Origin of the sequence: Pseudomonas sp. LD120 (assembly GCF_009861525.1) — a bacterium.
Taxonomy (GTDB): Bacteria; Pseudomonadota; Gammaproteobacteria; order Pseudomonadales; family Pseudomonadaceae; genus Aquipseudomonas.
The window spans coordinates 398,363-625,452 of sequence record NZ_WVHL01000005.1 but is presented as its reverse complement, the minus strand read 5'-3'; the positions used below and the strand labels follow the sequence as shown (position 1 = coordinate 625,452).

The 227,090-nt window shown below is 61.5% G+C and carries 213 protein-coding genes, 2 tRNA genes and 2 pseudogenes (2 of these 217 running past the window's edge); 118 read left to right on the top strand and 99 right to left on the bottom strand.

From position 1 onward, the window contains the following. From PLD_RS17200 to PLD_RS17170, 7 genes are all read right to left on the bottom strand, one after another. On the bottom strand, window positions 1-48 hold the start of the coding sequence (locus PLD_RS17200) for a lipocalin family protein (protein ID WP_159894770.1). It extends 522 nt beyond the left edge of the window; only the first 48 of its 570 coding nucleotides appear in the window; the start codon lies at window positions 46-48; the stop codon falls past the left edge of the window. Between the two features lie 36 nt (window positions 49-84). Then, window positions 85-339, bottom strand: a complete 255-nt coding sequence (locus tag PLD_RS17195) for a hypothetical protein (RefSeq protein ID WP_011058771.1) — start codon at window positions 337-339, stop codon at window positions 85-87. Between the two features lie 234 nt (window positions 340-573). Next, complete coding sequence (locus PLD_RS17190) at window positions 574-1,176, bottom strand: DUF924 family protein (protein ID WP_159894768.1); 603 nt, start codon at window positions 1,174-1,176, stop codon at window positions 574-576. Between the two features lie 3 nt (window positions 1,177-1,179). Then, entirely contained in the window at window positions 1,180-2,190 is a 1,011-nt protein-coding gene (locus tag PLD_RS17185; RefSeq protein WP_159894766.1) for a class 1 fructose-bisphosphatase, read from the bottom strand. A 192-nt stretch (window positions 2,191-2,382) separates the two neighbouring features. Next, complete coding sequence (locus PLD_RS17180) at window positions 2,383-3,756, bottom strand: DUF3999 domain-containing protein (protein ID WP_159894764.1); 1,374 nt, start codon at window positions 3,754-3,756, stop codon at window positions 2,383-2,385. Beyond that, window positions 3,753-7,385 (bottom strand): DUF2339 domain-containing protein, encoded by a 3,633-nt coding sequence (locus PLD_RS17175; protein ID WP_159894762.1) that lies wholly within the window; start codon window positions 7,383-7,385, stop codon window positions 3,753-3,755. The genes PLD_RS17180 and PLD_RS17175 overlap by 4 nt, the downstream gene beginning before the upstream one ends. 230 nt (window positions 7,386-7,615) lie before the next feature. Further along, window positions 7,616-10,066 carry a glycogen/starch/alpha-glucan phosphorylase gene (locus tag PLD_RS17170; RefSeq protein WP_159894760.1) on the bottom strand — a complete coding sequence of 817 codons (2,451 nt, stop codon included), beginning with the start codon at window positions 10,064-10,066 and terminating at the stop codon, window positions 7,616-7,618. A gap of 264 nt (window positions 10,067-10,330) precedes the next feature. On the opposite strand from PLD_RS17170, the gene PLD_RS17165 reads away from it, so the two are divergent. After that, a complete protein-coding gene (locus PLD_RS17165; RefSeq protein ID WP_178116229.1) occupies window positions 10,331-10,774 on the top strand; it encodes a YkgJ family cysteine cluster protein in 444 nt (147 codons plus the stop codon). Window positions 10,775-11,041: 267 nt separating this feature from the next. Here the strand turns inward: PLD_RS17165 and typA are convergent, their stop codons facing one another. After that, window positions 11,042-12,862 (bottom strand): translational GTPase TypA, encoded by a 1,821-nt coding sequence (gene typA / locus PLD_RS17160; RefSeq protein WP_159894756.1) that lies wholly within the window; start codon window positions 12,860-12,862, stop codon window positions 11,042-11,044. A gap of 139 nt (window positions 12,863-13,001) precedes the next feature. After that, window positions 13,002-14,456, bottom strand: coding sequence for a tRNA uracil 4-sulfurtransferase ThiI (thiI, locus tag PLD_RS17155; RefSeq protein ID WP_159894754.1), 1,455 nt, complete (start codon window positions 14,454-14,456; stop codon window positions 13,002-13,004). Window positions 14,457-14,787: 331 nt separating this feature from the next. Here thiI and glnA point away from each other — a divergent pair, with 331 nt between their 5' ends. From glnA to PLD_RS30950, 3 genes are all read left to right on the top strand, one after another. Beyond that, window positions 14,788-16,194 (top strand): glutamate--ammonia ligase, encoded by a 1,407-nt coding sequence (gene glnA / locus PLD_RS17150; RefSeq protein WP_159894752.1) that lies wholly within the window; start codon window positions 14,788-14,790, stop codon window positions 16,192-16,194. A 137-nt stretch (window positions 16,195-16,331) separates the two neighbouring features. Beyond that, window positions 16,332-16,886 carry a chorismate mutase gene (locus PLD_RS17145; protein WP_159894750.1) on the top strand — a complete coding sequence of 185 codons (555 nt, stop codon included), beginning with the start codon at window positions 16,332-16,334 and terminating at the stop codon, window positions 16,884-16,886. Between the two features lie 77 nt (window positions 16,887-16,963). Next, on the top strand, window positions 16,964-17,311 hold the full coding sequence (locus PLD_RS30950) for a hypothetical protein (protein WP_371929058.1): 348 nt from the start codon (window positions 16,964-16,966) through the stop codon (window positions 17,309-17,311). Window positions 17,312-17,320: 9 nt separating this feature from the next. Here PLD_RS30950 and PLD_RS17135 read toward each other — a convergent pair whose 3' ends face one another. Next, window positions 17,321-18,508, bottom strand: coding sequence for a CaiB/BaiF CoA-transferase family protein (locus tag PLD_RS17135; RefSeq protein ID WP_159894746.1), 1,188 nt, complete (start codon window positions 18,506-18,508; stop codon window positions 17,321-17,323). A 34-nt stretch (window positions 18,509-18,542) separates the two neighbouring features. Beyond that, window positions 18,543-20,264, bottom strand: a complete 1,722-nt coding sequence (locus PLD_RS17130) for an acyl-CoA dehydrogenase family protein (RefSeq protein ID WP_159894744.1) — start codon at window positions 20,262-20,264, stop codon at window positions 18,543-18,545. A gap of 109 nt (window positions 20,265-20,373) precedes the next feature. Between PLD_RS17130 and PLD_RS17125 the strand changes: the two genes are divergently transcribed. Further along, complete coding sequence (locus tag PLD_RS17125; RefSeq protein WP_159894742.1) at window positions 20,374-21,312, top strand: LysR family transcriptional regulator; 939 nt, start codon at window positions 20,374-20,376, stop codon at window positions 21,310-21,312. Window positions 21,313-21,428: 116 nt separating this feature from the next. After that, entirely contained in the window at window positions 21,429-22,856 is a 1,428-nt protein-coding gene (locus PLD_RS17120) for an MFS transporter (protein ID WP_159894740.1), read from the top strand. Here the strand turns inward: PLD_RS17120 and PLD_RS17115 are convergent. Next, window positions 22,839-23,933, bottom strand: coding sequence for a bifunctional transcriptional activator/DNA repair enzyme AdaA (locus tag PLD_RS17115; protein WP_159894738.1), 1,095 nt, complete (start codon window positions 23,931-23,933; stop codon window positions 22,839-22,841). The two genes, PLD_RS17120 and PLD_RS17115, sit on opposite strands and share 18 nt — an antisense overlap. Before the next feature lie 362 nt (window positions 23,934-24,295). Here PLD_RS17115 and glnL point away from each other — a divergent pair, with 362 nt between their 5' ends. Further along, window positions 24,296-25,381 (top strand): nitrogen regulation protein NR(II), encoded by a 1,086-nt coding sequence (gene glnL, locus PLD_RS17110; RefSeq protein WP_159894736.1) that lies wholly within the window; start codon window positions 24,296-24,298, stop codon window positions 25,379-25,381. Then, window positions 25,378-26,814, top strand: coding sequence for a nitrogen regulation protein NR(I) (ntrC, locus tag PLD_RS17105; protein WP_159894734.1), 1,437 nt, complete (start codon window positions 25,378-25,380; stop codon window positions 26,812-26,814). The genes glnL and ntrC overlap by 4 nt, the downstream gene beginning before the upstream one ends. A gap of 525 nt (window positions 26,815-27,339) precedes the next feature. Here the strand turns inward: ntrC and PLD_RS17100 are convergent. Continuing rightward, window positions 27,340-27,780 carry a hypothetical protein gene (locus PLD_RS17100; RefSeq protein ID WP_159894732.1) on the bottom strand — a complete coding sequence of 147 codons (441 nt, stop codon included), beginning with the start codon at window positions 27,778-27,780 and terminating at the stop codon, window positions 27,340-27,342. Here PLD_RS17100 and trmL point away from each other — a divergent pair. After that, complete coding sequence (gene trmL / locus PLD_RS17095) at window positions 27,779-28,234, top strand: tRNA (uridine(34)/cytosine(34)/5-carboxymethylaminomethyluridine(34)-2'-O)-methyltransferase TrmL (RefSeq protein ID WP_016963309.1); 456 nt, start codon at window positions 27,779-27,781, stop codon at window positions 28,232-28,234. The two genes, PLD_RS17100 and trmL, sit on opposite strands and share 2 nt — an antisense overlap. Window positions 28,235-28,311: 77 nt before the next feature. On the opposite strand, the gene secB is transcribed toward trmL, so the two are convergent. The 3 genes from secB to PLD_RS17080 are packed head-to-tail and all read right to left on the bottom strand — an operon-like array spanning window position 28,312 to window position 29,504. Next, window positions 28,312-28,794 carry a protein-export chaperone SecB gene (secB, locus tag PLD_RS17090; RefSeq protein ID WP_159894730.1) on the bottom strand — a complete coding sequence of 161 codons (483 nt, stop codon included), beginning with the start codon at window positions 28,792-28,794 and terminating at the stop codon, window positions 28,312-28,314. Window positions 28,795-28,836: 42 nt separating this feature from the next. Further along, window positions 28,837-29,091 carry a glutaredoxin 3 gene (gene grxC / locus PLD_RS17085; RefSeq protein ID WP_102882126.1) on the bottom strand — a complete coding sequence of 85 codons (255 nt, stop codon included), beginning with the start codon at window positions 29,089-29,091 and terminating at the stop codon, window positions 28,837-28,839. Beyond that, a complete protein-coding gene (locus PLD_RS17080; protein ID WP_159894728.1) occupies window positions 29,091-29,504 on the bottom strand; it encodes a rhodanese-like domain-containing protein in 414 nt (137 codons plus the stop codon). The genes grxC and PLD_RS17080 overlap by 1 nt, the downstream gene beginning before the upstream one ends. Window positions 29,505-29,668: 164 nt before the next feature. Between PLD_RS17080 and gpmI the strand changes: the two genes are divergently transcribed. From gpmI to PLD_RS17060, 4 genes are all read left to right on the top strand, one after another. Continuing rightward, window positions 29,669-31,198, top strand: a complete 1,530-nt coding sequence (gene gpmI / locus PLD_RS17075) for a 2,3-bisphosphoglycerate-independent phosphoglycerate mutase (RefSeq protein ID WP_159894726.1) — start codon at window positions 29,669-29,671, stop codon at window positions 31,196-31,198. Window positions 31,199-31,334: 136 nt separating this feature from the next. Continuing rightward, window positions 31,335-32,621, top strand: a complete 1,287-nt coding sequence (locus PLD_RS17070; RefSeq protein ID WP_159894724.1) for a murein hydrolase activator EnvC — start codon at window positions 31,335-31,337, stop codon at window positions 32,619-32,621. A gap of 31 nt (window positions 32,622-32,652) precedes the next feature. Beyond that, the gene (locus tag PLD_RS17065; protein ID WP_159894722.1) at window positions 32,653-33,963 is read left to right on the top strand and encodes a S41 family peptidase; all 1,311 of its coding nucleotides are present in this window, start codon (window positions 32,653-32,655) and stop codon (window positions 33,961-33,963) included. A gap of 94 nt (window positions 33,964-34,057) precedes the next feature. Next, window positions 34,058-34,870: a divergent polysaccharide deacetylase family protein gene (locus PLD_RS17060; RefSeq protein ID WP_256674658.1), complete on the top strand. Its 813-nt coding sequence runs from the start codon at window positions 34,058-34,060 to the stop codon at window positions 34,868-34,870. A 45-nt stretch (window positions 34,871-34,915) separates the two neighbouring features. Here PLD_RS17060 and PLD_RS17055 read toward each other — a convergent pair whose 3' ends face one another. The 7 genes from PLD_RS17055 to PLD_RS17025 all read right to left on the bottom strand — a co-directional run bounded on the left by PLD_RS17055 (window position 34,916) and on the right by PLD_RS17025 (window position 40,832). Then, the gene (locus PLD_RS17055; protein WP_159894720.1) at window positions 34,916-35,671 is read right to left on the bottom strand and encodes an ABC transporter substrate-binding protein; all 756 of its coding nucleotides are present in this window, start codon (window positions 35,669-35,671) and stop codon (window positions 34,916-34,918) included. 63 nt (window positions 35,672-35,734) lie between these two features. Further along, a complete protein-coding gene (hisF, locus tag PLD_RS17050; RefSeq protein WP_015633827.1) occupies window positions 35,735-36,505 on the bottom strand; it encodes an imidazole glycerol phosphate synthase subunit HisF in 771 nt (256 codons plus the stop codon). Between the two features lie 86 nt (window positions 36,506-36,591). Then, the gene (gene hisA / locus PLD_RS17045; protein WP_159894718.1) at window positions 36,592-37,341 is read right to left on the bottom strand and encodes a 1-(5-phosphoribosyl)-5-[(5-phosphoribosylamino)methylideneamino]imidazole-4-carboxamide isomerase; all 750 of its coding nucleotides are present in this window, start codon (window positions 37,339-37,341) and stop codon (window positions 36,592-36,594) included. 100 nt (window positions 37,342-37,441) lie between these two features. After that, on the bottom strand, window positions 37,442-37,702 hold the full coding sequence (locus tag PLD_RS17040) for a DUF2164 domain-containing protein (protein WP_159894716.1): 261 nt from the start codon (window positions 37,700-37,702) through the stop codon (window positions 37,442-37,444). Continuing rightward, a complete protein-coding gene (hisH, locus tag PLD_RS17035; RefSeq protein ID WP_159894714.1) occupies window positions 37,703-38,341 on the bottom strand; it encodes an imidazole glycerol phosphate synthase subunit HisH in 639 nt (212 codons plus the stop codon). Beyond that, window positions 38,341-38,934: an imidazoleglycerol-phosphate dehydratase HisB gene (hisB, locus tag PLD_RS17030; RefSeq protein ID WP_011058736.1), complete on the bottom strand. Its 594-nt coding sequence runs from the start codon at window positions 38,932-38,934 to the stop codon at window positions 38,341-38,343. Before hisB ends, hisH begins: the two co-directional genes overlap by 1 nt. 236 nt (window positions 38,935-39,170) lie before the next feature. Continuing rightward, window positions 39,171-40,832, bottom strand: coding sequence for an OFA family MFS transporter (locus PLD_RS17025; protein WP_159894712.1), 1,662 nt, complete (start codon window positions 40,830-40,832; stop codon window positions 39,171-39,173). Between the two features lie 467 nt (window positions 40,833-41,299). Here PLD_RS17025 and PLD_RS17020 point away from each other — a divergent pair, with 467 nt between their 5' ends. From PLD_RS17020 to PLD_RS16970, 11 genes are all read left to right on the top strand, one after another. Next, the gene (locus PLD_RS17020) at window positions 41,300-43,525 is read left to right on the top strand and encodes an AsmA family protein (protein WP_159894710.1); all 2,226 of its coding nucleotides are present in this window, start codon (window positions 41,300-41,302) and stop codon (window positions 43,523-43,525) included. Continuing rightward, a complete protein-coding gene (gene mutY, locus PLD_RS17015) occupies window positions 43,522-44,589 on the top strand; it encodes an A/G-specific adenine glycosylase (RefSeq protein WP_159894708.1) in 1,068 nt (355 codons plus the stop codon). The genes PLD_RS17020 and mutY overlap by 4 nt, the downstream gene beginning before the upstream one ends. Beyond that, entirely contained in the window at window positions 44,586-44,858 is a 273-nt protein-coding gene (locus tag PLD_RS17010) for an oxidative damage protection protein (protein WP_016963290.1), read from the top strand. Before mutY ends, PLD_RS17010 begins: the two co-directional genes overlap by 4 nt. Before the next feature lie 104 nt (window positions 44,859-44,962). Next, window positions 44,963-45,038, top strand: a tRNA-Phe gene (locus PLD_RS17005). 408 nt (window positions 45,039-45,446) lie between these two features. Further along, window positions 45,447-46,880 (top strand): UbiA family prenyltransferase, encoded by a 1,434-nt coding sequence (locus tag PLD_RS17000; protein WP_159894706.1) that lies wholly within the window; start codon window positions 45,447-45,449, stop codon window positions 46,878-46,880. Then, window positions 46,877-48,190, top strand: coding sequence for an FAD-binding oxidoreductase (locus PLD_RS16995; protein WP_159894704.1), 1,314 nt, complete (start codon window positions 46,877-46,879; stop codon window positions 48,188-48,190). The genes PLD_RS17000 and PLD_RS16995 overlap by 4 nt, the downstream gene beginning before the upstream one ends. Further along, window positions 48,187-48,927 carry an SDR family oxidoreductase gene (locus PLD_RS16990; RefSeq protein ID WP_159894702.1) on the top strand — a complete coding sequence of 247 codons (741 nt, stop codon included), beginning with the start codon at window positions 48,187-48,189 and terminating at the stop codon, window positions 48,925-48,927. The genes PLD_RS16995 and PLD_RS16990 overlap by 4 nt, the downstream gene beginning before the upstream one ends. A gap of 79 nt (window positions 48,928-49,006) precedes the next feature. Beyond that, on the top strand, window positions 49,007-50,203 hold the full coding sequence (locus PLD_RS31185; protein WP_159894700.1) for a glycosyltransferase 87 family protein: 1,197 nt from the start codon (window positions 49,007-49,009) through the stop codon (window positions 50,201-50,203). Beyond that, on the top strand, window positions 50,200-51,141 hold the full coding sequence (locus tag PLD_RS16980) for an NAD(P)-dependent oxidoreductase (RefSeq protein WP_159894698.1): 942 nt from the start codon (window positions 50,200-50,202) through the stop codon (window positions 51,139-51,141). The genes PLD_RS31185 and PLD_RS16980 overlap by 4 nt, the downstream gene beginning before the upstream one ends. Window positions 51,142-51,143: 2 nt before the next feature. Further along, window positions 51,144-52,433 (top strand): NAD(P)/FAD-dependent oxidoreductase, encoded by a 1,290-nt coding sequence (locus PLD_RS16975; protein ID WP_159894696.1) that lies wholly within the window; start codon window positions 51,144-51,146, stop codon window positions 52,431-52,433. Beyond that, window positions 52,427-52,828 (top strand): GtrA family protein, encoded by a 402-nt coding sequence (locus PLD_RS16970; RefSeq protein ID WP_159894694.1) that lies wholly within the window; start codon window positions 52,427-52,429, stop codon window positions 52,826-52,828. Before PLD_RS16975 ends, PLD_RS16970 begins: the two co-directional genes overlap by 7 nt. Here the strand turns inward: PLD_RS16970 and PLD_RS16965 are convergent. The 3 genes from PLD_RS16965 to tnpB (PLD_RS16955) all read right to left on the bottom strand — a co-directional run bounded on the left by PLD_RS16965 (window position 52,754) and on the right by tnpB (PLD_RS16955) (window position 55,153). Beyond that, on the bottom strand, window positions 52,754-53,140 hold the full coding sequence (locus tag PLD_RS16965) for an isochorismate lyase (RefSeq protein ID WP_159894691.1): 387 nt from the start codon (window positions 53,138-53,140) through the stop codon (window positions 52,754-52,756). The two genes, PLD_RS16970 and PLD_RS16965, sit on opposite strands and share 75 nt — an antisense overlap. 102 nt (window positions 53,141-53,242) lie before the next feature. Next, entirely contained in the window at window positions 53,243-54,775 is a 1,533-nt protein-coding gene (locus tag PLD_RS16960) for an IS66 family transposase (protein WP_159894688.1), read from the bottom strand. Window positions 54,776-54,793: 18 nt separating this feature from the next. Continuing rightward, window positions 54,794-55,153, bottom strand: coding sequence for an IS66 family insertion sequence element accessory protein TnpB (gene tnpB / locus PLD_RS16955; protein WP_256674657.1), 360 nt, complete (start codon window positions 55,151-55,153; stop codon window positions 54,794-54,796). A 62-nt stretch (window positions 55,154-55,215) separates the two neighbouring features. Here tnpB (PLD_RS16955) and PLD_RS16950 point away from each other — a divergent pair, with 62 nt between their 5' ends. Next, on the top strand, window positions 55,216-56,184 hold the full coding sequence (locus tag PLD_RS16950; RefSeq protein WP_159894686.1) for an alpha/beta fold hydrolase: 969 nt from the start codon (window positions 55,216-55,218) through the stop codon (window positions 56,182-56,184). Between the two features lie 5 nt (window positions 56,185-56,189). Here PLD_RS16950 and gltS read toward each other — a convergent pair whose 3' ends face one another. Genes gltS through PLD_RS16935 form a run of 3 tightly spaced genes read right to left on the bottom strand, consistent with a single transcriptional unit; the run spans window position 56,190 to window position 59,133 of the window. After that, window positions 56,190-57,398 carry a sodium/glutamate symporter gene (gene gltS / locus PLD_RS16945; RefSeq protein ID WP_159894684.1) on the bottom strand — a complete coding sequence of 403 codons (1,209 nt, stop codon included), beginning with the start codon at window positions 57,396-57,398 and terminating at the stop codon, window positions 56,190-56,192. 52 nt (window positions 57,399-57,450) lie between these two features. After that, entirely contained in the window at window positions 57,451-58,389 is a 939-nt protein-coding gene (gene hutG / locus PLD_RS16940) for a formimidoylglutamase (RefSeq protein ID WP_159894681.1), read from the bottom strand. 18 nt (window positions 58,390-58,407) lie between these two features. Beyond that, a complete protein-coding gene (locus PLD_RS16935; RefSeq protein ID WP_159894679.1) occupies window positions 58,408-59,133 on the bottom strand; it encodes an IclR family transcriptional regulator in 726 nt (241 codons plus the stop codon). Window positions 59,134-59,401: 268 nt separating this feature from the next. On the opposite strand from PLD_RS16935, the gene PLD_RS16930 reads away from it, so the two are divergent. Beyond that, window positions 59,402-59,812, top strand: coding sequence for a hypothetical protein (locus tag PLD_RS16930; RefSeq protein WP_159894677.1), 411 nt, complete (start codon window positions 59,402-59,404; stop codon window positions 59,810-59,812). Between the two features lie 81 nt (window positions 59,813-59,893). Here PLD_RS16930 and PLD_RS16925 read toward each other — a convergent pair whose 3' ends face one another. The 3 genes from PLD_RS16925 to gabP all read right to left on the bottom strand — a co-directional run bounded on the left by PLD_RS16925 (window position 59,894) and on the right by gabP (window position 64,182). Next, window positions 59,894-60,214 (bottom strand): hypothetical protein, encoded by a 321-nt coding sequence (locus PLD_RS16925; RefSeq protein WP_102862719.1) that lies wholly within the window; start codon window positions 60,212-60,214, stop codon window positions 59,894-59,896. 368 nt (window positions 60,215-60,582) lie between these two features. Further along, window positions 60,583-62,604 (bottom strand): DKNYY domain-containing protein, encoded by a 2,022-nt coding sequence (locus PLD_RS16920; protein ID WP_159894675.1) that lies wholly within the window; start codon window positions 62,602-62,604, stop codon window positions 60,583-60,585. Between the two features lie 186 nt (window positions 62,605-62,790). Next, window positions 62,791-64,182 carry a GABA permease gene (gabP, locus tag PLD_RS16915; protein ID WP_159894673.1) on the bottom strand — a complete coding sequence of 464 codons (1,392 nt, stop codon included), beginning with the start codon at window positions 64,180-64,182 and terminating at the stop codon, window positions 62,791-62,793. Window positions 64,183-64,747: 565 nt separating this feature from the next. On the opposite strand from gabP, the gene PLD_RS16910 reads away from it, so the two are divergent. From PLD_RS16910 to PLD_RS16870, 9 genes are all read left to right on the top strand, one after another. Further along, window positions 64,748-65,521 carry an ABC transporter ATP-binding protein gene (locus tag PLD_RS16910; RefSeq protein ID WP_159894671.1) on the top strand — a complete coding sequence of 258 codons (774 nt, stop codon included), beginning with the start codon at window positions 64,748-64,750 and terminating at the stop codon, window positions 65,519-65,521. Between the two features lie 13 nt (window positions 65,522-65,534). Then, on the top strand, window positions 65,535-66,287 hold the full coding sequence (locus tag PLD_RS16905; protein WP_159894669.1) for an ABC transporter substrate-binding protein: 753 nt from the start codon (window positions 65,535-65,537) through the stop codon (window positions 66,285-66,287). A gap of 65 nt (window positions 66,288-66,352) precedes the next feature. Beyond that, window positions 66,353-67,048 (top strand): ABC transporter permease, encoded by a 696-nt coding sequence (locus tag PLD_RS16900; RefSeq protein ID WP_159894666.1) that lies wholly within the window; start codon window positions 66,353-66,355, stop codon window positions 67,046-67,048. Next, entirely contained in the window at window positions 67,045-67,734 is a 690-nt protein-coding gene (locus tag PLD_RS16895; protein WP_159894664.1) for an ABC transporter permease, read from the top strand. The genes PLD_RS16900 and PLD_RS16895 overlap by 4 nt, the downstream gene beginning before the upstream one ends. Window positions 67,735-67,782: 48 nt before the next feature. After that, window positions 67,783-68,991, top strand: coding sequence for a methyltransferase (locus PLD_RS16890; protein ID WP_159894662.1), 1,209 nt, complete (start codon window positions 67,783-67,785; stop codon window positions 68,989-68,991). Window positions 68,992-69,639: 648 nt separating this feature from the next. Continuing rightward, window positions 69,640-70,116: a formate dehydrogenase subunit gamma gene (locus tag PLD_RS16885; RefSeq protein ID WP_159894660.1), complete on the top strand. Its 477-nt coding sequence runs from the start codon at window positions 69,640-69,642 to the stop codon at window positions 70,114-70,116. After that, on the top strand, window positions 70,116-71,675 hold the full coding sequence (locus tag PLD_RS16880; RefSeq protein ID WP_159894658.1) for an NADH-ubiquinone oxidoreductase-F iron-sulfur binding region domain-containing protein: 1,560 nt from the start codon (window positions 70,116-70,118) through the stop codon (window positions 71,673-71,675). The genes PLD_RS16885 and PLD_RS16880 overlap by 1 nt, the downstream gene beginning before the upstream one ends. Further along, on the top strand, window positions 71,672-74,569 hold the full coding sequence (gene fdhF / locus PLD_RS16875) for a formate dehydrogenase subunit alpha (RefSeq protein ID WP_159894655.1): 2,898 nt from the start codon (window positions 71,672-71,674) through the stop codon (window positions 74,567-74,569). The genes PLD_RS16880 and fdhF overlap by 4 nt, the downstream gene beginning before the upstream one ends. Next, complete coding sequence (locus tag PLD_RS16870) at window positions 74,566-74,787, top strand: formate dehydrogenase subunit delta (protein WP_159894652.1); 222 nt, start codon at window positions 74,566-74,568, stop codon at window positions 74,785-74,787. The genes fdhF and PLD_RS16870 overlap by 4 nt, the downstream gene beginning before the upstream one ends. A gap of 49 nt (window positions 74,788-74,836) precedes the next feature. On the opposite strand, the gene PLD_RS16865 is transcribed toward PLD_RS16870, so the two are convergent. Further along, entirely contained in the window at window positions 74,837-75,481 is a 645-nt protein-coding gene (locus PLD_RS16865) for an amidase (RefSeq protein WP_159894649.1), read from the bottom strand. Window positions 75,482-75,715: 234 nt separating this feature from the next. On the opposite strand from PLD_RS16865, the gene PLD_RS16860 reads away from it, so the two are divergent. After that, a tRNA-Thr gene (locus PLD_RS16860) sits at window positions 75,716-75,791 on the top strand. A gap of 164 nt (window positions 75,792-75,955) precedes the next feature. Continuing rightward, window positions 75,956-77,230: an integrase arm-type DNA-binding domain-containing protein gene (locus PLD_RS16855; RefSeq protein WP_159894646.1), complete on the top strand. Its 1,275-nt coding sequence runs from the start codon at window positions 75,956-75,958 to the stop codon at window positions 77,228-77,230. A 13-nt stretch (window positions 77,231-77,243) separates the two neighbouring features. Here the strand turns inward: PLD_RS16855 and PLD_RS16850 are convergent, their stop codons facing one another. Further along, a complete protein-coding gene (locus tag PLD_RS16850; RefSeq protein ID WP_159890008.1) occupies window positions 77,244-78,494 on the bottom strand; it encodes an IS256 family transposase in 1,251 nt (416 codons plus the stop codon). Between the two features lie 1,069 nt (window positions 78,495-79,563). On the opposite strand from PLD_RS16850, the gene PLD_RS16840 reads away from it, so the two are divergent. From PLD_RS16840 to istB, 3 genes are all read left to right on the top strand, one after another. Further along, the gene (locus PLD_RS16840) at window positions 79,564-80,544 is read left to right on the top strand and encodes an integrase domain-containing protein (protein WP_159894644.1); all 981 of its coding nucleotides are present in this window, start codon (window positions 79,564-79,566) and stop codon (window positions 80,542-80,544) included. Window positions 80,545-81,056: 512 nt separating this feature from the next. After that, window positions 81,057-82,556 (top strand): IS21 family transposase, encoded by a 1,500-nt coding sequence (gene istA / locus PLD_RS16835; RefSeq protein ID WP_159898161.1) that lies wholly within the window; start codon window positions 81,057-81,059, stop codon window positions 82,554-82,556. Further along, on the top strand, window positions 82,549-83,352 hold the full coding sequence (gene istB, locus PLD_RS16830) for an IS21-like element ISPsy20 family helper ATPase IstB (RefSeq protein WP_044311019.1): 804 nt from the start codon (window positions 82,549-82,551) through the stop codon (window positions 83,350-83,352). Before istA ends, istB begins: the two co-directional genes overlap by 8 nt. 270 nt (window positions 83,353-83,622) lie before the next feature. Here the strand turns inward: istB and tnpB (PLD_RS30740) are convergent, their stop codons facing one another. Both tnpB (PLD_RS30740) and PLD_RS16820 read right to left on the bottom strand, forming a co-directional pair. Next, window positions 83,623-83,958 (bottom strand): IS66 family insertion sequence element accessory protein TnpB, encoded by a 336-nt coding sequence (gene tnpB / locus PLD_RS30740; protein WP_159889784.1) that lies wholly within the window; start codon window positions 83,956-83,958, stop codon window positions 83,623-83,625. Beyond that, entirely contained in the window at window positions 83,955-84,272 is a 318-nt protein-coding gene (locus tag PLD_RS16820) for a transposase (protein WP_159889782.1), read from the bottom strand. Before PLD_RS16820 ends, tnpB (PLD_RS30740) begins: the two co-directional genes overlap by 4 nt. 465 nt (window positions 84,273-84,737) lie before the next feature. Here PLD_RS16820 and PLD_RS16815 point away from each other — a divergent pair, with 465 nt between their 5' ends. Further along, a complete protein-coding gene (locus PLD_RS16815; RefSeq protein ID WP_115581395.1) occupies window positions 84,738-85,124 on the top strand; it encodes a cytochrome c family protein in 387 nt (128 codons plus the stop codon). 31 nt (window positions 85,125-85,155) lie between these two features. After that, on the top strand, window positions 85,156-86,286 hold the full coding sequence (locus PLD_RS16810; protein ID WP_159894641.1) for a lysozyme inhibitor LprI family protein: 1,131 nt from the start codon (window positions 85,156-85,158) through the stop codon (window positions 86,284-86,286). Between the two features lie 70 nt (window positions 86,287-86,356). Here the strand turns inward: PLD_RS16810 and PLD_RS16805 are convergent, their stop codons facing one another. Beyond that, entirely contained in the window at window positions 86,357-87,052 is a 696-nt protein-coding gene (locus PLD_RS16805) for a tetratricopeptide repeat protein (RefSeq protein WP_159894638.1), read from the bottom strand. 5 nt (window positions 87,053-87,057) lie between these two features. Beyond that, the gene (locus PLD_RS16800; RefSeq protein ID WP_256674656.1) at window positions 87,058-87,723 is read right to left on the bottom strand and encodes a hypothetical protein; all 666 of its coding nucleotides are present in this window, start codon (window positions 87,721-87,723) and stop codon (window positions 87,058-87,060) included. Between the two features lie 134 nt (window positions 87,724-87,857). Here PLD_RS16800 and PLD_RS16795 point away from each other — a divergent pair, with 134 nt between their 5' ends. Further along, a complete protein-coding gene (locus tag PLD_RS16795) occupies window positions 87,858-88,706 on the top strand; it encodes a hypothetical protein (protein WP_159894636.1) in 849 nt (282 codons plus the stop codon). A 79-nt stretch (window positions 88,707-88,785) separates the two neighbouring features. Here the strand turns inward: PLD_RS16795 and PLD_RS16790 are convergent, their stop codons facing one another. The 3 genes from PLD_RS16790 to PLD_RS16780 all read right to left on the bottom strand — a co-directional run bounded on the left by PLD_RS16790 (window position 88,786) and on the right by PLD_RS16780 (window position 91,428). Further along, entirely contained in the window at window positions 88,786-90,075 is a 1,290-nt protein-coding gene (locus PLD_RS16790; RefSeq protein ID WP_159894634.1) for an OprD family porin, read from the bottom strand. A 240-nt stretch (window positions 90,076-90,315) separates the two neighbouring features. Next, window positions 90,316-90,705 carry a nuclear transport factor 2 family protein gene (locus PLD_RS16785; RefSeq protein WP_159894632.1) on the bottom strand — a complete coding sequence of 130 codons (390 nt, stop codon included), beginning with the start codon at window positions 90,703-90,705 and terminating at the stop codon, window positions 90,316-90,318. 27 nt (window positions 90,706-90,732) lie between these two features. Beyond that, the gene (locus tag PLD_RS16780; protein WP_159894630.1) at window positions 90,733-91,428 is read right to left on the bottom strand and encodes a DsbA family protein; all 696 of its coding nucleotides are present in this window, start codon (window positions 91,426-91,428) and stop codon (window positions 90,733-90,735) included. 263 nt (window positions 91,429-91,691) lie between these two features. Between PLD_RS16780 and PLD_RS16775 the strand changes: the two genes are divergently transcribed. After that, a complete protein-coding gene (locus tag PLD_RS16775) occupies window positions 91,692-93,791 on the top strand; it encodes a TonB-dependent siderophore receptor (protein ID WP_159894628.1) in 2,100 nt (699 codons plus the stop codon). Between the two features lie 60 nt (window positions 93,792-93,851). On the opposite strand, the gene PLD_RS16770 is transcribed toward PLD_RS16775, so the two are convergent. The 4 genes from PLD_RS16770 to PLD_RS16755 all read right to left on the bottom strand — a co-directional run bounded on the left by PLD_RS16770 (window position 93,852) and on the right by PLD_RS16755 (window position 99,472). Next, on the bottom strand, window positions 93,852-94,052 hold the full coding sequence (locus PLD_RS16770) for a hypothetical protein (RefSeq protein WP_159894625.1): 201 nt from the start codon (window positions 94,050-94,052) through the stop codon (window positions 93,852-93,854). A 244-nt stretch (window positions 94,053-94,296) separates the two neighbouring features. Then, entirely contained in the window at window positions 94,297-95,403 is a 1,107-nt protein-coding gene (gene aguA, locus PLD_RS16765) for an agmatine deiminase (protein ID WP_159894622.1), read from the bottom strand. Between the two features lie 5 nt (window positions 95,404-95,408). Next, window positions 95,409-96,287 carry an N-carbamoylputrescine amidase gene (aguB, locus tag PLD_RS16760; protein WP_159894619.1) on the bottom strand — a complete coding sequence of 293 codons (879 nt, stop codon included), beginning with the start codon at window positions 96,285-96,287 and terminating at the stop codon, window positions 95,409-95,411. Window positions 96,288-96,553: 266 nt separating this feature from the next. Beyond that, the gene (locus PLD_RS16755) at window positions 96,554-99,472 is read right to left on the bottom strand and encodes an aminotransferase (protein WP_159894616.1); all 2,919 of its coding nucleotides are present in this window, start codon (window positions 99,470-99,472) and stop codon (window positions 96,554-96,556) included. A 236-nt stretch (window positions 99,473-99,708) separates the two neighbouring features. Between PLD_RS16755 and rfbB the strand changes: the two genes are divergently transcribed. From rfbB to PLD_RS16720, 7 genes are all read left to right on the top strand, one after another. Continuing rightward, window positions 99,709-100,791: a dTDP-glucose 4,6-dehydratase gene (rfbB, locus tag PLD_RS16750; RefSeq protein WP_159894613.1), complete on the top strand. Its 1,083-nt coding sequence runs from the start codon at window positions 99,709-99,711 to the stop codon at window positions 100,789-100,791. Next, the gene (rfbA, locus tag PLD_RS16745) at window positions 100,788-101,663 is read left to right on the top strand and encodes a glucose-1-phosphate thymidylyltransferase RfbA (protein ID WP_159894611.1); all 876 of its coding nucleotides are present in this window, start codon (window positions 100,788-100,790) and stop codon (window positions 101,661-101,663) included. Before rfbB ends, rfbA begins: the two co-directional genes overlap by 4 nt. Beyond that, complete coding sequence (rfbC, locus tag PLD_RS16740; RefSeq protein ID WP_159894608.1) at window positions 101,660-102,205, top strand: dTDP-4-dehydrorhamnose 3,5-epimerase; 546 nt, start codon at window positions 101,660-101,662, stop codon at window positions 102,203-102,205. The genes rfbA and rfbC overlap by 4 nt, the downstream gene beginning before the upstream one ends. Next, on the top strand, window positions 102,202-103,083 hold the full coding sequence (gene rfbD, locus PLD_RS16735) for a dTDP-4-dehydrorhamnose reductase (protein WP_159894606.1): 882 nt from the start codon (window positions 102,202-102,204) through the stop codon (window positions 103,081-103,083). The genes rfbC and rfbD overlap by 4 nt, the downstream gene beginning before the upstream one ends. 34 nt (window positions 103,084-103,117) lie before the next feature. Then, entirely contained in the window at window positions 103,118-104,926 is a 1,809-nt protein-coding gene (locus PLD_RS16730) for an ATP-binding protein (protein WP_159894603.1), read from the top strand. A 62-nt stretch (window positions 104,927-104,988) separates the two neighbouring features. Next, complete coding sequence (locus PLD_RS16725) at window positions 104,989-106,395, top strand: sigma-54 dependent transcriptional regulator (protein ID WP_159894601.1); 1,407 nt, start codon at window positions 104,989-104,991, stop codon at window positions 106,393-106,395. Between the two features lie 37 nt (window positions 106,396-106,432). Next, window positions 106,433-106,888, top strand: a complete 456-nt coding sequence (locus tag PLD_RS16720; protein ID WP_159894599.1) for a thioesterase domain-containing protein — start codon at window positions 106,433-106,435, stop codon at window positions 106,886-106,888. Between the two features lie 124 nt (window positions 106,889-107,012). Here PLD_RS16720 and cysQ read toward each other — a convergent pair whose 3' ends face one another. Both cysQ and nudE read right to left on the bottom strand, forming a co-directional pair. After that, window positions 107,013-107,840 (bottom strand): 3'(2'),5'-bisphosphate nucleotidase CysQ, encoded by an 828-nt coding sequence (gene cysQ, locus PLD_RS16715; protein ID WP_159898159.1) that lies wholly within the window; start codon window positions 107,838-107,840, stop codon window positions 107,013-107,015. A gap of 11 nt (window positions 107,841-107,851) precedes the next feature. Beyond that, window positions 107,852-108,418, bottom strand: coding sequence for an ADP compounds hydrolase NudE (gene nudE, locus PLD_RS16710; RefSeq protein ID WP_159894597.1), 567 nt, complete (start codon window positions 108,416-108,418; stop codon window positions 107,852-107,854). Between the two features lie 192 nt (window positions 108,419-108,610). Here nudE and yrfG point away from each other — a divergent pair, with 192 nt between their 5' ends. Further along, on the top strand, window positions 108,611-109,273 hold the full coding sequence (gene yrfG, locus PLD_RS16705; RefSeq protein WP_159894595.1) for a GMP/IMP nucleotidase: 663 nt from the start codon (window positions 108,611-108,613) through the stop codon (window positions 109,271-109,273). A gap of 58 nt (window positions 109,274-109,331) precedes the next feature. Here yrfG and lysM read toward each other — a convergent pair whose 3' ends face one another. After that, entirely contained in the window at window positions 109,332-109,772 is a 441-nt protein-coding gene (lysM, locus tag PLD_RS16700; protein WP_159894593.1) for a peptidoglycan-binding protein LysM, read from the bottom strand. 137 nt (window positions 109,773-109,909) lie between these two features. Here lysM and PLD_RS16695 point away from each other — a divergent pair, with 137 nt between their 5' ends. From PLD_RS16695 to PLD_RS16685, 3 genes are all read left to right on the top strand, one after another. Then, the gene (locus PLD_RS16695) at window positions 109,910-110,797 is read left to right on the top strand and encodes a LysR family transcriptional regulator (RefSeq protein WP_159894591.1); all 888 of its coding nucleotides are present in this window, start codon (window positions 109,910-109,912) and stop codon (window positions 110,795-110,797) included. A 297-nt stretch (window positions 110,798-111,094) separates the two neighbouring features. Further along, window positions 111,095-113,443: an FdhF/YdeP family oxidoreductase gene (locus PLD_RS16690; RefSeq protein ID WP_159894589.1), complete on the top strand. Its 2,349-nt coding sequence runs from the start codon at window positions 111,095-111,097 to the stop codon at window positions 113,441-113,443. A 285-nt stretch (window positions 113,444-113,728) separates the two neighbouring features. Beyond that, the gene (locus PLD_RS16685) at window positions 113,729-114,202 is read left to right on the top strand and encodes a YMGG-like glycine zipper-containing protein (RefSeq protein WP_159894587.1); all 474 of its coding nucleotides are present in this window, start codon (window positions 113,729-113,731) and stop codon (window positions 114,200-114,202) included. Between the two features lie 255 nt (window positions 114,203-114,457). On the opposite strand, the gene PLD_RS16680 is transcribed toward PLD_RS16685, so the two are convergent. The 4 genes from PLD_RS16680 to PLD_RS16665 form a co-directional block, all read right to left on the bottom strand. After that, entirely contained in the window at window positions 114,458-114,892 is a 435-nt protein-coding gene (locus PLD_RS16680) for a thioesterase family protein (RefSeq protein WP_159894585.1), read from the bottom strand. A 120-nt stretch (window positions 114,893-115,012) separates the two neighbouring features. Next, window positions 115,013-116,947 carry an ATP-dependent DNA helicase RecQ gene (locus PLD_RS16675; protein WP_159894583.1) on the bottom strand — a complete coding sequence of 645 codons (1,935 nt, stop codon included), beginning with the start codon at window positions 116,945-116,947 and terminating at the stop codon, window positions 115,013-115,015. Window positions 116,948-117,088: 141 nt separating this feature from the next. Beyond that, window positions 117,089-118,219 (bottom strand): polysaccharide deacetylase family protein, encoded by a 1,131-nt coding sequence (locus PLD_RS16670; RefSeq protein WP_159894581.1) that lies wholly within the window; start codon window positions 118,217-118,219, stop codon window positions 117,089-117,091. Between the two features lie 67 nt (window positions 118,220-118,286). Beyond that, window positions 118,287-119,459 carry a YfaP family protein gene (locus PLD_RS16665; protein ID WP_159894579.1) on the bottom strand — a complete coding sequence of 391 codons (1,173 nt, stop codon included), beginning with the start codon at window positions 119,457-119,459 and terminating at the stop codon, window positions 118,287-118,289. 233 nt (window positions 119,460-119,692) lie between these two features. On the opposite strand from PLD_RS16665, the gene PLD_RS16660 reads away from it, so the two are divergent. The 5 genes from PLD_RS16660 to PLD_RS16640 all read left to right on the top strand — a co-directional run bounded on the left by PLD_RS16660 (window position 119,693) and on the right by PLD_RS16640 (window position 123,350). Then, window positions 119,693-120,046, top strand: a complete 354-nt coding sequence (locus PLD_RS16660; RefSeq protein ID WP_159894577.1) for a DUF1493 family protein — start codon at window positions 119,693-119,695, stop codon at window positions 120,044-120,046. A 135-nt stretch (window positions 120,047-120,181) separates the two neighbouring features. Beyond that, window positions 120,182-120,676 (top strand): helix-turn-helix domain-containing protein, encoded by a 495-nt coding sequence (locus tag PLD_RS16655; RefSeq protein ID WP_159894575.1) that lies wholly within the window; start codon window positions 120,182-120,184, stop codon window positions 120,674-120,676. After that, window positions 120,673-121,944 (top strand): type II toxin-antitoxin system HipA family toxin, encoded by a 1,272-nt coding sequence (locus PLD_RS16650; protein ID WP_159894573.1) that lies wholly within the window; start codon window positions 120,673-120,675, stop codon window positions 121,942-121,944. The genes PLD_RS16655 and PLD_RS16650 overlap by 4 nt, the downstream gene beginning before the upstream one ends. Window positions 121,945-122,006: 62 nt before the next feature. Beyond that, window positions 122,007-122,861 carry a DMT family transporter gene (locus tag PLD_RS16645; protein ID WP_178116228.1) on the top strand — a complete coding sequence of 285 codons (855 nt, stop codon included), beginning with the start codon at window positions 122,007-122,009 and terminating at the stop codon, window positions 122,859-122,861. Window positions 122,862-123,071: 210 nt separating this feature from the next. After that, window positions 123,072-123,350 carry a hypothetical protein gene (locus tag PLD_RS16640; RefSeq protein ID WP_159894569.1) on the top strand — a complete coding sequence of 93 codons (279 nt, stop codon included), beginning with the start codon at window positions 123,072-123,074 and terminating at the stop codon, window positions 123,348-123,350. Window positions 123,351-123,609: 259 nt separating this feature from the next. Here the strand turns inward: PLD_RS16640 and PLD_RS16635 are convergent, their stop codons facing one another. Together PLD_RS16635 and hslO are read right to left on the bottom strand one after the other, a co-directional pair. Continuing rightward, window positions 123,610-125,154, bottom strand: a complete 1,545-nt coding sequence (locus tag PLD_RS16635) for a phosphoenolpyruvate carboxykinase (protein WP_159894567.1) — start codon at window positions 125,152-125,154, stop codon at window positions 123,610-123,612. Window positions 125,155-125,333: 179 nt separating this feature from the next. After that, complete coding sequence (gene hslO, locus PLD_RS16630; RefSeq protein WP_159894565.1) at window positions 125,334-126,236, bottom strand: Hsp33 family molecular chaperone HslO; 903 nt, start codon at window positions 126,234-126,236, stop codon at window positions 125,334-125,336. 99 nt (window positions 126,237-126,335) lie between these two features. Between hslO and PLD_RS16625 the strand changes: the two genes are divergently transcribed. Further along, the gene (locus PLD_RS16625; protein WP_159894563.1) at window positions 126,336-127,148 is read left to right on the top strand and encodes a phosphatase PAP2 family protein; all 813 of its coding nucleotides are present in this window, start codon (window positions 126,336-126,338) and stop codon (window positions 127,146-127,148) included. A gap of 150 nt (window positions 127,149-127,298) precedes the next feature. On the opposite strand, the gene PLD_RS16620 is transcribed toward PLD_RS16625, so the two are convergent. Then, window positions 127,299-127,703, bottom strand: a complete 405-nt coding sequence (locus PLD_RS16620) for an RNA-binding S4 domain-containing protein (RefSeq protein ID WP_159894561.1) — start codon at window positions 127,701-127,703, stop codon at window positions 127,299-127,301. A 112-nt stretch (window positions 127,704-127,815) separates the two neighbouring features. Between PLD_RS16620 and PLD_RS16615 the strand changes: the two genes are divergently transcribed. The 3 genes from PLD_RS16615 to rimK are packed head-to-tail and all read left to right on the top strand — an operon-like array spanning window position 127,816 to window position 129,996. Continuing rightward, window positions 127,816-128,595, top strand: coding sequence for an EAL domain-containing protein (locus PLD_RS16615; protein WP_159894559.1), 780 nt, complete (start codon window positions 127,816-127,818; stop codon window positions 128,593-128,595). 16 nt (window positions 128,596-128,611) lie between these two features. Next, entirely contained in the window at window positions 128,612-129,094 is a 483-nt protein-coding gene (locus PLD_RS16610; RefSeq protein WP_159894557.1) for an ATP-dependent zinc protease, read from the top strand. Beyond that, window positions 129,091-129,996, top strand: coding sequence for a 30S ribosomal protein S6--L-glutamate ligase (rimK, locus tag PLD_RS16605; RefSeq protein WP_159894555.1), 906 nt, complete (start codon window positions 129,091-129,093; stop codon window positions 129,994-129,996). The genes PLD_RS16610 and rimK overlap by 4 nt, the downstream gene beginning before the upstream one ends. A 129-nt stretch (window positions 129,997-130,125) precedes the next feature. Here rimK and PLD_RS16600 read toward each other — a convergent pair whose 3' ends face one another. Further along, on the bottom strand, window positions 130,126-131,439 hold the full coding sequence (locus PLD_RS16600; protein WP_159894553.1) for an ATP-binding protein: 1,314 nt from the start codon (window positions 131,437-131,439) through the stop codon (window positions 130,126-130,128). 102 nt (window positions 131,440-131,541) lie between these two features. Then, window positions 131,542-132,282, bottom strand: coding sequence for a two-component system response regulator OmpR (gene ompR, locus PLD_RS16595; RefSeq protein WP_016966992.1), 741 nt, complete (start codon window positions 132,280-132,282; stop codon window positions 131,542-131,544). 360 nt (window positions 132,283-132,642) lie between these two features. On the opposite strand from ompR, the gene PLD_RS16590 reads away from it, so the two are divergent. The 7 genes from PLD_RS16590 (at window position 132,643) to tauD (ending at window position 141,107) form a co-directional block, all read left to right on the top strand. Continuing rightward, window positions 132,643-134,967 carry a Tex family protein gene (locus tag PLD_RS16590; RefSeq protein ID WP_159894551.1) on the top strand — a complete coding sequence of 775 codons (2,325 nt, stop codon included), beginning with the start codon at window positions 132,643-132,645 and terminating at the stop codon, window positions 134,965-134,967. Further along, window positions 134,967-135,350 (top strand): PaaI family thioesterase, encoded by a 384-nt coding sequence (locus PLD_RS16585; protein ID WP_159894549.1) that lies wholly within the window; start codon window positions 134,967-134,969, stop codon window positions 135,348-135,350. The genes PLD_RS16590 and PLD_RS16585 overlap by 1 nt, the downstream gene beginning before the upstream one ends. A 215-nt stretch (window positions 135,351-135,565) precedes the next feature. Next, window positions 135,566-137,149, top strand: coding sequence for a glutamate--cysteine ligase (gshA, locus tag PLD_RS16580; RefSeq protein WP_159894547.1), 1,584 nt, complete (start codon window positions 135,566-135,568; stop codon window positions 137,147-137,149). Window positions 137,150-137,409: 260 nt separating this feature from the next. Then, window positions 137,410-138,387 (top strand): taurine ABC transporter substrate-binding protein, encoded by a 978-nt coding sequence (gene tauA, locus PLD_RS16575; RefSeq protein ID WP_159894545.1) that lies wholly within the window; start codon window positions 137,410-137,412, stop codon window positions 138,385-138,387. A 27-nt stretch (window positions 138,388-138,414) separates the two neighbouring features. Continuing rightward, window positions 138,415-139,209: a taurine ABC transporter ATP-binding subunit gene (tauB, locus tag PLD_RS16570; RefSeq protein ID WP_159894543.1), complete on the top strand. Its 795-nt coding sequence runs from the start codon at window positions 138,415-138,417 to the stop codon at window positions 139,207-139,209. Further along, window positions 139,206-140,045 carry a taurine ABC transporter permease TauC gene (tauC, locus tag PLD_RS16565; protein ID WP_159894541.1) on the top strand — a complete coding sequence of 280 codons (840 nt, stop codon included), beginning with the start codon at window positions 139,206-139,208 and terminating at the stop codon, window positions 140,043-140,045. The genes tauB and tauC overlap by 4 nt, the downstream gene beginning before the upstream one ends. A gap of 222 nt (window positions 140,046-140,267) precedes the next feature. Continuing rightward, window positions 140,268-141,107, top strand: a complete 840-nt coding sequence (tauD, locus tag PLD_RS16560; protein ID WP_159894539.1) for a taurine dioxygenase — start codon at window positions 140,268-140,270, stop codon at window positions 141,105-141,107. A gap of 93 nt (window positions 141,108-141,200) precedes the next feature. Here tauD and PLD_RS16555 read toward each other — a convergent pair whose 3' ends face one another. Continuing rightward, window positions 141,201-141,443, bottom strand: coding sequence for a hypothetical protein (locus tag PLD_RS16555; RefSeq protein ID WP_159894538.1), 243 nt, complete (start codon window positions 141,441-141,443; stop codon window positions 141,201-141,203). Between the two features lie 264 nt (window positions 141,444-141,707). On the opposite strand from PLD_RS16555, the gene PLD_RS30735 reads away from it, so the two are divergent. After that, entirely contained in the window at window positions 141,708-141,833 is a 126-nt protein-coding gene (locus PLD_RS30735) for a hypothetical protein (RefSeq protein ID WP_256674652.1), read from the top strand. 44 nt (window positions 141,834-141,877) lie between these two features. Here PLD_RS30735 and PLD_RS16550 read toward each other — a convergent pair whose 3' ends face one another. Beyond that, window positions 141,878-142,147 carry a hypothetical protein gene (locus PLD_RS16550; protein WP_159894536.1) on the bottom strand — a complete coding sequence of 90 codons (270 nt, stop codon included), beginning with the start codon at window positions 142,145-142,147 and terminating at the stop codon, window positions 141,878-141,880. On the opposite strand from PLD_RS16550, the gene PLD_RS16545 reads away from it, so the two are divergent. Beyond that, window positions 142,146-142,385, top strand: coding sequence for a hypothetical protein (locus PLD_RS16545; RefSeq protein ID WP_159894534.1), 240 nt, complete (start codon window positions 142,146-142,148; stop codon window positions 142,383-142,385). The two genes, PLD_RS16550 and PLD_RS16545, sit on opposite strands and share 2 nt — an antisense overlap. Window positions 142,386-142,388: 3 nt before the next feature. After that, a complete protein-coding gene (locus tag PLD_RS16540) occupies window positions 142,389-143,591 on the top strand; it encodes an ImmA/IrrE family metallo-endopeptidase (RefSeq protein ID WP_159894532.1) in 1,203 nt (400 codons plus the stop codon). A 45-nt stretch (window positions 143,592-143,636) separates the two neighbouring features. Here the strand turns inward: PLD_RS16540 and lpdA are convergent, their stop codons facing one another. After that, window positions 143,637-145,097, bottom strand: coding sequence for a dihydrolipoyl dehydrogenase (gene lpdA, locus PLD_RS16535; protein ID WP_159894530.1), 1,461 nt, complete (start codon window positions 145,095-145,097; stop codon window positions 143,637-143,639). A gap of 372 nt (window positions 145,098-145,469) precedes the next feature. Further along, window positions 145,470-146,507: an L-glyceraldehyde 3-phosphate reductase gene (gene mgrA / locus PLD_RS16530; protein WP_159894528.1), complete on the bottom strand. Its 1,038-nt coding sequence runs from the start codon at window positions 146,505-146,507 to the stop codon at window positions 145,470-145,472. 789 nt (window positions 146,508-147,296) lie between these two features. Here mgrA and PLD_RS16525 point away from each other — a divergent pair. Continuing rightward, a complete protein-coding gene (locus PLD_RS16525; protein ID WP_159894526.1) occupies window positions 147,297-147,554 on the top strand; it encodes a hypothetical protein in 258 nt (85 codons plus the stop codon). A gap of 8 nt (window positions 147,555-147,562) precedes the next feature. On the opposite strand, the gene betT is transcribed toward PLD_RS16525, so the two are convergent. After that, window positions 147,563-149,527, bottom strand: coding sequence for a choline transporter BetT (gene betT / locus PLD_RS16520; RefSeq protein ID WP_178116227.1), 1,965 nt, complete (start codon window positions 149,525-149,527; stop codon window positions 147,563-147,565). A gap of 581 nt (window positions 149,528-150,108) precedes the next feature. Continuing rightward, window positions 150,109-151,035: a serine O-acetyltransferase EpsC gene (epsC, locus tag PLD_RS16515; RefSeq protein WP_159894522.1), complete on the bottom strand. Its 927-nt coding sequence runs from the start codon at window positions 151,033-151,035 to the stop codon at window positions 150,109-150,111. A gap of 189 nt (window positions 151,036-151,224) precedes the next feature. On the opposite strand from epsC, the gene PLD_RS16510 reads away from it, so the two are divergent. From PLD_RS16510 to PLD_RS16450, 13 genes are all read left to right on the top strand, one after another. Then, window positions 151,225-152,220, top strand: a complete 996-nt coding sequence (locus PLD_RS16510) for a D-cysteine desulfhydrase (RefSeq protein WP_159894520.1) — start codon at window positions 151,225-151,227, stop codon at window positions 152,218-152,220. A gap of 326 nt (window positions 152,221-152,546) precedes the next feature. After that, on the top strand, window positions 152,547-153,344 hold the full coding sequence (tcyJ, locus tag PLD_RS16505) for a cystine ABC transporter substrate-binding protein (protein WP_159894518.1): 798 nt from the start codon (window positions 152,547-152,549) through the stop codon (window positions 153,342-153,344). After that, window positions 153,344-154,009, top strand: a complete 666-nt coding sequence (gene tcyL, locus PLD_RS16500) for a cystine ABC transporter permease (protein WP_159894516.1) — start codon at window positions 153,344-153,346, stop codon at window positions 154,007-154,009. The genes tcyJ and tcyL overlap by 1 nt, the downstream gene beginning before the upstream one ends. 4 nt (window positions 154,010-154,013) lie before the next feature. Next, window positions 154,014-154,766, top strand: a complete 753-nt coding sequence (gene tcyN / locus PLD_RS16495; protein ID WP_159894514.1) for an L-cystine ABC transporter ATP-binding protein TcyN — start codon at window positions 154,014-154,016, stop codon at window positions 154,764-154,766. 55 nt (window positions 154,767-154,821) lie between these two features. After that, window positions 154,822-155,202, top strand: a complete 381-nt coding sequence (locus PLD_RS16490) for a DUF2750 domain-containing protein (protein WP_159894512.1) — start codon at window positions 154,822-154,824, stop codon at window positions 155,200-155,202. A 373-nt stretch (window positions 155,203-155,575) separates the two neighbouring features. After that, on the top strand, window positions 155,576-156,817 hold the full coding sequence (locus PLD_RS16485; RefSeq protein WP_159894510.1) for an SfnB family sulfur acquisition oxidoreductase: 1,242 nt from the start codon (window positions 155,576-155,578) through the stop codon (window positions 156,815-156,817). Window positions 156,818-156,855: 38 nt separating this feature from the next. Further along, window positions 156,856-158,055, top strand: a complete 1,200-nt coding sequence (locus PLD_RS16480; RefSeq protein WP_159894508.1) for an SfnB family sulfur acquisition oxidoreductase — start codon at window positions 156,856-156,858, stop codon at window positions 158,053-158,055. Further along, the gene (locus PLD_RS16475; protein ID WP_159894506.1) at window positions 158,055-159,422 is read left to right on the top strand and encodes an LLM class flavin-dependent oxidoreductase; all 1,368 of its coding nucleotides are present in this window, start codon (window positions 158,055-158,057) and stop codon (window positions 159,420-159,422) included. The genes PLD_RS16480 and PLD_RS16475 overlap by 1 nt, the downstream gene beginning before the upstream one ends. 239 nt (window positions 159,423-159,661) lie before the next feature. Continuing rightward, window positions 159,662-160,471 carry a MetQ/NlpA family ABC transporter substrate-binding protein gene (locus PLD_RS16470; protein WP_159894504.1) on the top strand — a complete coding sequence of 270 codons (810 nt, stop codon included), beginning with the start codon at window positions 159,662-159,664 and terminating at the stop codon, window positions 160,469-160,471. Between the two features lies 1 nt (window position 160,472). Next, window positions 160,473-161,588: a methionine ABC transporter ATP-binding protein gene (locus tag PLD_RS16465; RefSeq protein WP_159894502.1), complete on the top strand. Its 1,116-nt coding sequence runs from the start codon at window positions 160,473-160,475 to the stop codon at window positions 161,586-161,588. Continuing rightward, entirely contained in the window at window positions 161,578-162,222 is a 645-nt protein-coding gene (locus tag PLD_RS16460) for a methionine ABC transporter permease (protein WP_159894500.1), read from the top strand. Before PLD_RS16465 ends, PLD_RS16460 begins: the two co-directional genes overlap by 11 nt. A gap of 96 nt (window positions 162,223-162,318) precedes the next feature. Further along, a complete protein-coding gene (locus PLD_RS16455) occupies window positions 162,319-162,945 on the top strand; it encodes a bifunctional 2-polyprenyl-6-hydroxyphenol methylase/3-demethylubiquinol 3-O-methyltransferase UbiG (RefSeq protein WP_159894498.1) in 627 nt (208 codons plus the stop codon). A 97-nt stretch (window positions 162,946-163,042) separates the two neighbouring features. Beyond that, the gene (locus tag PLD_RS16450) at window positions 163,043-164,203 is read left to right on the top strand and encodes an AAA family ATPase (protein ID WP_159894496.1); all 1,161 of its coding nucleotides are present in this window, start codon (window positions 163,043-163,045) and stop codon (window positions 164,201-164,203) included. Between the two features lie 513 nt (window positions 164,204-164,716). Here PLD_RS16450 and PLD_RS16445 read toward each other — a convergent pair. The 3 genes from PLD_RS16445 to PLD_RS16435 all read right to left on the bottom strand — a co-directional run bounded on the left by PLD_RS16445 (window position 164,717) and on the right by PLD_RS16435 (window position 167,360). Beyond that, on the bottom strand, window positions 164,717-165,499 hold the full coding sequence (locus PLD_RS16445; protein WP_159894494.1) for a MetQ/NlpA family ABC transporter substrate-binding protein: 783 nt from the start codon (window positions 165,497-165,499) through the stop codon (window positions 164,717-164,719). 288 nt (window positions 165,500-165,787) lie between these two features. Beyond that, complete coding sequence (locus PLD_RS16440) at window positions 165,788-166,720, bottom strand: sigma 54-interacting transcriptional regulator (protein WP_159894492.1); 933 nt, start codon at window positions 166,718-166,720, stop codon at window positions 165,788-165,790. A gap of 58 nt (window positions 166,721-166,778) precedes the next feature. After that, a complete protein-coding gene (locus tag PLD_RS16435) occupies window positions 166,779-167,360 on the bottom strand; it encodes an alpha/beta hydrolase (protein ID WP_159894490.1) in 582 nt (193 codons plus the stop codon). A 524-nt stretch (window positions 167,361-167,884) separates the two neighbouring features. On the opposite strand from PLD_RS16435, the pseudogene tssI reads away from it, so the two are divergent. The 10 genes and pseudogenes from tssI to PLD_RS16385 form a co-directional block, all read left to right on the top strand. Continuing rightward, window positions 167,885-168,562: pseudogene (gene tssI / locus PLD_RS16430) on the top strand (type VI secretion system tip protein TssI/VgrG); the annotation flags it as partial. 19 nt (window positions 168,563-168,581) lie between these two features. Next, window positions 168,582-169,808, top strand: coding sequence for a hypothetical protein (locus PLD_RS16425; protein WP_159894486.1), 1,227 nt, complete (start codon window positions 168,582-168,584; stop codon window positions 169,806-169,808). Beyond that, window positions 169,805-170,728: a hypothetical protein gene (locus PLD_RS16420; protein WP_159894484.1), complete on the top strand. Its 924-nt coding sequence runs from the start codon at window positions 169,805-169,807 to the stop codon at window positions 170,726-170,728. Before PLD_RS16425 ends, PLD_RS16420 begins: the two co-directional genes overlap by 4 nt. Further along, window positions 170,725-171,687, top strand: coding sequence for a hypothetical protein (locus PLD_RS16415; RefSeq protein ID WP_159894482.1), 963 nt, complete (start codon window positions 170,725-170,727; stop codon window positions 171,685-171,687). The genes PLD_RS16420 and PLD_RS16415 overlap by 4 nt, the downstream gene beginning before the upstream one ends. 81 nt (window positions 171,688-171,768) lie before the next feature. Then, on the top strand, window positions 171,769-172,245 hold the full coding sequence (locus tag PLD_RS16410; protein WP_159894480.1) for a DUF6392 family protein: 477 nt from the start codon (window positions 171,769-171,771) through the stop codon (window positions 172,243-172,245). A gap of 164 nt (window positions 172,246-172,409) precedes the next feature. Continuing rightward, the gene (locus tag PLD_RS16405) at window positions 172,410-172,988 is read left to right on the top strand and encodes a hypothetical protein (RefSeq protein ID WP_159894478.1); all 579 of its coding nucleotides are present in this window, start codon (window positions 172,410-172,412) and stop codon (window positions 172,986-172,988) included. A 9-nt stretch (window positions 172,989-172,997) separates the two neighbouring features. Continuing rightward, window positions 172,998-173,213 carry a helix-turn-helix transcriptional regulator gene (locus tag PLD_RS16400; protein ID WP_011058598.1) on the top strand — a complete coding sequence of 72 codons (216 nt, stop codon included), beginning with the start codon at window positions 172,998-173,000 and terminating at the stop codon, window positions 173,211-173,213. Window positions 173,214-173,288: 75 nt separating this feature from the next. Continuing rightward, the gene (locus tag PLD_RS16395; protein ID WP_159894476.1) at window positions 173,289-173,960 is read left to right on the top strand and encodes a hypothetical protein; all 672 of its coding nucleotides are present in this window, start codon (window positions 173,289-173,291) and stop codon (window positions 173,958-173,960) included. 98 nt (window positions 173,961-174,058) lie between these two features. Next, entirely contained in the window at window positions 174,059-174,487 is a 429-nt protein-coding gene (locus tag PLD_RS16390) for an SMI1/KNR4 family protein (protein ID WP_178116183.1), read from the top strand. After that, the gene (locus tag PLD_RS16385; RefSeq protein WP_178116182.1) at window positions 174,484-174,825 is read left to right on the top strand and encodes a hypothetical protein; all 342 of its coding nucleotides are present in this window, start codon (window positions 174,484-174,486) and stop codon (window positions 174,823-174,825) included. Before PLD_RS16390 ends, PLD_RS16385 begins: the two co-directional genes overlap by 4 nt. 345 nt (window positions 174,826-175,170) lie before the next feature. Here PLD_RS16385 and PLD_RS16380 read toward each other — a convergent pair whose 3' ends face one another. Together PLD_RS16380 and PLD_RS16375 are read right to left on the bottom strand one after the other, a co-directional pair. After that, window positions 175,171-175,617 carry a pesticin immunity protein gene (locus PLD_RS16380; RefSeq protein WP_159894474.1) on the bottom strand — a complete coding sequence of 149 codons (447 nt, stop codon included), beginning with the start codon at window positions 175,615-175,617 and terminating at the stop codon, window positions 175,171-175,173. 112 nt (window positions 175,618-175,729) lie between these two features. After that, entirely contained in the window at window positions 175,730-176,794 is a 1,065-nt protein-coding gene (locus tag PLD_RS16375) for a fatty acid desaturase (RefSeq protein ID WP_159894472.1), read from the bottom strand. 99 nt (window positions 176,795-176,893) lie between these two features. Here PLD_RS16375 and PLD_RS16370 point away from each other — a divergent pair, with 99 nt between their 5' ends. Continuing rightward, window positions 176,894-177,898, top strand: coding sequence for an AraC family transcriptional regulator (locus PLD_RS16370; RefSeq protein ID WP_159894470.1), 1,005 nt, complete (start codon window positions 176,894-176,896; stop codon window positions 177,896-177,898). A gap of 205 nt (window positions 177,899-178,103) precedes the next feature. Here PLD_RS16370 and PLD_RS16365 read toward each other — a convergent pair whose 3' ends face one another. Together PLD_RS16365 and PLD_RS16360 are read right to left on the bottom strand one after the other, a co-directional pair. Then, on the bottom strand, window positions 178,104-179,498 hold the full coding sequence (locus PLD_RS16365) for a heavy metal sensor histidine kinase (protein ID WP_159894468.1): 1,395 nt from the start codon (window positions 179,496-179,498) through the stop codon (window positions 178,104-178,106). Then, window positions 179,485-180,165, bottom strand: a complete 681-nt coding sequence (locus tag PLD_RS16360) for a heavy metal response regulator transcription factor (RefSeq protein ID WP_159894466.1) — start codon at window positions 180,163-180,165, stop codon at window positions 179,485-179,487. The genes PLD_RS16365 and PLD_RS16360 overlap by 14 nt, the downstream gene beginning before the upstream one ends. 135 nt (window positions 180,166-180,300) lie before the next feature. On the opposite strand from PLD_RS16360, the gene PLD_RS16355 reads away from it, so the two are divergent. Then, entirely contained in the window at window positions 180,301-180,789 is a 489-nt protein-coding gene (locus tag PLD_RS16355; RefSeq protein WP_159894464.1) for a heme-binding protein, read from the top strand. Window positions 180,790-180,879: 90 nt separating this feature from the next. Next, window positions 180,880-181,290, top strand: coding sequence for a hydroxyisourate hydrolase (gene uraH, locus PLD_RS16350; RefSeq protein WP_159894462.1), 411 nt, complete (start codon window positions 180,880-180,882; stop codon window positions 181,288-181,290). 311 nt (window positions 181,291-181,601) lie between these two features. On the opposite strand, the gene PLD_RS16345 is transcribed toward uraH, so the two are convergent. Beyond that, on the bottom strand, window positions 181,602-182,291 hold the full coding sequence (locus PLD_RS16345) for a Crp/Fnr family transcriptional regulator (protein ID WP_159894460.1): 690 nt from the start codon (window positions 182,289-182,291) through the stop codon (window positions 181,602-181,604). A 100-nt stretch (window positions 182,292-182,391) separates the two neighbouring features. Here PLD_RS16345 and PLD_RS16340 point away from each other — a divergent pair, with 100 nt between their 5' ends. Then, window positions 182,392-182,916, top strand: coding sequence for a DUF962 domain-containing protein (locus tag PLD_RS16340; protein WP_159894458.1), 525 nt, complete (start codon window positions 182,392-182,394; stop codon window positions 182,914-182,916). Between the two features lie 41 nt (window positions 182,917-182,957). Here the strand turns inward: PLD_RS16340 and PLD_RS16335 are convergent, their stop codons facing one another. The 8 genes from PLD_RS16335 to oscA form a co-directional block, all read right to left on the bottom strand. Next, complete coding sequence (locus PLD_RS16335; RefSeq protein WP_159894456.1) at window positions 182,958-185,207, bottom strand: GMC family oxidoreductase; 2,250 nt, start codon at window positions 185,205-185,207, stop codon at window positions 182,958-182,960. Further along, the gene (locus PLD_RS16330; RefSeq protein WP_159894454.1) at window positions 185,204-185,719 is read right to left on the bottom strand and encodes a sorbitol dehydrogenase; all 516 of its coding nucleotides are present in this window, start codon (window positions 185,717-185,719) and stop codon (window positions 185,204-185,206) included. The genes PLD_RS16335 and PLD_RS16330 overlap by 4 nt, the downstream gene beginning before the upstream one ends. After that, a complete protein-coding gene (locus PLD_RS16325) occupies window positions 185,716-187,038 on the bottom strand; it encodes a cytochrome C (protein WP_256674807.1) in 1,323 nt (440 codons plus the stop codon). The genes PLD_RS16330 and PLD_RS16325 overlap by 4 nt, the downstream gene beginning before the upstream one ends. A gap of 319 nt (window positions 187,039-187,357) precedes the next feature. Next, entirely contained in the window at window positions 187,358-188,347 is a 990-nt protein-coding gene (locus PLD_RS16320) for a sulfate/molybdate ABC transporter ATP-binding protein (protein WP_159894450.1), read from the bottom strand. A 3-nt stretch (window positions 188,348-188,350) separates the two neighbouring features. Further along, a complete protein-coding gene (cysW, locus tag PLD_RS16315) occupies window positions 188,351-189,223 on the bottom strand; it encodes a sulfate ABC transporter permease subunit CysW (RefSeq protein WP_159894448.1) in 873 nt (290 codons plus the stop codon). A 12-nt stretch (window positions 189,224-189,235) separates the two neighbouring features. Then, the gene (gene cysT / locus PLD_RS16310) at window positions 189,236-190,054 is read right to left on the bottom strand and encodes a sulfate ABC transporter permease subunit CysT (protein ID WP_159894446.1); all 819 of its coding nucleotides are present in this window, start codon (window positions 190,052-190,054) and stop codon (window positions 189,236-189,238) included. Between the two features lie 136 nt (window positions 190,055-190,190). Then, window positions 190,191-191,201, bottom strand: a complete 1,011-nt coding sequence (locus tag PLD_RS16305; protein WP_159894444.1) for a sulfate ABC transporter substrate-binding protein — start codon at window positions 191,199-191,201, stop codon at window positions 190,191-190,193. A 154-nt stretch (window positions 191,202-191,355) separates the two neighbouring features. Continuing rightward, window positions 191,356-191,538 (bottom strand): sulfur starvation response protein OscA, encoded by a 183-nt coding sequence (gene oscA / locus PLD_RS16300; RefSeq protein WP_159894442.1) that lies wholly within the window; start codon window positions 191,536-191,538, stop codon window positions 191,356-191,358. A gap of 362 nt (window positions 191,539-191,900) precedes the next feature. On the opposite strand from oscA, the gene ppx reads away from it, so the two are divergent. Continuing rightward, the gene (gene ppx / locus PLD_RS16295; protein ID WP_159894440.1) at window positions 191,901-193,403 is read left to right on the top strand and encodes an exopolyphosphatase; all 1,503 of its coding nucleotides are present in this window, start codon (window positions 191,901-191,903) and stop codon (window positions 193,401-193,403) included. 248 nt (window positions 193,404-193,651) lie between these two features. Here ppx and ppk1 read toward each other — a convergent pair whose 3' ends face one another. Beyond that, window positions 193,652-195,877 carry a polyphosphate kinase 1 gene (gene ppk1, locus PLD_RS16285; protein ID WP_159894436.1) on the bottom strand — a complete coding sequence of 742 codons (2,226 nt, stop codon included), beginning with the start codon at window positions 195,875-195,877 and terminating at the stop codon, window positions 193,652-193,654. Window positions 195,878-195,895: 18 nt separating this feature from the next. Next, complete coding sequence (gene hemB / locus PLD_RS16280) at window positions 195,896-196,909, bottom strand: porphobilinogen synthase (RefSeq protein WP_159894434.1); 1,014 nt, start codon at window positions 196,907-196,909, stop codon at window positions 195,896-195,898. A gap of 207 nt (window positions 196,910-197,116) precedes the next feature. Here hemB and PLD_RS16275 point away from each other — a divergent pair, with 207 nt between their 5' ends. Both PLD_RS16275 and elbB read left to right on the top strand, forming a co-directional pair. Further along, entirely contained in the window at window positions 197,117-197,743 is a 627-nt protein-coding gene (locus tag PLD_RS16275; protein WP_159894432.1) for a DedA family protein, read from the top strand. 52 nt (window positions 197,744-197,795) lie between these two features. Further along, a complete protein-coding gene (gene elbB, locus PLD_RS16270) occupies window positions 197,796-198,464 on the top strand; it encodes an isoprenoid biosynthesis glyoxalase ElbB (protein WP_159894430.1) in 669 nt (222 codons plus the stop codon). 116 nt (window positions 198,465-198,580) lie between these two features. Here elbB and PLD_RS16265 read toward each other — a convergent pair whose 3' ends face one another. Together PLD_RS16265 and PLD_RS16260 are read right to left on the bottom strand one after the other, a co-directional pair. Beyond that, on the bottom strand, window positions 198,581-199,036 hold the full coding sequence (locus PLD_RS16265) for a YaiI/YqxD family protein (RefSeq protein WP_159894428.1): 456 nt from the start codon (window positions 199,034-199,036) through the stop codon (window positions 198,581-198,583). An 82-nt stretch (window positions 199,037-199,118) separates the two neighbouring features. Continuing rightward, complete coding sequence (locus PLD_RS16260; protein WP_159894426.1) at window positions 199,119-201,017, bottom strand: FTR1 family protein; 1,899 nt, start codon at window positions 201,015-201,017, stop codon at window positions 199,119-199,121. Between the two features lie 242 nt (window positions 201,018-201,259). Here PLD_RS16260 and PLD_RS16255 point away from each other — a divergent pair, with 242 nt between their 5' ends. From PLD_RS16255 to PLD_RS16235, 5 genes are all read left to right on the top strand, one after another. Next, the gene (locus PLD_RS16255) at window positions 201,260-202,633 is read left to right on the top strand and encodes a COG3014 family protein (protein ID WP_159894424.1); all 1,374 of its coding nucleotides are present in this window, start codon (window positions 201,260-201,262) and stop codon (window positions 202,631-202,633) included. Window positions 202,634-202,852: 219 nt separating this feature from the next. Further along, the gene (locus tag PLD_RS16250; protein ID WP_159894422.1) at window positions 202,853-204,331 is read left to right on the top strand and encodes a COG3014 family protein; all 1,479 of its coding nucleotides are present in this window, start codon (window positions 202,853-202,855) and stop codon (window positions 204,329-204,331) included. Between the two features lie 12 nt (window positions 204,332-204,343). Then, window positions 204,344-204,715: a YcfL family protein gene (locus PLD_RS16245; RefSeq protein ID WP_159894420.1), complete on the top strand. Its 372-nt coding sequence runs from the start codon at window positions 204,344-204,346 to the stop codon at window positions 204,713-204,715. 33 nt (window positions 204,716-204,748) lie between these two features. Beyond that, window positions 204,749-205,336 (top strand): penicillin-binding protein activator LpoB, encoded by a 588-nt coding sequence (lpoB, locus tag PLD_RS16240; protein ID WP_159894418.1) that lies wholly within the window; start codon window positions 204,749-204,751, stop codon window positions 205,334-205,336. Window positions 205,337-205,339: 3 nt separating this feature from the next. After that, window positions 205,340-206,083, top strand: a complete 744-nt coding sequence (locus tag PLD_RS16235) for a penicillin-binding protein activator LpoB (protein ID WP_159894416.1) — start codon at window positions 205,340-205,342, stop codon at window positions 206,081-206,083. A gap of 57 nt (window positions 206,084-206,140) precedes the next feature. Here the strand turns inward: PLD_RS16235 and PLD_RS16230 are convergent, their stop codons facing one another. The 3 genes from PLD_RS16230 to PLD_RS16220 all read right to left on the bottom strand — a co-directional run bounded on the left by PLD_RS16230 (window position 206,141) and on the right by PLD_RS16220 (window position 209,491). Beyond that, window positions 206,141-206,773, bottom strand: a complete 633-nt coding sequence (locus PLD_RS16230; protein ID WP_159894414.1) for a LysE family transporter — start codon at window positions 206,771-206,773, stop codon at window positions 206,141-206,143. A gap of 226 nt (window positions 206,774-206,999) precedes the next feature. Further along, on the bottom strand, window positions 207,000-207,581 hold the full coding sequence (locus tag PLD_RS16225; RefSeq protein WP_159894412.1) for a mechanosensitive ion channel family protein: 582 nt from the start codon (window positions 207,579-207,581) through the stop codon (window positions 207,000-207,002). Next, window positions 207,581-209,491, bottom strand: coding sequence for an ATP-binding cassette domain-containing protein (locus PLD_RS16220; RefSeq protein ID WP_159894410.1), 1,911 nt, complete (start codon window positions 209,489-209,491; stop codon window positions 207,581-207,583). Before PLD_RS16220 ends, PLD_RS16225 begins: the two co-directional genes overlap by 1 nt. 50 nt (window positions 209,492-209,541) lie before the next feature. On the opposite strand from PLD_RS16220, the gene PLD_RS16215 reads away from it, so the two are divergent. After that, on the top strand, window positions 209,542-210,006 hold the full coding sequence (locus tag PLD_RS16215; RefSeq protein ID WP_159894408.1) for a TIGR02444 family protein: 465 nt from the start codon (window positions 209,542-209,544) through the stop codon (window positions 210,004-210,006). Here PLD_RS16215 and PLD_RS16210 read toward each other — a convergent pair. Further along, window positions 210,003-211,028, bottom strand: coding sequence for an AlgP family protein (locus PLD_RS16210; protein ID WP_159894406.1), 1,026 nt, complete (start codon window positions 211,026-211,028; stop codon window positions 210,003-210,005). The genes PLD_RS16215 and PLD_RS16210 overlap by 4 nt on opposite strands. A 193-nt stretch (window positions 211,029-211,221) precedes the next feature. Here PLD_RS16210 and PLD_RS16205 point away from each other — a divergent pair, with 193 nt between their 5' ends. After that, window positions 211,222-211,887: an FKBP-type peptidyl-prolyl cis-trans isomerase gene (locus tag PLD_RS16205; protein ID WP_159894404.1), complete on the top strand. Its 666-nt coding sequence runs from the start codon at window positions 211,222-211,224 to the stop codon at window positions 211,885-211,887. Between the two features lie 61 nt (window positions 211,888-211,948). Here the strand turns inward: PLD_RS16205 and rsd are convergent, their stop codons facing one another. The 8 genes and pseudogenes from rsd to PLD_RS16165 all read right to left on the bottom strand — a co-directional run. Continuing rightward, on the bottom strand, window positions 211,949-212,407 hold the full coding sequence (rsd, locus tag PLD_RS16200) for a sigma D regulator (RefSeq protein ID WP_159894402.1): 459 nt from the start codon (window positions 212,405-212,407) through the stop codon (window positions 211,949-211,951). A 207-nt stretch (window positions 212,408-212,614) separates the two neighbouring features. After that, entirely contained in the window at window positions 212,615-213,136 is a 522-nt protein-coding gene (locus PLD_RS16195) for a disulfide bond formation protein B (RefSeq protein WP_159894400.1), read from the bottom strand. Between the two features lie 164 nt (window positions 213,137-213,300). After that, window positions 213,301-214,539 carry a heme biosynthesis protein HemY gene (locus PLD_RS16190; RefSeq protein WP_159894398.1) on the bottom strand — a complete coding sequence of 413 codons (1,239 nt, stop codon included), beginning with the start codon at window positions 214,537-214,539 and terminating at the stop codon, window positions 213,301-213,303. Continuing rightward, complete coding sequence (locus tag PLD_RS16185) at window positions 214,536-215,675, bottom strand: uroporphyrinogen-III C-methyltransferase (RefSeq protein WP_159894396.1); 1,140 nt, start codon at window positions 215,673-215,675, stop codon at window positions 214,536-214,538. The genes PLD_RS16190 and PLD_RS16185 overlap by 4 nt, the downstream gene beginning before the upstream one ends. Window positions 215,676-215,691: 16 nt before the next feature. Next, the gene (locus PLD_RS16180) at window positions 215,692-216,459 is read right to left on the bottom strand and encodes a uroporphyrinogen-III synthase (protein ID WP_159894394.1); all 768 of its coding nucleotides are present in this window, start codon (window positions 216,457-216,459) and stop codon (window positions 215,692-215,694) included. Beyond that, window positions 216,456-217,397 carry a hydroxymethylbilane synthase gene (gene hemC, locus PLD_RS16175; protein WP_159894392.1) on the bottom strand — a complete coding sequence of 314 codons (942 nt, stop codon included), beginning with the start codon at window positions 217,395-217,397 and terminating at the stop codon, window positions 216,456-216,458. The genes PLD_RS16180 and hemC overlap by 4 nt, the downstream gene beginning before the upstream one ends. A 126-nt stretch (window positions 217,398-217,523) precedes the next feature. Further along, window positions 217,524-218,270 (bottom strand): LytTR family DNA-binding domain-containing protein, encoded by a 747-nt coding sequence (locus PLD_RS16170; protein ID WP_159894390.1) that lies wholly within the window; start codon window positions 218,268-218,270, stop codon window positions 217,524-217,526. After that, a pseudogene (locus PLD_RS16165) lies at window positions 218,267-218,404 on the bottom strand (sensor histidine kinase); the annotation flags it as partial. The gene PLD_RS16170 and the pseudogene PLD_RS16165, both read right to left, overlap by 4 nt. 474 nt (window positions 218,405-218,878) lie before the next feature. On the opposite strand from PLD_RS16165, the gene argH reads away from it, so the two are divergent. Continuing rightward, window positions 218,879-220,273: an argininosuccinate lyase gene (gene argH / locus PLD_RS16160; protein ID WP_159894388.1), complete on the top strand. Its 1,395-nt coding sequence runs from the start codon at window positions 218,879-218,881 to the stop codon at window positions 220,271-220,273. 65 nt (window positions 220,274-220,338) lie between these two features. Here the strand turns inward: argH and PLD_RS16155 are convergent, their stop codons facing one another. Then, window positions 220,339-220,998, bottom strand: coding sequence for a glutathione S-transferase family protein (locus PLD_RS16155; RefSeq protein ID WP_159894386.1), 660 nt, complete (start codon window positions 220,996-220,998; stop codon window positions 220,339-220,341). A gap of 128 nt (window positions 220,999-221,126) precedes the next feature. Here PLD_RS16155 and PLD_RS16150 point away from each other — a divergent pair, with 128 nt between their 5' ends. The 3 genes from PLD_RS16150 (at window position 221,127) to PLD_RS16140 (ending at window position 224,876) form a co-directional block, all read left to right on the top strand. Then, window positions 221,127-221,411 (top strand): hypothetical protein, encoded by a 285-nt coding sequence (locus PLD_RS16150; protein WP_159894384.1) that lies wholly within the window; start codon window positions 221,127-221,129, stop codon window positions 221,409-221,411. A gap of 205 nt (window positions 221,412-221,616) precedes the next feature. Next, window positions 221,617-221,862 (top strand): TIGR02647 family protein, encoded by a 246-nt coding sequence (locus tag PLD_RS16145; RefSeq protein ID WP_159894382.1) that lies wholly within the window; start codon window positions 221,617-221,619, stop codon window positions 221,860-221,862. A gap of 167 nt (window positions 221,863-222,029) precedes the next feature. Then, window positions 222,030-224,876, top strand: a complete 2,847-nt coding sequence (locus PLD_RS16140) for a class I adenylate cyclase (RefSeq protein WP_159894380.1) — start codon at window positions 222,030-222,032, stop codon at window positions 224,874-224,876. Between the two features lie 7 nt (window positions 224,877-224,883). Here the strand turns inward: PLD_RS16140 and rnk are convergent, their stop codons facing one another. The 3 genes from rnk to cyaY form a co-directional block, all read right to left on the bottom strand. Next, complete coding sequence (gene rnk, locus PLD_RS16135) at window positions 224,884-225,297, bottom strand: nucleoside diphosphate kinase regulator (protein ID WP_159894378.1); 414 nt, start codon at window positions 225,295-225,297, stop codon at window positions 224,884-224,886. Window positions 225,298-225,439: 142 nt separating this feature from the next. Further along, window positions 225,440-225,673, bottom strand: coding sequence for a DUF1289 domain-containing protein (locus tag PLD_RS16130; RefSeq protein ID WP_159894376.1), 234 nt, complete (start codon window positions 225,671-225,673; stop codon window positions 225,440-225,442). 4 nt (window positions 225,674-225,677) lie between these two features. Further along, window positions 225,678-226,010, bottom strand: coding sequence for an iron donor protein CyaY (gene cyaY / locus PLD_RS16125; RefSeq protein WP_159894374.1), 333 nt, complete (start codon window positions 226,008-226,010; stop codon window positions 225,678-225,680). 239 nt (window positions 226,011-226,249) lie between these two features. Between cyaY and PLD_RS16120 the strand changes: the two genes are divergently transcribed. Beyond that, window positions 226,250-226,408 (top strand): lipoprotein, encoded by a 159-nt coding sequence (locus PLD_RS16120; RefSeq protein WP_159894372.1) that lies wholly within the window; start codon window positions 226,250-226,252, stop codon window positions 226,406-226,408. A gap of 9 nt (window positions 226,409-226,417) precedes the next feature. Next, window positions 226,418-227,090: the 5' portion of a diaminopimelate decarboxylase gene (gene lysA, locus PLD_RS16115; RefSeq protein ID WP_159894370.1), read on the top strand. Its footprint extends 575 nt past the window's final position; only the first 673 of its 1,248 coding nucleotides appear in the window; it begins with the start codon at window positions 226,418-226,420; its stop codon lies beyond the right edge, outside the window.

The window sequence follows — 227,090 nt, the reverse complement described above, 5'->3', positions numbered from 1 at the left end:
GCCGGCCAAGAGCAGGCCGACCAGAAGAGTGAAAACAAAACGCATCATTATTTTTCTCCCGTGGGCCCAAAGCCCCGGTTTTTTTTACTTCAGGCCTTGCCCGGAAAACATCAGAACCTTGTCACCGGCATATTGCACGCTGATAAAGCTGTTCTTGTCGCCCCAGGTGCAGCTGGACATACCCAGCGCGCCCGAACAGTCGGTCGGTTTGCCCAGGAGTTGTTCAACCTCGGCCTTGGGCATGCCCGCCGAAAGTTTGGAATAGTTTTCCTGATTGACCTTGCTGCAGGCAGCCAACAGCACACAGAACGACAACAGAGCGAGAGAACGCAGGGACATGGTGAACTCCTGGACGAGGGGAGGAAGGCCTAGCGGCCAACCAGAAGCTTAGAAGAGAAAAGCCCCTTCTGGTTCCCCGCGAAACCGGGTATTTGTTATCCGGCTTTCCGGTATTCTCCCGACAAATCAAGCACCTTTTGGGACGGCTCTGCAGTTCGTCGGTTTTTCACGCAAGAGGCTCACTTTCCCCTCCGCCAACCCTCGACACACACCCGGCACAAGGCTGATCGGAGCTTAGAAACGTGAACCCGGCTCGCGCAGAAACGCCCGTTCTTCGGCAGTGGACGCACGGCCGAGGATGTCATTGCGATGAGGGAAGCGCCCAAAGCGGGCAATGATCTTCTGATGCCGTTCGGCGTAATCCAGTTGATTGGCAAACACCGGACGGTCTTGTGCCGGCTGTTCGTCGTGCAGGGCGGCAAAGCGTGAAACCCCTTCGTTCTGCACCGCCAAATGCTCGCAATGCTCGAACACCAGGTAGATGAAGCAGCGGCGCATGGCCGGCAGGCGCCGGTCGAAGTCCGCGGCAATGCCCTGGGCCACCAGGGCCTGGGCGCGGCTATCGCCGGAAAATGCCTTGGGGGTGTCGCGATAGATCATCCGGGGCAGCTGGTCGAGCAGCAGCACCAGGGCCAGCCAACCTTGGGGACTTTGCGCCCACTCGGTCAATCCGCCGGCCAGGGCCTGCTCCACCAGGCCCCCAAATCGCTGGCGCGCTTCAAGGTCCTGGCTGTCCTGCTTGCCGAACCATAACCCGCTCTTGGCAGCAACAATCTCTGCCGGCTTTTCGGCTGTACCGAACCACCAATCAAGCAAAGGCTGCCAAGGCGCGGTCATGTCTTACTCCTGGTGGTAGCCGGTCACGCGCGTCACCTCTTCCTTCGAGCCGAGGAACACCGCCACACGCTGGTGCAGGCCTTCTGGCTGAATGTCGAGAATACGCTGGTGGCCGTCGGTGGACGCCCCACCCGCTTGCTCGATGAGGAAGGACATCGGGTTGGCTTCGTACATCAGGCGCAGTTTGCCTGGTTTCTCCGGCTCGCGGCTGTCACGGGGGTACATGAACAGGCCGCCACGGGTCAGGATGCGGTGCACGTCGGCCACCATCGCGGCGACCCAACGCATGTTGTAGTTCTTGTTCAGCGGACCGGTGTCGCCAGCCAGCAGCTCGCCAACATAACGCTGGACCGGTGCTTCCCAATGACGCTGGTTGGACATGTTGATCGCAAATTCCTGAGTGGCCTCGGGGATCTTGATGTCCTCGTGAGTCAGCACGAAGCTGCCCATCTCGCGGTCCAGGGTAAAACCTTTCACGCCGTCGCCCAGGGTCAGCACCAGCATGGTCTGTGGGCCATAAATCGCATAACCGGCAGCGACCTGCTGGGTACCGGGTTGCAGAAAGGCCTTTTCGTTCAAGGCTTCGTTCTGGCTCAGGTACTCGCTCGGGCAGCGCAGCACCGAGAAAATGGTGCCGACCGGGGCATTGATGTCGATGTTCGACGAACCGTCCAGCGGGTCGAATACCAGCAGGTAGGCGCCTTTCGGGTATTTGCCCGGGATCTGGTAGGCATTGTCCATTTCCTCGGACGCCATGCCGGCCAGGTGACCGCCCCATTCGTTGGCTTCGAGCAGGATCTCGTTGGAGATCACGTCGAGCTTTTTCTGCACTTCGCCTTGCACGTTTTCGGTGCCCATGCTGCCCAGGACACCGCCCAGAGCGCCTTTGGACACGGCGTGGCTGATCTCCTTGCAAGCACGCGCCACCACTTCGATCAGGAAGCGCAGATCGGCAGGAGTGTTGTTGCTGCGGGTCTGCTCAATCAAATAGCGACTCAGGGTAACGCGGGACATGGAAGGCTCCGGAGGAATGGGGGGGGGTTAAAAACCCGCGCAGTTTACCGCGAGTCAGGGCGCATTTCCTCCTCTCAGACAGGGAACCGGCAGATAGCGTTCAGGCGGCGGTTTCAAGGGCGCCACAAAACCGCAGGCCAAAGCGGCCTCGGCGGCCAGCACCGGTAGGCAGGCGCTCGACCGTACAACGGCTCAGGGCTTGGCGGCAGGTTTGCGCAGCAGGCTCAATGCCATGCCAGCCAAGGCCAATACACCCAGAAGCAGCACCGCCCACAGGCCGACTTTCTTCCAGTCCGGTCCGTGAGCCTCGACGGCGCGCGGCGTCGCGTCAGTGCCTGCCAGTGGCGCATCTTCAACCCTGGCCTGACCGAGCGACTTGAGGCGTTGCGGGGTGTAATCGGGGATCAGCGTGGTCAGCGGCAGGCTGGCCGCCGACACGCTCGGATTACCCAAGGCCAGGCTGTAAGGCCCGGCACCACGGGCCAGGAACACCACTTGCGTAGCGCGCACGGCATATTCCAGCGCTGGGGCTTCGGCCCCCAGACCGCCACCACGCTCATCCACGATCAACTTCAGTTGCTGCACGCTGCGCCCTCGCAGTTGCAGCTCGCGCTGTTGCACGTCCTGGCCGTTCTGGGTCAATCGGTACAGTAGGCCGCTGCTCACCGGTCGCCACGCCTGGCCGCTTTCGCGCCGCCCATACAGGGTCGCCGGCGCCAGACTGTTGGCCTGCTTGAGTTCGATTCGTACCCGCTCAAGATTCAGTCCCATGGGCAATTGCCAGGTGTATTCGCCGGCCTTGATGCCAGTACCCGGCAGCGGCGACGACCACTCCAAAGCTGCCGACTGACTGCGGGTCGTGCTGCTTTGCAGTTGCGCGCGGGTCAGCACCGGAGCGGACTTCGGAGCGTTCCACAACAGCCGCAGGTAGCGCGCCGACTGCCCGGGCAACGCCACTTCACGCTGCTCGATCCGCTCGTCGGCAAATGACAGGCGCGCCACCTGCCCCTCACCCCAGGATCGCCAGTGCTGCAAATCGTCACTGGCCTCGATGCTGAAGCGCTGGAAACCATCGCGCTCGCCGGCCCAGTCCAGCAGCAGTTGCTGTAACGGTCTCTTGATCGCGCTGGCGTCCAGTAACCAGCCGCGTAAAACCTCCTCGCCCGCCTCCAACTGAGCGGCCGGCTGCACCTCCACCAGGGTGCCATTGGCGTTGGATTGCACCCGCACGCCGGGGCTGCTGTCATCGGCATCCTCCGAGCTGTACAGCGGGAACCACTTCACCTCGGTGAGGCTGCGTTGCTCGCGATCCTGTGCCTGCTGGCGGACCAGCGCATAAGCCTGAGGCTCGCCGGCGGCGTTGAACACGCGAATATCGCGCAAGTCGCTCTGGCTGGCGTGAAGCTGCACCGCCAGCGGCAATTGCAGGCGATACCAGGGCCCCTCGCCGCTCAGGGTCAATGGCATCCGAGAGGAGAAATCTCTTGGCTGCTCCTGGGCCACGGCGGACAACGCCACCCACAGACCGACAATTCCCCACCCGCCCAGGCTCAGCTTCTGACTCAAGACGACACTCCTTCATTCAACGGTTTACCGGGCTCAGGCGCGGCTTCGGCACGCTTGGGTGGCATTGGCGCGAAGTAGCCCACCACCAGCAACAGCACGCCCACCCCGATGAACGAGACAATCCGCGCCAGCCCGCCACGGTTGCTCAACTCCACCAGGAACAATTTGCCCACCACCACGGCGATCAGCGCCGCACCAATCAGCCAGACTTCGCGACGATGGCGCAGATGCCCGCCGATCATCAGGCTCAAGGCAATCAGGGTCCAGACAATGGACAGCCCGGCCTGGACCCTCATCGACTCAAGCAAGGCATCTAGCTGGAATGGCACGCTGCTCCAATGATGGGCCGCGCGCATCACCAGCACGGTGAAGAAAGCGAACAGGGAAATCCCCGCCAGCAACTGCGTGCCACGCTCAGCGTAATCGGCGCGGATCGCCAGTTCCCGCACCGCGCTGCGCAACCAGACATAGACGCCGAACAGGGCAAGCAGCAGCCCCAGCTCCAGGGGGTTGAGCAGCGGCAGGTACGGTAGCGGTTCGGCGCGGCCATCGCTGAAGGTATTGGCCAGCCAGAACCAGCCCAGCATCAGCAACGCCAGGGGCAAGGCGGCATACAGACGATACTCACGAGAATGCGCACTGACCGGCCACGGCCAGGGGCGCGGCGCGGCCATCGCCACCAGATACAGGCTCGGCAGGATCGCCCAGCCCAGCCAGCGCCAGGCGTTGTACTGCTCGGACAACAGCAGCAAGCCATAGCGCAGCTCCAGGGCCAGCACGCCGATCAGCAACCAGCAACCCAGCACATGGGCGATGCTCAAGACCCGCGCCGGCAACAACGCCGCCAGACGCCGCAAACTGAAGAAGTGCACGGCGAACAGCAGGGTCCAGGCCAGCCAGCCCAGATCCGCCGCCGGGTGATAGTGCGACGTCCAGGACGCCAGCAGTACCAGGGCCCCGACCGGTATCAACAGGCTGCACACCAGCCCCAGGGACTTCCACTGCAGGCGCAGGGCCAACAGCGCACAGAGCAACACACTGAGAGCTGTGATCAGCAGCAACAGACTCGCCTGCCAATGCACCGGGGCGAAACGCAGCACTTCCTTGAACCAGGTGAATGCCCACCAGCAAGCGCCCCAGGCCAGCAGCAGATCGGACAGATGCCCCAGGCTCAAGCCGTCGAAGGCCGAGCCGTGATTGCCTCGCTGCAAACGCCAGGCTCCCAACAGCGCCGCCAGGGCCAGGACCATCGGCGTCCAGAAATCGCCATTGGCCAACGGTCGCACGCCCTCGGCAATGCCACTGAAGACCCCGTCCGCGCCGGCCAGCAGAAAGGTACTGCCACCGACCACCTGCAACAGCAGGCCAAAGATAAAACTGGCCCGTTGCTGCAAATACAAGCTGAGCCAAATGATCAACAGGCCACTGGCGGCCCAGACCCCGCTGGCGGTACGCCAGGGCAGCACGAACAGCACTGCCAGGTTGATCATCATCAGCCCGGCCAGCAGCACCACCGACAAGCCCTGCAGCAGGCGCGGGTCATGGCGCACCAGATCATTGCGGGCGGCCAGGAGCATGCCGCCGATCAGTGCCAGACCGATCAGCGAGGCGCTCATCAGACCGTTCCAGCCGGCGCTGAAGACCGCACCAGCATCGCCGTCCGTACCTTGCAGGCGCATCAGGAACAACGCACCGCCCAACAATTGCACGGCGAAGGCGGTGAACAGGAAAGTCCGCGATTGCAGGCGCAAGCCGACCAGCAAGGTCGCCAGCCCAGCCAGGGCCCAACTGATGGCCGTGCCCTGGGTTAACAGGAACAGCGGCGCCAGCAGGTATAGGAATGCGAGCCCGGCCACCGCCAGGATCGGCGCAACGCCCTGCTCCCAGCTCGCCACCTGGGTCTTCTGCGCCCGCCGCAACTGGTCGAAGCTGAACAGCAGCGCGCCCCCGAGCAGCAATGCCCCCAACGGCGCACCGTCCAGCAGACTGGAATCACCAGGGCGCAATTCACTGAGGAAGGCCAGGGCCGACCCCACTTGCAGCAGCAGGGCAAAGGCCCGGGCCAGCGGCCGCTGCTGGCGCAGGCCGAGCCAGAAGATTCCCGCACCTTCCACAGCCCAAGCTGCCGAGGTCCAGCGCGCATCCAGTCCCAGGGGAATCGCCAGGCTGGCGAAGATCACCCCCAGCGCCAGGCAGGTTTCACCGAGCAACAGGGCTCGGCCGCCCATCAGCAGCCGGGCCAGGACCATGTAGATCAGCCCCAGGGCCAGGGCGCTAAAGGACGCGCCGAACTCCAGGCGCTGAACCAGCGCCAGTTGCAAGCCAAAGCCCACCAGCGGCGGGCCGAACAGCAGGCTGCCGTCGACGTAATCACCTTTGCGCGCCGACCAGTGCAGCAGCGCCTGGCGGCCGTCGTCCGTGGGCGCATCGTTCAATTCCAGCAGCTTGCGCCGGGTGAACAGCAGACCGATGGCCAGGTACATGACAAAGAACAGGATCAGGAAGGGTTCGGTGCTCCACAGCAGTTCTGGCGTGTAGGAGCGCAGGCCCCAGGCCAAGCCGATGCCGAAGGTGCCGACAAAACCGATCAGGTTGAGCAGGCGCCAAGCCTTGAACCAGGCGATGGCCAGAATGCCGGCATTGAGCAACGCGAAGTAGCTGAACAGCGCTACATGGCTGCCGGCCCCAGTGGAGGTGAGGATCGGCGCGGCGAAGCCGCCCAGGGCCGCAGCGGCCGCCAGCCCCAGAGCATCCTGGGTAATGGCCAGAATCGCCGAGAACACGGTGACCGCCACCAGCAGGCCAAAGGCCGCGGCAGGGTCGAGCAACGGGTGCAGGCGCATGGCGGCGAACACCGTCAGGTACAGCACGGCGATCCCGGTGCCCTGGAGCATCAGGGCGTAGTTGCTGTTGCGCAGCCGCAGCCACCAGCCCAGGCCCAACAGGCCCAGAGCGCTGGCGGCGACGCCGGCGTAGCGCAGTTCGAGGGGCACCACCATGCCTTCGGTGGCATAGCGCAAGAGAAAGGCCAGGCCCAGGAACAACAGCACCACGCCGACCCGCAGCACGGTGTTGCCGCCCAACAGCCAATTGCGCGCGCCGCTGATGGCGCGCTCGATCAGGTTCGGTTCCCGCGCCGGCGTTGCCGCGGGTTCATGGGGCGGCGCCTGGGGCTGCCAAACCGAATCCAGCCCCGGCGGGCTAGCTTCGACGGCTGCGCCAGGGCGCACCTCAGCGGGCAACTCCCAGACCAGATCCGCGGCAGCCGGTAGCGGCTCCACAGGCTGGACGGGGTCAAGAATGAGCTCAGGAAGGTCTTGCAGTTCCGGCGCGGCGTTCAAGGCACTGTCTGCCTCGGCAAGCGGAGTACTGACCTGGGGTTCTGCAGTCGCTTCGGCAGCACTGCCACCGGAGCCTTCCAGCAGAGCCAAACGCTGGCCCTGAGCGGCCAGGGCCTTTTTCACCTGCTCCAGCTCGCGGTGTTGGTCGGCCACTTGTCGATGCAGGGCGCCGAAACGCATGGCCAGACCAACGGCCAAGCCCAGCAGCGCGCCAATCAGGGCATCGTTGAAGGACTCGTCGATGATCCAGCCCAGCACGGCCCCCAGCAGCATGAACATCCATTGCATGTGTCGATATCCCTAAGCGGTCCACTGACGGACAGGTACAGCTGTGTTGACGCTTGCGCCGCAAGCCGACTCCTACAGCGGATTGCAGGGGCCGGCGAAGGCCTCTCCCCCGCCTGGAAGCCGAGCACGGCCCCAAAGTCCCCGGAGGGAGACAAAATCGGCGCCCAGTATATCGACAAGGCCCAACAAACGCTGGGCCTTGTGCACACCTCTAGCATGTCTCGGATGCCTCAGTCCAAGGCCTTCCAGATCTGCGTGGCGTACTCGCGAATGGTCCGGTCCGAAGAAAACCAGCCCATCCGCGCACTATTGAGTACTGCCGAACGCCACCATTCCTTGGAGTCGTGCCAGCGCTCCTCGACCCGCACCTGGGCATTCCAGTAGGCGTCGAAATCGGCGCACACCAGAAACCGGTCGTAATCGATCAGCGAGTCGATCAGCCCGGTATAGCGCGCCGGGTCATCCGGGGAAAACACTCCGCCGCGAATCGCCTGCAACACATCATTGAGCCGATGAGACGCGGCAATGTCCGGGACGGCGCTGAACTCGCCGTTGCGCTTGCGCGCTTCCACCTGCTGCGCGCTGAGGCCGAAGATAAACATGTGTTCGGCGCCGATCTGCTCGCACATCTCGACGTTAGCGCCGTCCATGGTGCCGATGGTCAAGGCGCCGTTGAGGCCGAACTTCATGTTGCTGGTGCCCGAGGCCTCGAAGCCGGCGGTGGAAATCTGCTCCGACAGGTCAGCGGCGGGAATGATGCTTTCCGCCAGGCTGACGTTGTAATTGGGCAAGAACACCACCTTGAGCAGACCGCGCACCGTCGGATCGCTGTTCACCGTGCGGGCAATGTCGTTGGTCAGCTTGATGATCAGCTTGGCCTGGTGATAGCTGGCCGCCGCCTTGCCGGCGAAGATCTTCACCCGCGGCACCCAGTCGGTTTCCGGCTCGGCACGGATCGCCTGGTATAGCGCCACGGTGTGCAGCAGGTTGAGCAGTTGGCGTTTGTATTCGTGGATGCGCTTGACCTGCACGTCGAACATCGCCGCCGGGTTGACCGCGATGCCCAAGCGCTCATGAATGATCGCCGCCAGGGCGCGCTTGCTGTGTAGGCGCTGTTCGGCGAACTGCTTGCGAAACGCCGGCTTCTCGGCAAAGGGTTCAAGGCCCCGCAGCAACGTCTCGGGGTTGTCCAGCAGCTCGGCGCCCAAAGCATCCACCACCATCGCGGTCAGTTGCGGGTTGGCCTGGTACAGCCAGCGGCGGAAGGTGATGCCGTTGGTCTTGTTGTTGATCCGCTCGGGGTAGAGCTTGTGCAGCTCGGAGAACACCGTGCTGCGCATCAGTTGGGTGTGCAGACCAGATACGCCATTGACACTATGAGAGCCGAGGAACGCCAGGTTGCCCATGCGCACCTGGCGGCCGTTGTCTTCTTCGATCAGCGACACCGCCCGCAGCACGTCGAAATCATGCAGGCCCCGGGCCCGCAGCGAATCGATGTGCTGGGCGTTGATCAGGTAGATGATCTGCATGTGCCGTGGCAGCATGCGCTCCATCAGGCACACCGGCCAGGTTTCCAGGGCCTCGGGTAACAGCGTGTGGTTGGTGTAGGACAGGGTTTCCACGGTGACCTGCCACGCCGCGTCCCAAGCAATGCCATGCAGGTCGACCAACTGACGCATCAGCTCGGCCACGGCGATCGACGGGTGAGTGTCATTGAGCTGGATGGCTGCATGCTCGCCCAGACTGAGCACCGAATCGTGCATGTTCTTGTGGCGCCGCAACAGGTCCTGCAACGACGCCGAAACGAAGAAGTACTCCTGGCGCAAGCGCAGCTCCTGACCCGCCTCGGTGCTGTCGGCCGGATACAGCACCCGGGAGATACTTTCGGCCCGGGCCACCTCCGCCACCGCGCCCAGGTGGTCGCCAGCGTTGAAACGCTCCAGGTGCAACTCCTCCATGGCCCGCGCCCGCCACAAGCGCAAGGTGTTGACGCTGGCCCCGCGCCAGCCCACCACCGGCGTGTCATAAGCCACCGCCCGCACCGTTTCCACCGGCCACCAGACTTGCCGGGGGTTGCCCGCCTCGTCGGTGACGGTATCGACGCTGCCGCCAAAACCGATGGAATAGATCACCTCGGGGCGCTCGAACTCCCAGGGGTTGCCGAAGTCCAGCCAGTGCTCGGTCTGCTCCTGTTGCCAGCCGTCGACGATGGCTTGGCGGAACAACCCGTGCTCGTAACGAATGCCGTAGCCGTGACCGGCAATGCCCAGGGTCGACATGCTTTCCATGAAGCACGCCGCCAAGCGCCCAAGACCGCCATTGCCCAGGGCCGCATCAGGCTCCAGCAGGCGAATGCGTTCCAGGTCCACGCCCAGGTCGGTGAGGGCTTCACGCGCCACCTCCAGCAGCCCGAGGTTGCTCAGGCTGTCGAACAACAAGCGGCCGATGAGGAACTCCAGGGACAGGTAGTACACCCGTTTCTGCCCATTGCGGTAGATCTGCCGCGTGTGGTCCATCCAGTGGTCGACCATATGGTCCCGGGCAGCCAGGGCGATGGCCTCGAACCAATCGTGGTCGAAGGCGTGATCCGGGTCTTTGCCTACGGCGTAGGTGAGTTTGGTCAAGACGGCTTCGCGAAACGCGGCCACCTCAGCGTCGCGAACAAGGGATTCCTGAGTCATCGATACGACCTCTGACGAGATACACAGTGAGCATGGAATGGTCTGAGCCTAGTCGGTCTGACACGATGCAAAGGCTCTGGTTCGGCGTCATTTCAAATGGATCGGTTCAAGACGGAGTCTGTTGCGCCAGCGAAGGAAAAAGATGCAGATGCCGTGCCGCCAGGTATAAATTGGATAATTTTTAGGATAAATCCGATCTAAAGTCGTTCAAAAATCCACCCGTCCCGGTATGATCGCGCGCCCTGAGACATGCCGGAAACCACCCTGATGAAGTCCAACCTGATCGCCGCTGCGGAAGTCGACCGTCTCGATACCTGGGCCAAATATTCCGCGCCCATGTGTGGCTCCTGCCTGTCCACCTGTTGCACCCTGCCGGTGGAAGTGAAGATCAAGGACCTGATCCGCATCGGCATCGTCGACGAATTCGAGCGCGGTGAACCGGCGAAAAACATCGCCAAGCGCCTGCAGAAAGAGGGCATCGTCGAGCGCTACAACCAGAAATCAGAAATCTTCACGCTGCAACGCATGAGCAATAACGACTGCCTGTATCTGGATCGTAAAAGCCGCCTGTGCACCATTTATGACAAGCGCCCGGACACCTGCCGCAACCATCCGAAGATCGGCCCGCGCCCGGGCTACTGCGCCTACAAGCCCAAGCCACTGGAGCGCCCGAGCAACACCAGCAGCCGCACCCTGGAACGCTTCTGAGCCCCTGCCCCTCACCGGTGCTAGCGCTGCTGATCACTGCCCATCAGCGCTGCAAACACCGCTGATCACCACATAGCAACGCTGCAAACACTGCCGATCGCCGCCCATCACCGCTGCTAACACCGCCGATCACTGCCCATCAGCGCTGCAAACGCTGCTGTAGCCGCTGCCTCGCAGGCTCGGCAGCGGCTACAGGTTTTTTCCAGGCAAAAAAAACGCCCCCGGCCGCAAGACCGGGGGCGTTTTCATTCAGCCGGAACTAAAGACTCAGTTCTTGGCTTTCTTGGCAGCGCGAGTACGCTCGCCTTCGTCCAGGATCTTCTTGCGAAGACGGATGGACTTAGGCGTCACTTCACACAGCTCGTCGTCCTGGATGAATTCCAGAGCCTGTTCCAGGGTGAAGCGAACAGGTGGAACCAGGGCGATGGTTTCGTCTTTACCCGAAGCACGCATGTTGTCGAGCTTCTTGCCTTTGGTTGGGTTCACACCCAGGTCGTTGTCACGGCTGTTCAGACCGACGATCTGACCGTTGTAGATTTCCTGGCCGTGCTCGACGAACAGCTTGCCGCGCGCCTGCAGGGTTTCCAGGGAGTAGGTCAGGGCCTTGCCGGTTTCTACCGATACCAGTACGCCGTTCTGACGGCCGGACATGTGGCCGGACTTCATCGGAGCGTAGCGATCGAAGATCGAGGTCAGGATGCCTGCACCGTTGGTCAGGGTCAGGAACTGGTTACGGAAACCGATCAGACCACGGGCTGGAATGTTGTATTCCAGGCGTACACGGCCCTTGCCATCCGGAACCATGTTGCTCAGGTCGCCCTTACGCAGGCCCATCTCTTCCATGACCTTGCCCTGGGATTCTTCAGGGATGTCGATGGTGACGTTTTCGAACGGTTCCTGCTTCACGCCATCCACTTCACGGATGATCACTTCAGGACGGCCAACGCCCATTTCGAAACCTTCGCGACGCATGGTTTCGATCAGTACCGACAGGTGCAGCTCACCGCGGCCAGAGACCTTGAACTTGTCAGCCGAGTCGCCTTCTTCAACGCGCAGAGCAACGTTGTACAGCAGCTCTTTGTCCAGACGTTCCTTGATGTTACGGCTGGTCACGAACTTGCCTTCTTTACCGCAGAATGGCGAGTCGTTGACCTGGAAGGTCATGGAAACGGTTGGCTCGTCGACGCTCAGGGGCTTCATCGCTTCGACAACGGTCGGGTCGCACAGGGTGTCGGAGATGAACAGCTCGTCGAAACCGCTGATGCAGACGATGTCGCCGGCAGCGGCTTCTTCAACGTCTACACGGTGCAGACCGTGGTGACCCATCAGCTTGAGGATACGACCGTTACGGCGCTTGCCGTTGACGTCGATAGCCACCACCGGGGTGTTGGGCTTGACGCGACCGCGAGCGATACGACCAACGCCGATCACACCCAGGAAGCTGTTGTAGTCCAGAGCGGAAACCTGCATCTGGAACGGACCGTCACGGTCAACACTTGGCGCTGGCACGTTGTCGACGATCGACTGGTACAGCGGGGTCATGTCTTCAGCCATGTCGGTGTGGTCCAGACCGGCAATGCCGTTCAGGGCCGAGGCGTAGACCACTTTGAAGTCCAGCTGTTCTTCGGTGGCACCCAGGTTGTCGAACAGGTCGAAGATCTGGTCCAGAACCCAGTCAGGACGCGCGCCCGGACGGTCAACCTTGTTGATCACCACGATTGGACGCAGGCCGGCTTCGAACGCCTTCTTGGTCACGAAACGGGTCTGTGGCATCGGGCCGTCTTGGGCATCGACCAGCAGCAGCACGGAGTCGACCATGGACATGACGCGCTCGACTTCGCCGCCGAAGTCGGCGTGGCCCGGGGTGTCCACGATGTTGATGTGGTAGCCGTTCCAGTTGATGGCGGTGTTTTTCGCCAGGATGGTAATGCCGCGCTCTTTTTCCTGGTCGTTGGAGTCCATCACGCGCTCGTCATTGAGCTCGTTGCGCTCCAGGGTGCCGGACTGACGCAGGAGTTTGTCTACCAGGGTGGTTTTACCGTGGTCAACGTGGGCGATGATGGCGATGTTGCGTAGATTTTCGATCACTTGTGTATCTCGATCAGAGGATTCGGTGTGCTGACACGTTATGGCAGCGATTAACAATAGATTCAGGCCTTGCCGTCACAGCTGGACGGCAGCGTCGGGGGGCCGGTGACGCAAGCCACAGGCGAACATCCCCGGGCACTTAGCTCGGTCTATAAACGCGCACATTGGCATGTCCCTCGCTGAGCAGATGGTGAGCATGCAGGCGACTCATGACGCCCTTGTCGCAATACAGCAGGTACTGGCGCGTAGGATCCAGTTCCTTGAAACGCGCGTTCAATGCATAGAACGGCAGCGCTTTTACTTCGATGCCAGGCAACTGCAGCGGGTCATCTTCCTCGGCATCCGGGTGACGAATGTCGATGACGATCTGACCGGCCAGCGCTTCACTGACTTCTTCAATCTGCACATCCTGGCCCAACTCGTCGATCACCCGATCGATCGGCACCAGCTTGGCACGCTCGATCGCACGCTCGAGCACCGCCATGTCGAATTCTTTCTCTTCATGCTCAACGCGATAGCGCTTGGCATGGGTCTTGGGGTTCACCGAGATGACCCCGCAGTACTCCGGCATGTGCTTGGCGAAGTCGGCGGTACCGATCTCGACAGCCTGGTCGATGATGTCCTGCTTGTGGCTGGCAATCAGTGGCCGCAGTACCAGCTTCTCGGTCACGCAGTCGATCACCGACAGGTTGGGCAAGGTCTGGCTGGACACCTGGGAGATCGCCTCGCCGGTCACCAGGGCATCGATGTGCAAGCGGTCAGCGATGCTCGAGGCGGCCCGCAACATCATACGCTTCAAAATGACGCCCATATGACTGTTGTCGACTTTGCCGAGAATCTCCCCGAGCACTTCCTCGAACGGCACGCTGACGAACAGCACGCGCTGGGAGCTGCCGTACTTCTTCCATATATAGTGCGCGACTTCCATCACGCCCAATTCATGGGCACGACCGCCCAGGTTGAAGAAGCAGAAATGGCTCATCAGACCACGGCGCATGATCTGATAAGCCGCCACCGTGGAATCGAAACCACCGGACATCAGCACCAAGGTCTGTTCCAGGGCGCCCAGCGGGTAACCGCCGATGCTGTTGTGCTGGCTGTGGATCACGAACAACCGTTGGTCGCGAATTTCCATCCGCACTTCAATTTGCGGGTCTTTCAGTGAAATGCCAGCGGCGCCGCACTGCCGACGTAGTTGGCTACCGACGTATTTCTCCACGTCCATGGAGCTGAATTCATGCTTGCCGGCGCGTTTGCAGCGCACGGAAAAGATCTTCCCGGGCAGGGCTTCACCGAAGTGCTGCTTGCACTTGGCGACGATGTCATCGAAGTCGCCCAGCGGGTATTCATCCACCTGCAGAAAATGCGCGATGCCGGGCATGCAACTCAGGCGCTCGGTCAGTTCCTTCAGGGCCTTGGGCTCGCTGAGGGTCGTTTCCAGCTCGAGGTTGTCCCACACACCATTAACCACCAGCGCCGGGTCCAGATCGCGGAGCACGGCACGGATGTTCTTGGCCAACTGACGGATAAAACGCATCCGTACAGGGCGGCTCTTGATGGTGATTTCCGGGAAAACTTTAACGATTAGTTTCATGAAAACAGCGCGCGCTGGGCCAGCCGAAAAAGGGGGGCGCGGATTATAGCGGAAATTGCTCAAGGTTTAACCAGTTAATGTGCAGAAGGTTTTCAGCGCACCAAAATGGGTCATTTATCGAAAGAAGCGCTACATTGCAGTGCGTCAAATGCCGATATTTAACCCCGCTCACACGATAAAGCGTGATTTTGGGGCAGGAAACCCATCTCGGGGCACTGGCATGCAATTTGCTCCCTTGTGAGGCAGGTTGCCATGGCAGAGTATTCGCGCCGGCATCACCCACATTCTAAGGGCACTCCAACACCAAGCCCGAAGCCACCCGGAGGACACTATGTCGAAGTCGGTTCAACTCATCAAAGATCATGACGTCAAATGGATTGATCTGCGCTTCACTGACACCAAGGGCACTCAACATCACGTGACCATGCCGGCCCGTGATGCGCTGGATGAAGCCTTCTTCGAAGAAGGCAAAATGTTCGACGGTTCCTCCATCGCTGGCTGGAAAGGCATCGAAGCCTCCGACATGATCCTGATGCCGGTTGACGAAACCGCTGTGCTGGACCCATTCACCGAAGAGCCGACCCTGATCCTGGTGTGCGACATCATCGAACCTTCGACCATGCAAGGCTATGACCGCGACCCACGCGCCATCGCCAAGCGCGCCGAGGAATACCTGAAGTCCACCGGCATCGGCGACACCGTATTCGTCGGTCCAGAGCCTGAGTTCTTCATCTTCGACGAAGTGAAGTTCAAGTCCGACATCTCCGGCTCGATGTTCAAGATTTTCTCCGAGCAAGGCTCGTGGATGTCCGACCAAGACGTGGAAGGCGGCAACAAAGGCCACCGTCCAGGCGTCAAAGGCGGCTACTTCCCGGTTCCGCCGTTCGACCATGACCACGAAATCCGCACCTCCATGTGCAATGCCATGGAAGAAATGGGCCTGGTCATCGAAGTTCACCACCACGAAGTGGCAACTGCCGGCCAGAACGAAATCGGCGTGAAGTTCAACACCCTGGTCAACAAGGGCGACGAAGTTCAAACCCTGAAGTACTGCGTACACAACGTGGCTGACGCCTACGGCCGCACCGCAACCTTCATGCCCAAGCCTCTGTACGGCGACAACGGCTCGGGTATGCACGTGCACATGTCGATCTCCAAAGAAGGCAAGAACACCTTCGCTGGCGAAGGTTATGCCGGTCTGTCCGACACCGCCCTGTACTTCATCGGCGGCATCATCAAGCACGGCAAGGCCCTGAACGGCTTCACCAACCCGTCGACCAACTCCTACAAGCGTCTGGTTCCAGGTTTCGAAGCCCCAGTGATGCTGGCCTACTCGGCTCGCAACCGTTCCGCTTCGATCCGCATTCCTTACGTGTCGAGCCCTAAAGCTCGCCGTATCGAAGCCCGCTTCCCGGACCCGGCCGCCAACCCATACCTGGCCTTCGCTGCCCTGTTGATGGCCGGCCTGGACGGTATCCAGAACAAAATCCACCCTGGCGACGCCGCTGACAAAAACCTGTATGACCTGCCGCCTGAAGAGGCCAAAGAGATCCCACAAGTTTGCGGCAGCCTGAAGGAAGCCTTGGAAGAGCTGGACAAAGGTCGCGCGTTCCTGACCAAAGGCGGCGTTTTCAGCGACGACTTCATCGACGCCTACATCGCCCTGAAAAGCGAAGAAGAAATCAAGGTGCGTACCTTCGTGCACCCACTGGAATACGAGCTGTACTACAGCTGCTGATCCGCGAACACCGGCGCAAGCCGCGTGATCAAGAGGCCTCCTTCGGGAGGCCTTTTTTATGCTCGCAGGATGGCCTGCTCCAGGATGAATGCGGGCATCATGAGCGCCGCCCTTCTTGACATGAACCGAGCCCGCCCATGACATCTCGCCTCAATCTGTGCCTCGCCCTGACCTGCAACCTGTTCGCCACCATCGCCTGTGCCAGCGACGCTCCCGCTACGCTCGCCCCGCTGCTGGACAGCGTCGGCCAGCGCCTGGCGATTGCCGACCAGGTGGCCTTAAGCAAATGGGACAGCCACAAGGCTGTGGAGGACCGTCCTCGGGAGCGGCAGGTGATTGCTGGCGCCACGGCCCAGGCCGCCACCTATCACCTGAGCGAGGAAGCGGTCGGGCAGTTTTTCGCCGCCCAGATCGAAGCCAACAAACTGGTGCAATACGCCAGGCTGTCCAGTTGGCACCTGCAAGGCCGGGCGCCAGACACCCCGCGCCAGGACCTGGTCGGGCAGATCCGTCCACAACTCGATCAGTTACAAAAACGTCTGCTGCAGCAACTGGCCGACTTCAGCCCCCATCGCACTGACGCCCAATGCCCGCAATGGCTGGCCCAGGCCAATCAGGCCGCCAGCGGCGACCCGCTGCGCCAACTGGCGATGGTCCGCGCCACCGCTGAGTTATGTGTGTTCAAAGGTTAACCGCACCCCTGCCGAGTCTCGCGCCGACCTATGCTGGAGCCTTTCAAGCGCAAGCTTGGCCAGCAAGGATCACCGTGATGCGCGTCGCTGCTTTTTACCTGCTGTGGATCACCACGCTGCCCGTCAGCGCGGAGCCCTACACGCAACTGCTGTTGCAGGACATGCCCAAGCATGGCGCGCTACGGGCCAACAACGGCAGCTTTAGCGTACAAGTGACGCTGCGCCCGGCTCTACAACCGGGCCACCACCTGCGCCTGCTGCTGGACGACCAGCCCTATGGCCAGCCCAGCCGAGAGGCCAGCCTACCGTTGGTGAATATCGACCGTGGCCAGCATCGCCTGGCCGTGCAGGTGCTCAACGGCGCGAAGGTGCTGCAACAGAGCCCGAGCATCACCTTCACCCTGCTGCGAGCCCATCGTCGCTGAGTACAAACCTCAACCGCGTACCACGCCGCTGGCCAGCAGCTTGGCGATGGTCGACGCATCCAGCCCCAGCCCTTGCAGCACCGCGCGAGTGTCCTGGCCCAATCTGGGCGGCGCGCTGCGGTAGCTGGCGGGCGTTCGCGACAACTTCACCGGCGAGCCAATGCCTCGGTAATCACCGATCTGCACCAGCAACCCGCGATGCCGGGTATGGGGATGAGCCACCACCTGATCGAGCGTGGCGATCGAACCGCACGGCACCCCCAGCTCGATCAGCCGTGGCGCCAGCGCGGCACCGTCGTGTGCGGCCAGGTAATGCTCCAACTGCTGCTTCAAGGCCTCGCGATTGACCGAGCGCTGGCCGTTGTCGGTAAAGCGTGGATCTTCCAGCAACTCGCTGGCGCCCAACTCCTGGCACAGCCTGGCGAACTGTCGATCATTGCCAACCGCGAGGAAGATCGGTTCGCCGGCGGTGCGATAGCTGTCGTAAGGAGCGATGTTGGGATGGGCATTTCCCGTGCGCTTCGGGGTCTTGCCGGAAGCGAAGTAGTTCGGCAGATGGGGATGCAGCAGGGACACACCGCAGTCATACAGGGAAATATCCAGGGACTGCCCAAGGCCGCTGCGCTGACGCTCGTTGAGGGCCAGGAGAATCCCCGTCAACGCATTCAAGCCGGTGACCATATCGACGATCGGCAGGCCGATGCGCAATGGCCCGCCCTCGCCTTCGCCGTTGACACTCATCAAGCCGGCCATGGCCTGGATCACCGCGTCATAGCCGGGTAAACCGCCCAAGGGGCCATCGGCGCCAAAGCCGGAGATCGCGCAATGAATCAACCTCGGGAAGCGCGGGCTCAGCACCTCCTGAAAACCGATGCCCCAGCGTTGCAGGGTGCCGGGCTTGAAGTTCTCCACCAACACGTCGGCGCCTTCCAGCAATTGCATCAGCAGGTCCAGGCCCTCGGGGCGCGACAGGTCGACGGCGATCCCCTGCTTGTTACGGTTGATACCGCGAAAATACGAGGCGTCGTCGCCTTCGAACGGCGGCCCCCAGCCCCGGGTCTCGTCGCCGCTCAGCGGCTCCAGTTTGATGACTTCGGCGCCATGGTCGGCCAGGGCCTGGGAACAGTAGGGACCGCCCAGCACGCGACTCAGATCGATGACTTTCAGGCCCGCCAGGGCCCCTTGGGCAAGCTTCATCCAGGTACTCCGCAAATCGGAAAGGGACGGCCAATCAGGCCGGCAGCAGTTGCATGGCCTCGGCTTGCGACAGCGGGCTCTCATTGGCCAGGCGCGCCAGCAGCTCGGCATTGATAGCCAGCTCCAAGTTCAAGGGGTCCCGCGGTAGCACCTTGTGCGCCAACACCAGATGAGCCAGGGCCAGGCGTCGATAATCCGGGGCCTGACGCGCGGCCTCCCAGGCCATGAAGATCGCGCTGGTCAGGTGATACAGCACGCTGCCGAACTGACGCACCTGCTCATCCCGGCGTTGCTGCGCCACCGTATGGAAGCCTGTCACCGTGCGCAGCAGAGCCGAATCGAACAGCCTGCGGCTGGCGTCCGGCAGATCGGCCTCGGCCAGCAGTGCCGCCAGATAACCTTGCAAGGGTTCCAGCGCCTGCTCACGGGTTACCGCCCGGGCAATGTCCAGGGCGACAATATTGCTGGTGCCCTCCCAGATCGAACCCAGATGGGCATCGCGCACCAGCCGGGCATCGCTCCATTCCTCGATGTAGCCGACTCCCCCCCGTACTTCCATGGCATCGCCGGTGACGCGCCGAGCATCGCGACAAGCGCGGAACTTGATCAGCGGGGTGAGAATCCGCACGCATTTGCGCGCCGCCTCATCGCCGCCATCAGCCCGGGGCAGCAAGCTGGCGATCTGCATGAACATCGAACGTGCCTGCTCGGTGGGCAGCATCAGCTTCAGCAACTGGCGCTGCATCAGTGGCATCTCGATCAGGTACTTGCCAAAAGCACGGCGCTGGCGGGCGATGTACAGCGCTTCGTTGAGCCCTCGGCGCATCAGCCCCGCCGCTCGCACACCGTTGGACAGCCGCGACATGTTGACCATATCGGCCATCTGCTGAAAACCGCGCCCAACCTCACCGATCAAGTAGGCCTGGGCACCTTCCAGGGTGATTTCGCCACTGGCCATGGAACGACTGCCGAGCTTGTCCTTCAGGCGCTGGATTCGGTAGCGGTTGCGCGAACCGTCCGCCAGGTGTTTCGGCAACAGGAACAGGGTGACCCCGGCCATGCCCGCCGGTGCACCCTCCGGGCGCGCCAGGACCATGGCCAGGTCCGCGTCCGGGTTGGAGCAGAACCACTTCTCGCCGTACAGCTGCCATTGGCCGTGCTCCAGCCGTGCGCGGGTTTCGGTGCGCGACACATCGGAGCCGGCGGCCTGTTCGGTCATGAACATCGCCCCCTGGAACAACTCGTCGAAATCCTGGGACTGCAACTGCGGCAGGTAGCGCTGCACCAGCTCGGGCGTGCCGAACTTGCGCAGAGTGCGGGTCAGGGAATCGGTCATGCTCACCGGGCAGCACAGGCCGAACTCAGCCTGGACGAACAGATAGGTCAGGGCGTACTTGACCAGCGGCAGTGGCCCGTCCGGGCGATGGCTCATGGCGGCCAGGCCCAATTCGGCGTAGGCCACCCGCTCCAGGGCCACGTAGTCCGGGTGCTTGGCAATGCTTTGCAGGTTCTCGCCACGGCGGGTGCGGGGCTGCAACAGCGGCGGGTTCTTGTCGGCGCTCAAGGCCAGCACATCCAGCTCACCGCCGGCCCGGGCACCCAGGCGCTGCAGGGTTGGCAGCCATTGCTGGTAGACCTCGGGCGGCAGGTAGACCCGGAGCAACCCGGCCAGGCCGGCGTCGCATTCAAACAGGTTGATGCCACGGCTGTCGGGGATATTCAGGCGGTCTTCAAGGGGGCGAGGCTCGGCGGTCATGGCGCGTCTCCTGATTTTTGTAGGCCGAGACTAGAGCCGCCATCGATAAGTATCTAATACAAAATTTATCAACTACGATAAAAAATCCAGATCGTAGAGGCAGGATCACATGGACCTCAAACAGCTGCGCTACTTCGTCGCCGTGGCCGAGGAACTGCACTTCGGGCGAGCGGCGGCACGCCTGTGCATTTCACAACCGGCGTTGAGCTTCGACATTAAAAAGCTCGAGAGCCTGCTGGACATCCAGCTACTCAACCGCAATAACAAATCGGTCAGCCTGACCAACGCCGGTCAAGTGCTGCTGGGCGAAGCGCGCTACCTGCTACTGCGGGCCGAACAGGCACGGCGCCTGACCCAACGCTCGGCCGAAGGCTTTGCCGGGCGCCTGAGCGTGGGCTTCGTCAACTCGATCCTGCACCGTGGCCTGCCCCAGGCAGTCAAAGCCTTCGAGTGCGATCACCCGGACACCGAGATCGTGCTGATGGAAATGAACAGCGCCGCTCAAGCCCAGGCCCTGCAACGCGGGCAAATCGACATCGGCTTCGTACATGGCGCCACCTTCGCCGCGGGCATCCACAGCGAGCCACTGCTGGCCGAACCCTTCCTCTGCTGCCTGCCCCTGAACCACCGCCTGGCCCAGCAGACGCACATCGATCTGGCACAACTGGCGGGCGACGACTTCATCCTGTTCCCGCGTGAAGTCTCGCCGCACTACCACGACCTGATCATCGCCCGCTGCGTGGCCGCCGGTTTCAGTCCGCGCATCCGTCACGAGACCCGACTCTGGCAAACCGTGGTGGCAATGGTGGCCCATGAGATGGGCGTGGCGCTGGTGCCGCAGACCCTGGCCCTGCTTGGCCAACCGGGGGTGAGTTACTGCGAAATCGAAGGCCAGGCCGCGCCTTCGGAAATTCTGGCGATCCATCTGGCGGACCAACCCTCAGCCGCCGCCGACAGTTTTCTGGCCCTGTTCAAATCCTTGCTGCACGTCACCGCCGCGCAGGACAGGACCGGGCACGGCGATACGAAATCACGTATCAAACCATAAAATTTAATCATTATATTTTTCGATTCCTGCCTGTATAGGCTCCCAGCGGTCGGGCCTTGCATGAAGCCCGCGCGCCCTGCACGGGTGCCCATAACAATAACAAGCAGGAGTTGCACATGACCGCCGCCCTGGAAGCTGCCGCCCACAAGAAAGCCCGCAAGGCGGGCATCGCCTCGTTCATCGGCACCACCATCGAGTGGTATGACTTCTACGCCTATGGAATCGCCGCCGCTCTGGTGTTCGGCAAAGTTTTCTTCCCCGCCGACCTGCCTCCGGGCACCGCCACCCTGTTGTCCTTCCTGACCCTGTGGGCCGGCTTTGTCGCCCGCCCCATCGGCGGCATCATCTTCGGCCACATGGGCGACAAGATCGGCCGCAAGACCACTCTGGTGATTACCCTGATCATGATGGGCGTGGCCACCACCTGCATCGGCCTGCTGCCCAGCTACCTGCAAATCGGCATCTGGGCGCCGATTGCCCTGGTGACCTTGCGCATCATCCAGGGCATCGCGGTGGGCGGAGAATGGGGCGGGGCGATCCTGATCGCCAGCGAAAGTGCGCCCAAGGGCAAGGGCATTCTCTATGCCGCCTTTGCCCAGCAGGGCTCACCGGCCGGCAACCTGCTGGCAACCCTGGTGTTCTTCGGCCTCAGCGCCCTGCCCGCGCCTGACTTCCTGCTCTGGGGCTGGCGCATCCCGTTCCTGCTTTCGGCGCTGCTGGTGATCGTCGGCATGGTCATTCGCCTCAAGCTCGAAGAATCCGATGACATGCAGCGCCTGATCGCGCAGAAGAAGACCGTCAAGCTGCCGATTCTCGAAGTGCTGCGCAGCCACTGGCGCCTGGTACTGCTGGGTGCCGGAGTGCTGCCGATCATCCACGTCACCTACTTCAAGAGCACCTTCGCCCTGTCCTGGGCCACCAAGGAGCTGGGCTACACCCAGAGCAGCTTCCTCAGCGTGATCGTCATTGCCCTGGTGGTGCAATTCGTCACCCAGCCCCTGGGGGCGGTGCTGGTTTCACGCATCGACATGCGCAAGGCCATGGTGTTGATGGTGGTACCGGAACTGGTGCTGATGCCGGCGATGTTCTTCGCCGTGGAAACCGGCCGCTACTGGATCGCCGTGGTCGGCATGTGCCTGGCCACCGTGCCCCATTCGATGTTCTATGGCGCGGTGGGGGGTATCCTGGCCCGGGCCTTTCCGACCCGAGTGCGCTACAGCGGGTTGTCGATTTCCTATCAGCTGTGCTCACTGCTGGTGGGCGGCGCCACCCCGGTGCTGGCCCAGAGCATCCTCAACGGCACCGGCAGCATCGTCGGCGTGGCCATCGCCTCGGCCTGCTACACACTGGTTTCATTGCTGTGCATGCTCGCGCTGCTTAAGCGCATCGGCCACAACGCTGCGGAATTGTCCACAGCGGAGCAGGCGGATGCCGATGAACTGGCGCGACAGGCGAACAGCCCTGAACAAGCTCTGCCCCCTCAAGGTAACCTCGGCGCAAGCGCCCCGGAGGATGCCGACAAACGCCTACAACCCGCTCGCTGAGCAGACCTGCGAAGCGCCCATGCGACGCTCATGCTCCAGCAGCCAGCGCTTGCGCCACAGACCGCCACCGTAACCGGTAAGAGCGCCATCGCTGCCGATGACCCGGTGGCAGGCGATCACGATGGCGATCTGGTTGGCGCCGTTGGCCCGGGCCACCGCCCGCACCGCAGATGGCGAGCCGATCCGCTTCGCCACTTCGGCGTAACTGCAGGTGCTACCCAAGGGAATGGCGCGCAAGTCTTGCCAAACGGTGCGGGTAAAAGGCGAGGCATTGAGCGCCAACGGCGTGTCGAAGCGGCCGCACTCGCCGGCAAAGTAACGGCGTAATTCGGCCTCGATCTGATCGATAGGAGCAACGCGTCCAAAACCTATGCTGGAACCGCTGCGCTTTTGCAGGGTTTGCAGTTCATTGGCCAGGGCCGGGCGATCGAAAAATTCCAGCAGATGCAGGGCCTGGGCGTCGGCCACCGCCAGCATCACACCGATAGGGGTCTGCAACCAGTCCACTTTGAGCAGTTCGCGCCCCCGCAGGTTCGACGGTGGCTGACCGGCCTGGCGAGCAAAGGCGCGGCGAAAACCACTGTCGGAATCAAACCCGGCGCTGATCTGCGCCTCGATCACCGATTGTGCGCAAGACAACTGCTGCATGCCCTGACCGATGCGCCGCAGGCGAGCCATTTCCAGGAAGGTCACCCCAAAGTAACGCTTGAACGCCCGACGCACGGTGGATGGGTCCAACCCTAAACGGCTTAGGTCGTCCTCGTACCAGCGGCGCTCGGGCGCGCTGTGCAGTTGCTCCAGCAGGGCCTTGACCCAAGGCTCCTGAACCCCGGCCTGCTCCAGGGGCCGACAACGTAGACAGGCACGAAACCCCGCCTCGACACAGCCTTTGATCGAACTGAAAAACACCGTGTTCTCGCGCTTGGGTTTGCGCGCAGCGCAGCTCAGGCGACAGAACACCCCGGTACTTTTCACCCCGACATAGGCAAACCCCTCATAGGCTGGATCGCGCGCCAGCAGCGCCTGGTACAGGGTGTCGTCATCGGGAAGCTGAAACAGCAGAGGGGCGTTTTCCATGGCCGCATCCTAAACCTTGAAATATCGGGTTCACCCACTCTAATCGCGCCTCCGACCCGACGCCGCTGAAAAACGGGCGTTGATTCTCATCCGTTGCGCGCACAGCGAGCAGCATCCGGGGTCATGCACTATATTGGTGCAGAATCTTGCACTCAGGCGATCACGCCAGCCCATTTTGGTTCGAAAATACCCGCCAGAGCCGACCAAGCGCCGCACATCCGAACTTCAAACGCCTGTTTTAGGGCGTCAACGCTTCTTTTCGGAGCCTTGGTTTGGTTTTTGCATTTTTCTCACACCAGCGCTTTAACCCTGCGCGCGATCCAGGCCCCGTCCTGGGCCGCCTTGCTCCAAAAGAGGTCCGAATGACCATCAGCGACCCACTGCACCGTCTGTTACTGGACAACCTGACCACCGCCACCCTCCTGCTCAACGCCGACCTGCGCCTTGAGTACATGAACCCGGCGGCGGAAATGCTCCTGGCCATCAGCGGCCAGCGCAGCCATGGGCAATTCATCAGCGAGCTGTTCACCGAATCAGCCGAAGCCTTGAGCTCCCTGCGCCAGGCGGTGGAGCAGGCGCATCCGTTCACCAAGCGCGAGGCCATGCTCACCGCCCTGACCGGCCAGACCCTGACCGTCGACTACGCGGTGACGCCGATCCTCAGCAACGGCGCCACCTTGCTGCTGCTGGAGGTCCACCCCCGGGACCGGCTGCTGCGCATCACCAAGGAAGAGGCCCAGCTGTCCAAGCAGGAAACCAGCAAGATGCTGGTGCGCGGCCTGGCCCACGAAATCAAGAACCCCCTGGGCGGGATTCGTGGCGCGGCCCAATTGCTGGCTCGCGAGCTGCCCGAGGAAAGCCTCAAGGACTACACCAACGTCATCATCGAAGAGGCCGACCGCCTGCGAAACCTGGTGGATCGCATGCTCGGCTCGAACAAGCTGCCGTCCCTGGACCTGACCAACATCCACGAAGTGCTGGAGCGGGTCAGCAGCCTGGTGGAAGCCGAAAGCCAGGGCTGCATTACCCTGGTGCGCGATTACGACCCGAGCATTCCCGACGTCTTGATCGACCGCGAGCAGATGATCCAGGCGGTGCTCAACATCGTGCGCAACGCCATGCAGGCCATCAGCAGCCAGAACGAAATGCGCCTGGGGCGCATCACCCTGCGCAGCCGCACCATGCGCCAGTTCACCATCGGCCATGTGCGCCATCGCCTGGTGACCAAGATCGAGATCATCGACAACGGCCCGGGCATCCCCGCGGAACTGCAAGACACGCTCTTCTTCCCCATGGTCAGCGGCCGTCCGGACGGTACCGGACTGGGCCTGGCCATTACCCAGAACATCATCAGCCAGCACCAGGGCCTGATCGAGTGTGACAGCCATCCTGGCCACACCACCTTCTCGATCTTTCTGCCTCTGGAACAAGGAGCCCCATCGACATGAGCCGTAGTGAAACCGTGTGGATCGTCGATGACGACCGTTCTATCCGTTGGGTCCTGGAAAAAGCCCTGCAACAGGAAGGGATGACCACCCAGAGCTTCGACAGCGCCGACGGGGTGATGAGCCGCCTGGCCCGCCAGACGCCGGACGTGATCATTTCCGACATTCGCATGCCCGGTGCCAGCGGCCTCGACCTGCTGGCGCGCATTCGCGAGCAGCACCCGCGCCTGCCGGTGATCATCATGACCGCGCACTCGGACCTGGACAGCGCTGTCGCTTCCTACCAGGGCGGGGCCTTCGAGTACCTGCCCAAGCCGTTCGACGTGGACGAGGCGGTGTCGCTGGTCAAGCGCGCCAACCAACATGCCCAGGAGCAGCAAGGCCTGGAAGTGGCACCCATCCTGACCCGTACCCCGGAAATCATCGGCGAAGCGCCAGCGATGCAGGAGGTGTTCCGCGCCATCGGCCGCCTGAGTCATTCCAACATCACGGTATTGATCAACGGCGAATCCGGCACCGGCAAAGAGCTGGTGGCCCACGCCCTGCATCGCCACAGCCCACGGGCGGCGTCGCCGTTCATCGCCCTGAACATGGCGGCGATCCCCAAGGACTTGATGGAATCCGAGCTGTTCGGCCATGAAAAAGGCGCCTTCACCGGCGCCGCCAACCTGCGCCGCGGGCGCTTCGAACAAGCCGATGGCGGCACCCTGTTCCTTGATGAAATCGGTGACATGCCCGCCGAAACCCAGACCCGCCTGCTGCGGGTGCTGGCCGATGGCGAGTTCTACCGGGTCGGTGGACATACTCCAGTCAAGGTCGATGTGCGGATCATCGCCGCCACCCACCAGAACCTGGAAACCCTGGTGCACGCCGGCAAGTTTCGTGAGGACCTGTTCCACCGTCTCAACGTGATCCGCATCCATATTCCGCGCCTGTCGGACCGTCGCGAAGACATCCCGACCCTGGCCAAGCACTTCCTCAGCCGCGCCGCCCAGGAACTGGCGGTGGAACCCAAGCTGCTGAAAAGCGAAACCGAGGAATACCTGAAGAACCTGCCGTGGCCAGGCAACGTGCGCCAGTTGGAAAACACCTGCCGCTGGATCACCGTCATGGCTTCAGGGCGCGAGGTGCACATCAGCGACCTGCCGCCGGAGCTCTTGAGCCTGCCCCAGGATTCGGCGCCGGTGACCAACTGGGAGCAAGCCCTGCGCCAATGGGCCGACCAAGCCCTGGCTCGCGGGCAGTCAAGCCTGTTGGACAGCGCGGTGCCGAGTTTCGAGCGGATCATGATCGAAACCGCCCTCAAGCACACCGCCGGCCGCCGCCGCGACGCTGCAGTTCTGCTGGGCTGGGGCCGCAACACCCTGACCCGCAAGATCAAAGAACTGGGGATGAAAGTCGACGGTGGCGAAGAGGACGAAAGCGAAGAAAGCTGAGCCTTCCACTCGACAACGAGAATGTGCGTGCACCAGGATGGGGTGCATGCACCGCCCGAAGGCGCGACGAACCGCAATCGAGCACGGCTCCATCATCCAAGGCCTGGTCTTCACATCTGAAATGTGGCCCTTCGAAAACGCAAAAGCCCCGGAATCCGGGGCTTTCAGCTTTTTATCCAGGCAATCAATGCCATATCGATCCAAGTTGGCATGCCCTCTGCAATAACCCAGTCACGACCCAGTTTCGGGGACCTTGGTACAGGCAGGCCGGGGATTCCCCTCTTTAACACCCGGCCCATCACGCTCTAAGCGACGGGCCACGATTTCGGGAACCTTGGTACAGGCAGGCCGGGGATTCCCTCTTTAACACCCGACCCATCACGCTCCAAGCGACGGGCCACGATTTCGGGAACCTTGGTACAGGCAGGCCGGGGATTCCCTCTTTAAACACCCGACCCATCACGCTCCAAGCGACGGGCCACGATTTCGGGAACCTTGGTACAGGCAGGCCGGGGATTCCCTCTTTTATTGCTCACGCAGGTGGATCTCCAGGCGCCAGCGCCCCTCCACCTCGCTCCCGTGCCACTCGCCCCGCAAAGCGCGGGCGGCCACCAGGTTCAGCAGCAAGCCCCGGTCCGCAAGGCGGATGCGCCAGTTCACACGCCTCTGATTGACCTGCAACTGACCACTCTGCGCATGCCCCTGAGCATCGAACAGCAACGCCAGCGCGCCGTCGATATGTTCGCCATGAAGCTGGGGCTCCTGGTTGAACCAGACCACCAGGCCGTCCGGCACCACCTCGACCTGCTGCAATTGCACCGGATCAGGCTGGGTCAGGCGGCCGATCATCAGGCCAACCATGACTCCGACAATCGCCAGGGAGCCAAACACCCGCAGCATAAGCTTCGGTCGCGGGTCCTCTTCAGGCGTAGAATGCAGCCCATCTTTTTCTTCGGAGCCGTGCATGTTTCACGTCATCCTCTTTCAACCAGAAATTCCGCCGAATACCGGCAACGTTATCAGGCTGTGCGCCAACAGCGGCTGCCACCTGCATTTGATCGAACCACTGGGTTTCGAAATGGACGACAAGCGCCTGCGCCGTGCCGGCCTCGACTATCACGAATACGCCACCCTGCAACGCCATGCCGACCTCGCCAGTTGCCTGGAAAGCCTCGGCCATCCGCGCCTGTTCGCCTTCACCACCAAAGGCTCGCGGCCCTTCCATGACGCCAGCTTCAAGGAAGGCGACGCGTTCCTGTTCGGCCCGGAAAGCCGTGGCCTGCCGGCGGACGTACTGGACGCCCTGCCCGGCGAACAGCGCCTGCGCCTGCCCATGCGCGAAGGCTGCCGCAGCCTGAACCTGTCCAACACCGTGGCCGTGGCCGTCTATGAAGGCTGGCGGCAACTGGGCTTCAAGTAACCATTCTCTGTAGCCGCTGACGCCCGAACATGAAAAAAGCGCCGTTACAGGCGCTTTTTTCGTACCGCGACCAGTGCTTACTGAACGGTGTTTTCGCCGGCGGACTGCAGGCGTTGCAGTTCCTGGGCGTACAGCGCATCAAAGTTCACCGGAGCCAGCATCAGGGCTGGGAACGAACCACGGGTCACTAGGCTGTCCAGCGCTTCGCGCGCGTAAGGGAACAGGATGTTCGGGCAGAAGGCACCCAGGGTGTGGCTCATCGAAGCCTCGTCCAGGTTCTTGATCAGGAAGATACCGGCCTGTTGCACTTCAGCGATGAAGGCCACTTCGTCGCCGTTCTTCACGGTCACGGACAGGGTCAGCACCACTTCGTGGAAGTCGGTTTCCAGCGCCTTCTGACGGGTGTTCAGGTCCAGGGCAACACTGGGTTCCCACTGCTGACGGAAGATCGCCGGGCTTTTCGGCGCCTCGAAGGACAGGTCACGCACGTAGATGCGCTGCAAGGAGAATTGCGGTGCGTTTTCGTCTTCAGCAGCAGCGGTGTTCTGTTGGTCAGTCATCTCAAATCCTTGTTGATCTTGGGTCTAATAAGGTTAGGAATTTCAGGCCGCCAGCAACGCGTCGAGCTTGCCGGCGCGCTCCAGAGCAAACAAATCATCACAACCACCTACGTGAGTGGCACCGATCCAGATCTGCGGCACGGACGTGCGTCCGGCCTTCTGGGCCATATCGGCACGCACTTGCGGCTTGCCATCGACCTTGATCTCTTCGAAGGCCACGCCTTTGCTCCCGAGCAGATGCTTGGCCCGCGAGCAGTAAGGGCAGTAGTCGCTGGAGTAGACGATGACCTTGGGCATTACTTCACCAGCGGCAGGTTGTCGGCTTTCCAGCTGGAAATGCCACCGGACAGCTTGGCCGCGGTAAAACCGGACTTCAACAGCTCGCGGGCATGAGTGCCAGAGTGCTGGCCCTGGGCATCCACCAGGATGAGGGTCTTGGCTTTGTGCTTCTCCAGCTCGCCGACACGGGTGGTCAGCTTGTCCTGGGGAATGTTCAGCGCACCGACGATATGGCCGGCTGCGTAGTCCTTGGACGGACGGATATCGATCACCACGCCCTGCTCGCTGTTGACCAGCGCAGTCAGTTCACGGGTGCTGAGGCTGCGGCCACCGCGGCTCAATTCATGAGCGATCAACAGAGCCAGCAGGATGGCGAAGGCGCCGACGAGCAAGTAGTGTTCAGTGGCGAATTGAATCAGGTGAGCAACCATCTAAGGAGGTTCCAGGGCGTTAAAATGTCGGCCAGTATACACAGCCCTCAAGGTCGGCCAAACCCCGCCCGGCGGTGACGCCGATTGAACTTGCCTTTAAACTGCCACTCCCTTTTTCAACACCTTCCTTTCAACTCTTCTCTATCCAGCCACGAGTGGACGCCATGACTACCACGCCTAAACCTTTGGTCCTGATGATTCTGGATGGCTTCGGTCACAGCGAGAGCCACGAATCCAATGCCGTCTATGCGGCCAAGAAGCCAGTCCTGGATCGCTTGTGCGCCAGCATGCCCAACGGCCTGATCTCCGGCTCCGGCATGGACGTTGGCCTGCCAGACGGGCAGATGGGCAACTCCGAAGTCGGCCACATGAACCTCGGGGCCGGCCGTGTGGTGTATCAGGACTTCACCCGGGTCACCAAGGCCATCCGCGACGGCGAGTTCTTTGAAAACCCGACCATTTGCGCGGCCGTGGACAAAGCCGTGGCCGCCGGCAAGGCGGTGCACATCCTCGGCCTGCTGTCGGACGGTGGCGTGCACAGCCACCAGGACCACCTGATCGCCATGGCCGAACTGGCCTTCAAGCGCGGTGCCGAGAAGATCTACCTGCACGCCTTCCTCGACGGCCGCGACACGCCGCCGAAAAGCGCCCAGTCGTCCATCGAGTTGTTGGACGAAACCTTCAAGACCCTGGGCAAGGGACGCATCGCCAGCCTGATCGGCCGCTACTTCGCCATGGACCGCGACAATCGCTGGGACCGTGTGGCCCAGGCCTACAACCTGATCGTCGACGGCCAGGGCCAGTTCAACGCCGCCACCGCCCAGCAGGGCCTGGAAGCCGCCTATGAACGCGATGAGAGCGACGAGTTCGTCAAGGCCACGACCATCGGCGAACCGGTCAAGGTCGAAGACGGTGACGCCGTGGTGTTCATGAACTTCCGCGCCGACCGCGCCCGGGAGCTGACCCGGGTCTTCGTCGAAGACGACTTCAACGACTTCGAGCGCTCACGCCAGCCAAAACTGGCCGGCTTCGTCATGCTCACCCAGTACGCCGCGAGCATCCCCGCACCGGCGGCCTTCGCCCCGAGCAGTCTGGAAAACGTGCTGGGCGACTACCTGGCAAAAAACGGCAAGACCCAACTGCGCATCGCCGAAACCGAAAAATACGCCCATGTGACCTTCTTCTTCTCCGGTGGCCGTGAAGAGCCCTTCCCGGGCGAAGAACGCATCCTGATCCCATCGCCGAAAGTCGCCACCTACGACCTGCAACCGGAAATGAGCGCACCTGAAGTCACCGACAAGATCGTCGATGCCATCGAGCACCAGCGTTACGACGTGATCATCGTCAACTACGCCAACGGCGACATGGTCGGCCACAGCGGTGTGTTCGACGCCGCGGTGAAAGCCGTGGAGTGCCTGGACCTGTGCGTCGGGCGCATCGTCGATGCCCTGGAAAAGGTCGGCGGCGAAGCCCTGATCACCGCCGACCACGGCAATGTCGAGCAAATGTCCGACGCCTCCACCGGCCAGGCCCACACTGCTCACACCACCGAGCCGGTGCCCTTCATCTATTACGGCAAGCGCGCCCTGAAAGTCCGTGAAGGCGGGGTTCTGGCGGATGTGGCGCCGACCATGCTCAAGCTGCTGAACCTGGCGCAGCCAGCGGAAATGACCGGCAAGTCGATCCTGGTCTGATAGCAAAAGGCCCAATAACAGGCCGGAAACGGTTTTTTATGACGAACGCCTCAAAGCAGTTGGCTTTGAGGCGTTTTTTTTTGCCGCGATGGGCGGGCATACTAGACCGTCCCTTTCCTTGGTGTCGCCCGCCTCTATGCTTCGCGCCCTGATTGCCCTTGCCCTGATCTGCCTGCTCCAACCGGCGTTTGCCGATGAGCGCGCGCAAACCCAACAACAGTTGGACGCCACGCGTCAGGACATTGCCGAGCTGAAGAAGCTGTTGGGCAAGCTGCAGGAAGAGAAGTCCGGCGTGCAAAAAGAACTGCGCGGCACCGAAACCGAGATGGGCAAGCTGGAAAAGCAGGTTGATACCCTGCAAAAAGAACTGAAAAAAAGCGAATCCGAGCTGCAGCGACTCGATGAGGAGAAAAAAAAACTCCAGAGCGCGCGCACTGAACAGCAACGACTGATCGCCATCCAGGCCCGGGCGGCCTATCAGAACGGGCGCCAGGAATACCTCAAGCTACTGCTCAACCAGCAAAATCCGGAAAAGTTCGCCCGCACCCTGACCTATTACGACTACCTGAGCCAGGCACGCCTGGAGCAGTTGAAGAACTTCAACGAAACCCTGCGCCAACTGGCCAACGTGGAACAGGACATTTCCCTGCAGCAAGCTCAGTTGCTGGTGCAGAAAAGCAGCCTCGACGCACAGCGCGAGGCACTCGCCAAAGTGCGCAAGGAACGGCAACTGGTGCTGGCCAAGCTCAACAACGACCTGAAGGCCCGGGACGACAAACTCAAGGCCCGCGAGCAAGATCAGGCCGACCTGGCCAAGGTGCTCAAAACCATTGAAGAAACCCTGGCTCGCCAGGCTCGCGAGGCGGAGGAAGCGCGCCAAAAAGCGCTGATCGCCCAGCAGGAAAGCGAAAAAAAGCGCTTACGTGAGGCCCAGGATGACGCCAGTGATGCACCGCGCAATCCGGCTAAATCCAGCGCTGGCACCTTGGTCTCCAGTGCCGGGCCGTCCTATGGCGGCTCATTTGCTTCAGCCCGGGGAAAACTTCCATGGCCCGTTGATGGTCGACTACTGGCTCGCTTTGGTGAAACTCGCGGCACCGACTCCCGCTCCAAGTGGGACGGCGTGATGATCAGCGCCACCGCCGGCAGCCAAGTGCACGCCGTGCACGGTGGCCGAGTGGTGTTCGCCGATTGGCTACGGGGCGCTGGCTTGCTGGTGATCCTCGATCATGGCAACGGTTACCTGAGCCTTTACGGACACAACCAAACGCTGCTCAAAGCAGCCGGCGATGTAGTCAAGGCCGGAGAGTCCATCTCCACCGTGGGGAATAGTGGCGGACAGGACACTCCTGCGCTGTACTTTGCAATTCGTCAGCAGGGCCGCCCCAGCGACCCGGCACAGTGGTGCCACGCGCAAGGATAAGCGCTGCATCTAAATTAGGAGTTCGTTCGACATGCTGCATCTGTCCCGCCTTACCTCGCTGGCCCTGACGATCGCCCTCGTGATCGGAGCGCCTCAGGCGTTTGCCGCACAAACCGCTGAGCCGGCGAGCGCCGCGACCACCAAGGCCCCCTTGCCGCTGGAAGAACTGCGCACCTTTGCCGAGGTCATGGACCGCATCAAGGCGGCGTATGTCGAACCTGTCGATGACAAGACCCTGCTGGAAAACGCCATCAAGGGCATGCTCAGCAACCTCGACCCACACTCGGCCTATCTGGGCCCGGAAGACTTCGCCGAGCTGCAGGAAAGCACCAGCGGCGAATTCGGCGGCCTGGGGATCGAAGTCGGCGCCGAAGACGGCTTTATCAAAGTGGTCTCGCCGATCGACGACACGCCAGCGTCCAAGGCCGGCATCCAGGCCGGCGACCTGATCGTCAAGATCAACGGCCAGCCGACCCGTGGCCAGACCATGACCGAAGCCGTGGACAAGATGCGCGGCAAGATCGGCCAGAAAATCACCCTGACCCTGGTCCGCGACGGCGGTACGCCATTCGATGTGACCCTGGCCCGCGCCACCATCCAGGTGAAAAGCGTGAAGAGCCAGTTGCTGGAGTCGGGCTACGGCTACATCCGCATCACCCAGTTCCAAGTCAAGACCGGCGAAGAAGTCTCCAAGGCCCTGGCCAAGCTGCGCAAGGACAATGGCAAGAAACTCAACGGCATCGTCCTCGACCTGCGCAACAACCCGGGCGGCGTGTTGCAAGCGGCAGTGGAAGTGGTCGATCACTTCATCACCAAGGGGCTGATCGTCTACACCAAGGGCCGCATCGCCAACTCCGAACTGCGCTTCTCCGCCACCGGCAAGGACCAAAGCGAAGCCGTACCGATGGTGGTACTGATCAACGGTGGCAGCGCTTCGGCCTCGGAAATCGTCGCCGGCGCCCTGCAGGACCAGAAACGCGCAGTGTTGATGGGCACCACCAGCTTCGGCAAAGGCTCGGTACAAACCGTACTGCCGCTGAACAATGATCGTGCCCTGAAGATCACCACGGCCCTGTACTTCACCCCCAATGGGCGTTCGATCCAGGCCCAGGGCATTGTCCCGGACATCGAGGTACGGCGCGCCAAGATCACCAGCGAGGCCCAGGACAGCGAATACTTCAAGGAAGCCGATCTCCAGGGTCACCTGGGCAATGGCAATGGCGGCGCCGACAAGCCAAGCGGCTCGGTGAGCAAAGCCAAACCAATGCCGCAGGATGACGACTACCAACTGGCCCAGGCCCTGAGCCTGCTCAAAGGCTTGAGCATCACCCGCGGTCGCTGATGCCCCCTGCACCGACCAGCCCCCTCACCCGGCGCGGCTGGTCAGCGAAACGTTCACCAGGGTGCGCCACTGCGAAGCGCTGATTCGGAATCCCATGCTGCGTTTACCCCTGATGCTCCACCACCTCCCCTTCTTCAAATGGCTGAGCGGCCTGCTGTTGCTGCTATGCTGCTGCCAGGCAAACGCCGTCGAGCCTGCATCGGCGGCGCCAAAAGCCTTCCTGACCCTGATCATCGACGACCTCGGGCAAAACCTGCCCCGAGACCGCCGCGTGCTGGCCCTGCCGGGACCGGTGACCACGGCAATCATGCCGGACACGCCCCACGCCGCTGAATTCGCCCGCGAAGCCCATCGTGCAGGCAAGATCGTCATCCTGCACATGCCCATGGACCCAGCTACCGGACCGTTTGCCTGGCACCCGAAGCTGCCCATCGCCGAGCTGCAAAAGCGCCTGGATGCCGCCTTCCAGGCCGTGCCCTACGCCAGTGGTATCAACAACCACATGGGCAGCCGCATGACCGCGCAGCCACAGGCCATGGCCTGGTTGATGGAGCAACTGCAGCAGCGCCATAAATTCTTTGTCGACAGCCGCACCAGCGCCCGAACCGTGGCCGCCGCCGAGGCACAGAAGATCGGCCTGGCCAGCGTTTCCCGGGATGTATTCCTCGATGATGAGCGCACCGAGCCGGCGATCACCCGACAGCTAAACACAGCAATCAAGCTGGCCCACAAGCAAGGTTCGGCGGTGATGATCGGCCACCCTTACCCACAGACCCTGGCGGTACTCGAACGCGAACTGCCCAAGCTCAAGGCCCAGGGCATCGAATGGATCGACATTCAGTCAATGATCGGTTTACGCAGCAACCGAGCCATGGCGGGGCACGGCAAGAATGGTAAATATCGGTAGGTAGCAGCGATCCACTTGCGGCTCAAAGCTTGCCGCGCATATCTGCTATAGGTAGCGACCCATGATTTCTTCCACCAGCCCCTCTTGGCGCATCTCGTCCAAGGCGGCCTGGAGCTTGCTGACCACCTCGTCCGACACGTCCCGGTTCAAGGCCAGGTACAACTCGGCGCTGTTGAAGCGCAGTACGGTCTTTAGGCCGGTGATGCCTTCCTGCTTGGCCAGGTAACGCCCCGCCGGGTCGCCCGTGGCCCACAGATCGATCTGTCCCGCCACCAGCTTCTTGGCGTTGTCCTGATCGCGCAGCACCACATGCGGCGCCAGCCCCTGCTTGATCAGGGTTTCGGCAATGGCATCGCCCTTATAGGCACCGATCTTGTATTTACGCGCCTGAACCAGCGAGTCGAGGCTGATCTTGCTGTCACCCTTGGCCAGCATGATCCAGTCGTCCGGACCGATGGGGCCAACCCATTTAAAGAGTGTTTCCCGGGCCGGCAGGCGCGCCGTGACAAACACGCCATAGCCCGGCTGCTCCAGGGCCATCTTGTAGATACGTTCCCAGGGAAAGCGCAGAGTCAGGCTGTAGTTGATCCCGGCACGCTTGAACATTTCGTGGACGATATCCACGGCAATACCGTTGATATTGTCGCCCTGTGCGAAGTTCTTGCCGTTCTTGGCCATGTTGTAGGGGGGGAAGTTTTCCGTCAGCAACACCAGGGAGGTGTCGGCGGTTTCAGCGGCGCGGACTAGGCCGCTGAAGAGCAGCGAGGCACTGGCAACAACCACAAGAAGACGTTTGAACATGACGGGCTACCGGAATCCATGGCGTGCCCAAGAGTGCCGTGAGCCCGCCATGCTGTCCAGTGGCTATCGAACAACAATCCCACGCTGGGCCATGTAGGCCTTGGCCTCGGGAACCGTATATTCACCGAAGTGGAAAATACTCGCCGCCAGCACCGCGCTGGCGTGGCCTTCGATGATGCCGTCGGCCAGGTGCTGCAGGTTACCGACGCCACCGGAGGCGATCACCGGAATCCCCAAGGCATCGCTGATGGCGCGGGTCACGCCCAGGTCGAAGCCGTTTTTCATGCCGTCCTGATCCATGCTGGTGAGCAGAATCTCACCGGCGCCCAGGCCTTCCATCTTCTTCGCCCACTCCACCGCGTCCAGCCCAGTGGGCTTACGCCCGCCGTGGGTGAAGATTTCCCAGCGCGGGGTTTCGCCCGGGCCTGAGACCTTCTTCGCGTCAATGGCAACCACGATGCATTGCGAACCGAAATGCTGCGCCGCTTCGCCCACAAACTCGGGGTTGAACACCGCCGCGGTGTTGATCGAGACCTTGTCCGCACCGGCATTGAGCAGGTTGCGGATGTCCTGCACGGTGCGCACGCCACCGCCCACGGTCAGCGGGATGAACACCTGGCTGGCCATGCGCTCGACGGTGTGCAACGTGGTGTCGCGCCCATCAACGCTGGCGGTGATGTCGAGGAAAGTGATCTCGTCAGCACCCTGCTCATCGTAGCGCCGAGCGATTTCCACCGGATCGCCGGCGTCGCGGATGTTCTCGAACTTGACGCCCTTGACCACCCGACCGTTGTCGACGTCCAGGCAAGGGATGATGCGTTTGGCTAAGGCCATGGGCTTAATCTCCGATTAAGAGTTGCAAGCGACAAGCTTCAAGCGGCTAGGAGGAGCGGATCGCAATCACGCTGCCTACTGGCCGCTTACGGCTTGGAGCTGGCCGCGTAGCCGTCACAAAAGGCCTGGGCCTCTGCCACATCCAGCGTGCCCTCGTAAATCGCGCGCCCCGTGATGGCGCCGATGATTCCCGGAGCCTTGGCATCCAGCAGGGCCTTGATGTCGCCCAGGTTGTGGATGCCGCCGGAGGCAATCACCGGGATCTTGGTGGCCGCCGCCAAGGCCGCGGTGAACGGCACGTTGCAGCCCTGCATCATGCCGTCTTTGGCAATGTCGGTATAAACGATGGCGGACACACCGTCGGCTTCAAAGCGCCTGGCCAGGTCGATCACCTGCACGCTGCTGACTTCAGCCCAGCCGTCGGTGGCGACGAAACCGTCCTTGGCGTCCAGGCCGACGATGACCTTGCCCGGGAAAGCGCGACAGGCTTCGGCGACGAACGCCGGCTCCTTGACCGCCTTGGTGCCGATGATCACGTAGCTCACGCCGGCCTTGACATAGTGTTCGATAGTTTCCAGCGAGCGGATGCCGCCACCGATCTGAATCGGCAGATTCGGGTAACGCTTGGCGATTGCGGTAACCACCTCACCGTTCACCGGCTGACCTTCAAAGGCACCATTGAGGTCTACCAGATGCAGACGGCGGCAGCCGCCTTCAACCCACTTGGCGGCCATGCTCACCGGGTCATCGGAAAACACCGTGGAATCTTCCATGCGGCCCTGACGCAGACGTACACAGGCACCGTCTTTAAGATCGATAGCGGGAATAATTAGCATGCTTTTCCTTCGTCAAAGAGCTGCAAGCTGCAAGCCATAAGCTGCAAGCGCGCACGCGTGTCTACTTCTTGCAGCTTGCAGCTTGAAGCTTGCCGCTGCCCTAGTTTTTCTCGAGCGCCCAGAGATCGCTTTCGATGCTCTCGAACCTCTCCTTGAGGTGAGTCTGCACATCGAAAATCGCCCTGTTGTAATAGTGCGGAGCAATTTCCCGGGTAAACAGCTCAAGAATCTCCGCCGCCTCGAACGAGCCCAGCTCAAGCTCGAAGCGCTCCTGCATGAAGCGCTTGATCTTGTGCGTCGCCTCACTCTCCTGTTCGCCAGTGAGGGTCAGGATCGGCGGCTTGGATTTCTTGACCGCCATTTACCAGCGACCGTCCCAGGCGGCGAAATTCTGCAGCAGCTGCAGGCCGTGGGTATGGCTCTTCTCCGGATGGAACTGCACCGCGAAACGCGAGCCATCGGCCAGCGCTGCGGCGAAATCCACCCCATAGTGACCGCTGCCCACCACCTGGCGCGCGTTGCCGGCATGGATGTAATAGCTGTGCACAAAGTAGAAACGCGCCCGATCCGCAATGTTGTGCCACAGCGGGTGATCCACCGCCTGCTGCACTTCGTTCCAGCCCATGTGCGGCACCTTAAGGTGCTCGCCGTCCTCGATCAGGCCCTTGCCGAAGAACTTCACCTGGCCGGGAAACAGGCCAATGCAGTCGACGCCCTCGTTTTCTTCGCTGTGGTCGAGCAAGGCTTGCATGCCCACGCAGATCCCGAGAAATGGACGATCCTGGCTGACTTCACGCACCAGGGAATCGAAGCCCAGGCGACGGATCTCGGCCATGCAGTCGCGAATCGCGCCCACACCGGGAAACACCACCCGATCGGCTTCACGAATCACGCTGGCATCGCTGGTGATCAGTACCTTGCCGGCGCCCACATGCTCCAGGGCCTTGGCCACCGAGTGCAGGTTGCCCATGCCGTAGTCGATAACGGCGACGGTCTGCATTACAGCACGCCCTTGGTCGAAGGCATCTGGCCGGCCATGCGTTCGTCCAGCTCCACCGCCATGCGCAGTGCACGGCCGAAGGCCTTGAACACGGTTTCGATCTGGTGGTGCGTGTTGGTGCCGCGCAGGGTGTCGATGTGCAGGGTCACGTTGGCGTGGTTGACGAAGCCCTGGAAGAACTCCTGGAACAGGTCAACGTCGAAACCGCCGACGGTGGCACGGGTGAAGGGTACGTGCATCTGCAGGCCGGGACGGCCGGAGAAGTCGATCACCACGCGGGACAAGGCTTCATCCAGCGGCACATAGGCGTGGCCGTAGCGACGGATGCCTTTCTTGTCGCCGATGGCCTTGGAAAACGCCTGGCCGAGGGTGATACCGACATCCTCCACGGTGTGGTGGTCGTCGATATGCAGGTCGCCCTTGCTTTCGATGTCCAGGTCGATCAGCCCGTGCCGGGCGATCTGGTCCAGCATGTGCTCAAGGAAGGGCACGCCGATATCGAATCGGGCCTTTCCGGTGCCATCCAGGTTGATCGAGGCTTTGATCTGGGTTTCCAGAGTGTCGCGCTCGACAGATGCCTTACGTTCGGCCATCACCAGCTCCGCAAAATCATTGGGCGAAAAAGGCGAATAGTATAGGCCCGACGGCGGCCAAACAGAAACACGCTGGACAATATCCTGACGGGCGCCAGCCAATGAATACGGGCTGTACCTGTCATGACAACCTCAGAGAATGGCTTGCCGCTGAAGGCGCCGGGTCTTACAGACCCAGACGCCTGATTCGCCGGCAGCCCGGCCCCTACGCAGGAGCTGGCTTGCCGGCAACACCCTTAATTGAACAGCACCGCCGTCTTCTGCAAGGTGACCCACACGCCCCACGCCAGCGGAATGCCCACTGCCAGCCAGGCAGCGATTACCACCGGCAGGCTAGCGGACGAGGCCTTCCACTCCAGGACGACGCGACTGTCAGCGCCTTTGTCGTGGCTCAGGGCCTGTTCAGCGGCCAGTTGTTCGTCGGTCATGAAGTACTTGTCGGCCACCGGGCGCACCAGCAGGTTGCACAGGAAACCCAGCACCAGCAGACCGGCCAGAATGTACAGCGTGATGTCATAAGCCGCCGCACGCTCGACGCCGATGCTCAATTGGTACTCGCGCAGGTAGTTCACCAGCACCGGACCCAACACCCCCGCCGCCGCCCAGGCAGTCAGCAAGCGACCATGAATCGCCCCCACCATCTGCGTACCAAACAGGTCAGCCAGATAAGCCGGCACCGTGGCGAAGCCGCCGCCATACATCGACAAGATGATGCAGAACGCCGCCACGAACAGGGCGATGTTGCCCAGGTGCCCCAGGTTCGGAATCAGCGCGTACAAGGCAAAGCCCAGGGCAAAAAACACGAAGTAGGTGTTCTTGCGGCCCAAGTAGTCGGAGAACGAAGCCCAGAAGAACCGTCCGCCAATGTTGAACAAACTCAACAAGCCGGTGAAGCCGGCAGCGATGGCGGCGATCTGCGCCAGTTGCCCTGCATCCAACTGGCTGAAGGTCAGGCCGTTGCCCAGCAGCTTGCCGGCGAACACTTCCTGCAACAGCGGCGAAGCCATGCCAAGGATGCCGATACCCGCCGAAACGTTAAGACACAACACCAGCCACACCAGGCGGAACTGCGGGGTCTTCCACGCCACGTTCACGTGCACATGACGGTGAGTGATCATCGCGTTGGCGGCTTTCTTCGCCGGCGCGGTCCAGCCTTCAGGCTTCCAGCCGGTGGGCGGAACCCGATAGGCCAGGGCGCCACCGATCATGAACACGAAGTAGATCGCGGCCATCACCAAGAAGCTCTGCCACACACCCACGCTGGTTGGCGTCGCGAAGTGGCTCATCAAGGCCGCCGCCAAAGGCGCACCGACCATGGCGCCACCGCCAAAGCCCATGATCGCCATGCCGGTGGCCATGCCGCGCTTGTCCGGGAACCACTTGATCAGCGTCGACACCGGAGAGATGTACCCCAGGCCCAGACCGATACCACCAATCACCCCGGAGCCGATCCACATCAGCCAGATCTGATGGGTATAAATACCCAGCGCCGAGATCAACAGGCCACCGCACCAGCACAACGCCGATACCACACCGGCCTTGCGCGGCCCGGCATGTTCCAGCCACCCGCCCCAGATCGCTGCCGAGCAACCGAGGAAAATAAAGAACAGGGTGTAGATCCAGCCGAGCATCGAGATCGGCCAGTCACACTGGGATGAAAAAACCTGCGCGATAAAGCTCATGTCCGGCGCGCAAGCCACCGGAGCACCGACGCCCAGCGCCTTGGACAGCGGCAGCCAGAACACCGAAAAACCGTAGGCCATGCCGATGCACAAGTGAATGGCCAGAGCGGCCGGTGGAACCAGCCAACGGTTGAAACCAGGCTTGGCGATGATGCGTTCTTTAGATAGGAACGCTGGCTGAGCGGCCGAGCTGACGGACGCAATGCTAGTGCTCATGGTTGTTTCCCCCAATTATTAGAATTGTTCATCGGCCACTCCTCTGCGGCGACCTTGGTACGCGGGCGCGGTCGTCTTGTGAGTAAAGCTCCATCTGGGCAGGCGCGACAATAAGTCGCGGAAGGACGGACGAACCGCGGGAGATTAACATTTGCAACGGGCTAAAAAACCAAACTGACATCGCCTTTTTTGCCGTAACCGCTCCACTCCCTCGATACCGGGTGATGAAAATGCCTGTCCAGATGTTCTGCTCGGCAACTAACCGACCCTCACCCAAGCAACGCCCGCTCACAGCAGTAACTGATTTGTCTGCAGAGCACCGCATCGAACATCCGCAGACTCGCCCGCCCAGGCGGCAAGATGCCAGTCAACACAGAAAAACCTGAGCGCAATGGCTGACCAGTCGCCAGGTCCAGAGCGCTATACTCCCGGGCTAAATTTTGAATTCGACATACAAGGACTCGCCCATGAAAGCGTTCGGCAAAATCCTGGGTCTGGTAATTCTCGGGCTGTTGCTGATCATCGTGGCTCTCGGCTTTGCCCTGACCCACCTGTTTGATCCCAACGACTACAAAGAAGAGATTCGCCAGATAGCCCGCGACAAGGCCCACATCGAGCTGACGCTCAATGGCGACATCGGCTGGAGCCTGTTCCCCTGGCTTGGACTGGAATTGCATGACGCCGGCGTGGCCACCCTGGCTAACCCAACCCAACCCTTCGCCGACTTGCAGATGCTCGGCCTGTCGGTCCGCGTGCTACCGCTGCTGCGCCGCGAAGTGCAGATGAGCGATGTGCGAGTCGAAGGCCTGAACCTGCGCCTGAACCGCAACAAGGATGGCCATGGCAATTGGCAGGACATCGGCAAGGCGGCCCCGACCGACAAGCAGGCCGAAACGCCCGCCACCAGCACCGGCGAAACCGACAAGCACAGCACCAGCCCGGAGAAGCCCGCGCAGCCGATTCGCCTGGACATCGACAGCCTGACCGTGAACAACGCTCGGATTGAGTACAACGATGAACAGAGTGGCAAACAGTTCAGCGCCGAAAGCATTCAACTGAGCACCGGACCGATTCACGAAGCCACCAACACCCCGATCAAGCTGACCGCGTTCCTGGCCAGCAGCCAGCCCGCGGTACGTGTGCGCACCGAACTCAATGGCGAACTGCGCTTCGACCGTGCCCTGCAGCGCTATCAATTCGAAGACATGCGCCTGTCCGGCGAGTTAGCCGGTGAGCCACTGCAGGGCAAGACCCTGACCTTCGCCGCCCAGGGCCAACTGCTGCTGGACAAGGCCGCCAACGTCGGCCAGTGGACCGGACTGAAAGTCTCCCTCAACCAATTGCGCGCCCTGGGCGAGCTCAAGGTCAACGACCTGGACAAGACCCCGCAGATCAGCGGCGGCCTCTCCATCGCTCAGTTCGACCTGGCGAAATTCGTCGACAGCCTCGGCCAGACCCTGCCGGCCATGGCCGAAGGCAGCCTGAGTAAGGTCGAGCTGGTCAGTCGCCTGCAAGGCACGCCCACCAGCCTGGCCTTGGAAGACCTCAGCCTTAAAGTCGACGACAGCACCTTCAGCGGCCGCCTGGCGATCGAGGACTTCGCCAGGCAATCGCTGCGCGCCCAGCTCAAGGCCGACACCTTCAATGTCGACCGCTATCTGCCACCCAAGTCTGCCGAAGCCAACAGCGCCGCCACCGCGCGCAAAGCCGAAGTGCAAAGCAGCGAAGCCAGTGCCATGGCCGGCGCCGGCACCACGCCGCTGCCCAACGCACCGACCAAGGGCGCCTGGAGCACCGACAAACTGCTGCCCGTGGAACGCCTGAGAAAACTCGACGTCGCCGCCGACCTGAGCTTCGGCCAACTGACCCTGGATCAACTGCCGATCCACAACGCCCTGCTCAAGGCCACCGCCCAGGGCGGCCAACTGAAACTCACCAGCCTTAGGGGCGAACTGTACAAAGGCAGCTTCGAGGCCAACGGCAACCTCGATGTGCGCCAGAGCACTCCGCAGTTGAGCCTGCAGACCAAACTCAACCAGGTGCCGGTGGAGCGCATCCTTGAAAGCCAGGGCCAGACGCCTCCGGTCAAAGGCCTGGTGACCCTGAACAGCAACCTCAGCGGCAGCGGCAATAGCCAAAAAGCACTGATCGATACCCTCAACGGCAATGCCAGCTTCGTCATCAACGATGGCGTGCTGCTCAACGCCAATATCGAACAGCAACTGTGCCAGGGCATCGCTGTGCTCAACCGCAAGACCCTCAGCAGCACGCCGCGAGGCAAGGACACGCCGTTCCAGGAACTCAAGGGCAGCCTGACACTGCGCAATGGCGTGGCCAGCAACCCGGACCTGAAAGTGCGCATCCCCGGCCTGAGCGTCAACGGCAATGGCGATATCGACTTGCGGGTACTGGGCATGGACTACCGGGTCGGCATCGTCGTCGAGGGCGACCTCAGCAACAACCCGGACCCGGCCTGCCAGGTCGGTGAACGCTTCACCGGTGTTGAACTGCCCCTGCGCTGCCGTGGCCCACTGGAGCTGGGGGCCAAGGCCTGCCGCCTGGACAAGGACGGCCTGGGCCAGGTTGCCGCCAAGCTGGCCGGCGATCGGCTGCAGCAGAAAATCGACGAAAAACTGGGCGACAAAATCAGCCCGGAACTGAAAAACGCGCTCAAGGGGCTGTTCAAACGATGAGAGCCGAGGCTTTTGCACCGGCGGTGCTGGACTGGTACGACCGCCACGGCCGTCATGACCTGCCCTGGCAGCAGGACATCAACCCGTATCGGGTGTGGGTGTCGGAGATCATGCTGCAACAGACCCAGGTCAGCACCGTACTCAACTACTTCGACCGCTTCATGGCCTCGCTGCCCACGGTGCAGGCCCTGGCCGAAGCCCCGGAAGACGAAGTGCTGCACCTGTGGACCGGCCTGGGCTACTACACCCGGGCGCGCAACCTGCAAAAGACCGCGAAGATCGTCATGACCGAGTACGCCGGCGAGTTTCCCCGCGACGTGGAAAAACTCACCGAACTGCCGGGCATCGGCCTGTCCACCGCCGGCGCCATCGCCAGCATCAGCATGGGCCTGCGGGCGCCGATCCTTGACGGCAACGTCAAGCGGGTGCTGGCACGCTTCACCGCCCAGGAGGGCTACCCGGGCGAACCCAAGGTGGCCAAGCAGCTGTGGGCCACGGCGGAGCGTTTCACGCCCCACAGCCGGGTCAACCACTACACCCAGGCGATGATGGACCTGGGGGCAACCCTCTGCACCCGCAGCAAGCCCAGCTGCCTGCTGTGCCCCCTGGAGCGCGACTGCGAAGCCCACATGCTCGGCCTGGAAACCCGCTACCCGATTCCCAAGCCGCGCAAGGCGGTGCCGCAGAAGCGCACCCTGATGCCATTACTGGCCAACCGCGAAGGCGCCATCCTGCTTTACCGGCGCCCCTCCAGCGGCCTCTGGGGCGGCTTGTGGAGCCTGCCGGAACTCGATGGCCTGGACGACATCCCGCACCTGGCCTCGCAGCACGCCCTGGAACTGGGCCCGCAACAGCCGATGCCCGAACTGGTCCACACCTTCAGTCACTTCCAATTGGCCATCGAGCCCTGGCTGATCCGGGTCGAAGAGTCGGCCCTGCACGTCGCCGAGGCCGATTGGCTCTGGTATAACCTCGCCACCCCGCCGCGCCTGGGCCTTGCCGCCCCGGTGAAAACACTGCTCAAACGCGCGGCCGAAGTCTTGAATGCAGGAGAGTCGTCATGACCCGCACCGTAATGTGCCGCAAGTACCAGGAACAATTGCCGGGCCTGGAACGCCCCCCGTACCCGGGCGCCAAAGGCCAGGATATTTTCGAACACGTCTCGGCCAAGGCCTGGGCCGACTGGCAGAAACACCAGACCCTGCTGATCAACGAAAAGCGCCTGAACATGATGAATGCCGAAGACCGCAAATATCTGCAGGGCGAGATGGACAAATTTTTCTCCGGCGAGGAATACGCCAAGGCCGAAGGCTACGTGCCGCCGGCGGAGTAAACCCACGGAAAATCGGGGGCGGAACGTAAGCGGCGGTAATAATTAAACTTTTTTTCAAAACTTGCTTGACGCCCCCCTGAAAAACCCGTTTAATGCGCCCCGTTGCCCAGATAGCTCAGTCGGTAGAGCAGGGGATTGAAAATCCCCGTGTCGGCGGTTCGATTCCGTCTCTGGGCACCACCTTCAGCTTTCAGGTGGTGTTTACATCACGTGAAAGCAACCAAAAAACCCGCCTAGTGCGGGTTTTTTGTTGCCTAAAGGATTCTACGAATCTAATTGTAGAAAGACACAGACCATTCCAAGCAGGTTCTCCATATCATGTTCAAGCACTCCTTGCGGAATGATATAATGCCTTCAACCGAACGCCCCACCCTCACAAGCGCTTCCGGCAGAAGTGACTGATTTACATAGAAAACGACCAGAGCTCGAAAATAAAGACATAAAATTCGAGCAAGAAGAGACCTACATCGGGCGTACAACTCCAGCCGATTGGATACCTGCCCACGTCGTTACAATATCCTACACCACTATCTTGAATTCATTACGCAGGCACAGCACTACTTAGCCAACAATTAGGGAATAGCTCCTTTGACCGCCTTTTCGCCACCCCCCTTAGTAGTTGATCTCGATGGCACCCTGCTACGCTCCGACTTGCTTTTGGAAACGGGCATGGCCTATATACGACTTCAACCGCTAAAACTGTTCAAACCCTTCGGATGGCTGGTCAAGGGCAAAGCGACCCTGAAGGAAGGACTTGCCTGCGCAACAGATATGGATATTAGCGTACTGCCATATGACCCTGAGGTCATTGCTCTGATCAAGCTTGAACGAAGTAATGGGCGGAAAATCGTGCTGGCGACAGCTAGTCACCACACTTTGGCTGAACGCATTGCTGAGCACTTGCAGCTTTTTGACCAAGTACTGGCGTCTGACGGTAAACGAAATCTGTCCTCACATTACAAGCGTGACTTACTAGTAGAACACTACGGCGAGCAGGGTTTCGATTACGTAGGCAACTCCAGTGACGATCTTCCAGTCTGGTCTAAAGCTCGCAAGGCTTATGTCATCAATCCAGAACATGGTGTAGAGCGGCGCGCAAAGGCCCAAGGCAACGTCGAGCAAGTCGTGCACTCCAATCCTCTGGGATATAAAGATTGGCTGAAAGCGCTACGCTTACACCAGTGGATGAAAAACCTACTAATTTTTGTTCCGCTGTTAGCGGCGCATCAGCTGACCAATATTTCATTGCTATGGCAAGGCATACTAGCCTTCATGCTATTTGGACTATGCGCTTCCAGTGTCTATTTGCTTAACGACCTACTGGATCTAGCCGATGATCGCCATCACGCCACCAAGCGAAATCGCCCATTCGCAGCTGGACGTTTATCGATAAAATCGGGATTGCTTACCTTCCCATTATTACTGACTGGTGCATTTTCTGGCGCAACTTTATTACTGCCATGGCAGTTTTCTGCAACACTACTGACTTACTACTTTTTAACCTTAGTCTATTCATTGTCATTAAAGCGACATATGGCAATCGACGTAATCGCTCTAGCAACCCTTTATACCATTCGCCTTATCGCCGGCGCAGCAGCATTTAACCTCGACCTGACCTTTTGGATGCTCGCTTTTTCAATGTTCATCTTCCTTAGTCTTGCACTCGTAAAGCGCTATTCTGAGCTGCATCAAGCTCGACACAAGGGACATACCGAAAAAACGCGAGGACGAGGTTATTTCCCTTCGGATCTTGAAATGCTTTCATCTTTGGGAGCAGCATCTGGCTACCTTGCAGTGATGGTTTTAGCGCTGTATATCCATGACCAGTCCAGCACTGGGCTTTACGCTCATCCACAATTAATTTGGATTTCCTGCCCCTTACTGCTGTTCTGGATAACACGAGTATGGATGCTCACCCATCGCGGACAAATGCATGACGATCCAGTTGTTTTTGCAATTCGTGATCGTGTCAGCCTGATTGTAGGCGCACTTTTCGGCCTCGTGTTCTGGATTGCCGCATGAGCGAATTACTTTACTCATGGGGCAAGTACCCCTACGCACCACAAACTGCGCATACCTTTTACTGGCGCAACGAACTTCAGAACCAAATCACAAGGCTGACCGATGCTTATGGCAGCACCTTGCCATATGGTAACGGACGAAGCTATGGCGACAGCTGTCTAGCAATTAGCAGTCAGGCGCTGCATATGCGCAGCTTGGATCGTTTTATACATGTCGATTGGCAAAAAGGGACCGTGCTAGCTGAAGCAGGGGTGACCCTCGCGGAAATCCTCGCCCTGGCAATTCCCCATGGCTGGTTCCTCTGCGTCACACCTGGTACCCAGTTCGCCACCCTAGGCGGAGCTATTGCTAACGACGTACATGGCAAAAACCACCATATGCGTGGAACCTTTGGCAATCACATTCGCCGCTTTGGCCTAGTGCGCAGCGATCAAGGTATGTTGACCTGCTCTCTTACAGAGAACTCCGATCTCTACGCCTCAACCATTGGCGGACTCGGCCTGACGGGGATTATTGCCTGGACAGAAATCCAACTGATGCCAATTAGCAGCAGTCAGATCGATACCAGCGTCGTACGCTTCAGCAACCTGGCTGAGTTCTTCACGCTGTCTGCGGAACTAGATCACCAACATGAGTACAGTGTCGCGTGGATAGACTGCCTAGCTAAAGACAATAATGCTGGGCGCGGAGTATTCATTGTTGGCGATCATGCACCTTATGGCCCACTGGAGATTGAAACTCATCATAAGATGAGCATCCCACTGACCCCATGCTTCTCCCTGATCAACAACTTGTCACTACGCGCCTTCAACGAAACCTATTGGCGCTTCCACCCCCCCAAGCAAACGTTTAAGCGCAGCAGTTATGACTCCTTCTTTTACCCATTGGATAGTCTTCTCCACTGGAATCGAATTTACGGACGAAAAGGCTTTCAACAATATCAATGCGTGATACCTGATGCAGCAGCCGAATCGGCAACGAAAGAACTTCTGAAGATCATTGCCAAATCAGGGCAGGGTTCCTTCCTAGCCGTGCTCAAACGCTGCGGAAATATTGCCTCCCCCGGCCTGATGTCATTTCCGCTACCTGGCACTTCACTAGCCTTAGACTTCCCGCAGAACCCTAGCCTTGCTGCGCTTTTTGATCGCCTGGACAAAATAGTTCACGAGGCTGGCGGCCGTCTTTATCCCGCTAAAGATGCTCACATGAATGGCATCGACTTCCGCAAGGCATACCCAGCTTGGGAAAAGCTTGAAGCTCTTCGCGATCCCTCTTTGATGTCCCGCTTTTGGAAACGAGTTATCCTATGAAACGAGTCTTGATTATTGGCGCAACGTCGGCTATTGCCACAGCATGCGCACGCATGTGGGCAGAGCGAGGCGCAGAGTTTTTTCTGGTATCACGCAATAAAGAAAGGCTTGAACAGACGGGTGCAGACCTGATGGCACGCGGAGCCACGGCCACTACATGCTACAGTATGGATGTTTCAGACTTTTCTAGCCATGTGAAGATGCTAACGCAATGTCTTGCAGCCTTAAAGCAGATTGACATTGCTCTAATCGCACACGGGACGCTGCCGAATCAGCAACTATGCGAACAAGATGTAGAGATGGCCCTCAGAGAGTTCACAATCAACGGTACTTCCGTTATCAGCCTTCTCACCCTCTTGGCGAAACAGTTTGAGACTCAGCATTGCGGTACACTCGCAGTGATTTCATCTGTTGCTGGCGACCGTGGACGCCCTTCAAACTATCTGTATGGTACAGCCAAAGCAGCAGTATCGACTTTCTGCGAGGGGCTAAGTGCTCGCTTATACAAGGCCGGGGTGCACGTCATCGATATCAAACCCGGATTTGTAGATACCCCAATGACCCAAGGCCTACCACTACCAGCAGCACTGATCGCCAAGCCGGAACAAGTAGCTAAGCGCATCATCAAAGGAATCGAAAAAAAAACGACTATTCTCTATGCTCCAGGCTTCTGGAAAGCAATCATGCTAATAATAAAACTTATTCCACACTTTATCTTCAAGAGAACAAATCTATAAACAACTGCTCCATCGACAGCTACCAAGATCAGACATTTTACAAAAATATTGGCTTTCTAGCAGAATAGAGTCATTACATATGAACCAACTAAAAAAACACAACTCAACTCTATTTTTTTTAATAGTTGCATTATTCATTTTCCTTTGCTTTGTTTATTATGACGAGTTATGGTCCGCACTAGGAGTCCAGGTAGTCAAACCTATCTTCAATGACTCCCGAGTTATAACTGCTGGCGCAGAGTCTTACTATCAAGGGTTCGACCCATTAGTAAACAACCCCATGATGTGGTCAAAAAACCCTATGAATTACCCGAGAGTGTGGCACTCTCTTTTCTATTTCGGCCTCAATCAAAATCATACAAATATAATCGGCTACTTAATGCTCGCATCATATTTGGTAGCAGTTTTCACACTACTGAAGACAAGTAAAAACCTTCAAACCAATCTTTTAATCACATGTTGCGCCATATCACCCGCAGCAATGCTAGGCATTGAAAGAGGAAATATTGACTTACTAATATTCTTACTAGTCATAGCATCTGCAGTCTATGTAAATAAACGCCCTCTAATCACCGCACTACTTATAGCCTCATCAACCGCACTAAAAATATTCCCTTTTTTCTGCCTCCCTATAATAATTTTCTCATCAACAAAGAAAAACCTTACCAAGATCTTTATTACAGCAACACTTTTATGCATAGCATATTTTATTATCACCTACCAGGACCTAATACTAATCAGCAACGCCACACCCAGAGCTGGGGATTTCTCATATGGAAGAAGTGTTTTCGCGAATCGTCTCAAGGGAAATATTCCAATAGTTTTTTCAATCTACGCTGACATTATAATTAACTCTTTTTTCATACTAGCATCAGCATGCTCATATTTGATTAGCAAAAAACTGCTACAGATCAACCAGCAAGAACTTCATTCTCTAGAAGGTAAAGGTTTTTTTCTTGCCGGCGCGCTGATCTACGTAGGAACTTTTTTTATCGGAAACAACTGGGACTATCGTTTAATATTCTTGATGCTAACGATTCCGACACTCGTTTCCGCACTGAAAATATTCACGAATAGAAAATCACGCATCTACACCAAAATCCTTATTACCGCGATATTGCTATCATTCTGGTATCTTCTCGCAGCACACTATTTAAACAGCTTCCTATATGCGCGAACTGCCCTATATTGCTTCGATGAAGCCGTAAACTGGGTCATTTATACATTGAGCCTTTCTTTCATTATTAAATTTTTTAATCTGGCTTTTAAAAAATGAATTTAAACAGCAAAATTTTACTGCCAGGCGGCGCAGGTTTAGTTGGGCAAAACCTAATAGCAAGACTAATAAAAAAAGGGTATAAAAACATAGTTGTTATTGATAAACATCAAGCAAACCTTAACATACTAAAAAAAATTCAACCAACGATCAATACTGTCTATGCTGACTTGGCTATAGCGGGAGATTGGCAAAAGCATTTTGCCAGCGCCGATGTCGTTGTAATGCTTCAAGCACAAATAGGCGGAAACGACATTCAGGACTTTATACGCAACAACATAGATTCAACAAGAATTATTCTTGAACAAATAAAAATCAATAAAATTCCACGCCTCATACACATTAGCTCCTCAGTAGTTATGTCGATGGCCGATGACTTTTACACACAAACAAAGAAGACACAGGAACAAATGGTGCTAGAGAGCGGCATACTCTGCCCTATACTCCGCCCCACGCTGATGTTTGGATGGTTCGACAGGAAGCACCTTGGCTGGCTTTCTAGGTTCATGAAAAAATCCCCAGTATTCCCTATACCTGGTCACGGACAGTATATTAGACAACCTTTATATGTAGGTGACTTTTGCAACATTATAATCAGTTGCCTAAATTCTCATACAGTAAACGGAACATTTAATATTTCAGGGCACGAAAAAATTGATTATATCGACATAATCCAAGAGATCAAGAGAACTACAAAAGCCAAAACCATCATTACTCGTATACCTTATAGATTTTTTTATGCTCTGCTATGGACTTGGGGAGTTTTTGACAGAAACCCACCTTTTACTACACAGCAGCTCGCGGCATTAATTGCAAAAGACGAATTCGAAATTATTAACTGGCCTAAAATATTTGATGTTTCCTACACCCCATTTTCTCGAGCAGTGGAAGAAACTTTCAATCATCCGATTTATAGCAAGGTAGAACTGGAGTTTTGAACATGGGGCAGCGTATTGCAGTTCTAGGTGCAGGCCCAATGGGTCTCGCTGTGGCTTATCAATTGGCAAAAGACGGACATAAACCCATTTTGTTCGAAGCTGACGATCGCATTGGTGGAATGACGGCATGCTTTGATTTTAGCGGCTTGAAAATCGAACGTTACTACCACTTTCATTGCATTTCAGATCACGCATTCCTAACGGTACTAACTGAGTTAGGCCTCGCCGAAAAAATGCGCTGGGTCGAAACAAAGATGGGTTATTGGTACCAAGATCGACTGCAACCTTGGGGCAACCCCATTGCTCTAATGAGGTTTCGCGGTCTTGGACTAATCGCAAAAATTCGTTACGGACTACACGCCTTCCTATCTACTAAGCGTAATGATTGGACACAATTGGACAAGATCGAAGCATCAGAATGGATTCGTCGCTGGGTAGGTGAAGAAGCGTGGGAGGTTTTATGGCGGCGTCTATTTGACTATAAATTTTACAACTATGCCAGCGGGCTATCAGCCGCGTGGATATGGAGTCGAATTCGCCGGATTGGCCGATCTCGATATAGCCTGTTCCGAGAAAAGTTGGGTTACCTTGAAGGAGGCTCGACAACATTATTAGATGCATTAAAAACAAAAATTGAGGCTCTTGGCGGCGAAATACACTTGAGAGCAAAAGTCGACTGCGTGCATATTATTGGCGAACGAGTTACTAGCGTAGAAGTCGCAGGAATACAACACCCCTTCGACAAAGTTATAAGTACCATTCCGCTACCTTATGTACCAAAAATCATACCTGGCTTACCAACAGAGATACAAGAAAAATTCCGTTCTCTCAAAAATATTGCAGTCGTCTGCGTCATTGCCAAACTTCGCAAAACCCTAACCGAAAACTTCTGGCTGAACACTAATGATCCACAAATGGATATTCCTGGACTAGTCGAGTACTCAAATCTCCGCCCGCTAGATCAACATATAATCTATATTCCATTTTATATGCCTGGCGAACACGAAAAATTTTCCGACCCAGACCAAATATTTATCGAAAAGACTCGTGCATATCTACAAAAAATCAACCCAACACTGACTACTGAAGACTTTATTGACATTCGTGTAAACCGCTACCGTCATGCACAACCTATATGCGATCCTGGATACTTGGATAGCCTCCCCCCGGCAGCATTACCGATCCATGGATTGTGGGTTGCTGACACGTCGTACTACTACCCTGAGGACAGGGGGATTTCCGAAAGTATTGGATTCGGTAGACAATTAGCGAAGGATGCTACCGCGTGCTAGAACAATTCAAATCAAAACAATTTTTAATATTTTTACTGGTTGGCGGTTTCGCCGCCGCCGTAAATTTTGGATCGCGATTTCTTTATAACTACTGGGTGAGTTTTTCAACAGCTGTTGTCCTCTCCTATATTACGGGCATGACAACAGCCTTCCTACTAAGTAAGCTATTTGTGTTCAAGGAAAGCACCCAGAGAACTCATCACTCCATTCTATACTTTATACTTGTCAATATAGCCGCTATACTCCAAACCTTATTAACCACTCTCTTTCTTGCCTATTATGCTTTACCGAAATTAGGTATAACGCATTTCGCTAAAGAGCTATCTCACGCTGTCGGTGTGATTGTCCCCGTCTTCACTAGTTATCTTGGCCATAAGCGCTGGTCGTTCAGGTAGCGCCTGGGCCGCCTGCCAATGCTTCATCTCCTCAGCAATAAAATGCTGCACCAGATTGCTGTACAGCTGTTCGATGGCATCCGCGCTCAGGCCTTCGGCCTCGGCCCATTGGCGGCGGGTGGCGAGCATCGCCTTGAAGCGCTGCTCGGCCCGTACGGTGGCTGCCGAGGTCTTGAATTTCGAGGCTGCCAGTACGTACTTGAAACGTGCGCCCAGTAGCGCAATGACCGCCCGATCCAGGGTGTCGATTTCTCGACGGATATCCTCCATGCCCTGGCATTGTTCCGGGCTCATCTGTTGCTTTACTTCCATGCTCAAGGCTCCATCGACGTCCAGGGATACCCGGCTTCGGCCGGGCCCGGATTATTCGTATACGATCCATAAACCCCACCTACCCAGTGGTGGAGCAACGATCTACCGTGGCATCTGCGGCGAGCAGTTCCACGGCAGTAGCGCCTCGTAGTCCTTTACTGACGAGGCATGCGGCAGCCGCTCTAGTACGTGGCGTAGCCACGTATAAGGCTCTTGGCCGTTGACCTTGGCGGTCTCGACCAGGCTGTAGATCTTTGCGCTGGCAGTGGCGCCGTTGACGGTATCGCTGAACAACCAGGCCTTGCGTCCGATGACAAACGGCTTGATCGCTCTTTCGGCCGCGTTGTTGTCGATGGGCAAATAACCCGCTTCGACATAACGCTCCAGTCGGCTCCAGTTATTCGCCAGATAATGCACCGCCTTGCCTAATGCACTTTGCGGCGTCACCTGGGATTGGGTTTTATCCAACCAGACTTTCAGCTGCCCCAAGATCGGCAGGCTCTTTTCCTGGCGAGCGATAAACCGCTGTTCATCATCGGCTTCCTTAAGTTCACGCTCGATCCCGTACAGCTTGTTGATCATCGTCAGCGCGATATCGGCCCGTCCGGTTTTACCCTTGGGCTGCACTTTTTGCGCGTCCACGAACTTGCGTCGTGCATGGGCCATGCACGCCAAGCGCTCCACACCCGATTGCAACGCCAACGCGTTATAGCCAGCGTAGTCGTCGGTCATGACATAGCCACGGTAAGTTTCCAGCAAGCGCAACGGCACTTCTTGCGCACGACTGGACGTGTAATCAAACAGCACGACTTTACGATCTGGCGGGCCGCTGGCTTGTACCCACATCCAGGATTGGCGGGTCGGGTCTCGATCCGGTTCCTTGAGGACCTGAACGCGGGTTTCATCGCAGTGGATGACCGGACTTTCCAGCAGCCGGTCACGCATCAAATTGATCAGCGGCTGAAAGTGTTCGCTGCACTGGATGATCCAGCGCGCCAGCGTTTGCCGAGGGATCTCGATGCCGTGTCGGCTCAGCACACTTTCAAAGCGGTGCAGCGGCAGACCATCGACGTATTTAGTCGTTAGCAGCATGGCCAGTACGCTTGGACTGGCCATGCTCTTTTCGATCAATTGCGCGGGTTTGTCGGCAGTGACCGGTGCTGTTTCGCAGCCCCGGCAACCGTAGATCTTGCGGATATGTTTGATGACGCGGATCTGCATCGGCACGATATCCAGCTGCTCGCTGGTTTCTTCGCTGATCACATGCTTGCGGCAACCGCAGGCACAGGTCAGTTCGTGTTCGGGTAGTTCGTGGATGACCTCGATCCGAGGCAGATCGGCTGATAGTGGTTTACGTTTACCTCGGCGTTTAGTCGGGGCAACGACTTCTTCGTCAGAGGTGTCGGAGACCGGAACCGCAAAGCTTTCGGGTTCATTAAAGAGCACGAGCTGCGGCGTCTGCGGATCGACGGTTTGCTCTGACTTACGCCCGAAAAAACGTTCACGCCATAGTTTGATCTGCTCTTTCAGGTCAACAATCTGGTCTTTGTCCACCTGACGCTCACTGAGCATCTGCACAAGCATTTGCTTGAGCAGAACCGGATCATCAGGGAGGTCGTCGGGGATGGAAATCATGGCCCGGATTATATCCAACTATGCGACAAATCGCGGCGTCAAAACCTGATGTGGCCGGTTGCGCCACAGATCAAAACCGTCGAGTAACCAGTTCAGTTCCTGAGCCGTCAGGACAATGGCTTCATTCGTGTCGTCAGGGGAGGTTTTGAACCGTTCGGATTCAAGGCGTTTGAGCCAAAGACAGAAGCCGTTGCGCTCCCAATACAAAATCTTCACCCGGTTGCGGGACTTGTTGAGGAAGACGAAAAGCACTGGGTCGAATACCGCCACTTTTATATCCAGTTCGACCAGCGCGGCCAGACCGTCGATGGATTTTCGGAAGTCGACAGGCTTGGGGTAGAGATAGACTTTTTCGACTTTGGCGTCGGGTCGCATCATGGTGGGGCTGGCTCCAGAAAGAGATCGGGAGCACAGCATTAGGGATCAGCTTGGCACTTGGAATGTGGGCTTTATGGGGCGCTTACACTCAACCCGCCATCGCCGGGCCGACGCCCGGCCCCAGCGAAACCTTCAACGAACCGGCGGCGGACGGTTACCTGATCGGTGGTTTTGCCTGGCGCCATCCGCAAGCCGATCCAGCACGGCCGGTGGTGATCATCAACGCCGCGACCTCGGTGCGCTGCCGCTACTACTTTCGTTTCGCCGACTACCTGTTCGCCAACGGCCTTGACGTGATGACCTATGACTATCGCGGCATCGGCGAGTCGCGTCCGGCCTCGCTCAAGGGGTTCAAGGCATCCTGGTCGGATTGGGGCGCTCTGGACTTCGAAGCCATGCTGCAACGGGCCCAGCGCGAGTTTCCCGGGCAGCCGATCGACGTGGTGGGCCACAGTTTCGGTGGCTGTGCCGTGGGATTGGGCGCTTCCGCCGGGGTGATTCGCCACGTGGTCACCGTGGGCGCGCAGTTCGCTTACTGGCGCGACTACATGCCTGAGCGGCGCTGGCGCATGCTGGGCAAATGGCACCTGCTGATGCCCTTGCTCACGTGCTGGTACGGCTACTTTCCCGGCAAGCGCCTGGGCTGGATGGAGGACACGCCCGCCGGCGTGGTCAACGATTGGTGTACCCCGCACCCACGCTATGAAGGCCGCCCCAGTGGCCGCAGGCTGGCCAAAGCACGCAATGGCCAGCCGTTCATGGCAGTCACCGCGCCGATCCTCGCCATCAGCGTCAGTGACGACCCCTTCGGCAGCGTAGCGGCCATCGAGCGTTTACTGGATTACTTTGGCAACAGCCCACGGACCCATCTGCGTGTTCGCCCCGAGGACGTTGGCGAAACGCAGATCGGCCATTTCGGGCTGTTCCACAGCCGCTTCAAAATCCAGCTCTGGCCGGTGATCCTGAACTGGCTGCATCACGCCAGTCTTGCGCCACAAAGCCCCGGCCAGTGCCTCTTCCTCAGGCGCTGAGCCACTCAGGCAAAGGCGTTGATGAACCAGGTGATCAGCGGGATCGCCACGATGTCGATCAACACCGCGCCACACAGCGGCACGATGATGAAGGCCTTGTAGGAAAAGACCTTGTAGTGATCACAGATCGCACCCATGTTGGCCACCGCATTAGGCGTCGCCCCCAGGCCGTGCCCCATGAAGCCGGCACACAGCACCGCGGCGTCATAGTTGCCGCCAAACAGGCGAAACAGCAGAAATACACACAGCAGCATCATCAGCAGCACCTGAACCACCAGGATAACCAGCAGCGGCAGCCCCAGTTGCTCCAGCTCCCAGAACTTCAGGCTCATCATGGCCATGGTCAGGAACACGCCCAGGCACACATCGCCCAGGGTGCTCACGGCGTTGTCGGGGATCTCGATGAGCCGCGCCCGGTCATTGAGGTTGCGCAGGATGATCGCCACGAACATCGCGCCGACATAGCTGGGCAAGACGATGCCCACATGCTGATCGAGGGCGCTGCCGATCCAGAAACCCAGGACCATGATCACCAGCACGCAGGTCAACAGGCGCAGAAGCGTGACCGCATCCAGTGGCGCCACGGAGCCCTGCGCAGCCGTATCCAACTGCTGCAGGTTGCCGGACTGTTCGGCCTTGATCTGCAAGCCGTTGCGCTGGATCAACCAGCGCGCCAACGGACTGCCCAACAAGCCGCCCGCCACCATGCCAAACGTGGCCGAAGCCAACGCCGCCGTGGTCGCCCCTACCGCGCCGAGGTTTTCCGCGATGGGGCCGAATGCCGCCGCGGCGCCAAAGCCACCTTCCAGCGACACCGCGCCAGCCATGAGGCCCAGCAGAGGGTCGAGGCCCAGCGCCTTGGCGGCGCCAACACCCACCAGGTTCTGCAGCAAGGCCAGCGACCAGCAGGCGCCGAGGTAGATAAACAGGATCTTGCCGCCACGGCGCAACAAACCAAGGCTGCCGCCCAAGCCCACCGTGGTGAAAAACGCCACCATCAGGGGCGTCTGAATCGCGGTATCGAGCTTGAGGGTCAGCAGTTGCTGGTCGCGCAGCAGCCAGACAATCAGAGCAAAACCAAAGCCCCCGATGACCGGTGCCGGTACGCACAGCTGGGTCAGCCAGCGGCTGCGTTTCTTCAGTTGGGCCCCCACCCCCAAGAGGATCAGGGCCAGCGCCAAGGTGGTCAGCGCATCCAGTTCAAAAGTCAGCATGGCAAACGTCTCTTCTTGTCATTGTGGTGTTTTGCGGTGAGGGGCTTGCCCCTCAGTGAATCAGGCTGGCCAGTAGACGCGCGGCCACGCGGGCGGTGCGCCGGTCTTGATCGAGCCCGGGATTGAGTTCGGCGATGTCGGCCACGCGCAACTTTCCGCTGGCCCGAGCGCGGCGCACGAGGTGCTCGACGACCTGTACCTCGACGCCATGGGCCGAGGGCGCGCTGACACCGGGAGCCTGGCTGGCTGGCAGCACATCCAGGCACAAGGTCATGTAGAGCACATCGATGCCCTCGAGAAAGCGGTCGAGGCACTCCTCGATCGCCGGCAGGTTCCAGCTCTGCATTTGCCGGTCCAGCAGGTAGCGCACATCGAGCGCCCGGGCCTGATCGAACAGGGCCTGGGTGTTACTCAGTTCGCTCACCCCCAGGCAGCAGTAGTCGAAGGGCATCCCCGCCTGCCGGCAATACTCGGCAATCTGCCGGAACGGCGTGCCCGAGCTGCTGTGCGCGGCATGGCGCAGATCAAAATGCGCGTCAAAGTTGAGAATGCCGATGCGCGGGCACGGCTGACGACGGCGCAAATGCTCGGCCAGCCCCAGGAAGCTGGCAAACGCGATTTCGTGACCGCCGCCCAAGCCCAGCGGCAGATGCCCCTCCTCCAGTAACTGCCCCAGGCGTTCGGCGTAGGCCTGCTGGGCGCCTTCCAGATCATCATCGATACAGGCCACATCCCCCGCGTCATACAGTGCACAAGTGCCGTGCCAGGCCAGATTGGCCAGGGCTGAGCGTATGGCCGCCGGCCCCTGGCGAGCCCCGGTGCGCCCCTGGTTGCGCTTGACGCCCTCATCGCAGGCCAGACCCAGCAGGGCAATGCCCGCGGCCTGATCCGCCGCCCAAGGCTGCACCCATTGGTGCCAGCGCCGGGCGGCTTGGCCTTCGGCCTGGTCAATACGACCCTGCCACAGATGCAGGGGGGCGGTGCTGATCATGATGTTGCTCCAGTCAATTCAATCCAGTCGGGCACTCAGACGCTGGGCGGCCTCGCGGGTCCAGCGGATCAACCGCTCACTGCGCTGCTCGGCGCGGATCGCCGGGGCCATGAGGCTGATAGCGCCCTGCAGGCGATCACGGCTATCCAGCAAGGGCGCGCTAACCCCCCAAATACCGGCATCTATCTCACTCAGGCTGACGGCGAAACCCGCCTGGCGGATAGCCTCGTAACCGTCCAGGTAAGAGGCTATGTCCGCCTCCTCGACGCCCTGCTCGCGGAGTATCGACAGGCCGCGCTCCGGCTCCATGTGGGCCAGCAGCACCTTGGCCGAAGCGCCCAGCAACAGCGGCTGCGCCAAGCCTTTTTGATAGCAGCAGCGCAAGGGTTGCGGGCTGTCCACCAACTCGATGCAGATCGCCTGCCCGTTACTGGGCACCATCAGCGCAACACTTTCCTGACTGAGTTCGGCCAGGCGTTTGAGCTCCGGCTTGGCCAGGGTCACCAACAGGCCTTCGCGATCGAAGGTCTTGGCCAGTTGCAGGCAAGTCGGTCCGGGCAGATAGCGGCCCTGACCATTTTCCTGCGCCAGCCCCCAACGCAGCAGGGTCTTGAGATGGCGATAAGTGCTGCTCAAGGGCTGTTGCAAATTCAGCGACAACTCTTTGGCAGACATGGCCTCGGGCGATTGCCCCAGTGCCACGAGTATTTGCAGTAAGCGATCAGTGGGCGTGTGGTAGTGCATAGCGGCCTCTTGCAGGCATGGTGCATGGAGTTTCCCGCTAAATGAAACCAGATTCCCAGGCAATGGGAAAAACCCGTAAAAAGGCTGTCATTGGTAACGCGAGCGGCGTCCCGAGAAGCCGCCCTCCCTCCGCCTGCGGCTTCAGCGGATCAGTCATGGCGCCACGGCGAGTGCCAGAACTGCGATTTGCTGGCATCCTCTGCCGCCTGACAGCCGCTCGCGTGCCCCGGCGAATGGCCCCCCTTTTGCGCAACAAGGTAAGACGCCCATGGCATCCCTCGACAAACAACACAAACGTGCCGCCCGGGCCAAAGCCAAGGCCAAGCAAAACCGCGCCAAGCGCACGGCACTGACCTCGGAGCTGGAACTGGACCCCAACGACAGCCGCATCGATTTTGAGTCGGTGGACCTGACCGAACTGTTCGTGAAAATGCGCGACGCCGAGAAAACCAGCCAGCAGGCGCTGTGCACGGTGTTCCTCTCGGACCCGCTGCTGGAGCTGGTGTATGAACAAGAAGGCGAACAGGGCGCGACGGATTTCATCCTCGCGGCGCTGATGGAGTACCGCAATTGGTCCACCGAGGCCGACGAAGCCACGGCGCTGGCCTGGATCGAATCCGACGCCTTCCAGGCCGACTACTTGGCCGCCTCCCAGGCGCTGTTCAGCAGCGAAGGCTGACAAATGCACCGAGCATGAAAAAGGGCGCATTCAGCAATGAATGCGCCCTTTTCCGTTTCAGCTATTGCGCCGGTCTGAGACTCAGGCCGCTTCCAGCCGAGGGATCTCCATGCCGATGCGCGAGCTGGCGAAGTTCAGGTCGCCGCTGGCGATGGACTGGGCCTTGAAGCCCGAGCCGATCAGGTCGCGAACATACAGCTTGTTGTACATGAACATGAACACCAGGTTGCTCAGACCGAAAGTGAACATGGCCAGCAGGAACATGATGGCCGCCCATTTCCAGTCGGCGCGGAACAGTGCCGGGATGAAACCAAAGAAGAACACGGTCCAAGAGAAACCAACTGGCGCTTCCTTGATGGCTCCGGTGTTCGGGTTTTTGAAGATGATTTTAGTGAACGCCATGCGCGTCTCCTTGCCGCCCTTTTTTGAGAGACCAATGGCCGGGCGATCACCATTGAACCCTGAATGCTCGTTCTTCGAGCCGAGACTGTCGGGCATGCCACAGGCAGGCGCTGACAATCAGGAACCAGGGCTAGTGCGCACGGATCAAGGGAAAGAGGCGGTAGGAGGATTCAGCACCCCGACAAGCATTCAGTCCCTTGCAATACAGCGCTATTCCGTAGCTCCTCTCACGCTGGCACGCAAGAGCTCTTATCGAAGAGCGCGCAGGCTACTATTTCGCCTGCACGCTGTCCACGAAACGATCTGTAACAAGTCACAAATCCAATAAAAAAGGCCGCGGTCAATGCTGACAGCAGCCTTTTTGTCACTCAGAACGCCAAAGCCTCTGCCGAATCCTTGGTCATCGCCTGATGGAACTGCTCGGCACTGATTTCGCTAAGTGTCGCGTAGCCGTCGTACTGGTAGAAACGCTGCTTGTCCCGAGCATAACGATCCGCGACAAACTCCAGGCTGGCCAGGTCGATGCGCTTGGCACTCACTGGGCGCCGGCCACAGAACAGCTTGCGCGTGCCCAGCTGCAAGAAGTCCGGATGGGGAACCCTCACTTCTTCCGGGCTGAACTCCACCTCCAGCGCCTTGCCGGCAGAAAACATCTGCGTCGCGCTGAAGGCGTAGCTGCCCATGAAGCGCGTGTGGGCTGGGTCGAGGTTCCTTTTTCTTTCGCTGTAGTAGTACACCGCGCCCTTATCCCTGGCCCAGCCATGCCCACAAGACTCGAAGCTGGCCAGATCCGCCTTACCCAGCGGCTCTGGCGCCTGGTAAAAGACCCTGTGGCAAAAAACCGTCTGGCCATCGGCCAGGTAAGGCCCGCCCAGGGCACGGTACTTGTCGACGGCGGCTGAAGAAAATCGCTCCGGCACCTGGGTCTCGGCACGATGAAAGGGGATCAGGTACAAGCCGTTGGCGTCACCGCACAGGTGCGTGTCCAGCAGCTTGAAACTGCCGGCATCCAGACCATTGATAGCGCGACCATGAAAGTGCACCTGATGCCCCAGCTCAAACCCCAAGCCGATGGAGCGCAGGGCTGGCGTTGTCGACGCTGACACGCAGGGCGCCTGCAGACGGTGCCACCAGTAGCCCTGCAACTGCGGGTGAGCCTCGAAGAACGCGGCCCACTCCTGCAGCATGCCGTCATCGATCACCCCACCCGAACCGAGAGGGCCGTGCTTGTCGCCCACCAGCACCGGCGAGTGGTGGTGTTCACCGCGCTCCAGTTGGGCCACCACAAAACTCTGCACATCCACGTCCAGCGGCTTGTTGAACAGATAGGCGCGCTGCTCGTCGGCATAGTAATGGAAACCCAGGTGGCGAAAACTCGGGGCATGGGCCCCACGCAAGCGGGTGCCATTGCAGTAGACAAACTGGTCGTCCACGGCCACGTACGGGTTCGGCGTTTCACTGCGGCTCAAGACTCGTCCGGCAGCATCGAACACGGACTGAACGCGATTCAGCAGGCGAAAGTCGCCGACATAACGCAGGGTTTTTCCGGTCAGGAAGTAGGCCCGCTGTGCGTCCTTGGCGTAGCGCTCGTTAAGCACACTGAAGGTGGTCAGATCGACCTTGTCGATGCGGTAGAAATACTCGTAGGCAATGCTTGAGCCCTGCTGCGCCTGGACGATCACCGAATGCCCGTCGGTGCCCCAGCGTCGGGCCAGCATGTGAAAACCGTTTGGATTGGCTATCGGCAACGGCGAGCCGTCCTTCTGGTGCAGCGGCACACCGCCCCGACAGACCTTTTCGTTGATCACCTGATAAGCCGGATGGTTGGTGCCACGCACCCGGTCCTCGGCGCTGGCGATCGCCCGTGCGCCCATGAAGACCTTGGCGCCGTCACTGAACAACACCGCAGATGAAGGCCAGTCCTCCGGCACCGGGTGCAGCAGCGCCAGACGCTCTGGGTGTGCGTCCTCGATCAGCGCCAGCCCATAGTCGTGACAGAAGTAGGCACGCTGCTGATCGCTCCAATGGTCATGGCCCAGGCTCCGCAACCCGCGACACACGCGCATCGGCAACGCCTGCAACGGGTGGTAGCCGTAACGTTCAAAGTAGCGGGGCAAGGCATAGTAATCGGCCCGGGCATCACGCAGCAGGTGCCGATGAACACGATGGCGCCAGAGCGGTTCACCCTCTACCAGGAGGGAAACCGGGAACTGCTCGGCCGCGGCCTGAGAAGCCTGCTCAGCCGGCGTCCGTCCTTCAAGCTGCAGCATGAGGTAGACGTCTCGGGCTCGCTCCTCCACCAACAGCGCGCCCTCCACGAAGGCGAACCCCTGATGCCACTCAAGGTCGAGCATTTCCCACTCGGTAAAATCCATGTCCAAGTCCTTCATCGCTGCATCCCAAGCTATCGAGCGGTGGATTATCAGCAGGCGACCGGCGAGCGTAAAGCGCCCCGTCGCCAGGCCACAAGTGAGCATCAGCCCGTCCCAAGCAGACACGCCAAGTAGCATACGAACATGAAAAAGGCCGCGGTCATCTCTGAGCGCGGCCTTTTTCACAAGCAGTGGAGCAAACCGTCAACTCAGCGCCAGGGCACCATTGCGCTCGGCCTTGCGCCGACGGGCCACCAACAGGCCGGCAACAATGACGATGACACTCAGCAGGCCAGTGGCAAGGATCTCCACCCGATGGGCTTCCTGGAACAGCATGATGCTCAGCACCGCGACGATGAACACAATCACCGCGTAGGTCAGCCCCGGGAACAACCACATGCGGAAGGCGATTTTCTCGCCAGCGGCCATGCGTTTCTGGCGCATGCGCAGTTGCGACACGGCAATCACCAGGTACACCAGCAAGGCGATGGCACCGGAACTGGCCAGCAGGAACTCGAACACCGCAGCCGGTGCGACATAGTTGGCGAACACCGCAAGGAAAGCCGCCGCAGTGGACAGGATCACCGCCCAGTAAGGCGTGCCGCTGGCATTGGTGCGCTTGGCAACAGCCGGAGCATCGCCACGCTTGCCCAGGGAGAAGAGCATGCGCGAGGCGGTGTAGAGCGCCGAGTTCAGGCAACTGGTCACGGCCACCAACACCACCAGATCGACAATCAGCTTGGCGTTAGGGATGCCCATGCGATCGAGCACGGTCTGGTAGGAGCCCACCTGGGCCAGGCCAGGGTCGTTCCACGGCACCAGGGCCACGACGATGAAAATCGACACCAGGTAGAACAGGCCGATCCGCCAGATCACCGAGTTAGTGGCCTTGGAGATCTGCTGGCCCGGGTTCTTCGATTCCGCCGCCGCGATGGTGACGATCTCGGTGCCCATGAAAGAGAACATGGTGGTCAACATGGCCGCCAGTACCGCGCCCATGCCGTTGGGCATGAAGCCCTGAGTGTCCACCAGATGCGAGACGCCGCTGACCTGGCTATTGGGTAACAAGCCGCAGATCGCCGCCAGACCGAGGATCACGAAGCCAATGATGGCCACCACCTTGATCAGGGCGAACCAGAACTCGAACTCGCCGTAGTTCTTCACGCTGAACAGGTTGGTGGCGGTCAACAGCAAGGTGATCACCAGGGTAAAGACCCAGATCGCCACATCGGGGAACCAGGCATGCAAGATGGTCGCGGCAGCGTTGGCTTCCAGCGGAATCACCAGTACCCAGAACCACCAGTACAGCCAGCCAATGGTGAAGCCGGCCCAGTGACCGATGGCCCGATCGGCATAGGTCGAAAACGACCCGGTATCCGGTGAGGCGACGGCCATTTCCGCCAGCATGCGCATCACCAGCACCACCAGGGTGCCAGCGGCAGCGTAAGCCAAGAGCACGGCCGGACCAGCCTCGGCGATGGCGTGGCCGGAGCCGACGAAGAGACCCGCGCCGATAACGCCGGCAATCGACAGCATGGTGACATGCCGTGGTTTGAGCCCCTGTTCGAGGTCATTGGAGAGTTGCGTACCGCTCATGAAAAGCACCTTTGCAACGAAAAAAGAGTCACTGCGCACTGCCTGCATGGGTTTTCGTAAAAAGAATCCAACAGGCCGTTCTTTATTTCGTACGCAAGTTTTGCGCCAAAATGTTACAAAGTCCCGGATGACGTGGCCTTGCGGACCGACCAACGGCGATTCCAAGTCGTTGAGATTAATGGCTTTTCGCCAGATCGTTACCGAGCGACCCACTTTGTAGGACAAAACGGCGCACCAGAAACACACCCCCAAAGTGCGTGATGCACAATTAGGAAGCAGATCCATGACCTTTGGCCCGTTAACCCTTCCAACACCCGGCCAAAGCTGGCACCATCGCGCCTTTTTTTACGCGACACCTACCGGATTTCAGGCGGATTCTGGGTTCAAACGGGCGTTCGGTTGTTGATGGGGCGACAGTCTTCTGTGCTGATGCGACAACCTGCCACACGCCGTCTGTTTACCTCCGGTAGCGCTGTTGGCTGCGATTCGAACCCTATGCTAGCTTGGCGCCTCGCCAGGAAGGCCGCCAACAGCAGGAGCACAATGAACTCAATGAGGACCGCACATGGCTGAGGCCACGCCCGCGCTTGAAATCCGCAACTTGCACAAACGCTACGGCTCTCAGGAGGTGCTCAAAGGTATCTCGCTGACCGCACGCGACGGTGACGTGATATCGATCCTGGGTTCCTCCGGCTCCGGCAAGTCCACTTTCCTGCGCTGCATCAACCTGCTGGAAAACCCGCACCAGGGGCAGATCCTGGTGGCCGGCGAAGAGCTCAAGCTCAAGGCCGCAAAAAACGGCGAGCTGGTGGCCGCCGACGGCAAGCAGATCAACCGCCTGCGCAGCGAAATCGGTTTCGTTTTCCAGAACTTCAACCTCTGGCCGCACATGAGCGTGCTCGACAACATCATCGAGGCACCACGCCGGGTGCTGGGCCAGAGCAAGGCCGAAGCCATCGAGGTGGCCGAAGCGCTGCTGGCCAAGGTCGGCATCGCCGACAAGCGCCACGCCTACCCGGCCGAACTGTCCGGCGGCCAGCAGCAACGCGCCGCCATCGCCCGCACCCTGGCGATGCAACCCAAAGTCATCCTGTTCGACGAGCCGACCTCGGCCCTGGACCCAGAAATGGTCCAGGAAGTCCTCAACGTGATCCGCGCACTGGCCGAAGAAGGCCGTACCATGCTGCTGGTCACTCATGAAATGAGCTTTGCCCGTCAGGTTTCCAGTGAAGTGGTGTTCCTTCACCAGGGCCTGATCGAAGAGCAGGGATCGCCACAGCAGGTCTTCGAGAACCCGCTTTCGGCACGCTGCAAACAATTCATGTCCAGCAACCGCTAACGGAGCTACACGCATGCAGAGCTATAAGAAAATCCTCCTGGCCGCTGCCATCAGCCTGGCTTTTTGCGCCAATGCTGCCGCCGAGACCCTGAAGATGGGCATCGAAGCTGCCTACCCACCGTTCAACAACAAAGATGCCAGCGGCCAAGTGGTCGGCTTCGACAAAGACATCGGCGACGCCCTGTGCGCCAAGATGAAAGTCGAATGCACCGTGGTCACCTCCGACTGGGACGGCATCATCCCGGCCCTGAACGCGAAGAAGTTCGACTTCCTGGTGTCCTCCTTGTCGATCACCGACGAGCGCAAGCAGGCCGTGGACTTCACCGACCCGTACTACTCCAACAAACTGCAATTCATCGCGCCTAAAGACAAAACCGACTTCAAGACCGATAAGGCCTCGCTCAAGGGCAAGATCATCGGCGCTCAGCGCGCGACCCTGGCCGGCACCTGGCTGGAAGACAACCTGGGCGATGACATCACCATCAAGCTCTACGACACCCAGGAAAACGCTTACCTGGACCTGACGTCCGGCCGCCTCGACGCGATCCTGGCCGACAAGTACGTCAACTACGAGTGGCTCAAGAGCGATGCCGGCAAGCCTTACGAGTTCAAGGGCGAGCCTGTGGTAGAGAGCGACAAGATCGGTATTGCCGTACGCAAAGGCGACCCGATCCGCGAGAAGCTCAACGCCGCACTGAAAGAAATCGTCGCTGATGGCACCTACAAGAAAATCAACGACAAGTACTTCCCGTTCAGCATCTACTGATCCTGACTGCCTGACCGGCGCCCTGCCCCCGGGCGCCGGTCCTGGCACAAGCCTGGCAACTCCCCATGAATATCGACCTCTACGGATTCGGCCCGGCGCTCGCCGCGGGCGCGCTGATGACCGTCAAGCTGGCCCTCTCGGCCCTGTGCCTGGGCCTGGTGCTCGGCCTGCTCGGCGCCCTGGCCAAGACTTCCCCATACAAGCCGCTGCGCTGGCTTGGCGGCACTTACTCGACCCTGGTACGGGGTGTTCCCGAGTTGCTCTGGGTGCTGCTGATTTACTTCGGCACCGTCAACCTGATGCGGGCCCTGGGTGAATTCTTCGGTAATCCCGACCTTGAACTCAACGCCTTCGCCGCCGGCCTGATTGCCCTGGGCCTGTGCTTCGGCGCCTATGCAACCGAAGTGTTTCGCGGCGCGATCCTGGCCATTCCCAAGGGCCATCGTGAAGCCGGCCTGGCCCTGGGCCTGTCGAAATGGCGGATTTTCACCCGGCTGATCATGCCGCAGATGTGGCGCATCGCCCTGCCGGGCCTGGGCAACCTGTTCATGATCCTGATGAAGGACACCGCGCTGGTGTCGGTGATCGGCCTGGAAGAAATCATGCGGCATTCGCAGATTGCGGTGACCGTGTCCAAACAGCCGTTCACCTTCTATATGGTCGCCGCCTTTATGTACCTGGGCCTGACCGTGCTGGCCATGACCGGCATGCACTTCCTGGAAAAACGTGCCGCTCGCGGCTTCGCAAGGAGCGCCCAATGAACTGGGAAGTGATCATCAAATGGCTGCCGAAGCTGGCTCAGGGTGCAACCCTGACCCTGGAGCTGGTGGCGATCGCGGTCATCGCCGGTCTGTTGCTGGCGATCCCCCTGGGCATCGCCCGCTCGTCACGGCGGTGGTACGTGCGCGCCCTGCCCTACGCCTACATTTTCTTCTTTCGCGGCACGCCGCTGCTGGTCCAGCTGTTCCTGGTGTACTACGGACTGGCGCAGTTTGACGCCGTGCGTGAGAGCGCCTTGTGGCCTTACCTGCGGGACCCGTTCTGGTGCGCCACCGCCACCATGACCCTGCACACCGCAGCCTACATTGCCGAGATCCTGCGGGGCGCGATACAAGCCATCCCGCCTGGGGAAATCGAAGCGGCGCGGGCGCTGGGCATGTCGCGGCCCAAGGCGCTGTTCTACATCATCCTGCCGCGCGCCGCGCGGATCGGCCTGCCGGCCTACAGCAACGAAGTGATCCTGATGCTCAAGGCCAGCGCCCTGGCCAGTACCGTGACCTTGCTGGAACTGACCGGCATGGCGCGGACCATCATTGCCCGCACCTACCTGCCGGTGGAGATCTTCTTCGCCGCCGGTCTGTTCTACCTGTTGATGGCCTACATCCTGGTGCGCGGCTTCAAGCTGCTGGAGCGCTGGCTGCGGGTCGACGCCTGCCAGGGCCGCTGACCCTTCCCGCTCCCGCCAGGGAGCGGGCCCACCCCGGACGCAGCCCCCATGCCCGCGACGCTTCAAGGCCCCGAGTTACTGACCCGCTTCCAGGCCCTGGAGCGTTTCCTGCTGGCGCATCAAGCCCTTTGGCGCCCCCGTCCGTTCAACCACCCGTACCTGCCCTGGGAAACCCTGCACCCCGAGCTTGCCCAGTGGCTGCGCCAGCGTTCCCTGGCAGACGCCGAGGCCGCCCACAATCACCCGCAACACCTGCAGGCGCCTGCGCCCTTCGCCGAACTGGCTCAGCAGTCCGAAGCCCTGAGTCGGGTAGGCGAACTGCCCGGACAGGCATTGCCGGCCATGCGCGAGCGTCTCGAGGTCGACGTACCGGGACGTAAATGGCAGCAGATCGAAGCCTTCGCCGCCGGCTTGCAGTTCCTGCGCCCCACCACTCACTGGCTCGACTGGTGCTCCGGCAAGGGCCACCTCGGCAGGCGCCTGCTGCAACCCGGGCAGCAACTGACCTGCCTGGAATACGACCCGGCACTGGTCCACAGCGGCGAACGGCTGAGCCAGCATCACGGCTTGCCCGCCACCCACCTGCAACAGGACGTAATGACCGATGACGTGGCGCTGCGTCTCAAGGCCGAGCACAGCCCGGTAGCCCTGCACGCCTGCGGCGATCTGCATGTGCGCCTGATCCAACTGGCCAGTCAGCGCGGCTGCCAACAACTGGCCATTGCCCCTTGCTGCTACAACCGCACCCGCGCCGAGCATTACCCGGGCTTGTCCAGTGCCGCCCAGGCATCCCGCCTGCGACTGTCGCGCAACGACCTGGCCCTGCCCATGAGTGAAACCGTCACCGCCGGCGCCCGGGTACGACGCCAGCGCGACACCTCCATGGCCCGGCGCCTGGCCTTCGATCTGCTGCAACGGCAACTACGCGACATCGACGAATACCTGCCGACGCCCTCCCTGCCCAGCCACTGGCTGGACAAACCCTTCGCCGACTATTGCCGCGATCTGGCCGCGCTGAAGGCGTTACCCCCACTGGGCGTGCAGGACTGGAGCGCGCTGGAAACCGCCGGCTGGCAGCGCCTGGCCCAGGTGCGCAACCTGGAACTGCTGCGCGGCCTGTTCCGCCGCCCACTGGAATTGTGGCTGGTGCTGGATCGGGGATTGTTTCTGCAACAACAGGGTTATCAGGTGCAACTGGGTACCTTCTGCCCAGCCCCCCTGACACCGCGCAATTTGCTGCTGCTGGCGCAGCGTTGAAGCCCTGCGACAGTAAGCCGCGACCTGTGGATAAGTCTGTTGATGGATTCCTTGGTAAACCTTAAAAAGCCAGCGCTATAAGCCCCCTCATCTACTGGTCATTTTTTGTTCACAAAAGAAATCATCGAAAAAACAGCCAGTTGCAAAAAAATGAGAACGGCTCCACAGCTTGAGCAATTCCAAGCCCTGGGTGCCCACTCGTTGTGCATAAACATCTGAGCGAACGAGCATAAGGCGGCGCCGCGTGTGCGTATCAAGCGCCCTGTCACAGCCCAGAACAAAGGCCCTGTTCCGGGGTTTTCGAGCACCAAGCTGACCGAAGTCATCCCACGCCTAGCATGTTTTATCCGATAGTGCGCGGTGCAGTCCGCCAAGTTGCACTGACTCTTCTAGACTCATTTGTTGGTCGCCCATGGAACCGAACAGGTCGCTTTCGTGCGGATCAATCAGAAGCAGCGTGGCAAGCTGCCCTTTATGCCCTGAACAGGTGCGGCAACGACCGCGCCGGGTCCAACAAAATGCCCATTCAGGGTGCATGGCCTACGGCCTGAACCGCCACGCTACCGTGACGTGGCAACCAGCGCCGCAGCCGACACTTTCGGACAACCGACAACCATCAGGTGCGTCCGTGACCGTGAGGAATGCTGTATGCCTGATGAAACACTGCACCTGCCGTTGATTCACACCCTGCTGGAGCGCCACAAAGGCTCTCAGGGTGCGCTGTTGCCGATCCTCCATGACATCCAGGAAGCGCTCGGCTACATCCCTGATCTGGCCATCCCGGAGATCGCCCATGCGCTCAATCAGAGCCAGGCGGAAGTGCGCGGGGTGATCAGCTTCTACCATGATTTTCGTACCGCGCCGCCAGCGCGGCACATCCTGCGCCTGTGCCGTGCCGAGTCCTGCCAGAGCCGGGGCTCCGAGCAACTGGCGGCGCAATTGCGCGAGCGCCTGCACCTGGATGACCACGGCAGCAGCGCCGACGGCGCCATCAGCCTGCGGCCGGTGTATTGCCTGGGCGCCTGCGCCTGCTCGCCAGCCCTGGAGTTGGACGGGCAACTGCATGCCCGGGTCAGCGCCGAACGCCTGGACGCGCTGCTGGACAGCTGCCGGGAGGACGCGTGATGCCAACCCTTTATCTGCCCTGTGATTCCCTGGCCCGAGCCGTGGGCGCCGACGCGGTGGCCGAGGCCATCGCCGCCCAAGCCGAACAACAGCAACTGCCGCTGCAACTGCAACGCACCAGCTCCCGTGGCCTGTACTGGCTGGAGCCGCTTTTGGAAGTCGACACCCCGGACGGACGCCTGGGCTTTGGCCCGCTGAGCGTCGCCGATGTGCCTTCGTTGCTTCAGACCCTGAAAGGTGACCCCGCCAGCCATCCCCTGGCTCTGGGCCGGGTGGAAGACCTGCCCTACCTGAAGAGCCAGCAACGCCTGCTGTTTGCCCGCGCCGGCATCACCCGGCCGCTGTCCCTGGCGGACTATCGGGCCCATGGCGGCTTCGAGGGCCTGAGCCGCGCCATTGCCCTGGGCGGTGACCAGACCGTGACCGCGGTGCTCGATTCCGGCCTGCGTGGTCGCGGCGGTGCGGCCTTCCCCGCCGGGATCAAATGGCGCACCGTGCGCGACACCCCGCAGCAGCAAAAGTACGTGGTGTGCAACGCCGACGAAGGCGACTCCGGCACCTTCGCCGACCGCATGCTGATGGAAGGCGACCCGTTCCTGCTGATCGAAGGCATGGCCATCGCCGGCCTCGCGGTCGGCGCCAGCTACGGCTACATCTACGTGCGCTCGGAATATCCCCAGGCGGTGGCGACCCTGCGCGAGGCCCTGGACATTGCCCGCAACGCCGGCTATCTCGGGGTCAATGCCAGCGGTAGCGGCCAGGCCTTCGACATGGAAGTACGGGTCGGCGCCGGGGCCTATATCTGCGGTGAGGAAACCGCCCTGCTGGACTCCGTGGAAGGCAAGCGCGGCATCGTCCGCGCCAAGCCGCCGATCCCGGCACTGCAAGGCCTGTTCGGCCAGCCGACCCTGGTGCACAACGTGCTGACCCTGGCCTCGGTGCCGCTGATCCTGGAAAAAGGCGCAGCGTTCTACCGCGACTACGGAATGGGCCGCTCACTGGGCACCATGCCCTTCCAACTGGCCGGCAACGTGCGTCATGGCGGGTTGGTGGAGCGAGCCTTCGGCCTGACCCTGCGCGAACTGGTGGAAGGCTACGGCGGCGGCACCGCCAGCGGCCGGCCACTGAAGGCCGCGCAAGTCGGCGGCCCGCTGGGCGCCTGGGTACCCCCAGCACAGTTCGATACGCCGCTGGATTACGAAGCCTTCGCCGCCATGGGCGCGATGCTCGGCCACGGTGGCGTGGTGGTCGCCGATGACCGCCTGGACATGGCCCACATGGCGCGCTTCGCCCTGCAATTCTGCGCCGAGGAATCCTGCGGCAAATGCACCCCGTGCCGCATCGGCTCGACCCGCGGCGTGGAGGTCATCGACCGCCTGCTAGCGGCACCCGATCAAGGCGGGCGCGATGAGCAGGTGCTGATCCTCAAGGACCTGTGCGACACCCTGCAATACGGCTCGCTGTGCGCCCTGGGCGGGATGACCTCCTACCCGGTGGCCAGCGCCCTGAAGCACTTTCCCGCCGACTTCGGTCTACAGCCCTCGGAGGCCGAGCAATGATCAGTATTTTCGACCCTGCCACAGACATCGACCTCAATGCCGTGGACTTCGGCACCCCGGCCCGCGACAGCCAGGTGCAGGTCAGCCTGAACATCGACGGGCGCAGCATCAGCGTGCCCCAGGGCACTTCGGTGATGCGCGCCGCGGCCCTGCTGGGCACCAGCATTCCCAAACTCTGCGCCACCGACAGCCTGGAAGCCTTCGGCTCGTGCCGCATGTGCCTGGTAGAGATCGACGGCATGCGCGGCTATCCGGCCTCCTGCACCACCCCGGTCAGCGAAGGCATGGTGGTGCATACGCAAACGCCGAAGCTGGCGACCCTGCGACGCAACGTGATGGAGCTGTACATCTCCGACCACCCGCTGGACTGCCTGACCTGCTCGGCCAATGGCAACTGCGAACTGCAGACCGTGGCCGGCCAGGTGGGCCTGCGGGAAGTGCGCTACGGCTATGACGGCGCCAACCACCTGCAGGACCAGAAAGACACCTCCAACCCCTACTTCGACTACGACCCCAGCAAGTGCATCGTCTGCAACCGCTGCGTGCGCGCCTGCGAGGAAACCCAGGGCACCTTCGCCCTGACCATCAGCGGCCGCGGCTTCGAGTCCCGCGTAGCAGCGGCCGGTGGCGACAACTTCCTGGAGTCTGAATGCGTGTCCTGCGGCGCCTGCGTGCAGGCCTGCCCGACGGCGACCCTGATGGAAAAAAGCGTGGTGGAAATGGGCCAGCCGGAACGGGCGGTGATCACTACCTGCGCCTACTGCGGGGTCGGCTGCTCGTTCCGCGCCGAGATGAAAGGCGAGCAACTGGTGCGCATGGTCCCGGACAAGAACGGCCAGGCCAACCACGGTCACTCCTGCGTCAAGGGCCGCTTCGCCTGGGGCTACGCCACCCACCCGGACCGCATCACCAAGCCGATGATCCGCAAGCACATCAACGACCCGTGGCAGGAAGTCAGCTGGGACGAGGCGGTGACCTACGCCGCCAGCGAGATGCGGCGTATCCAGTTCAAGTACGGCCGCGACTCCATCGGCGGCATCACCTCCAGCCGCTGCACCAATGAAGAAACCTACCTGGTGCAGAAACTGGTGCGAGCGGCCTTCGGCAACAACAACGTCGACACCTGCGCACGGGTCTGCCACTCGCCCACCGGCTACGGCCTCAAGCAGACCCTGGGGGAATCCGCCGGCACCCAGAGCTTCGACTCGGTGATGCAGGCCGACGTGATCCTGGTGATGGGCGCCAACCCCAGCGACGCCCACCCGGTGTTCGGCTCCCAGCTCAAACGGCGCCTGCGTGAAGGAGCCAAGCTGATCGTCATCGACCCACGACGCATCGATCTGGTAGACGCCGTGCATGCCCGCGCCGAACTGCACCTGGCCCTGCGCCCCGGCACCAACGTGGCCATGCTCAATGCCCTGGCCCATGTAATCGTCACCGAAGGGCTGGTCAATCAGGATTTCGTCGACGCCCGCTGCGAGCCCGAGGCCTTCGCTCAATGGAGCGCCTTCGTCAGCCGCGCCGACAACTCACCGGAAGTGCTCAGCGCCATCTGCGGCGTGCCCGCCGCCGACATCCGCGCCGCCGCGCACTTGTACGCCACCGGCGGCAACGCGGCGATCTACTACGGCCTGGGGGTTACCGAACACAGCCAGGGCAGCACCGCGGTGATGGGCATCGCCAACCTGGCCATGGCCACCGGCAACATCGGCCGCGAAGGGGTCGGGGTGAACCCGCTGCGGGGGCAGAACAACGTCCAGGGTTCCTGCGACATGGGCTCCTTCCCCCACGAACTGCCGGGCTATCGGCACATCTCCAACCAGGCGGTGCGCCAGGAGTTCGAACTGGCCTGGAACGTCACCCTGCAAGCCGACCCCGGCCTACGCATTCCCAACATGTTCGAAGCGGCCCTGGGGGGGAGCTTCAAGGGCCTGTACTGCCAGGGCGAAGACATCGCCCAGAGCGACCCCAACACCCAGCACGTGACCGCAGCCCTGTCGGCCATGGAATGCGTGGTGGTGCAGGACATCTTCCTCAACGAAACCGCCAAGTTCGCCCACGTGTTCCTGCCGGGCAGCTCGTTCCTGGAAAAGGACGGCACCTTCACCAACGCCGAGCGGCGTATCTCACGGGTGCGCAAGGTCATGGAACCCCTGGGCGGCAAGGCCGACTGGGAAGGCACCCTGGCTCTGGCGGCGGCCCTGGGCTACCCGATGCATTACAACCATCCTTCGGAAATCATGGATGAAATCGCCCGCCTGACCCCAACCTTCACCGGCGTCAGCTACGCCAGCCTGGACCGCCACGGCAGCCTGCAATGGCCGTGCAACGACGCCGCGCCGGATGGCACGCCGACCATGCACATCGACGAGTTCGTGCGCGGCAAGGGCCGTTTCATGCTCACCGGCTACGTGCCCACCGACGAGAAGGTCAACAGCCGCTACCCGCTGCTGCTGACCACCGGCCGGATCCTCAGCCAGTACAACGTTGGCGCCCAGACCCGGCGCACCGACAACGTCGCCTGGCACGCCGAAGACCGCCTGGAAATCCACCCCACCGACGCCGAGAGCCGGGGCATCAACGAAGGCGATTGGGTCGGCATCGGCAGCCGCGCCGGGCAGACCGTACTGCGCGCCCGGGTTACCGAACGGGTGGCGCCGGGGGTGGTCTACACCACCTTCCACTTCCCCGAATCGGGGGCCAACGTGATCACCACCGACAACTCCGACTGGGCCACCAACTGTCCGGAGTACAAGGTCACGGCGGTGGAAGTCAGCCGCGTCTATCACCCTTCCGAATGGCAGAAGCGTTACCAGGCGTTCAGCGATGAACAGCATCGCCTGCTGGATGAACGCCGACGCACCCGGAGCAGCAAAACGGAGGCGCGCCGATGAGTACCGCCAACCTGATCAAGATGGCCAACCAGATCGCCGCGTACTTCGTCAACGAACCGGATCAGGTACAGGCGGTGCTCAGCGTGCGCAACCACATGCAAATGTTCTGGACCCCGGCCATGCGCAAGGAGCTGCTGGCCTGGCAGACCGAGCAGCAAGGGGCGGACCTGCATCCGCTGGTGCAGCAAGCGCTGAGCGACACCAGCTGGGAGGCTTGATAAAAAATCCCCGGACCTGCGATGGACAGGCCGGGGCTCTCCAAACGACTCAACTGCCGGGGCAATGCCGATCCGCTGGAGGCCTGGATTCCAGCGCCATTGGCAGCGTTGCCCCCGGCCTGCTCAATGGCAACAACTGATACACCGCGAACGCACACATCGCCTGCACCTCACCACCCGCCACCGGAATGTAATTCAGACCCACATAGACCTCGTAACTCTTGCCTGGCTCGAACAGCACCACCTTCTGCGCCGGCGGACAGGTGCGATAGGTACTGCCATAACTGCCTGCAGCCAGACCAGCACTCTCCAGCAGGAACGGCCTGCCAGCGGGCACCCGATACTCGGTCACCACCTCCGAATAGGCCCCCTCCGCCATGCGAATCGCCCCCACATAAGCCGGCAACTTTGGCGCAAAACGCGGCAGCATATCGATCTGCCTCGGCTGCACCGGGAACTGCGGATAGTTGATGCTCGCCTGATGATCGCGGCCGAAACGCCCGGCCTTGGCCAAACGCTTACTGTCACCCAGGCAACCGGCATAGGCCTCACCGCGCACCTCGCCATTGGTGATCACGCGCAACTGCGCCGTCGGCACGCCCAGGGGCGGCTCCGAATAGGGCTGTACCGGCTTGACACTACAGGCGCCGAGCAACGACAGCAGCGCCAGCAAGGGAATATTTCCAGGTTTCATGACTGATCTTTCCTTAGTCTGAAGCGGTATGAGCGGCTGAGCAGGCTATCGGCCGAGTGGGGGCTGTCTGTACTGAATCATCGGCTATCCGCCGGTGATTCAAAGCCTCCTCGCGCTTGAGCCCCAGAGTGCCTGGGAACGCTACGTATAGAGCCCGCATAGGCCCACGCAAAAATAGTCAGATATCAGGGGTTTACAGAACCCCGCCAATCGCTATAATCGTCGCCCTAACACGCCGGTATAGCTCAGTTGGTAGAGCAACTGACTTGTAATCAGTAGGTCCCGGGTTCGACTCCTGGTGCCGGCACCACATTAGGCTCCATTGCATTCCACTGAATGCTCTGGAAGCCCCGAAAACCCGCCCTTTGGCGGGTTTTTTCGTTCCAGGACCCTCTGTCGGGATCCAACAAAATCCCCCTTCCCCGAGGGTATGTTAGGGGTACTGCGATTTCCCGGTCAGGAGCGCGTACCCCTATGCCACGTCTAGCGATCCCCCTCAGCGACCTGCAATGCCGCACGGCCAAAATCCGCGAACGCGCCTACAAACTGTTCGACGGCGGCGGCATGTACCTTTTCGTCAAACCCAATGGCGTGAAGACCTGGCGCTTGAAGTACACCAAGCCCAGCGGCAAGGAAGGCACGCTCATCATCGGCAATTACCCCATCGTTACCCTTTCCGTCGCACGACGTAAGCGAGACGAAGCCAAGGCGTTGCTGCTCGACAACCTCGACCCAATGGAAGAAAAGAAGAAGGCCAAGATCGTAGCCCAGCGAGCGGCACTGCTTTTCGAAACCGTTGCTCTGGAGTGGCACGCCGACATGTCCCGTCGCTGGACCGAAGGACACGCAAAAACCGTGATGAGCCGACTGCGTACCCACGTCTTCCCGCTGATCGGCCAACGACCCATCGCTGAACTCGATACCCATGACCTGCTAGAGATCACCCAGCGCATCAAGGAACGCGGCACCATGGATGTGGCGTTACGGGTACAGAACTACTTATCCACCATCATGCGCGGGGCCAAAAGGGCTCGGCAGATCACCATGAATCCTGCACTTGATCTGGCAGGCTCGATTCACGCACCGCGCACAGTCCATCGCCCGGCCCTCTCCCTCAACCGCCTACCCGAACTGCTACACCGAATCGACAACTACAACGGCCGCGAGCTGACGCGCCTTGCCGTGCTGCTGACTCTGCATGTGTTCGTCCGCTCCAGCGAGTTGCGCTTCGCTCGATGGAGTGAGTTCGACTTCCAACGCGCCATGTGGGAAATCCCCGATACGCGCGCACCGATTGAAGGGGTACGCAACTCCACACGCGGGACCAAGATGAACGGCGACATTCAAATGGTTCCGCTATCGCCGCAGGTCATCGAAATACTGGAGCGTCTGCGCAGCCTGAGTCGCTTTTCAGAGTTGGTGCTACCGGGTGACCACAAGTACTGGAAGCCCATGTCCGAGAACACGGTGAACACCATGCTCCGCAACGTCGGCTATGACACCAGCAAGGACGTGTGCGGCCACGGCTTCAGGACCATGGCCTGTAGCGCCCTGCTGGAGTCCGGGTTATGGACCGACGCAGCCATCGAAAGACAAATGAGCCACAAGGAACGCAACCGTGTGCGCGCCGCGTATATCCACAAAGCTGAATTTCTGGAGCAGCGCCGGCTGATCATGGCGTGGTGGAGCAACTACATTGATGGGACTGTCAGATTTTTTGTGTGCGGGCCGGTAACGGCCTGCCGCTAGGCAGGCCATGCTTTTACCAGGTCGGCCTGATAAATCGATCTCCGTACAAAATCGCAAACTGATTCATCGCACTTTTCCAATCATGCGCCGCTGAGCCCCAGTTCGCTGTGATGTTGCGCAGCCCCAGCCAGATCAGTTTGGTCGCCGCATCATCGTTCGGGAAGTGGCCACGGGTTTTTATGATCTTGCGTAACTGGGCGTTGATGCTCTCGATGGCATTGGTGGTGTAGATCACTTTCCGGATGGCGGGTGGGAAGACAAAGAACGGAATAACTCGATCCCACGCCCGTCGCCAGGCAGCCACCACCGTTGGATATTGCTTACCCCAGGGCCCGTTTTCAAACTCATCCAGCGCCTGTTCAGCAGCTTCGGCGTTAACTGCCTGATAGATCGGCTTGAGGGCCTTGGCCAAGGCTCTACGTTTGTCCCAGGCCGCATAGTCGAGGCTATTGCGGATCAGGTGCACGATGCAGGTCTGCAGCGTTGTGTCCGGGAACACCGCACTGAGCGCCTCTGGCATCCCTTTAAGGCCGTCGGTCACAGCAATCAGCACGTCCTCGACGCCACGGGTCTTGAGGTCGTTGAACACCTTCATCCAGAACTTCGCGCCTTCGGTGTTCTCGATCCAGATGCCCAGAATATCGCGGGTGCCATCGGGCAAAACGCCCAGCGCCAAGTAGACCGCCTTGTTACGAACCAAGCCTTCTTCGCGGATTTTGACTCGCAGCGCATCAAAGAAAATGACCGGATACATCGGCTCCAGCGGGCGCTGCTGCCAGGCACCAATCTCTTCCATGACCTCATCGGTCACGGAGCTGATGAAGTCATGTGATACGTCCGTTCCGTACTGCTCGGAAAGAAAGGCCCGGATCTCCCTAACCGTCATCCCGCGGGCATACATGGCGATGATCTTGTCGTCGAAACCGGTGTAACGGCGCTCGTGCTTGGGAATCAGAATGGGCGAAAAGCTGCCATCCCGGTCACGAGGAATATCAAGCCGTAGCGGGCCATCACCGGTGAGTACCGTCTTAGCGCTCTTGCCATTGCGCAGGTTGGTTTCATCCTCCGGCCGCTGTGCGCCCGGAGGATAGCCCAGGTGATGACCCAGCTCAGCATTCAGGGCTCGCTCAATCAGCGCCTTCTTGAACGCTGCAGAGGCTTCTTCGATGGCTTCTGCGGTCATCAGCGGAGCAGCGGAAAACTGCTCAAGCAGCTCTTTCGGAACCTTTGGTAACTCTCGAAGCGGTTTCTTTTTGGTTGGCATACATGCACCTCTTACTCATGGTATGCCCGAACACAAAATTTCTGACAGTCTCACATTGATGCCAATCGCAGCGGCCATTTAACGCCTCACGAATTCGCTCACCCAGTCGGCAACAACATCACCGCCCTACAAAATAGCCGTGGCGCATCCAAACGCGGGTAAGCCAATGAGATCATCGCAGTCCGCCCTTCCACGCGGGTCCATCCAAGCGGGGCTGCAAAGCCGCCCTGCTTGGATGGACCTCATTTAAAAAAATCTAAAGTCCACGCAAATTGTCTGTGGAAAACCATAGATTTCCACCGGTGGATAATTTCATCCACAGCCGCAGAATCCCCGAAAATTCGAGCCTTGACCCAAATTATCCACAGACGTAGAAAAGATCGGGCAAAGCGCTGTCGTCGACAGCAACCCCAGGTAGCCAGAACCTTTGAGGCTACGCCACACCGTGGTGGTTCTCCCAAAGTGCGATTAGCGTCCGGCGGCTCGCACGGCCACAGCGATGTAATGGATGCCTACTTTTACCAGTGTGCCCACTGCGGCAACTCATCCCCTTTCATAGCTGCCCTGCAGCAACCTATCCGCTTGGCCATTCCCGTGCGCCAACCTGCGCCCGTCTCTTTCTCCCGGAAAGAGACGGGCGCTCATACCACTGCTGCAGCCCAACTCGTATAAGGCTTTGTGGCATTCCCCCTCGTGACAATCGGCGTGACAAACACCGAAGTCACCAGCAACAGCGATGCAGATAATGGTGCCGCAGCCCACGGAATGGACTGCACCTGACTGACAGTCAGGTATGCCCCGGCCATCGCATCACTGCCTTCACCCGACTCAGGATCTCGCGGCATCGGTCTCGTCAACCAGCGCAGCCTCCACCCGCCCACTTTCTTGGAAGTGTTCAGGAGGCCAGATCATGAGATGCCCAAGCTCCCGGTCGTAAGGAGCCGCCAGTCCCGCGTTAGTGGACAACCCTCACAGGTCGCAGGGGCCTTGATCCCTGATAACACTCAACATTCTTGGCGGGATGACGTGGGGAAAGCTTCAAAGATTTGGCTTCGACAGGAATTTGATCATGGCACTGGTCGGTAAACGTGACGGTCGCAATTTTGGCTATGGCCGGCAACTGAGTTATGCCGGGCCACAGGCGCTACGTGATCTGTTTGGCGGCGGGCATTACGGGACGGTCAAAGCACACAGTGATCGTTGGCTGGCGTTTGTACGCTGGTGTCGGTCGGAGGATGGCCCGGGAATTAATGACGCACGACAGATTGATCGGCAGACCTTGCTGGATTACGCGGAGCATCTGCGTCACCTGGTTGAGCGCAGCGATCTCGCCATCGCCACTGCGCAAAACCGATTGTCCAGCGTCAATCGGACCCTGGCAGCGCTTCGCGGTGATCAGTATGTGAAAGTACCGAGTCCGAGCAAGGCGCTAGGAATGCGGCGCACCAGTGTTCGTCGTTCGGTGCCGCAAGGCCAAGACCGCGAACATGTGAAGAGGGTCGTAGAGGTGCTTTGCGTACACCAGCAGCCGCGTGCCGCGGCCATCGCTCAATTAGCGCGAGCCACCGGCATGCGCTTACGTGAGGCCATTTTGGCCGACCTTTCGCGCTTAAAACGTGAGGCCGAACAATACGGCAAGATCAACATCCAGGATGGCACCAAGGGGGGCCGCTCAGGTGCCTCGGCACCTCGCTGGATCAGGGCAGATGATCATATTCGCGAGGCGCTGAGATTCGCCGAACAGGTCTCACCCGACGGTAGCCGCAACCTACTTGCACCGACCGAAACCTACCTCGATTTCCAACGGGGAATCGTCCGTCCTGCACGGGCCATCCTCCATACGCAGAGCTTAAAAGGCTTCCACGAATTACGAGCGGCCTATGCATGCGAACGCTATGAGCAAGTCACCCGTCATCCCGCGCCCATCAATGGAGGCCGTTGCTGCCAGCTCGACATACACCTCGATAAGAAGGCGCGCGCACAAATTAGTTATGAGCTAGGACATGGTCGGATCGACGTGGTATCGGCGTACATCGGTGGTCGGGTATGAATAAACCATTCGATATGAAGATCTTTTGGCTGGAATGCTGACTGGAGCACATGCCACACGCGAACGTCACATCCGCCAGGCCGAAGCTATTCAAGCAACCATTTCAGAGCGCTGGCGCCGGGAGAATCCATGGACCTGGCAGCGAAAGCATCTTGCGTGGTTTCTTGATCATCACGTAAGCCAGCGGTCTGTTCCGACACGCTATTACTATCTACTAACCATTCGATTGATTGTTATTCGTTTAAAAAAGTCTTGGATGTTCGGTGCGCTTAAGGAGAATCAGTATTCCTGTGGCTCACCGAACCAGACTGATCTCCAGAGACAAACGATCAAATAAGATCCCGGCAAGTATTCGACGGGATGATTGAAAGCAATATCCGGCGGGAAGAGCGCATCCTGTTGCCGCTGACCGAAAACTGACCCAGTAGAGGCTCTTCTGCCGACTGAAAACTGACCCAGGTGTTCAACTGCTTCTGCTCACTTTTCGAGCAGGAGAACACAGGGTGATCAGCATGGAAATGTTGGGAAAAATCCGGCGGATGTACTTCCGCGACAAGCTCTCGCTGCATCAGATAGCCAAGCGTACCGGGCTGTCGAGAAACACCATCCGAAAATGGGTCAGAGCGCCCGAAGCCACTCAGCCAGCGTACCAACGGTGCGCAACCTTCAATAAGCTCAGCCCTTTTCACGAGACCCTGGAGCAGGCGCTCAAGGCCGATTCGTTCCGCCCAAAGCACAACCGCAGGAGCGCCAAAGCACTTTTTGAGCAGATCAAAGCCGAGGGTTATGACGGCGGTTACAGCCAGCTCACGGCGTTTGTGCGCTCTTGGCGAGGCGAGCAAGGCAAGTCTTTACGCGCTTTTGTACCGCTGACGTTTGCGCTCGGTGAGGCCTTTCAATTTGACTGGAGCGAAGAAGGTCTGCTGATCGGTGGTCTTTTTCGACGTATCCAGGTCTCCCACATGAAGCTGTGCGCCAGCCGCGCATTCTGGTTGGTTGCGTACCCCAGCCAAGGCCACGAGATGCTGTTTGATGCCCATACACGTTCGTTTGGAGCGTTGGGTGGCGTGCCACGTCGCGGCATCTACGACAACATGAAAACAGCTGTCGACAAGGTTAACAAAGGCAAAGGCCGCACGGTCAACGCCCGGTTTTCCGTGATGTGCGCGCACTATCTGTTCGATCCGGACTTCTGCAACGTGGCCTCTGGCTGGGAAAAAGGCATCGTCGAAAAGAACGTGCAGGATAGCCGGAGACGAATCTGGCTCGATGCTCAGAACTGCATGTTTCACTCCTTCGAGGAACTGAATGTCTGGCTCGGCCAACGTTGTCGGTCGCTCTGGAGCGAACTGGTGCATCCGCAGTACAACGGGCTGACGGTGGCCGAGGTCTTGGAGCTGGAGCAGGTCGAAATGATGCCAATGCCGACGGCATTTGATGGCTACGTCGAGCGTACCGTGCGGGTCTCCAGCACCTGCCTGATCAGCGTGGCGCGAAATCGCTATTCCGTGCCGTGTGAGCGCGTCGGCCAGTGGGTCAGCAGCCGTTTGTACCCTTCGCGGATCGTGGTCATTGCTGACGAAACGGTGATCGCCAGTCACGAGCGCCTCTTTGATCGAGATCAGGTCAGTTTTGACTGGCAGCACTACATCCCACTCATCGAACGCAAGCCTGGTGCATTGCGCAACGGTGCGCCATTTGCTGATCTGCCAAAACCGTTACGGCTTCTCAAACGAGGACTGAGGCGTCACACCAACGGTGATCGAATCATGATGCAGGTACTGGCTGCTGTGCCAATTGCGGGGCTCGAACCTGTGCTGGTGGCGGTGGAGCTGGTACTTGAATCGGGAAGTCTGAGCGCCGATCACATCCTCAATGTCCTTGCCCGGCTGACCTCCACCGCACTACCTCCCAGTGTAGAAACCAGCCTGCAACTCAAGGTCGCGCCTGTTGCCAATACGGCACGCTACGACCGGCTCCGTGCGACCGATGAGGAGAATCGCAATGCGTGACCTAATGACTGAACTCAAAGAACTTCGCCTGCACGGCATGGCCAGTGCTTGGGAAGAACTGGTCTCTCAAGGAACAGCGTCGACGGCTTCATCGAAATGGCTGCTGGAACATCTGCTTCAGCAGGAACATGCGGATCGCGCGGTGCGCTCGGTGAATCATCAGATGAACATGGCAAAACTCCCCATGCACCGTGACTTAGCTGGCTTTGACTTCAGCGCTTCCAGCGCTGATGCCCGGCTGGTCAGCGATCTATCCAGCTTAGCGTTCACTGAAACCGCGCAGAATGTCGTGTTCATCGGCGGCCCTGGAACCGGGAAAACACACTTGGCCAGTGCCTTGGCTGTATCCGGAATCACGGCCCACAACAAACGCGTGCGCTTCTTCTCCACGGTGGATCTGGTGAATCTGCTGGAACGTGAAAAGTACGATGGCAAGGCAGGGCGAATCGCCCAGGCACTGCTGCGCACAGACCTGGTGATACTGGATGAGTTGGGGTATTTGCCTTTTAGCCAAAGCGGCGGTGCCCTGTTATTTCACCTGCTGTCCAAACTGTACGAACACACCAGCGTGGTCATCACCACCAACCTCAGCTTCTCGGAATGGTCGAGTGTGTTTGGCGACGCCAAGATGACCACCGCGTTGTTGGATCGGCTGACACATCACTGCCACATCGTCGAAACGGGCAACGAGTCCTACCGCCTACAACACAGCACCTTGGCCGCCCAGACAAAGATCAAGTCACGGGAACGAAAGCGCAAGGACGGAGATGATGTCGAGGACGATGAGCCATTTTGATCGGAACCATAAATGCCCTACTGCATGCATACATGCGGTGGGGCTTGATGCGTCTTCAATCGGAACACTGCTGCTAAGCTTATCCACAATTGCTGGGGCAAAAATCAGCAATCCGTCCTGGGTCAAATTTCAATCGGCAGGGTGGGTCAGTTTTCAATCAGCGCCAACAGTCGGGGGTCATGTGGTCGAGGTTTGGCATAGAAGTCATGCCGTGGATTTTACCAAAGCCGACCGCGTGCGACAGCGTGTTCTGGGTTTAATTACAGCTTTTTAAAGGATCGTGATTGCACCGCCAGCGCCAACGCGCTGCCAAGGCAAACCAAGTACCAAGGCCTGAAGTTGCTCACTATCCAGTTCCAACTCGCTGCCTTGTCGTATGCCTGGCCAGTGGAATTTTCCTTGGTTCAACCGCCGTGCCGCCAGCCAAACGCCGATTCCGTCATGCACGAGAACTTTCATACGATTGGCCCGGCGATTGGCAAACAGATAAGCGCAGTGCGGCTTCGCCGCACCGAATACTGCGATCACTCTGGCCAGCGCAGTTTCGGTGCCGGCACGCATATCCATGGGTTCGGTGGCGAGCCAGATGGCGTCAATGCGGATCACTTGGCAAGCTCTCGGATAAATCGAGCGCACCCATCAGGATCGGACACTGGCCACTTCACGGCGATGGCTTGTTCGCCAACGGGTATCTCGATGATCGCCAATGCCTCTGACGGCCGCTTAGGAGGAGCCTTCAACGGGACAAACGCAGGCAACGCGGGCACTGAGCTGTGCCGGTAAAGCGGCAGCCATTTACGAATGACGTTGGCGTTGATGCCGTGAGCGATGGCGACGCTTGAAACGGTGGCGCCGGGCTGAAGGCATTCCTGAACGACCTGGGCTTTGAACGGTTTGGGATAAGAGCTTCGTTGGCGCATGAAAATCCTGGCGATTAAGGGCGATGGTGTCCGCTTAAAAATACGCGGACACCATCGCCCTTAATGCTGGAGTTTTGAAGGTGACTTGGCCAGACGCTTACTCACGTCATGCCGTGAGAGCGTCCACAAATTGTCCACTCCTCCGCTTTTGCTTCCTGGCCTACACATTTTTCTTGAGCGTCTCGTCATGCACTCAAAAGCCTGCTTTCTTGTGAACGTTGTCTGCTCATTCACCAGAAACGCAGATTTTGCCGACACATAAAGCCACTGCCCTCCTGCGCCTTCGATCACTCATAAAATTTCGCCTCGCATCGCTAAGGCAGAGACGTGGCTGACCCACAGCACGTATCGAAATCGAGCTGAAGCACTGATACCGAAGCCAACGAATTGGATCACCGCAACATCCCCAAATCATCGCACTTCATGCTCCAATACCCGCCGATCCCCGTTGTACACAGGCCGCCCATGAAGTCCATTTCCCTATCGATCCTGACGCTGTTGCTCCACTCCCTGCTGTTCAGCGCTCCGGCCCTGGCCGGCGACGCCGAGGCCGGTGGCAAGCTGTTCAAGCGCTTGTGCAGCGGCTGCCACAATATCGGGCCTTCGGTGCGCAGTTCGTTCGGGCCGCAGCTCAACGGCATCATCGACCGGCCGGCAGGCAGTGCCACGGACTATCAATACTCAACGGCCATGAAGTCGTCGGGCATCGTCTGGACCCGGGACAAACTCATCCAGTACCTGGAAGATCCAAAAGCCGTGGTGCCCGGTACGCGGATGATTTTCTGGGGGCTGAGCGATGAAGAAAAAATCGATAATCTGCTGGCCTATCTGCAGACCTTCCCCTCCCCCTGATCCAAGCTCGTTTGCCTACAAGGATGTTTTGATGAAGTTTCCTCTGCTGTCGCTTGCCGCCACGGGCCTGGCCCTGGCTGCATTCATGCCCCAGTTGCAGGCCGCCGGTTTCGACTGCGCCAAGGCCTCAACCCGGGTGGAGAAAACCGTCTGCGACACGCCGACCCTGTCCGCCAAGGACGATGAGTTGAACCGCCGCTACAAGGCGCTCAAACACCTGCAGGTGTTTCGCTTGTTGCAAACCCAGTGGCTGCGGGAAGTGCGCGACACCTGCATCGACAGCGACTGCCTGGAGTCGGCCTATCGGGCCCAGGTGAAAATGCTCACGCTGTTGCCGATCCCTCCGGCTCCCGGCAAAGGCGAGCTGCTGCCAATGGACCCCACCCGTCAGTACCGCCTGCAGGACCCTGATGACTGGCAGCGTTTCACCCTGGCCAAGTTCACCGCCGCTCCTGCCCAGGGCGATCAGCAGATCGTCGACGCCCAGGTGCTGGATGGCGTGCTGCATGTGGTGCTGTTCGTCGGTCAGTACCAGAGGGGGCGGGAAGGCTATGTCGGCACCCTCTACGAATACGCCGATGACCAGCCCGGCCTGCATCCCATTGCCCGGGATATCGGCTTTGTCGGCTGGGCCTCTCCGGGGTCCAACGATCAGGGCCAGCGCTTCGCCGGCATCGTCGACGGGGTGTTTTACTACCGCCAGCGCAGCGGCGGCGAACTGCAGCAAGGCATGCGCTATCGCCTGGGCTCGCGCAGTGCTCCCGAAGCCAGCCAGCAGGTGTTCCAGTCGCTCTCCAACACCTTGCGCCATGCCCGAGCGCGGGTCGGCCAGGATCTGAATCAGGAGAACTACAGCCTGTCCCTGGACTACGACCGGCAGAGCAACAACACCTACTCCGAGAACGTCACCGAGCACAATGAGGTCGAGGCCGGCTGGAGCATCGTCAATCCCACCTGGAGCGAAACCCGCCCGGTGATGTACTTCGATAACGAAGGGCCGCGGGCCTGTATCTGGCGGGTCGACGTGCAGCACAAGGTGCTGTCCAAGATCGTCCCCGAGCATGAGGCGATTTCAGCCCGCCCTGTGGATATCCATGGCCGTGAGGCGGTGGTGTACCTGGAAGGCGATCAGTTGAAGTTCGCGATCAATCCGGATGACTGATGGGCAAGGTTGCTGAACAAAAAGGCTCGCCAAACGGCGAGCCTTTTTCATTGCGTCGGCAAGGCTCTGCTCAGGGCAGGCTGATCTGGTATTCGGCCAGCTTGGCCTGGTGCTGCGGTTCGACGTACTTCTGGTCCACCCGCTTGGCGAACTGGGTAAAGTCGGCGCGAGCATCGTCGGTCAGGCCCAGTTTTTCGTAGGCCAAACCACGATGGTAGAAGGCCCAGGCATAGTCCGGCTGCTTTTGCAGACCGGCGCTATAGGCTTCAGCCGCCTCACGGTATTGCCCCAGGTCGTAGAGGGCCTGGCCCAGGTGGTAGTAGGTCGGCATATTGAAGCCGCTGCCCTTGCCCGCCTCGCCCAGGTTGGCGTCGAGGTTGGACTGCACCAGTTCCAGGGCCTTTTGCGGGTTGCCCGACTCACGATAAAGACGGCTCAGGTCCAGCACCGCACGGGCATCGGGTTTGGGCCCCAGCTCGATGGATTTTTCCTTGGCGCTGATGGCTTCCGGGTAACGCTTGAAGCTGGCGTAGGCATCGGACTGCAACCAGTACACCAGGCTCTGCATCGGCTTGGACAGTTGGTTTTTCGACAGGCACAGGTCGGCCTCTTGCAGCACCACATCGAACTTCTCGGCCTTGGAGGCCTGGCCCACCAGGCGGCAATGGGCGTAGTTGATCTGGTCCTGGCTCTGCAGGCTGGCACAGCCAGTGACGGCAAGGGCACACACAAGCAGGATCGACCCGCGTACAGACAATGAAGGCATGTTTTTCAATCCAGCAGGTGAGCGTTGAGGTCAGGGCGATAGACCTGCAGCAGTGGCGCGGTAACCGTGCCCTGCAGGCTGCAGAAGATCGTGGTGCGACCTGAGATCGGCGCGCTGGCGATGCCTTTGTCGATACTCAATACCCGCTCGACGAAACCGAACGGCGTGGCCACGCCGCCGCCGACCAGACCTTCGGTGCGCCAGCTGTCGATAGGGTCGCCCACCCGGCGGATCTCCACCCGGACCATGGCGCTGCGGTCTGCCTTCAGGCGGTGGTTGTCCACCAGCAGAGGTTTGAGCGCTGCGGCCACTTCACGGGGCTCACCCTCGGCAATAAACCCCCAGAACAGCAGGTTACCCACCGACTTCAGCGACTGGGCTTCGTTGTAGTAGCCCACCAAGCGCACGCCGTTGACCAGCAGCGGCTGTTCGAACGCCTGGTAGCGTCCGCCTTCCTGCAAGGGGTTCAGGACCTTGGGCGCACTCACCGCGCCGTACTTGGCCACGGTCAAGGTCGCGGCCGGCAGTTGGGCGGTGTTCAGGCTCTGGAAAAACTGCGCATCGCAGCGTGAAAACTGGCTGAGCAACTGCTCGGATGCAGTCGCTGGCTGGCCGTGGGCGATGCTGGCGACGCTCAGCAGGCACAGGCCGGATAACAGGATACGGAACATCGAAATCATCCGTGACAGGAAGGAGCCGCGGACTGTAGCAAGATTGATATCGACCAACCACTCGCCGAAAATCCCGGCGCCCCGTGAACAGGCCATTCATGGCCAGACCTCCCTGCCCCAAGGACCACCCGCAGATGGAACTGTCAGAAAGACTACTGAAAATCCTCAAGAACAACCCCAGCTGGATCGGGCGGGTGTATGAGTCATTCATCATTTCGGCGATCAAGGACTTCGAGCGCAGCAATCCGCCGGCCCATAGTCCTGACTTTAAGCCAGAGACCAACCGTAGGCCTTACGGTTACCTGCACAACAAGCTGTTCGACCCGGTCAGCGAAGACAATGGCGAAAGCGATGTGGCGGATATTTACTTTGGCTATCCGCAACCGCTCCTGGATTCGTGCAAGGTCACCACTGACCCCCTGAACGAAGACAAAGACTGGTTCTGCCGAACCACCTGGAACGGCTGGGCGGTGGAGGTCAAAACCAAGCTCGTCGACAAGACAGCGCGACCTCTTCGTCACCTGGCCTATGCCAACGAACTGAAAACTGCGCTGCCGGTGTCTCCCAAGGCAGCCTGGATGCAGACCCGCAATGGCAAGGAATTCACCAGTAATCAGCTCAAACGACGCTGGGCAGACCTCTACGTTTATATCCTCTACCAACTCGACGACGGTATTCCGGACTTCACGGGCGCTACCGGCACCTACATCATGGTGATCCCGACCTTCATCTTGAATGAAGCCTTGAAAGGCAAAGCCAACAGCGCAAAGACCCTACAGCTCAATGAACTCATAAAAGTTCTGGGCTCCTATCACCTGCGCTACTTCACCCGTCTGACGGAACACATTCCAGGGAAAATGCTCCAGCTCGCCAGTGAACATTGGCAAGAAATGTTTGCCTACAAGCGCGAAGGCGACGCCTTGAAAAGACAGTGGCACGAAAACATCCACCTGCCCTTTCTGGCAAAACCACGCAAGCGATAACCGAACATGAAAAAGCCCCGAACCAGTCGGGGCTTTTGGCTTGGCGAGCACCTGCAATCAGGTGCTGATCAGGCGCTCATCAGAACACGTTGATCGGGTAGTCGACGAACACCCGCAGTTCGTTGCCGCTGTCGTTGTACTCGCTGGATTTCTGCGACACGCGCAGGATCGAGCTACGTACCTTGACGCTCAGGTCCTTGGCCGGGCCGCTCTGGACCACGTATTTGAACTGGTTGAAGATTTCCCGCTCGGTGCCGCCAGTGGAGGTCGAGGTGGTGATGTTGTCGCCACGCACGTAGGCCACGTTGTAGGTCAGGCCCGGTACGCCGAAGGCGCCGAAGTCCAGACCGTAGCCCAGCTGCCAGCTGCGCTCGTCTTCAGCGTTGAAGTCGGACCAGTAGGAGTTGGCCAGGTAGATGGTGCCGCCGCCGTCACCCACGCGGTTCTGCCCACGCTGGTAGCCGCCGTAGGCGTAGCCCAGATGGCTGTCGCCAGTGCTGCGCTGGTGCGCCAGGGTGAACGAGTGCGGGCCGGTGGCGTAGGTGGCCGCCAGGCTCCAGATTTTGTTGTCCTGGCCGCCCGCACCGACGTCTTTTGCGTAGCTGTTGTCCAGCTTGGTGCGGTAGCCGTTGAAGTCCAGGGTCAGGGACCGCTCGGAAGCCAACGGGAACACGTAGTTGAGGTTGATGTACTGCTTCTTCAGCACGTCTTCAACGTCGGAAGCGTAGAGCGCGCCCTTGAACTGTTCGGTGAACTGGTAGCTACCGCCCAACACGTTGATCGACTTCAGGCCACCGCTGTCACGGCCTTCAGCGCTCTTGCGCGACTCGGCGGTGAAGCGACCGGCATTCAGCTCCAGACCCTTGATCTCTTTGGAGGTGATCAGGGTGCCGGTGTAGCTTTCCGGCAGCAGACGCGCGTTGTCATAGTTCAGTACCGGCAGCGACGGCATCTGATCACCGTAGGTCAGCACGGTGTTGGAGATACGGAATTTGGCTGCAGCGCCGACTTTGGCCAGATCGCCCGCCGGGCTCTTGTTGCCGCCTTCGCTGGGCTTGAAAAAGTCGATGCCCTGGCCGCCGGCGTGGCTGCCTCTGTCCAGGCGCAGGCCGTACAGGCCGAAAGCATCAACGCCGACGCCCACGGTGCCTTGGGTGAAGCCCGACGAGAAGGTGCCGATGACGGCTTGGCCCCATTCGCGCTGGTCGTCGTTGCCGTGCTTTTTGTCACGGTTGATGTAGGCATTGCGCAGCAGCACGTTCAGGCTGCTGTCCTCCACAAAACCCTTGGCATCGGCCTGGCCGTCGGCCATGGCTTGGGTAGCGCTCAGAATCCCCAGTGCGATCAAGCAGATCCGCTGTTTCAACATTTTATTTTCCTTATTACGGTTAGATGACGCATCTGTGCGCTCTACCGGCTCTGGCGCTTAAACGCTCTTCTACCGGCGAAACAAAAAGGCCCGCCCACGAGTGATCGCGGCGGGCCTTTTATTATTCTGAAATATGGCTCTTGGCCACAGGCGTTGGGGGCGAATCCTAGCTGCGCCCTTAACAATGTGTCAATTTCGTGAATCGTCTTGAAATAGTGGAAAAGTTCTAAGAACCTCGGACTAGAGCATCGCCAACTGCACGCTGTGACTGTCGACGAACTGCTCGAAATGGGTGACTTTGCCGTTTTTGAGGGTCCACAAATGGGCCACTCGCACATCGATCGGCTTGCCCGAGGCCTTATAGATGCCTTGGTAGTTGCCATAGGCGAACACTTTGTCGCCCTGGGCCACGTAGTTGTCGACCTTGAAGGTAAAGTCCTGCCATTCCGACCCCAGACGCTTGAAGACATGCTCCAGCACCGCCTCGAAGCCGATGTAGGTACCGGCATAGGGAAAACCCGCGGCCTCGGTCCAACGCGCATCGGGGGCCAGGGCTGCGGCGGTGTTCTGCGCATTTTCCTGGGAGTTGGCACCTTCATAGGTGCTTTTGATCAACGCTAGGTTATCCATGAGTAGCTCCACACAGGTCGGGTGAGATCACAGCGCACAACCGTCCAGGCCACAGGCCTGTACCGCGCCAGCATGAGGGCCGGAACCCGCGTCCACAGCGGTTTTCAGCCAATCGGCGAACGCCTCGGGTTTGCCCAGCCAAGGGCTGATGTCGAGTAATTGATAGCGGCCATCGCGCTCCAGCGCCAGGGTCGGGAAACCCTGGCCACCGACTTTGGCCAACAGTGCCCGGCTGGCTTTTATATGCTCATCCAACTCAACCGCCAGTGCCCGATCAAAAGCCTCGGCAAACTGTACCGGTGCATAACCCAGACTCTGCGCCAGCGCCAGCAGCACATCGCGATCGGCAATGCGTCGGCCTTCCTGATAATGGGCACTCTGCAAACGCCCCAGCACTTCCAGGCCTCGACGGTCCAGGGCCTGGGCCGCCAACACGGCGGCAATGGGCGGCGCCGAGTCGAAAACCGCTGTGTGGTCGCGCAACAGGATTTCGAAATACGCCTGACCGAAGGGTTGCCCGGTGTATTCAGCGATGCGCCGATCGTGAGGCATGACGTAATCGCGCAACTGTGGCGACACCGGCTGGCGGTTGCGCCCGGTCATCATGCCGCCCGCGTGGGCCAGCACCGGCAGCACCGCCTGGGCCGCCTGGATCAGCGGCTTGGCGCCGTAGCACCAGCCGCACAGCGGGTCATAAATGTAGTGAAGGGTGGCCGAGGACATAGGAGCTCCAGATGAGGTCTTGAGAAGGCAATGCCGTGCAGACTAGGCGTCGGATGCCGGCGAAAAAACCTCGAAATAACTCTTAGTCTGTTGCGGTAAGCGGTCGAATCTCTCTGTTTAGCGCTTGAATGCGAGCAGATATCCAGCAGAAACAAATAGCAACAATACCCCTGGGGAACTTTCCAACAATAGTTAACATAAGCAAATAGCACGCATTATCATTCGCACCCTTTCGAATTACCTCCCTCTCGGATGCGTTTCAGATGCCTGCCCATTTCCGCCTTACGCCCCTGTCCCTGGGACTTTGCACCCTGCTGGCCGCCAGCTTCGCCGGCGCCGCCAACACCACCTTGCCAACGACTTCCGTCACCGCCGAGGCGGTAAGCGACCCTGACGACCCTCGGGTCAAGGACGTCAGCACCGCAACCCGCACCGCGACAGTCGCGCGTTATGTGCCCCAGGCCATCGACACGATCAAGACCGCCAACGTTCTGGACTACGGCCACAACGATCTGGGCAGCGCCCTGAGCGGTATTCCCAACGTCAGCAGCGGCGCCGACACACGCTTCGACAGCTTGCGGATTCGTGGCTTCGACGCCAGCAATGACTTCTACCTGGACGGCATTCGCGACGACAGCCAATACGTGCGCGATCTGCACAACATCGAACGCATCGAAGTACTCAAGGGCCCGGCGGCGGTGCTTTACGGCCGTGGCAGCCAGGGCGGGATCGTCAACCGGGTGAGCAAGTTGCCCGAATTCGGCCGCCGCTCCAGCGTCGAAGTCCAGGGTGGCAGCAACGACCTGCGCAGCCTCTATGCCGACCTGAGCGCCGACCCGACGGAGAACATCAGCCTGCGCCTGAACCTGGGCAATCAGGACCAGAACAGCTTCCGCGATGGGGTCAGTGGCAACCGGCAACTGTTCGCGCCGTCCCTGAGCTGGCAACTGACGCCAGCGCTGAACTGGCTGGTGCAGTATGAATACAGCCGCTACAACCGCACACCGGATCGCGGCATCCCGGGAGTCAACGGACGTCCGGCGGACGTCGGTCGAGACACCAGCTACGGCGACCACGGCGACTACATCGACGACAAGTCGCAGTCCCTGCGCTCCAAGCTGAGCTACGAGCTCAACGACAGCTGGCAACTGCGCCACACCTTGGGGGTATTCAAGCTCGACAGTGACTTCGACAACACCTACCTGTCCGGCTACAACGCAGCAACCGGTCAGGTGCAGCGTCAGCGCTGGCAACAAGACCTGAAGACCCGCAACGTCTATAACAACACCGAACTGGAAGGCCGCTTCGACACCTTCGGCCTGGAGCACCGCCTGCTCACCGGCATCGAGATGGGCAGCCAGCGCCGCGACCCGATCCTCTACAAAGCGGCCACCAGTGGCCCCGGCAGCCAGGCGGTGCCCGAAGTCGACCTGTACAACCCCAACCCGTATCAGAGCCATACCGGGCGCATGCAGGTGTCCAGCAACAACCACACGGAGGTGGAAAGCCGGGCGCTCTACCTGCAAGACCAACTGCGTCTGAACGAGCAATGGCAACTGCTCGCCGGCCTGCGCTACGACCAGTTCGAGGTCCAGACCACCAACCGACGCACCGGGGTGTCCGCCAGCCGCGACAGCCACAGCGTCAGCCCACGCCTGGGGGTGGTCTGGACGCCGCTGCAACATCACTCGTTCTACGCCTCGTGGAGCAAGTCATTCGCCCCCGTGGGCGGTGGCCTGATCGGCATCAACCCGAGCGCTTCCGGCAACGGCAATGACTTGAGCCCGGAGCTGACCCGGCAGAAGGAAATCGGGGTCAAGAGCGACTGGCTGGACGAGCGTTTGAGCACCACTCTGGCGGTGTACGAGCTGGAACTCTACAACCGGCGCACCACCGACCCACTGGACCGTAACATCGTCCTCATGACCGGCCTGCAGCGCTCCCGAGGGATTGAGCTGACCGCCAGCGGCAAGATCGTCGGCAACTGGTACCTGCGCGGCGGCGTAGGCGTGCAGGACGCGATGGTGGTCAAGGACAACAACGGCTTCGAGGGCAAGCGGGTGAACAACGTGGCCAAGCGCAATGGCAGTCTGTTCATCACCTGGAAGCCGGAACTGGGCTGGTACGCCGAAACCGGCCTGACCCTGGTGGGTGACCGTTACGCCGATAGCGCCAACACCGTGGTGCTGCCCGGCTACGGCCGCTGGGATGCCCTGGCCGGCTACCGACACAAGGACTGGGACGTGCGCGCGGCGTTGAACAACATCACCGACCGCGAGTACTACAGCTCCGCCACCAGCGCCTTCCAGATCCAGCCGGGAGATCCACGCAGCCTGGTGGTCACTGGTCAGTACCGCTTCTAAATACCCGCGCAAAAAAAAGCGCTGCCATCCCGGCAGCGCTTTTAAACAATCCGTCGTTTTCTATCCTTTCATCACATCCCATAGAGCTTGCAGTTCCGCCTCGCTGAACAAGTCAGCGGGGTAACGCTCAATCAACGTCCGGCGCGCATCAGGTTCACTGATCTGACGCGTTCCATTGGACTTCAACCATTGCACCAGAACCTGCCGAGACTCATGACTCATTGCCAAGGGATGGGAAACCCGCTCGCTGACCGTATTCATTCCAGCGCTCTCCTGGTATCTGAGCGGCCTAACTTATCCAAGGTTTATGACAGAACAGAAAACGTTCTACATGTCTCGGAATTACCGCCAGACAGATACAAGACCTATGCCAAGATCTCCGGCGCGCTGAAATCACCTTATTAAAAAGCCAGAAACCGCTCTAGCTTGCGGGCTTGCGAAGGACATCCGAGATAATGCCAAGCCAGCGCCGCCGCCCCGTCCTGCCGCGCTGTTACAACGGCACTCACACTCGCTGCGGCGCCGGCTGTTGTTGTGTAAGGCAGTGAATGTTCCCCCCCCCCAGTAACAGTTCACGCCCTGGAACCATCACCACCTCATGCTCGGGGAACAGGTTCTGCAGGATTGCCTTGGCCTGGGCATCCATCGGGTCGTCAAAACTTGGGGCGATGAGCCCGCCGTTGACGATCAGGAAATTCACGTAGGAACCGGCCAAACGCACCGCAGGCGTGCGCTCCTGGCTACCCGCTACCGCGTCTACACCGGCGCACTCTTCTTCGGTGGCGTACAACGGGCCAGGAATGGGCATCTTGTGCACCTTTAAAGGGCGGCCCTTGGCGTCGCGGGTGTTTTCCAGCACCTGTAGGGCAGCCTGGCAACGGGGGTAGTTCGGGTCCTGGGGATCGTCGGTCCAGGCCAGCAGCACTTCGCCCGGACGCACGTAGCAGCAGAAGTTATCCACATGGCCGTCGGTTTCATCGTTGTACAGGCCGTCCGGCAGCCAGACAATCTGCTCCACCGCCAGATGCTCGCGCAGCACCGCCTCGATCTGCTCGCGGGACAGGTGCGGGTTGCGGTTGTGATTGAGCAGGCATTCTTCGGTGGTGATCAGCGTGCCTTCGCCGTCGACATGAATCGAACCGCCTTCAAGCACGAAGCCCTCGGTGCGGTACTCCTGGCAACGCTCGATCTCCAGCACTTTGCTGGCCACCTGCTCGTCACGGTTCCACGGCGAGTACAAGCCGCCCTGGAAACCACCCCAGGCATTGAAGCCCCAGTGCACGCCGCGCACTTCGCCACTGTCGTTGATGACGAAGGTCGGGCCGGTGTCGCGTATCCAGGCATCGTCGCTGGACATCTCCACGACGCGGATGTTGGGTACGTCCAGGCGCGCCCGGGCGTTTTCATACTGGGCCGCGGACACCGCCACGGTGACGGGCTCAAAGCGTGCAATGGCCTTGGCCACCGCGGCGTGGGCGGCTTGCGCCGGCTTGCCGCCCAGGCGCCAGTTGTCCGGACGCTCGGGCCAGATCATCCAGGTCTGGGTCTGGGTCGCCCATTCGGCCGGCATGTAGAAACCGTCGGCGCGCGGCGTGCTGTGCAAAGTGCTCATAGTGTTCAGGACTCCAGGGAACCGTCGAGGGTTTTCAGCGCGCCATAGAGGTTCGGACGACGGTCACGGAAACTGCCCCAGGCGCTGCGGATGTGCTCGAGCTCGTCGAGGTCGAAGCGCTGCACAAGGATACCTTCTTCAGTTTGGTTGAGCTCTTGAACCTTCTCGCCGAACTGATTGGCGATGAAGGACGAACCGTAGAAGGTGATGTCATAGCCGTCCTGCTCTTCGTTGCCGATACGGTTGCTGGCAATCAGCGGCATCAGGTTGGCCCCGGCATGCCCCTGCTGCACACGCTGCCAGTGATCACGGGAGGAAATGCTCTGGTCGTGGGGCTCGCTGCCGATGGCGGTCGGGTAGAAGAGGATTTCCGCGCCTTGCAGGGCCATGCTGCGGGCGCACTCGGGGAACCACTGATCCCAGCAGATGCCCACGCCGATCTTCGCGTAGCGGGTGTTCCACACCTTGAAGCCGGTATCGCCCGGGTTGAAGTAGTACTTCTCGTGGTAGCCGGGACCGTCCGGGATATGGCTTTTCCGATAAATCCCCAGGTTGCTGCCGTCGGCATCGATGATCGCGATGCTGTTGAAGCGCGCGCGCCCGGCCAGCTCGTAGAAGCTGATGGGCAGCACCACTTGCAGCTCCCGGGCGACCTTCTGGAAGTGCGCGATGGCGACGTTGCTGTCCACCGTGGTGGCCCATTGCAGATAGTCCGGGTTGGGCTTCTGGCAGAAGTACGGGGCCTCGAACAACTCCTGGAGCAGGATGATCTGCGCGCCCTGGGCGGCGGCTTCACGGACCAGTTTTTCGGCGGTTTCGAGATTGGCCTCAAGGTCCCAGGAACAAGTCATCTGGGTAGCGGCGACGGTAACGATACGGCTCATGGAACAACTCCCGGGCAATGGACGCGGTCGATGACAACAGAGGGAAAAAGACGCGGCACGACGAAATCGCACCTGACGACGCCCACTTTATATCCGATAAATATCGACTTATGAAGTCAATAAAATCGAGAACATGAAAAAATCCAAAAAAAATACCGATAACAATCGAATATACGCAAAAGCAATCGCCGGCCAGTCGACGCCTACAAAGGGGGTAGGAGCCGACTGGCCGGCGAATGGAGGTGAACGCCGCGAACGACCAACCCTTACAGATCCTCGCCCAGCACCTTGTCCAGCATGTCGACGAAGAAATCCACGCTCTGCCGGCTGGTGACCATCGGTGGCTTGATCTTGAGGATGTTCAAGTGATCGCCGGTGGGCTGCATGAAAATCCCCAGTTCCCGCAGGCGGTCGCACAGCAGGGTGGTTTCCTCGGTGGCCGGTTCTAGGGTCTGGTGATTACGGATCAGCTCCAGCCCCAGGTAGAAACCGGAACCGTGCACCGCCCCCACCAGCGGATGCAGGCCCTTGAGCGCTTCCAGGCGCTGCTTGAAGTAGTCACCCACCACCTGGGCGTTCTCCCATAGCCCCTCCTCCTGCATCACATCCAGCACCGCCATGCCGACGCGGCAACTGACCGGACTGCCACCGGATGAGGAAAAGAAATAGCCTTCGGCTTCCAGCGCCTCGGCGATCTCGCGCCGGGTGATCACCGCGCCCAGCGGCTGGCCGTTACCCATGCCCTTGGCCATGGTGATGATGTCCGGCACCACGCCCTGCTCTTCGAAGCCCCAGAAAAACTTGCCCATGCGCCCGTAACCCACCTGGACCTCGTCGGCGATGCACACCCCGCCCCGAGCCCGGACCCGCTCGTAGACTGCCTGCAGATAACCCGGCGGCAGCGAAATGCCCCCGGCGTTGCCATACACCGGCTCACAGATAAACCCGGCCAACTGGCGATTCTGTTCGTCCAGCTTGTGCAACTGCCGGTCAACGCTGCGCAGGTACTGCGCGGTACTGTCCTGGCCGCGGAACTCGCCGCGATAGGTGTTGGGCGCAGTCACCGGGTGCACCCAATCAGGACGGCTGGTGAGGGCCTGGGGGTTGTCGGCGATGGAGGTCGACACCGCATCGGCCGCCACCGACCAGCCGTGATAGGCCTCCAGCACACTGAGCATGTCGCGCCCGCCGCTGTAGGCCCAGGCCAGGCGAATCGCCAGGTCGTTGGCTTCGGTGCCACTGTTGACCAGGAACACCCGGTCCATGGAATCCGGCGCCAGGGCCAGCAGGCGTTCGGAGAATTCGGCGATCGCGGCATAGTGAAAACGCGAATTGGTGTTGAGCAGCGACCATTGACGCGCGGCCTCGGCGGCCATCCGCGGGTGGCCGTGCCCGAGCACCGCGACGTTGTTGAGCATGTCCAGGTAGGAGCGCCCCTGCATGTCGATCAGGTGATTGCGCCAGCCGCGTTCGATCCGCGGCGGGTCGACGTAATAGTGCTTTTGCGAGCGGGCAAAGCTGGCATCGCGACGCTCCAGCAGGGTCTGCGGGTCCAGCTCCGGCTCGGCATCGCAGGCCAACCCCAAGAGCGCCGCCGGCGAGGGGCACAGTGCCTGCCAGGCCGCTGCCCGGGACGGTGTGCAAAACAACGGCGGCGCCAGTTCGGCGGCGCGACACAGCTGCACCTTGAGCCGGCCGTCGGCCGCCACGGCGCCCAACACCTGTCCCTTGACCAGGGCGGCGCCCGGGTGCAACGACGGCTCGACACCCCACAAGCGCACGCTCAGCGTCGGGCCATCCAAGCGCAACAAACCGTCCTCGCCACCGTGCAGAACTCCGGCGAACGGTGCTTCCAGCGGCGTGCCGGCGGGCACTTGCAACTGCACATGCAACGGGCAGGTTTGCGGCTCCAGGGCGCTGTCGGGACAGGTCCGCGACAAGCGGTACTGGCCATAACGACTGGCGGCCAGACCATGGGCAACAGCAGCTTCGGCCAACAGACGATCATCGATCCCCGGCTGCTCCCAATTACCGGCTTCGAAGTGCGGGCTGAGCACGCCCAGGTCGATCAGGGCGAACTCACGACCCACCAGGCTCGGCAGCAGCGGGACGAAGCCGTCACTGCCGATGGCCGGCAACGACTGCCCGACAGCACTGAGGATCGCCGCTTCCATGAACGCAAAAGACACCGAGTTGGCCACCCGGAAGATTTCCCACTCATGCTTCAGGTTGGCGCGGCTGTACTCATTGTCCGGGTCGATGCTGACCTGCTGTTCGCCACTGAGCACCAGCACCGCGGCGCGAGCCACGATCAACGGCCAGAGCGCCAGCAGCTCAGCCCGTTGCAGCGGGTTGACCTGATGGTAGGCCTGGATCGCGGGCAAAATACGCAGTGGATCGCCCTCGACGTGATGCAGCAACGCCGCGCAGGTCACCGACAAATCAGTGATGCGCCAGGTGCGGATCAGGTCGCCAAAGTCGATCACCCCCTGCAACTGCCAATGGCGCGAAGCATCCCGCTGCCAGACCACGTTGTCGTCGGTGATGTCCATGTGGATCGCCTGCACCGGCAATTGCTCCAACAACGGCTGCAAACGACGCTCGGCGCGCTGCGCGGTGTCAGCGATCAAGGCCCGTTGCTGCGGGTCCTGGATGACTGGCAACAAATGCCCGATCAGCGCCTGGGCATGCCGGGCATCCCATTGCAGGGTGCGTTCGAGCCCCGGATGCTGGAAACCTTCCAAAGCCAGGTCCATCTGCCCGCAGAGCCGGCCCAGGCCCGCCACCAGCTCGCCTCCCAGGTGCGGCAAGTGGGTCAGCGAACGGCCTTCTATATAGTCGAGCAACCGCACGTGCAGCGCTTGCCCGGCAATCTCCAGGGACAGCAGGTCCGCACCATTCTTCGCCGGAATCACCCTCGGCACTCGCAGTTCGGGATGTTGCTGCAGATGCTTGAGAGCCGCGTGCTGCGCCTGCAACTCCAGGACCGAATAATCGCCGCGACAGATTTTCAGGACAAAGCGCCCCTGGGGACAGTCGAGGCGATAGTTGAGGTCCTGCTGGCTGCCCAGAGACTGCAAGGTGCCTTGCAGGCCGTAATAAGTGTTCAGCAACTCCAGCGCTTGCTGTGCAGTGACCTGTGGGCTGGGCAGACTGGCGCGGTGGATCAAGGTGGCAAGCAACATACAACGACCCCGGTAATTGTTATAAGCCGCTTATATCGCCATTGCCCAAGGCGTTACGCAACCCCCAAGCAGGTATAGCGGACAGGCAGTACAGCGCGGTTTACGCATCTGTGGCGATAGCTTCCGACCACCCGCACTCGAATCAATTACCGGTGCCTGTTGCACCTTAAGCCTCGTATCGACAAGCTATGCTGCATTTTTTGCGGTCATCCGTTTCCAAGGACACAGGCCCCCACATGCGCATTCTCGTCACCGGCGGAGCCGGATTCATCGGCTCGGCTCTGGTCCGCCATCTGATCCAGCACACAGAACACGAAGTGCTGAACCTGGACAAACTGACCTACGCCGGCAACTTGGAATCGTTGCACAGCATCGCCAGCGACAGCCGCTACGAATTCGTCAAGGCCGATATCGTCGACCAGGCCACCGTCAGTGCCGTGCTCGCACGCTTCCAGCCCCACGCGATCATGCACCTGGCCGCCGAGTCCCATGTCGACCGCTCCATCGACGGGCCGTCCGACTTCATCCAGACCAATATCGTCGGCACCTACAGCCTGCTGGAGGCAACCCGCGCTTACTGGCAGAAACTGCCCGAAGCGGAAAAGGCCGCTTTGCGCTTCCACCATATTTCCACCGACGAGGTCTATGGCGACCTGCATGGCGTCGACGACCTGTTCACCGAAACCACGCCCTACGCCCCCAGTTCGCCCTACTCCGCCAGCAAGGCTGCGTCCGACCATCTGGTCCGCGCCTGGCAGCGTACCTACGGCCTGCCGGTGCTGATCAGCAACTGCTCCAACAACTATGGCCCGTTCCACTTTCCCGAGAAGTTGATCCCTCTGGTGATTCTCAATGCCCTCGCAGGCAAGCCGCTGCCGGTCTATGGCAATGGCCTGCAAGTGCGCGACTGGCTGTACGTCGAGGATCACGCCCGGGCGCTGTACAAGGTGGTGACCGAGGGTGTGGTGGGCGAGACCTACAACATCGGCGGCCATAACGAGCAGAAGAACATCGACGTGGTCCGCGGCATCTGCAGCCTGCTGGAAGAGCTGGCCCCGCAAAAACCCCAGGGCGTCGCCCACTACGCCGACCTGATCAGCTTCGTCCAGGATCGCCCTGGCCACGACCAGCGCTACGCCATCGATGCCGGCAAGATCGAGCGGGAACTGGGCTGGGTGCCGGAAGAAACCTTCACCAGCGGGCTGCGCAAGACCGTGCAGTGGTACCTGGATAACCTCGAGTGGTGCCGCCGGGTACAGGACGGCAGCTACCAGGGCCAACGCCTGGGCTCCACCGACATCAAGGATCTGATTGCATGATCAAAGGCATCGTTCTGGCGGGCGGCTCCGGCACCCGTCTGCACCCCATCACCCTCGGCGTTTCCAAGCAACTGCTGCCGATCTACGACAAGCCGATGATTTACTACCCGATCTCGGTGCTGATGCTGGCCGGCATCCAGGACATCCTGATCATCTCCACCCCCCAGGATTTGCCGCAATACCGCAACCTGCTGGGTGACGGCAGCCAATTCGGGGTGCGCTTGAGCTACGCCGAACAGCCGTCGCCGGATGGCCTGGCCCAGGCGTTCCTGATTGGCGAGGCGTTCATCGGCAATGACCCGGTGTGCCTGATCCTGGGCGACAACATCTTTCACGGCCAGTACTTCGGCACACAGCTGCGCGACGCCGCCAAACGCACCTCCGGCGCCACGGTGTTCGGCTATTGGGTCAAGGACCCGGAGCGTTTTGGGGTCATCGATTTCGACAGCGAAGGTCGCGCCCTGTCCATCGAAGAAAAGCCCAAGCAGCCGAAATCCAGCTACGCGGTCACCGGCCTGTATTTCTACGACAATGACGTGGTGCAGATCGCCAAGGCAGTCAAGCCCTCGCCCCGTGGCGAACTGGAGATCACCGACGTCAACAACGCCTACCTCAAGCGGGGCGACCTGCATGTGGAGCGCTTCGGCCGCGGCTTTGCCTGGCTCGACACCGGCACCCACGACAGCTTGCTGGAAGCCTCGCAGTACGTGCAGACCATTGAGCACCGTCAGGGTTTGAAGGTCGCCTGCCTGGAAGAAATCGCCTATGAGAACCGCTGGATCAGTCGCGAGCACCTGCTGGAACGCGCCGCCTACTTCGGCAAGACCGGCTACGGCCAGTACCTGTTCAAGCTGGCGGGAGAGGCGCAATGAAGGTTATCCCCACTGAGCTTCCTGGGGTGCTGATCATCGAACCCAAAGTGTTTGGTGATGAACGGGGATTTTTCTACGAAAGCTTCAATGCCAAGGCCTTCGAAGAGGCCACCGGCCTGAATACTCAGTTCGTCCAGGACAACCACTCACGTTCGCAAAAAGGCGTGCTGCGTGGTCTGCACTATCAGTTGCAGAACACCCAGGGAAAACTGGTGCGTGTCACCCACGGCGAAGTACTCGATGTGGCTGTCGATATCCGGCGCAGCTCGGCGCACTTCGGCCAATGGGTCGCGGTACGTCTCTCGGCCGAGAATCATCGCCAGCTGTGGGTGCCGGAAGGCTTCGCTCACGGTTTCGTGGTGCTCAGCGACTTCGCCGAATTCCTCTACAAGACCACCGATTACTACACCCCGTCCGCCGAACGCTGCATTCGCTGGGACGACCCAACGCTGGCCATCGATTGGGCGCTCACCGAGCCCCCGCAACTGTCGACCAAGGATCAGGCCGGAACCCTGCTGAGCGAGGCCGACCTGTTCCCATGAACACGCCCCTGAAAATCCTCATCAGTGGCCAGCACGGCCAAGTGTCCCGCGAGCTGCAGCAGCGGCTCGGCGACCTGGGCGAACTGGTGGTCCTGGGCCGTGAGCAACTGGACCTTGGCGACCCGGAACAGATCCGCCAGCAGGTGCGCGCCATTGCTCCGCACCTGATCATCAACGCCGCCGCCCACACCGCTGTCGATCAGGCCGAAAGCGAGCCGGATCTGGCCTTTGCGATCAACGCCAGGGCCCCCGGGATCTTTGCCCAAGAGGCCTTCGAGCGGGGTGTTCCACTGATCCATTACTCCACCGACTATGTGTTCGACGGCAGTAAAAGCGCGCCCTATGTGGAAGACGATGAACCCAACCCACTCAGCGTCTACGGTCAAAGCAAGCTGGCCGGGGAACGGGCGATCGAGCAGGTACAGGGCCAGCACCTGATTCTGCGCACCAGTTGGGTGTATTCCAGCCATGGCAAGAACTTTCTGCTGACCATGCAGCGCCTGTTGCAGGAACGCCCCGAGTTGCGGGTGGTGGCCGACCAGATCGGCGCCCCAACCTGGGCCGGCAGCATCGCTCACAGCACCCGCGCCCTGATCCAGCGCTGGCGGTCGGGAAACCCAGGCGCCTGGGGCACCTACCACCTGACCGCCCAGGGCGAAACCTCCTGGTTCGGCTTCGCCCAGGCCATCGGCGAGCAACTGCGGGCGCAGGGCTTGCCCTGCGCAGCGCTGGAAGCCATCCCCGCCAGCGCCTACCCAACACCGGCTCCCCGGCCGCTGAACTCGCGACTGGACTGCAGCCGCCTGACTCAGGAATGGGGCGTGACCCAGCCGGACTGGCACAGTGCACTACGCGAGTGTCTTGCCGAGCAGGCCTAGGCATAATGCGCCTGTATCCACAGGCGCAGCTCCCATGACCGCACCCCTTCCCCGTCGTCCTCGCTGGCGCAGTCTGGCCTTGTTGGCCCTGTGCCTGGCGCCGTTGCTGTGGCCGCTGGAACATCTGGCCGAGCGCTACTATCGCAACGAGCTGACCAGCCAGAATCGTCAGACCCTCGACCTGTACGTGGCCAACCTGCTGGGCACCCTGCACCGCTACGAAGTACTGCCACAAATTCTCGGCGACCTGCCGGCCCTGCGGGCAGTACTCGGAGCCCCGGACGACAGCGTGAGCCAGGGCAATGCCAATCGCCTGCTGAAAAACATCAGTGCCCAGACCGGCGCCGAAGTCATGTACCTGATGGACACCAGCGGCAAGACCCTGGCGGCCTCCAATTGGGATAAGCACGACAGCTTCGTCGGCCGCAATTTCGCCTTTCGCCCCTATTTCAGCGAAGCCATGGCCGGGCGCCTCGGACGCTTCTTCGGCCAGGGCACCACCTCGGCCAAACGCGGTTACTTTTTCGCCGCGGCAGTTCGCGCTGGCGAGCGCTTCCTTGGTGTATTGGTGGTCAAGGTCGACCTGGACCACACCGAAAGCCTGTGGGGCAAGACTCCGGAACAGTTGCTGATGACCGACCAGAACGGTGTCGTCATCCTCACCTCGCGCCCCGAATGGCGCTTTCGCGCAACCCGGCCGCTGAGCGAAGAAGAACGCCAGGCCATCATTGCCATCCAGCCCTACCCGACTCGCGACCCACGCCCGCTGAACCTCAACCCCAGTGCCTGGCTGACCCAGACCCAGCAGATCAAGGAAACCGGCTGGAGCGTCAGCATCCTCGCCCCGCGCACCCAGATCGATCGGCCCGTGCGCACTGTGGTGGCGGTCGGCGCCGCTGCGCTGTTGGTGCTGATGCTGCTGCTCGGCCTGATGATGCAGCGCCGCCGCCATTACCTGGAGCGGATCGCCTTCGAAGCCAAGGCCCGGCGAGAACTGGAGAGGCGCGTGGCCGAGCGCACCAGCGATCTGGAGAGCCTCAACCGACGCCTGAAACAGGAAGTGCTGGAGCGCGAAACCGCCCAGCAGGAACTGGTGCTTGCCCAGGATAATCTGGTTCAGGCCGGCAAGCTCTCGGCCCTGGGCACCATGTCCGCGAGCATCAGCCATGAGCTCAACCAGCCCCTGGCGGCGATCCGCAGCTACGCGGAAAACGCCGAGGTGCTGCTGGACCACCAACGCACCGACGACGCCCGGGGCAACCTCAAGCTGATCAGTGAGCTGACCGGACGCATGGCCTCGATCATCGCCCACCTGCGGGCCTTCGCCCGACGCGACCGCCATGCCCCGGAAAGTGTCGCCCTGCAGCCGGCCCTGGACGATGCCCTGGCCTTGCTGGCCAAGCGTCGCCGGGCCATGGAAGTGGAACTGATCCGCGATTTGCCCGCCGCCACCTTGTGGGTCGAAGCCGGGGAAACCCGCCTGCGCCAGGTGCTGGGCAACCTGCTGGCCAACGCCCTGGACGCCCTCACCGAAAAAGGTCCACCGCGCAAACTCTGGCTGAGTGCCGAGTCCAGCGCCACGGGCGTCAATCTGCACATCCGCGACAACGGTCCAGGCTTTTGCATGGAGGCCCTGGCGCGCGCTGGGGAGCCGTTCTACACCACCAAGACACGGACCCAGGGCCTGGGCCTGGGGCTGGCGATTTGCGACAGCCTGATGCGTGCCTTCGGCGGCGAACTGTCGTTTGCCAACCACCGCGAAGGCGGTGCCCTGATCACCCTGCGCCTGCGCGCCGGAGCGCCTGGAGTGAGCCTGCAACCCTCCGAGGATCGCGGCGTATGAAACGCAGCGCCACACCCGCTGGCCTGGCGCGACCAGCCCTGACACGACCTGGAAAGTGACCGATGAACCGTCTCGACACACTCGACCCTCAACTGCAAGTGGTGTTGATCGACGATGATCCGCACCTGCGTCAGGCCCTCAGCCAGACCCTGGACCTGGCCGGGCTCAAGGTGCTGTCCCTGGCCCAGGCCCAGGGCCTGGCCGCGCGCTTGGAGCGTGACTGGCCGGGGGTGGTGGTCAGCGACATCCGCATGCCCGGCATCGACGGCCTGGAGCTGCTCAAGCAACTGCACGCCCAGGATCCGGAACTACCGGTGCTACTGATCACCGGCCACGGCGACGTGCCCCTGGCCGTGCAGGCAATGCGCGCCGGCGCTTATGACTTTCTGGAGAAGCCCTTCGCCAGCGATGCCCTGCTCGACAGCGTGCGCCGCGCTCTGGACTGGCGCCGCCTGGTGCTGGACAACCGCAGCCTGCGCCTGGCCCTCAGCGACCGCCAGGAACTGAGCGCGCGGCTGGTGGGCCAGTCAGCGCCGATGCTGCGTCTGCGCCAGCAGATCGGCGCTCTGGCGGCGACCCGAGCCGATGTGCTGATCCTCGGCGAAACCGGCGCCGGCAAAGAAGTGGTGGCCCGCGCCCTGCACGACCTGTCGGGACGGCGCAACGGGCCATTCGTGGCGATCAACGCCGGCGCCCTGGCCGAGTCAGTGGTGGAAAGCGAACTGTTCGGCCACGAACCGGGGGCCTTCACCGGGGCGCAGAAACGTCGCATCGGCAAGTTCGAATTCGCCAACGGCGGCACCCTGTTCCTCGATGAAATCGAAAGCATGAGCCTGGATGTCCAGGTCAAGCTGCTGCGCCTGCTTCAGGAACGGGTGGTGGAGCGCCTGGGCGGCAACCAGTTGATCCCCCTGGACATCCGCATCATCGCCGCCACCAAGGAAGACCTGCGCCAGGCGGCTGACCAGGGGCGCTTCCGCGCTGACCTGTATTACCGCCTGAACGTCGCGCCGCTGCGCATTCCGGCGCTGCGCGAGCGCGGTGAAGACGTGTTGATGCTGTTCCAGCACTTTGCCGACGAAGCCAGTACCCGCCACGGTCTGCCGCTCCAGGAGCTGCAACCCGGGCACCGCGCCTTGCTGTTGCGCCACAGCTGGCCGGGCAATGTGCGGGAACTGCAAAACGCCGCCGAACGCTTTGCCCTGGGCCTGGAACTGGCCCTGGACAACAACGAGCCGGAGCACGGCACGGCGAGTGGCCCTACGCTGATCGAAGGCGGTTTGAGCGAGCAGGTGGAACACTTTGAAAAAAGCCTGATCGCCGCCGAAATGGCCCAACCCCACAGTTCCCTGCGCAGCCTGGCCGAGGCCTTGGGTATTCCACGCAAGACCCTGCACGACAAGCTGCGTAAACATGGCCTGAACTTCGCCGACGGCGCCAGCCATTCTTCCTCAGACGATGCCGAATGAACCGTACCGCTATTGCATTGACCCTGGAGCCCCCTGCATGAACCGCGACAGTCGATACCTGGAATCCATCCTCCACCACGACATTCCCCTGACCCGGGACATGGGCCTGCAGGTGCTCGACTGGCAGGCACAACAACTGCGCCTGCAACTGCCGCTGGACCCCAACGTCAATCACAAGAGCACCATGTTCGGCGGCAGCCTGTACTGCGGCGCGGTGCTGGCCGGCTGGGGCTGGCTGCACCTGCGACTCAAGGAAGAAGGGATCAACGACGGGCATATCGTCATCCAGGAAGGGCAGATCAGCTACCCGCTGCCTGTCACCGGAGACGCCGTGGCCATCTGCCCGGCGCCGGAAGACAAGGCCTGGAAGAAATTCCTTTCGATGTACCAGCGTTACGGCCGCGCCCGCCTGACCTTGCACACCCGAGTGGTCAACGCCGGCAGCGAAGAAGACGCCGTGCGCTTTGCCGGGCAGTACGTCCTGCACCGCTGACCGCCGCTATTGGGTGACAGCCTGCGGGCCAGCGAGGAGGCCGGAACATCTTGTACAAGGTTCAAGGGAGCCTTCGCCGGCAAGCCGGCTCCATGGGTCGCGAAGACCCATCGCCACAGGGCGATCAGGCGCGGGCCAGTTCCAGCAGTTTGCCGCGCCATGCGGCCTTGGCCGGTATTGCGAGGAAAAAGCCGTTGAGCAACGACTCCCGAGGTGGATAGCAGAAGGGCGCGCCGCCCAGATCCAATACTTCGCCACCCGCCCCTTCGAGCACGCCCTGGGCCGCCGCCGTGTCCCACTGCGAGGTCGGCGCCAGGCGCGGGTAACAGTCCGCCGCGCCTTCGGCGAGCAAACAGAACTTCAACGAACTGCCGATATTGGCCAACTGCAATTCGCCCAGGGCGGCGCTCAGTCCCGCCAGCAAACGCTCTTGTTCCGGGCTCGAATGACGCCGACTGGCGACCACGGTAAAGGCCTCGCCAGCACCTGGCTGGTCACGCACCTGGATCGCCTGCGGCGCCTGCCCCTGATCCACACGCCAGGCCCCGAGGCCAGCGCCACCCAGGTAGCACCGGCCATTGGTGGGCATCGACACCACGCCAAACACCACCCGCCCCTGTTCGATCAAGGCGATGTTGACGGTGAACTCTTCACTGCCGGAAATGAACTCCTTGGTGCCGTCCAACGGGTCCACCAACCACCAGCGCTGCCAACGGGCACGAGTGGCTTGGGGAATGTCGGCATCTTCTTCGGACAGCACCGGGATGCTCGGGTCCAACGCCTGCAAACCGGCCACGATCAGGTGGTGGGCTGCCAGGTCGGCGGCGGTCACCGGCGACTCATCGGCCTTGTGCGTGACCGTGACGTCCGCGCGCCAGAACGGCAGGATCGCCTCACCGGCGCGTAATGCCAGTGCAGCCACCGGGGCCAGCAAGGGATGGGGAAAAATCATCGATACCTCACTCATGCTTGAAAGGCTCCGCGCTGGCCCAGCAGATCGCGGGCCAGGTACAGCGCCGCCAAGGCCCGGCCTTCGCTGAATTGCGGGTTCTGCGCCAGGCTGGCCAGCTCGCGCAGGTTGATCTTGTCGACCCGCATCGGCTCCGGCTCGTCGCCCTCAAGGCGCTCTTCATACAACTGGGTGGCCAGCACCACCTGGATCTTCTGGCTCATGTACCCCGGGGACAGCGACAGTTCGGTCAGGTGCTCCAGTTGCCGCGCGCCAAACCCGGCCTCTTCCTTGAGCTCACGCTCGGCCGCCGCCAGGACATCCTCCCCCGGTTCGATCAAGCCCTTGGGCAGGGACAGTTCGTAAGCGTCGGTGCCACCGCAGTATTCTTCCACCAGCACCGCGTGCTCCGCATCAAGCATCGCTACGATCATCACCGCGCCGTAACCCGAGCTCTTGCCCACCAAGCGTTCATAGGTACGCTCAACGCCATTGGAGAACCGCAACTGCACCTCTTCGACACAAAACAGACGACTGGTGGCGACGATCTCGCGGGCGAGTACAGTGGGTTTCTGGCGCATAACGGGCTCCTTGACGATGGCGAGTTACTATACAGGCTGTTTGAAAACCACTGCGTGGCAGATTGCACGCTGGTCCTTGTGGGCTTGTCACTGATTGTTTGGCACTGCGGCCAGTGCTGCTATTGAGAGGCGACTGAACTGATTGCCATGGCCCCCCGGGGCGCGACTTTTTTACCGCTGGAGAAGTGTTCAATGGCCTTATTGCCCTGGCGCGATATCGACACCGTCCTGCTGGACATGGACGGCACCTTGCTGGACCTGCACTACGACAACCATTTCTGGATGGAGCACCTGCCTCAGCGCTACGCCGAGCTGCATGGGGTCAGCCAGGCCATGGCGGAACTGGAGCTGCAGCCACTGTTTGAGCGCAACGCCGGCCAGTTGCAGTGGTATTGCCTGGACTTCTGGAGCGCCGAGCTGAACATCCCGGTGCGCGAGTTGAAACTGGAAACCGCGCACCTGATCGCCCTGCGTCCGGATGCCGACACCTTTCTCGCCGCGATCAAACAAGCCGGCAAACGCGTGATCCTGATCACCAACGCCCACCGCGATTCGTTGTCACTGAAGCTGGAGCGGATCGAGCTGGCGCCGTACTTCGAGCGCCTGATCAGCTCCCACGACTACGGCTTCCCCAAAGAGCAGCCGCAGTTCTGGGACGCCTTGCAGGCCGACATTCAATTCGATCCGGCCCGCAGCCTGTTCATCGACGACACCTTGCCGATTCTGCGCAGCGCGCGGGATTTTGGTGTGGCGCAGTTGCTGGCGGTCAGCCAGCCGGACAGCCGCAAAGGGCCGAAGGACACGGCGGAATTCGCCGCGCTGGAGGACTATCGGAGCTTGCTCGACGGGCTTTGAAGCCCTTCACGGGCAAGCACTCCTGCTGCAGCGCTTGCCCGCGACAGGGGCTACCCGATCACTCGGGAATACGCAGGACCTGACCCGGGTAAATCTTGTCGGGGTGCGACAGCATCGGTTTGTTGGCTTCGAAAATCTTGTGGTACTGGTTGGCATCGCCGTATTGCAGCTTGGCGATAGCACTCAGGGTGTCGCCCTTCTTCACCGTGACGAACACCGCCGACACCAGCACCGGGTCAGTCACGCTGATCTGGTCCTCGACACTGCCGACGCCGGCGATGTTGCCCAGGGCCAGAAGGATTTTTTCCTTCTCTTCCTGGGTGGCCACTTCACCCGTCACCCTGACGATGTCGCCGTCAACGGTGGCGTGAACATTGGGATTGCCCAGGCCGACTTTCTCGATGTGCTCCTTGAGTTGCTCACTGGCATTGGCATTCCCCGGTTTCAGCAAATCGATCAGTTTTTCACCGGCTTCTTTCACAAAGCTGAAAATACTCATGTCGCACACTCCTTGGTTGATAGATCCAGACGCGAAAGACTAGACCAACCTGGCTCGACGAGGTTCCCGATCAACCTCTGACCCAAGGCCGCGCGGGGCACGTTAGAATCCTCCTCTTTTTCCGAGGTGGAGCGACGATGGACATCAAGCAACTGAAATTCCTCATCGCCCTGGACGAAACGCGCCACTTCGGCCAAGCCGCCGCCCGCTGCCACATCACCCAACCGACGCTGTCCATGCGCCTGCGCAGCCTCGAAGAGGAGCTCGAACTGCCACTGGTGAACCGTGGGCAACGTTTCGAAGGCTTTACCGCCCCGGGTGAACGGGTCCTGGCCTGGGCCCGCACCGTGATCACCGCTTACGACGGGCTGCTGGCTGAGGCCGCCGCTTGCCGGGGCAGCCTGGTGGGCACCTTGCGTCTGGGCGTGGTGCCGCTGTCGAGCTTCGACCCGCTGCCGCTGATGCAGCGCCTGCACGCCGAGCACCCGAACCTGCGCTTTGAACTGTCATCCCTGAGCTCCGAGCAGATCCTTGAGCAACTGGCGAGCAACCGCCTGGACCTGGGCGTGTCCTACCTGGAGCGCCTGGACAGCGAGCGCTTCGACTCGTTGACCCTGGAGCCGACCTACATGGGGCTGCTCTATGACCTGCGCCATTTCAGCTTCGGCGAGCAGCCACTGAGCTGGGAGTCACTGATCGAACTGCCCTTGGGCCTGCTCACCAGCGGCATGCACTTTCGCCAGTCCATCGACCATAACTTCCACAGCCGCGGACTCCAGCCACAACCGGTATTGCAAACCGATGCAGTTCATCAGTTGGTGCAAATGGTGCACGGCGGTCTGTGCTGCGCGGTGATGCCCCTGGACAGCGGCCTGGAAGCCCTGACCGAGCACCTGCGCCTGCAACCCATCGAAAACGCTCAAACCCTGTCCCGCCTGGGCCTGATCATGCGGCGCGGGGCACCGCGCTCGGCGCTGGCGGAAGCTTGCTTCGCCCTTTATCAGAAATCGTTCAGCACCTGTTGATCGACGTCATCTATCAATAGATCAGTACTAGCAATTAGACGCGACCGATTGCCGCGCTTAGTCTTGGGACCCACTACGCCGCCGGCTTCCCAATGAATGCCCGGAGCCTGGCCTGCAAAGCACCCGCCCTGTCGCCCCGCACCCGCGCTCGCCGCCCCTCAACCTGCCGCAACAGTGAGCGCAACGCGAACGACCCCTGGCTGGCCGCGTACTGGCCGCGTCGTCAGCGGCCCAACCTTGCCACCTGCCGCACCGCCGTGCGCCGCGGGTCCACAGCCCCGCGTTGGAGAATCCCCAGTGAGTACACACCACCAAGCCGATCAGCCCCCCGTGGCCCGCTACAAGCCTTACAAGGGCCCGGCCGGTGGCTGGGGCGCGTTGATCAGCGTGGCCCAGGCCTGGCTGACCAGCGACAACGCCCTGAAGAACATCCGCATGATGCTCAAGACCAACCAGAACGGCGGCTTCGACTGCCCGGGCTGCGCCTGGGGCGACTCGCCGGAAAGCGGCATGGTCAAGTTCTGCGAGAACGGCGCCAAGGCGGTGAACTGGGAAGCCACCAAACGCCGGGTGGACGCGGCCTTCTTCGCCAAGCACAGCGTCAGCTCGTTGCTTGAACAGAGCGACTACTGGCTGGAGTACCAGGGCCGGCTGACCGAGCCGATGCGCTACAACGCCAAAACCGACCGCTACCAACCCATCAGTTGGCAAGACGCCTTCAGCCTGATCGCCAGGCATCTGCACAACCTGCCCAGCCCGGACATGGCCGAGTTCTACACCTCGGGCCGGGCCAGTAATGAAGCGGCCTTTGTCTACCAACTGTTCGTGCGCGCCTACGGCACCAACAACTTTCCCGACTGCTCGAACATGTGCCACGAGGCCAGCGGCGTGGCCCTGGCGCAAAGCGTCGGGGTCGGCAAAGGCACCGTGACCTTCGACGACTTCGAACACGCGGACGCGATTTTCGTCTGGGGCCAGAACCCTGGCACCAACCACCCGCGGATGCTCGAACCGCTGCGTGAAGCGGTGAAGCGCGGCGCCCAAGTGGTGTGCATCAACCCGTTGAAGGAGCGCGGCCTGGAACGTTTCCAGCACCCGCAGAACCCGCTCGAAATGCTCACCAACGGCAACCGCCCGACCAACACCGCCTACTTCCGCCCGGCCCTGGGCGGCGACATGGCGCTGCTGCGTGGCATGGCCAAGTTCCTCCTGCAGTGGGAGCGTGATGCGCAGAAAACCGGTGCAGAGTCGGTGTTCGATCACGACTTCCTCAACGCCCACACCGTGCACGTACTGGATTACCTGGGCTTGCTCGACGACACCTCCTGGGAGCAGATTGTCGAGCAGTCCGGCCTGACCCTGGTGGAAATCGAGCAAGCAGCGCGCATGTATGCCAAGGGCAAGAACGTGATCATGTGCTGGGCCATGGGCATTACCCAGCATCGCCACTCGGTGCCGACCATCCAGGAAATCGCCAACCTGATGCTGCTGCGCGGCAACATCGGCAAGCCCGGTGCCGGCCTGTGCCCGGTACGCGGCCACAGCAACGTGCAGGGCGACCGCACCATGGGCATCAACGAGCGTCCGCCGGCGGCCTTCCTCGATGCCCTGGAGCGGCGCTTCCCGTTCAAGGTGCCACGGGACAACGGCCACAACGTGGTCGAGGCAATCCACGCCATGCTCGAAGGCCGCTCCAGGGTATTCATCGGCCTGGGCGGCAACTTCGCCCAGGCCACTCCAGACAGCCCGCGGACCTTCCAGGCCCTGAGCAATTGCGACCTCACCGTGCAGATCAGCACCAAGCTCAACCGCAGCCACCTGGCCCACGGCAAGGACGCGCTGATCCTGCCATGCCTGGGCCGCACCGACATCGACCTGCAGGCCGGCGGCCCGCAAGCGGTGACCGTGGAAGACTCCTTCAGCATGGTCCACGCCTCCAACGGCCAGTTGCAGCCGCTGTCGTCGCAGATGCGCTCGGAACCGTGGATCGTCGCGGGCATCGCTGCCGCGACCCTGGGCAGCCAACCGGTGGACTGGAGCTGGCTGGCGGCGGACTACGGGCGTATCCGCGACCTGATCGCCGACACCATTCCCGGCTTCAAGGACTTCAACGAACGACTCAAGCAGCCGGGCGGCTTCTACCTGGGCAACAGCGCCGGTTCGCGCCAGTGGAACACCCCTTCGGGACGCGCCAACTTCCGCGCCAACCTGCTGCCCAAGGACCTGATCCACGAACGCACCCGGGCCACCGGTCAATTGCCGGACCTGATCCTGCAGTCCATGCGTTCCCATGACCAGTACAACACCACCATCTACGGCCTCGATGACCGCTACCGTGGGGTCAAGGGCCAGCGCGATGTGTTGTTCGCCAACGAAGCGGACATCATCCGCCTGGGCTTCAAGCCGGGACAGAAAGCCGACATCGTTTCCCTGTGGGATGACGGCCGCGAGCGCAGGGTCAAGGGTTTCACCTTGCTGGCGTTCGATATCCCGGCCGGCCAGGCGGCGGCCTACTACCCGGAAGTGAACCCGCTGGTGCCATTGGAAAGCACCGGTGACGGCAGTCACACCCCGACCTCCAAGTTCATCGCCATCCGCCTGGAAGCCGCCAGTGACAGTGGTCTGATCATGGCTCGCTCGGCCTGAGCTGTCGCCACCGCAGGCTGCGCGGGAGCCCGCAGCGACCGCGCGCCTATTCGGGCACCGCTCAACGCGCGGCGATCACGGGCAAATTCCAGGCACAAAAAAAGGCCGCTTTTGCATAAAAGCGGCCTCTTCGAAGCAATTGAAGACCGCCAAAAATCACGTAAGTTCCACAATAAAAACAACAAGTTACGTGATTGTGCAGAACTCGTGTTATTCGTCGGAATTCGTTTGTCAGCCTCGCGTTGCAGCCTCAGGATCGCGCCGTCTTCCCTTTGAGGTTCCCCCATGAAGTTCTCCTCGATTCTCTTGTTGTCCCTTGGCCTGGTCAGCGGCGTTGCCTCGGCCGGCGGCACCACTGAAGCAGGCGTGGGTGGCGCATTGGGTGGGGTTTTAGGCTCGGTGGTCGGTCAGCAGATCGGCGGCAATACCGGTTCGGCCATTGGTGCGGCCCTGGGCGGCGCCGGCGGTAGCGCAGTGGGCGCCGACAAACGCAGCCGTGGCCAGGCAGCCATTGGCGGCGCCCTCGGCGCAGCGGGCGGCAACGTGGTAGGTCGCAGCATGGGCGGCAACACCGGCAGCCTGATCGGCGCCGCGGCCGGCGGTGGCGCTGGTGGCGCGCTGGGCAACTACATGGGCAATGAAAGCGCCCGCGAAGATCGCAACTACCGTGGCCGCGACGACCGCCGCTACTACCGCGATGGCCACCGTGGCCGCGGCCATGCCTACGGGCATCGCAAACACCATCACTACCGCGACTGATCACCTCGCTCCCTGTAGCCGCTGCCGCAGGCTGCGCACGAGGCCGCAGGACTCGCTCAAGCGGCGCAGGGGGGTGTCAGGTGGCCTGAGGATTCCGGTTTAGCGTCTCCTGCGGAGCCGATCGCAGCCTTCGGCAGCGGCTACAGGTGTTGGTGCCAGGTGACTGGTGTCAATGTCGATGTCGATGTCAATGTCGATGTCGATGTCGATGTCGATGTCGATGTCGATGTCGGAATTCAGACCGAGTATCGAAGCTCACGCAACCAGCAGGTGCTCCAGAGCCGCTCGCAAGACGGGCGGGATCGGCACCGGCTGGTTGGAGGCGCGGTCCACGAATACATGAACAAAACGCCCTGCCGCGCAGGCGTCCGCTTCTCCCGTCTTGAACACCGCCAGTTCGTATTGCACTGAACTATTGCCCAACTTGCCGACGCGCAGGCCGATCTCGACGCGTTCGGGAAAGGCGATGGACGCGAAGTAGTCGCAGGCCGAGCTGACCACGAATCCCACCACCTCGCCCCCATGAATATCCAGCCCGCCCTGTTCGATCAGGTAGGTGTTCACCGCCGTGTCGAAGAAGCTGTAGTAGGTGACGTTGTTCACATGGCCGTAGACATCGTTGTCATGCCAGCGGGTGATGATCGGCTGGAAGTGGCGGTAGTCGCCGCGTTGCGGCATAGGCTCGGACATCGGGGCTCTCTCCCTTGGATTGCAGATCAGTTGATCGGTTGATCGGTTGATCGGTCGGCATTTCACCGCAGACGGCCAAGCCTGGGCAAACCCTTTTACCTCGATCGCGCCGCCGGACGCTCACGCCGCCAGATGCGTCTCGCACCACTCACGCACGGCGGCGTAAGGGTAGTCCTCCAGCGCCGCGAACCCCGGAATGCTCCGGGCTTTGAGCCGGGTGAACAAGGGCACGCCGATGCCACAGAGAAAACGCGTCAACCGCTCCGCCCCCGGCACATCGCCGGTGTGCTGCTGATGCCTGTGGATAAAATCACCGCACAGCCCCTCGAAGCTTTTATCCACAAGCGCGGGCAACGCCGGTGGCTCCGGCAGTCGTGCCACCTGACCGTGACAGACCGAGCAATGCCCACAACGCTGGGGCGCCTGATCGTCACCAAAATACTGCGCCAGGCGTTGCCCCAGGCACTGCTCGGTGGCGAACAGCTCGAGCATGACGTGAATCCGCGCAATCTCGCTGCCCTCGTGCTGGGTGAAGTAAGCATGCAAATCAGTGCTCAAGGCAGCGGCATCGAAGGCGCTTTGCAGCAGGCTGTAGACCTCGGTCATCTGCTTGCTTTCCAGCTCCACCCAACCCTTCTCCTGAAAATAGTCCAGGGCCTTGACCACCCGGTTGCGCGGCGCCTGGTACTGCTCGTAGAGCGCGTCGAAATTCACCGTGGCCCAGGTCCGGGCCCGGCTGGAGGTATTGATCACCGCCTCGACAAAGTCCCGGCGTTCACCCTCGAAACGCGCCAGCAAAGCCTGCGGCTCCTCAAGGAATTTGAAACGGTATTCGGCGAAATAGGCGTAGCGCGGAGCGATCAGGCCCCGCAGTTCCAACTGCACCAACAGGGTCTTGAGCGGCAACTGGCGGATGTTGCTCTGGTCCGCCAGGGGCCCGAGCAGGAACTCCCACTGCCCCTCCGGCGCCGACGCCTGCAACTCATCCAGCACGCAGCGAATGCCGCTCAATTCCGGGGTGTCGCCGTAGACGAAATTCTCCAGCACGTTGAGGCTGTCGCGGTTGGCCAGCACCAGGCAATCCGAAGGCTGGCCATCACGCCCGGCGCGGCCGATTTCCTGGCTGTAGTTCTCGATGGACTTGGGCAGGTCGAAGTGCACCACGTTGCGGATGTCGCTCTTGTCGATGCCCATGCCGAAGGCGATGGTGGCGACGATGCAGTGGCTGCGCCCCTCCATGAACCGCCGCTGGATCGACTCGCGCTGCTCGTGGGGCAGACCGGCGTGGTAGGCCTCGGCAGCGATGCCTGCATGGCTCAGGTGCTCGGCGATCTGTTCGGCGGTCTTTTGCAGGGTCACGTAGACAATGCTCGGCTGCCCGGGCCGCTCGCTCATCCACTGCACCAGGCGCCGGCGCTTGTCCGCGCCGCGCACCGGCTCCACCAGCAGGTTGAGATTGGGTCGGTAGAAACCGGTGGTCACCACATCCTGCGCTTCGATGGCGAACTTGGCCTGCATGTCGGCGATCACTTTGGGGGTCGCCGTGGCGGTCAGCAGCAGCGCTTGAGGAATGTGGAACTGGCGCTGGTAGTCCGGCAGCTTCAGGTAATCAGGGCGGAAGTTGTGGCCCCACTCGGAAATGCAGTGGGCCTCGTCCACCACCAGCAGGGAGATGGGCACCTGCTGCAAAAAATTGCGGAAGCGTTCGTTCTTCAGACGCTCCACGGAAATCATCAGGATTTTCAGCTCACCGGAGCGGGCCCGGGCCATAACTTGATTGGCGTCATCGCGGCTTTGCGCCGAATCGATACTGGCGGCGGCAATGCCATGGCGCTGGAGGAACGCCAACTGGTCCTGCATCAGCGCCAACAGTGGCGAGACCACCAGCGTCAGGTGCGGCAGCAGCAGGGCCGGCAATTGGTAGCACAGCGACTTGCCGGACCCGGTGGGGAAGATCGCCGCCGCCGAGCGTCCGGCCAGTACCGCGCTGACGGCGGCCTCCTGGCCCGGACGAAACTGTGGATAACCGAAGACCTGTTCGAGGGTGCTGTGCATAAGGGTCACTCCTTTGACCGCTGACCTGTGTTGAAGACTAGCGGCACAGGTCGGCGGGTCGAGAAAAGGTCGCGGAAAAAAGGCTACCGGATGATACCGGGAACAGCGCTTGTGCTGGCGCGGCAACGCTTGGCGCCGGCCCTAACGCAAGCTCCGGCAATCGAGCCACTGCACGCCATTGCGTTGATTGGCGTCGAACAGCGCCGGCACCGCCTGCATGGCTTTGGCATGAGTGTCGTGGAACAGAATGATGCCGCGGCGCCACAGCAGCATCAGCGTCTGCACCCGTTGGCGGGCGGCCTGGGCGCTGATTTTTTGGCTCCAGTCCTGAGCGTCAATGTTCCACAACATCAGTTGCAGCCCCTGGCTCTTGAAGAACCCGGCGCTGTCACCACGACGCTGCCCGTAGGGCGGGCGAAACAACGGCAAGTACTGATCTGCCAAGGTGTGCTGGACCAGGTTCGCGCTGCGCGTCACCGAGCGCTGCCAATCGCTCCAGGAAGTGTGGGACTTGTGCTCCCAACCATGTATGCCGACGCACTGGCCGTCGTACAACTCACGCATTTGCTGTGTCGAAGATTGACTCAGACGCGCCTGAAACGAGTCCCCCAGAACAAAGAAAAGACCGTGCAGATCGTAGTCACTCAATACCGTGAGCAACTGGTCGGTGCGTCCATCACGCCTGCTCGGGCCGTCATCGAAGGTCAGCAGAAATTGCCGATCCGCCAGTTCGTCACCGAGCCGCTCAGCGGGGTCCATGCGCTCAATCTCGCTGCTGATGCTGGGGAACAGCGCCGCCAGCCGCAGTTGCTCGTTCAGGTACTGCTGATGAAACCGGGTGCTGGCCTCAGCCCACGCCCCATAGGTGGATTTACTCTCCCCGGTAAAACTGGCCACCAGTTGCCGCAGCTCACCGAGATTGCGTACAGGGAGGCAGAACGGCGTACCTTCACAGTCCCGGCTGGCCAAGCGGTAGTTGTTCAACAGCAACGCCCAGAAGCGCTGGCGCACCTGATTCACTGACTTCAGATCCAGTTGCCTGACGCCTAGCCGCTGCTTCAAGGCTTGTTCGTCCAAGGCTTCGCTGGCCAACAGCGCTTTGCCGAACATCAGAATCTCACCCCGTGAGGCGGTGTCGAATTCCGCCGTGCTGGTCAGGGCATTGGGCCAGCCACTGCGGTCGATGGTGGCGAACACCTGCGGCCCGGCCGCCCGGACCACGCCGCTGGACAGACACAGCGCCAGCAGCCAGGGGAGAACACCAATTCGCATACCAACCTCCATAAATGCACAACGCGCCACTGCCGGCGCGTTGTGGAGATAACGCCTGCCTGTGTGATCAGCGGTTTTGCAGCCGCTCTATGGCCTTGTCATACACCGGGTTGGCCTTTTGTTCCCGGGCTTTGTGGTAGTGCTCAAGCGCCGTGGCCAACTGCCCGGCGTCCTCGTAGATACGCGCCATGTCGTAGTAGGCACTGGCGCGAATGGTCGATGCGGCCGGGCCACTGGCCAGGGCGATGGCCTTGCGATCAGCGGCAATGGCCTCATCCGGACGGCTGTTCTTGCGATTGGCCAGGGCCAGGTTGCTGTAGGCCTGGGCAAAGCCCGGCTCCAGCTCGATGGCTTCGCTGTAGAAGATCCGCGCCCCGCCGAAATCGCCCTTGCGGTAGGACTCCTCGCCCTTGAGGTTGAGGCTCTTGGCATCCACCGGCCCGAAGTCCTTGGCCACCACTTCATCGATGGACTTGGCATTTTCCAGCAGCGGGTCGAGCGCGCTCATGACCGACTCCGGCTCCTCGCTGCCTAGCAGCAGCCGATCGATATCCTGCAAACGGCCATCGGCCGTCAGGCGAAACACCACCCACAGATTGCCCTTGCGGTTCTGCGGCACGCGGTAGCTGCGGATCAGCGCAGCGCCTTTATAGACAAAGACCCGCGCCTGGCTGCGGCCCAGGCGCAACGCTTCGTAACTGGTGCTGTTGGTGAAGTCGTGCACGGCAAAAACGTAGGCGTCGCCCGGCACACGCTCGTCGATGGTGATGGTTTCCGGCCGGCTGCTGTCGCTGCTGTCCGATTCCAGGCGAGCTCCGGGCCCCTTGCCGGTGGCGAAGTACAACAGCTTGTGGGGATAACTCAGATGGGCATCGAGGTCCTCTCCCGGCGCGCTCCAGCTCAGCACTATTCGCAGGCTTTCCGGGTTGTCCAGCAGCGGACTCAGGGCGTAATTCAACCCCTGGCACGGGCACTTGACCCGCAGGTCGGCGTAGCCGGCTTTACGGATCAGCAGCTCACTGGCCGGCGAATCGGCCACCTGGGCCGTCAGGGTGACCCGGCCCTGGGCATCGGTGCTGCCTGCAACCTGAGTCGCGCCCTGTTGCACCTGCACCTGGGCATCGGCCAGCGGCGCGCCCATGGCCAGCGCATCCAGCACCTGGATCGACAGCGCCTGGGCCTGTACCGAACCCGCCAGCATCCCTAGCCACAACAGCGCCGCCAGGCGAAAAAAAGCCATCACAAAATCCCTGTAGATAAAGGTGACCGGGCCTCTACCCCGGCCCACCAGCCAGCGGCGAACCATACACAGTTTTGCCCGCCGATGCTCGGTCCAACCAAGGAAATACCAGGCAAAAAAACAGTACCGATCTCTCGAAATGGTCCGCTGGCGCAACCACTTGGTGACTTGCAACTCAGCCGGAGAATCACCGTACACTCCACCTTCTCAAACGCCGCAAGTGAACTCCGATCATGCACCTGGCCCCCGGCTTTCCCGACGACGCCACCATGCGCCAACTGCTGCAGTTGCTGCATGAAGAAATCGGCCTGCCCGAGCGCAAGACCCTGCGCCTGAGCACCGCCATCAACCTCGACCTGGGCTGCGACGGCGCCGATGCCCGGCATTTGCTGCAGACCCTGGAAGAGCAGTTCGTGATCGATTTTGTCGACTTCGACAGCTATCGCTACTTCCAGCCAGAAGGCTTCGACCCATTCCAGAAACGCCGGGCCAAGGGCCGGGGCGACAAGGTGCCGCTGACCATCGGCATGCTGTACCAGGCGATCAGGCAACAGCGCTGGGATACCCAGGTGCTGGAAGCGCTCTAACCCCGGCAGGGTCAAACCCAACCTCGAACAACATCCGCGGCAGCGCCCTGACCCGCCCGGGAACGAACTGGCGCACCCGCAATTAAGTGCTAATATTATGGCAGTTTTAGTTAGAAAACCCCGGAATAATGGCACATGGCTAAGAAGACCGCCCCACTCCTGCCCGCCACAAGCAAGCTGCTGGATGCCTTTGGCGAACGCCTGAAACTGGCTCGGCTGCGGCGCAAGCTGACCGCCAAGCAAGTGGCCGAACGCGCGGGCATGTCACTGACCACACTGCGCTCCCTGGAATCGGGCGGGTCCGGCGTGACCATGGGGGCCTACCTGTCGGTGATGCAGGTGCTGGGGCTGGAAAGAGACCTGGAGCAACTGGCAGCCCGCGATGAACTGGGCCGCCAGTTGCAAGATGCCCGGCTCTTGCCGGGAGACAACAATGCGCCAGGCAAAGCGCGCCGGGCCCCCAGCCTGCGTTCGGCCAAGGCGCCTGCTGCCGGCCTGACCCTGCATGAAGCCGCGGCCGAACCGATACTCCCTGCGCCGCCCTCGGCGGACTTCCCGATCAATACCCAGTCGCTGAGCAGCCTGCTGCAGCCCGCGAAAAAGCCCGCGCCAAGGATGGATGAGCCATGACCCTGATCGCCATCTATGCCGATTGGGAGTCTTTGGGTGGGCCAAGGCGACTGGGCTGGCTGCATGTCGGGACCGTCCGCGCTGCCAGCGTCTTCGAGTTCGAATATGACCCTGCCGCGCTGCTCGATCCCGAGCTGACCCGCATTGCCCTGGACCCGCGCATCGGGCGATTCGCCGGCCGGCAATTCAGCGGCCAGCAGCAAAACCGCTTTGGCGTGTTTGCAGACTCAAGCCCCGATCGCTGGGGCCATCTGCTGATGCAACGCCGGCTGGAACGGGACATCCGCGAAGGCCTGGCGCCTGCCGGCACCCGCCTGCAGGACGCCGACCTGCTGCTGGGCGTGCACGATCTGTATCGCGTCGGCGCCCTACGCTACCGCCTCGATGACCAAGGCCCGTTCCTGGATGATCGCGACGGCCTCGCGGCGCCACCCTTCGTCGAACTGCGGGCCCTGGAACAGGCCAGCCGCGCCCTGGAAAATGATCCGCACAACAGCGCCGCCGACGGCGGCCAATGGTTACGCATGCTGATAGCACCGGGGGGATCACTGGGCGGTGCCCGCCCCAAAGCCAGCGTCGCCGACGACAAGGGCCACCTGTGGATCGCCAAGTTTCCCAGCGTCCGCGACGAACATGATGTCGGCGCCTGGGAGATGCTGCTCAACGCCCTGGCCAGCCACTGCGGCTTGCGGGTTCCCGAGGCCATGGCGCAACGCTTCGCCAGCGACCAGCACTGTTTCATGGTCAAGCGCTTCGACCGCACCGAAGCGGGCGGCCGGCTGCACTTTGCCTCGGCCATGACCCTCACCGATCGCAGCGACGGCGACGACGCCTCCACCGGCGCCAGCTACCTGGAACTGGCCGAAGTACTGATCGCCCACGGCGCGCAAACCCGTACCGACCTGCGTGAACTGTGGTCGCGCATGGTCTTCAACCTGCTGGTGTCCAACAGCGACGACCACCTGCGCAACCATGGCTTCATGCTCGAACCCGGGCGCGGCTGGCGCCTGTCCCCGGCCTACGACATGAACCCCTGCGCCCACGCCAGCGGGCTGAAACTCAACATCAGCGAAGCCGACAATGCACTGGACCTTGAACTGGCACGGGAAGTAGCGGCATATTTCCGCCTCGGTCGTGCAGAGGCCGAAGGCATCATCGAACACTGCCAGAGCGTGGTTCGCCAATGGCCCACCCTGGCCCAGGCCCTGGGGCTGTCCCGGCCTGAACAAGAACGCATGGCCCCGGCGTTTCGACTCGCACAGCAGTAAACAGCACGGCCGTTGGACTCCGCCAACCCGTCAATCGACAAGGACAGTCAGTGGACGTATTGATGGGTTTGCTCGCCGCCCTGCTCTGGGGCGGCACCGATTTTCTCGTGGGGCTCAACGTCCGCGCCGTGGGCGTGAAACGGGCAGTGTTCTTCAGCCAGAGCCTGGGGTTCATCCTGATGAGCCTGCTGCTGGTGATCTTTCCCGCCCTCCTCTATAAGGCCCTGGCCGCGCCCGCGCAAGTCTGGCTGATGGGCGTGCTCGCCGCGGCCTTTACCGTCTCCGGCGCCCTGGCCCTGGGCAAGGCCTTCGCCCTGGGCAAAGCCTCCATCGTCGCCCCATTGGTGACCTCCTACGGCGTGGTCACCACCCTGCTGTCCTGGGCCAGCGGCGAACAGATCAGCCTGCTGCAACTGCTGTGCATCCTCGTGTGCGTGATCGGCGTCATCCTCTCCAGCCTGCACTCGGACCCCAAGCTGCCCCACAGCACCGCCGCCGGCCGCTCGATCTTCTTCGCCCTGCTCTCGGCCGTTCTGTACGGCACCAGCTTCTGGCTGCAGGGCCGCTACACCCTGCCGCAACTGGGACCGATTAGCATGCTCTGGCTGGGTTACGCGGTGGGCAGCGGCGTGATGCTGCTGATGGTGCTCAAAGTCGTGGACGGACTGAAGATCCCGCCGCTGAAGAACTGCGGCCTGCTGGCCTCCACCAGCCTGATGAACCTGGGCGCCTTCTTCGCCTTTTCCTGGGGCGCCATGAGCGGCTCGGTGTCGGTGGTGACGGTAATCAGCACCCTGTCCGGCGGCATCGCTGCGGTGCTGGGCTATGTGTTCTTCAAGGAACGGCTGACGGCGGTGCAAGTGACCGGCGTGGCGCTGGTGTTGCTGGGGGCGTTGGTGTTGCATCTGAAGACGTGAGGCGTGCCGATGGCGGCAAGGGCAATTCGCAACACATGAAGGACCTGCCCTACAGGACGTGTCGAATTCGGCTGATGGAGCCCACTGAACGATCAAATCTATAGTTCGGACATCGCTGAAAATTTCAGCGAGCGGGTTTGGTCACCCGACAACAGCAACACGCACTCCTTCGGCGGGTGCATCTGTTTCAACCAGGAAGAGACCAAACTCATGAATGCACTGAACCTTGAACAAGCCCGCTATCAACCGCTCAAAAGCAACTTCACCCATACCCCTGCCCTGGTGATCGATACCCAGGCCGATACGTTGGACCTGCATAGCTGCGCACGACAACGACTGCGCGCAGCCTCCGACCTGCTGGAAACCCTCACTTGCCTGAGCTTTGATCAGGCGGACAGTAAAGACACCAGCCATGTGGTCAACGCGCTTTATTTATTGGTGCAGGACGGCTGCGATCTGTTGGAGCACGCCTACTTGCGCATGCCCTGAGTCGCTCCGGGGTCAAACAGCAAGCATAAAAAAACCGCCCAAGAAAGGTAATGCCAGTCAGTTAAGGGCAAACGCTGTCGCTGTGGCGAGGGAGCTTGCTCCCGCTGGACTGCATAGCAGGCCCATTGCCGGGGCCGCTGCGCGCCATCCCGGATGCAAAGCCAATGTAAAACCAAACATGCCTATCAAGCATTTACGTTAAAAATATCTAAAACAAAAAACCGCCCCAAAGGGCGGCTTTTTCACGGCAGGTCGAGGCTTACAGCTTCGGACCGGCAGCCTTGATCGCGTCGCTCACGTCGAACTTCTTGAAGTTCTCGATGAACAGGCCGGCCAGGGCCTTGGCCGCTTCGTCGTAGGCGGCTTGGTCAGCCCAGGTGTTGCGTGGGTTGAGCAGGCCGGTTTCAACGCCCGGTACGGCTTTAGGTACGTCCAGGTTGACGATGTCCAAGTGCTCGGTTTCGGCACCGATCAGCGCGCCGCTCTGGATCGCTGCAATCACGCCACGGGTGGTGGGGATGTTGAAGCGTTTGCCCACGCCGTAGCCACCGCCGGTCCAGCCGGTGTTGACCAGGTAGACCTTGGAGCCAAAGCCGCGGATGCGCTTGATCAGCAGCTCGGCGTATTCGCCCGCTGGACGCGGGAAGAACGGGGCGCCGAAGCAGGTGGAGAAGGTCGACTTGATGCCCGAGCCCGAACCCATTTCAGTCGAGCCCACCAGCGCGGTGTAGCCGGACAGGAAGTGGTAGGCGGCTTGTTCTTCGCTGAGGATCGACACCGGTGGCAGTACGCCGGTCAGGTCGCAGGTCAGGAAGATCACGGCATTAGGCTCGCCACCGAGGTTCTTCGGTGCACGTTTTTCGATCAGCTCGCGCGGGTAAGCAGCGCGGCTGTTCTGGGTCAGGCTGTCGTCGGCGTAGTCGGCTTTCTTGGTGACCGGGTCGATCACCACGTTTTCCAGTACGGCGCCGTGCTGGATGGCTTTCCAGATCACCGGCTCGTTCTTCTCCGACAGGTCGATGCACTTGGCATAGCAACCGCCTTCGATGTTGAACACCACGCCTTCGCCCCAGCCGTGTTCGTCGTCACCGATCAGGTAACGGCTTTCGTCGGCCGACAGGGTGGTTTTGCCAGTGCCCGACAGACCGAAGAACAGGGTCACGTCGCCGTCTTCGCCCATGTTGGCGGCGCAGTGCATTGGCAGCACGTCGACAGCTGGCAGCAGGAAGTTCTGCACGGAGAACAGGGCTTTCTTCATTTCACCGGCGTAGCGCATGCCGGCGATCAGCACTTTCTTGGCCGCGAAGTTGAGGATCACGGTGCCGTCGGAGTTGGTGCCGTCACGCTCTGGCTCGCAGACGAAGTTCGGCGCGTTGAGGATCTGCCATTCATCCTTGCCACCGGCGTTGTATTGCTCGGGATTGATGAACAGGCAACGCCCGAACAGGTTGTGCCAGGCAGTCTCGGTGGTCATTTTCACTGGCAGGTAGTGCGCCGGATCGGAACCTACATGCACGTGGGAAACAAAACGCTCGCGCTCGCCCAGGTAGGCTTCAACGCGGTCCCACAGGGCGTCGAACTTGGCCGCCGGGAACTTGCGGTTGATCGGGCCCCAGGCGATAGCGTCCTGGGTGGTGGGCTCTTCAACGATGAAACGGTCCACTGGCGAACGGCCGGTACGGTGACCGGTGCGAACCACCAGAGCGCCGGTATCGGCCAGTTCGCCCTCACCGCGGTTCAGGGCTTCTTTGACCAGATCATCCACACTCAGATCGGTGTACACGGCGTTATTGGCTTGCGTCATGAGGTTCCCCGTCGGCCATTGGCCGAGTGCTCCAAACGTTTTGTAGTAGAAACTCGCGCACTACTACCGCGAAAAAAGTGCGCCGGATTATGCCAGAAAAGCCCAAAAATAGTAGGGTCCTCCCGTCAGTACGGCGTAATTCCGGCGTTTGCCAGGTGATTTACCTGCACTGAAACGTTTTAGTGACGAGTATCTGACGGCGTGTCGACGCCCGCGCCGGCAAACAATTGCGCGATATCGGCGGCATCGAACAGGTAGCGTTCGTTGCAGAACTGGCAATCGATCTCGATGCTGCCGCCGTGTTCCACCACCAGTTCCTGCGCATCTTCGAGCCCCAGGCTGACCAGCGCATTGCCGGAACGCTCACGGGAGCAACTGCAACGGAAACGCAGCGGTTGCACGTCGAACAGGCGCACGGCCTCTTCGTGGTACAGGCGGTGCAGCACGGTTTCATTGTCCAGGCTCAGCAATTCATCGGCAGTCAGGGTGCTGGCCAGGGCGGTGAGGTGCTGCCAATTGTCTTCGCGCTCTTGCGGATCGCGCAGGCGGTCGGCAGGCAGTTGTTGCAGGAGCAGGCCGCGGGCATTGCGGCCGTCGGCGTAGAGCCAGAAGCGGGTGCCGGTCTGCTGCGACATGACGAAATAGTTGGTGAAGCATTCGGCCAGGGTGGCACCGTCCAGGTCGACAATGCCCTGATAACGCTGGCCCTGGGTCGGGTCCACGGTCAGCGCCAGGACGCCGTTGGGCATCATGTCGGCGAGGGTCGCGTCAGGGGCGATCTGCGACGCGTCGTAGCGGGCCAGGCCACGGATCTCGCGATCGCTGGAGCACTCGATCATCAGCAGTGGCACCGGGCCTTCGGAGCGGGCCTGGAGAATCAGCAAGCCATCGAACTTCAAGGTGCCGACCAGCAACGACGCCGCCGCCATCAGCTCGCCGAGCAGTTGTGCCACCGGCTCGGGATAGGGATGTTTGGCGAGGACTTCAGCGTAACTGCGCTCCAGCGCCACCAGCTCGCCGCGGGCGTCGCTCTCATCAAAGATGAAGCGTTGAGTGAAGTCGGTATCCGGCAAATCAGTCATAGGTCTGGGTATCTGAATGATGACAAAAAGGTTACAAGCACCGAAAATTACGGGTTTGCACCATGAGGGTGCAGTTTTAACGGTGATTGGAGATATTTTATGAACAATCCGGGTTTGTTCCAAGCAAGGTGGAACCTCGGCAAGCTGGTTCTGTGCAATTTACTCCCTTTGGCGCTGCTGGGTTTCTGGTTGTGGCCCACCGGGCAGATGCTCTGCATGGCCTTCGACCAATGGCTGTTTCATCTGCTTAACGCCCCTCTCGCCAGCAACCCGACGTGGCTGCACATCTGGGCCGTGGCCAGTCTGCGTCCGTTCGACATCGTGGTCGGCTTGATCATGCTCGGCTTGCTGATCCGCGGTGATTGGGTGTTCAAAGCAGTGGACGTACGCCGCGCCTTTTTCGGCTTTCTGTCGATCCTGATACTTATGGTGGTGATTCGCGCGCTGTTTTCCAAGCTGGTGGCGTTCATGGGCTGGCAGCACAACAGCCCGTCGATGGTGCTCGAAGGCGCGGTGCACATGAGTGACTACTTCCCAGGCTGGGAAAAAACCTGGGAACTCAAGGACCGTTCCAGCCAGAGTTTTCCGGGCGATCATGCTTCGGTGCTGCTGATCTGGGGCCTGTTCATGGGCATGTTCAGCCGCAGCATGGGCCAGCTTGTGATCATCTGGGGCCTGACCCTGGTGTTTATGATGCCGCGCCTGGTGGCCGGCGCGCATTGGGGCCAAGACGACTACATCGGCGGCGTGCTGCTGGCGGTGCTGGCCCTGGGCTGGGGCATCTACACCCCCTATGCGGCGCGGATGTCGAACCTCCTGCTGCGCCTGACTCACCCGCTGTTCAAGCTGATGAGCCACTTGCCGGTGCTATCGCACATGAGCGTGGTGCGCGCCAGCAACCTGTTGCGCTGAGTCGATAACACCGGGCGCCCTGTTACAACGAGGGCGCCTGCCGGCGCAGGGAAACGCGACCGCCCCGATCGCTACGCTTGGGTGTAACCGCTGCAAGGCGGTCCAACACGCGCAAGCGCCATCACCCCAGCAAGACTCGTCATTCGCCCATTATTCGTGGTTGCTGCCGTGAAACTTGAACAGATCACGGCGCTGTTTCTTGGTGGGTTTACCATCGGTACTGACCCCCAGGGCCCCGGCCTTGCGCTGGGCCGCGGCGGTTTCACGCTTGGCGATACTGGCTTGGGTTTCCGCATACAACGCCTGTGCCTCGGGCGCGCCACGGCGCACGCTGGAAAGGGCCTGCACCACCACGGTGCGCTCATCGAAGCCCGTGCGGATTGCATATTCGTCGCCCACCCGTGGCTCCTTGCCCGGCTTGCAGCGCTCGCCCCGATGATGCACCTTGCCACTTTCGATCGCCGCCTTGGCCAACGCTCGGGTTTTGTAGAAGCGCGCCGCCCACAGCCATTTGTCCAGACGCACCTTGTCTTCTTCTTCCTGTTTGTGTGCCACTGAAATTCCTCTTGGAAAAATATTGCAGCCAGACAGCCCGTAAGCTGGTGCACCTAAAGCCTGACGCTCACCTAAAATACCCCAGGTTGCCATCTGATACGCGAGGCGTCCCGTGACTCACTCCCCCCCTGAACCAACCTCGCCCGACAACCGTTGCCAAGGTTGCCAGCAAGGCCAGCCTCTGGATTTCGATTTCGCCTTCGCCTACCAGCCCATCGTCGATCTGCGGGACCAATCGGTATTTGCCCATGAAGCGCTGGTACGCGGGATCAACGGCGAAGGCGCAAAGACCGTGCTGGATCGGATCAACGACAGCAACCGCTACCATTTCGACCAGCACTGCCGCACCCTGGCCATCACCCACGCCGCCCAGCTTGGAATACACAGCCACCTGTCGATCAACTTCATGCCCAACGCGGTGTACCGGCCGGAGCTGTGCATCCGCAGTACCCTGGAAACCGCTCGCGCACAGCGCTTTCCCTTGGATCGATTGATTTTCGAAACCCTGGAAAGTCAGCACGTAGATAACTATCGCCATTTGACTCATATTCTGCGTGAATACCGCGAATTCGGCTTCAAGACCGCCATCGATGACTTCGGCTCAGGGTACTCGGGGCTGAATCTGCTAGCGGACTTCCAACCTGACCTGATCAAACTCGACATGGCGCTGATCCGTGATGTCGACCAGGACCGCGTGCGCCAGGCGATCGTCCGTAGCCTTGTCACAATGTGTGCGGAGTTGGGGGTTACAGTCATTGCCGAAGGCATTGAGAGTGCCGGCGAGCGGGACTTTCTCAGCGACTGTGGAATTTTTCTGATGCAGGGTTACTGGTTCGCCAAACCTGCCTTCAAAGCCTTGCCCGAGGTTCCGGCCACGGCCTGGAAACGTTAATTGCCGGTTATCCCAATTGAAGACTTTTGACCTTTTGACCGTCGTCGGTTTGCGCGAATGGGTGGCGCTCCCGGATCTGGGAGTGGCCGGTCTGCGCGCCAAGATCGATACCGGAGCCAGTACCTCCAGCCTGCATGCCACCGAGATCGAGCCGTTCGAGCGCGACGGTGAGCAGTGGGTGCGCTTCAACGCCCATCTGGGCAGCGTGGTGCAATTGCGTCATCGGCGGTGCGAAGCGCCGCTGGTGGCGATGAAGACCATCAAGAGCTCCAACGGCCAGGCTCAGGTGCGCTATGTGATCAGCACCAGCCTGGCCCTGGGCGATCGCGTGTGGCGGGTGGAATTCACCCTCGCCTGCCGCAAGGCCATGCGCTATCGCCTGCTGCTGGGGTCCAAGGCCCTGATCGACGGCCAACTGGTGGTCAATCCGGGCATCAAATACGTACAAGACAAACCGGTGTTCCCGGTATCCACTAGCTCTGCCACAGGTGTTGCATGAAGATCGCTGTGCTGTCGCGTAATCCGCGTCTGTATTCCACTCGTCGCCTGGTCGAAGCCGGCACCGAGCGTGGCCATGAAATGGTAGTGGTCGACACCCTGCGCGCCTACATGAACATCGCCAGCCACAAGCCGCAGATTCACTACCGTGGCAAGCCCTTGGAAGGCTTCGATGCGGTGATCCCGCGGATCGGTGCCTCGGTGACCTTCTACGGCTGCGCGGTGCTGCGCCAGTTCGAAATGATGGGGGTGTTTCCTCTCAACGAGTCGGTGGCCATCGCCCGTTCCCGGGACAAACTGCGCTCCCTGCAACTGCTGTCACGGCGTGGCATCGGCCTGCCGGTGACTGGCTTTGCCCACTCACCGGACGACATTCCCGACCTGATCGAAATGGTCAACGGCGCGCCCCTGGTGATCAAGGTGCTGGAAGGCACCCAGGGCATCGGCGTGGTGCTGTGCGAAACCGCCACGGCGGCGGAATCGGTGATCGAGGCGTTCATGGGCCTGAAGCAGGACATCATGGTTCAGGAGTACATCAAGGAAGCCGGTGGCGCCGACATTCGCTGCTTCGTGGTGGGCGACAAGGTCATCGCCGCGATGAAGCGTCAGGCCAAGCCGGGGGAGTTCCGTTCCAACCTGCACCGCGGTGGCAGCGCCAGCCTGATCAAGATCACCCCGGAAGAACGCATGACCGCGCTACGGGCGGCCAAGGTCATGGGGCTGAGCGTGGCGGGGGTGGATATCCTGCGCTCCAATCACGGGCCGCTGGTGATGGAGGTCAACTCCTCACCTGGCCTGGAAGGCATCGAAACCACCACCGGCAAGAACGTGGCGGGCATCATCATCGAACACATTGAAAAGAACGGCGGGCCGAACATGACCCGGACCAAGGGTAAGGGCTAAGGGGTACGCTCGATCGGCGGCCCCTGTAGCCACTGCCGCAGGCTGTGACCGGCTGCGCAGCAGTCGCGCTTGCGGGCCGCGCAAGGGCCTTCGGCCCTTATCGCAGCCTGCGGCAGCGGCTACAGGTGTTCAGTCCGCATCGCGTGGCAGCAACAAGCCCAACGGCAAGCGCACCCGAGCCTCCAACCCGCCGTCAGGCCGATTGCGCAGCTCGACGTTGCCGCCGTGCATAGCGGCAATCCGCTTGACGATGGCCAGCCCCAAACCGGTGCCTTTGCCACCCCGCGCGCGGTCGCCACGGGTAAAGGGGTTGAAGATCGCCTCCAGCTCTGAAGGATCGATCCCCGCCCCTCGGTCCATCACACTCAGCACCACGTAGGGCGCATTGATATCGCCCGAGAGGTAAGCCGCAACTTCGACTTCGGTGCCGGCGTGGTTCAAAGCGTTGCCAATCAGGTTGTTGAGCAGGCGCTTCATCGACACCCGGCGCAGTGGAAATGGCTGGATGGGTTCCAGACGCAGGTGCACCCGCTCTTCATTCTGGTTGTAGGGCGCGGCCACTTCACGCACCAGATCGCAGAGATCCACTTCTTCCACTGACTCGTCGCGGCCGTCACGAATGAACGCCAGGAACTGATCGAGGATGGCGTCCATGTCCTCGATGTCGCGGACCATATCGTCGGTCAGATCGGTGTGAGCCCCCATCAGCTCCAGCGACAGGCGCAAGCGGGTCAGCGGCGTGCGCAGGTCGTGGGACACCCCCGCCAGCATCAGCTCGCGTTCGCGTCCGGCTTGCTCCACGTCCTCGGCCATCTGGTTGAAGGCGCGATAAACCTCGGTCATCTCACTGGGGGTGTCGCTGATGGGCAGGCGCACGCTGCGCCCCTGACCCAGTTGCCGAGCGGCATACACCAGGCGCTTCAGAGGCTGGTTGAGCTGGCTGACGAAGATCCACGCCGAGGCGGTGGAGAGCAGGCCGATGGCGAAGAACCAGCCGAGCACGCTCCAGATCTTCTGCCCCCGCAACGGGTGCGGATACAGCGGCACCTTGAGCCAGCCATCCCCCAGGCTCGGCGCCCGCACCCAGAGCGCCGGCGGCGCATGCATGCGCAGGCGCACTTCGGTGTCGGCCCCCAGCTCGGCCTGCATCTGCCGCTGGTAGATCTCGCTGTAGGGCCAATGCTGCTCGCCGGCCGGCACGCCGCTGCCCACCACCTTGATCAGGCCGGCGGCCTCGGCGATCTGGTCGCGGTTGGATTCGTCCGCGGCCCAGTAGGCGCGCAGGGTCAGGGCCACGCCGTGGCTGTACTGCCGGTCCACCAGCACGTCCTCGTTCATCAACAGATAAACCAGGGTCAATGCCTTGGAAAACAGCACCACGATCAGCACCAGCCATAGGGTGCGGGAGAAGAAACTCTGGGGGAACCACAGCGGGGTTTTCATAACAGCCAATACACACTTTGCAGGAGCGAGTCGCGCTCGCAGCGTTGCGGAATGCGAACGCCCGGGTTACCGGCCCGGGCGTTCGCTCCTACAAATCACTGATCACTTGGTCGCGGTGCCATCCGGCACGAAGACATAACCCACGCCCCAGACAGTCTGGATATAGCGCGGCTTGGAAGGGTCGGGTTCGATCATCCGCCGCAGGCGAGAGATCTGCACGTCGATGGAGCGTTCCAGGGCATCCCATTCACGACCACGGGCCAGGTTCATCAGTTTGTCGCGGGTCAGCGGCTGGCGGGCGTTCATCACCAAGGCCTTGAGTACCGCGAATTCACCGGTGGTGAGCATGTGCACTTCATCGCCACGCTTGAGCTCGCGGGTGGCCAGGGACAGTTCGTAGTCACCGAAGGTCACGCTTTCGTCTTCGCTGCCCGGCGCACCCGGCACTGGAGCGGACTGGCGACGCAGCACGGCCTTGACCCGAGCCATCAGCTCGTCAGGGTTGAACGGCTTGGCCAGGTAATCGTCGGCGCCCAGTTCCAGGCCCTTGATGCGGCTCAGCTCGTCGCCCTTGGCGGTGAGCATGATGATCGGAATCTGGTTGTTGGCGCTGCGCAGGCGGCGGCAGGCGGTCAAGCCGTCTTCGCCGGGCAGCATCAGGTCGAGGACCACCAAGTTGAACACTTCGCGACCCAGCAGACGGTCCATTTGCTCGGTGTTCGGTACAGCACGGGCACGGTAGCCCTTGCTGACGAAGAAGCGCTCCAGCAGGCTGCTCAGCCCCGGATCATCGTCAACAATAAGAATTTTTTCGCCTTCAGCCGTTTGTGCAGTGCTGCTCATTGGATGCTCCTCTAATCTCGGTGCGCATTATGGCGTAGCTGCCGTTATACGCACCGTGTGCATTGTTAGCAGATTTTTCCTCTATCGCCAGCAAACCCGCTGGCGGCCTGAGGTCGGCGATCACCCCGAAGACAATAACGCTGGGTATAATGCGCCGCCTTTTGTGTTGGGCAATATCTGATCAGTACGACTTCGGCCGGTTTATTTATTTGCCTGAACCGGCAGTATTTTTTCGATTCCACGGGTCAACAGGCTGCCTTTTGATCCAGGTGGCGGCGCGGGCCAGGCCGCTCAACCAGACTCGCCAGGCCTTATTTTCGTGCCCGCGAGCCTGCTTTCACACATTTGTCAGGTGGTTTTATGGACAGCATCAACAGCCGCATTGCCGAGGAACTCGGTGTACGCCCACAACAGGTCGAAGCGGCCGTCGCTCTATTGGATGAAGGCTCCACCGTGCCCTTCATCGCCCGCTACCGGAAAGAAGTCACCGGCAGCCTCGATGACACTCAACTGCGTCATCTGGAAGAGCGGTTGCGCTACCTGCGAGAGCTCGACGAGCGGCGGATCAGCATCCTGGCCAGCATCGAAGAGCAAGGCAAACTGACCCCCGAGCTGGCCCGCGACATCAAGCTGGCCGACACCAAGACCCGCCTCGAAGACCTGTACCTGCCCTATAAGCAGAAGCGCCGCACCAAGGGCCAGATCGCCCTGGAAGCCGGTCTCGGCGAGTTGGCGGACGGTCTGTTCAACGACCCGAACCTGGCTCCAGAAGCCGAAGCCGCACGCTTCGTCGACGCCGAAAAAGGCGTAGCCGACATCAAGGCCGCCCTCGAAGGCGCCAAGTACATCCTCATGGAGCGCTTCGCCGAAGACGCCGGCCTGCTGGACAAGCTGCGCAACTACCTCAAGCAGGAAGCCACCCTCAGCGCCCGCGTGGTGGCTGGCAAGGAAGAGGAAGGCGCCAAGTTCCGCGACTACTTCGAACACGATGAACCATTGAAAAGCATGCCGTCGCACCGCGCCCTGGCGATTTTCCGCGGCCGCAACGAAGGCATTCTCAGCTCCGCACTGAAAGTCGGTGACGAGCAGCCGGGCACCATGCACCCCTGCGAAGGCATGATCGGCCAGCAGTTCGGCATCCAGAACCAGAACCGCCCCGCCGACAAATGGCTGGGGGAAGTGGTGCGCTGGACCTGGAAAGTCAAGCTCTACACCCACCTGGAAACCGACCTGCTGGGCGAGTTGCGCGACGGCGCGGAAACCGAGGCGATCAACGTTTTCGCCCACAACCTGCACGATTTGCTGCTGGCCGCTCCGGCCGGCCCGCGCGCCACCCTGGGCCTGGACCCGGGCCTGCGTACCGGCTGCAAGGTGGCGGTGGTGGATGCCACCGGCAAGCTGCTGGATCACGCCACCGTCTACCCCCACGTGCCGCACAACAAGTGGGATCAGACCCTGGGCATCCTCGCCGCCCTGTGCGCCAAGCACTCGGTGGACCTGATCGCCATCGGCAACGGCACCGCCAGCCGCGAGACCGACAAGCTGGCCGCCGAACTGATCAAAAAATACCCGGCCATGAAGATGACCAAGGTCATGGTCTCCGAAGCCGGTGCATCGGTGTACTCGGCCTCGGAACTGGCGGCCAAGGAATTCCCGGACCTGGATGTGTCGATCCGTGGCGCGGTGTCCATCGCCCGCCGCCTGCAGGACCCGTTGGCGGAGCTGGTGAAGATCGATCCGAAATCCATCGGTGTCGGCCAGTACCAGCACGACGTGTCGCAGCTGAAACTGGCCCGTGGCCTGGACGCGGTGGTCGAGGACTGCGTGAACGCCGTGGGCGTCGACGTCAACACCGCTTCCGTGGCTCTGCTGGCGCGGATCTCCGGCCTCAATGCGACCTTGGCGCAGAACATCGTCAACCATCGTGACGAGCACGGTGCGTTCAAGACCCGCGCCGCGCTGAAAAAGGTCGCGCGCCTGGGTGAAAAGACCTTCGAACAAGCCGCCGGCTTCCTACGGGTGATGAACGGCGACAACCCGCTGGACGCCTCGGCGGTGCACCCGGAAGCTTATCCGCTGGTGCAGCGCATCGCCGCCGACACGGGCCGCGACATTCGCTCGCTGATCGGCGACAGCGGCTTCCTCAAGCGCCTGGACCCGAAGAAATTCACCGACGAAACCTTCGGTCTGCCCACCGTCACCGACATCCTTCAGGAACTGGACAAGCCCGGCCGCGACCCACGCCCGGAGTTCAAGACCGCCGAGTTCCAGGACGGTGTGGAAGACCTCAAGGACCTGCAACTGGGGATGATCCTCGAAGGCGTGGTGACCAACGTCACCAACTTCGGTGCCTTCGTCGACATCGGCGTGCACCAGGACGGCCTGGTGCACATCTCGGCGCTGTCGGAGAAGTTCATCAAGGACCCGCGTGAAGCGGTGAAGGCCGGCGACGTGGTGAAAGTGAAGGTCATGGAAGTCGACATTCCGCGCAAACGCGTGGGCTTGTCGATGCGCATGGGCGACACCCCGGGCGAGAAGATCGACGGCGCCCGTGGCTCGCGTCCAGGCTCGGCACCGCGCTCGTCCCAGGGCAAGGCGCCGCGCCAGGAAAGCACCGCGCCAGCCCCGAGCAACAACGCCATGGCCTCGCTGTTCGCCAACGCCAAACAGTTGAAGAAGCGCTGATGCAGATCCCCGCCGGCCTGACCGAAAGCGCCTTCAGCCAATTGCTCGGCTGCCGTCTGCAACGCCTGGAAATTGGCGAGGCAGACGTCGCCCTGGAGCTGACCCCACAGTTGCGCAATCGCGGGCAAAAACTGCACGGCGGGGCGATCTTCAGCCTGGTGGACATTGCCATGGGGCTAGCCTGTTCCAGCACCCACGGCTTTGACCAGCAGAGCGCCACCATCGAATGCAAGATCAACTACATCCGCGCCGTGAGCGAAGGCCAGGTGCTGTGCCGGGCCAAGGTGATCCACCCCGGCCGCCGCACCCTGGTGGTGGAAGCGGACGTGATCCAGGGCGACAAACTGGTCGCAAAAGCACAAGGCACCTTCGCGGTCCTATAGCTCCCTGTCATGAATTTGGGTTAATTTCGGCGCTGCGAAAGCGGCGTCGGCGTTTTTTGCCTGCGCTAAAGCCAGATTCAGGGATGAAGGATTGGTGATTTCAGACGAGTCGGTTTGACTCAAAAACCAGGCGAAAACGCCAGTTTTAACTTCACCCTTGTAGACCGTCCTGCCCACCCCCATATTGGGGCGACTGACGCGTGAAGGAATCCAACTTGAGCGAACTTCTCAACCGCCGCCTGGCCTTGCTCGGCGAGCGCGCTAACCTCTCCCTGCTCGAGCAGTGCCTGCATGGCATCGAACGTGAATGCCTGCGTGTCACCGGCGAAGGCCGCCTGGCACAGACCCCGCACCCGGAAGAACTGGGTTCCGCGCTGACCAACGAACAGATCACCACCGACTACTCCGAGTCGCTGTTGGAGTTCATCACCCCGGCCCTCAAGGACCCGGCGGACACCCTGGCCAGCCTCGACAAGATTCATCGCTTCGCCTACAGCAAGCTCGGTAACGAGTACCTGTGGAGTCCATCGATGCCGTGCCCGTTGCCGGCCGAGGAAGACATCCCGATCGCCTACTACGGCACCTCCAACATCGGGCAGCTCAAGTACGTGTACCGCAAGGGCCTGGCCCTGCGCTACGGCAAGACCATGCAGTGCATTGCCGGGATCCACTACAACTTCTCCCTACCGGAACAGCTGTGGCCGCGGCTCAAGCAAGCCGAAGGCTTCGTCGGCAGCGACCGGGACTACCAGTCTTCGGCCTATATCGCGCTGATCCGCAATTTCCGCCGTTACAGCTGGCTGCTGATGTACCTGTTCGGTGCTTCGCCGGCCCTGGACGCGGGTTTCCTGCGTGGCCGCTCGCACCAGTTGGAGCAGTTGGACGCCGACACCCTGTACCTGCCCTACGCCACCAGTCTGCGCATGAGCGACCTGGGCTACCAAAGCCAGGCCCAGGCCGGCCTGACCCCTTGCTACAACGACTTGAACAGCTACACCGACAGCCTGCGCAAGGCCGTGGCCACGCCTTATGCGCCTTATGTGGAAGTTGGTACCCACAAGGACGGCGAGTGGATCCAGCTCAACACCAACATCCTGCAGATCGAAAACGAGTACTACTCCAACATCCGTCCCAAGCGCGTGACCTACACCGGCGAACGGCCGATCCAGGCGCTGATGGCCCGGGGCGTCCAGTACGTCGAAGTGCGCTGCCTGGACATCAACCCCTTCCTGCCTCTGGGCATCGATCTTCAGGAAGCGCGCTTCCTTGATGCTTTCCTGCTGTATTGCGCGCTCAACGACAGCCCGTTGTTCGAGAACAGCGAGTGCAGCAACGCCACCTCGAACTTCCTCGCGGTGGTCAAGGAAGGTCGGCGACCGGGCCTGCAACTGCAACGCCAAGGGCAACCGGTGGAGATGAAGCAATGGGCGGCAGAGCTGCTGGAGCAGATCGCCCCAGTGGCCGCCCTGCTGGACCAGAGCCACGGCAGCGCTGCCCACAGCAAGGCGCTGGACGCCCAGCTCGCCAAGGTCCAGGACTCGTCATTGACCCCGTCGGCCCAAGTGCTGGCGGCCATGAGCGAGCACCAGGAAAGCTTCAGCCAGTTTTCCCTGCGCCAGAGCCTGACTCATGCCGAGCACTTTCGCAGCCCGACGCTGACCAAGGACGAACAAGCCACCTTCGAAGACATCGCGCGTAAATCCCTGGAACAACAGACCGAGCTGGAACACAACGAAGTGGGTGATTTCGACGTATTCGTCGGTGCCTACCAGGCCAGCATCCTGGCGATCAGCAACTAAAGCCGCGACCCGGGAGCCCAGCTCCCACTGGGCCGCCCAGCGGCCCGGCCGGCGGCCTTTCCGGAGCTACCGTGGCGCCAGGCTCCGGCATGCCGGCGCCACTGAGCAAGCGCTTGCGCCCTTGCCACAACAACAGCTTCGGTGCGACGCCGATGCGGTTCTCCCCATAAGCTAATGCAAATAAGTTATTTATTTCTGCATTCTTAGATCATTTAGTCTCCTCCCACGCCGATCACCGGCCGCCTATGAGGAGCACCCCCATGAAACTGCATTTCCCCCTTCGCCTCCTGGCGGCCGCGTCCCTGGCCGCTGCGAGTTTCTTTGCCCAGGCGGCCGACGTCACCGTCGCCTACCAGACCACCGTCGACCCAGCCAAGGTCGCGCAAGCCGATGGCAGCTATGAAAAAGCCACCCAGGCCACGATCAACTGGCGCAAATTCGACAACGGCGCCGACGTCATCGCCGCCATCGCTTCCGGCGATGTGCAGATCGGCTACCTGGGCTCCAGCCCGCTGACCGCCGCCATCACCCGCAAGGTGCCGGTGCAGACCTTCCTCATCGCCACCCAGATCGGCGCCGCTGAAGCCCTGGTGGCCCGCGACGGTTCCGCGATCAACAGCCCTCAGGACCTGATCGGTAAAAAAGTCGCCGTGCCCTTCGTTTCCACCGGCCACTACAGCCTGCTGGCGGCGCTGAAGCACTGGAACATCGACCCCTCGAAAGTGCAGATCCTCAACCTCGCGCCACCGGCGATCATCGCCGCCTGGAAACGCGGCGATATCGACGCCACCTACGTCTGGGACCCGGCCCTGGGCGTGGCCAAGGAAAACGGCAAGGTGCTGATCACCTCCGGTGAGCTGGCCCAGTTCGGCGCGCCGACTTTCGACGCCTGGATCGTGCGCAAGGACTTTGCCGAGAAGCACCCACAAATCGTCAGCGCCTTCGCCAAGGTGACCCTGGAGGCCTACGCCCAATACCGCAAGGACCCACAAGCCTGGCTGGCCAACCAGGGCAACGTCGACAAACTGGTGAAGCTCTCCGGGGCCAAGGCCAGCGATATCCCGCTGCTGCTGCAAGGCAACGTCTACCCGCTGGCCGCCGACCAGGTGCTCAGCCTCGGCGCCCCGACCACCCAGGCCATCACCGACACCGCGGTGTTCCTCAAGGAACAAGGCAAGGTCGAGGCGGTACTGCCGGACTACGCCCCTTACGTCAGCGCCCAGTTCATCACCGAATAACCCGCGAGCGGACAGGAGGCAGCCGTCATGGCCCAGCTACAACTGGAGCGCATCAGTGCACAGTACCCAGGCGCCGCCGAAGCGGTGCTGGCGGACATTTCCCTGAGCCTGGGGCCACAGCAACTGCTGGTCGCCCTGGGGCCCTCCGGCAGCGGCAAGACTTCGCTGCTGAACCTGATGGCCGGGTTCGTCGAGCCCAGCGCCGGACGCATCAACCTCGACGGCGAGCCGGTCAAGGGCCCCAGCGCCGAGCGTGGCGTGGTGTTCCAGGACGACGCCCTGCTGCCCTGGCAGGACGTGCTGGGCAACATCGCCTTCGGCCTGGAACTGGCCGGCGTCGCCCGGGACCTGCGTGAAGCCCGGGCGCGGGAGATGCTCGCCCTGGTGGACCTGGCCGGCTTCGACAAACGCCGCACCTGGCAGCTTTCCGGTGGACAGAAACAGCGCGTGGGCCTGGCCCGCGCCCTGGCTGCCGACCCGCGCGTGCTGCTGATGGATGAACCCTTCGGCGCCCTGGATGCCTTCACCCGCGAGCAGATGCAGGAGCTGTTGCTGCAAGTCTGGCAGCGCACCGCCAAGCCGGTGTTCCTGATTACCCACGACATCGAGGAAGCGGTGTTCCTGGCCACCGACCTGATCCTCCTGGCACCCAACCCGGGGCAGATCGTCGAGCGCCTGAACCTGGACTTCGGCCAGCGCTACGCCGCCGGCGAATCGGCCCGGGCGATCAAGTCCGACCCGCTGTTCATCGAAACCCGCGAACACGTGCTGGCCCGGGTGTTCTCCCAGCGCAGCGCCACCCAGCAGCAGGAGCGCCCATGAGCAGCCATGAGATTCCCACCACTGCGACCCGCGATGCCACCCCGAAAGCGCCCCTGCCGGTGCGTCGTAGCCTGAGCACCCGCTGGATCAGCGTACTGACTCTGATCGCCCTGCTGGCCCTGTGGTGGGCGGTCACTGCCAGCGACCTGATCGAACCGCTGTTCCTGCCGCCCCCTGCCGCCGTATTGCAAAAGGGCTGGTTGCTGGCCACCAGCGGCTACATGGATTCCACCCTCTGGCAGCACCTGGCAGCCAGCCTGCAACGCATCGGCCTGGCCCTGGGGTGTGCCGTGCTGACGGCGATTCCGATGGGCATCGCCATTGGCGCCAACCGCATCGCCCGGGGCGTGCTCGACCCTTTGATCGAGTTCTACCGGCCGATTCCGCCACTGGCCTATCTGCCGCTGATCGTCATCTGGTGCGGCATTGGCGAGCTGTCCAAGGTGCTGCTGATTTATCTGGCGATCTTCGCCCCGATCGCCATCGCCACCGCCACCGGCGTGCGCACCGTCGACCCGGCCAAACTGCGCGCCGCGCAATCCCTGGGCGCGACCCGGGCGCAGCTGATTCGCCACGTGATCCTGCCCAGCGCCCTGCCGGAGATCCTCACCGGCGTGCGCATCGGCCTGGGCGTGGGCTGGTCGACCCTGGTGGCGGCAGAACTGATCGCCGCCACCAGCGGCTTGGGCTTCATGGTGCAATCCGCGGCGCAGTTCCTGGTCACCGATGTGGTGCTACTGGGGATACTGGTGATTGCCCTGATCGCCTTCGCCATGGAGATGGGCCTGCGCGCCCTGCAACGCAAGCTGGTGCCGTGGCATGGCCAATCGCACTGAACCGAGCGTGTCTTGCGTCACTTGCATTACCTGCCTTACGTCGCTTGCGTTACTTGCCTGCATTACCTGCCTGTAGCCGCTGTCGAGCCCCAGCGAGGCTGCGACCGAGCGCACAGGGCTCGGCAGCGGCTACCAGGCCCATGCATGCCAGCCATTTTTGATGGATGCAGATAAACCGAATCCGATCACGCCGACCGTTCGGCGCCGCATAAGAGAACGACCATGAGCCTGACCATCACCCCCTTAAGCTCCGCCCTCGGCGCCCAGATCAGCGGCATCGACATCAGCCAGCCGCTGAACCTGGAGCAGCGCGACGCCATCGAGCAGGCGCTGCTCAGGCATCAAGTGCTGTTCTTCCGCGACCAGCCGATCACCCCACAGCAACAAGCGCGCTTTGCCGCCCACTTCGGTGACCTGCACATTCACCCGATCTACCCCAATGTGCCGGAACAGCCGCAAGTGCTGATCCTCGACACCGCTGAAACCGACGTGCGCGACAACGCCATCTGGCACACCGACGTGACCTTCCTGCCGACCCCGGCCCTGGGCGCGGTGCTCAGCGCCAAGCTGCTGCCGGCGTTCGGCGGCGACACGTTGTGGGCCAGCGGCATCGCCGCCTACGAGGCCTTGTCCGAGCCGCTGAAGAACCTGCTGCAGGGCCTGACCGCCACCCACGATTTCATCAAGTCTTTCCCTCTGGAACGCTTCGGCAACACCCCCGAAGACCTGGCGCGCTGGGAGCAAACCCGGCGCAAGAACCCGCCGCTGTCGCACCCGGTGATCCGTACCCACCCAGTGAGCGGCCGCCAGTCGCTGTTCGTCAACGAGGGCTTCACCACCCGTATCAACGAACTATCGGAGAGCGAAAGCGCAGCCATCCTCCAGTTGCTGTTCGCCCACGCCACCCGCCCGGAGTTCACCATCCGCTGGCGCTGGCAGGAAAACGACGTGGCGTTCTGGGACAACCGCGTGACCCAGCACTATGCCGTGGACGACTACCGTCCACAGCGCCGGGTCATGCACCGCGCAACCATTCTTGGGGATGTGCCGTTCTTTCGCTGAGCATTGTCTGCCCGCGCTGTCTGCCCCCTTCAGTTTCTCTCGACCAACAGCAACCTCCCCGCGAATACGCGAGGAGGCTGTTTTAAAACACAATCACTGACACGGCTCCATGGCCCCCATGAGGTCACAACCTTCCTGCAACAGGAGGTAAGCCGCTTCAGCAACGCTGTTCAGATCCGCACTTTCGGCAGTCCTCACGTCCATGTAGGAAAGGCTTCTCATCAGGTTCTTGACCGCTCGAAACCTTCGATCGGCACAGGCGAACAAATCGAGGTTACTGGCTCGCGTATTGATTAGCAGAGCGCTGCTATCGGTCAGCGGGAGAGGCTGATCCATGCTCGTCACGCCTTCTCAAGGCAATAAAAAACACTGCACTTCTGAAAGCAACGAGCTTGCACGCCCGAGCACTGATTACAGCGCTGGCAAAACTATAGAGCGTTGAGATCGAGGCTCACAATCAGGCAAAGACGGTGAAAGGCGTAAGGAAAATCTATTTTTGCAACCAGCCCGAAAACTGTACAAAAACACAGTAAAAAGCCTTGGATAACCAATGAAACTGGCCTAAAAGTCCGCCTATCAAATCGGTTGCGGTACACAGTCATGGTGACCAAAGAAGAAATCCAGAGCTTTATCAGAACTCAGATTCATCAGGATTTTTTTGATGAGCTGGAGGTTCTGCTTCCACAAACCTTTCACACGGCAGTGAAAGAAACCGGGCGCTCTTGACTCACACCCCTGCCGAATACCTGCGAGGTCACTTGCGGCATTCGCTAATCCAGGATGCGCTGGCCAGCCTGCAACGCTGGAGTCCGGTCGTCCTGGCGACAGATCCAAGTGGTCATCACTACGTTCTGTTGAAGATGGGCTGCGTGCGACTCACGGCTGTCGTCCTCCCGTGGCAGAAAGAGGTGCGCGAGGCGAAACATCGGCGCGAGCTGAAAGCACTCAATGGGTCCCTCTCCCCCACCCAACTGGACTGGATAGACGGCGTGCAACAAACAGTGGACGAACAGCTGATTCACGCCCTTGTCATCGTCCATGCCCCCCCACCCCAACGAAGCCAATCAATCAGAACCCAGGGCAATCACCTTGGCTGTACCCTATTTCAACGGCAGAGGATTTCACCTTGATTGCCCGCTCGAAGAATTACTTGAAGGCTACTCTGGTGAGGCTGTCACCGAACAGAAATCCATGGAGCTGGTGATATTGCGAGATAAAATGCGCCGCGCCGAAGAAGCCGACAATCAAACCGCCAATGAGTCAATTTCCAAGAGGTAAACCATGAGAACTGGAGTCGCGGGCTTTCAGTCAGAGCGCCTCAAACAGTTGCGCCTCGCTTTTGGGATGACCCAAAGCGCGTTGGCCGAAAGGGTGGGGCGAGCCTCTGGAAACATCTCAAAATGGGAAAATGGATTGCAGGAGCCCGAAGCTGAAGCCTTCCAGCGCTTGTGTGAAGTGTTTGGCGTCAGCGAAAACTGGCTGCTTGAAGAGCCAGTTGATACCGCTCAGAACACACCCTTTTTCTTCCGTTCCCAAGTCAGTACCACCAGCAATGCACGAGACATTGCCGAGCTACGCCTGGAGTGGCTTCAGGACATTTCTTACAAGCTTCAGGAAAGCCTTGAGTTCGCGGCGGTCAATGTCCCGCATTTGACGGAGACTAACTGCCAGATGATTTCCGACCAGGAAATCGAGCAGATGGCCAGCGAATGCCGGCAAGCCTGGGGGTTGGGAATCGCGCCTATTCCCAATGTCATTCAAGCACTTGAGAACGCCGGAATCATCTGTGCCCGGACCACATTGGGCCATTTGAAAATGGACGGTGTTTCCAACTGGTATGAACTGGACCAGCGTCCCTACGTGCTGCTCGTAGCCGATAAGGCAAACGGCATCAGAAACCGTTTCGACGCGGCCCATGAGCTCGGACATATCGTTCTCCATCGCCATGTTTCCAAGGAGCAATACGAGGCCAACCACGCGCTGCTTGAGTCCCAGGCACACCGCTTCGCAAGCGCCTTCCTGATGCCTGCAGAAAGTTTTCTCAGGGAGATTCGCTGGCCCGCTCTGGATACTTTGCTGGCGTTGAAATCACGCTGGAAAGTCTCTGTTGCGGCCATGGTGCATCGCTGTGTGGATCTGGAAATCATCAACGACACCACGACAACCCGGCTATGGAAAGCCAGATCAGCAAGAGGCTGGGTCAAAGGTGAGCCGATGGATGGCGACTTTGATTTTGAGCGACCACAGCTGATTGCACGTGGCGTGAAAATGCTAGTGGAAAACCCAGTGCTTTCCAGGTCCCAGGTCAGGCAACTGCTGGGCTTGCCTGTGGCCATTCTGGAAAGCCTGTGCAGCCTGGATGAGGGCTACTTTGACCTTCCAGACCAGTCACAGGTCATCAACATGCAACTCAGAAAACGCTCGGCACGGGATCAGTTCTTCAGTGAAACCGCAGAAATCCTCGGTTTTCCCAACAAAAAATAGTCCCTTGTAGGAGCGAGCAAGCTCGCTCCTACCATTTGCCACGCATCACCTGGCAGTAGAACTCGCCACCGGTTTCTTCTTGCGATTGCCGATATGAATCGCCTGGCCATTCACCGCCAGCGCGGCCTCATGCAGGGCTTCGGACAGGGTCGGGTGGGAGAACACCATCATTCCCAGGTCTTCGGCGCTGGTGCCAAACTCCATGCCGATTGCGCCTTCCTGGACCAGTTCCGCAGCGCCCGGGCCGATCACATGCACCCCAAGTACCCGGTCGGTGCCGGCATCGGCAATGACCTTGACCAACCCGGCGGTGTCGTTGGCCGCCATGGCCCGGCTGCTGGCGGAGAACGGGAAGGTGCCGATGTTCAGTTCGATGCCCTGGGCCTTGAGGGCCTGTTCGGTCTGGCCAACCCAGGCGATTTCCGGGTGGGTGTAGATCACTGACGGGATCAGCTCGTAATTGAGCGGATGCCGATGCCCGGCAAGGCTCTCGGCCACCATCACCCCCTCCTCCGACGCCTTGTGCGCCAGCATCGGGCCGCGCACCACGTCGCCAATGGCGAACACCCCAGGCACGCTGGTCAGGCACTGGCCATCGACATGAATAAAGCCGCGCTCGTCCAACTGCACACCGCTGTCGGCGGCCAGCAGATCGGTGGTCAGGGGCCGGCGACCCACGGCGACAATCAGGCGGTCGAAGGTCTGCTGCTTGTCCTCGCCGCCCTCGCTGAGGCTGACCTTGACGCTGTCGCCTTGCACTTCGCACGCCGTCACCCGGGCCCCCAGGCGGATATCCAGGCCTTGCTTGCCAAAGAGCTTCTGCGCCTCCTTGGCGATCTGCAGGTCCACTGCCGGCAGGAAGCTGTCCAGCGCTTCGAGGACCGTCACCTCGGCGCCGAGGCGGGCCCAGACCGAGCCCAGTTCCAGGCCGATGACGCCGGCGCCGATCACCCCGAGGCGCTTGGGCACGCGGGTGAATTCCAGGGCTCCGGTGGAGTCGACGATCACCTTGTCGGTCAGCGGTGCGGCGGCGATGTCGATGGGGCGGGAGCCGGGGGCGAGGATGATGCTGGGGGCACTGATGCGCTGGGTGCTGCCGTCGGCCGCGGTGACTTCCACTTCCTTGTTAGCCAGCAGCTTGCCGTGACCTTCCAGCAGGGCCACGCCATTGGCCTTGAACAGCGAGGCGATGCCGCCGTTGAAATTGCGTACCACGTTGTCCTTGCGCGCCAGCATGGCCGGCACGTCCATCTGCGGATTGCTGATGCCGATGCCGTGCACCTCGAAACCGTTGCGCGCCTCGTAATAGTGATGGGAGCTGTCCAGCAGCGCCTTGGAAGGAATACAGCCCACATTGAGGCAGGTGCCACCCAGGGCGGTCTTGCCGTCCTTGCCCTTGTAGCGCTCGATACAGACCGTCTTCAGTCCCAGCTGCGCCGCCCGGATCGCCGCGACATAACCACCAGGACCCGCGCCGATCACGATCACATCGTATTGTTCACTCATAGATTGCCGTCCTCCCTGTAAACACATTCGACCACGGCCCCCTGGGCCATGAATTACCCCGCGACGAACAGCCAAAGCGCCACGATCCGGTTACCAGCCCGCACCCTGCACGGGCTGCGGACGCTGACCGCGAAAACTCGCAACTTCCACTTCTGCGGGTCGCGGTCAGGTTGGTGGAGACGTTATGAATTTCGACCAACAACTTAATATTACTAGCATAATATTTTCAACAAAAAGCTTCGCCAGGGACTGGGTCAAACCTCCGCTCAGCATCACGACGCCGCCGCAAAGCACGTTTTGGAGCACAAAATCAGCAGCCCCCAGCAGATCACTCTGCCGGGGGCTGCCCGGTTGACGCACCGGCGAACGCGGCTATTGCGCCAGCGAGGGTTTTTCCCACAGGTTGATGCGCCCCTCTTTGGCGAAATGATCGATTTCCGCCAGCTCTTCGATGCTGAAGCTCAGGTTCTGCAACGCTCCGACGTTCTCGACGATCTGCTCCGGGCGGCTCGCACCAATCAGTGCCGAGGTCACACGCGGGTCGCGCAGGGTCCACGCCAGGGCCAGTTGCGCCAGGCTTTGCCCGCGGTTCTTGGCAATCTCGTTGAGGGCGCGGACATGGGCGATATTGACTTCGGACAGGTGCGCGGCTTGCAGCGAGCCGCCGCCAGGGCGATTGACCCGCGCATCCTCGGGAATGCCATTGAGGTACTTGTCGGTAAGCAGCCCCTGGGCCAGCGGAGTAAAGGCAATAACGCCGACGCCGAGAGCTTCGGTGGTGTCCAGCAGGTCCTTTTCCACCCAGCGATTGAGCATGTTGTAGGCCGGCTGATGAATCAGCAGCGGCACTTTCCACGCCTGCAACAACCCGGCGATTTCCCGCGTTTTTGCCCCCGAGTAGGAAGAAATACCGATGTACAGGGCCTTGCCCTGTTGCACCGCGCTGGCCAGGGCGCTGGCGGTTTCCTCCAGCGGAGTATCCGGGTCGAAACGGTGGGAGTAGAAGATATCCACATAGTCCAGGCCCAAGCGTTGCAGGCTCTGGTCGAGGCTGGCCAGCACATACTTGCGCGAGCCTCCGCCCTGGCCGTAAGGCCCGGGCCACATGTCCCAACCGGCCTTGCTGGAGATAATCAGCTCATCGCGATAAGCCTTGAAGTCCTCCCGTAGCAAGCGGCCAAAGTTGATTTCGGCACTGCCGTAAGGTGGGCCGTAGTTGTTGGCCAGGTCGAAATGGTTGATCCCCAAGTCAAAAGCAGTACGCAACAACGCCCGCTGGGTGTCGATTGGCGTGCTGTCGCCAAAGTTGTGCCACAGCCCCAGGGACAGCGCCGGCAGCACCAGGCCGCTGCGGCCGACACGGCGATAAGGGATGGAGTCGTAGCGATTTTCGGCAGCTAGATAAGTCATCGAATCCTCTCTGGGCAGGGCCCTCAGCGTCGTTGCAGGTTTTATCCCCGCTGATTTTTCGGCCGCGGCAATTCGAGGCTTCCCGCAGCGCACGGCCTTGATGTTCTGAACAGCCCGGGCCTGTGCAGTTCCACAATCCTGGGTGGGTGATCCACGCCACTGCTGAATCCGTTCGCGGGGCACTCCCGGCAATGATTCGTACCGATTTCGTACTGAAAGCCCCCCCTTATAAACCGATGCGGAAACCCTCGACACTCAAGCGGCGAGACCAGGAAGCACAAAGCATTTGCGTGGATTTTCCGAAAAAATGCCGATCGTACGAAAAACGTATCCAACGTACCGGCGCCATCCGCGCCCCTTGGAAAAAGCCCCAGCAAAGACAACTACATACCACGTAACACAGTACGTAATCGTCCAGGAGATAGTGGCAAGATGCCTTGCTCGCAGCCACCAGGGCCCAGGCGACACCGGGTGCTCAACATCAATAGGAGCAAGCCAAACGGCTGGGAGAAGAGTCGCTAGACGTGGTCAGACTGTTGGCGACCAACAACGCATTGAAAGGGGCGGCCCGACGACCAGCACCCATTCTTTATAGACCGCAAACCCCACTCGCGCCCGGGATGGCGCGAGTGGGTCAGCCCAGATCAAAAACCTGCGCGGCGCATGAAAACCCCGCAAGCCAGCCCCCAAGGCAGACGGGGTTGGCACCTATGCTTCATGGACAGGCTGGCAAACCCAGGTGCTGGCGAGCACAACACCGTCCGACCGCACCCACAGGAGATGCTTGGCATGCACACCACCCTGATCATTAGCTTCGGCCTGGCCCTGCTGGCGCTGATGCTGTTTATTGGCGAACGGCTGGGCTTTAGCCGGCAGACATTGAGCTACGGCTTCATCGGGCTGTGGCTGGGATTGACGGTGATCAATGGCGCGGTGGGGAGGGTCACCGCCCATCAGTCCCTGAGGTCGGAACTGATGGGCGGCAGCCTGGTGTTCGCGGTGCCGGTAGCGGCCCTGGCGCTGTATCAGCTGTTCACCAGGGCCTGAGCGAACGCTCAACGCACCAGATGCAGGAACTGCATGTGGCGTTCGTACTGGTCGAGGATATCGTTGATGATCTGCTCCTTGCTGTAGCCCATCAGGTCGTAATCCTGACTGCCTTCGGCCAAGTGCACTTCGGCCCGGTAGTAACGGCGGTTGCGCAATTCTTTGGGGCCCATGCCGCCTCGGGCGAAGGACGGCGTGAAGTACCCGCGCATTTGCACCTGATAGATGAACGGGTGCTGGTCGCCATGACCGATTTCCAGGCTGACGTTGTCGTTGGCCGGGTCTGGCTGGGTGATCACGTTCAGGCCCTTCTCGGCGAACACCGCAGTCACCTCTTCGATGGCCGGGCGCACCGTCTGGTCAAGGAAGCGATACACCTCATCCCGAGACGGGAAATGCACCGCCTGGCTCAAGCGCTGGCGCCAGCCGCCCTTGCCACGCCGGGACGACGCCGACACCGGCGCCAGGGAGTGCAGTTGGGCGATGCGCTTCTGCGATTCCAGGTAGAAGGCCTTGTGCAGCCCCCACATCATCAGCAGCAGAATCAGCGAGAACGGCAGCGAGGTCAGCACCACCGCCGACTTCAGCGAATCGATGCTGCCGGCAAACAACAGCGCACTGGTGACCAGGGCAGTCATCGCGCCCCAGAACACCCGCAGCCATTTCGGACCATCCTCATCGGCGCCGCCGCCCTTGGCCGACAAGGTCGAGAGCACCACGGTGCCGGAGTCCGCCGAGGTGACGAAGAACACGAAGCTGATGAACACCGTGACCGCGATCACGGTCTTGCTCCAGGGGTAGGTTTCCAGCAGCAGGTAGAGGGTCATCGACGGGTTGTCGATGGCCGACATGCCCAGGGCACTCATGCCATGGTTGAGCACCTGATCGATGGCGCTGTTACCGAAAATCGACATCCACGCCAGGGTGAAGCCCAGGGGAATCAACAGCACGCCGAAGACGAATTCACGGATGGTCCGGCCCCGGGAGATCCGCGCGATGAACAGCCCCACGAACGGCGACCAGGCAATCCACCAGGCCCAGTAGAACACCGTCCAGCCGCCCAGCCAGTCGCTGGGCTTGTTGTAGGCGTAAACGTCGAAACTCTTGCTGGGCAAGGCGCCCAAATAGTCCCCAAGGTTCTGGATCAGGGTGTTGAGCAGGTGCTGGGTGGGCCCGGCGAACAGCACAAACAGCAACAATGCCACCGCCAGCAGCATGTTGATGTCGGACATCACCCGCACGCCCTTGTCGACTCCCGACACCGCGACAGTGATCGCCGCGCCCATCATCAAAGTGATCAGACCAACCTGGACCCACTGGGTGTGGGCGATGCCGAACAGGTAGTCCAGGCCGGAGTTCAGGTGCAGCACGCCAAAGCCCATGTCGGCGCCCAGGCCGAACACCGTGGCGATGATCCCGAAGCCGTCCACCGCGTAGCCGATAGGGCCGTTGATGCGCTTGCCGATCAGCGGGTACAGCGCCGAACGCAAAGCCAGGGGCAGGTTATGCCGATAGGCGAAATAGGCCAGGGCCATGCCGACGAAGGCGAACACTCCCCAGCCATGCAGCCCCCAGTGCAGGAACAGCAACTGCATGCCCTGGCGCGCCGCCTCGGCGGTACCGGCCTCGCCCTGGGGCGGTTGCAGCATGTGGGTCAACGGTTCGGAAACGCAGAAGAAGAACAGGGTGATGCTGATCCCGGCGGCGAACAACATGCCGGCCCAGGACAGGTAACTGAATTCGGGCTCGTCGTGGTCGGCACCGAGCTTGATCTTGCCGTAGCCGGACAAAGCAGTGACCACCACAAAGACCAGGTACAGGGTCATTGCCAGCATGTAGTACCAGCCGACCGTATTGGCCGCCCAGTTCTGCGCGGCCAGCAGCCAGGCGCCGGCCTGTTCCGGCATGGAAATCACCACCACACCGAAGACCAGAATAAAGCTCGCGGCGAAGTAGAACACCGGAGGGTTCATGCGAATAAGGCTATTCGCGGAGCTGGATGGCGCACTCATGAACGGCGCACCTCGAAGGGATCAAACATGGCTGAAATGTACGGACTCAGCAAAGGCAAGCCTCCTGTTGTGAGCGGGCAGCGAACCACCGGTTTAACTTGAACGAGCGTTCAAGTTAACCATGGATAGGTGCTGAAGAACTAATCGCAAGGCCCAGCGGTACCGCGGGTACACGAGTTCAAGGAAGGGTATGACGGATGCCGAACACAATCGTTCAGCAGAAAAAAGGCCACCGCCCGCACGCGCTGCAGCCACTGCCGCAGGCGCAGGCGCAGGCGCAGGCCGCGAAGAGTTTAGGCGGCCTACCGGCGCGGCAAGATTGAAGCCGCTGGCGTTCAGCGGCTGATCGACAAGCAAGGTCCTGCGGACCTTTTCGCAGGCTCGGCAGAAGCGGGGGCAGCGGGGGCAGCGGGTGTCACGGGCGCCTCTATAGCCTCTGCCACAGGCTGCACTCGGCACCGAAGGGACCTCGGCGGTGGCGGGATCGCCGGCGAACCTGCGGCTCGTTCGCCGCCTTCGGCAGCGGCTACAAAAGGCCTGTCCTACTTCTGCGAGCCGTCGTCGTGCTGCAGGTTGGCCTGGGTCAGGTTGCAGCCGGCCGGCACGCTGCGGGTCAGCCAGACGTTGCCGCCAATGGTCGAGCCCTTGCCAATGGTGATGCGCCCGAGGATGGTCGCGCCGGCGTAGATCACCACATCGTCCTCGACGATCGGGTGGCGCGGGTGGCCCTTCTGCAACTGGCCGTCTTCGTCCGCCGGGAAGCGCTTGGCCCCCAGGGTCACCGCCTGGTAGATGCGCACCCGCTCACCGATGATCGCGGTCTCGCCGATCACCACGCCCGTGCCGTGGTCGATGAAGAAGCTGCGGCCGATCTGCGCTCCGGGGTGAATGTCGATGCCGGTGGCCGAGTGGGCGATTTCCGAGCTGATCCGCGCCAGCAACGGCAGGCCGGCACGATACAGATGGTGCGCCAGGCGGTGATGGATCACCGCCAGGATGCCCGGGTAGCACAGCAGCACCTCATCAACGCTGCGGGCCGCCGGGTCACCGTGGTAGGCGGCCAGCACATCGGTGTCCAGCAACACCCGCAGGCCCGGCAGGGCCAGGGCGAAATCCTGGATCAGGCGAATCGCCCTGGCGTTGACCTCGGCGTCCGCCTCGCCGTTCTGCCGGGCCACATAACGCAGCTCCAGGCGCGCCTGGGCCAACAACGAGTTCAGCGCAGCGTCCAGGGTATGGCCGACGTAAAAGTCTTCACTCTCTTCGCGCAAATCCACCGGCCCCAGGCGCATGGGAAACAAGGCCCCGCACAGGGCCTCAAGAATCTCTGCCATGGCCGCTCGCGACGGCAGCTCACGCCCACCCTGCTCGCCGCTGACCCGGCCGTTGCGGCTACGCCACTGATCACGGGCATCGCGCAGTTGACCGACGATGGTCTGCAATTGCCAATGGCTGGAACGCTCGCTCACGATAAGACTCCTTACTCGGGCGGCCGGACAATCAGGCCGCGCAAACGGCGATCACTTTACGCCCCGCCAAGGCGAGGTTTAAGAACTAATTGTCTGGCTCACAGTACTTTTTCGCATAAGCGATTGACGGTTGCCCGAGCAAATATCGCTGCCTATAGTCCTTGCACCTTCCCTGTTCCGTGCGGACTCATGATCAAACAACAGCTTGCCCGCTTTAATCGTCTCGACCTGCTCGGGCACACCACCGCCCTGGAAAAACTCGAACGCCTGTCAGCCTGGATCGGACGCGATATCTACGTCAAACGCGACGACACCACCCCCCTGGCCATGGGCGGCAACAAGCTGCGCAAGCTCGAATACCTGGCCGCCGATGCCCTGGCCCAAGGCGCCGATACGCTGGTTACCGCCGGCGCCATCCAGTCCAACCACGTGCGCCAGACCGCGGCCCTGGCGGCCAAGCTGGGGCTGGGTTGCGTGGCCCTTCTGGAAAACCCCATCGGCACCGAAGACCCCAACTACCTGGGCAACGGCAACCGCCTGCTGCTGGACCTGTTCGACGCCAAGGTCGAGCTGGTGGAGAACCTCGACCAGGCCGACGAACAGTTGCGCGCCCTGGCCGCGCGCCTGCGCAGCAACGGCAAGAAACCCTACCTGGTGCCCATCGGCGGCTCCAACGCCCTGGGCGCCCTGGGTTACGTGCGCGCCGGCCTGGAGCTGGCGCAGCAGATCGAAGACAGCGGCCTGGAATTCGCCGCGGTGGTCCTGGCCTCCGGCAGCGCCGGCACCCACAGCGGCCTGGCCCTGGCCTTGAGCGAGGTGCTGCCGCCGTTGCCGGTGATCGGCGTGACCGTCTCGCGCAGCGACGAGGATCAGCGGCCCAAGGTCCAGGACCTGGCCGAGCGCACCGCCGAATTGCTGGGGGTGAACCTACCGGCGGCGTTCAATGTGCAACTGTGGGACGAATACTTCGCCCCCCGTTACGGCGAACCCAACGCCGGCACCCTGGCGGCGGTCAAGTTGCTGGCCAGCCAGGAAGGCCTGCTGCTGGACCCGGTCTACACCGGCAAAGCCATGGCCGGCCTGCTGGACGGCGTCGGTCGCCAGCGCTTCGAACAAGGCCCGATTATTTTCCTGCACACCGGCGGCGCCCCGGCGCTGTTCGCCTACCCTGGAGCCTTTGCCTGAGGTGGGTTGCAAGCGGTAGTGGATGCAACTGGCGGCCTTGCCCTTGGCCGATGCCGCCACACAGGCCCAGAGGACCCTCCAAGCGCTCGACCAACACGCTCGATCGCGGCAGAGGCCGGCGTCAACCTATTAAAACGAAAAGGAATAACAAAATGTATTTATATTATTTTTAAAGCTATCAGCACCGCTTTATAGTCGCGCCACAGGCTCATTTGCCAAGAGACGCGCAGGCTGTACTTAAGGCAGGATAAGGCGTTGCTGCTATCTCACCGGTTGACCTGCATTTCCCACCCGTATCACGCCATAAGAAACCACAGGGGCTTGTCATGAATGTTTCCGTACTGCGTCGCAATCTGCTGATGGGCACACTGGGCCTGGCCCTCGGGGCCGGACTGATGGGTCAGGCGGTTGCCGGCGAGCAACTGCAAAAAATCAAGGACGCAGGCGTGATCAACGTCGGCCTGGAAGGCACCTACCCACCGTTCAGCTATGTCGACGAAAACGGCAAGCTGGCCGGCTTCGAAGTGGAATTCTCCGAAGCCCTGGCGAACAAGCTCGGGGTCAAGGTCAAGCTGCAGCCGACCAAATGGGACGGTATTCTCGCGGCCCTGGAATCCAAGCGCCTGGACGCGGTCGTCAACCAGGTGACCATCTCCGAGGAGCGCAAGAAAAAGTACGACTTCTCCACCCCCTACACCGTCTCCGGGATCCAGGCCCTGACCCAGAAAAAGGATGAAGGCACGTTCAAGACCGCCGCCGACCTGGGTGGCCACAAGGTCGGCGTGGGCCTGGGCACCAACTACGAGCAATGGCTCAAGGACAACGTGCCTACGGCGATCATCAAGACCTACGACGATGACCCGACCAAGTACCAGGACCTGCGCGTCGGCCGCATCGACGCCATTTTGGTGGACCGTCTGGCGGCCTTCGAGCTGATCAAGAAAACCAAGGACACCCTGGTGGTCTCCGGCGCACCCTTCTCCCGCCAGGAAGCCGGTGTGGCCCTGCGCAAGGGTGAACCCGAACTGCTGGCCGCGGTGAACAAGGCGATCGAGGAACTGCGGGCCGACGGCACGCTGAAAAAGCTCTCGGAAAAATACTTCAACGCTGACGTCACCCAATAATGGAAGCTGGTCTGCAACTGGCGCTGGATTCAGCGCCATTTCTCCTCAAGGGCGCGTACTACACGGTCATCCTCAGCCTCGGCGGCATGTTCTTCGGCCTGCTGCTGGGCTTTGGCCTGGCCCTGATGCGCCTGTCGCGCTTCAAGCTGGTGAGCTGGATCGCCCGGATCTACGTGTCGTTCTTTCGCGGCACGCCACTGCTGGTGCAACTGTTCGTGATCTATTACGGCCTGCCACAACTGGGGATCGAACTGGACCCGTTGCCCGCCGCGCTGATCGGCTTTTCGCTGAACATGGCGGCCTACGCCTGTGAAATCCTCCGAGCGGCCATCGGCTCCATCGAGCGCGGTCAATGGGAAGCCGCCGCCAGCATCGGCATGACCCGGGCCCAGACCCTGCGCCGGGCGATTCTGCCGCAAGCCATGCGCACCGCCTTGCCGCCGCTGGGCAACAGCTTCATCTCCCTGGTCAAGGACACCGCCCTGGCCGCCACCATCCAGGTGCCGGAACTGTTCCGCCAGGCGCAGCTGATCACCGCCCGCACCTTCGAAATCTTCACCATGTATCTTGCCGCCGCGCTGATCTACTGGGTTCTGGCCAGCGTGCTCGCGCACCTGCAGAACCGCCTGGAAGCGCGGGTCAATCGGCACGACCAGGAGTCCTGAAACCATGATCGTGGTGGAAAAGCTGACCAAGCAGTTCAAGGGCCAGACGGTGCTCGATGGCATCGACCTGCAGGTCAAGGAAGGCGAAGTGATTGCCATCATCGGCCCCAGCGGCTCGGGCAAGACCACCTTCCTGCGCTGCCTGAACTTTCTTGAAGAACCGACCAGCGGACGCATCCGCATCGGCGACATCGCCATCGACAGCAACATCCCCCTGAACCAGCAACAAAGCCGGATCCGCCAGTTGCGTCAGCAAGTGGGTTTCGTGTTCCAGAACTTCAACCTGTTCCCCCACCGCACCGCCCTGGAGAACGTCATCGAAGGCCCGCTGGTGGTGAAGAAGACCCCTCGCGAGCAAGCCGTCGCCCTGGGTCGCGCGCTGCTGGCCAAGGTCGGCCTGGCGGGCAAGGAAGACAGCTACCCGAGGCGCCTGTCCGGTGGCCAGCAACAACGCGTGGCGATTGCCCGGGCCCTGGCCATGGAGCCGCGGGTGATCCTGTTCGACGAACCGACCTCGGCCCTGGACCCGGAACTGGTGGGCGAAGTCCTGGGCACCATCCGCAGCCTGGCGCAAGAGAAGCGCACCATGATCATCGTCACCCACGAAATGAGCTTTGCCCGGGACGTGGCCAACCGGGTGATCTTCTTCGACAAGGGGGTGATCGTCGAGCAGGGCGAAGCCAAGGCGCTGTTCGCCAACCCCCAGCACGAACGCACCCGACAGTTTCTCAGCAAGTTTCTCCAGCCCGGCACATGAAGCTTCAAACTCCCATAGCCGGATGCCCGCAGCCATTGCAGACCATGGAATCCTGATGCTGGCACCTCAGAAAATCCACAACCTGCTCCGGCTCTCGCCCCAGGCCCGGTGCGACTACCTGATTCGCAAGGTGGCGGATTTCCAGGTGATCTGGGGGCTGTTCGCGGACGGCTGGGCCACCGCCGGCTCTGCCCAGGCCAGCGCCATCGCGTTCTGGCCAGAGGCGGACTTCGCCGCCTTGTGCGCCCATGGCCCATGGCACGGCTTTCAACCCAAGCCCATTGAGCTCGGCCATTTCCTCTCCCACTGGCTGCCCGGCATGCAGCGCGACGCCAGGTTCTGCCTGGTGTTTGCGGATGCGGACGGGCAAGGTCTGTTGCTGCCCCCCGAATCACTGCTGCAATCGCTCACCCACGAGCTGGATCAGTACCAGTAACACGTGCGGCACTGCCTGAAAGCTCACCGCTGATTGCCTCACTTCCCGTGCTTTCATCCCCCCGCCCGTGTTCTTTGCTGCCGACGAAAAATGCTTGCCAGCGCCTGCCACACACCGCGCCAGCCCGCAGCCACTGGGCCGCAACCGGCCATCCTGCCGTACACGTAAACCCCTTCTATTCATATTCCTAAAAGTTAGTTTATTTAATTTTTATGCGCGCATAGGGTATATGCACCGGACCACCGGACCTTCTTGATGCTGATTTCGCCGCATGACGCGGCCTATCCAAAAGATGCGAGGTAGGTATGGTCCGGAACACAATCACCCCAGTGCAGGTTGCCAGGGCATTGCGTGCAGCCAAGGAGCGGCGCTGATGTCCAGTCTGGTTGATACACACAGCCAGGGCGATCTGGACATTGCCCCCCTGCGGTTACCCGCACAGCTTCTGCGTAACGACGCCCAAGCCCTGCAGGCCGCCCATGAACTGGCCGCCGCGGCCCGCCAGCAGGCCGCTCAACGCGACCGTCAGCGCAAGCTGCCCTGGGCGCAGATCGAACAATTCACCCGCAGCGGCCTGGGCAGTATTTCCGTCCCCCGCGCCTACGGTGGGCCACAGGTGTCCTTCGTCACCCTGGCCGAGGTCTTCGCGATCATTTCCGCGGCCGACCCGGCCCTGGGGCAGATCCCCCAGAACCAGTTCGGCATCCTCGGCCTGATCCTCGGCTGCGGCACCGAACGGCAGAAGAAACAGCTGCTGCAGAGTGTTCTGGAAGGCTGGCGCATCGGCAATGCCGGCCCGGAACGCGGCACCAAGAACACCCTGGAACTCAAGGCGCGGGTCACCAAAGACGCCGACGGCCATGTCATCAACGGCCAGAAGTTCTACTCCACCGGCGCCCTGTTCGCCCACTGGGTCGCGGTCAAGGCGCTGAACGAGGAAGGTCGCCAGGTGCTGGCCTTCGTCCGTCGCGGCACTCCAGGCCTGCGCATCGTCGACGACTGGTCGGGCTTCGGTCAGCGCACCACCGCCAGCGGCACCGTCTTGCTGAACAACGTGCGGGTCGAATCCGAGCTGGTGCTGGACAACTGGAGGATCAACGAGTCGCCGAATATCCAGGGCGCGGTGTCGCAACTGATCCAGGCCGCCATCGACGCCGGCATCGCCCGGGAAGCCTTGGCCGACGCCATCGCCTTTGTGCGTGAACGGGCCCGTCCGTGGATCGACGCCAACGTCGAGCGCGCCAGCGACGATCTGTATGTGATCGCCGAGATCGGCAAGCTGCAGATCGAACTGCACGCCGCCGAGGCCCTGCTGCGCAAGGCCGGGCGAGTGCTGGACCAGGTCAGCGCGGCGCCGATCACCGTCGAGTCCGCGGCCCGCGCCTCGATCGCCGTGGCCGAAGCCAAGGTGCTGACCACCGAGATCTCGCTGCTGGCCAGCGAAAAGCTCTTCGAGCTCGCCGGCAGCCGCGCCACCCTCGCCGAATTCAACCTCGACCGCCACTGGCGCAATGCCCGGGTGCACACCCTGCACGACCCGGTGCGCTGGAAGTACCACGCCGTCGGCGCCTACCACCTGAACGGCACGCTGCCGGCCCGACATTCCTGGATTTGACCGCCCGCAACACTTTGACCAGCTCTCTGGAGAAACACATGACGCTTTCTCAACACGTCGCGGTCATCACCAGCGACGAACAAGCCCTGATTGTCGCCAGCGACCTGGCGCAAGATTTCAAGCGCGACAGCGCCCTGCGCGACCGCGAACGGCGCCTGCCGCACCCGGAACTGGAAGCCTTCTCCCGCTCCGGCCTGTGGGGCATCAGCGTGCCCAAGGAATACGGCGGCGCTGGCGTATCCAACGTCACCCTGGCCAAGGTCATCGCCCTGATCGCCGAGGCCGACGCCTCTCTGGGGCAGATCCCGCAGAACCATTTCTACACCCTGGAAGTGCTGCGGGTGAACGGTAGCCCTCAGCAGAAGCAACGGCTATACGCCGAGGTCCTGGCCGGCTGCCGCTTTGGCAACGCCCTGGCTGAACTCGGCACCAAGACCGCCCACGACCGCACCACCCACCTGAGCCGCGACAGCAGCGGCCAGGGCTACCGCATCGACGGGCGCAAGTTCTACGCCACCGGCGCGCTCTATGCCCAGCGCATCCCCACCTCGGCGGTGGATGAGCACGGCGCGCAGCAACTGGCCTTCGTCCCCGCCGACGCCCAGGGCCTGAGCGTGATCGACGACTGGAGCGGCTTCGGCCAGCGCACCACCGGCAGCGGCTCGGTGCTGTTCGACAACGTGGCGGTGGACGCAGCCGACGTGATGCCGTTCCAGAGCGCCTTCGAGCGCCCGACACCGGTCGGCCCCCTGGCGCAGATCCTCCACGCCGCCATCGACACCGGCATTGCCCGCGCCGCCTACGAAGACGCCCTGCGCTTCGTGCGCACCAAGACCCGGCCGTGGATCGACTCCGGCAACGACCAGGCCACCGACGACCCGCTGACCCTCAAGCGCTTCGGCCACCTGAGCATCCGCCTGCACGCCACCGAGGCCCTGCTGGAACGCGCCGGCGCCTTTCTCGACCAGGCCCAGGCCAATACCAACGCCGACACCGTGGCCGCCGCCTCCATCGCCGTGGCCGAGGTCCGCGCCCTGAGCACGGAGATTTCCCTGGCCGCCGGCAGCACCCTGTTCGAACTGGCGGGCAGCCAGGCGACCCTGGCCGAGCACGGCCTGGACCGTCACTGGCGCAATGCCCGGGTGCACACCCTGCACGACCCGGTGCGCTGGAAGTACCACGCGGTGGGCAACTACTACCTCAACCAGCAGAACCCGCCGCTGCGGGGGACCATCTGATGGCCACTCCCGAAACCGCCAAGAAAAAGGTCCTGCTCAACGCCTTCAACATGAACTGCGTCGGGCACATCAACCACGGCCTGTGGACCCACCCACGGGACCATTCGACCCAGTACAAGACCCTCGAATACTGGACCGAACTGGCCCAATTGCTGGAGCGCGGGTTGTTCGACGGGCTGTTCATCGCCGACATCGTCGGGGTCTACGACGTCTACCAGAACTCGGTGGACGTGACCCTCAAGGAGTCGATCCAGCTGCCGGTCAACGACCCGCTGCTGCTGGTTTCGGCCATGGCGGCAGTGACCAAGAACCTGGGCTTCGGCCTCACCGCCAACCTCACCTACGAGGCGCCCTACCTGTTCGCCCGGCGCCTTTCCACCCTCGACCACCTGAGCCGTGGCCGGGTCGGCTGGAACATCGTCACCGGCTACCTGGACAGCGCCGCCCAGGCCATGGGCCTGACGGAGCAGATCGAGCACGACCGCCGCTACGACCAGGCCGACGAGTACCTGGAGGTGCTGTACAAACTCTGGGAAGGCAGCTGGGACGACGACGCGGTGCTGGGTGACCGCGAGCAGCGCGTCTATGCCCAGCCGGACAAAGTGCACAAGGTCGAGCACCAGGGCGAGTTCTACCAAGTCAGCGGCTATCACCTGTGCGAGCCTTCGCCGCAGCGCACCCCGGTGCTGTTCCAGGCCGGCAGCTCGGAGCGCGGCCTGCTGTTCGCCGGGCGCCACGCCGAGTGCGTGTTCATCAGTGGGCAGAACAAGGCAGCGACCAAGGCCCAAGTGGACAAGGTCCGCGCCAGTGCCGTGGCCGCCGGGCGCAACCCTGCGGACATCAAGGTATTCATGGGCCTTAACGTGATCGTTGGCGAGACCGAGGAGCAGGCCTGGAACAAGCATGCCGAGTACCGCCACTACGCCAGCGCCGAGGCCGGGATGGCGCATTTTTCCGCATCCACCGGGATCGACTTTTCCCAATACCAGATCGACGAACCCATCCAGTACGTGAAGAGCAACGCCATCCAGTCGGCCACCCAGCACCTGCAGAACAACGACTGGACCCGGCGCCAACTGCTGGACCAGCACGCCCTGGGCGGCCGTTACTTCTCCGTGGTCGGCTCGCCGCAGCAGGTGGCCGACGAGCTGGAATCCTGGATCGCCGACACCGGCCTGGACGGCTTCAACCTGACCCGCACCGTCACCCCGGAAAGCTATGTCGATTTCATCGACCTGGTGATCCCCGAACTGCAGCGCCGCGGCTCCTACAAGACCGCCTATGACGACGGCACCCTGCGGGAAAAACTGTTCCACGAAGGCCGCACACTGCCGCAACGACACACCGGCGCGGCCTACCGCCGTTAACAAGGGACGGCTCTACCGAACCGCTACGGCTGGAGCTCTTGTGGCAAGAGCGCTTGCTCCCGCTGGCGTGCGCAGCAAGCCCCCCCCCGCGGCGCGATACGCCTGCAACACCGCGCCGCCTGGATCCGGGGCCGCTTTGCGGCCCAGCGGGAGATGCTCCCTCGCCACAGACAGCGGTCTCGCCGGACCCAAACGCAATTGTTCAACCTCTTCATTCGAATTGACTGGAAGTAACCATCATGAAAACCACGCTCCTGCGCCACCCGGTCAAAGCCCTGGCCCTCGCCCTCGGCCTGTTCAGCAGCGCCGTCTTCGCCGCCGACGCACCGCTCAAGGTCGGCACCACCGCCGCCTTTGCCATTCCCCTGGAGGCGGCCGTTGCCGAAGCCGGCAAGCAGGGCCTGAAAGTCGAACTGGTGGAGTTCAGCGACTGGATCGCGCCCAACGTTAGTCTCGCCGCCGGCGATATCGACGTGAACTACTTCCAGCACATTCCGTTCCTGGAAAACGCCAAGGCCGCCGCCGGTTTCGATCTGGTGCCCTTCGCCCCGGGCATCATCAACAACGTCGGCCTGTACTCGAAGCAGTACACAAGCTTCGCCGAACTGCCACAAGGCGCCAGCGTGGCCATCGCCAACGACCCGATCAACAGCGGCCGTGGCCTGCAACTGCTGGCCAAGGCCGGGCTGATCACCCTCAAGCCGGGCGTGGGCTACAAGGCCACCGAAGACGACATCGTCAGCAACCCGAAGCAGATCAAGATCCTCCAGGTCGAAGCCGTGCAACTGGTGCGCGCCTATGACGACGCCGATCTGGTCCAGGGTTACCCGGCCTACATCCGACTGGCCAAGACCTTCGATGCCGGTTCGGCGCTGCTGTTCGACGGCCTGGACCACAAGGAGTACGTGATCCAGTTCGTGATCCAGCCCAAGCGCCAGAACGACCCGCGGCTGATCAAGTTCGTCGATATCTACCAGCACTCGCCGGCCGTTCGGGCGGCTCTGGATAAAGCCCACGGCAAGCTCTACCAAGCCGGCTGGGAAGCTTGAGATGAGTGTCGCGACGCTACAGCGCAAGCTGCCGGAACCGGCGCCCCAGCGTGCCGAGCTGCACCCTGAACTGAACCGCGCCCAGGTGCGTTTTATCGGCCTGGGCAAGACCTACCAGGGCCAGCAGGGCCCGGTGCAGGCCCTGCACGGCATCGACCTTGCGATCCAGCGCGGTGAGGTGTTCGGCATCATCGGCCGCAGCGGCGCCGGCAAGTCATCACTGATCCGCACCATCAACCGCCTGGAGCAACCCAGCAGCGGCCGGGTGCTGATCGATCAGGTGGACATCGGCGACTTCGACGAAGACCGCCTGGTGGCCCTGCGCCGACGCATCGGCATGATCTTCCAGCACTTCAACCTGATGTCGGCCAAGACCGTATGGCACAACGTCGAGCTGCCGCTGAAGGTCGCCGGGGTGCCCAAGGCCGAGCGCGAGCGCAAGGTCCGCGAGCTGCTGGAACTGGTAGGCCTCAAGGACAAGCACCAGGCCTACCCGGCGCAACTGTCCGGCGGCCAGAAACAGCGGGTGGGGATCGCCCGGGCCCTAGTCCACGACCCCGAGATCCTGCTGTGCGACGAAGCCACTTCGGCCCTGGACCCGGAAACCACCCAGTCGATCCTTGGCCTGCTGAAACAGATCAATCAGCGCCTGGGCCTGACCCTCATCCTCATCACCCACGAGATGGCGGTAATCCGCGAGATCTGCGACCGGGTGGTGGTGCTGGAGCATGGACGCATCGTCGAACAGGGACCGGTCTGGAAAGTCTTCGGCCACCCGCAACACGAGGTCAGCAAGACCCTGCTGGCGCCCTTGCAGCACGGCCTGGCGCCCGAGCTGCAAAGCCATTTGCGCAGTCATCCCGAATCGTCCGAGGCGGCCCTGGTGCTGAGCCTGCGCTTTACCGGCAGCCTGCGTGAGGAGCCGGACCTGGCGGCGCTGTTCAGCGCCCTCGGCGGCCGCGTGCGCCTGCTGCAAGGCGGGGTGGAACGCATCCAGGGCCACGCCCTGGGGCAACTGCTGCTGGCCGTCCAGGGCTCGTCCCTGGGCGCCGAAGAACTGCGCCAGCGCGCCGGGCAATGGGCACAGCAAGTGGAGGTGCTGGGCTATGGGGTCTGAGCGCTTGTTGCAGGGCGTCCTCGACACCCTGCTGATGGTCGGCGTGTCCTCGCTGATCGCCCTGCTGGCGGGGATTCCCCTGGCGGTGATCCTGGTCACCAGCGGCAAGGGCGGGATCTACGAAGCGCCGCACCTGAACCGGGCCCTGGGGGCCTTTGTGAACCTGTTCCGCTCGATCCCGTTCCTGATCCTGATGGTGGCGTTGATCCCCTTTACCCGACTGATCGTCGGCACCACCTACGGCGTGTGGGCGGCGGTGGTGCCGCTGACCATCGCCGCCACGCCGTTCTTTGCGCGCATTGCCGAAGTGAGCCTGCGGGAAGTCGATCACGGCCTGATCGAAGCCGCCCAGGCCATGGGCTGCCGACGCTGGCACATCGTCTGGCACGTGCTGCTGCCTGAAGCGCTGCCGGGCATCGTCGGCGGTTTCACCATCACCCTGGTGACCATGATCAACGCCTCGGCCATGGCCGGAGCGATTGGCGCGGGCGGGCTGGGGGACATTGCCTACCGCTACGGTTATCAGCGTTTCGACAGCCAGATCATGCTCACGGTGATCGTGCTGCTGGTGATCCTGGTGGCGGCGATCCAGCTGGGCGGCGACCGTTTGGCGCGGGTGCTGAACAAGCGCTAGTGGTTACAGGGGATGTGGCGGGCACCCCGTGTAGCCGCGGCCACAGGGTGCATGGGGTATATTCGGGCCATTCCTCTTCACGCCATGTAGCCCGCCATGAAACTCGCCCCCAACGACCTAGACACCATCACCGCCACCACCCTCGGCCACTACCAGCAGGTGGCCGAAGACTTTCGTGAAGGCACCCGCGACCACGACGTCAGCCAGAACATCGACGCGCTGCTGCGGCATATCCAGGGCCCGACGCCCTTCACCGTGCTGGATTTTGGCTGCGGCCCGGGGCGCGACTTGCAAACCTTCACCCGCCTGGGCCATATCGCCATCGGCCTCGACGGCTGCGAGCGTTTTGCCCAGATGGCCCGGGACGACAGCGGCTGCGAAGTCTGGCAGCAGGACTTTCTCAAGCTTGATCTGCCGGAGGCCCGCTTCGACGGCATCTTCGCCAACGCCGTGCTGTTCCACATTCCCCGCCAGGAACTGCCACGGGTGCTCAAGCAACTGCATGCGAGCCTCAAGGACGGCGGCGTGCTGTTCAGCTCCAACCCGCGCGGCGACAACCAGGAGGGCTGGAGCGGCCCGCGCTACGGCGCCTACCACGACCTCGCAAGCTGGCAGGCGCTGCTCACCGAAGCAGGCTTTGTCGAGCTGGAGCATTACTACCGCCCCGCCGGCCTGCCCCGGGAACAGCAACCCTGGCTGGCCAGCGTCTGGCGCAAGGTCTGAGCCCAATCCTCTGCAGCCGCCGGCTGTGTGAACACGCGCGCTCGCGACAACTTGATCATCTGAGGCACACTGCCCGCCACGCTACAGGAGACCCGGCATGCTCAAGACCCTGGCGGTGGCCAATTACCGCTCCATCAACAAACTGGTGATGCCCCTGGGCCGGCTGAACCTGATCACCGGCGCCAACGGCAGCGGCAAATCCAACCTGTACCGCGCCCTGCGCCTACTGGCGGAAACCGCCCAGGGCGGGGTGGTCAATGCCCTGGCCAGGGAAGGCGGGCTGGATTCCACCTTCTGGGCCGGGCCGGAAACCCTCAGTCGGCGCATGCGCAACGGCGAAGCGCCGATCGAAGCCAGCGTGCGCTCGTCGAGCAAACGCCTGCGCCTGGGCTTTGCCAGCGAGGACTTCAGCTACGCCATTACCCTGGGCCTGCCGGAACCCAGCCTCTCGGTGTTCTCCCTGGACCCGCAGATCAAAAAGGAATGCATCTGGTCCGGCCCCTTCTACCGCCCCGCCAGCCTGCTGGTGGACCGCAATGGTCCGCTGATCCGCGCCCGTCAGGGTCGCAGTTGGGACGTGCTGGCCCAACACACGCCGAACTTCGACAGCCTGTTCGATCAGGTGGGCAGCCTGCGCGGCTCGCCGGAAGTGCTACAGATGCGTGAGTTCATCCGGCGCTGGCGCTTCTACGATCACTTTCGCAGCGACAGCGAAGCCCCGGCGCGCCAGCCGCAACTAGGCACCCGCACTCCGGTACTGCATCACGACGGCCGCGACCTGGCGGCAGCGTTGCAGACCATCCGCGAGATCGGCGATCCCGAGGCCTTGCAGGTGGCCATCAGCGACGCCTTCCCCGGCGCGCGACTGGACATAGCCCCACTGCCAGGCGGCCGTTTTGCCATCGAGTTCTATCAGGAAGGCTTGTTGCGGCCGCTGTCGGCGGCGGAGCTATCGGACGGCACCTTGCGCTACCTGCTGCTGGTCGCGGCCCTGCTGACCCCGCGCCCGCCAAGCCTGATGGTGCTCAACGAACCGGAAACCAGCCTGCACCCGGACCTGTTGCCGGCGTTGGCGCGCTTGATCATCAGGGCTTCTGAGCAGTGCCAGGTGTGGGTGGTGTCCCACGCCCGGCGCTTGATCGCGGCCTTGCAGGAGGATCCCGAGTGCAACTGCATCGTGCTGGAGAAGGAGCTGGGCCAGACCGGCATCGTCGGCCAGCGCCTGCTCGACGAACCGGCGTGGTACTGGCCCGATTGACCCCCGTCAAAATCCGCATCCGCCACACCGCCGCTGCCACAGGCTGCGACAAGGTCCGCAGGCCTTCAGGTGCCCTCAAGAACCGCGGTTCCTGCGCAGCCGATCACACGGCTACAGGGGAATCAGCAGCCGACCTCTGTAGACCAACGTACGCCTCATGCTGCGACTGGCAGCCTTCGTCCATCACGCTCGGTTCTGGACACGGGTATCGATAGCATTCACACACCAATGGCGAATTCGCCGACCCGGCATCGAGCTCCGACCTTTGCTGCCGAGTGCCTCGCAAGGATGACGCTCATGACCCGAGTAAAAACTCCGCCACCTCTGGATTGACACAAACGGCTGAAATGGTTGACTGCATTGTGCCGAGCCGTGCAGCCCAGCGAGTAGACCCGCGGCTGCACGCAGTGGCCCCCACCAGCGGATGCCCGCCGACCATAAAAAACGCCGACACTGTATTAGCCGTCGGCGTTTAAACCTTGAAGGGTTTTGTCACTTCATCAGCCTAGCTCATCAGAACGCCGGCAGCACCGCGCCGCTGTATTTCTTCTCGATGAAGGCTTTCACCTCAGGGCTGGTCAGGGCCTTGGCCAGCTTCTGGATCGCCGGGCTGTCCTTGTTGTCGGGACGGGCCACCAGAAAGTTCACGTAGGGCGAGTCGGCCCCTTCGATCACCAGCGCGTCCTTGGCCGGGTTCAAACCCGCTTCCAGGGCGTAGTTGGTGTTGATCATGTCCAGGTCAACCTGATCCAGAACCCGTGGCAGCATGGCCGACTCCAGCTCCTTGAACTTGAAGTTGTGCGGGTTCTTGGCAATGTCCTTGGGCGTGGCCAGGGCGTTTTTCGGGTCCTTGAGCTCGATCAGACCGGCCTTCTGCAGCAGGATCAGGGCACGGCCGCTGTTGCTGCCTTCATTGGGGATGGCGATGGTGGCGCCGTCTTTGAGCTCAGCCAGGGTTTTGACCTTCTTCGAATAGCCGCCGAAGGGTTCGACGTGCACGCCGATCACGGTTTCCAAGTGCGTGCCTTTGCCTTCGTTGAAGCTCTTGAGGTACGGCAGGGTCTGGAAGTAGTTGGCGTCGAGACGCTTCTGGTCGACCTGCACGTTGGGTTGTACGTAGTCGGTAAACACCTTGATTTCCAGGTCCACGCCTTCCTTGGCCAGGGTTGGCTTGATCAACTCGAGGATCTCGGCGTGGGGCACCGGGGTCGCGGCAACCACCAGCTTCTCGCCAGCCTGGGTGATACCGGCGCTCAGGGCTGCCGCCAGTGCGGTGAACAACAGAACTTTTTTCATGCGAGGTCCTTAAGTATCGAGATCGACGACGGCGTCAAATGGGCTGCGTATTTCGGTGCCAGTGAAGTGCCACTGCTGGCGTGGAGCGGACAATACCGAGATTTTTTATTCCCGAACAATATCTTTTATTCACGTTCATATTCCATTTTGTTCATACAGTATCCCAGCGCTCTAGCCTGCAATTTCCCGCCTGTCGGGCCAACCTTCGTAGGAGCCGGCTCGCCGGCGAAGAGGCCATCAGGGGCGAACGCCTTCGCTGGCAAGCCAGCGCCTACGGTGGCCGGGGTTTCAGGTCAGGGCGGTGCGTTGCAACAACTGGTGCAACGCCTGGCGCTCGGCAGCGGACCCGCTGTCGCCGATCTGCCGCAGCAATTGCTCGATCTGCTCCAGCGGCGAAAGCGTCGGCGGCAGGTTGAGGTGCTCCGGCAAGATCTCCTCGCCGCTGCTGACCAACAGGGCAAAGTGAATGACGTTTTCCAGCTCGCGGGTGTTGCCCGGCCAACGGTGGCGCTCCAAAGCCCGTTGCGCGGCTTCGCTGATCAGCGGCACCGGCAGGCCCAGGCGCTGGCTGTAGATCCCCAGGAAATATTCGGCCAAGGACTCGATATCCCCGACTCGCTCACGCAGCGCCGGCAGCTCCAACTGGCCCTCGCTGAGGTAGCGGTACAGGCGCTCATGAAACTTGCCCGCCGCCACCGCCTGGGCCAGGTCGATGCTGGTGGCCGCCACCAGGCGTACATCCACCGGGCTCGGTTGCTGGGCACCGACCCGAGTCACTTCGTGGTTCTCCAGGGCCGCCAGCAGCTTGGCCTGGATCGGCAACGGCAGGTCGCCGATCTCGTCCAGGTACAGGGTTCCGCCATTGGCCGAACCGAACCAGCCGGCCCGGCTGCTGGCCGAGCCGCTGAAACTGCCGGCGGCATAGCCGAACAGCTCGGCGTCGGCGTAGGTGGGGCTGATGGCGCCGCAGTTGACCGAGACAAACAACCCGCTGCGGTCGCTGGCGCGGTGGATGTGCCGGGCCAGCAGCTCCTTGCCGGTGCCGGTTTCACCACGGATCAGCACCGAGATCGCACGGGGCGCCAGTTGCTCCAGCTCTTCACGCAGTTGTCGCGACCGTGGATCGACAAACACCAGCGCCTTGGCGCGGATGCTCAGGGGGCTTTTTTCCGCATCGGGAAAGGTCAGCAGCGGCTGGCCGAAAGGGGCGTGAACAGTCATGGCAGACTCCCGCCCCTGGCCGCCTGAGGACGGGGGCGTTTAAACAGGGAAAATACGCTCAGGCACGACGCAGGGCGTGTTGTTCCAGGCGGTTCTGCAGGCGATAGAGATAGGCGAACCCCTGCTCCCAGCGCTGGTGGCCGGACTTGACGTTGATGTGCCCGGCTCCCGCCAGAATCCCGGCTTCGGCGCCCCAGTCACGGGCCAGTTCCAGGGCACGCGGCGCGCTGACGGCGCTGTCGTTGTCCGAACTCACCACCTGGCAGGGGAACGGCAGCAGGTCCCGAGGAATCGGCGCGAAATTGCGCAGGGCCGGCGCACAGGCCGCACGCTCGACATCCGCCGGCGCCACCAGCAGCGCACCGCGCACCTGGCGCAGCGCTGCCGCGGGCGCGCGCGCCGCCCAATGGGCCACGGTGATGCAACCCAGGCTGTGGGCAATCAGGATCACCGGCGTGTCGTCGATGGCGATGACTTCGGCCAGGGCCGCCACCCAATCTTCACGGCGTGGCGTCAGCCAATCGGCCTGCTCCACCCGCGCACTGTTGGGCAGGCTGTTCTGCCAATGGGTTTGCCAATGATCTTCTGGCGATCCTTGCCAGCCCGGCACAATCAAGTAGCGAATGGATGCGTTGCGCATGGGGAACTCTCCTGCTGCGTGTCTGTTACCGGACGAGTATAGGGAGGGGATCTATATTCGTTAAGGAATAAGAGGCTATTTATTAATTCCTTAAACGAATATTAAATATCTCCGGCTGCCGCAGCCACAGGCGGCGAATGATTGGGCGACCGGCGCCGGTTTCAGGCGATCGCGGCGGCTACGCGGCCAATCGCTGGATGCGAAGCCGAGTCGGCGATCCAGCGGCGCTGTCAGTGAAGCGCATCAGGCTGCTTTAGCCTTTCCTAGGGCAGCGCCAAACGGGAAAGGACTGTCCAGCTGGCAGCCTCCCTCGGTGAGGTACGAGGCACTCAAAGGCGTTGGGTGACTCTCTCGGATGTGCCCTACACAACAAAGCGAATTAGTTCTCCTGTTCAACGGCTCGTCCTTACAAACCTTGTGCCCAGGACCAAAGTGAGTGCTGTGTTTAAGATGGGTCTCATATTGGCGGCGTTGAAACATTGCTAGTGTCACGGCCGATTTTTACTCAGCTTAAGGACAAGCTTATGTTCGCGCCGGCCGACTCCGCGCAGTTCGAACTGTTGATTCCCTCCGTCCGCAATGATTTCAAAGTGCTGGCCTTTGCGGGCGTCGAGGCGATCAGCGCTTTGTATGCAATCCACGTCGAATTGCTCAGCGAACACCCCGATTTCGATTTGCAAAGCCTGCTCTGTCAGCCCGCGTTTCTGCGCTTCGGCCTTGAGGGCGAGGGCCTGCATGGCCGCATCGAAGAGGTCAAGGTGGGGGAATCCGGTAAGCGCCTGACCCATTACCACCTGACCCTGGTGCCAGCGCTGCATTACCTGCAGTTTCGTCACAACCAGCGGATTTTCCAGCACCTGACGGTGCCGCAGATCGTGGCTCAAGTGCTCCAGGAACACGGCATTTTGCCGGATGTGTTCACCTTTCATGTCGACAATGCCCCGCAGCGCGAGTACTGCACCCAATACGCTGAAAGCGATTTTGAGTTCATCCAGCGCCTGTGCGCCGAGGAAGGCATCGCCTGGCATCACCAGCACTCGGTTGAAGATCACCTGCTGGTGTTCAGCGAGGATCAAACCTGGTTCCCCAAGCTCGGCGTCACGCCCTATCAACCCGGCAGTGGCAACGTCGCCGATCACCCGGTGATCAGGCGTTTTTCTCAGCGTTTCAGCACCCGCACCAACCAGGTCACACGCCGCGATTAGCGGCTCGACCATAGCCGTGGCAGCCTTGCTGCTCAACGTCCTCAATGCCGCGCAATACCTGAGCGAAGCAGCGGCCTTGGAGGGGCTGGGGCAAAAGCGCATCAACGATACGGTGTCCGCTTCCTTGTATGCAGCGGCGGCGTTGACCGGGGTGATTGATGATGTGGTGCGGGTGGGGCTGAAGCGAGACAGGTTCCATTTCTTTGGCTCTACGAGTTCCACACTCACCCTGTTTGGTGGGGTGATTGGCTGGCTGTCGGCGGGTGCTGCTTATCAGGAGTTTAGATCCCTGCAAATACAGCTCGAACGCGTACAAACTCACATCGATCCGTGGCTGGATATGCGTCAGGCCGTGGTCGGCGGGCAGGTCGCTGCCTTTGGTGCCCAGGTCTTGCTCGGGGCCAGCTATACCTTGAGGGCACTGGCGGGGGTGTTGGAAGTTGAAGTGGCGATCTTGCGCTACTCGACCCTGATGGGGCCGTTGAACTTCCTGATCGCCGCACTGGGGATGCTGTACCTGGTCAGCTGGCTGCTTGAGCAAAAGCCCCTGCAAAACTTCCTCGAACATTGCTGCTGGTCAAAGGGCCGCGCTGGCAACCTGGCGCCGATTCCGCCCCAGGCCCAGCAAGAGGAACTGAACCGGCTGTACGCCATTCTCTACACGCCCCGGGTCAGCATGCGCAGCCACGCGGCAACGGTGCCGGCGGTCAATAGCCCCAGTGGCATGAGCTTTGTCAGTGCCATCGACGCCCTGAGCATCGACCTGCCCGGCGCCGAGCCGCAAAGCGTCTACCTGGAGCTGAGCATGATCGGTGACCCGGTGGACAGCCAAGCTTCGCGCCACCTGATCAAAAACAGCCCGCCCCATGCCCGCTACCAGCCGCCCCGGCCCTGGCGCGACCTGACGCCCCATTGGCTGCCCGGCAGCGCCTGCAGTTGGATCCCGGCCAAGGAAGGGCAAGGCCTGCGCTTGAGCGGACCGTTCAACACCGTGCCCAACCTACTGAGTTCGCCGCCGAGCACGGTCTCCCTGCGCCTGCGTTATCGCACCCCACTGCTGGCGTTGCTGGGCGCCAGGAATTTCATTGGCGGTGAACGCGGCGTGGCCTTTACCTTGAAAGACGGAGTGGGTGTGATTGCCCTATACGACGACCCCACGCCCGAGCTGGACCGCGTACCGAGCTACCCGCTCGCCAACCAGCAGAGCGGCGTTACTTACCTGCAACCCAAGGACGACACGTGAGCAAGCCCACCGCCGGCACCAGCCAAAAACGGATCTTTTCGCGCAAGGACTATCTGGCGCCCTTGCCCGTTCCCACCGGGCAAAAACCGTCCGACATGCTCAATATCATCTGGCGCAAGAACGAGGTGTTTCTCGATATTGGCAACTACAGCATCGGTTCGGCGGTGATGGGGTTGTGGCCCTTGGTGATGCTGTCTGCATTTATGGGCTATTTGTTCAGGCACGATCATGACGAAATGCATATTTTTGCAGTTATGACGACTCTGGTGATCGGCATCCCAACGCTACTTTTGATCTATTCCCTGTACCGCCAGGTGCCCTTGCCCATCCGCTTCAATCGCCAGCGTCGCGAGGTGTGCGTGCCTCGCGAAGATGGCGAATATTGGATCGTCCCCTGGGAAAGCGTCACGGCCGCCGCCACGCAACATTCCTCGATCAGCCAGGCGGGTAAAAACACCATGGGGTTGCTGTTTATCGGCTTTGAAAACCCGGACCCCATGGCCAAAGAAGGTAACCAGCACTTCTACTGGGGGTTCAACTGTGGCGGGGGTACATCGGCCATGGCCTTGTGGGAGTGCGTGCGCAGCTATATGGAACTGGGGCCGCAGTCGGTGCCTGATAGTCGAGTAGGTGTTGCGCCTTATGAGGAAACGCAAATCGGCTCGATCATCATGGATCTGCGTAAGGGCAATTTGGTGGGCGTTCTGTGGGGCATCTTTTGCATTACGATTCTGGGAACCTATTTCGCGGAGAAATTACAAAATCTGAAGCTGTCTGATCCGCCCGAGTTGCCTTACCCCACCATCATCGAATGGTCAAAACCTCTGCCTCCCGAACAGTGGGCCCAACCCTCCCCCGAGCTCTGCGCAGCCATCGCCGAACGTAAAGCCGAATTGGCCAGCCAGGACCAAAGTACGTGAACAAGCCCGCCGCTGGCACCAGCCAAAAACGGATCTTTTCGCGCAAGGATTATCTGGCGCCCTTGCCCGTGCCCACCGGGCAAAAACCGTCCGACATGCTCAATATCATCTGGCGCAAGAACGAGGTGTTTCTCGATATTGGCAACTACAGCATCGGTTCGGCGGTGATGGGGTTGTGGCCCTTGGTGATGTTGTTCTTATCGGTGGCTTATGTCCTTAGAAATATCGCTCCAGACATGAGTGTTTTTGCCCTTGTTGGAGGGGGGGTAATCACCGGCATCCCCACCCTCCTCCTGATCTATGCCCTGTACCGCCAGGTGCCCTTGCCCATTCGCTTCAATCGCCAGCGTCGCGAGGTGTGCGTGCCTCGCGAAGATGGCGAATATTGGATCGTCCCCTGGGAAAGCGTCACGGCCGCCGCCACGCAACACTCCTCGATCAGTCAGGCGGGTAAAAACACCATGGGGTTGCTGTTTATCGGCTTTGAAAACCCGGACCCCGCAGCCAAGGAAGGTAACCAGCACTTTTACTGGGGGTTTAACTGCGGCGGTGGTACATCGGCCATGGCCTTGTGGGAGTGCGTGCGCAGTTATATGGAGATTGGGCCGGAGGCGTTACCGATTACTAACGACTTTGAAGGCGGCCGAGAACGGTTACGTGGGAAAAGTGTGTTTTGGGGAATTTGTCGCGACTACCTTGACGGCATAAGGCAACACCTCATGGCTCAGGAGATAGGTCAAGCGGTTTGGCTGGTGATCGCGGCGGTGCTGCTTGGTGCTCCATTGGCAATGATGCTGCAAACCTGGAAGTTATCGCCGCCGCCCGAGTTGCCTTACCCCACCATCATCGAATGGTCAAAGCCTCTGCCTCCCCAGCAATGGGCCCAACCGTCCCCCGAGCTCTGCGCAGCCATCGCCGAACGCGAAGCCGAATTGGCCAGCCAGGACCAAAATACGTGAGCAAGCCCGCCGCCGGCACCAGCCAAAAACGGATCTTTTCGCGACAATCAGCACGCACTCAATCAAGGACACGAAGCCCCCATGGACGTCGCAACGATCAGTCGCCTAGTACAGGGCATGGGCCTCACCTACGAAGAGTTGGTCGCCCAAGGCGAAAGCATCGAGCCCCCGACGGACAAGCTCTACGACGAATTCGAATGGCTGACCGTGATCGTCGAGCCCGGCCTGACGCTGGACTTCTGGGAAGACAGCCTAGCCCTGGAAAAGGTGCTGATCGAGCTCATGCCCCTTGAAGCGGGGCGCTCGTTCTACAGCGGCGAACTGCCCGACCCGTTCTCACGCAGCATGACCCGCACCGACATTCGCAACCTGTTGGGTACGCCCCTGCGCTCGTGGGAACGTAGGCCGTCAGCGGACGGGCAACACACGCTCAATGCCTGGGAGAGCTACCACCTGCCGGGGCACCTGCATCCCAGTGCGCGGGTTGGTTTCGTCTATAACGCCGACCTGCAGATCAAGGTCCTGTCATTCGACTTGCTGGAGCCGCAGCGCGACTGATTCGACCACACCGCGTGGCTCCTGAAGGCTCGCGGCGATCCGCCAGGCATCAGAGGCCCCATTCCTGGCTATGACCCCAAGGCACTCAAAGAGAAATAAATTATTGTAATTCGATAATTATTTATCAATAATCCGCCACCCCAACGTTTTGCAAGGAATAACGCATGCATTCCCAAATCAACGGCTCGGCCCAATACCGCTTACGACGGGTCGGCCTTCTGGCCGCGATCCTGGCCTGGGTCATGGGTGTGGTCGAGGTCGGCGGCAACGCCGGAATGTGGATCTACAACAAGGACCAGGTTCTGGGCGCGCTGCTCAGCGTCTTCGCCGACCACTCGCCGCGCCTGCTGGAAGCCGATTTCAAACTCTCGTCCGCAAGCTTCACCCTGCTGGTGATTCTCGACTTCCTGCCCCTGCTGCTGTCGAGCTTCGCCCTGTACCTGACTGGGGTGTTCTTCCTGCGTCTGTCGCGCGGCGAAACCTGGAGCGACCGCAATATCCGCATCCTCTGGCGCGTGGGCATGCTGTGGATCGTCGCACCGGCCACCTTCCCGATGATGGAAACCCTGCAAGGCCTGGCCCTGTCCTTTGACCTGCCAGCGGGCCAGCGCATTCTGCAGATTTCTGCAGGTTTCTCGTCCTACGCGGCCTACGAGGTGGTCAAAGGAATCTTGCTCTGCTCATTTTCCATTATCATGCGCGACGCCAAAGTCCTCAGTGATGAACACAGTCACTACATATAGAACAATGAGATGACCATTATCGTTCGGCTTGACGTTGTCATGGCTAAAAACAAGATTCGCTCCAAAGAGCTGGCCGCCATCCTGGGCATTACCGAGGCGAATCTGTCGTTGCTGAAAAATGGCAAGGTCAAGGGGATGAAAATCGAGACCCTCGACAAACTCTGCGCCGCACTCGACTGCCAACCCGGCGACCTGCTGGAATACCAGGCGACTGAGCCTGCGTAACACATCGCGTTTGTTTGAGCGGCGTCTGGATCGTTAAAGCTATATCCACTCCTCACGTTGCACATTGGCTTATTCATGACTCGCTACCTGCTCTGCCCGCTGCTTTTGCTCGCCTGTCTTTTGACCGGCTGCGCCAACAAACTCGAAGTGGCGATCGCCGCCACCCCGGCCCCGGACTACTACTTCGACCTCCAGGCCCCAGTGCTGGTGACCGTCAACGGCGCCAATGATGCCCACGGTCTCAACGCCAGCTACTACGTGCGCGACATGGTCGCGGCCCTGCACGGCATGGGCTTCAAGCAGGTCTACACCGAGGCATCGCTGCCCAAGAACCACCCGCCGTTCCGTATGAATTTCACCCTCGACGTGGGCAGCGAAAAGGTCAGTTACCGCTACACCGCCACCGACTACGGCCAGGTGCCCAGCAGCACCAAGACGGTGTGTAAGCAGAGCACCAAGAAGGATAAGAACCTTGTGTGCAACAGCACTCCGACCACCACCTGGGGCCCGGTAGGATCCTCGGAACGCACTGGCTACACCACCCTGTCGACCTTCAACATCCAGGCCAAGGACGAGCAGAGCCGGCGCACGGTGTTCCTGCTGCGGGCATCGTCCTACAACGAGGATTGCCAGGACGCCAAGGTCGAGGACTTCCTGGTGCAGGAAAGCCTGGACAACCTGGATTTTCGCAACCGCGTGCAACGCAAATACACCGTCACCCTGCCCGAAGGCCACAGCTGCAACTAGCGCCTACCGCGCACCGGGTGACACGCCTACAATTGCCGCTCGCCGCCCGCCCCCCTCGGGCGGGCGCGGCCCCTTCAACGACAAGGCGCAGGTCAAGCATGCCCATGGATTGGAACGCCTGGGAAATAGAACCCGGATCGGCGGTGGACGAACAACTGATCGCCCAGGTGCAGCAACGCCTCGGCGTCGAGTTCCCGGCGCTGTACCTGGATCTGGTGCAATACGCCAACGCCGCCACACCGGGAATCGCTACCTTCGCCTATGACGGCGGCGCCACCTGCATCAGCGAGTTCTTCGAATTCGGCCTGAACGACGAACCCTGGAGCCTGCTCGGGTACGCCAGCCCCGGCCGCGTGCCAGGGCTCGCCGCCGGTTGCCTGCCGATCGCCCGGGATGCCGGTGGCCTGCTGATTTGCCTGGACTTCAACAGCCCGGGCGTGGCGGTGGAAATCTTCGACCCCGAGCGCGCCAGCCGCTACCCGGTGGCTGCCGACTTCAAGACCTTTGTCGAGCGGTGGCAACCATGAACACACCAGGCAAATGGATAGTCGTGCCCACCAGCACAGAAGCCCAGCAACGCCTGGATCTGGACCAGTGCCTGGCGGGCGATCTGGAGGAACTGGCGCTGTCCCCGGAGCAGTGGGCAGTGCTGTCGCGCAGTGACCTGCTACCGCGCTTGAATCGCGCCCTGGGCATTCTGATCGACGACTACGAAGACGCCTCGATCCAGGACCGGGCCGCCCTGGTCACGGCCCTGTCGATCCTGATGCAGGCCGCGACGCCCGGGGACGAACTTATCCACCAGCTGATCGCCCTGAATCGACTGGCCCTGGAACGGAACACCGGCCTGTTCTTCTACTTCTGAGGCCCAGGCCAAGGAGCTGAGCTCCATCGACTTCGACATCATCTCGGCGGCGGAGGAGCAACGCGTAAACAATGCCGCCGGCTCCGGAAAATTCCGCGGCATTTCCTAGCAGACCCGTACCGCGACCATCGATCTGTCGTACCAGTACAGCGACAACCTCGCGGCAACGACGCCAAAAGCCTGGGACATAATCATCGGCGGCAACTGGAAAGACCTGATGCAGGAGCTGAACAACTTCGGCGACGCCTACCCGCCCCCCCCAGGAAAGCCGAGGCCAAGCTGATTCAAAGCGATATCGACATGGGGCTGTTCAAGTAAAACAACGCCTGCGCCAAGGCGCCGGCCTCAGCCTCGGGTGATGCTACAGGCCGGGGTTTTCGGCAGTTCCTTGACCACGACGTAATGCCCCGCCCGGTTTTTCTCGACCCGCAACGGCGAAGCGAACAAGTAGCTGCCGCGCAGGTTCTGGTCGACAAAACAGATGGTGATGCCTTGGTTCCCCTGCTCCATCACCTCGACGCTGTAGATCCAGCTTCGTTCTTCGTCCACCGCGCTGTAGGTGCCTTCGGCGTCTGCGACCTTCTCATAGATCCGATAGGGCGTCTGGCCCAGCGTGGTGCCGGCCGGGTAGTGCCGCGGCCTTAAGAAATTGCGAAAACCATTCACTTCCAGATGCTTCAAGATACTCAGCGCCAGCGCCTCGTCGCGGCCCTCCGCCACCGAGTCGGCCAGCGACAGGCCGCCCACACTCATCAAGGCAACGGCGACCAATCGCCTTAACGCACTGTTCACCCCCTATCCCTTTCGATGCCCATCAGCGGGCTCCGGGCGGTTCCCGAAGCCGCGTTACCTTGGCTTAACGTTATCGAGACCTGGATATTTAACCGGAAGAGGGTATGCCCACTCAGGCCCGGGCCTTGTGCGCAGCCGCCGGCTCCTCGCGGGTAAAACGGTTGGCCCGGGCAAAGGTGCCAAAATCATTGAAGCGTACGCCCATCTCGGCCATCGCTTTGTGCGCCACCGGCGCCGTCATCTGGCGAATGTAAAAGGGCTCCTTGACCACGAAATGATGGATGCCGTGGGTGCTGCCGAAGTTGCAGCAGAAGGCCTGTAGCGGCGACATCCACCAGGGGTTGAGCACCTGGGTCTGCTGGATCACGTTGCCCGGTTCGATATCGCCGTAGTAGTGCATGTTGGAGCTGACGAAGTGCAGGCAGAAGGTGCGCAGCACGTTGGGGCCGATGATCACCACCACCGCAATGTCGATGCCGTGCATCAGCGCCAAGGTGTCTTGTGACCACTGGATCGGGCTGCCGAGCCACGCGGCGACGCCATTGGCCCCATGAAAACCGAGGAACACATACCAGGCGCCCCAGTGCAGCAGGGCCAGCGGCGCGTACACCGCCAGGGTGCGGATGAGAATGCCCAGTTTGCGCCTGGCCCCAGGCGCCCGCAGCAGGCGGATGAACGCCGCCATCATGTTGTCCCCCACCATCAGCAGGCGGGTGAAGCCCCAGGGCTCGCCGTTGGTGATGGCGCGCTCCTCGATATCGGTTTCGCTGCCGGAGACCTTGTGGTGATTCAAGTGCAGGTGGCGCCGTATCCAGGGGTTGATGGTGCTCGGCCGCGCCAGCCAGACCAGCGCCAGCATCAGGTTGTGGGGCAGGCGCTGCTTGCGAAAGTACATGCTGTGGATCAGGTCGTGCTCCAGCTCATGGGTCAGCGAGGCGAAGAACGCGTTGAGCAGCAGGCACGCCCACCCAGCCAGGTAGCCACCGACATAGAGCGCCGCGGCCCCCAGCATCCCGGACAAGGCAAATAGCAAAATCCCCGCGCCCAGGGCGTTCTGATACCGCAGCACGGGGAAGCGCCGACGCAATTCATCGCCCCGGGCCAGAACCACCTGACGGATATGCGCCGCCCGCTGTTGTGCGTTCATCCGCTCGGGGCTTGCAGAAATACCCTGCATGATTCCATCCTCTGGTCAGTGATGTGTGCATCCTGCCCCGAGCCCCGGCTCCGGGCGCTAGCCGTAAACGCCAACCTGTTGACCGGACGCGCCAATCGCATGACCGAAGCCACTTCCCTTGCCAGCTGGACCCGCGCCTTGCGCAAGCAACTGGACGCCCTCGACCTCGACAGCGACGCCCTGTGCCGCGAAGCCGGGCTCGACCCCCACTGGATGGACGACCCCAACGCCCGCTACCCGCTGTCGGCCACCACCCGCTTGTGGCATCTCGCCGTGCAGGCCAGCGGCGACCCGGCCATTGGCCTGCGGGTGTCGCGTTTTGTCAGCCCCACCACCTTTCATGCCCTGGGCTACGCCCTGGTGGCCAGCGGCAGCCTGCGGGAAGTCTTCGAGCGCATCGTGCGTTATCACCCAGTGGTCAGCGATGCCCTGGAACTGGCCCTGACCCGGGAAACGGACCGCTACCGGTTCTTCCTCAAGGTGCCCGAAGGCTCACCGCAGCCGGCCTTCGAAGCCATCGATGCGTTCGCCGCGATCTACGTGCGCACCTGCCGCAACCGCCTGGGCCGCGACTACGCGCCGCTGGCCGTGCATTTGCGGCGCCCGGCCCCGACGGACCCGGGTCATTGGTACAAGGTGTTCCGTTGTCCGGTGCACTTTGCCGCAGTCGACGATTGCCTGGAATTCGGCCTGCACGATTTCGACAGCCACCTGGACGACGCCAACCCGGAACTGGTGGAACACAACGAAACGGTGCTCAAGCGCACCCTGCTGCAGCTGCGGCCCCTGACCTGGGAGCGCAAAGTACGTGGGGTGATCGAAGCCCAGTTACCGGAAGGCGAACCCTCCGCCGAACGGGTGGCCCAGGCCCTGCACCTGAGTCTGCGCAGCCTGCAACGGCACCTGGCCGATGAAGGCACGCGCTTCGACACCCTGCTCAACGAATGCCGAGAGAACCTCGCCCTGCTACACCTGCGGGACCTTGAGTGTTCCCTGAGCGAGATCAGCTACCTGCTGGGCTTTGCCGACGCCAGCAGCTTCAGCCGGGCGTTCAAGCGCTGGACCGGGATGACCCCGGGACAGTTCCGCGACGGCCTGCGTTAAGCCTTGCTGAATCGATTACCCTGTAGCCGCAGCCGAGCCTGCGCAATACCCAGACAGGCCCCGGAGCCAGCCACCCAATAAGAGCCATCGACGCCAAGCCTCTGTAGCCGCTACCGAACCTGCGAAGCTGCGAACGACCGCAACGCAGGCGCAAATGCTGTAGACCGTTGAAGGCCTGGCGGCCTTGTCGCAGGCTCGGCTGCGGCTACAGGAGTGGGAAGCCCAGTTCGAATACCGTGCCTCGATCATCGCTCGCGACCCGCACCTGACCGCCATGCAGCAGCATGATCGAGCGCACGATGGCCAGCCCCAGGCCGCCGGAATCTCCGGGTTCGGCGCGGGACGGGTCGACCCGATAGAAGCGATCGAACAGCCGGGGCAGATGCTCGGGCGCAATCCCCGGGCCCTGGTTGTGCACTTGCAGCCAGCACCAGCCCGATTCGTCGCGGCGCCGCAGTTGAATCAGCGATTGCGTATCAGCGTGGCGCACGGCATTGGCCAACAGGTTGCCCAGGGCCCGTTGCAGCAGTTGCTGGTCGGCTAGCAGTTCGCCGGAAAAATCGTTCTGCAGGCGGATTGCACGATCATCGGCCAGGGCTTCGAAGTAGTCGCACAGTTGCGCGCCGACGCCGGCCAGCGACAGCACCTGAGGCTCCAGGACCGCATCCGCCTGCTCGGCCCGGGCCAGGAACAACAGGTTCTGGGCCATGCGAGTGAGCCGCTCGAATTCTTCCATGTTCGAGGCCAGTACTTCCTGGTATTCGGCTGCGCTGCGCGGCTGGCTCAGGGCCAGGCCGTTGCTACCCAACAGGTTGTGCAACGGCGTGCGGATTTCATGGGCCAGGTCGGCGGAAAATTGCGACAGGCGTTCAAAGCTCGCTTCCAGGCGTGCCAGCATGGCATTCAAGGCTTGCACCGGCTCGTGGAACTCCGCCGGAATGCCGCCGCTGAGCAGACGCCGATCGAGGCTGCGCAGGTCGATCTGCCGCACCGACTCGCTGAGTTGACGCAGCGGTTGCAGGCCGCGACGCAACAACAGCAGGCCCAGGCTGAAAGCCAGCAACGCGCCCATTCCCACCGCCAGGTACAAGCGCAGGCGATAACGGGCGAGCATCTGCTCACGCTCGCTCAGGACCTTGCCGGCCACCACGATCAAATCTTCGCCCTTGGGCCCACGGGCCTGCCCCGCCACCAGCGCCATCGGCGCGTCGCCAGGGGCTGCGCCCGACCACAGGCGAACATCCCCGCGCGAGGGCGGCTGGCCCAGGGGCATCGGCGACAGCCGCGGCAGGCTTAGCTGCCGTGGGTTGATGTCGATCACCGTGGAGCCATCGGCCCGCAGTACCTGCAATAGGCTTTCCTGGTTGCCCAGCATGTTCTGGTACAGCCGGGGCCGGGCTTGCAGGGCGTCGAGGCTGTCGCTGTCTTGCAGCAGGGCACGCACCTGCTCCAGGCGCCCCAGCAGGCTGAGGTCGTCGCGGTAGGCGATCTCCTCGGCCAGGGACCGGTAAAGAAACACCCCGACCACACCCAGCACCAGGGCACAGACGGCGGCAAAGGCCAGGGCCAGCCGCCAGGCGATGGAGTTAGAGCGCGGCATCCGGGGCTTCCAGTTGGTAACCGACGCCGCGCACGGTATGAATCAATTTCGGCATGTAAGGATCGTCGACCTTGGCCCGCAGGCGCCGCACCGCGACTTCCACCATGTTGGTGTCACTGTCGAAATTCAGGTTCCACACCTGGGAGGCGATCAAGGTCCGCGACAGCACTTCGCCCTGACGGCTGGCCAACAGGTGCAGCAGGGCGAATTCCTTGTTGGTCAGGGCGATGCGTTGCCCGCCGCGGCTGACGCGACGGCGCAGCACGTCGATTTCCAGGTCGGCGATGCTGAAAGACTCGGCCTCGCGCAGCGGTCCCCGGCGCAGCAGGGTGCGCACCCGGGCCAGCAGCTCGGCAAAGGCGAAGGGCTTGAGCAAGTAATCGTCGGCGCCCAGCTCCAGGCCACGGACCCGGTCTTCGATGGCGTCCTTGGCGGTGAGAAACAACACCGGGGTGGCGCCACGCTGGCGGACCAACTGCAGCAACTGCCAACCGTTAAGGCCGGGGAGCATCACGTCGAGGATGATCAGATCGTATTCCTGCTGCTCGATGAAATAGCGCCCGTCCAGGCCGTTGAGGGCCACGTCCACGGCAAAGCCGGATTCTCCCAGCCCCTTGGCCAGAAAATTCGCGGTCTTGGCTTCGTCTTCAACTACCAGCAAACGCATGGCGCACCTCAAGAATGATCGGCACAGGCTAGGCGCACGACGGGCGCTTGCCCATTACAAACTTGTAATCCAACTGACGAGGTTCTGACGAGGACCACTGGCTAAGGTGGCGACCTGTCTTTCAGGAGCCTTCCCATGATCTGCAAACCCCTCGTTCTAGGCCTTGGCCTGGGCCTTGCCGGCAGCGCCCTGGCGGCCCCGGAACTGCCTCGTCACACCGAGCTGGACCTGGCCACCGCCCGTCAGTTGGCAGACGCCAGCCTGGCCCAGTGCACGGCCGTGGTGTCGGTGCTGGACCGTGGCGGCAACCTGCTGGTGACCCTGCGCGCCGATGGCGTAGGCCCGCACAACACTGTCGCCAGCCAGCGCAAAGCCTATACCGCGCTGTCCACCAAGACCCCCAGCCGGCTGCTCGCCGAGCGGGCGCGCAACGCCCCCGAGGCAGCCAACCTCAACACCTTGCCGGAGCTGCTGTTGCTTGGCGGCGGCATTCCCTTGTTTGCCGGCAACCAGCTGGTGGGCGCGATGGGCATTGCCGGGGCCGGTGGCGCGGCGCAGGACGAGGCCTGTGCGCTACAGGCTGCACAGCGGGTGGGATTGGCTGCCGAGGCCGAACCTAAGTGATCTTGAGAGCCGCGCCCGCGTTGCGGTCGTTCGCCGCCTCGGCAGCCGCTACAGATTCTGTTGTTTGTTCAATCGAGAAAGGAGTGGGACATGAATATTTTGCGTAATAGCCTGGCGGCCATCGGCCTGTGCGGTCTGTCGAGCCTGGTCCTGGCGGCGGGCAATCCGTTGAGCGTGCACGTGCTCAACCTGGAAAACGGCCTGCCCTCGCCAGGGGTCAAGGTGACTCTGGAACAGCACGTGGACCAGGACTGGAACGCCTTGTCCAGCGGCGTGACTAACGAGCAAGGACGCATCGCCGAGCTGTTCCCCGCCGGCCAAGCCCTCACAGCGGGTGAATACCGTGTGGTGTTCAAGACCGGCGACTACTTCAAGCAGGCCAAGCGCGACACTTTCTTCCCGGAAATCCCGGTGATCTTCGAGGTCAAGCAGACCGAGCAGCACTACCACATCCCGTTGCTGCTCAGCCCTTACGGTTTCTCGACCTATCGCGGTTCGTAGGAGCCGGCTGCTGACGATGGCGGCCTTGCGGACCTCTTCGCTGGCAAGCCAGCGCCTATGGTCGGCAGAGAAATCGCGCGGGATTTTGTAAAAACCCGCTGGCCGGCGAAGGCGGTCTTGAGGGCCTCTTCGCTGGCAAGCCAGCGCCTACGGTCGGCAGCGAAATCGCGCGGGATTTTGTAGGAGCCGGCTTGCCGGCGAAGGCGGTCTTGCGGGCCCCTTCGCTGGCAAGCCAGCGCCTACGGTCGGCAGAGAAATCGCGCGGGATTTTGTAGGAGCCGGCTTGCCGGCGAAAGCGGTCTTGCGGGCCCCTACGCGGGGCCGGCGATGGCGCGCAGGCGCTCGGCGTCGAGGATTTCGATCTCGCCGTAGCTCAGGCGCAGGATGCCCTGGAGCTGCAGGTCCTTGAGGATCTGGTTGGTGGTCTGGCGCGACAGCGAAAGCATCAGCGCCAGCTGTTCCTGAGGCAGTTGCAGCAGGTTGCGGCGCTGGGTCACTTCGCCATAGCCGGCAGCGATCGCCAGCAGGCGGCTGGCCACACGGGCCGGCGCCGGCATCAGGCTCAGCTGCTCCAGGTTGATAAAGGCCAGGCGCAGCTTGTGGCTCATCAACAGGGCGAACTGGCGCCAGTATTGCGGCTGTTGCTCCAACAACTGCAGTAGGCTCGACTGCGGCACCTGCAGCAGGGTGCAGGCGCCCTCGGCGTAGACATCGTGGGTGCGCGGCTGGCCGTCGAACAGGCAGATCTCGCCGAACCAATGGGGCGCTTGCATCAGGCTCAGCAACGCCTCCTTGCCCTGCTCGCTGACCGCGCCGACGCGCACGCTTCCTGCCAGCACCGCATACAACCCGCACGGTGGATCGCCCCGCAGGAACAGGCACTGCCTTGGCGCCAGCCGGCGCAGCCGAGCAGCGCTCAGCAGACTATTCTGTAAAGCATCCGGCAGGTGGCTGAACCACTGGCCGGTCATCAGGCATTCACGCCACTGCTGCATGTCCATGAACAGGTTTTTCCCCAGGCATTGGAGCAATTGTCGCTTGGCTGACAGAGCCGCCCGTGGTCGCCGGGCATGATCCAGCCACCCTAACGGAGGAACAACAATGAAAAGCCTCGTTGATCATCTCAGTCAATACGCCGCCTACCACCGCGACCCGCGCAATATCGCCAGCCACTTTATCGGCATTCCGATGATTGTGGTGGCGGTGGCGGTGCTGCTGTCGCGCCCTGCCTGGCCGGTGGCGGGTATCGCGCTGTCGCCGGCGCTGCTGCTGGCCCTGGCTTCGGCCGTGTTCTACCTGCGCCTGGAGTTGCGCCTGGGGGTGCTGATGAGCGGGTTGCTGGGCCTGTCGCTGTGGGCCGGCCAAGTGCTGGCGGCGCAAAGCACTGGGCTGTGGCTGAGTGGCGGCCTGGGGCTGTTCGCGATCGGCTGGGTGATCCAGTTCATCGGCCATTACTACGAGGGCCGCAAGCCGGCCTTCGTCGATGACCTGTCGGGGCTGATCGTCGGCCCGCTGTTTGTGCTGGCCGAACTGGCGTTCCTGCTGGGGCTGCGCCATGACTTGAAACAGGCCATCGAGCAGCGTTCGGGCCCGGTGGCCCTGCGGCACAAGAAAGCCATGATCTGAAGCCCTGGCCGGGGGTGCCGAACACCCCCGGCCAGGTTCTTTCACAGGGCGCCGAACGCCACCCGCACCGTCAGTTCACCCTGGTTGTCCTGCAGGCCGACACCGTAACGCCCGTTCAGGTCATCGTTGATGCACAGTTGCAGCTCCCCTCGCTGGCCCGCCGGTATCTCCGCCAGATCACCGATCAGGAAGGGTTCGCCATCGGCCCCGACCCGACCGATCAGCGCCCCTTCGCTGGCCCCCGGCAAGGTGTAGCCGGGCTTGGCGGCGTACGCCGGGTTGCCCTGACCATCGACCATGCCGCCCGCCGGGCTGGCGGACCAGCGCCCGCTGACATAGCGCACCAGACGCGGGCTGATGCCATTGAGCTGCACCCCGGTGCCCTGCCAAGGTTGGTTGGCCTGGACCGTGACCGTGGCGGCCTTGAGCTCGTTGGCCAGCACATCCGCCGCCTGAAACGACAGCGCGGCGATGGTCAGGCTAGGGTTGGCGGTGCCGCTGCTGGGGAACACCCCGTCCCCCACCAGGAACAGATTGGCGTGGTCCCAACTGCGCTGGTGCTTGTCCACCACCGAAGTCTTGCGGTCGTCGCCCATGCGGTAGGTGCCCATCAAGTGCCCGGCACCCTGGAAGCTGTAAGGCTCACCGTCGTAGAAGAAGTACCCGGGATTTTTTTCCGGTTTCGGCTTCAGGTCGGTCAGTTCGGTGGCCCCCAACAGCTCGGTGATGATGTAGCTGGCAGCTTTGCGCGCCTGCTTGAAACCCTTCTTGGTGTAGTCCGACAGCTTGTAGTGGATCTCCGGACGAGGAATGCCCAGGCGGTCGCGGTAGTCTTTGGAGGGCAGGATGTAGCAGAGGGGATGCTTCGGGTCGTCCTCGACCTGCTCCACCAGAAAAGCGATGCGGAACTGGCGGATCAGGCGATCATTGAGGGTCTGGATCAACTCGCGCCCGTAAAGCGCCCGGGCCTCCTGTTTGGGCTTCGGCACAGGGTTGGTGAGGCTGTCATTGTGGTTTTTTTCGGGGCCATCGATCAGCTCGCACACCGTGGTATAGGGGTCGCCGATCGGCCAGTTCAACCCCTCGTTGCCGATCTCGATGCGCCAGGCCGCACGCTCGCCGCGAAAGCTCCCGTCGCGCAGGCTTTCAATGCCTGCGGTGGACACCGGCCCGCGATAGGGGAACACCGACTGACCTTCCGGCATCAGGCCCCAAGCCAGGTAGATCGGGTGATCGGCCAGGCTGCGTCCGACCTCGCCACTGCTGTTGGCCACACCATTGGGGGCTTCAGGGCAGGCTGAGTTGAGCAGCAGCTTGGGGGTCTCGATGGCATGGGCGGCAATCACGTAGTACTGCCCCTGGGCCACACCATGGCCGGTGGGCGGACCATCCCCCAACTGGTACTGGATGAACTCGATACCACTGATGTGTGACGCCTCATCAACCAGGACCTTGCTCGCCACGGTCTGGTACAGCACCCGCACATTGCCGGTTTCCAGAGCCTTGTTCAGGGTCACGGTGGCATCGTACTTGGCCTGGATCGGGCAGATCGGCGTGCAGTTGGTGTTGCCGGCACACACCCGGCGCCCGGCATAGGGCTCGGAATTGCGCCCAGCCGGGGTCGGGGTCACCCGCAACGGCAGGTTATCGAAGGAATGCCCCGCCACCGCCTTGACGAAGCTGTCGTCCACCAGCGACAGGGGAATACCGTGCATGGGGAATTGATAGCCCTCGCCGAAGGTCATGCCCAGGTAGCCCTGCTCGGCCACATCCGCTGCCACGCCGATCTCCGCCTCGGCGCGGCAATAGGCGCTTTGCAGGTCCTGGTAGCTGATCGGCCAATCGACCCCGACGCCGTACAGCGAGTTGAGGCGGAAGTCGTTGGGCAGCATGCGCAGGCAGGTGGCGACCCAGTGCCAGGTGGTGCCGCCGCCGACCCGCTCATAGGTGCTGGTGAACGCCTCCGGGCCTTTCTGCACCAGGTAGCTGGTCATGGGGTTTTTCCAGCCGTTGATCAGGTCGGCAATGGTCGGGCGTGGCGCGTTCTGCTGGGCTGGCTGCAGTTCCGGGAACTCCGCTGGCTGCAGGTTGCTGACCGGTGGATAGGGCGACTCAGGGGTTTTCAGAGTCGCGTTGTAGAAGCGCTCCATGTACTGGGTGCGATTGGCCGGCACGCTCGGCCCAGACTCCAGCACCAGCACCTTGATCCCGGCCAGGCCCAGTTGGTAGGCGATGATGCTGCCCGCCAGACCGGCACCGACGATCACCACATCTGCTTGTTCTGTGCTCATGACGAAGCTCCTTGCTGACCCTTGGCGGGCACTCCGGTAAAGGCCTCCAGGCTGGGTGGGGTCTCGCTCCAGTAGCCGAAATGAAACTGGCTATAGCCCATGGGATGGGCTTGGGCGACTCTCCAGGCCCAGCTCTGCTGGTAGGCCAGGTCGGACACGACCGATTGCTGCTTTTCCTTGTACGGACCGGCGTCATAGGGCTGATACCAGACGCCCAGCAGCCACATCTTCATGATCGACCGGCACGCCTTGGCCCCTTGAGTAGTGGCTGGCGCGTCGCCGTTCATCAGCAGGATCTGGGCGATCTCTTTCTGCTCCTTCTTCTGGTCGTTGAACAGACTGGCGTACTGGCTGAGCAGGTCGTTGAGCAGGGATTCAGTCAGCCGCGGGCGGATATAGGCCAGGAACTGGCTGGGCAGGTCGATAGGGTCGATCGTCGGCGCCAGGCGCTTGCGGTCGATCCCCAGCAGTGCCGAGGACAGGCCGACAAAGTTCTCGCGTTCGCTACTCATGGTTTACTCCCTGCGGCGCCCGTGGATTGGGCCCGCTCCAGCAGAAAGGTGAAGTCGGCAAAGCTGGTTCGCGGACTCTGGGTGACCCGGGTCGTGGCGTTGTTATGGCAGTCCATGCAACTGGAAGACGCCTGGGGCACGGTACCCTGGATAAAGGTCTCCAGGGTGGCGTTGGCGAGGAAGGTTGGCGCCGGGCTGCCCAAGGGGTTGGTCGGCGACAGCACGTTGCAGTCATTGGCCGGATCGGCAGGCCACTGGGTGCTGATCAACTGGTAGTTGGCCCAGACGCTCTGGGGATTGGCCGTGCGCAGCAGCGTCTGATAGGTGCTGTTCAACGCGCGAGTTTCATCGGTCAGGGGAATCTCGCGCACAATCTGCGACGGCGCGGCCTTGACCGCCGGGTTCCATGGCCGGGGCGGCGGCTCGTTGACCTTGGCCGGGCTGGCGGCGTTGTAGAACAGGTACGGCCCTTGGCGTTGCTCCAGCGGCGTGGTCTTTTCCGGCACGTTATCCACGTGCTCAAAGGTCGACCACACCCACTGCGGCGCTTCCTTGGTCTTGTGCACGATGTGCAGGCCCACCAGCCCTACCGGCTCGGCCTTGCACGACTCTTCGACGATGGGGCCATGCGTCGGATCGCTGTTGCCGGGGGTGTAGACCAGGGCATCGACTGTATGAAAACGACTGCGCTGGTCGGTGCCGTCCAACACCTTCCACGAGGCCTTGACCATGATTGCGCCGTTCTCCTGCTTGGCTTCTGAGCCGCAACTGAAGGCCACGCGGTGATTACTGCTGGCGGCAAAATACGCCTGCTGACCCTCGACGCTGTACAGACCGTTGCCTGTGATGTCGTCGAACATCGGTCGGTTGACCACGATTTCGTTGCGGGTGTAAGTGCCGCTCTGGTCCACCAGCGGACCGCTCTGGAACGGCTGGATGAACTCATCGAGAACCCCCGCGACCTTGCCCATCTGCTGCAGCAGGCGCCCGGGTTTGAGCCCTTCACAGGCCTTGGGAATGATGGCCGGAGCATCCCAGGGCAATGGCTTCTCGCCCTTGGCGCGGAAGATCTGGTAGCTCTCTTTCCAGCCTTCCCAGACAGTGGCGCCGTCCTCTTTACCGATCGGGCCCGGAGCGGCGGCGCCGTCCTCCCCGGCTGGCCAATTGAGGGCAATAAAGGTCTGCCAGGACAGCACATCGAAATCATGCTGCAGGCTCTTCAGGGTCGGTTTAGGAGGAGCGGTGACCGCCACGTCGAAGGGTACGAATGGGGAAAGGCTTGGTGGATCAACAGCAAGGGCTAGGGGGCTGAGCAACATGCCGCATAGTGCATAGCCCCATTTCAAAGCGGGCTGATAGACGTCCTCTTTCATGCTGGTCTCCTTGGTAGCATCAGGCTGGCCAGGAGACAAAACGCCGGTCCGTCATGGACGCCTCAATCGCACCCTCCTGGCACAATTTCCAGCGTAGATAACGATTGTGGCGGCCAGGGAACGGGGCATAGATCGAATCGGGCTAGGGGCAATAGCTGAGCGCCATTATCCTGCTGCCGCAGTCGCCCCAAGCGACACTCCGCTGGCCGACAACGGCGCCCTCGGGTCAGTTGCAGACCGCGAGGACGCCTGCGTGGGAGACGACTCAGAAGCTGGAGAGTTTTTGCCAGACCTTGGGCTTGAAGAACAACGTCTCGCCACGGGCCAGGCCGATCAGGCTGTCGTGGTCCTTCACCACTTCGGCTTCGATCAAATCGCTCTGCCCTTCCACCTTGAGGGTCACCCGAGTGGTGGCGCCCAGGGGACGAATGTCGCGCACTTGCGCGGCGTGGTGGTCTTCCAGCTCCGAACGCGACAGCGACACTTCGTGCGGGCGGAACAGCACGTGGTGGTCCTCGCCCAGGTGCAGGCGGTTGGAGTCGCCAAGGAAGTGGTAGACGAAGTCGCTGGCCGGGTTCTCGTACACATCCCCCGGGGAGCCGATCTGTTCGATCACGCCCTTGTTCATCACCACGATGCGGTCCGCCACTTCCATGGCTTCTTCCTGGTCGTGGGTGACGAACACCGAAGTCAGGTTGATGTCTTCGTGCAGCCGCGCCAACCAGCGCCGCAGCTCCTTGCGCACCTTGGCGTCGAGGGCGCCGAAGGGTTCGTCCAGCAGCAGCACCTTGGGCTCCACCGCCAGGGCCCGGGCCAGGGCGATACGCTGGCGCTGGCCGCCGGACAGTTGCTCCGGGTAGCGGTCGGCGAGCCAGTCCAGCTGCACCATGTTCAACAAGTCATGAACCTTTTCGGCGATCTTGCTCTCGCTGGGGCGCTGGTGCTTGGGCTTCATGCGCAGGCCGAAGGCGACGTTGTCGAACACGCTCATGTGGCGGAACAGGGCGTAGTGCTGGAACACGAACCCGACGTTGCGATCACGCACGTCGTGGCCGGAAACGTCCTCGCCGTGGAACACGATGCTGCCGTCGTCCGGCGTTTCCAGGCCGGCGATGATCCGCAGCAGGGTGGTCTTGCCGCAGCCGGACGGGCCGAGCAAGGCCACCAGCTCGCCGCTGTGGATGTCCAGGTTGATGCTGTTGAGGGCCTTGAAGGCGTTGAAGTTCTTGCTGACGTTACGGACTTCGATCGACATGTCTTATTCCTCCGCGGCGCTGGCGCGCAGGCGGTTGATTCGGGATTCGCTCCACTGCTTGAGCAGCAGGATGAACAACGCCAGGATCAGCAACAGGCTGGCGACGGCAAAGGCGGCGACGTGGTTGTACTCGTTGTAGAGGATTTCCACGTGCAGCGGCAGGGTGTTGGTGACCCCGCGAATGTGCCCGGAGACCACCGACACCGCGCCGAATTCGCCCATGGCCCGGGCGGTACACAGCACCACGCCGTAGATCAGGCCCCATTTGATGTTGGGCACAGTAACGTGCCAGAACATCTGCCAGCCGTTGGCCCCGAGCAACCTCGCGGCTTCCTCTTCCTGGGTGCCCTGTTCCTGCATCAGCGGAATCAGCTCCCGGGCGACGAAGGGCACGGTGACGAAGATGGTGGCCAAGACGATGCCCGGCAAGGCGAAAACGATCTGGATGTCGTGATCGGAAAGCCAGGGGCCGAGCAGGCCCTGGGCGCCGAACATCAGTATGTAGACCAGACCGGCGATCACCGGCGACACCGAGAACGGCAGGTCAATCAGGGTCACCAGGATGCTCTTGCCACGGAACGAATACTTGCTCACGCACCAAGCCGCGCTGACCCCGAACACCAGGTTCAAGGGCACCGAGATCAACACCGCGAACACCGTGAGTTTCAGCGCCGACAGGGCGTCGGGCTCGAAGATCGCGGCGAAGAAAGCCCCCAGGCCCAGCTTCAAGCCCTGGGACACCACGATGAACAGCGGCAGCAGCAGGAACAGGGCGAAAATCAGCCAGCCCAGGCCAATCAGCACACGCCGCGACGTGGCGCTGCCACGGCGCGCGGCGTTGGCGGAGGCGGCGACGGAAATAGACGATTGGGACATGTTCGCGCCTCCTTAAGGTCGTTCGATGCGCCGCTGCAGCAGGTTGATCAGCAGCAGCAGAATGAAGGAAACCACCAGCATCATGACGCCGATGGCGGTAGCGCCGGTGTAGTCGTACTGGTCGAGCTTGACCATGATCAGCAGCGGCAGGATCTCGGTCTTCATCGGCATGTTGCCGGCGATGAAGATCACCGAACCGTACTCGCCGACGCCCCGGGCAAACGCCAGGGCAAACCCGGTGAGCCAGGCCGGCAGCAAGGCCGGCACCAGGATATGGCGGAACACCTGCCAGGGCTTGGCGCCGAGGCAAGCGGCGGCCTCTTCCACTTCACGGGGAATGTCCGCCAGCACCGGCTGCACCGTGCGCACCACGAACGGCAGGGTGACGAAGGTCAGCGCCAGGGTAATGCCCAGGGGCGTGTAGGCGATCTTGAAACCCAGGTCGGTGGCGAACTGGCCCACCAGGCCGGTGGGCGCGTAGAGCGCGGTCAGGGCGATGCCGGCCACGGCGGTGGGCAGGGCGAATGGCAGGTCGATCATGGCATCAATGATCTTGCGCCCGGGGAAGGTGTAACGCACCAGGATCCAGGCCAGCAATGTGCCGATCAAACCGTTGATGATGGCCGCGCACAGCGCGGTGCCGAAGCTCAGTTTGAGCGCGGCGAGCACCCGTGGCGCCGAGATGATGACCCAGAACTGATCCCAGGTGAGTTGCGCGGCATGCACGAACATCGCCGCCAGGGGAATGAGCACGATCAGGCTGAGGTACACCAAGGTGTAACCCAGCGTCAGCCCGAAGCCGGGTATGACGGGGGAGATACGACGCGACATAAAAGTCCTTGGTTAACATGTAAGAGCGAGCCGGCCCACGAAACTCGTCAATCACCACGACTGCATCAGCGATGAGCGCGGTGGCCTTGAGAGATTCACCAACAGCCTCGCGGTTACTGGCGGTGGTCGATGTGGCTTATTGGGCCTGGTAGATCTGGTCGAACACCCCGCCGTCCTTGAAAAATCTGGGTTGCGCAGTCTTCCAGCCGCCGAAGTCCTTGTCGATAGTCACCCGTTCCAGGGTGGGGAACTGCTGGGCATATTGGGCCGCGACGTCCTTGTCCCGCGGGCGGTAGAAGTGCTTGGCGGCAATGGCCTGGCCCGCCGGGCTGTACAGGTGTTCGAGGTAGGCCCGGGCGATTTCGCTGTTGCCTTTCTTCTCGGCGTTCTTGTCCACCAGCGCCACCGGCGGCTCAGCGACGATCGACAGCGACGGCACGACAATCTCGAACTTGTCAGTGCCGCCGTCTTCCTTGAGGGCCAGGAAGGCTTCGTTTTCCCAGGCCAGCAGCACGTCGCCCTGACCGTTGTTGACGAAGGTGATGGTCGAACCGCGCGCACCGGTGTCCAGCACCGGCACCTGCTTGAACAGCGCCTTCACGTATTGCTCAGCCTTGGCTTCGCTGCCGCCGCTCTTCAGGCCGTAGGCCCAGGCGGCGAGGAAGTTCCAGCGGGCGCCGCCAGAGGTTTTCGGGTTCGGGGTGATCACCGAGACGTCTTTCCTGATCAGGTCGCCCCAGTCCTTGATGCCTTTGGGATTGCCCTTGCGCACCAGGAACACGATGGTCGAGGTGTAGGGCGTGCTGGCGTCGGGCAGGCGCTGCTGCCAGTCCGCCGGCAGGGTCTTGCCGAGCTTGGCGATTTCGTCGATGTCGCCGGCCAGGGCCAGGGTCACCACGTCGGCGCGCAGGCCGTCGATCACCGCACGGCCCTGCTTGCCGGAGCCCCCGTGGGATTGCTGGACCTTCACGGTGTCGCCAGGGTGCGACTGCTTCCAGAAGCTTACGAACTCGGCGTTGTAGTCCTGATACAGCTCGCGGGTCGGGTCGTAGGACACGTTAAGCAACTGGTAATCCTTGGCCACGGCGGAACCGGCAAAAACGGCGCTGGCGAGGGCGGCCAGGGCATAACGGCGAATCGACGACATGATGGAGCTCCCTATTTTTAAGGTGCTGGGATTTTTCTTATGGCGCATCAGGTCCGCCCTCGAGGGTGAACGCTGGGGCTCAGACTGGCGGTCATGGATAACGCCCTCCGGTTGACCAGTCGGGCCTCTCGATGGCGAGAGGATGAAGCAGCGTTCAGCCGGGCTTGTTGCCGGGCTGCTGCAAGCGAAATTTTTCCTTGCGTTCGATCTGCACGACCTGGGCGTTGTGCACGGTGATTTCCACCGCGCCAAAGCGCAGATCCCGCAGCGCGCTTTGAATTTCCCGCAAGAGGGTTGCTTCGTCCTGACCGTCAACGCTACGTAGAGAGGCGCTCATGGTGTTGCTCCTGAATGAGAAGTGCCTGGGGCAGTTACGGCACTGCTTGCGGCGTGGGCACAATAGTAGATAGCCATGGATATTCTTAAAAATACTATTTAAGAATTTTTATATAACCAAAACCATTCACTGAAACGCACGCGCCCCCCCCCAAACGCCCCGGCGCCGCTGTCGGGCCTAAGCGAGGCTGCGAAAAGGTCCGCAGGACCTCAGGCAATCTCGAGCGCGATACTCCCGCACCTGCGGTGACACGGCTCCGTGGCGCGCACTTTAGTGCGTTGAATCAAGCCATTAGATACTGCGCGTTGGCGCGAGCCTGTGATCGTGGCAGGATGGCGAGGTTATCGACCGAGACCCCCCCCATGCCCCAATCCCAAGCCAAGAATCTGTCCTTGATCGCCGCAATCGATCTGGGCTCCAACAGCTTTCACATGGTCGTGGCCAAGGCCCAGAACGGTGAAATCCGCATTCTCGAGCGGCTGGGCGAAAAGGTTCAACTGGCCGCCGGAATCAACGAAGAACGCCAACTCAACGAAGAATCCATGCAGCGTGGGCTCGACTGCCTCAAGCGCTTCTCGCAACTGATCAACGGCATGCCCCCAGGCACGGTGCGCATCGTGGGCACCAACGCCTTGCGTGAGGCACGCAACCGTGGCGAATTCATTCGCCGCGCCGAGGAAATCCTCGGCCACCCCGTGGAAGTCATCTCCGGCCGCGAAGAAGCGCGCCTGATTTACCTCGGCGTGTCCCACACCCTCGCCGACACCGCGGGCAAGCGCCTGGTGGCCGACATCGGCGGCGGCAGTACCGAATTCATCATTGGCCAGCGTTTCGAACCCCTGCTGCGGGAAAGCCTGCAAATGGGTTGCGTCAGCTTCACCCAGCGTTATTTCCGCGACGGCAAGGTCACGCCCGCCCGCTACGCCCAGGCCTACACTGCCGCGCGCCTGGAAATCATGAGCATCGAGCACGCGCTGCATCGCCTGACCTGGGACGAAGCCATCGGCTCCTCGGGAACCATTCGCGCCATTGGCCTGGCCCTCAAGGCCGGCGGCCAGGGCAGTGGCGAGGTCAACGCCGAAGGGCTGGCCTGGCTCAAGCGCAAGCTGTTCAAGCTCGGCGATACCGACAAGATCGACTTTGAAGGCATCAAACCCGATCGCCGGGCAATCTTCCCCGCGGGCCTGGCAATTCTCGAAGCCATCTTCGACGCGCTGGAATTGCAGCGCATGGACCACTGCGAAGGCGCCCTGCGTGAAGGCGTGCTCTATGACCTGCTGGGCCGTCATCACCACGAAGACGTTCGCGAGCGTACCCTCAGCTCGCTGATGGAGCGCTACCACGTCGACCTGGAACAGGCCTCGCGCGTTGAAGGCAAGGCCCTGCGCGCCTTCGACCAGGTCGCCGCCGACTGGGACCTGGAAGACGGCGTCTGGCGCGAGCTGTTGGGCTGGGCGGCGAAAGTCCACGAAGTGGGATTGGATATCGCCCACTACCACTACCACAAGCACGGCGCCTACCTGATCGAACACTCGGACCTGGCCGGTTTCTCCCGGGAAGACCAGCAGATGCTGGCGCTGCTGGTGCGTGGTCATCGCCGCAACATTCCCAAGGAAAAATTCGCCGAGTTCGGTGATGACGGCATCAAGCTGATCCGCCTGTGCGTGCTGCTGCGCTTTGCCATCCTGTTCCACCACATCCGCGGCACCCAGCAAATGCCCCAGGTGAGCCTCAGCGCCAGCGGCGATCATCTGGATGTGGAGTTCCCGGAAAACTGGCTGGATGAAAACCAGCTGACCCAGGCCGACTTCGCCCTTGAAGCGGAATGGCTGACCCGGGTCGGCATCGTGCTCAACGTTAGCTGACCCTGCACACCGGGACTGAAGGAGCCATCTCGCTGACAAACAGGCACCACGCCTTTCTCGACCGGGTCGACGACCGACAATTTAGAAGTCAGCGTGCAGTCTCGCTGACTGCGCCTTTTTGCTGATTCCATTACGCCCTCCTGAAAAACAGCTCAGGAGGCGTAAACCTTATTCAAGACGGGACACAAATTACGAAAAAGGCCAGCCCGATGATCGGACTGGCCTTTTTTCGTGGGCGCCTATCGCGTTTAACGCACTGGCAATACCGGGCTGCCAAGACGCTCCAGCAAGGTCGCCTGGGCACTGCGTGGGTTCTGGTTGCCGGTCGGCGTGTTGCGGATGTAACGACCGTCGGACTGCAGGCTCCAGCTGTGGGTGTTGTCGGTGAGGTAACTTTCCAGCTCTTTCTTGACCCGCAGGATCAGCTTCTTGCCTTCCACCGGGAAGCAGGTCTCGACCCGCTTGTCGAGGTTGCGCTCCATCCAGTCGGCACTGGAGAGGAACATCTGCTCCTCGCCGCCGTTGAGGAAGTAGAACACCCGGGTGTGCTCCAGAAAGCGGCCGATGATGGAACGCACGTGGATGTTGTGCGATACCCCGGCAATCCCCGGACGCAGGCAGCACATGCCACGCACCACCAGGTCGATACGCACGCCGGACTGGCTGGCCTTGTACAGCGCGCGGATGATCTTCGGATCGGTCAGCGAGTTGAACTTGGCGATGATGTGCGCGGGCTTGCCGTCCAGGGCGAACTGAGTCTCCCGGGCGATCATGTCGAGCATGCCTTTCTTCAGGGTGAACGGCGCGTGCAGCAACTTCTTCATGCGCAGGGTCTTGCCCATGCCGATCAACTGGCTGAACAGTTTGCCGACGTCTTCACACAAGGCATCGTCGGAGGTCAGCAGACTGTAGTCGGTGTACAGACGAGCATTGGCCGCGTGGTAGTTACCGGTGCCCAGGTGGGCATAACGCACGATTTCGCCGGCCTCGCGACGCAGGATCAGCATCATCTTGGCGTGGGTCTTGAAGCCCACCACGCCGTAGATCACCACCGCGCCCGCCGCTTGCAGGCGACTGGCCATCTGCAGGTTGGATTCTTCGTCAAACCGCGCTCGCAACTCGATCACCGCCGTGACCTCCTTGCCATTACGCGCCGCGTCCACCAGAGCGTCGACGATTTCCGAGTTGGCGCCACTGCGGTACAGGGTCTGGCGCACCGCCAGCACATGCGGGTCCTTGGCGGCCTGGCGCAGCAGGTCGACCACCGGAGTGAAGGACTCGAACGGGTGCAGCAGCAGGATGTCCTGCTTGCTGACAACGCTGAAGATGTTCTCGCTGTTTTGCAGCAGCTTGGGGATCTGCGGGGTGAACGGGGTGTATTGCAGCTCCGGGTGACTGTCCAGGCCGGTGATGCTGAACAGCCGCGTCAGGTTCACCGGGCCGTTGACCTGATACAACTCGGTCTCGTGCAGGTTGAACTGCTTGAGCAGGTAGTCCGACAGGTGTTTGGGGCAAGTGTCGGCCACTTCCAGGCGCACCGCATCACCGTAGCGGCGCGAGAACAGCTCGCCGCGCAAGGCACGGGCCAGGTCTTCGACGTCCTCGGTGTCCACCGCCAGGTCAGCGTTACGGGTCAGGCGGAATTGATAGCAGCCTTTTACCTTCATGCCCTGAAACAGGTCATCGGCGTGGGCGTGGATCATCGACGACAGGAACACATAGTTGTCGCCAGGGCCGCCGACCTCTTCCGGCACCTTGATGATCCGTGGCAGCAAGCGCGGCGCCGGAATGATCGCCAGACCCGAGTCGCGGCCAAAGGCATCGATGCCTTCGAGCTCAACGATGAAGTTCAGGCTCTTGTTCACCAGCAGCGGGAACGGGTGCGTCGGGTCGAGGCCAATGGGGGTGATGATCGGTGCGATTTCGTCGCGGAAGAAGCGCCGGACCCAGGTCTTGAGCTTGGTGGTCCAGTGCCGGCGACGGATAAAGCGAATCTGATGCTTCTCCAGCTCCGGCAGCAGGATGTCGTTGAGGATCGCGTACTGACGGTCAACGTGACCATGCACCAGCTCGCTGATTCGGGCCAGGGCCTGGTGCGGTTGCAGGCCATCGGCACCGGCCTGCTCACGGGCGAAGGTGATCTGCTTCTTCAGGCCGGCGACGCGAATCTCGAAGAACTCGTCCAGGTTACTGGAGAAAATCAGCAGGAACTTCAGGCGTTCCAGCAGCGGGTAGGACTCATCCAGCGCCTGTTCCAGCACGCGGATGTTGAACTGCAGCTGCGACAGCTCGCGGTGGATATACAGGCTGCTGTCATCCAGGTTGGGAATGACAATGGCCGGCGCTGGTTGCACCTCGGCCACCGCTGCCGCAGCCGCTGGTGCAGGCTCCATCTCCGGTGGGGTTTCAACCACTGGCTCGACCACCGGCTGAGCGTCTTTTACGGCAACTTCTGAGAGTCCTTCAGTATTCATCGCGTGTTCCTGGGAGGGCTATTTTTGCTCTCGTAACAATTGAGCAGCACGAACGGCAAAGTAAGTCAGGATGCCATCGGCACCTGCACGTTTAAAAGCGGTCAGGGATTCAAGAATAACCCCTTCACCCAACCAACCCTTCTCGATCGCCGCCATGTGCATGGCGTATTCGCCGCTGACCTGATAGACAAAGGTCGGCACCTTGAATTCATCCTTGACCCGAAAAAGGATATCCAGGTACGGCATGCCTGGCTTGACCATGACCATGTCCGCTCCTTCCGCCAGGTCCGCCGCCACTTCGTGCAGGGCTTCTTGACCGTTGGCCGGGTCCATCTGGTACGAGGCCTTGTCGGCCTTGCCCAGGTTCAGCGCCGAGCCCACCGCTTCGCGGAAGGGACCGTAGTAGGCGCTGGCGTATTTGGCCGAATAGGCCATGATCCGCACGTTGACGTGACCCGCCAGCTCCAGGGCTTCGCGGATCGCCTGGACGCGCCCGTCCATCATGTCCGACGGCGCCACCACCTGAGCGCCGGCTTCTGCATGGGACAGGGCCTGGCGCACCAGAGCATCGACGGTGATGTCGTTCTGTACATAGCCGTGTTCGTCGAGGATGCCGTCCTGGCCATGGGTGGTGAACGGGTCCAGGGCCACATCGGTGATGACGCCCAGTGCCGGGAAGCGTTCACGCAGGGCGCGGGTGGCGCGCTGGGCAATGCCCTGCGGGTTCCAGGCTTCGGCAGCGTCCAGGGACTTGAATTCGGCCGGCGTCACCGGAAACAGCGCCAGGGCCGGAATCCCCAGCTCGACCCAATGCGCCGCCTCTTCCAGCAGCAGGTCGATGGTCAGGCGCTCCACGCCCGGCATCGAAGCCACCGCCTCGCGTCGATTCTGACCCTCAAGCACAAACACCGGCAGGATCAGGTCATCCACGCTCAGTCGGGTTTCACGAACCAGACGGCGGGAGAAATCATCACGACGATTGCGCCGCAGACGCGTAGCTGGAAACAGGCGGTTGGCAGGGGTAAAGCTCACGGCGGACTCCAGTGCCCGCGCTGGCGGGCAAGCGTGACAGTTATAAGCGGGCATTATGACGAACAGATGACAGTTGTGCTCAGGCTGTTGACCGGCAGCAACACACATTGTCATTGGGCGAATTGTTCGCGTCGAGACACATCGCGATACTTTCCCGAACGTCGTCGAAGGGGTAGGCTGCGCGTTCATTTCGCCAGCATCCAGACAATGCTCCAACAATTTCTTCAGGATTTCGGCTACTTCGCCCTCTTTCTCGGCACGTTTTTCGAAGGCGAAACCATTCTGGTTCTTGCCGGTTTTCTAGCGTTCCGCGGATACATGGACATCAACCTGGTGGTGGTGGTCGCCTTCTTCGGCAGCTACGCCGGCGACCAGCTGTGGTACTTCCTGGGGCGCAAGCATGGCCGCAGACTGCTGGCACGCAAACCGCGCTGGCAATTGATGGGTGACCGGGCCCTGGAGCATGTCCGCAAGCACCCGGACATCTGGGTACTCAGCTTTCGCTTCGTGTATGGCCTGCGCACGGTAATGCCCGTGGCCATCGGCCTGTCCGGCTACCCGCCCGGACGCTACCTGTTGCTCAATGGCATTGGCGCAGCGGTCTGGGCCCTGGCGCTGGCCTCGGCGGCCTACCATTTTGGGGCGGTCATGGAAGGCATGCTCGGCAGCATCAAGAAGTACGAACTCTGGGTACTGGGCGCCTTGTTGGTCCTGGGCTTCGGCCTGTGGCTACGGCGGCGATTCAAGAACGCGCGCCTGGCCAAGCAGATTTACGCGGCCGAACAGCTTGCGGCCCAGGAGCAAGCCAAGGAACCTAAGGCACCCATCGAGTAACACACTGGGCATTTGGCGAACAGTGAACGTCAAGAATCTGGAGAAAAACCCCATGAGCAAAAAAGTTGCAGTGATCCTTTCCGGTTGTGGTGTGTTCGACGGTGCCGAGATCCACGAAAGCGTGATCACCCTGCTGCGCCTCAATCAACGCGGCGCCCAGGTACAGTGCTTCGCGCCGAATATTGCACAGATGCATGTGCTCAATCACCTGACCGGTGAAACCATGCCCGAAACCCGCAACGTGCTGGTGGAATCGGCACGCATCGCCCGTGGCGAGGTCAAGGACCTGAGCCAAGCCGACGTCAACGACTTCGATGCACTGATCGTTCCCGGCGGGTTCGGCGCGGCCAAGAACCTCTCCGACTTCGCCACCCAAGGTGCCGCCTGCACGGTCCAGGCGGACGTACTGGCCCTGGCCGAAGCCTTTGCCGAAGCCGGCAAGCCGGTGGGCCTGATGTGCATTGCCCCGGCCTTGGCGGCGAAAATCTACGGCCCGGGCGTTACCTGCACCATCGGCAACGACGCCGACACTGCGGCGGCCCTGGTGAAAATGGGCGCCACCCACGCCGATTGCGCGGTGGGCGACATCATCGAAGACCAGGCGCGCAAACTGGTGACGACCCCTGCCTATATGCTGGCGCAGTCAATCAGCGAAGCCGCCTCGGGCATCAACAAGCTGGTGGACCGGGTGTTGGAGTTGACCCACGAAGGCGAGCAGTGATCGGCCCACAAAAGTAACCCCCGTGGCGAGGGCGCTGGGGCCGCCAGGCGGTAAGCGGTCCCAACGCCGGCTAGGCTCGCAAACCGCAGTAAGCGCCCTCGCCACCACCCGCCCTTTCAAGCCTGACGCGCCAGACGGGTCAGGATCCGGTCCAGGGCATTGGCGAATGCCTGCTTCTCACGATCGCCATAAGGCCCCTGTCCACCACCGACCTGCCCCTGCTCCCGCAGATCGGTGAACAGATTGCGCACCGCCAAGCGCTCGCCCATGTTCTGCTCATCGAACTCCTTGCCCCTCGGGTCCAGCGCCGCCACGCCATTTTTCACCAGACGATCAGCCAATGGCACATCGCTGCAAATCACCAGCTCACCGGGCACCGCGTGTGCCACCAGATAGTCATCGGCCGCATCCGGGCCACTGGGCACCACTATCAGCTTGACGCAGGCAAAGGCCGGTTTGATCTGCGCCTGCCCGGCCACCAGCACCACCTCGAACTGGCGCTTGAGGGCAAAGCGCACCACTTGATCCTTAGCGGCCTTGGGGCAAGCGTCGGCATCGATCCAAACACGCATTGAAGGTTCTCCTCACGACATGCAAAACGGGCAAGCCGCCCCCGCAGGAACAGGCTCGCCCGCTATCAACAATGGCGCCGGCTCAAGAGGCCTGCAGGCGGCGCTTCTCTCCCATGCGACTGCGGCTGTAGAGCACCACGATCGCCAACAACGCCACGACTTGGGCACCCAGGGAATAGGCGTCGGCATGAATGCCCAGCCAGTCGAAGTCGAAGAACGGCACCGGCCGAGTGCCAAAGATACCTGCCTCCTGCAACGCCTTGACCCCGTGCCCGGCAAACACCACCGACAGCGCGCACAACAGCGCCGCGTTGATGCCGAAGAACAGCGCCAGCGGCAGCTTGGCCGACCCGCGCAAAATCACCCAGGCCAGGCCCACCAACAGCACCAGGGCGCTGGCACCACCGGCCAGCACGGCGTTGTGCCCGGCAGGACCGGCCTGCAGCCATAGGGTCTCGTAGAACAGGATCACTTCGAACAACTCGCGGTAGACCGAGAAGAACGCCAGCACCGCAAAACCAAAGCGGCCGCCACCGCCCACCAGGCTGCTCTTGATGTAGTCCTGCCAGGCCGCCGCATGCCGGCGATCATGCATCCACACCCCAAGCCACAACACCATGACACTGGCGAACAGCGCCGTAGCCCCTTCCAGTAGTTCCCGCTGAGAACCGCTGACGTCGATCACATAAGCCGCCAAGGCCCAGGTCCCCAGGCCCGCCAGCAGCGCCAGGCCCCAGCCGAGGTTGACACTGCGCGCCGCCGATTGCTGGCCGGTGTTACGCAGGAACGCCAGGATCGCCGCCAGCACCAGAATCGCTTCCAGGCCCTCGCGCAGCAGGATCAGCAAGCCGGAGATAAAGCTCAGGGACCAGCTCAGGCCGTCGCCGCCCAACAACTCGGCAGATGCCTTGAGCTTGGCCTTGGCCACGTCCAGCCGTTGTTGGGCCTGAGTCACCGGCAGACCGTCCTGCAACGACTGACGGTAAGCCATCAGGGCCTTTTCGGTGTCCTTGCGGACCGTGGCATCGACGTTGTCCAGAGAGCTTTCCACCAGCTCGAAGCCTTCCAGATAAGCCGCTACCGACAGGTCGTAGGCCTGATCATGATCGCCATTGCGATAGGCCGCGAGGCTCTTGTCCAGGGTGGCGGCGGTGTAGTCCAGCAACTGCCCCGGCCCACGCTTGACCTGTGGTGGCCGGGCGCGCTGGGCACGGAAGGTCGCCGCCGCCTGCGGGCCTTGGGCGGCCAGTACCTCGCCGGGCGTCTGCCGGGCCAGATCGGCCAGGTTGAAGCGCTGCGAATCCTTGGCAGCCGCCGGATCGGCGCTGAATCCAGCAATGTAGGTGGCCAGATCCCAACGCTGACGTTCATCCAACTGATCGGCGAAAGACGGCATGTCGGTGCCCTCCACGCCCAAACCCAGGGTGTTGTAGATGGCGTACAGACTCAGGCGATCAAGGCGTGCAACGTCGCGCAGATTGGCGGGAGGCGGCGCCATGCCAACCCCCGCCGGGCCGTCGCCGGCACCTTGCGCCCCGTGGCAGACCGAACAGTGCTGGGCATACAACGGCGCGCCGCGAGCCGGGTCCGGAGTAATGATCGGCGCTTGACTGACCTCATACGCCACCGCCAGCTTGGCACCCATCTGGCGTGCCAGACGCGCCACCTGGCTACCGTCCGCGCGATCGGCGACCGCCTTGCGCAGGCTGCTGATGCCCTGCTCCAGCTCGGCCTTCTCCGGTTTGACCGGCAACTCGGCAATCAGCCCCTGCAAGACCCCGAGAAATTCCACTTGCTCGCGGTACTCCGATTCGTCGACGACCTGGCCGGCTTGCACCGTAGGCGGATAGTCCGCCCCGATGTAATCCAGCAGGTGCAAAGCCTTCGGCGCGCCTTCAACGGTATCGGCCAGCAGATTGAAGCTGCAGAGCACGAGCACCGGCAGCATCAACAACGCCAGTAAACGGGAAGTGGCAGTCATGAACGAATCTCAAATGGAAATACGAAGTAACATATTGTTCACTCCCAATCAGTTTCACTCAAGACTTATCCGCCTGTTGATACACTTGCGCCGACCGCGGCCCGCCCAACGGCGCAGATCTGCAGATAACACTGCATGGGCAAGCCATCGCCACAATCTCGCGACAGCCCTTCCCTGCCTCCTGCCAGCCACCGATAATGCACCACCTCTTGCAGGTCTCGTTCAGGGAAGAAACACCGTCTATGACCCGCTGCCTCATCCCCTCGTTGCTATCGATCCTGCTGCTGTTGAGCGGCTGTTCGATCTTTCGCAACTACGACCTGGAACTGCAACAGACCAACCAGCAACTGCAAGCAGGCAATGTCGAGGGCGCTTTGGATTTGCTGGAGCGGCACAACCCCTGGCAGGACAAGGACTTGCTGTACTACTTCGAAAAGGGCGAGCTGCTGCGGGCCAAGGGCGATCTGATTGGCAGCCAGCTCGCCTGGCGCCGCGCCGACCGGGTGGTGTTCACCTGGGAAGAGTCGGTGAAATTCGACAGCGCCAAGTACCTGGCCCAATTCGGCAGTTACCTGATCAACGACAAGGTCCGGCGCTACGAAGGCTACGACTACGAGAAGGTCATGCTGACCACCCAGATGGCGATCAACCATCTGGCCCTGCAGGATTTCGACGGTGCCCGCATCGAGATCAAGAAAACCCATGAGCGCGAAGCGCTGATCGCCGAGCTGCGGGACAAACAATACCTGCAACTCGAAGAACAGGCCCGCAACCAGGGGATCAACGTGCGCTACCAGGATCTGCAGGGCTATCCGGTCGCTACGCTGGACGCTCCCGAAGTGCTGGAACTGAAAAACAGCTACCAGAGTGCATTCAGCCATTACCTGGCCGGCTACCTCTACGAAGCCCTGGGCGAAAAGGCCCTGGCCGCCGCCGGCTACCGCCAGGCTATCGAGCTTCGCCCCCACACCCTGCTACTGGAACAGGCCCTGCGCAACCTCGACCGAGGAACCGCCAAGGCCGATGAAAGCGACCTGTTGATCATCGTGCAAAATGGCCTGGCACCCGCCCGCGGCTCAGTCCAGTTACCCGTGACGGTGGACATCGAGGGCCAGCCGATCCCGACGCTGATGTCCTTCCCGATCATGGTCGCCGACCACTCCACCAGCCCCCTGCAGCAGATCAAGGTGGACGGTCGCAAACAGTCGCTGACCGCCCTCAACAGCGTCAGCGCCATGTCCCGCCGCGCCCTGCGCGACGATCTGCCGGGCATCATCCTGCGCACCACCTATCGTGCCCAGTCCTACGCGTCCTACCAGGCCCAGCAGATGAAGAAAGACCCGGAACGCGCCAAGGAACGACAGCGCCTGAACGTGCTCATTGAAGACGCCGACACCCGTACCTGGCGTACCCTGCCGGATACCACACTGGTGACCCGCCTGCGGCTGAAGAAGGGCCTGCACCGCTTGGCCTTGGGCCAGGCCGGCGAGCACAGGTTCAAGCTGGATCAACGCTATCAGGTCATCAGCCTGCGCCGCGTCGGCGAGCGACTGTTCGCCATTACCCCATCGACCCCGGAGAGTAGCCCGCTGACCACCTTGTTGGGCGTGCAATGAGCAGTGGTTCGCATAGTGGTCAACCCGAGCAGATTGAAATCAAAAAGCCATTACAGCACCCAAAACCACGTTTATAATGCCGCGCCTTCTTTATCGCGAGACGGTATTTAAGCTCCTCTTCTTATGAGGAACTGGCAGGTTAATCACTGTGCCTGCCAGTGGGTTCGTCCAGCCCTACCCGCACACTAGGCTGTCTCATTCAGGGAAGAAGAAGTACCCATGGCATCCCGCGCCCTTACCTCGATTGCGTTGTGCGCAGTCACTCTGCTGACTGGTTGTTCGGCCTTTCGCAGCTACGACAACGAACTTGAGCAAACCAATCAGCAACTGCGCGCCGGTAACCTCGATGCGGCCCTGAGCCTGCTGGAAAAACACAACCTGGGTGAAGACAAGGACCTGCTCTACTACTTCGAGAAGGGCGAACTGCTGCGCGCCAAGGGTGACCTCAACGGCAGCCAGGCCGCCTGGAGCCAGGCCGATCAGGTAGTGGGCAACTGGGAAGACTCGGTCAAGTTCGACACCGACAAATACCTGGCCCAGTTCGGCAGTTTCTTGATCAACGACAAGGTCCGCCGCTACGAAGGCTATGACTACGAAAAAGTCATGCTGACCACCCAGATGGCCATGAACCTGCTGGCCAGCAACGACTTCGACGGCGCCCGCATGGCGATCAAGAAGACCCACGAACGCGAAGCCGTGATCGCCGAGTTGCGCGACAAGGAATACCTCAAGCGCGAGGATGAGGCCGAGAAGCAAGGGATCAAGATGGAGTACAAGGACCTCAAGGGCTACCCGGTGGAAGCCCTCGACGCACCGGACGTGGTCAATCTGAAAAACAGCTACCAGAGCGCCTTCAGTCACTATCTGGCCGGTTTCGTCTACGAAGCCCTGGGCGAAAAAGACCTGGCAGCTCCCGGCTACCGCAAGGCGGCCGAACTGCGCCCCAACACCCCGCTGCTGGAACAGGCCCTGCTGAACCTGGACAACCCGGCAGCGCCCGTGAAGGCAAACAGCAAACGCAAATCGGCAAAGTCCAAGCGCCAAAAGGCCGCCAAGACCTCAGCCCTTCCGGCCCTGGCAGCGGATGAGAGCGATGTGCTGATCGTGGTGCAAAGCGGCCTGGCCCCGGCTCGTGACTCGGTGCGCATTCCCCTGCCTCTGCCGATCAACGGCAATCTGGTGATCACCCCGCTGTCGTTCCCGGTGATCAAGGCCGACACTTCGACCCAGACCTTCACCCAGATTGGCATCGACGGCCAGCAACAGAACCTGACCTTGCTCAACAGCACCACCGCCATGTCCCGCCGTGCCCTGCGTGACGACATGCCAGGGATCATCCTGCGCACCAGCGTGCGCGCCATCACCCGTGGCATCACGCAAAAGAACCTTAACGAGGTCAACCCGTTGGCCGGTCTGGCCGTCGGCCTGGCCTCGGCCGTGACCGAAGGCGCCGACACCCGCACCTGGCGCACCCTGCCGGACAACACTCAGGTGGCGCGCTTGCGCCTCAAGCAGGGCGAGCACAACCTAAGCCTGCCCAACGCCCTGGGTGGCACTCAGGTGCAGGTCAAGGTGGATCAGCGCTACCAAGTGATTGCCCTGCGAGTGGTCGGCAACCAAGTATTCAGCAGCGGTCTGGCCAGCCGTGTCATCCCGAACAACGCCGGCCAGCACATGGCCAACAACCAACAACCTTAAGCGGAGCCCTTCATGCGCTTGAAACTACTCGCTGTTGCCGCACTGGCCGTTCTGGCCGGTTGCGCCACCCCACCGCCCCCCGCTCCCGGCAGCGCCGCAAGCAAAGTGGTGGTCATGAACAAATTCAACAACATCGCCATCGGAGCAATGCGGGTCGCCCGTGAAAACGGCTTCCTGACGGTCAAGGTGGCGCTGAACAACACCAGCCACACCAACATGACGATGTACTACCGCTTCGTCTGGCTGGGCGACGATGGTTTCCCGGTGGCCGATGAAGAAAGCTGGAAAGTCTTCAACCTGTATGCAGCCCAGGCCACGTTCCTGCCGGCCATTGCGCCTGTGCCCAAGGCCACCGACTTCCGCATCGAAGTCAAAACCCAATAAGCCGTCCCTGATCCCGATCAAGAGAGTACCTCCATGTTTGCACGCTTTTCCTTCCTCGCCGTGGTCGCCTTGCTGGCCAGCGGTTGCGCCAACACCTCCCCCGTACTGGGCGGCAAGAACATCAGCTACGGCGACAGCAAAGCCGTTGAACTGGTGACCAACGAGTTCGGCTCCACCGACCTGCAGATGATCGCCGAATCCATGACCCGTTCCCTGGCCCAATCCGGCATCCTTCAGGGTCGCCCAGTGGTTCAGGTCTACGACGTGAAGAACAAGACCAGCGAGTACATCGATACCCGCGAGATCACCACCTCGATCAAAACTCAACTGATGAAGTCCGGCACCGCTCGCTTCGCCAGCGACAACAACGCGATGCAGAGCCAGGTCGACCAACTCAAGCTGCAGAACCAAAGCGGCCTGTACAAGAAGTCCACGGTGGCCAAAACCGGCAACATGATCGCCGCCAAGTACCGCCTTGAGGGTTCCATCAGCTCGATCGTCAAGCGCAGCAGCGATTACAAGGACGTCTTCTACAAATTCAGCCTGCAACTGATCGACGTTGAAAGCGGTCTGGCTGAGTGGATGGACGAAAAAGAGATCCGCAAGACCACGGAGCGTTAAACAATGCGTGCATGGATTGGCATCCTGGCCCTGGCCTGCGCCTTCAGCGCGCAGGCGGCCCCGAAAGTTGCAGTCATGGACCTGGCCTACCAGGAACGTGTGCAGGAATACATTCACGTCGTCTCGGCCCAGCAGAACTACCGCGAGGGCTACTACAGCTCCAGCGGCTCGGCCAGCTACAACGAGATGGAATCCAGCAGCAGCTACATCGAAGAAGGCGAACTGCGCAAGTTCACCGGCGACATCAAGGGCGCAATACTCAAGTCCGGGATGTTCAAGCTGGTGCAAGGCTCGCCGCACACCGATGCGTCCAAGGCCAACGTCTACGACGTGATCAAGCGCATCAAGGCCGGCAACTTCAAAGGCGCCGACTATGTGCTGTTCGGCACCCTGTCGGACATCGACTTCACTCAGGACATCAACGAGCTGGCCAACACCAATAGCTACTCGGCGGTACTGGGCTTGACCCTGGTGGCGGACTTCAGCCTGATCAACACCCGCACCTTCGAAATCACCTCGGCGTTCACCGCCATGGGCGAGGGTCAGGACACTAAGTTGGTGAACAGCCGTGACATCCGCGTCTCGCTGAACCGCCCTCGGGTGGTGCGCGAGGTGTCCAAGAGCCTCGGTGAAGACGTCGCCCAGCAGATGGCCGAGCAGTTGGGTCACGGCGGCTACGAGCCGTCGGGACAAGCGCCGATGCGCAACAACCTGCCGCCGGACACGGCGCCGGTTATCCTGCGCTAAGCCATCCGCAAATGAAAAAGGCGACTCACCGAGTCGCCTTTTTCATCGCTGAAACGCTTACACGGATACTCTGCGAAGGGTCGCCAGCAGGCCCGCGGCGCCGATAAACAAACCGGCGAAGGTGCGGTTCAGGCGCCGTTGCTGGGCCGGGGTGCGCAGCAGGCGCAGAACCTTGGAGGCCAGTCCGGTGTAGCCGGCCATGACGATCAGGTCGACCACGATCATGGTGGCACCGAGGATCAGGTATTGCTGGATCAGGGGCGCGTGCGGATCAATGAACTGCGGCAGCACCGCGAGCATGAACACCAGGGCCTTGGGGTTGCTGATGTTCACCAGGAAACCACGGAACACCAGAGCCAGAGGCTTGCCGATCGGCCGAATCGCCGCATCGTCACTGAGGTCGCTAGGCAGCGCTTGCCACTGTTTGACCGCCAGGTACACCAGGTACGCCACGCCGAACCATTTGATCGCATAAAAGGCGGTGGCAGATGCCGCGAGGATGGCTCCCACACCGGCGGCGACAATTGCGATCTGCAAGGCCAGGCCCAGTTGCAGGCCCAGGGCGTTCCAGTAACCGCGCCAGAAACCGTATCGCAGGCCGCAGGACATCGACGCGATGGCGCCGGCGCCCGGAGAAAGACTGATCAACCAACTGGCGGCAAAGAACGCCAGCCATGTTTCAAGCAACATGACACACCTCACATCGAATTAGTCGTGGCTGCCTAAGCTAATCCTCCGTCACGCGGCTGACCATATTTTTTTCATCGGCAAGTCATGTAAGGCCACTGCCACAGGCTGCAACCGGCCCTCAGGGACGCAGGGGCCCGCGGTTCTGCGAGGGATCGTCAGCGAGGTCGTGGAGGCCTTATCACAGCCTCGCCGAGGCTCGGCAGCGGCTATAGGCATACGGGAGGGGCTATTTCTCGTCTGGACCCGCAGGCAGCACATCCGTGCCGCGCCAGCGGCGTACCGAGCGCTGGAAGAACAAGCTGTTGGGCACTTGCACCATGGCGCCGCCCGTACCGGCCTCTTCGGACTCGATGAGGGTGGTGTACAGCAGGTTGATCGCCACCACCCGGCCTTTGACGCCAGGCTTGTCGACGGTGTCCACCAACTCCACCACGTCCCCCAGGCGGAAGGGGCCGACCGTGAAAATCAGGATGGCGCACAGCAGGTTCGAAAGCACGCTCCACATGGCGAAGAAGGCCACCGCCGCCACCGCGACGAAGCCGGACAGCGCCGTCCACAGCACGGTGGCGGAAACCCCCAGGCGCTCCAGAACGACGATCACCGCACTGCCCATGATCAACCAGCGCAGGCCGCCGCGCAGGGGCATTAGCAATTGCGGTGGAAACGGATAACGCTCACCCAGGCGGGTCAGGCTACGGGCGACAAAACGCTGGGCCAGGTAGCCCGCCAACAGAATCAACAGGATTTGCACGCCAACCCATAGCGGGCCGATCCACTGCGCCTGCAAAAGCAGTTGCAGCGCCTCCATCAGGACAACGCCTCAAGTTCCGCCTGCAGGCTCTCCAGCCGTTCCAGGGCTTCCATCCAGGCCTCTTCCAGTTCGGACTCGCGGGTCTTGAGCCTGGCTTGCTCAGCCAACAGGTCCCGCAGCTCGTCCTTGCGCGCCGCTTCGTAAAGGCCGCTGTCGCCCAGGCTGGTCTCGATCTTGGCCAGGCGCTCATGGACCTTGCCCAGTTCGGCTTCCAACTTGTCGGCCTCGCGCTTGTGCGGTGCCAACTGCTGACGCAAAGCAGCCGCGGCCTGGCGCTGGGCTTTCTTGTCGGTCTTGTCCGGGTTCGCCGGGGTACTGCTGACCGGGGCATTGCGCTGGCGGTAGTCCACCAGCCAACGGGTGTAGTCATCCAGATCGCCGTCGAACTCTTCGACCTTGCCGTCCGCTACCAGAAAGAAGTTGTCGGTGGTGCTCTTGAGCAAATGACGATCGTGAGAAACCACCAGCACCGCGCCGCTGAACTCTTGCAGGGCCATGGTCAGGGCCAGGCGCATCTCCAGGTCCAGGTGGTTGGTCGGTTCGTCGAGCAGCAACAGGTTCGGCCGCTCCCAGGCGATCAGCGCCAGGGCCAGGCGAGCCTTCTCGCCACCGGAGAAGTTCAACACCGGCTCGTCGATGCGTGCGCCGCGAAAGTCAAAGCCGCCGAGGAAGTCGCGCAGGGTCTGCTCGCGCTCGCTGGGCGCCAGCCGCTGCAGGTGCAGCAAGGGGCTGGCCTTGGCGTCCAGGGAATCTAGCTGGTGCTGGGCGAAGTAGCCCACCACGGTGTTCTCGCCCCGGGTCAGGCGTCCGGACAACGGCTGCAGCTCACCGGAGAGGTTCTTGATCAGGGTCGACTTGCCGGCGCCGTTGGGCCCCAGCAGGCCGATCCGCGCGCCCGGCGTCAGTTGCAATTTGACCTTTTCCAGCACGGTACGCTCGCCATAACCCAAGCGGGCATCGGAGAGGTCGATCAGCGGGCTGGAGATTTTCGTCGACTCGCGGAAAGTGAAGTCGAACGGCGAATCGACGTGGGCCGCCGACAACTCTTCCATGCGCTCCAGGGCCTTGATCCGGCTCTGGGCCTGGCGGGCCTTGGTGGCCTGGGCCTTGAAGCGGGCGATGTAGCTTTCCATGTGCGCGCGCTGCGCCTGCTGCTTCTCGTAGGCTTGCTGTTGCTGGGCCAGACGCTCGGCACGGGCGCGCTCGAAGGCGCTGTAACCGCCGCGATAGAGGGTGATCTTGCGCTGGTCCACGTGGGCCACGTGATCCACCACGGCATCGAGGAAATCCCGGTCGTGGGAGATCAACAGCAAGGTGCCGGGATAACCCTTGAGCCAGTCTTCGAGCCAGATAATGGCATCGAGGTCCAAGTGGTTGGTGGGTTCGTCAAGCAGCAGCAAGTCCGACGGGCACATCAGCGCCTGGGCCAGGTTCAGGCGCATCCGCCAGCCCCCGGAGAAGTCGCCGACCTGGCGGTCCATCTGCTCGTTGGTAAAACCCAGGCCGGCCAGCAGCTTGCGTGCCCGGGCGTCAGCGGTGTAGCCGTCGGCGCTGTCCAGTTCGGCATGCAGGCGGGCTTGTGCGGCGCCGTCGTGGGCCGCTTCCGCGGCGGCCAGGTCGCGTTGCACCTGGCGCAGGCGCAGGTCGCCATCAAGCACATAGTCCACCGCCAGGCGTTCGAGGGTATCGACCTCCTGACGCATGTGGGCAATGCGCCAATCGGCAGGCAGGAAGCAGTCACCCGAATCCGGGTGCAACTCTCCGCGCAGCAAGGCGAACAGGCTGGATTTGCCGGCGCCGTTGGCACCGATCAGGCCGGCTTTCTGGCCGGCGTGCAGGGTCAGCTCGGCGTCTTCTAGCAGACGTTGCGGGCCACGCTGTAAAGTCAGGTTCTGAAGTCGAATCATAATGGCGGCGGAGTCTACCAGCTTCGCTCGCAACTGGCGCGAGTAGCACTATGTCCCCTGACCTATGGAATTTTTCCCTGAATACCTATGCCCTTCCTGGCGTGCAGGCGGCTTGCCTGCAGTTGCAGGACGAGGGCGCCAACGTCTGCCTGTTGCTGTGTGGGGCCTGGCTGGGTCAACGGGGAGTCGACTGTAATCAGTCGCGCCTGCAACAGCTGCAAACACTGGCAGCCCCCTGGCATCGAGAGGTGATTCGGCCCCTGCGAGCCCTGCGAACGGGCTGGCGTGCGGCAGCGAACGACGACACCGAACTGGCGGCCTTGCGCGAGCAGGTCAAAACCCTGGAACTGGAAGCCGAACGACAACTGCTGCTGCGCTTGCAAGAACAGGCACGGGACTGGCCCGGCGCTCAGGTAGACAGTCTGGATGATTGGCTGGAAGGACTGGCGGCCGAAGCCGCCGACCTAGGCCACGACGCACTGCAGGTGCTGCGCGTCGCGGCAACCGGCGCTTAAGAAGCGCTGGAAGGCGTGCCGGCAGCTACCGGTGCAGGCGTAGCGGCGGGTGTGCTTGCAGCCGCAGCGGGAGAGGCCGTCGGCGCCGGAGCCGCAGGCTTGACCGCTGGAGTCGCAGGCTTGGCGGCCGCTGGCTTTTTCGCGGCAGGCTTGGCGGCCGGTTTTGCAGCGGGCTTCGCCGCAGGCTTGGCAGCAGCAGGTTTCGCCGCCGACGATGCCGCAGGCTTAGCTGCTACTGCGGGTTTGGCAGCAGGCTTGGCCGCAACTTTTGCCGGGGCTTTTGCTACAGCGGGCTTGACCGCAGCTTTGCTCGCAGCAGGTTTAGCGGCCCCTGTTTTGGCGGCAACTGGTTTGGCCGCTGGCTTGGCAGCAGCAGTCTTGGCGGCAACAGGTTTGGCCGCTGGCTTGGCAACAGCAGTCTTGGCGGCAACAGGTTTGGCCGTCGCCGGTTTGGCGGCAGGCTTAGCCGCGGCGGGTTTGCGCACCGCGGGTTTGGCAGCAGGCTTGGCGGCGCTGGCGAGCGCTGGGGTTTTCGCGGCAGGTTTAGTCGCTGGCTTGGCGGCGGATTTGGCAGGTGCCTTGGCCACAGGCTTCTTCGTCGCAACAGCAGCAGGCTTGGCATCGCGTGCGCTCAACGCCTGGGTCACCGCCTCTTTCACACGACCCACGCCCTGGGCCAGTTTCAGGCTCTCCTGGGCGTCGCGCTTGAGCTGCAGAATGTAGCTACGGGTTTGTGCCTGACGCTCTTTGAGCGCGTCCAGCAAGTCTTCGAGCTCTTTCACCGCGGTCTTGGCTTTGGCTTGCGCCTTGGCCTTGCCGGCCGCCGCAGCGTCCTGCAATTTAGTGCGCGACTTGTGCAGTTTTTCCTGCGCTTTACCCCGTTGTTTTTCCAGCTTGGCGAGCAACTTTTCAGCATCAGCCAAGGCTTGGGAACAAGCGTTTTCCAAATGTTCGAGCAAGCTGCCCGACAACTGTTGGAGCAAGTGCAACGGAGTGTTTACAGGCTTCTTATTGGCCGACATGGGTTACCTCCTGGCTGACGTGAGTTGCGGCTCATACTAGACCTCTGCTGTTACCGCCGCTAGGGCATGTTGACAGTATCGAAAGCCCGGCGTTGCAGCCGATTGAAAATGTTCTTGAGGACCATCGAAGTTGCTCACCAACGAGCGCTTTGTCGCTGGCATAATCCATCGCTACTCAGGCCGGAGAGTGCCCATGTCGCGTTACCTGCTTTTATCCTTGAGCCTGTTCTTGCCACTGGCTCAAGCCATTGCCAAACCTCAGCCCAACGACGCTCACGACCTTGCCTACAGCTTGGGCGCAAGCCTCGGCGAGAGGCTGCGCGACGAGGTACCCGATCTGCAGATCCAGGCCTTGGTGGAAGGTCTGAAAGACGCGTATCAAGGCAAGCCTCTGGCACTCAAGAACGAGCGCATCGAGCAGATCCTCGTCCAGCACGAGGCGCAAATCAGCGAACAGTCGAACACATCGCAAATTGAAACGGCCCTGGGAAATGAACGGCGCTTTCTCGACCAGGAAAAAGCCAGGCCCGGCGTTCGCCAACTGGCCGACGGCATTCTGTTGACCGAGCTGGCGCCCGGCACCGGCAACACCGCCGGTCTCAACGGTTCGGTCCAGGTGCGCTACACCGGGCACCTGCCCGACGGCACTGTGTTCGATCAATCAGAACAGCCGCAATGGTTTCGCCTGGACAGCGTGATCGCCGGCTGGCGCACGGCACTGGCGCAGATGCCCGCCGGAGCCAAGTGGCGCCTGGTGATTCCGTCGGCTCAGGCCTACGGCACCGAAGGCGCCGGCAACCTGATCGCGCCTTATACCCCACTGGTGTTCGAAATCGAGCTACTGGGCGTCGCCGGCTAAGCGCCAGAAACGAAAAACGGTACGCCAAGGCGTACCGTTCCTGTGTCACCCAAACCCGCTGTCAGGCCTGAGCGACAACGTCCTGCTTGTGTGCGTTGTGCAGCACTTCGATCAAGCAGTCTTCCAACTCGAAACGCTCATGCAACAGACCGCCCAACTCCTTGAACTTCTGCGCGACACACTGACCGGCATCACACAGGTCATTGAATGCCAGCAGCTTCTCGGTAATCACGTCGATACGCGGATACAGGGTTTCGGCCAGCTCAAGCCCACGCTTGTCGCCAAAGGCTTTGGCTTCGCTGGTCAGTTGTTCGTAGATTTCAAAGTGGCCGGCGGAAACGTAATCCACCAAGATCCCGCAGAACTCCTGCAGTGATTTCTTGCTCTGACTCAGCGCCTCGGGCTCCGCGCCCAGCGCATCATAGGCTCGAACCAGTTCGTGACGCTCCTGCAACCAACGGTCGATCAGCAGATGCACTCCACCCCAGCGTTCCTGAGCATTCTGACAACTTTCGAGCATGGCGATCTCTCTTCCCTTATGGGTCATGCCGCTTACCCGCCGCCCCCCTTTGGAGACTCTGGATCCGGTCAGGCGCAACAGCATCGAGCAACATAATTCCAGTGACGCGTGCGGGCCAGATTATGCCCGCTCGACAACAGCATCAAGGTACGCAGGAGATAAAGTTCATACAAGCGTTTAATCCGCAGCCCCTAACCAAATGGTGATTCAAGGCAATGCAGCAGCCGGCCTGGCAGCCCGGAACAAACGCGCCAGACGATAGCCACTGAAGATCAACATGATCACGAAAAACAGCAGGCTCCACTCCGGCAGGCTCATGTCGAGCAAGGTCCAGGTGACCTCGGCGCAGTCCGAGGTGCCCATGAAGGTCAATTGCAGCGCTTGCCACCAGGACAAGTTGCGCAGCATGAAGGGCATGTCCGGCAGGCAAGCCAGGAGCTGCTCGGAAGGAATGTTCTGCAGCAGTACATGGCGCCCGGCGGTGATGACCCCCAGCAGACCCAGTAACAGGTTCAGCCCCCAATAGAACGCCCGCCCAACGCGCCCAGGCCCCTGCACCACAGCCAGCAGATTGACGCTGCCGAACAACAGCAACAGCAGGCGTTGCACCCCCCACAGCGGGCAGGACTCCAGGCTGCCGCCGGATTGCAGGCTGTACGCAGCCCACGAGGCCAAGGCCCCTGCCAGGAACACCAGGGAGAACAGCAAGCGAGAGCCGGCCAGCGACATGAGATATCCGTAACGCAAGAAACAAGCAGCCACGGTAGAGAAAGCGCTCGCGCCTTTCAAGACGCGCTATGTCGCAGAGTATCGACCACGCCTAGCGCTTGAGCCAAAAACCAGGGCACGAAAAAACCGGTTGCCTGAAACAGGCAACCGGCCCCGATGCTGCTTCAGACGCGGGCCGGAACCGGCAGCGGTGAAGCCAACAGACGTTCATCCAACAGACCCAGGCCTTCCTGGAACAGGTGGTTACTGCGCTCGGTATCCCCCAGTTGAGCCAACAAGCGCGCCAGTTCCGCACACGCTTCGGGGTTACGCTGCAGACGCAGGCTGCTTTCCAGATAGTCTCGGGCCTTGCCCCACAAGCTGTTCTGCAGGCACAGCCGGCCCAAGGTCAGCAACAGACTCGGATCATCCGCATGCTCCTTCAGCCAATGCTCGGCGGTCTGTAGTTGACGCGATGGGTCACTGCCACGCACCAGCCCGTAAAGCCGCGCCAGATGGCTCTCGTACTTGCGCTTGAGAGCCGTGCGCAACGCTTCTTCTGCTTCGGCCGAGGCGCCGAGTTGACGCAATTGCTCGGCGTAAGCCAACACCAGTTGTGGTTCCTGGCGTTGCGCCGATGTCAGTTGCTGCCACGCTCGATTGAGGGACTGCAAACCCGCCACTTGATCCTCTTCACGACGCGCGGCCAGCGTCAGGTTCTCACCCCAGGCACGCCGCTCCAATTCCTGCAGTTCGCTGGCAGGCAGCGCCTTGTCCTTGCGCAACTCAGGCAGCAAGCGAATCAATGCCGACCAATCGCCACGCTGTTGATGCAGGCGCTGCAATTGACGCAGCACCTGAACGCTGTGGGGATGGCGCTCATGCATGGCTTGCAAGGTACTCAGCGCGCCTTCGGTATCACCGCGATCGGTCTGTAATTGGGCATGACTCAGGGCTACGGCCAATTCGGCTTGGGGCTGGCGGGTCAGTGCTCGCTCCAGCAAGCGATCGCACTCTTCATAGTGCCCCTGTTCATTGGCCGCTCGGGCCGCGCCGAGGTAGTACAGCAGCGGTTGACGCTCGGCCTCGGCGGCACGATGCAGGTGCTTCTGTGCGCTAGCCCAGCGACCTTCAGCCAGGTCCATTTGTCCCTGCTCGATGGCGATCTGCACCCGGCGACTGCGATTGCGTCGCGACCAGGGATTGACCACCCCCCCCGACACCATCACCAGCTCGATCAACAGCTTGCCGCCCCAGATCACCAGCCAGATCAGTGCCACCAGGGCCAGGGTCGCCCACAGGCTCGACTCGTAACGGAAATTGCTATAAGCGATCAGTACGTACCCGGCGTGCTCGGCGATTGCCAGTCCCAACAAGCCTATGGCTGCGATGACCAGTAGAACAATCACATAGACGCGCTTCATGGGGCTGTCTCCTGGGCCGGACTCACCGCAGGCTTGGCCAGGGGCTTGACTGACTCTTCAACATTCAGATTGCGCCGCTCCAGGTAGGCTTGGACCGTACTCAGGGTCTTGGCCAGATCCGGCGTAACCACTGTCACGGGTTGCTGGCTCAGCTCGTTCAGACGCTCGAGCATGACCTTGCTTTGCGGATTGTCCTGATTGAAGTTGCCGATCAGCACATCGCGGGCTTCGTTGAGTGCCTGGGCATAAACCGCTGCCTGGCCGTTCAAAGCCGCCCATTGCGCCTGCTCCAGAGCGAGACTGAGCGCCAGACGCACCTGGACCAGTCCCTGACCGGCCAGCAAAGGACGCACGTTCTTGTCGGCATTGAAGTCGATGCGGAAGTAGCGAGAGATCTGTTCCCACCACTGCGCCCAGCGACTGGCGCCATCGCCATCAGCGGTCAAGCCCAGCAAGGGTTCGCCACGGTCTTTGTATTCCGGAGCCACGGCACTGAGCTCTAGCACCTGATCGCGCAAGGCCCCCAACTGCAGAAACAGGCCGGTGCGATCGGGCTGTTCGGTGCTGCGCAGAGCCGCCAGGCTCTTGGCCAACTGTTCGCGGGCGGCGAAGGAGCCCGGATCATGCTGTTCCCGCAAGATATCGTCGGCCCCCTGGACCAGGGCCTGGGCGCTGCTGATGTCCTGCAGCGCCGACAAGCGCAGGCTGGCCAAACGCAGCAGATGCTCAGCCTCCGCCAGCCGCCAGTCCTTGCGACTGGCACCAAGCACGGTTTCCAGGCGCTGACTCAGACGCTGCTGATCACTTTGCAGTTGGGCCACCAGACGCCGCCGGTCTTCCAGTTCATCGGCAGCGGGAAGCTGCTCCAGACGAGCACTCAGGCGTTGCTCACTGAGCTTGAAGTTCTGGGACTGATCCACCAGCGCCTGCAACTGACTCAGTTGCTGCTGATGGTTGGCTTGCAGGCTGCGCACCTGCCAGATCCCCCAACCGCCGGCGGCAACACCCGCCGCCCCCAACAGCAGGGCCAGTATCGCCAATCCGTTACCACGACGTTCACCGGTTGGGGTCGTGGGTTCAGTCGGCGCTTCGGGCACCGCCTGGGCTTCATCTTTAGGCAAGGCTGTTTCGCTCACGTATCCATCCTTTGCATTAGAGAACGGGCACGGGATGCTCCCGTAACGCCGTTAGCAAAGCCGCGGCACTGGCGCCACGACAATCCACAACTTTTTCCGCCCCGGCGGCACGCGCCATGTCAGCGACCCGGGGACTTGGAACAAACAACGGCATCCGCGCCAACTGCAACCAGGCGGAACCCGCCAGCTGCCGCAAATGGCTAAAACCCTGTCCACTGCTGACCACCAGCCCGTTCAAGCGTTCCACCTGAATCCGCTGAAACAGCGCATCCTCGGGGTAATGCGGCAGGCAACGGCGATACAGTTCCAAGTATTCGACACTAGCACCTTGATTGCGCAAACGCTCAGAGAGCAGTTCTCGCCCGCCTTCGCCACGCACGATCAGCACCCGTGGCTCAGGCCGCGCAATAGCCTCGCGCAATTGGGGAAGTTCAAGCAAGGCTTCGCTGTCATCGCCCTGCTGCGGATAGAACATCCTCAGCCCTGCATCCGCAAGGATCTGTCCGGTAGCAGCGCCGACGCTGAACCAGCACTGATCCGGCGGCTGCGGCCAATACTGACGCAGTAAATCCAGGCCGAGGTGCGCAGCAGGTTTGCTGACGACAATTAGCGCGCAGAAACGATCCAGTTCGCGCAGGGTCGCCCGCTGCGCATCTGTGACGGGCACGGGCTGAATGTCCAGCAGCGGCAGGCTGCTGCTGAAGACGCCGGACTCGGCCAAGGTCGCTGCCAGGGCGGCGCAATCCTCGGTCGGCCGGGTCAACAGCAGGCGCCAACCGATCACTCTGCGCCTGCCTCGCCATAGACCGCGCGCAAGATCTCACCGGCGCCTTGGGCCAGCAGGTCGTCCGCCACTTGCACACCCAACTCGGTGGCACGGGCTCGAGGGCCACGGACTTGGGCGCTGAGTAGCCGGCCGCCGCTGGGCTCGCCCACCAGGCCGCGCAGCCAGATCTGTTCACCTTCAAGCACCGCGTAGCAGGCGATCGGCACCTGGCATCCACCGTTCAGGTGCTTGTTCAGTGCACGTTCGGCAGTGACTCGGCTGGCGGTGTCGGCGTGATGCAGAGGTGCCAGCAGTGCGTGAATTTCAGTGTCGGCACTGCGGCATTCAATACCGACGGCGCCCTGGCCACCGGCAGGCAAGCTGTCATCGACACTGATCGAAGAACGGATGCGATCTTCGAAACCCAAGCGGATCAGGCCGGCGGCCGCAAGGATGATCGCGTCGTATTCACCGGCATCCAGCTTGGCCAGGCGGGTGTTGACGTTGCCCCGCAGAAAGCGGATCTGCAGGTCGGGCCGACGTGTCAGCAACTGAGCCTGGCGACGCAGGCTGGAGGTACCCACCACACTGCCCTGGGGCAAGTCGTCGAGGCTGGCGAAGGTGTTGGAGACGAAAGCATCACGCGGATCTTCGCGCTCGCAGATGCAAAACAGGCCCAGGCCTTCGGGGAAGTCCATGGGCACGTCTTTCATCGAGTGCACGGCGATGTCGGCCTGGTTTTCCAGCAGCGCGGTCTCCAGTTCTTTAACGAACAGGCCCTTGCCGCCGATCTTCGACAGGGGCGAGTCCAGCAGTTTATCGCCGCGACTGACCATGGGCACCAGGGTCACGACGAGGCCCGAATGGGCCTCTTGCAGACGGGCTTTGACGTATTCGGCCTGCCACAAGGCCAGAGCACTTTTGCGGGTAGCGATGCGGATTTCGCGAGAGGACATGGATCAATCCGTACTGAATAGATACGGCAGATAATAACAGCTCAGCCAAAGCAGCTTTGACTTGTATCAGAAACGCGGCGCCCTCCCGATGCCGGGCGTCCCCCATTGCGCGCCTGACATACCGGCCTAGAGCTGCTGCATCATCTTGCGCACGCCCGCCACATGCCGCCGGCTGACAATCAACGCATCGCCATTCAGGCCCTTGAGGTACAGCTGGAAATGCCCAAGCGGCGTACGCTGCAAGCGTTCGATACGCTCGCGAGCCACCAGCGCGTTGCGATGAATGCGCACAAAACGCTCACCGAACTCATCTTCCAAGGCCTTCAACGGCTCATCCAGCAGCACCTCGCCTCCCTCATGACGCAAGGTCACGTATTTGTGGTCAGCGATGAAGTACACCACCTGCGCCAACGGAATCAGCTCAATGCCCTTACGGGTACGGGCACTGATGTGGCTGCGCGGACCGTTGCCACTCTCCGCCGCCGGCCGAGTCAGTGCCGCCAACTGCACGCGATTGGGGCGTTCAGCCTTTTTAAGCGCATCCAGCAGCAGCTCAGGACGCACGGGCTTGACCAGATGAACAACGCCACTGGCATTGAACGCCTCAAGGGCAAACTCGTCTGGGGCAGCACAAAACACCAGCGCCGGCGGCGCCTCGCGCTCGCATAACTTGCCGGCGACCTGCAGCCCGTCAAGGCCCGGCATGCGCACATCGAGCAAGACGATGTCCGGCTTCAGGCTGTCGATAAAGCTCAATGCCTCTTCGCCATGGGTGGCGCTGGGCTCCAGGACACTGTATCCCTCAAGCTCACTGACCATACGGCTCAGGCGCTCGCGGGCTAGGGGTTCGTCATCAACGATCAGGACATTCATATTGCGCTGGATTCCTGCGTGAGTCTCGCACAAGGATAGCGTAGACAGGTGGAGTGACGTCCGTCACCGCGATCCACGCTAAGACTAGTGCGAAGGCCAAAAAGTGCCGCAAGTCGGGCACCAATATTTACCCGTACCTGCCTGATACCGCCCAAGGTCGGTGGAGACGCGACGACGGTGCCGGGAATATGGGTATTCAACACACTGCCCCTCGTTATGGTGACCGACGTCCACTCCATCCATACCCGTCTCGTTTGTGGACGGGGTACCTGGACCTGCGCGGCGTGAATTCGATGAACCAGCCACCGCGAACACGCAAGGGCTGTTACGCAATTGTGCCGGTCCTCCTGTCCAACTGTAGACGGTTGCCAAGACGATATTGCTCAATCGGAAAATATCGTTTGATCGATATCACGTTGCACACCCAAGGCGTATCCGTGCCCGACGCACTTTCAATCGAGCGCGCGTCACTCTCAACGCGCCAAGCCATCCCGATCGCGGCCTCGAGAAAAAAGCTGCCGACCAGGGCCAGCGACAGCCCAGGCAACCCTGTTATTATCGCCCCCTGTTTTTACGCCATCTTCCTTCAGCAGATCACGAGCGAATTCATGAGCACTGACAAGACCAATCAGTCCTGGGGCGGCCGCTTCAGTGAGCCCGTCGACGCCTTCGTCGCCCGCTTCACCGCCTCTGTCACTTTCGACCAGCGCCTGTATCGCCACGACATCATGGGTTCCATTGCCCACGCCACGATGCTGGCCAAGGTCGGCGTGCTCACCGACGCCGAGCGCGACAGCATCATCGATGGCCTGAAGACCATCCAGGGCGAGATCGAAGCCGGCAGCTTTGACTGGCGCGTGGACCTTGAAGATGTGCACATGAACATCGAAGCACGCCTGACCGACCGCATCGGTATCACCGGCAAAAAACTGCACACCGGCCGCAGCCGCAACGATCAGGTGGCCACCGACATCCGCCTTTGGCTGCGGGATGAAATCGACCTGATCCTGGGCGAGATCACTCGCCTGCAAAAGGGCCTGCTGGAGCTGGCTGAGCGTGAAGCCGAGAGCATCATGCCAGGCTTCACCCACCTGCAAACCGCCCAGCCGGTGACCTTCGGCCACCACATGCTGGCCTGGTTCGAGATGCTCAGCCGTGACTACGAGCGTCTGGTGGACTGCCGCAAACGCACCAACCGCATGCCTCTGGGCAGCGCCGCGCTGGCCGGTACTACCTACCCGATCGATCGCGAACTGACTTGCCAGCTACTGGGCTTCGAGGCCATTGGCGGCAACTCCCTGGACAGTGTTTCGGACCGGGATTTCGCCATCGAATTCTGCGCCGCCGCCAGCGTGGCGATGATGCACCTGTCGCGCTTCTCCGAAGAACTGGTGCTGTGGACCAGCGCGCAATTCCAGTTCATCGATCTGCCGGACCGTTTCTGCACCGGCAGCTCGATCATGCCGCAAAAGAAAAACCCCGACGTACCGGAACTGGTACGTGGCAAGAGCGGCCGGGTGTTTGGCGCATTGATGGGCCTGCTGACCCTGATGAAAGGCCAGCCTCTGGCCTACAACAAGGACAACCAGGAAGACAAGGAACCGCTGTTCGATGCCGCCGACACCCTGCGCGACTCGCTGCGGGCTTTCGCCGACATGATCCCGGCCATCAAGCCCAAGCACGCCATCATGCGGGAAGCGGCACTGCGCGGCTTCTCCACCGCCACCGACCTCGCAGACTACCTGGTGCGCCGCGGCCTGCCGTTCCGTGACTGCCACGAAATTGTCGGCCACGCCGTGAAATACGGCGTGGACAGCGGCAAGGACCTGGCCGAAATGAGCCTGGAAGAACTGCGCAAGTTCAGCGACCAGATCGAACAGGACGTGTTCGCCGTGCTGACCCTGGAAGGCTCGGTGAATGCCCGCAACCATATCGGCGGCACCGCACCGACTCAGGTCCGGGCAGCGGTGATTCGCGGTCAAGCACTGCTCGCCAGCCGCTAATTCCCCGGCCTGTCGCCCGCCCCGCCAAACATACGCGGGCGGGCCGGCAGGCGCTTGAACGCGCCTTATTTCCTGGCCGCGATCATGGCCAAAAATTGCGGCATTGCCGTCGCCTTATCGGCCTCGATGCGCTTGGCATTGGGCAGTTGCTCAAGACGCTCCAGCAAGGCTTTCGCCGCCGGAGCCGCGTCCAGAAAGTCGATCCCGAACAGCTTCAGCCCCACCGCCCGGGCAAGACTCACGCTATAAAGAAAATACAGGTCCGCCACACTCAGGCTGTCACCTGCCACATAAGGGGCAAAGTGCGCATGCCGGGTCAGGGAGGCAAACCCCTGCAACAATTCGTCCCGGGCTTTTGCCTTGATCGCTTCGGCGACCGCCATGCCAAAGAACGCCTCGGGATAGCAGGTACGCGCAGGCAGCTCGATGTACAACTCGATCTCTCTGGCCAGCGCCAGCACCTGAGCCCGCTGGAAAGGCTCGGCAGGCAACAACGCAGGGCCTGTCCGGGTTTGCTCCAGGTATTCGAGAATCACGCTGGTTTCGTGGATAAAACCTTGTTCGACCTGCAACACAGGCACCTTGCCACGCGGACTAATCTCTAGCCCTTGCGGGCTCTGCCACGGGTAAAACGCCACCTCCTCAAACTCCAGACCCTTTTCCATAAGCGCCAGCTTGACCATGTTGTAGTAGTTACTCACAGAGAAACCATAAAGCTTGAGCATCACGTAGCCTCCAGGCCGCGCAGGGGGGGTGGGTGGGGGCAGTTTATAGAGGGTTAAACCCGTTCTGACCAGCGCCACCTCGCTTCTGAATACGAGTAAACTGGCGACCTTTCCTTGAGGAGCCTGCCATGAGCGAGCCAACCGATATCGATACCGACGAAGAAGAGTTCGCCGAAAGCACACTGATCGAAGCGATCGAAAACCAGATCGAAAGTGGCAACCCGCCAGCAGCCAAGGCCACACTCAACAAGCTGACGCTGGTGGGTTACGAACGGGAAGAGATTCTTAATTTGATGGCCCATGTCCTGGCGATTGAAATCGACGCCATCCTCGAACAAGACCGTGCCTTCGACACCCAATGGTACGAAGCCGCACTGCGCGCCCTGCCGGAACTGCCTCCCGAGAAGCAGTGAACCGCGCCTGCCGGAGCGCAATGCCATGCAACGCTCCGGCACTCAATACCGCCCGCGCGCCCCAGCCCGACTAGACTGCGATCGGCCTGCGGCCAAACACCGCTGCAGCGGGTTGTAAAAGTCCTCAGCGAACGCTGGACATGCCGCAGTTCTGCGGTCACCTTAAGAACGCTGACCTCTCATTCCTAGAAAGTCTGGAGTCCTTATGTCGTATACCCCTGAGTTGGTTGCCGAACTGGAAATCCTCGCACTCTTCAACCTGGACAACTCCCAGGAAGGCCTGAAAATTCATCAAACTGCCGCCCCTTCCGCCATCGCCGCCGCGCAACGCTTATTCGCCAAAGAACTGATTACCCTGCCCGACGGAGGCTACCTGACCAGCCTGGGCCGGGATGCTGCCGAACACGCCCAAGGCCTGCTGACTATCCTGAGCGTCAAAGAAACCGCCTGAGCATTGCTTCTCGGCCTGCGGGGTTCCCGTCTGTCGGATTCCGTAGGCACCCTCCCTGCAATACGTTAGAAATCTGACGTCAAAAATAAAATCAGTTTCAGGCTCAGACTTATCTGACGATAAACTGCTGCCAATCTCAAAACCGTCACGCTCGGGCTCCGTTTGAAATGCCCCATACCCATGAAATACGTCCCGATCTGGATGAAGGAATCGATCGCAAAGTGCTCAGTCAACTGCGCGCGCGCTTTCTCACCCTCAATCAAGGACGCATGGCCCGGGCAATGGAGGGTTTGTCAGCGCGCCAGCAACTGGTGCTCAACCTGCTGCCGCTGTTCTTTCACGTCAATCACCCGCTGCTGCCCGGCTACGTATCCGGCGCCACGCCGGCGGGGTTGTCCAACTACGAACCCGATTCACAGGCCCTGACCGAAGCCCAGCGCCTGACCCGCTCCTTTTCCTATAAGGCTCGCCGTGGCAACCCGCCCCGGCCGATTCATGGGCTATTTCTCATGGGCAGCCTGGGCACGCTGGCCCAGGCCGATCAAAGCGATATGGATGTCTGGGTCTGCCACGCACCGGACCTGAGCGAAAATGAACTGGCCGAGCTGCAGAAGAAGTGCCAACTGCTGGAAACCTGGGCCGCCGGCCAAGGCGCAGAAGCGCACTTCTTCCTGATCGATCCCAGTCGCTTTGTCCTCGGAGAACGCGACACCCAACTGAGCTCCGATGATTGCGGCACCACCCAACACTACCTGCTGCTGGACGAGTTCTACCGCACCGCTATCTGGCTGGCAGGGCGCACGCCACTGTGGTGGCTGGTGCCGGTGTACGAAGAAAGTCGCTACGAGCGCTATATCCATACGCTGCTGTCCAAACGTTTTGTATCCGCCGAGGAGCACCTCGACCTGGGGCACATGGCGCGTATTCCTCCTGGCGAATTTATCGGCGCCGGCCTCTGGCAGTTGTTCAAGGGTATCGAGTCGCCCTACAAATCAGTGCTCAAGCTGTTGCTGATCGAGGTCTATGCCAGCGAGCACCCCAAGGTGCAATGCCTGAGCCTGCGCTTCAAACACGCCGTGTTCGCCAACCGCCTGAACCTGGACGAGCTGGACCCGTACATCGTGGTCTATCGGCGCATCGAGGAGTACCTCAAGGCCCGGGGTGAGCCGGAGCGCCTGGAGCTGGTGCGCCGTAGCCTGTACCTCAAGGTCAACCGCAAGCTCACCACCGGCAATGGCGCTCGCAGCCCGAACTGGCAACGCACACTGCTGGAGCGTTTGGCCAGCGAATGGGGCTGGGATCAGCGGCAACTGGCCCTGCTGGACGCCCGCAGCCAGTGGAAGGTGCGCCAGGTCGGCAGTGAACGCCGGTCCCTGGTCAACGAGCTCAACTACAGCTATCGCTTCCTGACCCAGTTCGCCCGTACCGCTCAGGCCGCCAGCCTGATCAACAAACGCGACCTGAATGTGCTGGGTCGACGCCTGTACGCCGCCTTCGAACGCAAGGCCGGCAAGATTGAGTTCATCAATCCCGGCATCGCCCCGGACCTGGCCGAAGACACCCTGACCCTGGTGCAATCGCCCAACAAGAAAGAACCGGGGCAGCACTACTGGGGGCTGTACAACGGCAACCTGAGCGCATTGGAGTGGGAACATTTCGCGCCGATCAAACGCAGCCGCGAACTGTTGGAGCTGCTGACCTGGTGCCATCGCAACGGCGTGATCGATAGCAGCACGCGCCTGGCCCTGCACCCTGGCAGCAGCGACCTGAGCGAGTTCGAACTGTTCAACCTGCTGGGTAGCCTGCAACAGACCGTGGCCCTGCCGCTGACCAGCGTCAGTGAAGAACGCTTACTGCACGCCAGTGTGCCCGGCGAGGTGTTGATCCTGGTAAACGTCGGGGTCGACCCGCTCAAGCACCACCGCGACTTGAACATCCTCATGACCACCGAGCGCACCGACTCCTTGAGCTACGCCGGCGTGCGCGAAAACCTGGTATTGACCCTGGATCAGGTCATCCTCAATAGCTGGAATGAAGTCATGGTCGGCCGTTTCGACGGCGAGCATGCACTGCTCGATTGCCTGCGGGACTACCTGAACAATCTGCCCCACAGCCCACAACCGCGCCTGCGGGTCCGCTGCTTCTGCCACAACCGCGCGCAATTCATCGCCCGGCGGGTGGAAGAGCTGTTCGAGACCGCGCAGCACCTGCTGCTCAGTCAGCTCAATTACCGTTACCTGATCCAGGTACAGCAGCACTATCACGTCCTCGAACTGCGCACCGGCCAGGTTCGCCACCGCGCCATGGCGACCCCCGCCGCACTGCTGGAGTACCTGGGACAGGAACAGACGCGCTACAGCCCCCTGCACCTGGACCCGATGGCCTTGGAGGATCATGACCTGGCGCTGATCCTGCCGATGGGCCAACCCGATTGCATCCAGGTGTTCTACCGCATCATCGAGCGCCAGGCCGAGTTGTATGTCCTCGATGAGCACAACGCCTTATGGCAGCAGACGCTGCCCTATCACGACGAACAAAGCCTGCTGGTGCCACTGCAGCGGTTCCTGCAGTCGATTCTCTACCGCCGTGAAGCGTTGCTGCCGATGAACGACAGCTCAGCCGAGAAACCTCTGGACACACTCTACTTGCAGATTTTGCCCTCGGGCAGCGGTCGGGCACGCCGGGTCGAAGCACGGCCAGCGCCGCTGACGCCTGTGGACAAGGCCTTTTATGACGTGCAGGCGATCATCGCCAAGGCGACACCGGGTCAAGTGCACGTCTCGCTGTACTGCAATCAACGGGAGTTTTCCGAACTGGAATATGGCGATCAACTGTTCAGCGCGGTGGCCCAGGAGATCGTCGAGCAGCGCCGCGAACCGGAGCGCTATCGCTGCTACATCACCGACCTCGACCTGTCCGGCCTGCTCGGTGATGTGCAAAGCACGAGCATTGTGTATCTGCGCTACAAAGCCAGCCTGGAGCGCGCACTGAACGAGGCGCTCGAGCAGGCCTAGCCGTCGATCAAAGGTGGAAGTCGCCCGCGGCTTCGGGCTGGTATTCCACTTCCAGCAGGGTCAGCTTGAGGGTCTTGCCACCTGGTGCCGGCCAGTCGATGAATTGCCCCACCTGCAAGCCCAGCAGGGCACTGCCCACCGGCGCCAGAATCGAGATCTTGCCTTCGTCGGCATTGGCATCCTGCGGATACACCAGAGTCAGGTGGTAGTCCTTGCCGCTGCTTTCTTCACGGCAATGCACACGCGAGTTCATGGTTACGACACCGGCCGGGACTTCATCGTGACCCACCAGCGTTTCGGCACGATCCAACTCGGTTTGCAGTGCAATGACGCCTGGCAGCGAGTCGTCCAGGTTGTCGATCAAGCGCTCCAGACGTTGCACGTCAAGGCGGGTAAGGATGATGGATGGTGCAGTACTCATGATCCTGGCTGACTCCTATTTTTTCTGCACAAAAAAGCAAAACCCCGCCAAATAAGACGGGGTTCTCACCGGCCTCGATGTAGCGAGGCGAAGTCGGACACTATCACAGCACACTGAATAAACAAACCGTACGAGTACGAAGCTAAATACCCCGCGCTGCGCCGGCCTGTTTGCGCTGCAGCGCCTGGGCGCAGATCACTCGCCGCCGCTCGTCATCGGCCGAACGCCATTCACGGATGTCCTCCACATGACGGAAACAGCCACGGCAGACCTTCTGTTCATCGAGGCGACACAAGCTGATGCACGGCGAACTCACGGCGGGGCTGACGTTGCTGTAAAGCGGCTTGGGCGGGCGGACAGCGGCGGATTGGGTCACGGTCTCAGAGCCCTTCGAACTCAAGCTTGATGTCCGCTTGCTCAAGAACGATACGCTCCAGCATTTCCCCCAACTGCTCCTCGCTCTTGTCGCACATCCAGCGTTCGCTTTCTTCGTCGTAGTCGAAGTGAAAACCACCAGAGCGCGCCGCCAACCACAGCTGACGCAGAGGCTCCTGACGACTGAAGATCACCTGGCTGCCGTTGTCGAATTTGACGGTGAGCACCCCCGCCGAGTTTTCCAGATCGATATCCAGGTCGCTCTCGTCGAAAATATCTTCCAGCGTCTGCTGGGCAGCATCCACCAAATCGTGAAAACGGGCTTCGGTCAAACTCATTGCGGGAACCTCAAAAAGTGTCTACTCACGCTCAAGCGCCGCAAGATACGGACGCTTCTCGGCGAATGCAAAGGATACCGAACGAGGCAGAGAATGCGACGATCATTGCATCGCCAGCGGTAAAAAGCCGCCGGCCGGCACTGGGCAAAGGCCCGCTGGACGGGAGTTAGGTTGCATAGGCAAGCTGCCGGGTGGCCGGTATACTCGGGCGCAATTTACGCATTCTCAAGGATTTCGCCATGAAGCGCCTGATCTCTTCCATTGCCGCGCTCGTCGCGGTCGCCTGCCTTGTTACCGCCTGCGGCCAGAAAGGCCCGCTGTATCTGCCTGATGACAGCAAATCCCCCGAAGACCAGGCGCAGTCACAGTCGAAGTCGCACAAGCACGACACCTACTAAGGGCAAACCATGGACGCTTTTAACTACCGCGACGGCGAGCTGTTCGCGGAAGGCGTAGCCCTGTCCGCCATTGCCGAGCGTTTCGGTACGCCCACCTACGTCTATTCCCGAGCCCATATCGAGGCCCAGTACCTGGCTTATGCCGAGGCACTGGCCGGCATGCCACACCTGGTGTGCTTTGCGGTAAAAGCCAACTCCAACCTGGGCGTGCTGAATGTCCTGGCGCGCCTGGGCGCCGGTTTCGACATCGTCTCTCGGGGTGAACTGGAACGGGTCCTGGCCGCAGGTGGTCAGGCCGACAAGATCGTCTTCTCCGGCGTTGGCAAAACCCGTGACGATATGCGTCGCGCCCTGGAAGTGGGCGTCCATTGTTTCAACGTCGAGTCCGCCGAAGAGCTGGAGCGCCTGCAGACCGTGGCCGCCGAACTGGGGGTGCGCGCGCCGATCTCGCTGCGGGTCAACCCCGACGTCGACGCCGGTACCCACCCCTACATTTCCACCGGGCTGAAGGAAAACAAGTTCGGCATCGACATCGCCAGCGCCGAGGATGTGTACATTCGCGCGGCGCAGTTACCGAACCTGGACATCGTCGGCGTCGACTGCCATATCGGCTCGCAACTGACCACCCTGGAACCCTTTATCGACGCCCTCGACCGCCTGCTGGACCTGGTGGACCGCCTCG

What these genes read in the sequence shown, in the direction of transcription:
- PLD_RS17195 (WP_011058771.1), bottom strand. Translation starts at nt 339, where the DNA reads ATGTCCCTGCGTTCTCTCGCTCTGTTGTCGTTCTGTGTGCTGTTGGCT.
- PLD_RS17190 (WP_159894768.1), bottom strand. Translation starts at nt 1,176, where the DNA reads ATGACCGCGCCTTGGCAGCCTTTGCTTGATTGGTGGTTCGGTACAGCC.
- PLD_RS17185 (WP_159894766.1), bottom strand. Translation starts at nt 2,190, where the DNA reads ATGTCCCGCGTTACCCTGAGTCGCTATTTGATTGAGCAGACCCGCAGC.
- PLD_RS17175 (WP_159894762.1), bottom strand. Translation starts at nt 7,385, where the DNA reads ATGCAATGGATGTTCATGCTGCTGGGGGCCGTGCTGGGCTGGATCATC.
- PLD_RS17170 (WP_159894760.1), bottom strand. Translation starts at nt 10,066, where the DNA reads ATGACTCAGGAATCCCTTGTTCGCGACGCTGAGGTGGCCGCGTTTCGC.
- thiI (WP_159894754.1), bottom strand. Translation starts at nt 14,456, where the DNA reads ATGAAACTAATCGTTAAAGTTTTCCCGGAAATCACCATCAAGAGCCGC.
- glnA (WP_159894752.1), top strand. Translation starts at nt 14,788, where the DNA reads ATGTCGAAGTCGGTTCAACTCATCAAAGATCATGACGTCAAATGGATT.
- PLD_RS17145 (WP_159894750.1), top strand. Translation starts at nt 16,332, where the DNA reads ATGACATCTCGCCTCAATCTGTGCCTCGCCCTGACCTGCAACCTGTTC.
- PLD_RS30950 (WP_371929058.1), top strand. Translation starts at nt 16,964, where the DNA reads ATGCGCGTCGCTGCTTTTTACCTGCTGTGGATCACCACGCTGCCCGTC.
- PLD_RS17135 (WP_159894746.1), bottom strand. Translation starts at nt 18,508, where the DNA reads ATGAAGCTTGCCCAAGGGGCCCTGGCGGGCCTGAAAGTCATCGATCTG.
- PLD_RS17130 (WP_159894744.1), bottom strand. Translation starts at nt 20,264, where the DNA reads ATGACCGCCGAGCCTCGCCCCCTTGAAGACCGCCTGAATATCCCCGAC.
- PLD_RS17125 (WP_159894742.1), top strand. Translation starts at nt 20,374, where the DNA reads ATGGACCTCAAACAGCTGCGCTACTTCGTCGCCGTGGCCGAGGAACTG.
- PLD_RS17120 (WP_159894740.1), top strand. Translation starts at nt 21,429, where the DNA reads ATGACCGCCGCCCTGGAAGCTGCCGCCCACAAGAAAGCCCGCAAGGCG.
- PLD_RS17115 (WP_159894738.1), bottom strand. Translation starts at nt 23,933, where the DNA reads ATGGAAAACGCCCCTCTGCTGTTTCAGCTTCCCGATGACGACACCCTG.
- glnL (WP_159894736.1), top strand. Translation starts at nt 24,296, where the DNA reads ATGACCATCAGCGACCCACTGCACCGTCTGTTACTGGACAACCTGACC.
- ntrC (WP_159894734.1), top strand. Translation starts at nt 25,378, where the DNA reads ATGAGCCGTAGTGAAACCGTGTGGATCGTCGATGACGACCGTTCTATC.
- trmL (WP_016963309.1), top strand. Translation starts at nt 27,779, where the DNA reads ATGTTTCACGTCATCCTCTTTCAACCAGAAATTCCGCCGAATACCGGC.
- PLD_RS17100 (WP_159894732.1), bottom strand. Translation starts at nt 27,780, where the DNA reads ATGCACGGCTCCGAAGAAAAAGATGGGCTGCATTCTACGCCTGAAGAG.
- secB (WP_159894730.1), bottom strand. Translation starts at nt 28,794, where the DNA reads ATGACTGACCAACAGAACACCGCTGCTGCTGAAGACGAAAACGCACCG.
- grxC (WP_102882126.1), bottom strand. Translation starts at nt 29,091, where the DNA reads ATGCCCAAGGTCATCGTCTACTCCAGCGACTACTGCCCTTACTGCTCG.
- PLD_RS17080 (WP_159894728.1), bottom strand. Translation starts at nt 29,504, where the DNA reads ATGGTTGCTCACCTGATTCAATTCGCCACTGAACACTACTTGCTCGTC.
- gpmI (WP_159894726.1), top strand. Translation starts at nt 29,669, where the DNA reads ATGACTACCACGCCTAAACCTTTGGTCCTGATGATTCTGGATGGCTTC.
- PLD_RS17070 (WP_159894724.1), top strand. Translation starts at nt 31,335, where the DNA reads ATGCTTCGCGCCCTGATTGCCCTTGCCCTGATCTGCCTGCTCCAACCG.
- PLD_RS17065 (WP_159894722.1), top strand. Translation starts at nt 32,653, where the DNA reads ATGCTGCATCTGTCCCGCCTTACCTCGCTGGCCCTGACGATCGCCCTC.
- PLD_RS17060 (WP_256674658.1), top strand. Translation starts at nt 34,058, where the DNA reads ATGCTGCGTTTACCCCTGATGCTCCACCACCTCCCCTTCTTCAAATGG.
- PLD_RS17055 (WP_159894720.1), bottom strand. Translation starts at nt 35,671, where the DNA reads ATGTTCAAACGTCTTCTTGTGGTTGTTGCCAGTGCCTCGCTGCTCTTC.
- hisF (WP_015633827.1), bottom strand. Translation starts at nt 36,505, where the DNA reads ATGGCCTTAGCCAAACGCATCATCCCTTGCCTGGACGTCGACAACGGT.
- hisA (WP_159894718.1), bottom strand. Translation starts at nt 37,341, where the DNA reads ATGCTAATTATTCCCGCTATCGATCTTAAAGACGGTGCCTGTGTACGT.
- PLD_RS17040 (WP_159894716.1), bottom strand. Translation starts at nt 37,702, where the DNA reads ATGGCGGTCAAGAAATCCAAGCCGCCGATCCTGACCCTCACTGGCGAA.
- hisH (WP_159894714.1), bottom strand. Translation starts at nt 38,341, where the DNA reads ATGCAGACCGTCGCCGTTATCGACTACGGCATGGGCAACCTGCACTCG.
- hisB (WP_011058736.1), bottom strand. Translation starts at nt 38,934, where the DNA reads ATGGCCGAACGTAAGGCATCTGTCGAGCGCGACACTCTGGAAACCCAG.
- PLD_RS17025 (WP_159894712.1), bottom strand. Translation starts at nt 40,832, where the DNA reads ATGAGCACTAGCATTGCGTCCGTCAGCTCGGCCGCTCAGCCAGCGTTC.
- PLD_RS17020 (WP_159894710.1), top strand. Translation starts at nt 41,300, where the DNA reads ATGAAAGCGTTCGGCAAAATCCTGGGTCTGGTAATTCTCGGGCTGTTG.
- mutY (WP_159894708.1), top strand. Translation starts at nt 43,522, where the DNA reads ATGAGAGCCGAGGCTTTTGCACCGGCGGTGCTGGACTGGTACGACCGC.
- PLD_RS17010 (WP_016963290.1), top strand. Translation starts at nt 44,586, where the DNA reads ATGACCCGCACCGTAATGTGCCGCAAGTACCAGGAACAATTGCCGGGC.
- PLD_RS16995 (WP_159894704.1), top strand. Translation starts at nt 46,877, where the DNA reads ATGAGCGAATTACTTTACTCATGGGGCAAGTACCCCTACGCACCACAA.
- PLD_RS16990 (WP_159894702.1), top strand. Translation starts at nt 48,187, where the DNA reads ATGAAACGAGTCTTGATTATTGGCGCAACGTCGGCTATTGCCACAGCA.
- PLD_RS31185 (WP_159894700.1), top strand. Translation starts at nt 49,007, where the DNA reads ATGAACCAACTAAAAAAACACAACTCAACTCTATTTTTTTTAATAGTT.
- PLD_RS16980 (WP_159894698.1), top strand. Translation starts at nt 50,200, where the DNA reads ATGAATTTAAACAGCAAAATTTTACTGCCAGGCGGCGCAGGTTTAGTT.
- PLD_RS16975 (WP_159894696.1), top strand. Translation starts at nt 51,144, where the DNA reads ATGGGGCAGCGTATTGCAGTTCTAGGTGCAGGCCCAATGGGTCTCGCT.
- PLD_RS16965 (WP_159894691.1), bottom strand. Translation starts at nt 53,140, where the DNA reads ATGGAAGTAAAGCAACAGATGAGCCCGGAACAATGCCAGGGCATGGAG.
- PLD_RS16960 (WP_159894688.1), bottom strand. Translation starts at nt 54,775, where the DNA reads ATGATTTCCATCCCCGACGACCTCCCTGATGATCCGGTTCTGCTCAAG.
- tnpB (WP_256674657.1), bottom strand. Translation starts at nt 55,153, where the DNA reads ATGATGCGACCCGACGCCAAAGTCGAAAAAGTCTATCTCTACCCCAAG.
- PLD_RS16950 (WP_159894686.1), top strand. Translation starts at nt 55,216, where the DNA reads ATGTGGGCTTTATGGGGCGCTTACACTCAACCCGCCATCGCCGGGCCG.
- gltS (WP_159894684.1), bottom strand. Translation starts at nt 57,398, where the DNA reads ATGCTGACTTTTGAACTGGATGCGCTGACCACCTTGGCGCTGGCCCTG.
- hutG (WP_159894681.1), bottom strand. Translation starts at nt 58,389, where the DNA reads ATGATCAGCACCGCCCCCCTGCATCTGTGGCAGGGTCGTATTGACCAG.
- PLD_RS16935 (WP_159894679.1), bottom strand. Translation starts at nt 59,133, where the DNA reads ATGCACTACCACACGCCCACTGATCGCTTACTGCAAATACTCGTGGCA.
- PLD_RS16930 (WP_159894677.1), top strand. Translation starts at nt 59,402, where the DNA reads ATGGCATCCCTCGACAAACAACACAAACGTGCCGCCCGGGCCAAAGCC.
- PLD_RS16925 (WP_102862719.1), bottom strand. Translation starts at nt 60,214, where the DNA reads ATGGCGTTCACTAAAATCATCTTCAAAAACCCGAACACCGGAGCCATC.
- PLD_RS16920 (WP_159894675.1), bottom strand. Translation starts at nt 62,604, where the DNA reads ATGAAGGACTTGGACATGGATTTTACCGAGTGGGAAATGCTCGACCTT.
- gabP (WP_159894673.1), bottom strand. Translation starts at nt 64,182, where the DNA reads ATGAGCGGTACGCAACTCTCCAATGACCTCGAACAGGGGCTCAAACCA.
- PLD_RS16910 (WP_159894671.1), top strand. Translation starts at nt 64,748, where the DNA reads ATGGCTGAGGCCACGCCCGCGCTTGAAATCCGCAACTTGCACAAACGC.
- PLD_RS16905 (WP_159894669.1), top strand. Translation starts at nt 65,535, where the DNA reads ATGCAGAGCTATAAGAAAATCCTCCTGGCCGCTGCCATCAGCCTGGCT.
- PLD_RS16900 (WP_159894666.1), top strand. Translation starts at nt 66,353, where the DNA reads ATGAATATCGACCTCTACGGATTCGGCCCGGCGCTCGCCGCGGGCGCG.
- PLD_RS16895 (WP_159894664.1), top strand. Translation starts at nt 67,045, where the DNA reads ATGAACTGGGAAGTGATCATCAAATGGCTGCCGAAGCTGGCTCAGGGT.
- PLD_RS16890 (WP_159894662.1), top strand. Translation starts at nt 67,783, where the DNA reads ATGCCCGCGACGCTTCAAGGCCCCGAGTTACTGACCCGCTTCCAGGCC.
- PLD_RS16885 (WP_159894660.1), top strand. Translation starts at nt 69,640, where the DNA reads ATGCCTGATGAAACACTGCACCTGCCGTTGATTCACACCCTGCTGGAG.
- PLD_RS16880 (WP_159894658.1), top strand. Translation starts at nt 70,116, where the DNA reads ATGCCAACCCTTTATCTGCCCTGTGATTCCCTGGCCCGAGCCGTGGGC.
- fdhF (WP_159894655.1), top strand. Translation starts at nt 71,672, where the DNA reads ATGATCAGTATTTTCGACCCTGCCACAGACATCGACCTCAATGCCGTG.
- PLD_RS16870 (WP_159894652.1), top strand. Translation starts at nt 74,566, where the DNA reads ATGAGTACCGCCAACCTGATCAAGATGGCCAACCAGATCGCCGCGTAC.
- PLD_RS16865 (WP_159894649.1), bottom strand. Translation starts at nt 75,481, where the DNA reads ATGAAACCTGGAAATATTCCCTTGCTGGCGCTGCTGTCGTTGCTCGGC.
- PLD_RS16855 (WP_159894646.1), top strand. Translation starts at nt 75,956, where the DNA reads ATGCCACGTCTAGCGATCCCCCTCAGCGACCTGCAATGCCGCACGGCC.
- PLD_RS16850 (WP_159890008.1), bottom strand. Translation starts at nt 78,494, where the DNA reads ATGCCAACCAAAAAGAAACCGCTTCGAGAGTTACCAAAGGTTCCGAAA.
- PLD_RS16840 (WP_159894644.1), top strand. Translation starts at nt 79,564, where the DNA reads ATGGCACTGGTCGGTAAACGTGACGGTCGCAATTTTGGCTATGGCCGG.
- istA (WP_159898161.1), top strand. Translation starts at nt 81,057, where the DNA reads ATGGAAATGTTGGGAAAAATCCGGCGGATGTACTTCCGCGACAAGCTC.
- istB (WP_044311019.1), top strand. Translation starts at nt 82,549, where the DNA reads ATGCGTGACCTAATGACTGAACTCAAAGAACTTCGCCTGCACGGCATG.
- PLD_RS16820 (WP_159889782.1), bottom strand. Translation starts at nt 84,272, where the DNA reads ATGCGCCAACGAAGCTCTTATCCCAAACCGTTCAAAGCCCAGGTCGTT.
- PLD_RS16815 (WP_115581395.1), top strand. Translation starts at nt 84,738, where the DNA reads ATGAAGTCCATTTCCCTATCGATCCTGACGCTGTTGCTCCACTCCCTG.
- PLD_RS16810 (WP_159894641.1), top strand. Translation starts at nt 85,156, where the DNA reads ATGAAGTTTCCTCTGCTGTCGCTTGCCGCCACGGGCCTGGCCCTGGCT.
- PLD_RS16805 (WP_159894638.1), bottom strand. Translation starts at nt 87,052, where the DNA reads ATGCCTTCATTGTCTGTACGCGGGTCGATCCTGCTTGTGTGTGCCCTT.
- PLD_RS16800 (WP_256674656.1), bottom strand. Translation starts at nt 87,723, where the DNA reads ATGTTCCGTATCCTGTTATCCGGCCTGTGCCTGCTGAGCGTCGCCAGC.
- PLD_RS16795 (WP_159894636.1), top strand. Translation starts at nt 87,858, where the DNA reads ATGGAACTGTCAGAAAGACTACTGAAAATCCTCAAGAACAACCCCAGC.
- PLD_RS16790 (WP_159894634.1), bottom strand. Translation starts at nt 90,075, where the DNA reads ATGTTGAAACAGCGGATCTGCTTGATCGCACTGGGGATTCTGAGCGCT.
- PLD_RS16785 (WP_159894632.1), bottom strand. Translation starts at nt 90,705, where the DNA reads ATGGATAACCTAGCGTTGATCAAAAGCACCTATGAAGGTGCCAACTCC.
- PLD_RS16780 (WP_159894630.1), bottom strand. Translation starts at nt 91,428, where the DNA reads ATGTCCTCGGCCACCCTTCACTACATTTATGACCCGCTGTGCGGCTGG.
- PLD_RS16775 (WP_159894628.1), top strand. Translation starts at nt 91,692, where the DNA reads ATGCCTGCCCATTTCCGCCTTACGCCCCTGTCCCTGGGACTTTGCACC.
- PLD_RS16770 (WP_159894625.1), bottom strand. Translation starts at nt 94,052, where the DNA reads ATGAATACGGTCAGCGAGCGGGTTTCCCATCCCTTGGCAATGAGTCAT.
- aguA (WP_159894622.1), bottom strand. Translation starts at nt 95,403, where the DNA reads ATGAGCACTTTGCACAGCACGCCGCGCGCCGACGGTTTCTACATGCCG.
- aguB (WP_159894619.1), bottom strand. Translation starts at nt 96,287, where the DNA reads ATGAGCCGTATCGTTACCGTCGCCGCTACCCAGATGACTTGTTCCTGG.
- PLD_RS16755 (WP_159894616.1), bottom strand. Translation starts at nt 99,472, where the DNA reads ATGTTGCTTGCCACCTTGATCCACCGCGCCAGTCTGCCCAGCCCACAG.
- rfbB (WP_159894613.1), top strand. Translation starts at nt 99,709, where the DNA reads ATGCGCATTCTCGTCACCGGCGGAGCCGGATTCATCGGCTCGGCTCTG.
- rfbA (WP_159894611.1), top strand. Translation starts at nt 100,788, where the DNA reads ATGATCAAAGGCATCGTTCTGGCGGGCGGCTCCGGCACCCGTCTGCAC.
- rfbC (WP_159894608.1), top strand. Translation starts at nt 101,660, where the DNA reads ATGAAGGTTATCCCCACTGAGCTTCCTGGGGTGCTGATCATCGAACCC.
- rfbD (WP_159894606.1), top strand. Translation starts at nt 102,202, where the DNA reads ATGAACACGCCCCTGAAAATCCTCATCAGTGGCCAGCACGGCCAAGTG.
- PLD_RS16730 (WP_159894603.1), top strand. Translation starts at nt 103,118, where the DNA reads ATGACCGCACCCCTTCCCCGTCGTCCTCGCTGGCGCAGTCTGGCCTTG.
- PLD_RS16725 (WP_159894601.1), top strand. Translation starts at nt 104,989, where the DNA reads ATGAACCGTCTCGACACACTCGACCCTCAACTGCAAGTGGTGTTGATC.
- PLD_RS16720 (WP_159894599.1), top strand. Translation starts at nt 106,433, where the DNA reads ATGAACCGCGACAGTCGATACCTGGAATCCATCCTCCACCACGACATT.
- cysQ (WP_159898159.1), bottom strand. Translation starts at nt 107,840, where the DNA reads ATGATTTTTCCCCATCCCTTGCTGGCCCCGGTGGCTGCACTGGCATTA.
- nudE (WP_159894597.1), bottom strand. Translation starts at nt 108,418, where the DNA reads ATGCGCCAGAAACCCACTGTACTCGCCCGCGAGATCGTCGCCACCAGT.
- yrfG (WP_159894595.1), top strand. Translation starts at nt 108,611, where the DNA reads ATGGCCTTATTGCCCTGGCGCGATATCGACACCGTCCTGCTGGACATG.
- lysM (WP_159894593.1), bottom strand. Translation starts at nt 109,772, where the DNA reads ATGAGTATTTTCAGCTTTGTGAAAGAAGCCGGTGAAAAACTGATCGAT.
- PLD_RS16695 (WP_159894591.1), top strand. Translation starts at nt 109,910, where the DNA reads ATGGACATCAAGCAACTGAAATTCCTCATCGCCCTGGACGAAACGCGC.
- PLD_RS16685 (WP_159894587.1), top strand. Translation starts at nt 113,729, where the DNA reads ATGAAGTTCTCCTCGATTCTCTTGTTGTCCCTTGGCCTGGTCAGCGGC.
- PLD_RS16680 (WP_159894585.1), bottom strand. Translation starts at nt 114,892, where the DNA reads ATGTCCGAGCCTATGCCGCAACGCGGCGACTACCGCCACTTCCAGCCG.
- PLD_RS16675 (WP_159894583.1), bottom strand. Translation starts at nt 116,947, where the DNA reads ATGCACAGCACCCTCGAACAGGTCTTCGGTTATCCACAGTTTCGTCCG.
- PLD_RS16670 (WP_159894581.1), bottom strand. Translation starts at nt 118,219, where the DNA reads ATGCGAATTGGTGTTCTCCCCTGGCTGCTGGCGCTGTGTCTGTCCAGC.
- PLD_RS16665 (WP_159894579.1), bottom strand. Translation starts at nt 119,459, where the DNA reads ATGGCTTTTTTTCGCCTGGCGGCGCTGTTGTGGCTAGGGATGCTGGCG.
- PLD_RS16660 (WP_159894577.1), top strand. Translation starts at nt 119,693, where the DNA reads ATGCACCTGGCCCCCGGCTTTCCCGACGACGCCACCATGCGCCAACTG.
- PLD_RS16655 (WP_159894575.1), top strand. Translation starts at nt 120,182, where the DNA reads ATGGCTAAGAAGACCGCCCCACTCCTGCCCGCCACAAGCAAGCTGCTG.
- PLD_RS16650 (WP_159894573.1), top strand. Translation starts at nt 120,673, where the DNA reads ATGACCCTGATCGCCATCTATGCCGATTGGGAGTCTTTGGGTGGGCCA.
- PLD_RS16645 (WP_178116228.1), top strand. Translation starts at nt 122,007, where the DNA reads ATGGGTTTGCTCGCCGCCCTGCTCTGGGGCGGCACCGATTTTCTCGTG.
- PLD_RS16640 (WP_159894569.1), top strand. Translation starts at nt 123,072, where the DNA reads ATGAATGCACTGAACCTTGAACAAGCCCGCTATCAACCGCTCAAAAGC.
- PLD_RS16635 (WP_159894567.1), bottom strand. Translation starts at nt 125,154, where the DNA reads ATGACGCAAGCCAATAACGCCGTGTACACCGATCTGAGTGTGGATGAT.
- hslO (WP_159894565.1), bottom strand. Translation starts at nt 126,236, where the DNA reads ATGACTGATTTGCCGGATACCGACTTCACTCAACGCTTCATCTTTGAT.
- PLD_RS16625 (WP_159894563.1), top strand. Translation starts at nt 126,336, where the DNA reads ATGAACAATCCGGGTTTGTTCCAAGCAAGGTGGAACCTCGGCAAGCTG.
- rimK (WP_159894555.1), top strand. Translation starts at nt 129,091, where the DNA reads ATGAAGATCGCTGTGCTGTCGCGTAATCCGCGTCTGTATTCCACTCGT.
- PLD_RS16600 (WP_159894553.1), bottom strand. Translation starts at nt 131,439, where the DNA reads ATGAAAACCCCGCTGTGGTTCCCCCAGAGTTTCTTCTCCCGCACCCTA.
- ompR (WP_016966992.1), bottom strand. Translation starts at nt 132,282, where the DNA reads ATGAGCAGCACTGCACAAACGGCTGAAGGCGAAAAAATTCTTATTGTT.
- PLD_RS16590 (WP_159894551.1), top strand. Translation starts at nt 132,643, where the DNA reads ATGGACAGCATCAACAGCCGCATTGCCGAGGAACTCGGTGTACGCCCA.
- PLD_RS16585 (WP_159894549.1), top strand. Translation starts at nt 134,967, where the DNA reads ATGCAGATCCCCGCCGGCCTGACCGAAAGCGCCTTCAGCCAATTGCTC.
- tauA (WP_159894545.1), top strand. Translation starts at nt 137,410, where the DNA reads ATGAAACTGCATTTCCCCCTTCGCCTCCTGGCGGCCGCGTCCCTGGCC.
- tauB (WP_159894543.1), top strand. Translation starts at nt 138,415, where the DNA reads ATGGCCCAGCTACAACTGGAGCGCATCAGTGCACAGTACCCAGGCGCC.
- tauC (WP_159894541.1), top strand. Translation starts at nt 139,206, where the DNA reads ATGAGCAGCCATGAGATTCCCACCACTGCGACCCGCGATGCCACCCCG.
- tauD (WP_159894539.1), top strand. Translation starts at nt 140,268, where the DNA reads ATGAGCCTGACCATCACCCCCTTAAGCTCCGCCCTCGGCGCCCAGATC.
- PLD_RS16555 (WP_159894538.1), bottom strand. Translation starts at nt 141,443, where the DNA reads ATGGATCAGCCTCTCCCGCTGACCGATAGCAGCGCTCTGCTAATCAAT.
- PLD_RS30735 (WP_256674652.1), top strand. Translation starts at nt 141,708, where the DNA reads ATGGTGACCAAAGAAGAAATCCAGAGCTTTATCAGAACTCAGATTCAT.
- PLD_RS16545 (WP_159894534.1), top strand. Translation starts at nt 142,146, where the DNA reads ATGCCCCCCCACCCCAACGAAGCCAATCAATCAGAACCCAGGGCAATC.
- PLD_RS16550 (WP_159894536.1), bottom strand. Translation starts at nt 142,147, where the DNA reads ATGGACGATGACAAGGGCGTGAATCAGCTGTTCGTCCACTGTTTGTTG.
- PLD_RS16540 (WP_159894532.1), top strand. Translation starts at nt 142,389, where the DNA reads ATGAGAACTGGAGTCGCGGGCTTTCAGTCAGAGCGCCTCAAACAGTTG.
- lpdA (WP_159894530.1), bottom strand. Translation starts at nt 145,097, where the DNA reads ATGAGTGAACAATACGATGTGATCGTGATCGGCGCGGGTCCTGGTGGT.
- mgrA (WP_159894528.1), bottom strand. Translation starts at nt 146,507, where the DNA reads ATGACTTATCTAGCTGCCGAAAATCGCTACGACTCCATCCCTTATCGC.
- PLD_RS16525 (WP_159894526.1), top strand. Translation starts at nt 147,297, where the DNA reads ATGCACACCACCCTGATCATTAGCTTCGGCCTGGCCCTGCTGGCGCTG.
- betT (WP_178116227.1), bottom strand. Translation starts at nt 149,527, where the DNA reads ATGAACCCTCCGGTGTTCTACTTCGCCGCGAGCTTTATTCTGGTCTTC.
- PLD_RS16510 (WP_159894520.1), top strand. Translation starts at nt 151,225, where the DNA reads ATGATCAAACAACAGCTTGCCCGCTTTAATCGTCTCGACCTGCTCGGG.
- tcyJ (WP_159894518.1), top strand. Translation starts at nt 152,547, where the DNA reads ATGAATGTTTCCGTACTGCGTCGCAATCTGCTGATGGGCACACTGGGC.
- tcyL (WP_159894516.1), top strand. Translation starts at nt 153,344, where the DNA reads ATGGAAGCTGGTCTGCAACTGGCGCTGGATTCAGCGCCATTTCTCCTC.
- tcyN (WP_159894514.1), top strand. Translation starts at nt 154,014, where the DNA reads ATGATCGTGGTGGAAAAGCTGACCAAGCAGTTCAAGGGCCAGACGGTG.
- PLD_RS16490 (WP_159894512.1), top strand. Translation starts at nt 154,822, where the DNA reads ATGCTGGCACCTCAGAAAATCCACAACCTGCTCCGGCTCTCGCCCCAG.
- PLD_RS16485 (WP_159894510.1), top strand. Translation starts at nt 155,576, where the DNA reads ATGTCCAGTCTGGTTGATACACACAGCCAGGGCGATCTGGACATTGCC.
- PLD_RS16480 (WP_159894508.1), top strand. Translation starts at nt 156,856, where the DNA reads ATGACGCTTTCTCAACACGTCGCGGTCATCACCAGCGACGAACAAGCC.
- PLD_RS16475 (WP_159894506.1), top strand. Translation starts at nt 158,055, where the DNA reads ATGGCCACTCCCGAAACCGCCAAGAAAAAGGTCCTGCTCAACGCCTTC.
- PLD_RS16470 (WP_159894504.1), top strand. Translation starts at nt 159,662, where the DNA reads ATGAAAACCACGCTCCTGCGCCACCCGGTCAAAGCCCTGGCCCTCGCC.
- PLD_RS16465 (WP_159894502.1), top strand. Translation starts at nt 160,473, where the DNA reads ATGAGTGTCGCGACGCTACAGCGCAAGCTGCCGGAACCGGCGCCCCAG.
- PLD_RS16460 (WP_159894500.1), top strand. Translation starts at nt 161,578, where the DNA reads ATGGGGTCTGAGCGCTTGTTGCAGGGCGTCCTCGACACCCTGCTGATG.
- PLD_RS16455 (WP_159894498.1), top strand. Translation starts at nt 162,319, where the DNA reads ATGAAACTCGCCCCCAACGACCTAGACACCATCACCGCCACCACCCTC.
- PLD_RS16450 (WP_159894496.1), top strand. Translation starts at nt 163,043, where the DNA reads ATGCTCAAGACCCTGGCGGTGGCCAATTACCGCTCCATCAACAAACTG.
- PLD_RS16445 (WP_159894494.1), bottom strand. Translation starts at nt 165,499, where the DNA reads ATGAAAAAAGTTCTGTTGTTCACCGCACTGGCGGCAGCCCTGAGCGCC.
- PLD_RS16440 (WP_159894492.1), bottom strand. Translation starts at nt 166,720, where the DNA reads ATGACTGTTCACGCCCCTTTCGGCCAGCCGCTGCTGACCTTTCCCGAT.
- PLD_RS16435 (WP_159894490.1), bottom strand. Translation starts at nt 167,360, where the DNA reads ATGCGCAACGCATCCATTCGCTACTTGATTGTGCCGGGCTGGCAAGGA.
- PLD_RS16410 (WP_159894480.1), top strand. Translation starts at nt 171,769, where the DNA reads ATGGACGTCGCAACGATCAGTCGCCTAGTACAGGGCATGGGCCTCACC.
- PLD_RS16405 (WP_159894478.1), top strand. Translation starts at nt 172,410, where the DNA reads ATGCATTCCCAAATCAACGGCTCGGCCCAATACCGCTTACGACGGGTC.
- PLD_RS16400 (WP_011058598.1), top strand. Translation starts at nt 172,998, where the DNA reads ATGACCATTATCGTTCGGCTTGACGTTGTCATGGCTAAAAACAAGATT.
- PLD_RS16395 (WP_159894476.1), top strand. Translation starts at nt 173,289, where the DNA reads ATGACTCGCTACCTGCTCTGCCCGCTGCTTTTGCTCGCCTGTCTTTTG.
- PLD_RS16390 (WP_178116183.1), top strand. Translation starts at nt 174,059, where the DNA reads ATGCCCATGGATTGGAACGCCTGGGAAATAGAACCCGGATCGGCGGTG.
- PLD_RS16385 (WP_178116182.1), top strand. Translation starts at nt 174,484, where the DNA reads ATGAACACACCAGGCAAATGGATAGTCGTGCCCACCAGCACAGAAGCC.
- PLD_RS16375 (WP_159894472.1), bottom strand. Translation starts at nt 176,794, where the DNA reads ATGCAGGGTATTTCTGCAAGCCCCGAGCGGATGAACGCACAACAGCGG.
- PLD_RS16370 (WP_159894470.1), top strand. Translation starts at nt 176,894, where the DNA reads ATGACCGAAGCCACTTCCCTTGCCAGCTGGACCCGCGCCTTGCGCAAG.
- PLD_RS16365 (WP_159894468.1), bottom strand. Translation starts at nt 179,498, where the DNA reads ATGCCGCGCTCTAACTCCATCGCCTGGCGGCTGGCCCTGGCCTTTGCC.
- PLD_RS16360 (WP_159894466.1), bottom strand. Translation starts at nt 180,165, where the DNA reads ATGCGTTTGCTGGTAGTTGAAGACGAAGCCAAGACCGCGAATTTTCTG.
- PLD_RS16355 (WP_159894464.1), top strand. Translation starts at nt 180,301, where the DNA reads ATGATCTGCAAACCCCTCGTTCTAGGCCTTGGCCTGGGCCTTGCCGGC.
- uraH (WP_159894462.1), top strand. Translation starts at nt 180,880, where the DNA reads ATGAATATTTTGCGTAATAGCCTGGCGGCCATCGGCCTGTGCGGTCTG.
- PLD_RS16345 (WP_159894460.1), bottom strand. Translation starts at nt 182,291, where the DNA reads ATGGACATGCAGCAGTGGCGTGAATGCCTGATGACCGGCCAGTGGTTC.
- PLD_RS16340 (WP_159894458.1), top strand. Translation starts at nt 182,392, where the DNA reads ATGAAAAGCCTCGTTGATCATCTCAGTCAATACGCCGCCTACCACCGC.
- PLD_RS16335 (WP_159894456.1), bottom strand. Translation starts at nt 185,207, where the DNA reads ATGAGCACAGAACAAGCAGATGTGGTGATCGTCGGTGCCGGTCTGGCG.
- PLD_RS16330 (WP_159894454.1), bottom strand. Translation starts at nt 185,719, where the DNA reads ATGAGTAGCGAACGCGAGAACTTTGTCGGCCTGTCCTCGGCACTGCTG.
- PLD_RS16325 (WP_256674807.1), bottom strand. Translation starts at nt 187,038, where the DNA reads ATGTTGCTCAGCCCCCTAGCCCTTGCTGTTGATCCACCAAGCCTTTCC.
- PLD_RS16320 (WP_159894450.1), bottom strand. Translation starts at nt 188,347, where the DNA reads ATGTCGATCGAAGTCCGTAACGTCAGCAAGAACTTCAACGCCTTCAAG.
- cysW (WP_159894448.1), bottom strand. Translation starts at nt 189,223, where the DNA reads ATGTCCCAATCGTCTATTTCCGTCGCCGCCTCCGCCAACGCCGCGCGC.
- cysT (WP_159894446.1), bottom strand. Translation starts at nt 190,054, where the DNA reads ATGTCGCGTCGTATCTCCCCCGTCATACCCGGCTTCGGGCTGACGCTG.
- PLD_RS16305 (WP_159894444.1), bottom strand. Translation starts at nt 191,201, where the DNA reads ATGTCGTCGATTCGCCGTTATGCCCTGGCCGCCCTCGCCAGCGCCGTT.
- oscA (WP_159894442.1), bottom strand. Translation starts at nt 191,538, where the DNA reads ATGAGCGCCTCTCTACGTAGCGTTGACGGTCAGGACGAAGCAACCCTC.
- ppx (WP_159894440.1), top strand. Translation starts at nt 191,901, where the DNA reads ATGCCCCAATCCCAAGCCAAGAATCTGTCCTTGATCGCCGCAATCGAT.
- ppk1 (WP_159894436.1), bottom strand. Translation starts at nt 195,877, where the DNA reads ATGAATACTGAAGGACTCTCAGAAGTTGCCGTAAAAGACGCTCAGCCG.
- PLD_RS16275 (WP_159894432.1), top strand. Translation starts at nt 197,117, where the DNA reads ATGCTCCAACAATTTCTTCAGGATTTCGGCTACTTCGCCCTCTTTCTC.
- elbB (WP_159894430.1), top strand. Translation starts at nt 197,796, where the DNA reads ATGAGCAAAAAAGTTGCAGTGATCCTTTCCGGTTGTGGTGTGTTCGAC.
- PLD_RS16265 (WP_159894428.1), bottom strand. Translation starts at nt 199,036, where the DNA reads ATGCGTGTTTGGATCGATGCCGACGCTTGCCCCAAGGCCGCTAAGGAT.
- PLD_RS16260 (WP_159894426.1), bottom strand. Translation starts at nt 201,017, where the DNA reads ATGACTGCCACTTCCCGTTTACTGGCGTTGTTGATGCTGCCGGTGCTC.
- PLD_RS16255 (WP_159894424.1), top strand. Translation starts at nt 201,260, where the DNA reads ATGACCCGCTGCCTCATCCCCTCGTTGCTATCGATCCTGCTGCTGTTG.
- PLD_RS16250 (WP_159894422.1), top strand. Translation starts at nt 202,853, where the DNA reads ATGGCATCCCGCGCCCTTACCTCGATTGCGTTGTGCGCAGTCACTCTG.
- PLD_RS16245 (WP_159894420.1), top strand. Translation starts at nt 204,344, where the DNA reads ATGCGCTTGAAACTACTCGCTGTTGCCGCACTGGCCGTTCTGGCCGGT.
- lpoB (WP_159894418.1), top strand. Translation starts at nt 204,749, where the DNA reads ATGTTTGCACGCTTTTCCTTCCTCGCCGTGGTCGCCTTGCTGGCCAGC.
- PLD_RS16235 (WP_159894416.1), top strand. Translation starts at nt 205,340, where the DNA reads ATGCGTGCATGGATTGGCATCCTGGCCCTGGCCTGCGCCTTCAGCGCG.
- PLD_RS16230 (WP_159894414.1), bottom strand. Translation starts at nt 206,773, where the DNA reads ATGTTGCTTGAAACATGGCTGGCGTTCTTTGCCGCCAGTTGGTTGATC.
- PLD_RS16225 (WP_159894412.1), bottom strand. Translation starts at nt 207,581, where the DNA reads ATGGAGGCGCTGCAACTGCTTTTGCAGGCGCAGTGGATCGGCCCGCTA.
- PLD_RS16220 (WP_159894410.1), bottom strand. Translation starts at nt 209,491, where the DNA reads ATGATTCGACTTCAGAACCTGACTTTACAGCGTGGCCCGCAACGTCTG.
- PLD_RS16215 (WP_159894408.1), top strand. Translation starts at nt 209,542, where the DNA reads ATGTCCCCTGACCTATGGAATTTTTCCCTGAATACCTATGCCCTTCCT.
- PLD_RS16210 (WP_159894406.1), bottom strand. Translation starts at nt 211,028, where the DNA reads ATGTCGGCCAATAAGAAGCCTGTAAACACTCCGTTGCACTTGCTCCAA.
- PLD_RS16205 (WP_159894404.1), top strand. Translation starts at nt 211,222, where the DNA reads ATGTCGCGTTACCTGCTTTTATCCTTGAGCCTGTTCTTGCCACTGGCT.
- rsd (WP_159894402.1), bottom strand. Translation starts at nt 212,407, where the DNA reads ATGCTCGAAAGTTGTCAGAATGCTCAGGAACGCTGGGGTGGAGTGCAT.
- PLD_RS16195 (WP_159894400.1), bottom strand. Translation starts at nt 213,136, where the DNA reads ATGTCGCTGGCCGGCTCTCGCTTGCTGTTCTCCCTGGTGTTCCTGGCA.
- PLD_RS16190 (WP_159894398.1), bottom strand. Translation starts at nt 214,539, where the DNA reads ATGAAGCGCGTCTATGTGATTGTTCTACTGGTCATCGCAGCCATAGGC.
- hemC (WP_159894392.1), bottom strand. Translation starts at nt 217,397, where the DNA reads ATGTCCTCTCGCGAAATCCGCATCGCTACCCGCAAAAGTGCTCTGGCC.
- PLD_RS16170 (WP_159894390.1), bottom strand. Translation starts at nt 218,270, where the DNA reads ATGAATGTCCTGATCGTTGATGACGAACCCCTAGCCCGCGAGCGCCTG.
- argH (WP_159894388.1), top strand. Translation starts at nt 218,879, where the DNA reads ATGAGCACTGACAAGACCAATCAGTCCTGGGGCGGCCGCTTCAGTGAG.
- PLD_RS16155 (WP_159894386.1), bottom strand. Translation starts at nt 220,998, where the DNA reads ATGCTCAAGCTTTATGGTTTCTCTGTGAGTAACTACTACAACATGGTC.
- PLD_RS16150 (WP_159894384.1), top strand. Translation starts at nt 221,127, where the DNA reads ATGAGCGAGCCAACCGATATCGATACCGACGAAGAAGAGTTCGCCGAA.
- PLD_RS16145 (WP_159894382.1), top strand. Translation starts at nt 221,617, where the DNA reads ATGTCGTATACCCCTGAGTTGGTTGCCGAACTGGAAATCCTCGCACTC.
- PLD_RS16140 (WP_159894380.1), top strand. Translation starts at nt 222,030, where the DNA reads ATGCCCCATACCCATGAAATACGTCCCGATCTGGATGAAGGAATCGAT.
- rnk (WP_159894378.1), bottom strand. Translation starts at nt 225,297, where the DNA reads ATGAGTACTGCACCATCCATCATCCTTACCCGCCTTGACGTGCAACGT.
- cyaY (WP_159894374.1), bottom strand. Translation starts at nt 226,010, where the DNA reads ATGAGTTTGACCGAAGCCCGTTTTCACGATTTGGTGGATGCTGCCCAG.
- PLD_RS16120 (WP_159894372.1), top strand. Translation starts at nt 226,250, where the DNA reads ATGAAGCGCCTGATCTCTTCCATTGCCGCGCTCGTCGCGGTCGCCTGC.